This window comes from Psychroflexus curvus (assembly GCF_020164585.1).
GTDB lineage: Bacteria > Bacteroidota > Bacteroidia > Flavobacteriales > Flavobacteriaceae > Psychroflexus > Psychroflexus curvus.
Genome location: NZ_JAIQZF010000005.1, coordinates 1 through 230686, shown reverse-complemented (window position 1 = coordinate 230686; position 230686 = coordinate 1). Strand labels below are relative to the sequence as shown.

The window sequence follows — 230686 nt, the reverse complement described above, 5'->3', positions numbered from 1 at the left end:
AATATCTCCGGTTCCCGGAGGCAAGTCTACAAGAAGAAAATCTAGCTCTCCCCAGTCGGCATCAAAAATCATTTGATTGAGTGCTTTGGCAGCCATAGGACCTCTCCAAATTACAGCCTGGTCTGGCTTGGTAAAAAATCCGATAGAAAGTAACTTCACTCCATAGCTTTCTATTGGTTTCATTTTCGACTTTCCGTCTTTCGTAACAGAAAGCGGCTTTTCATTGGCCACATCAAACATGATAGGGCCAGAAGGGCCGTAAATATCGGCATCCAGTAAACCTACTTTAAACCCAAGTTTGGATAAGGTCACAGCAAGATTGGCAGTGACTGTAGATTTTCCTACCCCACCTTTACCAGAAGCCACCGCAATGATATTTTGAATACCAGGAATTGGTTTTCCTTTGATTTCATTGACATTTTTCTTCTCTGGAGCTTCTACATTTATTTTGACTTCTACTTTCGCTTTTTTATACACGTGCTCATGAATGGCTTTCATGACATCAACTTCTGCACGCTTTTTAATATGAAGAGCAGGAGTAGAAAGTTTCAAATCTACAATCACTTCATCACCAAAAGTAACTATGTTTTGTAAGGCACCGCTTTCAACTATGTTTTGTCCTTCGCCAGCTATGCTTATCGTTTCTAAAGCCTTTTTTACCTCGTCTTTATTTATTTTCATAAACTAATTAATTCTAATTAAGATTTAATCTAAATGCAAATATACAAGTTAATCCTCTATTTGCTTGTAATTCATGTGGTTTTAGGTCCACTCTTAGGGATAAATTAACGACTTGAAAACCAATCAAACCATCAAATTCTATAGCACAAGCAGATTACAGCCTCGTATATCGCTTTGATCGAATCTCCCCAGGATTTCAAATTCGTTTGAATTGATTTGCTTTCCCAGATCCTGCGTGGCTATAAACGGACAAGAATCGATATTGGCTAAGTCAATAACATTGATGCCTCCTGTTTTCCCGTTTTCTAAATACTGAAATGGATCTTCGGTATCACGGATAAGGATTTTCATGTGGGGTGGGCATTCAAATTTGCTCTGACCTTTGGAATACGCCTGCGATAAAAGCTCTGTCATGCCATATTCGCTGTGAATATCTTCAACTCCAAAGCCTTTGCTTAATATGTCGTGAAGTTCCTGGCGAATCATCTCTTTGCGACGACCCTTCATGCCTCCAGTTTCCATCACAATGGTGTTTTTTAGTTGGAAAGACGTTTTCTCGACTAAATCCAACAAGGCAAACGAGACACCAATCAGTAAAATTTTATGTCCGGACTCATCAAGCTTGATGAGGATTTCAGATAACTGGTCCAATTCATTGAGATAAAAGCCACTTTCCTTGTAGTTGCTTTTCCTGATGAAATCTTCTACCATATAAATCAGCGATGAACCTTCGCGCTCCAGGTAAGAAGGGAGTAAGCCTAGAACGACAAAGTCTTCGATGCTGCCATAAAAATGCTCGAAAGTTGCTGTAAAGCTTTTTTCGTAAAGCGAAAGGTCTTTTACCTGATGCTGACTTTGAACTTGACCCGTTGTTCCGCTACTTAAAAAGGTGACTTCGGGAGTGAAATGTCCGGTTTTAACCTGATGAGTTTTAAAAAACTGAATGGGCAAAAAAGGAATATCCTGAATTGATGTTACCTCTTTACTATTGACATTGAGATGTTCACAAAACTCTCTGTATACCAAATTGGATTGGAATTGCTTCTGAAATAAATTCAGGGCAGCTTCTTCAAATTCTTGGTCAGATTTAATAGCAAAAGGGAAGCTTGAAGTCATATACTTTAATGAAATTCAAAAGTAATAAAAAAGCACCCTTTATAAGGGGTGCCTTGAATATAAAGGAGTAAATCAGTTTAGTGTACAATCACCTTTTTAGTAAGTGAAGAAGGTCCTTGATTTATTTTCAACAGGTATATTCCTGAATTTAACCCTGAAACATCTATGTTTTTTGAAGTTTTGGAAGTCAGTACCGGTTGACCAAGCATATTAAAAAACTGAATGTCAAGAGGGTCGCTTGATGAGGTTTCGATAGTTAACAGGCCGTTAGAAACCGGGTTAGGATAGAGTTTCAGGTTGATGGTATCAAATGCCTCTGCACTTAAGTTAGATGAAAAAGTACCAAGGGGCCAGGGGTTGCTTGCTGAGTCGTGAGCGGTGTCGTCGTCATTTTCATTAATACCGCTAAAAGACCAGTTAGATAATACAAAGTTAGCACCATCGGGTCCTGTATGGCTTACTCTATAAGCCCATCCATCCAGATAATCCCAGGATTCTCCAGTTCCGTCGGTAGTGATATCGCCAAATGTGTCAATGACTTGTCCGTCCTGGAATAATTCAATGGCATCATCTCCATTGATATTTGCAGCATTTGAAACATAGTCAGAATCAAATCCGAAAAAGGCATTAAAGTTTTCGGCTTCGGAAGAAATATAGATAAAGTCTCCGGCAGTTGCCGATACAGCCGGAAATGTAAATTCTTCTCCATCCGTTCCGCCACCATTATTAGCACTTCCAAGACCATAGGTGCTTAAGTCTGCAATGTCGCTTAATACATAAACCTCTATTGCTTTTGGGGTTCCGCCAGTTAAGGGACCGTCAAATACACCGGTAATAAGCATATCACCAGAAGTGTTTCCTCCAGTTTGAGCATTTAAACTGCTCAATATAGAGACACATAAAATCAATAACAAAGTAATTTTTTTCATAAGATGTGTTTTAAAGTTTATTAAAAATAATGAAATAATTCAAAGCATAAATGGTCTTGTTAACTGTAAACCAGTAATTTAACTTTAAATTAAACTTAGCAAGATTACTTCTTATGTAAAATAAAGGCTCATCAAAAACTAAATAGTTTAAGGTTAAGCGAAGATTAATTTATTTCTAATCTATTAATCTATATGCAATCTTTTGTTAACCTCTACATAACATCAAAGCTTCATTCTGCTTGTAAGTTTGCATCAACAAAAACACTAAAATCTATCAAAATGAAAAAATTATTTTTATCTGCTGCAGTTATTCTTTCAATGTTTGCTGTGTCTTGCTCAGGAGACGATGATGCTCCAATTGTAGATCCACCAAGTGAAGAGCCTGGAGATCCAACAGAACCAGAAATTCCAGAAACTGAAACAAGAACAGGAATTTTAACTGAAAACGAAACTTGGACTAATGATAGAATCTGGATTTTAGAAAGTAAAGTAGTTATTAACGAAGGTGTAACACTTACTATTGAACCAGGTACAATCATTAAAGGTGGTGAAGGTCAAGAGGCTGCTGCTTCTGCTTTGGTAGTTGATCAAGGGGGTAAGCTTATTGCTGATGGAACTGCTGAAAATCCAATTATTTTTACATCTATTTTAGATAACATTAAGAAAGGAGAAATTGCAGGTACCAATTTAGGACTTGGTAACGTAGGTCTTTGGGGTGGTGTAATTGTTCTAGGAAATGCTCCAATTTCTGTAGATGGTGATGCTGGAGAAGCTCAAATAGAAGGTATTCCTGCAACTGAACCTTATGGTCAATATGGAGGTGATAATCCAAACGATAATTCTGGTATCATCAGATATGTGTCAATACGACATGGCGGAATTACTATTGGTCAAGATAACGAGATAAATGGTTTAACTATGGGTGGTGTTGGACTTGGTACCACAATTGATCATGTTGAGGTAGTAGCTAACCAAGATGATGCATTCGAATGGTTTGGAGGAACTACTAATTCTTCAAATTTATTAGCTTGGGCTCAACAAGATGATGGTTTGGATATCGATCAAGCTTTCAATGGTACAATCACAAATGCAGCTGTTATCCAATCTTCTAACTCTGATAGAGCATTAGAAATAGATGGTCCAGAAGGTCCTGATGCTGCTAATCCAGCTGATTTTGGTTTCACTATCGATGGCCTTACAGTTGTGGATGTTGAGAATGGTGAATTTTATGCTGATTTTAGAGATGGTGCTATTGGTACTATAAGAAATGCAGTGTTTAGTGGAACTACAACTGGTGAAGCTAAATTTAGATTCAACGGTCCCGATTCTCAAAACAATTTTGCTAACGGTCTTATTGTATTCGAAAATATTGAATTGGTTTTACCAGTAGGTGTTGCAAGCGCTGAAGAATTGCTTGTGGATGCTCCAGCAGGATCAGAAGGTAATTTTACAAACAACGTGACTGTTCTCGAAGCATCTGCTACCCCAACAGTTGGTGCAGACTTAAGTGTGTTTGCCGGTTGGACATACGCTTCTTCTCAAAATGCTTTATAAATAACCCATAATTTAATTATTATCCACTGCTTGTATCAAGCAGTGGATTTTTTCATAAAAAAAATCAATAAAGACCTTTCAAATGAGATATCTATTAAGTCTTTTAGTATTCAGTTTTATTTTTTTAACGACGAATGCACAAACAGGAAAAGTTTCAGGAACAGTGATGGATGGTGAGTTGAATGATGTTCTCCCATTTGCAAATATTTCAGTTAAAAACACTACTAAAGGAGCCACTACAGATTTCGAAGGAGACTTTGAACTTAATCTTGATCCAGGCACGTATGATTTGCTATTCTCATTTGTTGGCTATCAGACTAAGGAAATTACTGGGGTAGTTGTGAAAGAAGATGATAATACTCTTGTAAATGTTACTTTGAGTTCTGCTGCTGGAAGTTTAGAAGAGGTTATAATAACTACAACGGCAAGGCGAAACACAGAACAATCTGTCCTAAGAATGCAAAAAAACTCAAATGTTTTGATGGATGCAATTTCTATTGAAACCATGAAGCGAACGGGAGCAAGTGATATTGCATCAGCTGTAAAAACGGTTCCTGGCGTATCCATTCAAGACGGTAAATATGTTTTTGTAAGAGGCTTAGGAGATAGGTATACAAAATCTGTACTTAACGGTATGGATATTCCAGGTCTTGACCCAGACAAGAATACCATCCAAATGGATATTTTTCCAACTAGTATTCTAGAAAATGTAAATGTTTCCAAAACAGCTTCAGCAGACTTGCAAGCAGATTTCACTGGTGGTGTTATAGATATCATCACAAGGGACTTCCCTTCTAAAGAAGAGTTTACAGTTTCTTTTAGCGGAGAATTTAACCCAGATATGCATTTTCAAGATAGCTACGTTAATTATCCAGGTGGTAGTACGGATTTCTTGGGCTTTGATGATGGCACTCGCGCCCTTCCTGTTGATCCAAATGTAAGAATTCCAAACCCTGCGTCTTCAGATAATCAACTTACAGGACCGTTGACGAGCAGATTCAACCCACAGATGGCTGCAGATAGAAATACTAGCCCTATGAATATAAGTGTGGGACTTGGATATGGAAATCAATGGGATGTTAAAGAAAATAAGTTGGGCTTTATAGCTTCAATAGATTATAAAAATAAAACTCAATTCTTTGAAAACTTTGAAAACGGTATTTATCAAAAAAATCCAGATGCTTCTGTTAATGAACTTAGATTTGATAGACGACAGCAAGGAGATTTAGGTCAAAATAATGTATTGCTTACTGGGATGACAGGTCTTTCTTATAAAACGAGCTATTCCAAATATAGATTTAATGTGCTTCACATTCAAAATGGATTAAGTCAGGCTTCCCTTTTTGATCAGGATACTCAAATCTCAAATGCTATCTCTACCGTTAAAGATAACTTAGAATACAATGAAAGGTCCATAACCAATATTCTTCTTAGTGGAAAACACACTCAGGAAGATGGTAACTTTACTATTGACTGGACTTTATCTCCAAGTTTTGTAAAAGCGGATGATAAGGATGTAAGGTTAACCACTTTTATAAGAGAAGCCAACACCTTAAATATAAGTTCTGATGCTGGTTTTCCAACAAGATTATGGAGAGAGCTCGAAGAAGTTAATGCGGTTGGAAAATTGGATTTCACTAAAAAATATTCTTTGTTCGAAAAAAATTCCACATCGAAATTTGGTGGTTTCTTTTCCTATAAACAAAGAGACTACGCTATCTACAATTATAATGTAGGTTTTATAAATACCAATCCAAGAGACCTAAATGGAGATCCAAATCAAATCCTAAGGGATGACAATATTTATAATGCGGATACCAATTCAGGTTATTATATGAGAGGTGCTTTTCAACCTTCTAATGCTTTTGATGCGAGTCAGACAGTTGGTGCTGCCTATGCTTCAAATGAATTTAGAATTGGAGAGAAATTGAAAAGTGTTATCGGGTTAAGATTAGTAGATTTCAGAATGTACTACACTGGAGTAACTACCGGGGGAGCCGCTTTAGACAATGAGGAGACTTTAAGCAAATTGGATCTTTTCCCATCTGCTAATTTCGTTTATGAATATAACGACAAGACCAACTTTAGGTTGTCTTATGCCAGAACTACAGCTAGACCCTCATTTAAGGAAAAGTCAAATGTTCAAATTGTCGACCTGCTTACTGGAATTATCTACTTAGGGAATCTTGATGTTGAACCTTCGTACATAGATAATTTTGACTTGAGGTATGAGTTTTATGGTGATCAATCTCAAATGTTTGCTTTAAGTGGATTTTATAAGCGATTTAATGATCCTATTGAGCTTGTTGCTTTTAATGTTAATGCACCCAACCAATTCACACCAAGAAATTCAGATTTTGCAGAAGTTTTTGGAATTGAATTTGAAGCCAGAAAAAACTTTAATTTTATAGCAGAAAGCTTAAAAGATTTAAGCCTTAATTTCAATATTTCTCTTATTGAATCTCGTATTGAAATGAATAAAGGCGAAGGTCAGGAATTCGAATCAAGACAGCTTTTTGCGCGAGAAGGTGAAGTAATTGATGGTACCAGAGAGTTACAAGGTCAATCTCCTTATCTTATAAATGCAGGACTAAATTATAACAAAGAAGAATCAGGACTTGAGGTGGGTATTTTTTACAATGTACAAGGTGAAACTTTACAGGTTGTAGGTTTTGGTCTTAACCCAGATGTATATGTAGAGCCATTCCATAGTTTGAATTTCAATTTCTCCAAGACCATCGACAAAAATCAGAGATCTACCATAAGTTTTGGAGCAAACAATATTCTAAACGATAATAGAGAAAGTCAATATCAATCTTTTGGCGGTCAAAGAGAGCTCTTTGAAATAAGAAGACCTTTCAGAAGTTTTTCCTTAGGATACAGTTATAAATTTTAATTGTTTTTGTTATTAGCCAAAAGCTGCTCTGGAAAGAGCAGCTTTTTTTGTGTTTATTCTTAACTTTAAGCTAATATTCAAAACCTTAAATTTGTGTTTAATTAATTTAAAAATTTATGAAAAAATCTGATATCACTATACTTGTTGTAGATGACGATCCGGATATTCTGGAGATTCTAAGCTATAATTTAAATGCAGAAGGTTACAAAGTAGTCACAGCAGAAAATGGAGTGGAAGCAGTTAAAAAAGCTAAAAAGAAAAAGCCACACCTGGTGATTTTGGACGTGATGATGCCGGAAATGGATGGGATTGAAGCCTGTGAGCAAATTCGCGAAACCAAAGGTTTAGAAAACACGCTTATTACCTTTTTGACAGCAAGAGGTGAAGATTATTCTCAGGTTGCAGGATTTGATGCCGGGGCAGACGATTACATCACCAAGCCGGTAAGGCCAAAAGTTTTGATGAGTAAAGTAAAAGCCTTATTAAGGCGTTTTAAATCTGGAACTTCAGAGAAAAATATTTACGAAATTGGCGATATCATCATCAACCGGGACGAATATAAAATCACAAGTCAGGGAACGGAGATGACTTTGCCCAGAAAAGAATTTGAATTGCTATCTTTACTCACTTCAGAACCTAATAAAGTCTTTAAAAGAGATGATATTTTAAACACAGTTTGGGGAAATGAAGTGGTTGTGGGTGGAAGAACCATCGATGTCCATATTCGAAAATTAAGAGAAAAATTGGGCGACGACAAATTCAAAACCGTGAAAGGCGTCGGCTATAAGTTTGTTCATGAATGAGTAAAAAATTTAAAAGATCCTATAAGTTTGCCCTCAATACCTCCACTTATATCACTGTTTTTCTTACGGGCTTAATCACATTTTATGAGTACATACAACTAGAAGTCAATGTGGCTTCTATTTTTGTTTTTGCCATTATTTCATTTGTGTTTTCATTCCTTATTATTCAGTTGAGGATAGAATATTTTATCTACAAACGAGTGAAATCCATTTATGATAGTGTTTCTATACTCGACAAGTCCACATTAGGAAGTCAAAGAAACACGTCTGATATGAAAACCCTGACTGAGGAAGTAGAACGTTTTGCCAGAGGTAAAAAACTGGAAATAGAAACCTTAAAAGTGAGGGAAAACTACAGGAAAGAATTCATTGGTAATGTGTCTCATGAATTAAAAACCCCTTTGTTTACTGTTCAGGGCTATATTCTAACGCTTTTGGACGGAGCTATAAAAGACAAAAAAGTGAGGAAAAAATACCTTACCAGAGCAAGCAAAGGCGTTGATCGACTGATCTACATTGTGAAGGATCTGGATATGATTACTAAACTGGAGACGGGGGATCTCAACCTTTACATCGAAACCTTTGATCTTGTGGAACTGGTAGAAAGCGTCTTTGATCTATTGGAAATGAAATCTGCTAAAAAAGAAATCAGTCTTAATTTCGATAAGGAATATCCTTCTCTATATGTAGATGCCGATAAGGAACGCATACAGCAGGTGGTGACCAATCTTATCGTGAATTCTATCAAATACGGAAAAAAGGGAGGAACGTCAGAAATCAGTTTTGAAGAGGTAAAAGACTCCAAAATCATGCTTCGTGTGACCGATAATGGAGAAGGCATTGAAAAGGAGCACATTCCAAGACTTTTTGAACGGTTTTTCAGAGTAGATAAAACAGGATCCAGGCGTGAAGGTGGTTCCGGGCTTGGGCTTTCCATAGTAAAACACATCATAGAAGCCCATGATGAACAGGTTTATGTAGATAGTGTTTATGGGATTGGCAGCGAATTCTCCTTTAGCCTTCCAAAGTCTGACGAAATCCCGGAAGAGGAAACCGATGCATCTCTTTTGAATTAAATCCAGAATACAACTCGATGTTTTCGAGAGCTGTAGTTTTAAATCTTTTTTGAGCACTAAAAGGGGCAGTCCTTTGATTTTCCAATCGTTTGGCCAGATATTCCTGCTCACCCTGATGAGGTGTAGGAACAAAAAAGACGGATTTTCCCAGGCAGGCCATATCCATCACAGAAGAATACCCCGACCTGCAAATCACAAGTTTTGCTCTACAAATGAGTTGGTTGAGGTCTTCAGATTTTAAATGATTGTAAAAGTTGAGATGAGGTAAGTCTTCCAGCTCGCTTCGGTCATATACCCCACGCACGAGGATACATTTTTTAGATCTTAAAGTGGAAAAGGCTTCGATTAGTTTCTTTTCAAAGTGAGTTCGAAGGGGTTCTGGACCAGAAATGACAGCCAGATAATCGATGTCTTTCTCTAGGCTTAGGTTAGAAAATCGGCTCAATACCCCTATCTCTTTTACGGGAACATTTACCCAGTGGGACTGACTCAGAATTCCACTTAAATTTGGTAAAGTATCTGTATCTGGAACCCAGACTTCGTCATATCGGTTAAGGTATTTCGCATTGAGATACGAAGAGCCAAAAGAAAACAAACCTGCTTTAAACTGAAGCTGGTGAGAGATAATTACCGATTTTATGTTTTCTGAAAAGGCTCCAAATCTATGATCGGAAATCAGCAAATCTACCCCCTGCTTATCGATATAATCTTCAATCAGAACTTCATCTTTCTGAGCTCTTTTTTTAAGTCCATCGCCTTGCAGCATCAATTTCAAATAAAAGAAAAATCCAGAGGTGGAATAGGTCACCTGGCTGGAGTTCAATTCTAAACTATGTAGATCTGGAAACTCGTCTTTCAGCAATTGGAGTGCGTTTCCATCAGAAGCCAGGCTCACTTTGGAGCCTTGTTGTAAAAAATAACGGATGACTGGAATGCACCTAGTGGCGTGCCCCAGACCCCAGTTAAGTGGAGAAACTAAAACATGAGTGGGAAATGCCATATTTAGGATTTTGCGTATTGGTAAATTTAGTTAATTTTACACGAAAATTTCAGCAAAAGTGGGGAGTAAAAACAAGCTTAAACGGTTTAAAGAGAATGAGGTTTTTGAAAATGTAGTACAACCTACACGTTCTGAAATTGTGGATGACACATACGCCTATAAAGGCAAGTGGAAACAAGAGTTCTTCAAAAATGATAATCCGCTGGTTTTAGAACTGGGATGTGGTAAAGGAGAATATACTGTTGGTCTAGCTAAGCGGAATCCCAATTGCAATTTTTTAGGGATAGACATCAAAGGAGCCAGATTCTGGCGAGGTGCTAAAACGGCTTTGGAAGAAGGTATGGATAACGTAGGATTTCTGAGAACACAAATAGAACTGGTAGATCAGGTTTTTGCTGAGGGAGAAGTCGATGAACTATGGATTACCTTTCCGGACCCGCAAATTAAATGGAAACGCACCAAGCATAGAATGACCAATCCAGATTTTCTGGATAAGTATAAAAAGATTTTAAGCAAAGATGGTATCATTCATTTGAAAACAGATAGTGAATTCATGCACGGTTATACCTTAGGAATTTTGGAAGGATTGGGGCATGATATCATGTATGCCCATCATGATATTTATGTGAACCATGAAGCACCAGAAGAAGTGGTAGGCATTCAAACCTTCTATGAACAGCAGTATCTCGATAAAAAGAAATCAATAACGTATTTGAAGTTTAGGCTAAAGTCTTAAAAATTGGAGTATTTACAAATTTATATTTATACTTTTTTGGCTGCTTTAGTTGGCGTAATTCCTCCAGGATTAGTCAATATGAGTGTCGCTAAAACCTGCCTGGAAAAAGGACGGCGCAATGGTATATTGATGGCTTTTGGAGCTTCTTTAGTTGTTTTTCTTCAGGCGCTTATTGCTATTTTGTTATCAAAATATATCTTTTCCAATCCTTATGTTAAGAGCATATTTTTTAAGACGGGAATTGCAATTTTGATTTTGATGTTCATCTATTTCTTATTGTCGGCCAATCGAAAAAAAACACAGCGTAACATCAAAAAGAGAACAGGTACCAAAAGTTTTTTTTCAGGTATTCTGGTTTCGGCTCTTAATATTTTTCCTATTCCTTATTTTGTTCTTGTAGCGACCTTATTGAGCAATAATTTCAAAATTGCTTTTTCGCTTTATAACGATCTTTTTTTTGCTTTAAGTGCTGCTTTAGGAACATTGACCACTCTTTACCTTTACGTTATTTTTATCATGAGAATAGGAGGTAAAACAGAACTCTTTAAAAAGTATTCCAATTATTTTATGGCTGTATTGATGTTGATTCTCATCATCGTTACCTGGATCCGACTTTATCAAATGTAGTGTATGGCAAATTCAGACTTTTTTGAAAAAGTGTACTCAATTGTTGCGCTTATTCCGGAAGGAAAAGTAACAAGTTACGGAGCCATTGCAAAAGCTATCGGCGCCGCCAAAAGTTCTCGAACGGTAGGTTATGCTATGAATGCCTGTGTAAAGTTAGATCGGGATCTTCCAGCACACCGCGTTGTGAATAGAAATGGAGTATTGACTGGAAAGCACCATTTTCCTGGTCAGGATACAATGCAGAGGCTCCTGGAAGAGGAAGGCCTGGAAGTTGAAAACGATCAAATAAAAAACTTCAAACTTTATTTTTGGGAACCCTCTGATAATGAGTAGCCTAAAATTTATTTTTGCATTTTATCCAAATTAACTACTTAAATTGCTTTGTATGCTGAATAAATGCTTTATATTCGTTTTAGGATGAAGTTTTTCATAATAGATTGGTTAATTAGCAAAGCCCCAGAATCATAACTGGGGCTTTGTGTTTTTATAAATAGTCCTTTCTGTCAATTGCTTACCCAGGAGGCAACACAACTATTCCTGTAAAGTTTTAGTAAAGCTTTAGTTAAGTTTTTGGTATAAATTAGTATTTAAATTGCTTTGGAGAATCATTAATTGTTATATATTTGACCCAGGATGAAGTTTTTCATAATAGATTGGTTAATTAGCAAAGCCCCAGATTCATAACTGGGGCTTTGTGTTTTTATAAACTTTCCTGAATTCCAACTACTTTTCTCATGAGACCATAAAATATTTTAGTAAAGCTTTAGTTTTACACACATGAGGCAATTACTCCTTTATGTCTTATTGTGTAGTGGGATGACTCCACTTTTGGCTCAGTCTGGACTGGTGACTAAGGCAGTTTCAATTCAGGACACCATTCAGCTAGAAGAGGTAAGCATAAGTCCGTTTCAGTTTAAGCTCCAGACTGTAGATAGTATAGAAGTGGATTCCAACCTTTACGATATCAACTTTCCAAAAGCACAACTTGTTCCTTCTTCAGTATTGAAATTGAATCAGGATAGTTTAATAGTTAGTTACGTCAATTATCCAGAATTTCTAACCAAAACCTACAAAGGCTTAGATGAAAACCTGATTATTGACACAGGAAATCCTGTCGACAATTTGTACGAATTGCAACAGCAAAGACAGCCTGGCAATTTTGTGCCTTTTGCCGGATTGAATACCAGCGGAAGTATTTCCAGAGCCATAAGTGTGGGCAATAACCAGAATGCTGTGGTCAGGTCTGAACTGGACTTGCAGATTTCCGGGAAAATATCAGAACATGTGACGCTCCGGGCTTCCATACAGGATGATAATGCTCCAACGCAATCCGGAGGTTATACCCAGCAATTGAATGAGTTCGATCGAATTTTTATCGAGTTGGAAGCTGAAAAATGGCGGATTCGTGCCGGAGATATAGACTTGATAGAAAATGAATCATTTTTTGCTTCATACACCAAGCGTGTTCAGGGGCTTTTACTTTCTGCAGATGTGGGAAATGAAACCCGGCAAAACGAAGTTTATACAGCGGCTGCTTTGGTAAGGGGTGTTTTTACCAGGAGTGAATTGACTGCTCAAGAAGGCAATCAAGGCCCTTATAAACTTGTTGGACAAAACGGTGAACTTTTTGTTTTGATCATTTCAGGAAGTGAAGACGTTTACGTGAATGGCAGGCTATTGTCCCGAGGTGAAAATGAAGATTACCTCATCGATTATAATGCAGGTGAACTTATTTTTAATTCTACTTTTCCGATTACTTCTGAAATGCGAATCGTCGTAGAGTATCAGGTTTCAGATAGAAACTTTTCAAGAATCGTGGCGACTACAGGTTCCCGATTCAGGTCAGAATCTCTTCAGCTAAACGGGTTTCTTTATAATGAAAACGATCTTAAAAACCAGCCATTACAGCAAAGCCTTACCGAAGAACAGTTGAATGTGCTGCAGGATGCTGGTGATAATCAAAGTGAAATGCTGGCGCCGAGTGCTGTTCCTGCAGACTATTCTGAAAACAGAATTTTATATGAGAAAGAATTTAGAGATGGACAGGAAATTTTTGTGTTTTCCAATGATCCTGAAGCTGAGTTGTTCAATGTGCGTTTTACAAATCTGGGGCAAAATCAAGGAAATTATGTGCTATCCAGTCAGGAAGCGATTGCTACTATTTATGAATATGTGTCTCCAGTCAAGGGTATTCCGCAGGGTAATTTTGAACCTGTGGTTCGGCTTTTTGCACCCACCAAACTTCAAATTGCTATGCTGAACGGAGTATATTCCCCTTCAGAAAAAACCAGTCTTCAGTTTGAAGTTGCTGCGAGTAATAAAGATGAGAATTTATTTTCTGAATTAGATCAGGGAGATAATCGAGGCCTGGCGGCTCAACTCTCTGTCAGCCAGACTTTGTACAAATCAGAAACTGACACACAATTCGATGTGTTTGGCAACCTGAATTTTATCGAAGACAGCTACGCGAGTATAGAGCGACTTTACAACGTGGAATTTACGAGAGACTGGAATTTATTCAATCCAGCTGGAGACCAATTGTTTCTGGATACTGGTTTCAATTATCGTAATAATCAGCAAAGTTTTACTCAATATAGTTTTCAACGTTTAGAATATACAAGTGATTTTCTGGGTCAGAAACATTCTGTTAGTGCCAGGCAAGTGCTGGATAAATTCAGAATAGATGCCAATGCCAGTTATCTGGATAGTGAATCTTCTTTTTTGACATCAAAATTTGCAAGAGCAAGTGTGACGGGAATTTATGACTTCGGAAAGGTTTGGTCTGGCCTGCGATATAATCTTGAAGATAATCAAGAGCGACGTATGGAAACTGAGGAGTTCACGGCCAATACACAGCGGTTTTCCAGTTATGAAGTTTTTTCCGGAGTAGGGGATTCTACAAATGTTTATGTGGAAGCAGGCTATCGGTTTCGTCAAAACGATAGTTTGCGTTCCAATGTTTTGCAACGCGTCAACACTTCCAACACCTATTTTGTGCGTTCACAATTGATCAACACCAAAGCAACAAGACTTAGAGTTTTTGCCAACTTGAGAAATCTGGAATTCAACGAAGAAAACAGAGCAAATGAGCAGAGTTTAAATTCTAGAGTCACTTATTCTCAAAACTTACTGAACCGGTTAGTTAACTTAACTACCACTTATGAAACCAACAGCGGAAGCATTGCTCAGCAGGAATTTACTTATCTTGAAGTGGAACCAGGCCAGGGGCAATACACCTGGATAGATTATAATGAAAACGACATTCAGGAGTTAAACGAATTTGAAATTGCCCAGTTTCAGGATGAAGGACGCTTTGTTAGGATTTTATTGCCTAATCAGGTTTTTGTAAGAACCAACCAGACCCAATTTAGCCAACAATTGACCTTGAATTTTCAAACCTGGCAAAACAAAACAGGTTGGAAAAAATTTGCCTCTAAGTTTTACAATCAGACGTCATTGTTGCTGGATAAAAAGTTACGCAAAGATGGAAATTCGCTTAACCTGAACCCTTTTGGAGGAGGCGGCAAGGATATTTTGGGAGAAAATACGACCTTTAGGAATATCTTGTTTTTCAATCGTGGTTTACAAAAGTTCACGACTTCTTATAGCTTTACTCAGAATGCGACAAAAAACCTTACACTTTTAGGATTTCAGAAAAGTTCAAACCTTATGCATGAACTGAAATTCATTCATAAATTCCAGGAAAGTTGGTTAGTGACACTGAGTCAGGATTTGAACTCTTCAGAACGGTTTTCGGATCAATTTGAAAATAGGAATTTTGAAATCGAAGGCTTTAGTTTTAATCCTAAATTGTCCTATTTACTTGGAGATAAACGCTTTGATGTATTTTATGAACTGACTTCCAAAGAAAATCAGATAGGTGAACAAGAGGCTTTAGACCAGCAAACTTTTGGGTTGTCGTTTACGCTCAACAATGCTCAGAACTATAGCATAAACGGTGAGGTGAATTACATTCAGAATAAATTTGAAGGCAGTGCTTTTTCTCCAGTGGCTTACCAGATGCTGGAAGGTTTGCAGCCAAAAGATAACTTGACGTGGTCACTGTTTTTACAAAAAAAAATTACGGATTTCCTCGATCTCAATTTAACTTACTTTGGCAGGAAAAGCGAGAATGTGAACGCTATTCATACAGGAAGTGTCCAGCTGAGAGCTTTCTTTTAGCCTTTAGAAACCTTAAGCTTCATACCAGGATGAAGACGATTGCTTTTTAACTGGTTAAGCGTTTTAAGATCTTCCACGCTGAGGTCTGGATACTTTTTAGAAATTGTCCATAAGGAATCACCAGGTTTCACTTTATAAAATTTTGTGGTTCCTGTCGAAGAATTTTTGGTAACAGAACTATTCTCAGCAATGGTATAACTGTTTTTGGAATAAATAATAAGTTTCTGTCCTATATTCAGATTAGTTCCTCTGAGGTTATTCCAGTCCTTAATCTGACTGACACCAACGTCATATTTCTCTGCAATTCTTCCCAGGTAATCACCAGATTTCACGTAGTAATCGATTTTGGTTTCAGCTTTGTTAGTTTCGGGTTGAGATTCTTCAGTACCAGCTTTAGCGATTAGATTTTCGGTGAAACCATAGATATCATCTTCATTGGTTACAAACAATCCAGATTTTTCATAAGGTAAACGCACGTAATAAGATTTGTTCTTTTCGAAAGGAATAATGCCTAATTTGTAACTCGGATTTAGAAATTCTAACAGTTCCCTGTTGGTATGAGTCACTTTTGCAATTTGATCTAAAGTGATGAGTTGTTTTACTTGTATAGTGTCTGTCCCGTAATAAGTAGATCTTGGGCGCTGAGGCTCGAAACCGTGTTCATCTGCATATTCATAGATGTAAAGCATTGCTTGGAAAGACGGCACATAACCAGCAGTTTCTCTTGGTAAATAACGTCTTAGTTTCCAGTAGTTGGTTTCTCCTCCACTTCGTCGAATAGCTTTAGAGACATTTCCAAGTCCGGAATTATAAGCTGCTAATGCCAAATCCCAGTCATCAAACATAGTGTAGAGCCTCCTTAAGTATTTGGCTGCAGCTTCAGTAGAAGCAATGGGGTCCATTCGCTCGTCTACATAACTGCTGACCTCCAGATCGTAGGCTTTACCTGTACTGTACATAAACTGCCATAAACCTGTGGCACCAACTCTGGATTTTGCTCTAGGATTTAGAGCGGATTCCACGATGGCTAAATATTTCATTTCCAAAGGAACATCATGTCTGTCGAAAGCAGCTTCGAACATAGGAAAGTAAAATTTACTCAATCCCATCAATCGCTCTGTACCTTCTTTTTCACGTCTTAAAAAGTAGCCAATCACACTTTCTAAACTCTCATTATATTCAATATTGAAAGGAGTTTTTGCATTCAAAGCGGCTAAGCGCTCTTTTAAAACCTCTGTAGGAACATCCGTAATGATTTTTTTTCTATCCAAACTATCTTTGATGACACTTTCCAAACGCTGAGAATAATTCTGGTCGACTAACTGAGTTCTCCACACAGAGTCTAACTCCATAGCTCTTTCATAATCGTTCAAAATCAGTTCCAGAGAATCTGCTTTAACTGTATGGAATTCAACTTTATTTGCAGTCCATTTTTGTGCAGTTACCAAAGGGTTTTGGGCTGAACACAAACTGGTACAGAATAAAAAAATTGAAAAGATACGAATGGTATTAAAAATCATAGTATTACTATTTGGTAAGTCAAAAGTACTTGGAAAAACTGTATTTGTGGATTAAAACTTAAATCCGCATTAAAATATTGTCTAAGGTATAGGCTAATTCTTACAGGGTTGTATTTTTAACCCATAAATAAGATCAATGGAACATTTTCATACACTTTCTGTAAAAGAAATCAATAGACAAACCGATAAAGCGGTAAACATTATATTTAATATTCCTTCTGAATATGCTTCAGAATATACATTTCAAGCAGGACAATACCTGACTCTGGAAACCAAAATTGATGGGGAAAAGGTGAGGCGTTCCTATTCCATTTCTTCTGAAGAGGGAAAAGACTTAGGCATTGTTGTGAAAGCAATTCCAGATGGAAAGTTTTCTAATTATGCAAATTCCGTTCTTAAAGAAGGCGATACAATTGAAGTTCATCCAGCGGAAGGTAAATTTGTTTTGCCTGAGCAAATCGATGGCAAAACCTTTGCTGCTTTTGCTGCGGGAAGTGGAATCACCCCTTTGATGTCGATGATTAGAACTTTATTATCCCAGTCTGAAACGGCTAAATTTGTTTTAGTCTATGGCAATAAATCTCCTGGGCAAACTATTTTTCTCCAGGAGATTTTAAGTCTCCAAAAAGAACATCCAAAGCGATTTTTCCCTGAATTCATCTATAGCGAAGCTAAAGAAGAAACGGCTAAATTCGGAAGGATAGAACGTTCAACTGTGAACTACGTCATCAAAAATAAGTATGAAGGTTTCAAATTTTCAGAATTTTACCTTTGTGGTCCTGAACCCATGATTGAAGCAGTAACCGAAAGTTTAAAATCTGCAGGTGTAAGTGAAGAAAAGATTAAATATGAATTGTTCTTTTCTAAATCTGAAGGCAGTGTTGAGGCAAGTACAGATGGTAAAACATCACTTAAGGTAATTGTGGATGATGAAGAATTTGAACTTTCTATGGAGCAAAGCGACTTGATTTTGGATGCTGTTTTAGCTCAGGATATCGATGCGCCTTATTCTTGTCAAGGTGGAATTTGCAGTTCTTGTGTGGCCAAAATTAAGGAGGGAACTGCAGAAATGAGAAAGAATCAAATCTTAACCGATGAGGAGCTCGAAGAAGGATTGATCCTGACCTGCCAGGCCCAACCAACCTCTGCTAAAGTCGTTATAGATTACGATGATATTTAGTCGTTTTCTATATCCTTAAGTTGAATATTTAAGGCCTTAACACTGATCTGAATTTCGATGATGGATAAGATGAGAGATACCATCAGCAACACCAGTGAAATTCCAAAGATGATGCTACCAAGAGTTTGCCAGGTTTCATAAATCGCAAACATGCTCACAACACAAAGCAGCAGTGAAACAATGCCAAATAGCTGCATGTTTTTGATGAGTGTCACGCGCTTTTTCAAATTAGAAATCTGCGCCTTAACATCCGTATCAGGATGATCCTGATATTTTTGGTGCAAGCTTCTAATCAGGCCTGCAATGGTCAAAAATCTATTGGTGTAGGCGAGGAGTAATAATGAAATTGCGGGAAAAAGCAGTGCGGGTGTGGTTAATGAAACATCCATAAGACAATCCTTTAGAATAGCGAATCAAAGATAGTTAGGCTTTGTTAATTCTGCAGGATCATAAGAAATAAAAAACTGCTAAAACTTATACCTTAGGTTCAGCATAAGGTTTCTTCCGGGACTTGGAATATTGAAAGCCCTAAGAATCGATAAGTGATCCACATAAGTTTCGTTAAACAGGTTCTGCAAAGCAAATGAAGCTTCTAGAGTGTTTGTGCTTCCAAACTTAAATGTTGTGCTTAAGCCAATATCCACCAGGGTAAACCCATCGGTTTCTTCTTCGTTAAAGCCAGGTCTGTCTTGTCTTGCGACACCTCTCACTTTTGAAAAAAGGGAGGTGTTTTGAAGCTTACCAAAACTGTAATTGACTTCCAGGTTGGCATTATCTGGTGGTATAAATGTTAATGGCTCTTCAAAATCTTTGTTTTCTCCTCTCACCAAAGCTGCACCCAGATTAAACCTCAAGCTTCTATTCTCTAAAGCGACGTATTGTAAATTGAGTTCACTGCCGTATAGTCGAGCTTTCACTTGTTGGTATTCCCAAATTTGAAGTCCGGAGTCAGACCTTGTTTCTCCTGTATCAGCAAAGAAAATGTAATTATCAACCTGACTACCAAAAATTGACCAGTCCATTCTAAACCTATCCATGGTTAAACTGTAATTGAAATCCAATTGCAGACTCTGTTCACGTTCAAAACTGGCATTGCCCTTTTCAAACCTATTCGTGCCCGGATGCTGTCCAAAAGAATACAACTCAGCTAAATCTGGTGACCGAAAACCAGAGGAGAAATTAGCTTTCAATTTTTGAGTGTTGCTTAACGTTTTAGTAATTCCCAGAGAACCAGTAAACCCGCTAAAGTTGGATTCCAAAGTTCGGCTTTTGGGTTCACCAGGCAATACAAAGCCCGCTTCAATAAATTGATCATCGTTGGCATCGGCATTGACATGTCGGTAATCATATCTAAGGGCCCCCTGAATAAAGTAGGTTTTCCAGTCCCAATTTACCATATAGTAAGCGCCGTTTTCAGCATAATTGGCGTTGGGAATTAAGATGTCCTGTACGGGATTTTGATTTTCATTTTTCAAAAAATTTCCCTGCAAACCTAAATTATGGGTGAAATTCCCACTCCCAAAATTTATCCTGGCATTGTAAAAGGTGTTATTCTGATTGAGACCTAAATCAACCAGATTAAGGTTGGTTTCTATTTCTTTCCTATCGTTAAAATGATGAGAAATATGAAATACAGATTCAAATGTTCCGTGGTCCATTCGCTGGTTGTAAGACACCAAAACATCGGTAACTTCCTGGAAGGGCAATTGCATGTCTCTGTCATTCCTTGTCGTTGCATTGGAATTTTCCAGTTCATCATCTCCTATAATTCCAAGATTTTGCATCGAATAGGAGACCGATAATTTATTGTCGAAGTTTTCTTTTTCGATGCCTGCATGAACTCTGGCGCTACTCATATTATACCTGCTGTTTCCAATAATGTTACCGTCTCCAGATTTATAATCCGCATGGTTTTCGTAGGCAAGGTCAATTCCGAAGTATAGGTTGCTGTCAAATTTCTGACCTACAGATCCGTAGGTTCGCAATCCATTGGAAACCGAATTGAAGGTCGTTCCAATATTTCCGGAAAGCGTTTTGGAGTTTTTGTAAAACTCATCATCATGAAGTAAAATCACTCCGCCCAAAGCCCCTGAACCATACAATACAGAGGCAGGACCTTTGATGACATCTATACGTTCCACACCAAGATCATTGACGCCCAAACCATGATCGGCACCCCACTGCTGATTTTCTAATTTATTGCCTTGAAAAATGGTAGCTACCCGGCTGAAACCAAGCCCGCGTATAAAAGGCTTTACAATACCCTGGCCAAATTCTGCACCATAAACCCCAGGCACTTCTCTTAGAATTCCCATGACACCCGATGGACTGCTTTTGTTTTCAATCCGGCCCATACTTATAGGTGTGTAATTGTAAGGTGTTTTTGAATTTAATCCCGTTTGCCGATCAATAATAATCACCTCTTCTAAAGTAGTGTTCCTAGGTAGTAGTAGAAATGTAACATTTGTGGTTTCTTCTGATTTTACTACTACTGATTTAATTTTGTCGACATATCCCAGTGAAGTTACTCTGAGTTGATAAGTTCCTGCGGGTAACTTTTGAAATAAAAACGTCCCATTTTCATCTGTGACGGTATACTCATTTTGATCCATAACTTCAATGTTAGCCGTAAAAACAGCATCACCTTTAAAAGTAATCTGACCCTCTATATCTCCGGTTTGAGAATAGGTTGTAAAACCAAGCAGAAATAAGACAGCCCAAATATTATATTTCATTATAAATCAATTTAATTTTAGGCAAAGCTAAAAAATAAAAGTATATAAATCTAAATACATCCTAAGATTTAACGAGATAAATCATTCAAAAGCTTATCAACCAATTTGTGCTGAGGATCTAAGAGGAAATCGATTCAAGTGTCAATGCTAATTGACTTGGTTGTTTTTTTGATTTGTCAGTGGTTTTAAATGCTAAGCCAAAAACTTTGCATAGTATATTCCTATTTCTTTTTTTGAGACATTTTAAGTTTAGAGATAGTAGAATTTTTTTCTATCATGGATTTCAGGTGATGTCAAAGCTGGCTATCAAATAGATTCAGACCAAAAGTGGCCTTATTTCTCCAACATCATATTCAAATATGGGTGAAATCAATTATAAATATAACGACCTATAAACCTGGAGAGAACAATGCGATACGTTTATCAGATAGTTTTATCCTATTGAATTTAAGACCTCAAAGTTAAAGTAGTCAATATATATGTAAATTATAATTTGAAGTCAGAGCTTCTTCAAACGATTGATTCAATCTCTACTTAAATTCAAACCAAGTAATTACTTATTTTTTTTCCAAATACTCACTTCCGAACTATTTACTTCAAAAGTTCGACTTGATTTTCTTGTAAGGTATTTCAGATCCAAAGGCGCTGAAACCAAATCAAATTGGGTGGATAATAGGTCATGCATACCTTCAATTGACTTTACGGGTTCACCATTCTTTTTGAATCCACCTATCCAGTTATCTTTTTGGCTGATGCTTTCTTTCCAGTGGTAGGTTGAGCCTAAAATCAATAAGCCATCCTTGTTCAGTCGCTCATGGATTGTGCTAAGGAAAGCAGTTGGATTTTGTAATTCTTCAAGTAAATTAAATGCTAAAATCACATCATAATCGCTGAATCTCTTTTTCAATTTCATGGCATCATCCTGCATGAAAAGCACAGGATTCGCATTGTTATTCAACTTTAAATCCTTCAATAACACATCCTTAAATAATTGTAAATCGCCTTCATCTTTGATGACGTAGCGCAACAAACCTTTGTTTTGTAGCTCAATAGCAGGGCGAATAAAGCGTGCAGAAGCATCTATAGCAGTTACTTCCTTGAAAATAGAGGAAGCCTCAAAAGCTAAACGACCTGTATCGCAATTCAAATCCAATAGTTTTTTATCTGAAGTATTTTCAATCTGTTCTTTCAAAAGCTCAATCAATTGAAGTGGATATTTTTTATATCCTAAATACTCCTCTCCATAATTTTGTTCACATGAAATCGCGATTTCTTCATCGGTTTCGTAGCTGTCAATTCTGATGTTCGGTTCATATTCAGATTCGATATATCTAAAACCAGCATGCTGGTAGAAGTGCCTTCTGAAAGCATATCTGGCATGCAATGTAGCTTCATTACCTGTAGAAATCCAAGACCCTCCTTTGATGATGTTGTGTTTCCCATCAAATGTAGGTGTTGAAAAATCATCATATAAAGGGTGAACTTTAAATCCTGGATAACCCGTGATTGGGCTTTCTGTCCACTGCCAGACATTACCTATGACGTCAAAAAACTCTCCAAATGAAAATTGATTGACCGGGCAAGGCGAAGTGTAGTGTTCTAAATTGATATTTCCTGGGGCTGTTTGCCAATTGGTAGCATCTTTAACCTGACAATGATCGACTAATCTATACCATTCAGTTTCGGTGGGTAAACGAAGTTTTTTCCCTGTTTTGGCAGATTTCCAATTGCAAAATGCTTTGGCTTCCAGGTAGTTGATTTCTGCAGGGAAATTCCACTGCATAGGGATAAGCATTGTCATCAAACGGAGTTTGTAGGAGTCACCGTCTTTTCGCCAGAATAAAGGGTGCTCCGCGTTTTTGTAACTTCGCCAAGACCAACCTTCTTCGCTCCACCACTGCTGGTCATGGTAACCGCGATCTTCTACAAATTCTAAAAATTCAGCATTGGAAACCAGATATTTTGAAGCCTTAAAATCCCTGACACTTTCATTATAATTTCCATATTCCAAATCCCACCCATACAGATGGTGATCATGTGGTTTTCCTAGATGCATTTCTGCACCTTCTACAGCAATTAATTCATTCTGAACAGTTCGTTTATCTGTGTCACAAATAGCATCGAATTTTCCATTTTGAAGCACTTCCACAGGCAATTGTCTTATCAAAACAGATGAAGTTTCGATATGAATGTTTTGGTGCTCAATCCCCATGATAATTGGCCAAAACGGACTTTCCCAATTGATTGGGAGCGTTAAAGGCAATTCGTTTATGAGTTTTATGATGGTCGATTTCACTGTATTTCGATAGTCCCTGACTTCATCAACGCTAGGCCAGTTATAATTTTTATCATTTAAGTCGTCCCATGACATTTCATCAACGCCTATTGCACACGTAGATTCAATAGCAGGGTTGATGTGAGAAGGTAAAAGTCCGGCCAAAACCAATTTATTGACATAAAAACAAGAGGTATGCCCGTAATAAAAGATGAGTGGATGACGAAGCTGGTCTGCTCGCATATAAAACGCCTTATCATCGTTCAAAGTTTTATACAACTCATCGTCCAGACTAAAAGTTCGATTAAAATAGTCAAGGATTTCCTGACGTTTTTGATGTTGTTCTCCTTCAACAAGATTTGGGGTTTTAAGATTGAATTCTTTCATAATAATGGGCTAATAAGTCTTTGCCATATAATTTTTATGCATCATAAATCTTTCATTTGAATCTGGCCTAAACTTCTCCTGAACAATGCTTCCGCAGACCTTAAATCCAGCTTTTTCATATAAAGCGACAGCGGCTTTATTTTGATCCCAGACCCTTAGTAATACGTGTTTCGTGTTTTTATCTAAATGTGTCTTGTACGCCTGCATCAATTTTTTACCCAAACCCATTCCTCGGTAATCCCGATCAACCAGGACTTCTGCGATGTATTCAGAATTACTGTTACCATACATACTTTTGATATGTTCGGGACATTCGTCATCAAAGCTTAAAGGAGTTGAAATCAGTGCAGCTATAAGCTTGTCATCAGAAAACCCGAAGATTCCATAACCCTCTAAAAATAATTTTTCCAGGTAGGTTTCTGCTTCCTGTGCAGTGATGTGTTGTGCTGAGATTCCTTCTGTAAATGCAGCTAAATAGAGACGTTCAAGTTCTGGCTTGACATCTAAGTATTTTTCTTTATCTATTTTGTTTAATGAAATCATCTAAAGACAAAACTATTACTAATTGTTTTACACATGATTGCATTTTTATTAAATATTCATTAATAAAATGCAGAAGATACTATATCAGTAAAAGGAGCTTTCAGAGTAAAAAGCTTAAGATGATCCCATCATAAAGATGGATGTTCTCAACAAGAGGCGGTTTAAAATTAGATGCATCTAAATATTTTATAAGATTAAATAAAATACTTACTTTTGTTCAACTTAAAACTGATTTATGTTCTCCTTATCTGAAGAAAACTATCTAAAGGCTATTTTTCATTTGCAAAAACACGCTAAAGCCGGAGTGAGCACTAATGCATTAGCCGAAGAAATGCAAACCAAGGCCTCATCAGTGACTGACATGGTTAAAAAGTTGTCGGATAAAAATCTGGTGATTTATAAAAAATACCAAGGTGTTTATTTGTCTGAGTCTGGCCGTAAAACAGCTCTACAGATTATAAGGAAGCACAGGTTGTGGGAGGTGTTTTTGGTAGAAAAGCTTGACTTTACCTGGGATGAAGTTCATGAGGTTGCTGAAGAACTGGAACACATCAAGTCAGAAAAATTGATTTCAGAATTGGATAAATTCCTGGATTATCCCAAAAGAGATCCACATGGTGATCCTATTCCAGATGCTGAAGGGGATTTCCAGGTGGCCAATAAAACTTTGTTATCTGATTTGTCGATAGGTGAAACAGGAACTTTGGTTGGCGTTAAGGATACTTCTTCAGAATTTTTGAAGTACCTGGACAAAAACAAAATAGCCTTAGGTAAAACTATAGAAGTTTTGGACAAGGAAGAGTTTGACGGTTCTATGCTGATTCGAATTGAAGAGGACAGGTTGAGGGTATCGACAATGGTTACAAATAACATTTATATCAAAATTTAATTATGGAAACTATACTGTCTTTTTTCGAAGCTCAAGATCCAGTGATGGCTGCGCTGATTGCTACCATTTTCACGTGGCTGGTGACAGGTCTTGGCGCTTCTTTAGTCTTCTTTTTTAAGGGGATGAATCGAAAGTTTTTTGATGCGATGCTTGGATTCACTGGTGGAGTGATGGTTGCTGCCAGTTTCTGGAGTTTACTGGCTCCAGGTATTGAGATGAGTCATGGTGAGGGCTTTGTAAAAGTAATTCCAGCGGTAGTTGGTTTTGTCCTGGGCGCTTTGTTCATCTTTGCACTGGATAAAATATTACCTCATTTACACGTTAATTTTAAAGAGAACAGGACAGAAGGCGTCAAAACCAAATGGCATAAATCGGTATTGCTTACCCTGGCCATTACCTTACACAACATCCCCGAAGGTCTGGCTGTTGGCGTTTTATTTGGTGGAGCAGCTGCAGGAATGGAGGGTGCGAGTATCGGTGGAGCTGTAGCTTTGGCGATAGGAATTGGTCTGCAAAACTTTCCGGAAGGTTTTGCAGTGGCGATGCCCCTGCGCGGACTCGGGCTTTCCCGATGGAAGAGTTTTAATTATGGTCACTTGTCGGCTATTGTAGAGCCCTTTGCAGCAGTGTTAGGGGCCTGGGCTGTGTTAACCTTTGAGCCTATTTTACCTTACGCGCTTTGTTTTGCCGCCGGGGCTATGATTTTTGTCGTGATAGAAGAAGTGGTGCCAGAGTCTCAGCAAGATCGTAATATAGATTTGGCTACGCTTGGTTTTATTGGAGGTTTTGTAGTGATGATGACTTTAGATGTAGGTTTGGGTTAATTTTAATCCCCTTTAAATACGCATAGTCCCTTTTGTAAGTCTTATAAATAAATAAGCACAAAGCTCCCCTAGAAAAAACGCAAAGCCACTCAAATTAGTGATAATTGACACTATTCAAAATCGCATTCTTTGCGAAAATCTTGGCGGCCTTAACGTTAAAAACAGATGCAAAGTCCTAGTGTAAATTCGAGAAAAAACCAGGTGTTTAAACAGGTAATGATTTGGTATAATTTCTGTTACCTTTAGGTTTTGAAACGCAAACCCACACGACTTATGAAATTTTATCTATTGGTTTTAAGTGTCATGTTTATGACTTGCAGTCTATCCGCCCAAAATTCAGCCTCTGCAACCAAGTCAGGCAGTTCAGAAGAAAACAAAAACACTTCAGCAGGGCGAGTTAAGGTGCCTGAGATTTTGACCAAACTCGATGTGTTGGATGATGTAGAAATTGAAGGGTATGAACTTACTTTCAAAAGTGTGGTGAGTGACGGGCGTTGTCCAAAAGATGTGACTTGCGTCTGGCCTGGTGAAGCTGAAATTCTTATCGAAATCAACGACGGTACCGAAACTGTTTCTAGAAAAATTGCTATTCCTGCTTTGGGTTTTGAAAAGAAAGTTTTGACCACACCTGGTCATATAGTTTACCTGAAAAACTTGGCACCCTATCCCATAAAAGCCAATGAGACTATTGAAGCTTATCAGCTTTTGATCAAAATTCTACCGATTTAAGTTTTATTTCTTCGGAAATGCCTTTTTATTAAAGACCAGTAAAATTCCGAATCCAGTACTGATGGCCGTATCGGCGATGTTGAATACAGGCTCGAAAAACACAAAATGTTCGCCGCCCCAAATTGGAATCCAGCTGGGTAAAATGTCATTGTAGAGCGGGAAATACAGCATATCTACTACTTTTCCTTTGAGCAATTCGCCGTATGGCTCCTCTGCAAACATAGTGGCGACCTGACCCAGACTACTGTCGAAAATCACACCGTAAAAGACCGAATCGATGATGTTACCAATGGCTCCGGCGAGAATTAATGACACCGAAAGAATTAGGATTTTAGGCGAATTTTTTCTGATTGAGTCCCATAACCAATAACCGATTAACACGATAGCGACAAGTCTAAAGGAGGTTAATATAATTTTTCCATAAGCTCCAGGAATCTTTGCACCCCAGGCCATGCCGTCGTTTTCAACGAAAAGAATGCGAAACCAACCCAGCACATCGACTTCCTCGCCTAACATAAAATGGGTTTTGATATAAATCTTGGATACCTGGTCTATCACCAAAATAAGGAGGATAAGTAGGGAGGCTTTCTTTAACGACATAAGTTTGATTTAAAGCACAAAAATAGTTTTTTTATTGAATTGAGATTTTTTTAAAGGCTTTTACTGAGGTGATATGTTTAGTTGATTTATTTTTCTGATTTTAATACTGCTGACTTAAATGCATCCAGATATCCAGCTCCATGATTGTATTCACTTGACCTGGCGTCTTAAGCAGCCTGAAAACTAAAATATATAGTTAATACGTTGATCATTATTTGAAAACTAAAATCAGCTGCAACAATCATAAATTTTGCTTCAGTTTGTTCATTTCTGAGTGACTGAAATTTTCGTTAAGACTTGTGGGATTTCGGCAACTTCGAAATTAAAACGGTAGGTGACAGACTCATCTTTGTTTATGGTTACTTTGAGAAGCCCCTTTTCAACAGGGATATATCCAGACTGGCCTCTGCAAAAGCAAAGTCTTCCAAACAAAAGCTTGGCCTTGAAAAGCTCCTCGTCTTTTAACTCTAGATTTTCCTGATCGGATTCAATTTCAGCATAAACGACTTCAGAATATTCATCATCAGCGATTCTGGGATCCTGATTACGCTTATATTCAAATTTCAAGACCCTATGCTTTCCTTTGGAAACCTGGGGATATTTTGCGCCGGTACTATCGGTTTTGATGACCAGTGATTTGTTGTCTAAAACGTCAAACGTACAAGCTCCATCTTCAGGACAGTTAGTAATAAGGGTTTTGTTCAAACTCTTTTTTTCTGTGGATTCCTGATTGGTCTTGCAAGCTATAAAACACAAGATAAGGCTTGATAATAAGATGAGTCTTAAATTCATAATCATTTAATTGTGATATAATTGTCTAGTAAGATAGAATAAATTATTAGTTTAGTTGATATAAGTTTGGTAATTATGAGAACATCATATAATTTAAAGATTGTAATAAGTCTTGCCCTAATTTTATTAGTCTCAAGTTTTGGTTTTTCACAAGAACAGGGTTCGTTTTGGACCGTAAAGGATTCCGATAAAAATAGCCTTAAAAAAGTTCAATTTTCCAAGTCAACACCAGAAAAAAGCAGCATACTAACATTAGAGTTCAAACAATTAGAACGTTTTTTAGAAACGGTTCCAAAACGTAGTGTTAACAAAACTCCTTCAAAAATCATAGATTTCCCCAATCCAGATGGTTCATTGGAGTCTTTTAGAGTTGAGGAAGCCTCGGTCATGACTCCAGAGCTTCAGAAGAAATTTCCAAACATAAGGTCTTATATTGGGAGAGGTGTTAAAAATCCTTCTGTGATTATCCGTTTTAGTATGTCAAAAGAAAAAGGATTGAGTTCTATGGTACTATCAGAAGGGAAAACGGTTTTTATTGAGCCCTATAATTTAAAGGAGAATACCTACATCAGCTACATCAATTCTGCAAGTGATAAAGAAAAGGAGGATTTTGAATGCTTAACCGAATATGCTCCGCTTAGGAATTCGATGTCTCATGAAGAATTTAAAGCCTTAAAAAACGCTAATGACGGAAAACTGAGAACCTACAGATTGGCCTTAGCCTGTACGGTAGAATATGCTCAATTTCATGGCGGAACGCTTGATCAGGTTATGGCTGCAATGAATACAACCATGACGAGAGTCAATGGAATTTTTGAGCGTGATTTGGGTTTGACCATGGAGATGGTTCCCAATGAAGATATCATCTTTTTAGGTCCCGACGTCGATTCAGACCCGTATACCAACGATAGTGGTTCTACCATGCTGAGTGAAAATCAAACGACCTGCGATGAAATTATTGGATCTGCCAATTATGATATAGGTCACGTATTCAGTACGGGCGGAGGAGGAGTTGCCTATCTTAATTCGCCATGTACAAATTTGAAGGCTGGTGGAGTTACCGGGTCTTCCTCTCCGGTAGGAGATACATTTGATATAGATTTCGTGATCCATGAAATGGGGCACCAATATGGAGCTAACCATACCCAAAACAATGACTGCAACAGAACGGAAAAGTCCTTTGAGCCGGGAAGTGCCTCAACGATTATGGGTTACGCCGGCATTTGTGCACCAAACGTGCAAAACAACAGCGATGACTACTTTCACGGAGAAAGTATCAAGGAAATGTGGTTGAATATTTCGCAGGGAAACTCCAGCAATTGCGGGAGTATAGCTGACACAGGCAATACGGCTCCAGTAGCTAAAGCTGGCTTAGATTACTCGATTCCCAAATCGACTCCTTTTGTTTTGAGGGGTGAGGGAACAGATGTGGACGCAGATGATGTGTTAACCTATACGTGGGAACAAATCGATCCGACTCCTGCACCGATGCCACCAGAATCTACCTCTACGGCAGGACCGCTTTTCCGATCCCTGTTACCAACGACGTCTCCAGATCGATTTATGCCTTCCTTTAGTACGGTGCTCTCCGGCTCATTATCGTCAACCTGGGAGGTGGTTCCTTCGGTAGCCAGAGATATGAATTTCCTACTTACCGTAAGAGATAATTCTACCCCTGCTGGAAATACCAGTTCTGCTGAGTTAGTGGTTACTACGGTAGATGCTTTGCCTTTTGAGGTGCAAACGCCACCCACCTGGGCCTCGGGCTCTACACAAACTTTAAACTGGACCGTAGGTGAAACCAATGTAGCTCCAATAAACTGCCAAACTGTAAATATTTATTTTTCAGAAAAAGGTAAAGACTTTTCTTTCGTATTAGCTTCGGGGGTTGCAAACTCAGGCTCTGCCGAAATAACCTTGCCTTCCGTTGCTGATACCTCTGAGGCGAGAATACTTGTGGAGGCAGCAGATAATATCTTTTATGCGCTTACTGAGCCCTTTGCTATCGGGAATTCTCCGGATTTCACTATCAGTGCCCAAACGCCAGATCAGAGTCTGTGCAACGTAGATACCGCCAGCTATGAGTTTGAGTTTATAACTTCGAATGGCTTTTCGGAAACCACAGAATTTACGGTTTCCGGACCTCAGGCCGCCACCTACGCCTTTACCCCGTCCAGTCTGAATGCAGATGGCAGTTTTACCTTAACTATCAGTAATCTTTTAGATTTAAATCCAGGCGATTATACGCTGGATATTACAGGAACCTCTTCTTCTGTTACAAAAACCGAGAGCGTAGGTCTCACGATTATTGATGGAGCCTGCGCTTCTGCAGGAAATACCGATTTCCAGACCAGTACCACGGGAGTCATTATAAATGACGGAGGAACCGAGATTTTGAGTAATCTGCAGACCGGTAAACCTTCAGGTTACAGCGATTACACCGATATAATTACGGATCTGCTGGTGGATTCTCAATATGATTTTACAGTGAATGTGAATACGGATGGGGAATACGACGTGAAGACCTATATATGGATTGACTGGAATCAAAATTGCAAGCTGGATGATGCTGGCGAGGAATACGACCTTGGGACTGCTTTCAATGTAGAAAATGGCCCCACGTCTAATTCTCCGCTCTCTATTGCAGTTCCGGGGGATGCTGTTTTAGGTCAAACCCGAATGCGGGTAACTACCAAATATCTTGGAACTGCTGAGGATGTTCCTCTGGCCTGTGAAATCGGCTTTGATGGTGAGGTCGAGGACTATACGATTAATGTTATTTCGAGTTTGAGTAATGATTCATTCTCACTCCAAAACTTAACTATCTATCCCAATCCAAGTCAAGGTAAATTCAACATTCAATTTTTTACAGCATCAAGTACAGATTTCCAGCTTTCGATTTATGATTTAAGAGGACGATCTATCCTTAGACATAACTATGATGCTTATGGACAATTCAGGAAAGAACTAGATTTAAGTCATCTCGCTTCCGGAATTTATCTCTTAGAACTAAGTGACGGCTACAGGAGAATAACCAAAAAAATTATCGTAGAATAATAATTTAAGAATGTATGCTTTTATTGAAAAAAGAGGTTTCTTAAAACCTCTTTTTTCAATTTATTCAACTACATTATCAAGGCTTAAGATTCAGTTTCAGACATTGACCCAATTCTGATTTTTTCACTGCTATTTTTTAAAAATATGTAATTTTAGCTATCTTATAATAAACAATTAATGTTTTTTTATAAAAAAAGGCTTTAAATATTATTATATTGTAATTTAATCAAGTAAAATTTTTAGCAATGAAAAATAAAATACTACTCACACTATTAGCAAGTTTTTTTACAGGAATGATTTTTGCCCAAAATGTAGATTCAACCGTAAATGTTGGAGATGTTTTGACAATAGGCGAAGTTGAAAATAATGATTATCAACACATCAATTTTCCTAGAGCCAATTTCATTATCAAGAATGGAGGACTTCCTAATTACAGTTACGTGAAAGGAGAAAAAGTTGAAATTACTTCTGTTAAAGAGAAAAATGGAAGTTTAATAGCAACAATCAAATTGACTTCCAGAAAATCCTTTTTCAACAGCCATAAGTATATAACTGTAGATATTGAAAAAGCACTTGAAGGAAAAGAATTAGTAAGGATTTAAACACCCTGACAAAGTATAGCGAAAGCCCAAGATAGCCCGAACGGCATGTCTTGGGCTTTTGTTTTGAGAATTAACCATAAAAGCAAAGCTGTTTGTCTTTCCTGATTATTTCGGTGATGCTTTCAGGATAAGAAGATCTTGGAAACTCTTGAAAAAGTTCCCATTTGCAACAAGTCCGCTCCCAGTATAGACTCCTTTTTTGTTTTATAAAACTTCATTTTAGCAAATTCGTTATGCTTATTTAATTTAGACCGTCCCATACAAGTCGAATTTCACCTTACAGCCAAAAAAACCAGTAAATTATATTTATCTGGAATAAAAAAAACTAATTTTAAGACTAGTTGAATCGATTACTTTTAAAAGGTGTTTAAAAAGTACTAAGACTGAAGATTCAGAAGTACTTCAGTTTTATAGCAACACCTGGCAAAATTAGTAAATACAGCATAAAACTCATAGTTAGATGGCAGTACACACAAGGGATAGCTTTAATGAAGAGGCTTATCGTAAAGACTGGAAAGAACTAACAGACCATTTTTCTACCAATCCTGACAAGGGACTTTCTGATGATGAAGCTAAGAAAAAGCTTGAAGAAGTCGGGCGTAATAAATTGGAAGAGCATGAACAGCGCTCTGTTTGGGAAATAATTCTTTCGCAGATCAATAATCCGGTTATTTATCTGTTAACGGCGGCTTCAGTATTGGCTTTTATTTTTGGAGATACAGCAGAAGCAATTGCCATTCTTGTAGTTCTGTTACTGAATACCATAATTGGTTTTTGGATGGAATATCAAGCTCAAAAATCCATGGAAGCCATTAAGAAAATGGATAAGGTTAGAGCTACCGTACTTAGGGATGGTGAGAAAAAACGCATTGATGCGGAAGAAATGGTTCCTGGGGATATCCTTATTGTAGAATCCGGTGATCTTATTTCTGCAGAAGCACGTGTTATAGAAGCTACAGAGCTTCAGGTAGATGAATCTCCGCTTACTGGAGAATCGGTTCCCGTCAATAAGAATGCTGAAACATTGAAAGAGGAACTGCAGGTTGCAGACCGCACCAATATTCTTTATAAAGGAACAGCTGTAACAGGTGGCCAGTCCAAAGCTATAGTTTTTAAAACGGGTATGGATACAGAGGTAGGTAATATCTCTACCATGGTACAAGAACAAAAAGAGGGAGAAACGCCACTCAATCAAAAACTCAATAAATTAACCCGCAGCCTTATCTGGGTCATACTGGCTATGGCTGCTGCTTTTTTTGTGTTTGGATGGCTGGCTGGTAAAGATACATATCAGTTGGTGCAAACAGCTATTGCCTGGTCAATTGCTGCAATTCCCGAAGGTTTACCTATAGTAGCCAGCATTGCCTTAGCACGAGGAATGTACCGTTTGTCCAAAAAAAATGTACTCATCAAGCAGTTGGGTGCGGTAGAGACTTTGGGGGAAACTACAGTGATTTTCACCGATAAAACAGGAACGCTTACCAAAAATGAACTGACCGTGAATACCTTTCAGTTTCCAGGACAGGCCCTTGCCAAAGTGAAATGGGATGATAGCAGACCAAAGCTGAAAGATTCAGAACATACAAGTGGAAATAAGAACTTAAAAGATATTCTTAAAATTTCGGTGTTAGCAAATGATGCTTCTTTGGGTGATGAGAAAGAAGAAGAGGACAAAGACAATAAAAGTGAAGATAGGGCTGCAGTTTTTATTAGTGGTGACCCCCTGGAGATTGCCCTGCTTCAGTTTGTAAAAGGATTTGATTCAGATTTGTATAAAGAAATAAAAAAATGGAGTCGAGAGCTGCACGATCCTTTCGATTCTGAATCCATGGTTATGGGAACAGTTCACACAACCGATGACGGCTACTATATTTCGGGCAAAGGTTCTCTTAGCGCTATTCTGGAACGCTCTAAAAGCATCTTAATCAATGGTGAAGTAAAAACCTTTTCTGACAATGAAAAAAAGGATTGGGAAGATAAGAATAACGTACTTGCGGAAGATGGTTTGCGTGTTCTTGGGTTTGCCTGTAAGCAAACCGATTCGCTTCCTGACGATGAAGATTTTTTAAAAGACCTGGTATTTGTCGGGCTTATAGGTTTCCTGGATCCACCTCGAAAAGAAGTGGCAGATTCCATCGAAATCGCAAAAAAAGCGGGTATTAAGGTAGTTATGCTCACAGGGGATCATCCTGGTACAGCGCTTAATGTAGCTAAACAAACGCATCTTGCGACAGAAGATGCGAAGAAAGACAAAGATGTGCTTCACGGTAAAAATCTTCAGGAAGAACTGGATAAGAAAGACAATAAAAAACTTCTGGAGACACTCGTATTCTCCAGGGTAGATCCAGGGCAGAAACTTAGTTTGATCAAACACTATCAGGGAGAAGGAGAGATCGTGGGGATGACAGGGGATGGAGTCAATGATGCCCCGGCATTGAAAAGAGCAGATATAGGTATCGCTATGGGGAAACGAGGGACTCAAGTAGCTCAGGAGGTTTCGGATGTGGTACTTCAGAATGATGAATTCAGTTCTATCGTGGAAGCCATAAGGGAGGGAAGGATTATCTTCGGAAACATTCGCAAATTCGTAGTTTATCAACTATCCTATCACCTGGGCGAGATTCTCATAATTGCCCTGATGAGTTTTACCATTTTTGTACTGCCTATTCTGCCACTACAACTTTTATTTTTGAATTTACTTTCAGACGTATTTCCTGCACTTGCACTGGGCATAGGAAGGGGAACCCCCAAAGTAATGCTGCAGCCTCCAAAAGACCCCAAAGAAGCTATCATCGCTAAACAGAACTGGATGCAGATTATGGTTTATGGATTCATCATAGCAGTATCAGTAAGTGGTGCTTACCTTTATTCTCATTTTGTATGGGGAGAACCTGAAGCTATAAATAATAATATTGCTTTTTTTAGTCTTGCCTTTTGTCAGTTTATCCATGTGTTCAATATGCGTGATAGTAATGAGAATTTCTTCAACAATCAGGTAACGCGTAACAAATGGGTTTGGATGGCTATTGCCTTATGTTTTGCTGCTGTTATCCTTTCTTATTTAGTGCCAGCGCTAGCTTCAGTTTTTTCATTTCAGCAACTTGAATTTAAAATTTGGATACTCATCGCCATAGCTAGTATCGCGCCTACCTTGATTATACAAAGTATTAAGATGATTTGGAAGAAGTTTTAGAAGTTCAGTAGTTAGTAGTCAGTAGTCAGTAGCAAATAGTAAAAAAGAGTAAAGAGCATAGAGCAAACAGAGGCAAGAATCAGAAGCCATGACTTAAAGCCTACTAAAAACGAACAACAAAACACCAGCAACTAAAAAAGAACCAAGATTCAAGACCCAAGTAAATTTGATATTCAGAAGTCAGTAGTAGGTAAAGAGAACATAGCAAATAGAACAAAGAGAAAAGAATCAGAAGACATGAGCAATGACTTGAAATCTAAAACCTTTTAATAGCATTCCACGAATAACGAACAACAAAACACCAGCAACTAAAAAAGAGCCCAAAGGCAAGCAATTATAAAATCAACTCAGGTTCTTGTTTTTCGAGTTCAAGACGCTTTTTTGCTGAGGAAATGAGCGTTTTGGATAACCTTACGATATGATTTTGGAAGTAACGTTTACGCTTGTTTTGTGTATGAGTCATCACTATAACAACAAGATCCTGCTTAGGATGATATTCTATGCCATTTCTAAAACCATCCCAAAGTCCATTATGATAGATGACTGGTTCGCTTCCGTCTTTATCAATCCTAAACCCCATTCCGTAACGTTCATTTTTTCCACCCTCGTCACGTCCAAACATTAAGTCGACACTTTTTTTAGACAGTATTTTTCCATTCTTTAGATCTCGAAACCACACAAATAAATCGTGTGTAGAAGCATATACGCCTTTGTCTCCAAGGGCATTGTTATGAAAACCAGCAGGGAGATTTATCAAAGAATGCCTGTAGGGCTGGTAACCATTTAGGATGCTGGTTTTATTTAGTTCAGTTTTTTCTACAAAAGTTTCATCGAGGCAGAGTGGTTGTAAAAACTCCTCTCTCAAATAATCACCTAAAGGACGTTGACTCATTTGCTCCACAATAGCACCCAAAACGACATATCCTGTGTTGCTGTAACTGAAATATCTTCCAGAAGGAAAATTAAGCCTCGGAGCATGCGAATTAATCAAGTCAACCACTTCAAGATTATTGGGTGCGATATTTTCACCCCAGTATTGTTCTGTGAGATACATATAATTCCAAAGCCCGGATCTGTGCTTCAATAAATCTCTTACGGTTACGTCTTCAAACTTGAAATTCGGTAAATAACTAACCACAGGATGGTCAATATCTATGACTTTGTTTTCATGTAATTTTAAGATTGCAGCTGCTGTAAATTGCTTGCTGACAGAGGCTAATTGATAAGATAAGCCAGGTTGCATCGGGGCTTTTGTAATCGGGTTTTTATATCCAAAATCTTCCTTATACAGGATTTGGTCTTTGTAGGCAACCAGTACAGATCCATTTATCCTGTAGCGTTTGGCTTTCTTCTGAATTTGTTCCTGCAAAAGGTCTAACTCTTCAGAAAATAAGGAGTCATAGTCTGGAACTGAAGGTTTAGGCTGCTGCTCGATAACTGCCGGAATCTCTACGGAGCGGGTTTCAAAATTGCTAAAAGCAAAATTTTGAAACATAGTGTAGGATATGAGTACAGCCAGAGTGATAAACAAAGCCAGCCTTAAAAAAAATTTTGAGTTAAATTTCATCTCATACTTTAAAGTTCAAAGATTTGAAATTAATTTTAATTAAATAGATTGTTCATCAATTTTAACTAAATAATTAGACCAGGCTTTACAACTTAATAAGGGTTCAATATCATTAAAATCACTTAACTTAACTAAATTTAAGAAAAAAATGAAATTTCGTTTCAGTTTAAATTGGAGTGATATAAATTTAAACCTCTGTAAGGCGTTCATTCCAAACTTCAGATAGCTCTTTTAAAGATTCAAAAAGCACTTCAAAAGAGGAAATGACATAGTAATCCTCTTGCATAATATCAGTCCTAAAGACTTTTTGAACTATAGCTTCTATAGAGTAATCTAAAAAATTTGCCTTTTGTTCATGGATCTGATTGGTTTCTCCATAAGATGATAAAATCCCAGCGCCATAAGATTGAACTTTACCTTGTTCCTTAATTACACCAAACTCAATAGTAAACCAATATAAACGCTGCAATTGAAGAAGCTTTTCTGAATCATCAAGGAATTGGCAGCCCAGTTTTCCAAATTCGTGAACAAATTCAGAAAAAACAGGATTACTGAGCAAGGGGACATGGCCGTAAATATCATGAAACATATCAGGCTCTTCTAGATAGTCCAGGCTGTCCTTGGAGCGTAACCAGGTTGAGGAACTAAACTTGCGTTCAGCCAGGAGTTGAAAGAAATCCTGCACTGGTATAAGCCCGGGGACCACTTGTAATTCCCACTGGGTTTTGGTTTGAAACCATGCATTAATTTTTTTGAAATCTGGAATCTCATCAGCATTCAAAACCGGTGACATATGCTCCAGAGCCTGAATATACGCTCGAGAAGCTTTGCCAGGAATGTTACTCTGCTGTCTGGTAAACAATGTTTTCCAAACCCATAGATCTTCTTTTGTGTACTTAGACATGTCTTGCATCAGAATTGTTTTTAAAATAAAAATCCCGATTCAGTTTTGAATCGGGATGAGATAAAAGTTATAAAATAAATTATACCATTAGCCGATTCTAAAATTTAGAAGAGGATAATAGTAATAATATATGTTTGTATTAATCACAAGGCGAAATTAGATAAAATCTTAAAACAATCAAATCAACAAGTGTTAAACCTGTTTTTACTGGAATAAAGATGAAATTAACTTTTTTCAAAAGGAAGAATCCTGGTAGTCTAATTTTTGAACATTAAAAAAGGTCTTTCGAATTGAAAAGACCTTTTTTAAAATTAATACTCATTAATTTATAATTGCTTGATTTTTATATTTCTGAACCAGACATCGTCACCATGATCCTGTAAACCGATATATCCTTCTTTAGCAACATCAGCCCAGTTTTCATTTAATTCCGGAAATTTACTATTAGCCACATCTTCTTTCCATTGTGGGGTCCATAAATGGTATTCTACAACGGTTTCTCCATTTTGTTTATGAACTACTGTGCCATTATAAACTATAATCTCAACTGAATTCCATTCCCCAGCTGGTTTTGCATTTTGTGGTTCAGCCGGATAGATGTCATATAAGGATCCCGCTTTTCTATTCCCATCTGTACCTAACATGGCATCAGGGTGCTTTTCATTGTCAAGTACCTGCATCTCTGGAGCTGTTTTCCATATAAAATCATAGTCGTCTGACTCTTGACCTAAGTAAAAAATTCCTGAATTACCTCCTGTTGATATTTTCCATTCTAATTTTAAGTGGAAATTGTCGAATACTTCATCGTATAATATATCTCCGCCGTTTTCTGAACCTGCTTCACCTCTTCCAGAACCAGCCATAAAAAGAGTAGCTTCTTTTACCTTCCAATCACTAGGAAACACATCGGTGTTGTAACCTCTCCAGTTCTCACTGGTTTCACCATCGAAAAGAAGTTTCCAGCCTTCCTCTTTTTCTTCTTTAGATAAGGTATTAAGTTCACTTGCTTCGGTTACATCAGCCTCATTCGTTTTTTCAATTGACTCTTCAGCTTCTGCGTTCTTGTTTTCCTTTTTGTTAGTATCTCCACAAGAAAAAGCAATAAATGCAAAGGTTGTGAGTGCTAAAATTGTTTTTTTCATCTTCATTTGTTTTGTTTAAATTATAATTTTTTGACTTATGTTATTTGTTGAAACTAATTACCAAAAGTCCAGCATATCTCATATTAGTAAGACCAGCCTTTTCTGTAGCTTCGCTTCACATATTCTTCAGCTGCGTTTTTGGCATTGATGGTTTTATACTGCGTATCGAATTTTGGATCTCCATCTATCACTTTGAAGCTATCGGTACTTACCACTCTTATTTCTTCGTTTTCTCCAATATTAGTGATTTTCATGTTTTTGGCGTCCCATTCTAACTTTCTGCGTAAATCCTGTAACCTCACAGCAAGGTTACCTGCTACAACTACTTCGTTTAATGGTCCAGCATAAGCAAAATTAGAACTAGCTTCTACTCTTTTGTTTTTATCTTCTTTTGCTGCACGCACCCAATCCATTTCATGTCCGCCATCCATAGCATTTGGGATTCTGCGCAATTCACCAGTTGTAGGAGGCGGGTTATCTTCACGTCCTATAATAAAGGGGTTCATAGCATAAGTTCCGCAAATTAAGGTTCCTTTAGTGCCATAAAAAATAGCACCGCCCCAGCCTTGTTGATCGCCAGGATACATGCCAGGCTTCAAGCCTTCAGGCCTGTCTGGCTTTAATCCACCATCATACCAGGTAAATTCTACACCAGGCATATTTATCTTGCCTTTTTTAGGTCTTTCACCAAAATAGTAAGTGACTTTCTCTGCCACAGGTGCACTTTCCGTGTTTACTTGGGTAGAGGAAGCTTCAAATGCGTAAGGAAATCCTAGTTCTAAAGCTTTATATACAGGATCCATAATATGACAAGCCATATCTCCTAAAGCACCTGTTCCAAAATCCCACCAAGCTCTCCAATTCCAGGGTGTATATGCAGGATGGTAAGGCCTTTCTGCAGCGGGTCCTAAAAATAAATCCCAATCAAGGGTTTCTGGTACTGCATGTTTTTCAGTAGGTCTTTCTAAACCCTGAGGCCAAATCGGTCTGTCTGTCCAGGCATCCACCTTAGTTACTTCTCCTATCTCACCATTCCAAATCCATTCGCATACTTTGCGCATATCGTCAGAAGAATTTCCCTGGTTACCCATTTGAGTGGCAACTCCAGTAGATTCTGATAGTTCAGCTAGTTTTCTTGACTCATATACAGAGTGTGTAAGCGGTTTTTGTAAGTAAATATGCTTGCCTGCAGACATAGAATCTTTGGCGCTTACGTAATGCGTGTGGTCAGGTGTGCTGATCATGACCGCATCTATCTCTTTATCCATTTCCTCCAGCATTATTCTGTAATCCTTATATTTTTTGGCTTTTGGATAATCATCAAAACATCTTTTAGCATAAGACCAATCTACATCAGCCAGTGCAACAATGTTCTGAGAACTCATATTTCTTAGGTTACTACGGCCCATGCCCCCTACGCCAATACCGGCAATATTGAGCTTATCGCTAGGAGCTGTATAGCCTAAACCTGAAATGACATGACTTGGGACAATAGAGATTCCTGCAGTTGCCAAACTTATATTCCTTAAGAATTTACGTCTGGATAAATCGTTGTTTTCTTTAAAATTACTCATGTTTTAGTATTTTGGTAAGATAGATTCATAAAAACTTTTTTAAAAAATGGGAATGTGTTTTTGTAGATCAGCTTTATTTTGTTTTTATCTGAGATTACTTGTTCAAATCAGACTTAGTTTACTCATAACTAGTTTTAAATTTATACTCAAACGATATAGATAGAAGATTTACAATTAAAGTTTGATTTTCAATATTAGCAATTATATTATAAATTATTGCTTAAGACTTTAAATTTTTCTACAAAAAAATCGAAATTGATATGTGTTAAACTAAAAAAACATACATTAGAAGTTATATCATAGTGGTTAATTATAATTTTATTAAAAAAAGTATCAATGAAAAAAACTCATAATTGGGGAATTATTGGATTAGGGGGTATCGCTCACAAATTCGCCTCAGACTTACAGGATGTAAATGGTGCAAATCTTTATGGGGTAGCTTCTCGCTCTCTGCAAAAAGCTCAAAACTTTGCATCAGAGTTTAAGGTGGGCAATGCTTATGGATCTTATGAAGATTTAGTTCAAAACCCTGAGGTGGATATTATTTATATTGCCACACCACATGTCTTTCATTATGAACATACCATTATGTGTCTTGAGCATGGTAAAGCCGTTTTATGTGAAAAACCCATGGCAGTGAATGCTGTACTGCAGAAAATCATGATACAAAACTCAAAGCAAAATGCCTTGTTTTTGATGGAGGGGCTTTGGACCAATTTCATGCCTCATCTTCAAAAAGTGAATCAGCTAACCCAGGCTAAGACTTACGGGAAATGCCTTAAAGTTGAAGCTGATTTTTCTTTTAAAGCTGAATTTGATACAGAAAAACGTTTATTTAATAAAGACTTAGGTGGAGGAGCTTTGCTGGATATCGGTATTTATCCTGTGTACCTGGCCTTGAAGCTTTTGGGTACCCCTCAGGTCATCAAAGCGACTTGCGAGTTTTCGTCGACAGGAGTGGATACCTCCAATCAAATCCATTTTAAATATGCTTCAGGAGCAACTGCTCAGTTATCTTCCAGTTTTGCAAAATCGACACCTTCTAAAGCCAAAGTCTATTTTGAAAAGGCAACTGTTGAATTTGGTTCCAGATTTCATGAAACCGATAAACTTGACATTGAAACCAATTCTGGTGTAGATCATATAGATTTTAACTATCCATCTCATGGCTATCAGTTTGAAATTGAGCACGTCCAGGACTGTTTAGAAAAAGGCCTGACACAAAGCCCGGACTGGCCGCTCGATGCATCCCTAGAATTGATAGAAACCCTGGATAAAATTCGCGAAATAATAGGATTGGTTTATAAGGAAGATAAGAACTAACAAAACACAAAGTGGCAGAGCCGTTGCAGCATTTCTTTAGTTGTGATTTTAAAAGAGGTCGTATTGATTTATTTAACATTCATTACTAAAATCAATTAACACACTAGTTTTTATCTTATCAAAAAAATTGCACAAGCCTTACGATTTGCTAAATTTGCCGCAAATAAAGATTTTAGTAGAATTGACTTTTCAATTCTACTAAAATCTCCAATGACAAAGCACTATGTTGGAAGTTAAGCACATTCGCGCACATCAGGAAGACTACATTCAAGCGCTCAAAAAGAGAAATTTTGAGGCTGAAGCTGTTTTTGAATCTATTTTAAAATTAGATGAAAAACGTCGGGAGACTCAAAAACAACTGGACGAAATACTTTCAGAATCCAACAGGCTTTCCAAAGAAATCGGGATGCTTTTCAAGTCAGGTAAAAAGGAAAAAGCCAACGCCCATAAAGAAAAAACAGCCGGGCTAAAGGAAGATTCCAGTCGTCTTGGAGAAGTGATGAGTCAGGTAGGAACGGAATTACAGGCCTTGTTATACCAAGTCCCTAATATTCCTCATGCCTCTGTTCCTGCCGGGAAAAGCGAAGAGGATAATGAAGAGATTTTCAAAGAAGGAGATATACCTGTACTGGTAGAAAATGCACTTCCGCACTGGGAGCTGGCCAAAAAATATGACATCATAGATTTTGAGCTGGGTAATAAAATTACCGGTGCCGGATTTCCTGTGTATAAAGGAAAGGGTGCCAGACTGCAAAGAGCGCTTATTTCTTATTTCCTGGATAAAAATGTTGAAGCAGGTTACAGCGAAGTGCAGGTTCCGTTGTTGGTCAACGAAGCTTCCGGCTATGGTACAGGTCAGTTACCAGATAAAGAAGGACAGATGTATCATGTAGGTAACGATGATTTGTATTTAATACCAACGGCTGAAGTTCCTATTACCAACATTTACAGAGATGATTTACTGACTGAAAAGCAATTACCCATTCAGTTAACTGGGTATACGCCTTGTTTCAGGAGAGAAGCGGGGAGTTACGGTGCTCACGTTCGCGGACTCAACCGTTTGCATCAGTTTGATAAAGTAGAACTGGTCAATATTGTAAAGCCGGAAGAGTCTTATCAGGTTTTAGAGAACATGGTAGAACACGTCAAGTCGATTTTAAGAGACTTGAAACTGCCTTATCGTGTGTTGAGATTATGCGGTGGTGATCTTGGATTTACGTCTGCACTCACCTTTGACTTCGAATTATTTTCAACAGCTCAGGACCGCTGGCTTGAGATTTCTTCAGTTTCAAATTTTGAAACTTTTCAGGCTAATCGATTAAAGATTCGATACAAAGACTCTCATAATAAGAAATCTTTGGTGCATACCTTGAACGGAAGTTCGTTGGCTTTACCCAGAGTTTTGGCTGGTATTCTAGAAAACTACCAAACCGAAGAGGGGATTGTCATTCCCGAAGTCTTAAGGCCTTATACGGGGTTTGATAAAATTTCTTAAGGTTTTAGACCTCAGTATTAACTGATTGACACTTTAGAAATCTTTGTCAAAGATGTCGACGCCCTAAAATATTTGGGTAAATTTGGACATGCATTTAGAATTCCCCAGATCTTTTACACTAAAACCTTTTCTGACAATCCTGTCAATACTCGTCTTTAGCTTGAGTTTTGGTCAAAGCGAAGAGCTGGCCCAGAATTATTTTGATCAGGGGGAATATAAAAAAGCGGAAGCCATTTACGCGAAACTTCATAAATCCAGTCCGGCTCATCAAAATTGGTTGTTGGGTTATGTAGAATCTTTAGAAGCTTTGGAAAAGCTTGGACAGGCAGAATCGGTTCTGAAAAAATACCTGGCTGAGGTGGGAGAATATCCCAACATTCAGATAGAGCTTGGCTATTTGTACCAAAAGCAAAACGATACTTTAGTCGCTGATGACTATTATCAGCAAGCGATTTCTAAGGTAGAAAAGAGGCCTGCTTTTGCGTATGCGGTAGGAAATGCCTTTCAAAAATACGGCTTGTTGGATTTAGCAGCTCAAACTTATGAAACCGCTCAGCGCGTTGAGCCTAGAAGTAACTATAGAATTCAGCTGGCTAAAATTTACGGCGAGCAGAGTCGGCATAAAGAGATGTTCGAAAATTATATGGATTTGATTGTTGAGAACCCTAGTTACTTCGGAATTCTAAACAGAGATTTTTCACAATACATCACAGAAGATTCTGGGAATGAAGCCAATCTAACCTTAAGACGCGTTTTGTTGCGACGCAATCAAAAAAAACCTGATGTGATTTACAACCAGATGTTGAGCTGGTTGTTTGTTCAGCAGGAAGACTATTTCAAAGCTTTTGCTCAGGAAAGAGCAATTTTTCAACGTTTGGAGTCTAAATCTTTAAGTCGCCTGATTGATTTAGCACTGATTTCTAAAGAAAATGACGACTTATCCAGCGCCAGAGAAATGTTTGAGTTTGCTATCGCCAAGGCGGCAAGCCAACGCGATTTACGTTCAGCAGAACGACAACTTCTACTCATCAAAAGACTACAGGCTCAACCTGAAGATTACGATGAGATTGAATTAGGTTACAAGAATTTTATTGCCAAAATCGGCAGGAATAGAGATAGCTTTTTGATTCAAAAAGATCTGGCTGAATTTATGGCGTTTCAGAAAAAAGACATTGAAAAGGCACTGGAGCAAATCAAAATTATTGCAGAACAAAATCTATATCAGCAACAAGCGGCCGAATTAAAATTACTGGAAGCCGACTTGAAGGTGCAACAATCCAGATTTAACCAGGCTTTGTTGCTTTACACTCAGGTTGAAAAATTAATTCCCAACAGCGATATCGCACGAGAAGCCAAATTCAAAGTTGCGAAGACCAGTTATTTTATTGGAGATTTCGATTGGGCACTGACTCAGCTTGACGTCTTAAAATCATCAGCTTCTCAATTAACGTCCAACGATGCCCTGGAGTTATCTTTACTGATAAAAGACAACAGCCTGGAAGATTCTACACGAACAGATTTAAAGCTTGTAGCTAAAGCGGACCTGCTTCAATTTCAGAATAAACCAGAAGAGGCTTTAGCGATATTAAAAAACGTGCTTGTCGATCACAAATCACCATCCATTCTAGACGAAGTCTTGTTCAGAATTGCAAATCTGCAATTGGATAGCAACAGCCCTGATAATGCAATTCCGGTTTTGCAACGAATAGTTGATGAGTATAATGACAGGATTCTAGCTGACAATGCCAATTTCCTTCTTGGAAAATTGTACATGGATCAACTTGAAGAGCCGGAAAAGGCTAAAACTTATTTTGAAACTTTAATTTTTAATCATCCCGATAGCATTTACTTTGTAGAAGCCAGAAAACGCTTCCGAAAGCTAAGAGGAGATCAAATACAATGACATGTTTATTTATAATGTAACGACCAATATTGAAGAAAATGTCCACGATGAGTGGGTCAACTGGATGAAAAACAAGCACATTCCTTCCATGCTTAACACAGGAAAGTTTGTGAGTGCCACCATGAGTCGAGTGGATGTGGTAGAGTCTATGGGAGGAATCACCTATTCTGTGCAGTATAAAATTAAAGATAAAGCTACCCTGGAGCGCTATTTTGAAGAAGATGCCGAAGAATTACGAGCACAGACCAAGCCTTTTGAAGGTCAGTTTGTGAGTTTTAAAACCGAAATGGAAATTGTACACGAGCAGTAATGAGCAATAAGGAAAGAACATCTATAGACGACGAAGTTTTTAAAGCCAATTTTGAACAAGGCGTTCGTGAGGTAAAAGCCAAGAAACATCTGGGTCAGCATTTTCTGACCGATGAAGAAATTTCTGAGCGTATTGCCCAGACCTTGCAAAAAGACAATTATAACAATCTGCTGGAAATTGGACCAGGAACGGGTGTGCTTACCAAATATTTACTCAACACATACGACCGATTTGTGGCTATGGACCTCGATAGAGAATCTATTGCTTATCTCAATTCTACCTTCAAAGCAGAACATGACATTCAGGATAAACCAAAAGCACTAAACGTCGTTGAGGCAGATTTTCTAAAAGTAGATTTAAGCGTTTATTTTGGTGAGGAGCAGTTTGCCATCATTGGAAACTTTCCTTATAACATTTCAACTCAAATTGTCTTCAAAGCTTTAGAAAACAAACAACGCATTCCAGAATTCTCTGGTATGTTTCAGAAAGAAGTTGCCGAGCGCATTTGTGCTAAGGAGGGCAGTAAAACCTATGGTATTTTATCGGTTTTGGTACAGGCCTTTTATACGGCCGAGTACTTATTTACCGTTCCGCCAGAAGCTTTTGATCCGCCACCCAAAATCCACAGCGGGGTGCTGAGGTTGCAGCGCAAAGAAAATTACGAATTGCCTTGTGAAGAAAAGAAGCTTCGCGATGTGGTGAAAACCGCTTTTCAGCAGCGTAGAAAAACCTTGCGCAATAGCTTAAAAAAATTCAACTTATCACCAGAATTACGAGAAGATTCTATATTTGCGAAGCGTCCAGAACAATTAAGTGTGGAGCAGTTTATTGAGTTGACCCTAAAAATAAGCAAAGATGCCATTTGAACTCACCAAAGAATTAATTGAGAAGATAGAATCTCTTATTGAGGAGAAGAATGACCAGGAGTTAGAATCTCACCTGGAAGAATATCACCATGCTGATATTGCTGAAATTCTGGATGAATTAAGCCTTGATGATGCGACTTATATCATTAAACTTTTAGGAAGTGATCAGACTTCCGAGGTTTTGATGGAAATGGATGATGATGACCGGGAAAAGATTCTGAGAAACCTTAACGCGAAGGAAATTGCAGAGGAAATTGAGGAAATGGATACCGATGATGCTGCGGATATTGTTTCAGAATTATCAGAAGATATCAAGTCTCAGGTCATCTCCAATATCAAGGATAAAACACACGCCGAAAACATCGTGGAACTTCTCAAATATGATGAAGATTCTGCAGGGGGATTGATGGCGAAAGAGTTGATAAAAGTCAACGAAAACTGGAGCGTCACCGGGTGCATGACCGAAATGCGAAACCAGGCCGAAAACGTGACTCGAGTTCATTCCATCTATGTAGTGGATAACAAAGGAAAATTAAAAGGGAGACTTTCCCTCAAAGATCTCATCACCGCGCCAAGCAAAGCTGAAATCGGCGATGTGTACATCAGAAATGTAGATTATGTGGATGTGCATACACCGGGAGATGAAGTGGCCAGAGTGATGCAAAAATACGATCTGGAGGCCATTCCTGTGGTCGATGAATTTGGACGACTGGTTGGACGAATTACCGTAGATGATATTATCGATTTTATAAAAGAAGAAGCTGAAAAGGATTACCAGATGGCCGCTGGTATTTCTGAAGATGTAGAAGCCGATTCAACCATCTGGCAGCTCACCAGAGCCAGATTACCATGGCTTATTTTAGGACTTTTTGGGGGGTTGGGAGCCGTGTATGTGATGCAGGGCTTTGATTCTGCGTTGGAGAAATATCAAATCCTATTCTTTTTTACACCGCTTATCGCGGCCATGGCAGGAAATGTTGGCGTGCAGTCCTCTGCAATTATCGTGCAAGGTCTGGCCAACGATTCGGTAAGAGACAGTCTGGTAAAGCGGTTGCTCAAAGAAGTGACCCTTAGCATCATTAACGGGACGGCTCTTGGTTTGCTGGTTATTGGTTTTGGAGCTATCACCTCCATGGCATTTTTGGTGAGTATCACTATCGCCATTTCAATTTTATCGGTCATTATTATGGCAGCTTTAATAGGAACCTTTGTGCCTATTATTTTAAACAACAGAGGGATTGACCCGGCCATTGCCACAGGACCTTTTATCACGACCAGCAACGATATTCTTGGGATTCTAGCCTACTTTTACATCGCCAAGTTAATTCTGAACTTCTAAAACATGACACCTCTTCCTTTTCACCGGGACTTAAGAGTAACCAGGGAACATCTGGATGAGCAAAACCACGTGAATAACCTGGAATACATGAAGTGGGTGTTAGAGATTTCAGAAGCACACTGGGTGGCCAAAACGCCTTTAGACATCAGAGAAAACTACGTCTGGTTTGTCCTGGACCACTACATCCAATACAGGCGGCAGGCCTTTCTGGGCGAAGAATTGACAGTAACCACCTGGATAGAAAATTATTCCAAAGTCAAGTCGGAGCGCCACGTGAAAATCACTAGAAAATCCGATGCCAAAACCATAGTAGAAGCTCGGACCAACTGGTGTTTCGTAGATCAGCACACCAAAAAACCAACACGCATTACCTCTGAGGTGGTAAAACCTTATTTTGAATTTGAATCTGCTTAGCTTTATGCTTTAGCGATATTCAGCCTAAAACTTAAGCCTTATGAAGATATTACATCTGGATAGCAATCATCCTTTAATGATTGAGGAATTGACTAAACTGGGTTTCGATAACACTGAAGATTTCTCGAGTACTAAAGCTGAGGTGGAGGCTTATGTCCATGAGTATGACGGCCTCATCATTCGCAGCCGTTTTACGATTGATAAAGCATTTCTGGATAAAGCGACCCACTTAAAGTTTATAGGACGCGTAGGCGCTGGGCTGGAAAATATAGATGTGGAGTACGCTAAACAGAAAGGTATAAAATTGTACAATGCTCCGGAAGGCAACCGTAACGCGGTGTCTGAGCATGCGCTGGGTATGCTTTTGAGTTTATTCAACAAACTTCGAACTGCCCACGATGAGGTAGCAAACGGGCAGTGGAGACGCGAAGCGAATCGCGGTTACGAAGTGGAAGGCAAAAGCATAGGCCTGATTGGTTATGGCAACACCGGAAAAGCCATGGCCAGAAAGCTGAGTGGCTTTGACTGTGAAGTGCTTTGCTATGATATTTTAGAGAACGTTGGGGATAAGAATGCAAAACAAGTCAGTTTAGCAGAATTGAAGTCCAAAGCCGATGTCATCAGCCTGCACACCCCGCAAACGCCCGAAACGCTCGGCATGATCAATCATGAATTTATCGATTCTGTCGCCAAGCCCTTTTGGTTGATTAACACCGCCAGAGGGAAAAGCGTGGTCACTGCAGACCTCGTACACGGACTGCAATCTGGTAAAATCCTTGGTGCGGGTTTAGATGTGTTGGAATATGAAAAATCTTCCTTCGAAGATATGTTTAGCAGAGCGCAGCAGTTACCCGAAGCCTTTCAATACCTTATGGAAGCGACCAATGTCCTCCTCAGTCCTCATGTCGCCGGCTGGACGTTTGAAAGTCATATCAAACTTGCCCAGACCATTGTGGATAAGATTCACATTGATTTTAAGATGAGTTAATTAAATTAATTCACAAATAAGCCCTCCTGATTTTAAGTTTTTATAGCTCAAAGTCTAAGTTTGATTGAAAACATGACCTGTGAAACTCTTTATTCATAATCTTCAGCAATACTTACGTTTAGATTTACGGTTTTCCCTTAGCAAAAGTACGGTCAAACCGTAATGGTAAAAAAAATATTAAATATAAATTTAGGTGAAATTAAATCACTTGAAATGAGGCGGTTGAAGTTTGAAGAAAAGAAAGCATTATCATGGCTATTATTCCCCCTTTGGGGGTTAGGGGGATTTAAGCTTCTCCCGTAAAGGCATGAATACATACACTTCACTGTGCCCTGCAAATGTATGGGTTTTCATGAAATGAGCAACTTCTTAAGCGAGAAGTATCGAGAATCCGGTAAGATGATAAACTGCCAAAATCACCATTAAAAAATTTTAATCCTGAATTACTTTAAAATTTTCAGGAAACCATGTTTAGCAATTTTCTCAGCTTCATTAATACTTTTTGTTTCTTGTACTGATGACAGTGAAATTTTAAATGAGGAGAGTTCTATTTCAATAGAACCAAGTGTTGCTCTAAAAAAATTCGAAAATTCTCTTATTGAAATTCAGCCATTATTAAGAGAATTTGAGAATCAATCAAAATTAAATATAAAGTCAAATACTGAGTTAAATTCAGATCCTTTAGCAAATGAAATATTAAATAAATTATCCGAGCCAAGTTTAGAGTTATTATCTGATTATGGATTTAATAACGATGATTTCAAGGAAATGTTTGGAAATAATGATGCCAGTAAAATTAAAAATGAAATTGCTGGTGCTGGCCTTTTATTATTTAGACTGCAAACTCTTTCTGAACGCAATAGTTCTGTTAATTTGAGTGCGAAATATGTTGCGCCTGATGCAGTAAATTGTTTTCTTGAAGCTACTGGTATCGCTGCTGGTGTAGCCTTGATAGGAGCATTAACAGGTGAAGTAGGAGGAAAAGCATTAAAGAAAGCTTTTATAAAAGCAGTTAAAAGGAAAAGCTCTAGAACTCTAGGTGGCATAGGGCTTGTTTTGATGGCAGCGGAATTTACTTGGTGTATGACTCGTTAAATTTGAATTATGTTTTTAAAGAAATTTATCTATAATCATTTTGTTTTTGCCTGGTTTATGTTCGGCTTAGTGATATTTATTTATCATTTGACCAAGAGTGTTTTGGAAAATGAATTTATTTCCTTGAACTTCCAAGAAAAACTAAAATTCGTTTTCCCGACTATAATTTTGTTTCTATATCTTATCTCGTATTTAAGATTTAGGTTTAAAAATTGAAGTTTAATACTATAGTATTAAACTAAAGGCTACAAAAAACTATATTTTGTAGCCTTTTTAATTGGGCTTTTACCAGGAGGGATAATTTGAAAAGGCTGATGAACTTTTTTCTGTTAATATAAAGTATTGGTGGTTTATTTTGATTTTATAGCTATCGACTTGCAATTTTAAGATATCCAGCTCTAATGATTTGAGTTGATATAAGACCCGCGTCCTCAGTGCAGAGCTATAACTTCAGGCGAACGCTGTTCTCTAATATAAATCCCAATGCCTGAAGCCTCATAAGTAATAGACCTTCACTTTTAGTTTTTGCTACACCATAAAATTGATTTCGATAAGATAGAGCTACACACTTATTAGTCAGTTTATAACTTTCAGAAATATGCGGTTTTCCCGTAGCAAGACTGCGGTCAAACCGTAACAGTGAAAAAAATATCACCTCTACTTTTACCTAAAAATGAATTCATCGTTTATGAGTTATTAAGCTGATAAGGCTAAAGAAAAAGTTTCTGACAGCTCATTACACTCAACTCACTTGAAAAATTAGTTTTTTTGACACGCCAATGCTCATAAAAAAGAGAATTGTGAGTTCTTAATTTTAAGAATACTTCATAATAGTTTTCATGTTATCATTAAAATTGCTATTTTTATGATCAAATTTAAATACGAACATTAAAGTTGAAGGAGAGGAATCTCTTCATAGTTGAAAGCTTATAACATAAGGTATAAGAATTAGTTACAAAAAATAAAGTAATAAAAAAACCTTTTGATTTATTCTAATTATTGGGATAAACCAGGTTGACAAAGAGCAAAGAGCTTCTGGTTAAAATGCGAATACGAATCTTATTTTTCACTACAATAGTGTTGAAGCAGCGGCTTTAGACACCACTCGTCAAGGAAAGCAAATTCGATTTCTATCAAAAACAATTAATAAAATGAAAACAAACACTAGGCTATTTAAACAGACAAGAAATGATTTGGTTTTTGGTATAACTAGTTTTGAGCCTGACTTCAAAAATTTATCAGTAGTCTGTCTTTTTTTGCTTTTTGGTTGGTTGAATTTTGGCTTTTCTGTTCAAGCCCAGACAAATTTACTCTTACCGGCAAACGGTGGAGAATTGCTTAATTGTCCATCCCAACTAAACACGAGTGGTTTATATTCATGTGCTGCAATACATGACGGCAACCTCACTCATGACGGGTGGTCGAGTTCCAAAACCCCTAAATCAACACAAAGCTTTGATTTTCAATTTGATGCTGGTCAATCTGTTACAATAAACAATTTTACTATAGGTACAGGTAGTGCCGAAGGTCAGTATTGGAGTGAAAACATTAAGATTTATGTGTCTTCAGATGCTGGTACAAATTGGACAGAAGTCATTACCGATAATCTCCCTGCTAACAATACAACAATAAACTATCCCGTGTCCAGATCCAACGTCAATCGTGTTAGATTAAGCATTGAGAGTGGTCATAATCCACAATACTGGCAGTTAGGCGAGTTCCAGGTCTTTGGAACAATACCTTTAGACCTCAGTACTTCAGTTACTCCAATCCCCTGTGGCTCAAGCACTGGTGGTGCTATAGATTTATCTGTTTCAGGTGGTAAAACTCCCTACACCTACAGCTGGAGTAATGGCGCAACGACACAGGATATCTCCAGCCTAGCAGCTGGGAACTATACCGTAACAGTAACCGATGCTAACGGACAGGCTCAAACCTTAAGCGAGACGATTGATAATCCAGACATCGATAGTGATGGTGATGGAGTTTGTGATGAAAAAGATCTCGACGATGACAATGATGGAATTCTGGATGTAGATGAAAAATATGTTGATATTTTTGAATCCTGGGAGACAGATCCACTTCAACCCAACATTAACACTAATAATTTTGTAGGAACTACATTCGGAGACTGGTACACACAAAACGGTGCGGAGATCAATCTTATACGCGTTGACGGGACAGGTTATGCTTCTGGAGCTGACGTGGCCATAACTGGATCTCAGTATCTTGACATATCTGGAGCTGACGATTTTCCGATTTTGCCATTTACAGTAACAGGTCAATCAACTATTGACGCCTCAGCTTGGTTTTCTAACAGAGAGGAAGATAGAGCGGGGTATAAAGCCTGGGATGCAAGGCTTGAAATTTTAGACAACAACTTTAATGTGATTTCCAGCGGACCTATCATTGCTTTTGATTCCAGTATAAGTCAGGAAAACTGGTTACAGACTTCACTGAATACGACTGTTACTGTTCCTGGCACCTATTATATCAGGCTTTTTGTCGATGATTACGGACACCTGGAAGACGTTTCACTCAAAATCTCAAGTGATACTGATAAAGATGGTATAGCCGATCATCTGGACCTCGACTCAGATAATGATGGCGTTTATGATGCCATAGAAGCCGGAGCAGATCCTTCTTTATTAGATGAAAATGGTCGTATAGATATAAGTATCAATGGCGTAAATGAAGATGGTGTTCCGCTTGATGCTAATGGAGGAGCTGGTTTTACCGTCATAGATACGGATGGTGATGGTATAGCTAATTTTCATGACTTAGATTCTGATGGAGACGGCTGCTCAGATGCCAATGAATTTTATTTCAAAGCCGATGCCGATGGTCGTGATGGAGGTGAATTTGGTAAAGGTACGCCAGGAGTAATTGCGGGTATAGGATCGGTTACTGCGGCAACTTATGACGGCTCAACTTATGCAGATGCTTTAGATCATACGATAACCAGAGGTTGTCAGTTTATACAAACCACAGTAGGGAACTGGGACTCCAACAGCAACTGGGATGCTCGAACTGTGCCTATTTCAACAGATGATGCTATCATTCGTGCCCATTCCACGGTAACACAAACGCAAAATGTAAATAAGCTTACTGTGGATCCTGGGTATACCGTTTCTGTAAATGCAGATCAAACCGTCCACGTCAAAGCAGATCTTACCAATAATGGCGACTTTCAAGGTGAGGGCTATTTGGTCTTCGATGGAAGTGTCTCCCAAAAAATCATCGGCGATGGCACAGATGCTGGTAGTTTTACCCATATGCGTGTCAATAATGCTGCAGGGGTGACTCTTACCGACGATGCAGACTTGTATGATGTTATAGACATAGATGCTGGTGATTTTACTGTAGAAAACGGAAATTTCTTAACCTTTAAAAGCTCAGCTGAACGGACTGCAGTTGTAGGAGAGGTCAATGGTGGAACTCTTGCAGGCTGTGTAATTGTGGAACGCTACATCCCCCCAAAACGTGCTTTTAGATACATAGCTAGTCCGGTGACTACAACCACAAATTGTGGAAAACCTACGATAAAAGATAACCTGCAAGAAGGCCAGCAAGTGCTGGACCATACAAAGTATGAAACTACACCTGCCAATTCAGATTTTGGTACGCACGTTACAGGAACAGATTTGGGTACCAATCTAGGTTTTGATGATACACAAACAGGTAATCCCTCTATGTTTACTTACGATAATCAAGGTCAAGCCTGGTATTCCATTGCTAATACTAACAGTTTAGGATTAACTGTGGGTACCCCTTATGGTCTTATGATAAGAGGTGGACGTGATATGAACTTGAATATCAATAATCAAATGATAGGTACCGAAACCATTTTGAGATTTACCGGGGAGCTTGCTACAGGAAATCAACCTGCCAAGAGATTAACTACTCAAGGTAGTAAATATAATTTTATCGCTAACCCTTATCAGGCGCAAGTACATTTAGGTGAGTTGCTTCTAAATAATGCGATAGATATTCAGAAAGCCAAAGTTTGGGTCTACGATCCAACCAATGCAGGTGCACATGGGGCCTATACTTTTTTAGAATTCGAAAGCACAGGTCAGTTAAAAAGCAAGACGCCATCAAGTTCCGGAGCAAATGAATTCTTACAGCCAAATCAGTCTTTCTTTGTAGAGAACAAGGCTACTGCATCAAACGCAAGTGTCACTTTTACCGAACTTAGAAAGAAAAACGCAAAAGACCAATCCACAACTACTGAAGTTTACAGAGTTGAGTCTTCTTCTGCAAATAAGAAAAAGACCAGTGATTATAAGGTGTTGATTGATTTATATGAAGCGGAGACTGATGATTTACGCGATGGTGTCCAGGTGCGGTTTGGACGCAGGTATAAGGATGATTATGACGCATCAGAAGATGCTTTTAAGTTCTGGAATTCCCTTGAGTCTTTAGCAACAAGCCTAGATGACGGTAATTTCTTAACATTAGATAAAAGACACTTTGATGCTTCAGATAAAGTGGTGAACTTGTTTATATGGAACTATAGAGCAACCAACTATACTTTTAAAATGGACATCAATAATCCAGGTGTTCATGACATCTATCTGGTAGACCACTATCTAGGTACCAAAACACGTCTTGGTACTAAGCAGAATAGTTATAGCTTTAGTGTAGATAGAAGTGTTCCAGCGTCAACAGATGCTTATCGTTTTCAGCTCAATTTTGAAAAAGCAAAACAAGGTCATAATTCTAGGAAAAAAACTCTAGGCAATGATGAATTCGAAAGTGATGGCATCCACCTATATCCTAACCCAGTAAAAGATCTGCTAACTATCAATCTAACTCAGTTAACAGGAGAAGTGAGCAGCCTAAATGTATATGACATCACAGGGAAACTGATCAATCGTTTGGAAGTGTCAAATCCTAATTCAGATATAAAAATCAATATGGAAAATTATTCCAGCGGTATTTATATTCTTAAAATTGATGCAAAAGACGGTAGTCATTATCAAAAAAAGTTGATTGTGGAATAAGACTTTGATGTTAAGTCCATGAGACTAAACTTAAAAAGCCCTCCCTGTTTTCAAAACAGGGAGGGCTTTTAAATGAATTACCACAAAGACTACTCTTTTTTAGAGGTCGTTACAATCTCAGAGCAATTGATTTCTGTGATGTAGCGCTTTTCGCCGTCCTTGGTTTCGTAGGAGCGAGGAGCGAGTTTACCTCTGAGTAAAACTTCCTGTCCTTTTTTGACATACGTCTCAACAAAGCTTGCGGTTTTACCCCAGGCGATGATGTTATGCCAGTAGGTGTTGGTGACTTTCTCTCCGCTGCCATCGTAATAATAATCGTTGGTAGCGAGTGAGAATTTGACTAACTTCTTTCCAGACTCAAGATTAACAACTTCTGGATCCTGGCCTAAGTGGCCCATTAACTGCACTGAATTTTTTAAAGTACTCATAACCATAAAATTTAAATGATTTTAAAACCTGGCTTAGACTCTCTAAACCAAATCGATGGTGTTTCCTATCGACAAGGCAAAGATGCGGTAGTAGTTTTCATTTAGTCGTCTGTTAATCAGTTACTTCCTTTTACTTACGTTTACAATCGTTTGTAGTCGTTTAAAGACGGTTTCTTTTATACTTTGATTTTAAATAAGGCAGGAAAATTAACGAATGCTAAAAAAGCGAGGTGGAGGTTTGTAGTATGCTGTCTATTTCAATAGCAGTTTCAAATTCAGTATTTTTTTATTCAATATAGGTAAATCTTAAAAGTCTAAAACAGGACGTTCCTTAAGTTTCTTACCTAGATTTATGTCAAATGATTACGTGAGTTTACATACAAAACCACAGGTTTAAATAAGTTGAGGTGATAAATTCAACGAAAAAATGTACGGTTTTCCCGTAGCATAAGTACGGTCAAACCGTAGTTGAAAGGCTTTTACCTAACTTACATTTGTTCTAACAATATAACACAAATATTAATTTTAAACCTTAAAGTTATGAAATCTATTATCGGAATTTTTACAATGGTATGTTTATTTTTTTTCGCAGGATGTTCACCAGAATCGTTTAGCGATGACCAGTATGAAGGAAAAACTCCAGAAGAAGTATTTGGCACAGGTGGAGAAAACAGAGCTTACAAAGCAGAAAACACACATGAAGACGGAGATCTGTAATATTTTAATTTAGTACTTTTGGGCAGGATTTAGCGCAGACTTAATGAAGCATTGGACGTATTATCTTGTCGGACTTATTTTTTTGTTTAGTTGTCAGACTCAAGAAATCAAAAGTGTTGAGGTTGATCCGGAATTAAGAGATTCTATTCTAAGCAATCTCAAAAGTTTCGATACAAACCGAAACAAAGAAGAGAGTATAAAAAAAGCCTTTCAGTTTGTACAACAAATTGAAAATGACAGTTTACAGATTAAATATTTGAAGGCTTTAGATTATCGGGCTCTCAATGCTGACTTATTTTTTTATAAAGATATAAATGAGCTTGCCAGAAAAAAGGCCACAAAGTATAAGGACACCTTATCCTTAGCTAAACTTTATTGGAATTCAGGCGATTATCATTTAGCACAAAACAGGTCAGATCAAGCCTACTACGCTTATAACGAAGCCCAATATTTATATAATTTAAAAGCTGATTTTGAAAATTATGCTCAGATGCTCTACAATCTGGCATTGATTCAAAGCCAAGCTAAAGACTTTACCGGTGCAGAGGTTAATCTGATTAAAGTCGCTGAAATTTCTCAGGAGATACAAAACTATAAACTGCTTTATAGATCCTTTAACCTCCTCGGAATTACAAATTACAACCTTCAGAATTTTGAGGTAGCTATTAAGTATTACAATAATGCTTTACAGGCTTCAGGGAAAATTGAAGATGCGGATTTGTACCAGGCAGCAACCTTCAACAATCTTGGCAACGTTTTTGAAAAGCTGGGGAAGTACGAATTAGCTATTAAAAATTACCGCAAGGCCCTTTCTGTCGAGAACCTTTATGATAGAGACCCTTACCTCTATGCGATGGCTCTGGATAATCTTGCCTATAATCGGCTGGAAAGCGGAAAGATTGAGAATGTCTTACCAGACATGGAAAAAGCCTTAGACATCAGAAGACGTATTGAGCATTTGGCTGGTATTTCCATCAGTCAGCTGCATATTGCAGAATATTATGAATTTACTGGAGATACTACACGAGCTGTCGAATTCACCACAGCTGCCAATACTACAGCTCTCAGAAATAACAATAATCGGGATATTTTAAAATCCTGGAAGATGCTGGCAGATCTTAAGCCAGAACACAGTTATACTTATACTACGTCTTACATAAATTTAAGTGACAGTCTGCAAGTGGAAGAGCGTAAAGTCCGCAATAAGTTTGAGCGCATTCGTTTTGAAACTGAAGAAGTCATGCAGCGGGCAGAAATGCTTGAGGAAGAACGTACTATTATTTTTCTTGTATCCTCTTTGATTATTATTATTGGGAGTTCTATTTTCGTCCTATACATCCAGCGCTCCAAAAACAGATCTTTAGAATCGGAACGGGATCAAAAAATTGCTGACGAAAAGATATACGAACTTCTTCTTCTGCAGAGTGCCAGAAAAGATGAGGGGAAGCGAGAAGAACGCGATCGCATTGCAAGGGAACTTCATGACAATATCCTTACAGAACTCTATGCCAATCGTATGAATCTAATGTTTTACAAATATAAAACAGGGATTAAGGGGGATGAGAAATTCGGCCAACTTACCGATAACCTTATGGATGTTGAAAAGCAAATAAGAAGTTTATCCCATGAATTGTCTAATACTTACTTCGATGAACATAAAGAATTCGGAGATCTCATTCAGGATTTGATTCAAAAACTTCAGCTGGAAAACACCCATCAATTAACTGTAGATGATTCTGTTAACTGGTCCAAAATTCCTTCTAATATTAAGATGCACACCTATCGTATTCTTCAGGAAGCTATCATGAACATACAAAAACACGCTGAAGCTAACTTTGTTTTTATTAAATTCAGTTTAAATGAGAAGGCCAATAAAATCGAATTTGTAGTGAAAGATGACGGTAAAGGCTTCAGCAATAATAAAAAACCAGGAATTGGGCTTAAAAATATAAAATCACGAGTTGAGGATATTCAAGGCCAAATAAGTATAGATTCCAAGCCGGGTTATGGAACTAAAATCAGTATTTTTATACCTATTAATTAAATATCATGCCTAAATATAACGTATTACTCGTCGATGACCATCCTATGATAATTGCTGGCTTTGAACAAGCTTTGGATATCATAAGTGATAATGATAAAAACATAAAATTCTCCAGAGACTCTGCACAGGACTGTACCGAAGCAGCAGAGCTTATTTCCAATACAGAAAAAACCTACGACCTTATTTGTCTGGACCTTTCTCTTCCGGGCAGTGAAGATGGTAAATATAATTCTGGCGAAGATTTAGCTAAGCTGGCCAAGAAGCTCCGGCCGGAATCAAAATTATTGATTTGCACCATGCTGGAAAATAACTTTAAGGTTTTGAACGTCATGAAAAGAATCGATCCGGATGGTTTTCTGGTGAAGTCAGACACAAATCCCGATATCTTGATTTCTGCCATAGAAAACCTGCTTAAGGGCAAGACCTATCAAAGTGCTACTGTACATCAGATGTTGAAAAGAACAGTTGAATTTTCTCATAATATAGATGAAGATAATTTGCAAATCCTCTATTTGTTATCTAAGGGTATTCTGACCAAAAACCTCCCTCAGCACATGGGACTTTCCTTAAGTGCTATAGAAAAGCGGAAAAAGCAGATGAAACAGTTTTTTGATATTTCCAATACCAATGACAAGATTCTTCTGGAAAAAGCAAAAGAGAAAGGGTTTTTATAAAGCCTTTCTCTTTAGAGTAGAGAAATCTTAAGCCTTATTCACTCAATAACTTTGAAATCTCATCGAGTTTAGGCGTTAAAACCACTTCAATTCGTCTGTTCTTTGCTCGTCCTTCTTCAGTTGTATTTGGCGCAAGAGGAGCGTGCTCGCCCTTACCAGCTGCCGTTAAGTTTTGGGGATTTAGAGTTTCATTTTTCAAGAGCAGTTTTAAAACTTCAGTGGCACGTTTGGTTGATAAATCCCAGTTATCGGTTATAGCACCAGTTCCTTCATAGGGAACATCATCGGTATGCCCTTCTATAAGAACAGCTATGTCTGGATTCTGAGCCAGGACTTTAGCAAGTTCCTGCACAGCTTTTTGTCCTTCGTTTCCTACCTCCCAGCTTCCGGAGGCAAATAAAAGTTTGTTTTCCATGGATACGTAAACCTTCCCATTTCTCATTTCTACACTGAGGCCTTGTCCTTCAAAATTGGTTAGCGCTCTGGACAAATTGTCTTTGAGGTTTTGCATTTTTTGCTCTTTTTGAGCGATTAAACCCTCCAGTTCCCGAATGCGTAGGGATCTGGCCTGTAAGTCTTTTTCAAGCTGTTCCAGTCGGTTTTGCTCCTTGGCGAGTGTGATTTCCTTTTTTTCCAGTTTCTGAAGCAATTTTCGGTTTTGTTGAGAGTTTTCTGCAAGGACCTGAGAGCTGTTTTGTTCTAGAGCGTCGTAGGACTCATTCAGTTTATTCAAAGTGCTTTTTGAATTTTTGAGATCTGCAAGAAGATCATCCCGTTGTGTTTTTAAGACTTCAATTCTATCTTTAGAATAGGTTAACTCATCTTCCAGGGCTATTTTTTCTGAATTACATTTATCCAGCTTTCTGTTGAGTTCTTTATTAACTCTTTGAAGTGAATTAAAATCTTCTTCAAGCTCCAAAAATTTCTTTTGACTTACGCAGCCAACCAAATTTAGACTTAGGAATCCGATTAAAAAGTATCTCAATAGCTTCATGTGGGGTAGGGTTTAAAAAGGTTTAAAACGACAGTTCATTACTTTTATTTCAATTCTAAAAGCACAGGGCAATGGTCGCTATGTTTTGCTTCAGGTAAAATAACAGACCTTGAAATTCGGTCTTCTATTTTTTCTGATACCAATAGGTAATCCAGTCGCCAGCCTTTGTTATTTTCTCTGGCATTGGCTCTATAGCTCCACCAGGAATACTGGACCACATCTTTATTCAATTTCCTAAATGAATCTACGAACCCAGATTCGTTCAGAAAATTGGATAACCATTCTCGTTCTGCAGGCAGAAACCCTGAGACGGTTTTAAGTCTTACAGGATCGTGAATATCTATGGCTTCATGACAAATATTGTAATCTCCACAAATGACCAGGTGAGGTAGTTTTCGTTTAAGATCTTCAATATAGATTTTGAAATCGTCCATATAAGTGAATTTATAACTCAATCGCTGTTCATTTGTGCCTGAGGGGAGGTATAAACTCATCACAGATACATCGTCGAAATCCAGTCTTAAGTTTCTGCCTTCACGATCCATATAGTCTATTCCAGTCCCATATTCTATATGCTGAGGTTCAGTTTTGGAAAGGATGCCTACACTGCTATATCCCTTTTTTTCTGCTGAATACCAGTAGCAATACTTATAGCCGATAGCTTCAAAAACAGAATCGTCTATCTGTTCGGGTTGAGCTTTGGTTTCCTGGAAACAAACGACGTCTGCATCTGCTGCTTTCAACCAGTCTGTGAGTCCTTTTTTAAGTGCGGCCCGAATGCCGTTGACGTTATAAGAGATTATTTTCATATGTAATTTTGCACCAAAAATAAGGAATACTGCTCAACTTAATTTGCAGACTTGTTTTTAATTTATTTCGAAAAAAAATTAAAGATTTCAAAGTAATAAGTCCTTAAAATTGAAGTATTTAAAAAAATGAGCTGTTAATTGTTTCTAAATTGTGATTGTTTTGTTTTTCTGATCAAGACTTATCTTATATATTTGTATCAGGATGAAGTTTTTTCATAATAGATTGGTTAGTTAAGAAAAGCCTTGAGCACTCGCTCAAGGCTTTTCTGTTTTAAATCACTTTGAGAACTAAAAAAAAAGGCTTTCCATTGGAAAACCTTTTTTTAGTTAAGTAAGACTCTAATCGAATTTAATGAGGTAGGTGTTCTTTTTTCCTTTGTTGATCAAGACATACTTACCGTTTATCAAATCAGTTTCAGTAAGAACATAATCGAGTCCTACTTTAGTTTTATTGACAGAAATTGAATTTTCTTTCAATGCTCTTCTAGCTTCCCCATTAGACTTTAGGAAATCGGTTTCAGCAGAAAGTGCTGCAATCATATCAAATTCTGTTTTCAAAAGGTCTTTGCTTAGTTCTTTCAATGGAACACCTTCAAAGACATCAAGAAAAGTGGCTTCATCCAGTTTGGCCAGATCCTCCTCTGTGCTTTTTCCAAACAAAACCTGAGAAGCTTCTTTGGCTTTCTCTAAGGCTTCCTTAGAATGTACAGCTTCTGTGATTTCATCGGCAAGCTTACTTTGTAAAGCTCTTAAGTGAGGTTGTTCCTTATGCGATTTCACAAGGCTTTCCACATCGTCTTTTGAAAGGAAGGTGAATATTTTAATGAATTTTTCAGCATCTTCATCACTGGTATTGATCCAATACTGATAGAATTTATAAGGCGATGTTTTTTCAGGATCCAACCAGATGTTACCGGTTGCAGTTTTTCCAAATTTGGTGCCGTCAGCTTTAGTGATCAAAGGACAGGTTAGCGCGAAACCCTTTCCCTGGTCGATGCGTCTTATCAGTTCTGTTCCTGTAGTGATGTTGCCCCATTGATCGCTTCCGCCCATTTGCAGGCTGCAATCTTGTGTTCGATATAAATGAAGAAAATCGTAACCCTGAACCAGCTGATAGGTGAATTCAGTAAAACTCATCCCATCTTTTGATTCTGAAGACAAACGCTTCTTTACAGAGTCTTTGGACATCATATAATTGACGGTAATATGCTTACCTACATCTCTTATGAAATCCAGAAAAGAAAAATCTTTCATCCAGTCGTAATTATTAACCAGTATAGCCGAGTTTTCATCCTTAGTTTTAAAATCTAAAAATTTAGATAGCTGATTTTTCAACGCATTTTGGTTGTGTCTCAACGTGTCTTCATCCAGCAGATTTCGTTCCTGAGATTTTCCAGAAGGATCGCCTATCATCCCTGTGGCTCCACCGACCAAAGCGACTGGCTTGTGTCCCGCAAGTTGAAAATGCCTTAGCATCATAACACCTACCAAATGACCGATATGCAGTGAGTCTGCCGTGGGATCTATTCCTACATAGGCAGCTCTAGGAGCTTCATTGAGATGTTCCTGTGTTCCGGGCATCAGGTCGTGAACCATTCCTCTCCAGGTGACTTCTTCTATAAAATCTTTTTTCATGCGTTGTTTTGATTTGCCACAAAGATATTATAATGTAAAAATTATCAACTTTCGAAATTCGTATATTTACCAAATGAATTTACTCACAGGAGCAACCGGACTTGTAGGAGCACATTTACTGGCTCAACTTATTCTAAACAAAGAGCAAACGCGAGCTTTATTTAGAACTGAAGCCAAACGGCAACAGGCCTTGACTGTTATTTTTAAATATGATATTTCTGAAAAGGACCTCTCTGAGCATGTGGAATGGTTCGAATGTGATATACTTAATATTCCAAAACTTGAAATCGCTTTTGAAAACATCACTCATGTTTACCATTGCGCCGGCTTTATAAGCAACAGCCCGTCCGATTATAAAATGATGCGGAAAGTCAATATTGAGGGGACAGGGAATATGGTGAATTTGTCTATTGATTTCAAGATTGAAAAGTTTTGCCACGTAAGTTCTATTGCTGCTGTAGGAAAGCCTCTTGTAGGTGAAGAAGTAACCGAAGAGACGCCTATGGGAGAAGATCAAAAACCTTCGGCTTATGAAATCAGTAAATATGGAGCTGAAATGGAAGTTTGGAGAGCTTCTCAGGAAGGATTAGGGGTGGTCATCGTCAATCCAGGCATCATTCTAGGCGATGGATTTTACGACTCGGGAAGTGGAAATTTGCTGGCTAAGCTGAAAAAAGGATTGAAATTTTACCCGCCAAAAATCACTGGGTTTGTTGGAGTTTATGATGTAAGTAAGCTTATGCTTCAATTGATGAAAAGTTCCATTGTGAATGAAAGATTTATACTTGTTTCAGAAAACCTGTCTTTTAAACAGGTGGCAAGCTGCTTTGCTACTCTTTATGATACACCAAAACCAAAAACAAAGCTTAAATCCTGGATGCTCTATTTAGTCTGGTTTTTTGAAGTTTTAAGGTCGTTTCTAACTTCTTATAAAAGACAACTTACTCTAGAAGTTATACCGAGTTTGTTTGAAGATTCTTTATATTCTTCAGAAAAAATAAAACAACTACTTCATTTCCAATTTGAGTCTCTGGAGGAATACTCGCAAAAGATCTATAAGCGTTCTTAGTCTTTCATTTTCAATTCCTGTAAGGTCTTGTTTTTAGAAATCGTATCTATTTTCTTTATGGAGTCTAATCTTTTCTTTTCCAGTTTCCTAAGACTGTCTCTTGCATTTGAAATAGAATCGTAAGCGTTTTTAAGCTTATCGATACTGTCTTTTGCATTCTCATAAATTTCTATATTATCACTGTACTTTAAATTATAATACAGAATATTTTGTTTGAGATCTGTGCTGTCTAAATCGTATTTTTTAGATAAGAATTCAAGCATTTCAACATCCAGCTCTTTCAGCGGCTCATCGTTTACTACAGCAGCAGCATCAAGCAGTACCATATCGTATATAAGGTCTTTCATTTCAGATTTGCTCAATAAATTCTTTGGTTCCTTAACCTCTTCTATATTCTGACAACTCGTAATGAAAACCAAACCAAGCAAGCCAATACATCTGATTATGCTCATACTATCTATTAAATTCAAGGCGTTCCCCAAATAGACCTTTATTGAATTTGAAATTTTCAAAAACTAAATAACCGTTGACAAAAGTATGTGAGACTCTCGATTTAAATGTCGTTCCATTGAATGGAGACCAGCCACATTTGTAGAAAATATTTCTGGAGTTGACAGTCCATGGGGATTGGGTATCAACAAGCACTAAGTCTGCTTTATAACCCTCTTTTATATAGCCTCTCTTGTCGACATCAAATAATATAGCAGGATTATGACACATTTTTTCAACAATCTTTTCAAGCGATAGTTTTCCCTGATGATAAAATTCCAGCATTGCAGGTAAAGCATGTTGAACAAGAGGCCCGCCACTTGGAGCTTTAGTGTACACATTGTTTTTTTCTTCTTTGGTGTGCGGTGCATGGTCTGTAGCAACGACATCCAGAAGGTTTTTATCTAATGCTTTGAGCAATTCGGTTCTATCTTTTGCTGTTTTTACAGCAGGATTCCATTTGATGTAGGTTCCTTTTTTTTCATAATCGGATTCATCAAACCACAGATGATGAATACAGACTTCAGCCGTAATTTTTTTCTTTTCCAAAGGAAGTTTATTCGAGAATAACTCCAATTCTTTTGCGGTAGAAAGATGAAACACATGCAGTCTGGCTCCTGTTTTCTGGGCAAGGGCAACAGCTTTGGAGGAAGATAAATAACAGGCTTCTTCACTTCTTATTTTTGGATGAAGGTGTATTGGGATATCCTCACCGTAGTCTTTGATATGCGCTTCCAGGTTTTTCTGAACCGTGGCTTCATCTTCACAATGAGTTGCTATAATCAAGGGTGAATTCCTGAAAATTTCCTCTAAAACCTTTTCATTATCGACCAGCATATTTCCAGTAGAAGACCCCAAAAACAGCTTAAGCGCTGCTGTGGTTTTAGGATTCACCTTTTTAATTTCTTCCAGGTTGTCGTTGGTACCCCCAAACATAAACGAGTAATTGGCGTAGGAATTATCCTTGGCCATAGCAAATTTATCTTCCAGTCTTTCTATAGTGGTAGTTTGTGGGTTGGTGTTTGGCATTTCAAAGTAGGACGTAATGCCTCCGGCAACAGCAGCTCGAGATCCTGTAAGAATGGTTTCTTTGTGTGTTAAGCCAGGCTCTCTAAAGTGAACCTGATCATCTATGATGCCTGGTATCAGATGCTTTCCATCTGCATCAATAATCTTGATGTTACTCGATTTTGCACTAATTGAGGTAGAGACTTCAACTATGATATCATCTTTAATATGGACATCACCCTCGAAAATTTTATTTTCGTTGACGATTTTAGCGTTCTTAATCAGATATTCTCTCATAATTTAAATTTTTCCAAATAGACTTTTCAACTTTAAGGTGATGACTCCCAAAACAGCTTCTTTGATGATGCCACCGCTCATTTTGGATTTGCCTTTAGTTCTATCTGTAAAGATAACAGGTATTTCTTTGAGTTTAAAACCTTTTTTATAAGCTTTAAACTTCATCTCAATCTGGAAGGCATACCCCACAAATTGAATGTTATCCAAATTTATGCTTTCAAGTACTTTACGCCGATAACAAATAAACCCTGCTGTAGTGTCCTCAATCGGTATTCCTGTGATTACTTTCACGTATTTTGAAGCTAGCCAGGATAACAAGACACGTTTCATAGGCCAGTTGATGACATTTACACCTGTGATGTAACGCGAACCAATGCATAAGTCGTAATTATCCTTAAGGCAGGAGTTATAAAGCCGTATGAGGTCGTTTGGATTATGCGAAAAGTCAGCATCCATTTCAAAAATGTAATCATAAGATCTTTCCAGCGCCCATTTAAATCCGTGGAGATAAGCTTTGCCTAGGCCACTTTTTCCTGCTCTGATTTCAAGATGTAATTTGTCTTTGTACTCTTGTTGAAGTTTTTGTACAAGTGACCAGGTTCTATCGGGTGAGGAATCATCTACCACCAGAATTTCGAAATCAACAGGCTGGGAGAAAATATTTTTGATGAGTTTTTCAATATTTTCAATTTCGTTGTAAGTTGGTATGATGACTAATTTTTGAGGCATCAAGTCTGCTTAAAAGTTGGCCGACAAATATATATTTTACAAGCTAAAAGTCGTCTATAAAAGCTCATTTTAATTTACATTTGCCTTAAACTTCTCATTTGTTTTCAGCATTAAGACCAGTTCAAGATCACCATTGGGTTATAAGCATAGCACTCCTTATGCTTATTTTTCTGGTTGTTGTGAAATGGAACAAGAGCAATTATATTATTTTATTCTTCAACTCTCTGTTTTCGTTTACCTTTTATTCTGGGAAATTTTCAGAAAAAAGAAAAATTGACCTGCCCGAAGTTTTACTTTTTATATCAAGTATATCAGGGGTTTCCTTTTTTATTTTCGTTATTTTCAATCAAGAGGCTTTTTCAATTTTATTCTATTTGCAAATTTTATTTTTAGTAACGATTATCTTATTGAGCAAATATTTTATAGAAAAAATCATAGGTGAACTTTTCGAATTAAATGAACTTATAGGAAGGTATTTGTTTTATAAACAGGGCATCTTTAGTTGGTTAGGTTTATTTTTTCTGTTTCCTTTAGGCTTGCTTCTTTATTTTCAAAATATTGAAAACAGCACACTAACTCTTATAAGCATAGGCATTTCGGTTCTGGTTTACGTTTTTAAGCTGTTCTCATTTGTCGGATTGTATCAAAGAAATATTTTAGCTTATTGGTTTTATTTTATTTTGTATCTTTGCGCTTTTGAAATTGCACCCTATTTAATAATTTTTAAAGTTATTAAAATCAATTAATTAGGGGAAAGCAATAAAATACTAAACTATATGAAAGTGAAAAATATCCTGATTTCACAGCCAAAACCAAACGTAGATCATTCACCTTACTCTGAACTTGAAGACAAGCTTAAGATCAAAATCGATTTTATCCCTTTTATTCATGTGGAGCCTGTAGATTCCAAACAGGTAAGACAACAGAAAATTGATATTACTAAGTTTTCCGCTATCATACTTACAAGCAGAAACGCAGTGGATCATTTTTTCAGAATTGCGGAAGAAATGAGATACAAGATTCCAGACAGTCTTAAGTATTTTTGTTTGAGTGAAGCTGTAGCGTACTATCTTCAAAAGTATGTAGTTTATCGAAAGCGTAAGATTTATGTTGGAAAAAGAACCTTTCAAGAGTTAGAAGCAAGTATCAAAAAGCATAAGGACGAGAAGTTTTTACTTCCTTCATCGGATATGCTAAAACCGATTGTTCCTCAGCAACTGGATAAGTTAGGAGTAGATTGGACAAGAGGTGTGTTTTATAAAACAGTAGTTAGTGATTTATCACATTTAAGAGAGGTCTCTTATGATGTGGTAGTGTTTTTTAGCCCTAGTGGAATCAAATCCTTGTATGAGAACTTCCCGGATTTTGAACAAAAAAATACGAGAATAGCTGCTTTTGGAAATTCGACCATCAAAGCAGCAGAGGAAAAAGGTCTGAAAGTTCAAATACAAGCACCAACTCCCGAAAATCCATCGATGACGATGGCTTTAGAAAATTATATCAAAGAGAATTAATTCTTTTCTAATTATATAGTACTTAAGGTATTAAACAACAAAGCCGAAACAGATATGTTTCGGCTTTGTTGTTTAAAAGAAACCTAGCTATGCCTTAGGGGCTCCATTTATGATTTCTGAATCTGCATAAGCTTCAAATTTTTCGAAATTGTCTTTGAAAGAATTAGCTAGATCTTTGGCCTTTTTATCATAAGCTTCCTTGTCTGCCCAGGTGTCTTTAGGGTTTAGAACTTCAGCAGGAACATTGGGACAAGTTTTGGGAATAGCTATGTTGAAAATGTCGTGAGTTGTATAGTCTACATTATCTAAATGACCTTCCAAAGCAGCAGTGATCATTGCTCTTGTGTATTTCAACTTCATTCTGCTTCCTGTGCCATAAGGACCGCCTGTCCACCCCGTATTTATCAACCAGACATTCACTCCTGCATCTTTCATTTTTTTGCTTAACATTTCACCGTATCTTGCAGGGTGAAGCGGCATGAATGGAGCACCAAAACAAGCAGAAAAACTTGGTATTGGTTCTGTGACTCCGGCTTCTGTTCCTGCTACTTTGGCCGTGTAGCCGCTTATAAAATGGAATGCAGCCTGTCCCGGTGTTAGTTTGCTTACGGGAGGTAGCACGCCAAAAGCATCTGCAGTCAGGAAAAATATATTTTTAGGATTCTCACCCACTGAATTGGGTTGGATATTATCGATAAAATCGATCGGGTAGCTCACTCTGGTATTTTGAGTGATGCTTTTGTCTTTAAAATCCACTTCACCATCTTTAATAATGACATTTTCCAGGATAGCTCCAGGTCTTATGGCATCATAAATTTCAGGTTCATTTTCTCTGGTTAAATTTATCACTTTAGCATAACAACCTCCTTCAAAATTGAATACCGTATTTTCATTGGTCCATCCATGTTCATCATCGCCTATCAGTCTTCTGTCGGGATCTGCAGAAAGGGTTGTTTTTCCAGTTCCTGAAAGTCCGAAAAATATAGCGGTATCTCCTTTTTTACCCACATTGGCAGAACAATGCATTGGTAAAGTATTTTTCATGACCGGGAGGATAAAGTTGAGGGCCGAAAAAATACCTTTTTTAATTTCACCGGTATAGCCTGTTCCGCCTATCAAAGCGATTTTACGTGTGAAATTGAGTATGGCAAAATTATGAGCTCGTGTGCCATCAATTTCAGGGTCTGCCATAAAACCCGGAGCATTGATTACAGTCCATTCCGGCTCAAAGTTTTTTAATTCATCTTCAGTTGGCCTTAGGAACATATTATAAGCAAACATATTACTCCAGGGCAACTCATTGATATGTCTTATATTCAATCTGTAATTTTCATCAGCGCAAGCGTAAGCATCTCTTACAAAAAGTTCTTTTTCACTCAGGTAATCGACTACTTTGTCATAGAGTTTATCAAACTTAGCTGGTTCAAAAGCAAGGTTGATTTTGCTCCACCACACTTTGTCTTTGGTGATGTCATCTTTTACTATAAACCGATCTTTTGGAGACCGCCCCGTAAATTCTCCTGTATTCACTGCCAATGCCCCAGAATTCACTTCCACACCTTGACCTTTTTCAATTGTGATTTGATGTAATTCTTCAGGGGAAAGTTGATAGCGAACGTTCTTCGAGTGAATGCCATACTTTTTTAACTCAATCGATTTCGTAATGCGACTTAAATCATTCATAATGTTGTTGTGTTGTTGTTATGGCAAACAAATTTAATGAGTTTAAGTTTAATGGGAGGAACTTCTTCTTACAAATTATGAGGTTTTTTTGAAAATATTGAAAAAAACCAAAACCCAACTCAGGATCAGAAGTGTTCCGCCTATGGGTGTAATCCAGGCTATGGTTTTGAAATCAAAACTGGTAAGTTCATTAGTTGCCAGACCATAAATTGAACCGGAAAAGAATAAAACACCTATAAGTATCAACCAAAATAAGCTCTTATTCAGCTTTGAAGTTGTAAATTTTTGAGAGGATAAAAACACCAGGAATAAAGAATGATAAATTTGATATTTTACTCCAGTTTCAAATGTAGCTATGGCATCTTCAGAAATGAGACTCTCTAAACCATGCGCTGCAAAAGCGCCTAAAATAATTCCAATACACCCTAAACTACTTCCCAGTAAAATCAACTTTTTTTGCGTCTCCATTTCTATGTGCTTTATATTATGTAATTTCAAATTTCAACCAAAATTAATCATTAAAATTCATAATAGATCATGAGATCCATCTTAATCATAGGCGCAGGTAAGTCTACATCATCACTCGTAAGATTTTTACTTAGCGAATCCAAGACACAGAACTTTAAACTCATTATTGCAGACAAAGCTATAGAGCCGGCTCAGCATCTGGCAGGTGATCATCCTCAAGCCACAGCTTTAGCACTGGATATTTTTGAAGCTTCTCAAAGAGAGGAGGCTATCCAAAATGCAGACATCGTGATTTCCATGCTTCCCGCTAGATTCCATATTGAAGTCGCGAAGGATTGTGTGAAATTCAATAAAAATATGGTGACGGCTTCCTATGTCTCCAAAGAAATGGAAGCATTGGACGGTGAAGTCAAAGAAAAAGGACTTACGTTTATGAACGAAATAGGTGTAGATCCTGGAGTTGATCATATGAGTGCGATGCAGGTGATCGATAGAATTCGCTCTAAAGGTGGAAAAATGTTGCTTTTTGAATCTTTTACAGGAGGCCTGGTTGCACCCGAAAGCGACGACAATCTTTGGAATTATAAATTTACCTGGAATCCAAGAAACGTGGTTGTAGCCGGGCAGGGGGGAGCTGCGGAGTTTATACAGGAAGGCCAATATAAATACATTCCTTATCAGCGTTTATTCCGAAGAACTGAATTTTTGAGCATTCCTAAATACGGTCGTTTTGAAGGTTTGGCCAATAGAAATTCCTTAGCTTATAGAAGTATTTATGGCTTAGAAGACATTCCGACTTTGTATCGAGGAACTTTACGTCGAGTAGGGTTTAGTAAAGCGTGGAATGTGTTTGTTCAATTGGGGATGACGGATGACACTTATGCGATGCAGCATACCGAAGAGATGAGTTACAGGTCTTTTGTCAATTCATTTTTACCGTATTCACCAACAGATTCTGTGGAGCTTAAACTAAGGCTAAGCCTGAAAATTGACCAGGACGATTTGATCTGGGACAAGCTTCTGGATTTAGACCTTTTCAATTCAGATAAAAAAATAGGGATCAAAGATGCGACTCCCGCCCAGGCCTTGCAGAAAATTCTGGAAGAAAAATGGACCTTGAAGTCTGAAGATAAAGATATGATTGTGATGTATCATAAATTTGGATTTGAGCTTGAAGGAAAACAGAAGCAAATAGATTCTACTATGGTGAGCATTGGTGAAGACCAGACCTACACGGCTATGGCCAAAACTGTAGGCTTGCCTGTAGGAATTGCTGCCTTAAAAATATTAAATGGAGAAATCAAAAAATCCGGTGTGTTAAGACCAATTCACCCTGAAATTTATAATCCAATTCTAAAAGCCCTGGAGGATTACAACATCAAGTTTGAAGAAACAGAAAGAGAATATAAAGGCTATAACCCAGATCAGCTTTTATAATTAAAGCCTTTCGAAAACATTGCCCATTACCACCATATCTGCACCAGCGGAGTAGGCGGTTTCTTTTTGAAGTTCTGTCTTAATGCCGCCTCCTACGATGAGAGGAATCGAGATGTTTTTTTTGACTTCTGAAATTATTTCTGCTGAAACGGGATGGGTAGCTCCACTGCCTGCTTCGAGGTAAATGAGTTGCTTGCCAGAAAATTGTCCGGCTAATGCCGTATGAACAACGCTTGATATTTGATCCTGAGGTATGGCTTTGGTCTGGCTTACTTCCAAGACTGAAGTGGAGACACCACCGTCTACCAAAATGTAGCCGGTTGGTATGATTTCCAGAGAAGAATGTTGAAGTTTTGAAATGCTTTTGACTTGCTGATTGATGAGGTATTCTGGGTTACGACCAGAAAGCAGACTTAAAAACAAAATGGCATCCGCCTGGTCCGTAATTTGATTGACGTCACCAGGAAATAAAATAAGAGGAAGTTGAGTACATTTTTTAAGCTGGCTGATGACAACTTCAGTATGCCCGTTTTTCACTTCGCTGCCCCCTACCAGTAGGTAGTTGGTCGAGTCTGGAATTCGATTTAAAAAGGCTTCAGTTTTAGACAAGTCAAATTTATCGGGATCTATCAAAATGCTCAGGAGCCGTTCTTTACTTTTAACAGCTTGCTTTATCGATTTAAAAATAGAATTGGAACGACTTTTAATCATGAGCTAATGCATAAACACAGGTGAAATTTTCAAACTCCATAAAATTTAAAGTGTAGTAAGTTATTTTTTGGTCATGAGTTACCCTTGCCGTCGTTTTCTGGTCTGGAATGTTGAAATCTTCCACAAAAATATCGTGCAAAAATAACAGGCCTTTTTTACCGTATAATTTATAGAGCGATTCTTTAGCGCCCCAGACGATGGTTAGTTTTCGTATCAAATCTTCACCGTCGCCAAGTGCTTTGTATTCTTCGATGGGCGTAAACTTTGGAGCGATGAGCTTGATTTTTTCGCGTTGTTTTTCGATGTCAATTCCCACTTTTTTATTGGAAACGATGACGGCTGTAAATTCAAAAGAATGGGTGATGGAAATGTGTTTTCCGTCCTTTAGGTGGGGTTTGCCTTTTTCGTCATAACTCAAGTCAAAATCAGAATAACCAAAAACCTTAAGTAAATGCCGAATACTCATAAAGCCCTTTCTGTGTATTAAAGACTTCATTCCATCGTAGCGTTCCCGGCAGTAATCGGTTAACTCAATGCCGTTTTCCAAAGCTTCCAGGGATTCTTCAATTTTCCAAATAAGGGCAGTTGTAGCTTCATCTACTGTTATTCTTTTGTAAATCGACATAAAGTTAGTATGGGTTTCCTTAATTTTGTATTCAAAAATATAATAAAAATAAATTATGAGTACGGAAACATTACCTTATACTCCATACAAAGTCAAAGATATTACTTTGGCAGAGTGGGGAAGACGCGAAATAGAATTGGCAGAGTCAGAAATGCCAGGATTAATGGCTTTAAGAGAAGAGTTTGGAAAAGAAAAGCCACTTAAAGGTGCTAGAATCGCCGGATGCTTACACATGACTATTCAAACTGCTGTTCTTATCGAAACCCTTGTCGAACTCGGAGCTGAGGTTACATGGAGTTCTTGTAATATATTTTCCACTCAGGATCACGCTGCAGCTGCTATCGCAGAATCAGGAGTTGCTGTCTACGCCTGGAAAGGAATGACAGAGGAAGAATTTAACTGGTGTATTGAACAAACTTTATTTTTTGGTGAAGACAGAAAACCATTGAATATGATTTTGGATGATGGTGGAGATCTTACCAATATGGTGTTGGATGACTATCCGCAACTTGCAGATGCTATCAAAGGTCTTTCTGAAGAAACCACAACTGGGGTTCATAGGCTTTATGAGCGTATGAAAAATGGAACGCTTCCTATGCCGGCTATCAATGTAAATGATAGTGTGACTAAATCAAAATTTGACAACAAGTACGGTTGCAGAGAAAGTGCAGTAGATGCGATAAGAAGAGCTACAGATCTTATGCTTGCAGGAAAGCGAGTAATTGTTTGTGGTTATGGAGATGTTGGAAAGGGAACTGCCGCTTCTTTTAAAGGGGCTGGTTCTATCGTCACCATCACCGAAATTGACCCTATCTGTGCCTTACAGGCAGCAATGGACGGTTTTGAAGTGAAAAAACTTGAAACTGTTGCTCCAACTGCAGATATAGTCATTACGACTACAGGTAACAAAGACATCATAAGAGGTGAGCATTTTGAGTCTTTTAAAGACAAAACCTTGGTATGTAATATCGGGCATTTCGATAATGAAATCGACGTTGCCTGGTTGAAGAAAAACCACGGCGATACGCGTGTGGAGATCAAACCACAGGTCGATAAATATACCATCAATGGTAAAGATATTATTCTTCTTGCTGAAGGTAGACTGGTCAACCTGGGTTGTGCTACAGGTCACCCAAGTTTTGTAATGAGTAATTCCTTTACCAACCAGACTTTGGCTCAGCTGGAGCTATGGAGAAACACCGACAACTACAAAAATGAAGTCTATATGTTGCCTAAGCATCTCGATGAGAAAGTAGCTAAACTTCACTTAGAACGTCTCGGTGTTGAATTGACAGAACTTAAAACTGACCAGGCGGATTATATCGGCGTGGAAGTTCAAGGGCCATTCAAACCTGAGTATTACAGATATTAATGGATTTTTCAGATTCGATTTTAAAACCAAGCCTCAAAGGCTTGGTTTTTGATTTTAATTTAAAAGCTAAATTTATATTGAAGCTGAAAATGTCACGTCGAGTGATTTTAGTTTAGCTTTCTTATAAAGCTAAACTAAAATTTTATCGAGACGTGATTTAGCTTAATTTGCTGTTCTTAGTCTCAATAATTGATCTAGATCCAAACCATGAAAACATTCTTATTTATCATCGCATTTCCACTAGTGGCTTTTTCTCAAACTTCGTTTGAACTGGGGAAAAAAGCTTTTGAAGAAGGGAATTACCAAGAAGCCATTTCTAAGCTAGAAAGGGTTCTGGAAAGCCAGCCTTCTGATAAATTGACCAGAGACTACCTTGGTCAATCTTATGCCAGATTGGAGCGGTGGGAGGAAAGTGCTGATATCAACAAAACCTTGGTTGAAGATTATCCAGTGAATGCAGAGTATCATTTTAGATACGGAGGAGCGCTTGGGCTTGTGGCTAAAGAAGCCAATAGTTTTAAAGCTTTGAGTTTGCTTGGAGATGTCAAATTTCATTTAAAAAAAGCCATAGAACTAAACCCAAAACACATTGAAGCCCGATGGGCTTTGCTTCAGATATACCTGGAATTGCCGGGCATTGTTGGAGGTAGTGAAAGCACTTCTCGTAAATACGCTTCGCAATTACAATCTCTAAGTCCTGTAGATGGAGCTCTGGCTTTTGGGTATATCGAAAGAGAACTGGAAAACTACGACAAAGCTGAAACTCATTATAAAAAAGCGGTTGAGCTTGGTCAGTCTGTAACCACCTACAAAGAACTGGCGGAATTGTATAAGCGCTCGGAAGACACGGCTAAGCATTTTGAGACCTTAGAGAAAGGCATTAAAAGATTAAACTCTATTACATTGGCTTCAGTTTATGTCGATACTGCCCTTAAGCTGAACAGAAATAAACAAGAGGCTTTAGAGATTCTCAACACTTTAACTCTTTCTGAATTACAACCTCCCAGCGTGACACAGTCAGGGTGGTCAGAAGAAAAAGAAACACTCATCCGATTAAAGTCTCAATTGAATTAAAGAAATTTTATCGGTGATTGAAGGCAGGAAATTTTCATCTAGAATGGAAACCTTTATCTTTGGCTAAAATAAAACACCCATGCATTTACATTTTATAGCGATAGGAGGCAGCGCCATGCATAATCTTGCGTTGGCACTACATGAAAAAGGCGACCACATCACTGGTAGTGATGATGAAATCTTTGAGCCTTCAAAATCCAGGTTAGAAGCTAAAGGGCTGCTACCAGTGGAGTTTGGTTGGTTTCCTGAAAAAATTACTTCAGAAATTGATGCTGTTATTTTAGGAATGCATGCCAAAGCTGATAATCCAGAACTGCTTAAAGCTAAGGAATTGGGGCTTAAACTATTTTCTTATCCTGAATATTTATACGAACATTCAAAACAGAAAACACGAGTGGTTATAGGTGGTTCGCATGGGAAAACGAGCATTACGGCTATGGTTTTGCATGTGATGCATTACCACGATAAGGAAGTTGATTATATGGTAGGTGCTCAGCTGGAAGGTTTTGATACGATGGTTCACCTTACAAAAGAAAACGATTTTATTATTCTTGAAGGGGATGAATACCTGAGTTCTGCCCTGGATCGCAGACCCAAATTTCATTTGTACGAACCCAATATTGCGCTCTTAAGCGGAATTGCATGGGATCACATCAATGTTTTCCCGACGTTTGAAAATTACGTAGAGCAGTTTGAAATATTTCTGGAGACGATGACCAACGGAAGTACGCTGGTTTATAATGAGGAGGATGATATTTTAACACAGCTGGCTCAAAAGGCGACTAAACCCACCCGTAAACATGCGTATTCCACTCCAGAGCACCACATAGAAGATGGGGTAACCTATCTCGAAACACCCGAAGGCCCAATGCCTTTGGAAGTTTTTGGTAAACATAATTTAGAGAACATTGCAGGTGCCAAATGGATATGCCAGCACATGGGTGTGGATGAGGATGATTTTTACGAAGCGATTACCAGTTTTACAGGGGCGTCCAAACGTCTCGAAAAGATAGCCAAATCTGAAAAAGCTCTGGTTTTTAAAGATTACGCCCATTCACCCTCTAAAGTACTGGCGACTACCAAAGCGGTAAAAGCTCAATTTTCTTCTAAAATTGTGTTGGCTTGCCTGGAACTGCATACCTACAGCAGCCTAAATTCTGAATTTCTGAAAGAATACAAAGAAGCCCTTAACGCAGCCGATGAAGCGGTGGTATTTTATTCGCCAAAGGCACTTGAAATCAAGCAGCTGGAAGCTATTACTGAAGAGCAAATCTTCGATGCTTTTGGCAGAAAGGATTTAAAAGTATTTACAGATCCCAAAGCTTTCCAAAAGTTTTTGAAATCTAAAACCTATATGGATCATGTTTTATTACTTATGAGTTCAGGAAATTACGGAGGTTTAGACTTTAAGGACATTAAAAACTGGATTCAGTAAGGATGAATTTTATTTAATGTTTAGTATTTCAACTTAAAACCTTATAAATTATAGACCTCACAGTCCCCAAAGCCTTGGGGACTGTGAGGTCTCATCAAAATTTCATTAAAAACCTGACTGCCTGGATTTAATGAAGTAAAAACTAAACTCAATAGGAATGAATCTTCAAGCTTTATATAAAGAGATCAAAGTAGTGCCAGTTGCATCTTTAATTGTTTTACTTCTGCTGTCAAGTTGTAAAGGCACTGATGAAGTCACGATGACAGTGACGGCCACAGCTTACAACTCTGTGGAGGAACAGACCAAAAAAGGAAACCCGAATCTGACGGCCTGGGGAGATATTTTAGTGCCTGGTGAACGAGCCATTGCGGTTTCCCGAGACCTGATAGACCTTGGCCTCGGCCACAACCAGGAAGTGAAAATCAAAGGCCTCCCGGGGACGTATATCGTAAAAGATAAAATGAACAAGCGCTGGGAAAAGAAGATTGACATCTATATGGGCTTAGATGAAGAAGCGGCACTGGAGTGGGGCAAGAAAAAGGTAGAAATCAGCTTTAGTCCTAAGGAAGAGGAAAAAGACCGGGGCTCAAATTAAGTCAAGTCTTTGAGGTCTTTTTAGAGCCTTAATTTTAATCTCATTTCAAAGCTTAGCCGGCATCATACTCTAAGCTGTCCAAAAAATAGTCAAGGCGTTGTTTTTGACTATCTTTCAGCAGAGTTTTGGCTTTATCGAAGTGTGGTTTAGATTTATCCTGACTCATTTTGAATCTGCCGTGGAAACTCTCAATCGATACTTCAAAGCCCTGAATAAAGTGTTTTAATATCTCGATTTTAGGATGGGTATACTCTAGTTTAAAGTCCTCATCTAATTTATCGGTCATGTTGACCAGACTTTTGATAAGCAGGGATTCATCGGTGTAAGACGCTTTTCCTTTTACATGCACTTTGGCATAATTAAAAGTCGGAAGTTCATCAGTTGGAAAAGCTGCAGGTGAGATGTAGGCATCACCACCATGAAAAACAAGTTCGACTTTGGAGGTGTGCAGATGTTGAAACTGTGGGTTGTCCTTGTTGAGGTGTCCCGTTAATTTATCATCATCAATAGTAAAGGGAATATGAGATGTGAAAATCTCGTTTTCAAAACTGGTGATAAGTGTAGCTAGGGGAAATAATTTAATAAAAGATTTTACGTTTGCCCAGTCTTTAACTGTAAAATGATTCGGTAAATAACTCATAGGATTTGGCTTAAGTTAACTTTTCAAAAATACAGTGTTCTAATATTTTATGGAGTTATCGGTTGTTTATTTCGGATGTCATTTGTAGAGAGGCTGATTAAATTTCAGGTATTGATTATATTTATCTAAATATTGATGATCATGACAACCTCTTCCAAGTCATTTAGCATTAAAAACTGGTCAGAAGACGACAGGCCAAGAGAAAAGCTGATACATAAAGGCAAATCCAGCCTGAGCGATGCAGAACTCCTGGCGATCCTCATCGGTTCTGGAAATCGAGAAGAAAGCGCTGTGAAATTGTGTAAACGGATACTTCATACTGCCGAAAACAGTCTGCATAAGCTGGCTAAATTCAATTTAAAGGCGCTTCAGGAATTTAAAGGAATTGGTGAAGCCAAGGCGATAAGCATAATGGCAGCTCTTGAGCTTGGGAACAGGAGGAAGGCGGAGCCTCTGCAGGAATTGAATAAAATCACCTCGAGTAAAGATGTGTTCTCTGTCATGCATCCTTTCATTGGCGACCTGGATCACGAACAATTTTGGGTGTTGATGCTCAATAACTCCAACAAAGTCATTTATAAATTTCCCTTAAGCAAAGGTGGTATAACAGCGACTATGGTAGATACGCGTCTGGTGTTTAAAAGTGCTTTGGCGCAAGGGGCAACTGCCCTGATTTTGGCACATAACCATCCGTCGGGGACCTTAAGGCCCAGCAAAGCAGACGAGGATATTACACAAAAACTAAAGAAAGCGGGAGAGCTTCTCGACATTAAGGTTCTGGATCATATCATTGTGACAGAAAAAACTTACTTTAGCTTCGCCGATGAAAGCCTGCTATAATTTATGGAACTACTGGTTTATATTCCCAAACAAACGCCGAGAATCAATTACATTTTCAGACATATTTGTGGGAGAATTTTAGGGTTTAAAGTGAAGTTTTGTTCCAAAGTAGAAGATTTTATTGCTTTTGAAGGAGTTAAGTTTTCCTATGCTAAAAAGAAGCTGGGCAACGAAGTTTTTATTCAGCAATTCGGATTGCTGGGGGAACTGGGAATCAACGATCTTAATTTCAGTATGGATATCTGGGAAGATGTCCCTTGTTTTTTTAGAGTGTCTTCAGAAAGCGATATCCCTTTTGACATTTTTTCGGCTTCGTTTTATTTGGTGACTCGTTATGAAGAATACCAGCCGCATGTCAAAAACGATGTAGATTCCTATCCTATCGAAGAGAGTCTGGCCTATCAGCATGACTTTTTAAAAACACCTGTCGTGGATGTATGGGCTTACAAACTGAAAGCCATTCTGGAAGCTAAGTTCCCCGATCTTAAATTTCCCGAGAAAAGATTCAAAAGTCATTTTTTGATTTCAGTTTCCAAAGCCTTCAAGCACAGGCATAATGGCTTAGTAAGATTTGTAGGAGCTTCGCTCAGGGATTTGATACATCTTCAGTTAAAATCCATGTTCGATAGGTTTAAAACGATGCTGAGATTGCAGCAGGACCCTTACGATATCTATGATGAACTCATCGATTTTGCCAAGGAGAATAAAATGCAGCTGGATTTTTACTTTCAGCTGAGCAATTACTCTCGATACACCAAAAGCATCAGTTATAACAAACGCATTTATCATAAGTTGATCAAATCGATGGGAGATTACGGTCATTTAGGATTGCTCCCTGGATTTGAAGCTTTGTATAGCATTGATATTTTGAAGAAAGAAAAAAAACGCTGGGAGAACATAGTGAATAGAAGTTTGACCAAAACACTTATAAAAAACTACCACCTAAATTTTCCAGATGCCTTTCTCAATTTTAATAAGTTAGAAATCGAGAAAGATTTTTCTATGGGTTATCAAAAAAATATTGGTTTTAGAGCAGGAACCTGCACCTCATTTCAGTTTTATGATTTGAATATGGAACAAGTTTCAGGACTAGTGATCCAGCCTTATGTTTTAAATTCCAATACTCTAAAAGGATTAGACCTTTATGATCAGATCGATGAATTAAAAAATTTAAAACACACTGTAAAAGCTGTTAACGGACAGATGAATTTTATATTTGAAAACTCAGATTTTTCAGAGCCTAGCCTGAAAAATGCCATTTTTGTACTCATTAAAGAAATGTTATAAATGAAAGAAATTACCGATATATTTTTCGATTTAGACCACACGCTTTGGGACTTCGATAAAAATTCTGAACTCACCTTTGAAACTATCTTCAAAAAATACAAAGTCGACTTACCCTTAAAAGAGTTTCTGGACGTGTATTTACCTGTTAATAGCAAATACTGGAAGCTGTTTAGAGATGGTAAAATAGAACAGGAAAATTTAAGGTTTCAAAGATTAAATGAGGTTTTTGGAATTCTGAAGTATAAGTCTTCAGAACAACTTATCAACGATCTTTCTCAAGCCTATATCGATCATTTACCACATCATAACCACCTTTTCCCTGATACCTTTGATGTTTTGAATTATTTGCAAAACAAGTATAAACTTCATATTATTACCAATGGGTTTTATGAGGTACAGCATAAGAAACTGGGTAATTCCAAATTAACACCTTACTTCAAAACCATCACGACTTCTGAAGATGCAGGTGTTAAAAAGCCTAATAAAATTATTTTTGAATTTGCCCTCGACCTGGCTAAAACCAAAAATACAAATAGCATCATGATAGGGGATAACCTTGAGGCAGATGTTGAAGGTGCTAAGGCTTCTGGTCTGGAAGCGATCTTTTTTGGAAACGAACCCACCTACGAAGGACTTCAAATCCAAAACCTTAACGAATTAAAAAAAATATTATAGTATGAGAGTAAGTTTAATTTTAGCGGTCCTGTTATGGATGCAGATGGGGTTTAGTCAAACTGCCAGCATAAATGCCTATGAACATGTTATCGTTCCGATGCAATTTGATTTTCAGGACGAGTCCAATCAATATCAGGTCAACATCTTAGCCCGGGTACTGCTGCAGGACGAAGGTTTTAAAGTCTATATGGATAAGGAAGAACGACCGCTGAAATTTATGGGAAATACCTGTGAAGCCTTGTTTTTGGAGGTTGAGGACACCAGTGGCATCTTACGTATAAATGTGGTTTTCAGGCTGAAGGACTGTTATGATAATGTCTTGTTTGAATCTAAGGAAGGATCTACCAAAATTAAAGACTTTCAACAGGGCTATCAGGCAGCGCTAAAAGATGCTTTTAGTTCCCTACAGGATGAAGATTATCGTTACGATAGCAGCTTAGACAAAATTCCGGGCAAATCTGTTCAAAGCTCTTTAAACTCGTCATCGCCAGAGGAGATGTATCCCGAGAAGAAAATATATAAATTTGGAGGAGAGACCTATTGGCTTGTTGAAAAAGAAAACGAAGCTTACAGCCTTTTAGCCAACGAAGGCATAGAGATTTATGCTGAACTTGAAAAAGCAGACAAAGGAACATTTATCTTCAAGTCGAAGACTATTACTGGTGCTGCTTTTTTTGGTGCCGATGGGAACTTGACTGTCGAATACAGAGATGAGGATTTAGAGGGAGTTCAAAGCATTATCTTTAGGAAAATAGAGTAATTACGGACAAACAGGCAGTAGGCTAGTAGTTGTATTTGCCAGACCATTTTTGCTTTAAGAATTGCCTCAACTGCTCCTCTCTTTTGTTTTTGCCTGGTTCATAAATAAGATTGTTTTTAATATCCTCCGGCATAAATTCGGCCTGGACAAAGTTGTTTTCATAACTATGAGCATACTTGTAATTGTCTCCATAGCCCAGGTCTTTCATCAGCTTGGTAGGCGCATTCCTTATGGAAAGCGGTACCGACAAGTCTCCGGTTTCCTTCACCAAAGCCAGAGCTTTGTTGATGGCCTGGTAAGAGGCATTGCTTTTGGCCGATGTGGCCAGGTAAATCACACACTGACTCAATATTATTCTTGCTTCAGGAAATCCAATGGTGTTCACGGCCTGGAAGGTATTGTTGGCCATGATCAAAGCTGTAGGATTTGCATTTCCTATATCTTCACTGGCTAGGATGATAAGCCTTCTCGCTATAAATTTCACGTCCTCACCGCCTTCAATCATTCTGGCCAGCCAATAGACAGCCGCATTGGGATCGCTCCCGCGAATAGATTTGATAAAGGCCGAAATGATATCGTAATGCTGTTCTCCCGTTTTGTCGTAACGCGCTGTTTTCTGCTGAATTTTCTCTTCGACCAGTTGATCTGTGATGAGGATGTGTTCTTCATCTACAGAATTGACGACCAGCTCAAACATGTTCAAAAGCTTTCTGGCATCGCCACCACTCAGGCGGAGTAGGGAAGTGGTTTCTTTGAGTTCTATCTGTTTTTTAGAAAGAAAATCGTCTTCTTTTAAAGCCCTCTGCAACAGCTGAATCAAGTCTTCTTTTGAAAATTCGTTCAGGACATAGACCTGACAACGCGATAACAACGCGGGAATGACTTCAAAACTTGGATTTTCAGTGGTCGCGCCAATTAAAGTTATCCAGCCTTTTTCGACAGCACCCAAGAGTGAGTCCTGTTGAGATTTACTGAACCGATGAATTTCATCTATAAACAGGATGGGGTTTTTCTGCTCAAACAACCCCTGATCCTGCTTGGCTTTTTGAATAACCTCCCTCACATCTTTTACACCACTGCTAATGGCAGAAAGTGTGAAAAAGCTGCGTTTGGTTTCTTTGGAAATCAAATTGGCCAGCGTCGTTTTACCAATGCCGGGAGGGCCCCATAAAATGATAGAAGGCACCAGGTCCCGTTTTATCATTTGAGATATAGTGCCGGTTTCTCCTACGAGATGGGACTGACTCAGGTAATCGGATAACTGCTTTGGACGGAGACGTTCTGCTAAAGGTGCTTTCATAAGTCAAAATTAGGAATTAATTTTTGACCTGGATGAATTGATCTCTTTTTCGTGACTCACCAGTCTGTTTTAACTAGTAACCATCAGAGTCTTAATTCACACGAACCAGCCAGAGTGTAGCTTCGGCAGACAGGGTTCCCAACGAAATAAAAGGCAAAGAAGCGCTAATTATGGAGTATTAATCAGCCTTTTTTTGCGAAAAGCTTAGCGGCCTTTGCGAGATATTTTACGCAAAACCCTGATAATAAATTAATTATATGTGATAATTGGATAATCATTAGTTACTGATTAGTTGCCTTTTTTCAATACTTTTGACCTATGAATCAAAAAGACTTTATTGTTCAGCATCACCGGCAATCTATTGTAGCTGCTATTTTATGGCCGGTTTTGATCGTCTTTTCGCTTTGGCTGGTGTACTGGGTTGAAATCAAATTCAGAGTAAATTTCACCACCTTCGGCGTTTATCCCAGAGAAGTGAAAGGCCTGTTTGGGATTATAGCTTCGCCTTTTATTCACAGCGGTATCGAGCATCTTTATAAAAACTCAATTCCCATCCTCGTACTCACTGCCAGTCTGTTTTACTTCTACAAGGATATTGCCTGGAAGACCCTTGCTTATGGTTTGGTTACTTCAGGATTTCTGACCTGGTTAATAGGCAGAACTTCCTATCATATTGGTGCCAGTGGAATGGTTTACTTCCTGGCCTCCTTTTTATTCTTTAAAGGGGTAAGGTCCAGGAATTACAGATTGATAGCCTTATCTCTAATAGTCGTTTTCCTATACGGGAGTCTGGTCTGGGGAACCATGCCCGGCGAGCCCGGTATTTCGTGGGAAGGCCATCTTTCTGGTTTTATAGCCGGACTGGTCTTTAGTTTTATTTTAAAATCATCGCACTTCAGTAGCTTGCCATCCATACATAAGCCTCAACCTCAAAGTGAAAAGGAGGATGAATTTTTAAAACAATTCGATGAACAGGGTAATTTCAGACCTTTAGAACCAGAGGTTGACAATTCAGCAAGTTATAGTCAGGATTCAACTGCAGAGGATGAAGATCAGATTACTTATAATTCCAATTCCTGAATTAATTATGACTTAGGAAGGCGTTGTCTTACAGTTTCATACAATATCACTCCACAGGCTACAGACACGTTTAGAGATTCAATTTCTCCCATCAGGGGAAGTTTGCCTCTCTGGTCTGCCATTTTAAGAATACTGGCTTGTATGCCCTCGCCTTCACCACCCATAATAAGAGCCAGAGGTTTATTCAGTTTTAAATCATAAATGGAATCTTCCGTTTTTTCGGTAGCAGCCACGAGTTCGATGCCCGACGATTTCAGATAGAAGATAGCATCCTTAAGATGATCTACTTTACAAATCGATATATTAAAGGCTGCCCCAGCTGAGGTTTTAATGGTTTCGTTGTTCACCTGAGCACTTCCGCTTTTAGGTAAAATAACGGCATCGACACCTGTACACTCTGCCGTTCGTAGTATTGCTCCCAGATTTCTGACATCGGTGATGCCATCCAAAAGCAAAAACAACGGCGTTTCTTTGGTTTCCAAAACTGCCTCTACTGTCGATTCAAATTCCTGATATCGGATTTGCGACGTATAAGCGATAACCCCCTGGTGATTAAAGTTTTCAAATTTTTTAAACTTTTGAATAGGAACATAAGAAACCTTTACCGTTTGCTGCTTGGCTAAGCCTTCCACTTCCTTGAGCTTTGGATTGTCTGAGTCTTTGAGCAGATTGATTTTTTCAATGTCCTTGTTCTGCTTCAGCGCTTCGACAACGCTATGAATTCCGAAAATGATATGTGAGTCTTCCATGGTATGTAACTTATATAAATCTTAATGATTAATAGCTCAGTAATTGTCTTATTATATAATGCCGATATTTATTTTAAGGAGCCCGAAGTTACGGGAGACAATTAAAATAACCATCGGTATAAAAAAAAGGATTGACAAAATTATGTCAATCCCTTTAGTAATCCTATGAATAAGTGTTTTATTCTTTGATGATTCTTTTCTGAATGCTTTGAGCACCATCGGTAAGGTTGAGAATATATATTCCCTTAGATAGTGTACTCGTATCAATACTCAAACCGGATGTTGAATTAAAATCTTTTTTATCGATGACTTTACGTCCTAACATATCATACACAGAAACTTGAACATCCGTGCTGAAATTGATTTCAGAAGAGGAAATGTTAAGTCTGTTTTTGACCGGGTTAGGCCATAAGACAATGGATTTAGTGTTGAATGATTGATTAGATAAAGTGACTTGTTCAAAATTTGTAACCACGAGGCTGAATTCTTGTGACCTCAATCCATCTTTAAGCGCTAATGCATTTTTATAGTCTATTGTTATTTTATATATGCCAGGAGATGCATTTTCTAAATTTATAATTTCAACATTATCTCTTATATTATTTCCTCTTATCGCATTATTGAGAGCATCACTTACATCTAGTTTCCAGGGATAAAATATCTCATTATTTGGTCCAATTACTGTTAGATCTAAATCGTTAACTAATATAGGCGTGAGATCGTTGAGTTGACCATCTTTAGCTTCTCCTGCTGGATCATTCCAAACAAGACCTATATCAATGCTTGAACTTCTTGAAATAGAAAATTCCAGGTCGTAATTATCGACCGTTTCATTTAAACTTCTCTCTATAATCAAGCTAGTTGTTTGATTTCCCAAAATTACATTAGCAGCTTTTTTTGCATTAACTAGCCCCCAGCCATTACTCATATCCGGTCCAGCCCTTCCAACGTCACTTGCAGTTGTGCATAACAGCGCCTTAGCTGTTGCAGACTTCATAAAGGTATTATTCTTTTTGAAATATAGCTCTTGTAGTAGTAACAGAGTGCCAGAAACATTTGGTGCTGACATCGAAGTGCCTTGTGCATAACCGTATTGTTCTAATACAGTTGTTGAATACAGTCTCTCGCCTACACCTAATAGATCAGGTTTTATTCTAAAATCATCTGTTGGACCCTGACTACTAAAATCACTTTTAATATTTAAACTTCCTAAGGTGGGTCTTATAATTTCACCATCTTGGTTTAATTCTATATCATCAAAATTTGCACTGCCTACAGTTAGTGTATTTTTAGATACTTTTGCACTAGATAATTTATCTCCCCGCACCGTGTTTGGTTCATCCGCCTCTTCCTTTCCGCTGTTTCCAGCAGAATGTACAGATAAAAGATACGGTGAACTATTGGCTATCAAATCCCAATTTCGAGAATCTGATGTATAAGTTCCAAAAAGTGTTGAAGGATTTTGATCCCCATCTTTGTTAACTAAAGGTATACCATAAGAGTGGTTTGATACTAGAAGTAGAGAATCTATTGCTAATGTTGCTAGTTCTAGTTTATCTTCATCTGAATCATAAACATATCCCAAAGATTTAGGAGCCATTCCTTTTACGCCAGGTTCAAATCCTCTTGCTAATATCGTTCCTGTTACATGTGTGGCGTGGAAGCCAGGATCAAACTCATTATCTATATTGGTTACTCTTATTTGACTTCCAATAAATTCACGATGGTCTTCTTTTGCCATTTGGCCAACTTCCCATATTCCTATTCTCATTCCCTCTCCTTCCAAATCTAAATTTAATTCACCATTTAGCTGTATGTAATTTGTTCTTGTACCAATGGCAGCATTTATATTGAAAAAGTTAACAAGATAAATAGGTTGCCCATCAACAATTTCATATATATTTCTATTATTAACTTCAGCGTAGTTGTTTTTTTTTTGCAAAAAGGATTGTATTCTTTCGTTACGGTCTTCAATCTCCTTATAAAGTGACATATAAAGATCATCAGACTTATTCGTTTCAGGTTTTAGTTTTTTAATAGTTTCTATATTTTGAGCATTGGAGTTAATGACAGAAAACAACAAAAATATAAATAAAAGTATTCTCATTTTTTTTAACAAATTTAATAAAAAAGTATTTGTATATCAGCTCCTTTTTATATTAAATTTTCTAATTTTAAGTTATAAGTTCAACATGTAAGTTTAAAATACCGCGGGCTAGCCCGTAGTATTTTAGGTTCAACAGTTATATTGATCTTGCATGTAAAAATACAAACAACTGACCCTAGGTCAAATATATCAAATTCAAAGTCTAGTACAAGCTGGACTGAATCAATCTGACATAGCAGAGCAATTGAAAGTTCATAGAAGCCCCATTAGCAGGGAACTAAGGAGGAATACCCCTAAAAGAGGCAGGACAGCATTCCAGTATATAGGTGAGCATGCTCAAAGTAAAACAGACTTTCGCCATTTGAAGAAAACAAAGCAGGTTCGTTTGACTCAAGATCTAAAAGCTCGCATTGCCAGTTTGATGGAACACGAAAAATGGAGTCCAGAACTCATTGCTAAACGCCTAACTAAAGAAGGAGAATATTGCGTGAGCCACGAGACAATCTATAAGTGGATATGGGTAGCAAAACACAGTAACCATAGAAACCATAAGGCTTATAAACACCTTCACAAACATTTAAGTCATAATGGACGAAGGCAGAAGAGAGGCAATATAAAGGACAATCGTGGAGCAATAACCCAACGAGTGGATATAGAGCAGCACCCAGAAGTGGTAGACCAATGATCTAGAGTAGGTGATATTGAGGTAGATCTGATGATGGGTGCTCATCATAAGTCCGCCTTATTGGTAATGACAGATAGAACAACTTTAGTAACCATGATAGAGAAAAGCTAAAAAGTAAAAATGCAGAAGAAATTAACCACAAAATGATAAAAAGACTAACCAAATTTAATAGCTCATGGATTAAAACCATCACTTTTGATAACGGTAAAGAGTTTGCCAAGCACTATGAAATAGCAGAGTTACTAAAGGTCAGAACTTATTTCACAAGACCTTACACCTCTCAAGACAAGGGAACGGTAGAAAATAGAATAGGTGTCATTAGAAGGTTTATCCTAAGAAAACCGACCTAAGGAAAATATCAGAACAAAGAATAAAAGAAGTATAAAGATTGCTAAAGTCCAGACCAATTAGAAAGTTTAATTATAATAACCCTTTTTAAGAACTATAAAACAAGTGTGTTATACTTATGGGTTGAACACAGCACATCTAAATTAAAAACTCCGGCTAAATATAATTAGAATTATACTTAACCGGAGCTAACTTAAATTAGAGCTAATAATACTTAGTGAATGTATTTTCCACTAATATCACACTTATAGAAACCTTTATTTTATAGAGATATCAGAGCTTCTAAAAAAAAGCATCACATTTATTTCATTTTCCGCTAATGATTCTCATCTGTATGGCTGTATTATTAGCATCTTTACCTTAAAATCAAAATGTCTTAATATCCTAAGTTTTGTTCAATGTTTGAATTTGCATTAAGTTCATCTATATCAATAGGATAAACAAATAAGTTGTTTGGATAATTGAGTGTTTCAATTAAATTCTGATTAGAACCCAATACTTCTATATCTTGGCCAGTTCTCATAAGATCATCATATCTTAGACCCTCAAACATTAGTTCCTTTCTTCTTTCCAAAAGAATATCATCTTTTGAAACCGAAGTATAAGCTACAGCATTTCGATTAGCAGTGATTGAATTTAGTTGAGTTAATGCTTCGCTATCTCTACCTTTTTCTAAAAGGGCTTCAGCATAATTTAAAATAACTTCTTCATATCTGAAAAGAGATATGTTATCAGAACCCTGAGCTGTATCGGGATATTTCCCCATATTTCTTAACCTTGTTCCATTATCTTGATATCCTAAAATATCTCTTCTCACGTCATTTATTCCAAAAATATTTATTACATCTGACACGACTTCTACATCTCCATAACCTTCTGGAGCATCTCCAGGGAATCTATATATATAAGCTAAAGAATTTGATCCTGCATTATCAGCAGTACTAAACGCTAATTCAAATATTGAATTCTGTTGTTCCCCTGCAGCAAAGCTTGATACATAAGAATCAGCAGGTACAATACTATATAAATTTGAATTAATTACAGCCTCAGATGCGTCTATCGCTCTATCCCAATTTCCAAAATAAACTGCAACTCTACTTTCTAATGCTTTCGCGGTATATTTAGAAACCGTAGTTTTTGATGTATCGAAATCAGAATCCATCATATTAAATGCTGTTTCTAAATCTGAATAGATTGCGTTTCTAACTTCATCAACAGTATTTCTAGAAGGGGATAAGTTGTCACCTTTAAAAGTGGTAACTATTGGAACACCCAAATTCGTTGAAGGGTCACCATCGTGTTGTTGACCATAAACCCTTAGCAAATCAAAATGGCTTAAAGCTCTTAAAATCATTGCCTGACCTTGAACATGCATACCATAATCTAAATTTCCATCTAAAGATTCTACATCTGCATTGATGATTATGTTTGCATCCGCAATCGCGGCATAAGCATTATTCCATATAAAATCAGTTTGAGCATTATATGCAAACTCTGCCTGAGTTGAAAACCTTCCAGAATTACCATTAGAAAAGCAATTGTCAGACCTCACTTCATTAGTTGCTATAATATCTCTTCCGTAATACCCAGATCCTGTCATAGTATTATGAACTCCTTTCAATATGCTGTTTAAATTATCGACAGAAGTTATACTGCCTTCAACTGCTAAATTCTGAGATAGAGTTGGATTTAAATCCTCTGTAGAACAAGAAGAAAGAAATGCTATTTGAACTCCTACGAGAATTTTGAAAATATTTAAATATGTCTTTTTCATTTTTTTAAAATTTTAAAGTTAAACCAAAAGATACTGATTTAATCGGTGGAGTTTCCAATCCTGTTTCACCACCTAAATCTTGTTCAGGATCGTAAGCAAGATTATCATCTTTTACCCAAGTCGCTAAATTATTACCTCTTACAAATAATCTTAATCCATCAATACCAATATCTTTAAACTTGCTCTTAAAGTCATAACCAAAATTAACAGATCTTAATCTTAAGAAATCAGCTTCGTAAAGGTATTTAGAATGTCTTTGCCATGGTGTAAAGCTACTGGTGAATTTTCCATTTCTTGAGATATCACCTGGCTCTTGCCAACGGTCTAATAAAGAAGTTAATCCTTGGAAAGCAAATATAGGGAAACCATTTGTCGTATTGGTATATCTATGCCATCCTTCATAAATCTTGTGCCCTCCAGCATAATACCCTTGGACATCTAAGAAAAATCCCTTATAATCGATATGGAAATTTAAACCAGCTGTAATAGTTGGTACAGCATTATCACCTTGGAAAACAGCTTCAGCTTCATTGAAGTTGGTAGTCGTTTCACCGTCAACACCATTCACATAATATTCTTCTAAACCTGTTTCTGGATTAACTCCTGCCCATGTAGGCATGTACCATGCATTTACAGGATGTCCAGACTCTATTCTTGTTGTTGTAGTAGTAATAGTTCTTTCTTCTCCATTAGGTTTCAATGGTAATTTATTGATTTCATTTTCTACTGTAGAAATATTACCACTCAAGCTTATATTTAAATCTGCAGACCGAACAATAAATGCACTCAAATCTACTTCAAATCCTTTATTGTTTAATGCCCCTATGTTTCGAACTTGTGATGAGAAACCTGTTGTAAGTGAAAGAGGCACATTAAGCAATAAATCTTCTGAGCTTCTATCGAAATAGGCAAAACTACCTGAAAGTGCACCTTTAAATAAAACAAAGTCTAAACCAACATCTAATGTTTTTGAGGTTTCCCATGTTAAATCAGAATTACCGAATGTTCCAACTGATTGTGCGCCTTGTCCACCATAGTCTCCATTAAAAGAGAAGAGAGATTGATATTGATTTAATCCAATATTAGCATTACCAGTAACACCATAAGATCCTCTTAATTTTAATGCATCTACAAAACCTACTTCACTCATAAATGCCTCTTTGTTCATGTTCCATGCAGTACCAATAGACCAGAAATTACCCCATCTATTATCTTGAGAGAATCTTGAATTACCCTCTCTTCTGTAAGATAAATCCAATACATATTTACTATTAAAAGCTTTATAACTCAATAGTCCTAAATATGCTCCAACATACCAGTCATTAAAACTAGAATTAACACTTGTAGGTGTCCCAACGTTATTTAAATTTATCAACCCATCTGCTGCAAAATTCTCACCAGCACCACCAAGAAAATATCTTCTATTGGACTGATATTCCTGTAGAAGTTTTGCGTCAAAAACGTGATCTTCAGTTATTGAGAAATTATAGTCTAAATAATTCTGGAAAACATAAAATACATTATTTCTTGTATATTGTGAAGCATCTCCAGAGGTTGGAACCCCATAACCATAATTTCTGTTCGAGTAATTTTTACTGTTATAGATTTGGTAATCTACATTAAATGTACTACCAAAGTTTAAACCTTCAGCTAAATTCCATGTTATGCTATTATTTGTGACCAATCTAGTAAAGGCTTGTTCATAAACATTATCTCTCATGATAATTAACGGGTTAGGCAAAGAACCTCCAAACTCATTTAATTCTCCATCCTGGTTGTAAGGTTGTCTTAAAGGTGATAAGAAAAAAGGTGCAGTTCTAGGTCCCTCAAAATAAGCACTTCTTTCTAAGAATCCTTCCTGTAATGTATGTGCTACTGAATTACTTGAACTAAATTTAATTTTATCAGATAAGTCTTTTGTAAAATTTATAGCCCCATTGATTCTTTCAAATTCACTTCCAATCACCGTACTTTCTTGTTCCATGTATCCTAAAGAAGCATAAAAAGTGTGACCATCGCCACCTCCATTAGCTGAGAAGCTATGTTGTTGGATGACAGCATCTTTGTTTGTAACTGCCTCTTTCCAATTCCCTTCAGGTCTGCCATTAGTATCCCAAGAAGCATATGGTTCTCTAGATAACAAATAAGCTTCAGCATCTTCTTCAGAACCAAAAAATCCATCATTAAAATAAGCTTCTGAAGCTAATTCTAACCTGTTTGCTGCAGTTAATGGAGTTGGACCATCTACGGCATCATTTTGAAATCCGTAAGTGGAATTTACAGTAAATGTAGTTTTACCAGCCTTACCGCTTTTTGTGTTAATAAGAATTACACCATTAGAACCTCTAGCACCGTATTGTGCTGTTGCAGACGCATCTTTTAATACTGTAATAGATTCAATATTATTACTATCAAAAGCAGATAAAGTAGAAAAAGTTGAAGTTGCACCTGAGGCATTCACATTTCCATTGTTTACCGGCACCCCATCTATTACATATAAAGGTTCGTTACCTGCGGTAATAGAACTTATACCTCTTATTCTAATGCTTGATGTTGATCCAGGTGTACCGGATCCAGAAGAGACAGTTAAACCAGAAACATTACCCTGTAAAGCTTGATCTACAGTAGGTGTTACTATGTTTTGAAGTGTCTCAGACTCAACTTTAACAACTGAACCTGTAATGTCACTCCTTTTTTGAGAAGAATAACCTGTGATAACAACTTCATCTAATGCTTCTCCTATTTGAAGTTGAACATTAATTTCTGTTTTATCACCAACAGAAACAGTTTGAGTTTGAAAACCTACATACGAAAATGTAAGTTTGTCTGAACTGGTTGCTTGAATAGTGTAATCTCCATCAAAACCAGTTTGAGTCCCCGTGCTTTGTCCCTCTATCAAGACGTTCACCCCTGGAAGAGGTAATCCATCTGGATCTGTTACAACACCAGAAACAGTCTTTGTTTGTGCAAAACCAATTTGCAGTACGAACGCCAAGAATAGCGTCAAAATTCCATTTAACTTTGTTTTCATTGTTTATTTATTTGAATTAGCCGTTGCCAAAAATGAAAATATAAAGTTAATCTCGCAAGACTTATTGTATTTATTTTAATATAACAGCTGTTAAAACTTAACACTCAGGTAACATTTAGAATAAAAATCGTCAATTCTCGCGGGGGGTTTTAAAGGAATCCGCAATTTTGTTTTTGATTTAAAAAATATTAATTTCTTTAAAAGAATTCTTTTCTGACTCAATAGCTTCATCGTTTTATCACTGATCTCCTGTACAACTACCTATATTGGCAATACCATTTTAGGAGTAAGCCGGGTGTTTTTAAGTTGAATGAGTTCTTTTCATATAATCTTCAGTTTCAATTCCTGAATTTCTTGTTATTTTAAATTATTAGTCTCATAACTCAGGATATATCATATGCTTCCTGAAACAGAAAATAAGGGCTAATATCGATTAAGTTGCTTTTTGATATCGCTCTGTCCTTTTTTCAATTTATTACAAAAAAAAGCTGCTAGAGGTTATCTAGCAGCTAAAATTACCTTAAAATGATTTAAGTTTAATTCACATCCCAGAATACAGGGGTTTGTTGTGAATCTCCTCCAATTGCCTGTGAAGCAGCTTCATAATTTACTTCGTTCAGGTTTTGTTCATTAATCGGATACGTATACCTTAATGGTACAGGATTTCCAGTTGAACCAGGAAGGTTTAAGCTTGGTTCATCGTATTTTCTCCATACAGACCATCCTTCTAAAGGATTGTCATACATGGCTATCCAGAATTGTGTTCCTATCAACTCATCAGAATTTGCCGAATTGTAAACAACATCTGGTTTAGCCAAATACGCGTTTATAGCAGTTTGATCTTCAATACCAGCATAGTTCATAGACGCTGTAATAGCGTTGTTATAATGCGTGGTAGCATCTCCAAATACATTGTAATTTAATTCTGATGCTGTGGCTAAATGAAATGAAACCTCAGCAAAATCCATAAATATACCTGCATGTGTCGGGTCCAAAAAGCTCTCGCCCATGTGAGTAGAACCAGAGTATGGATTTTGAGCTCCATAAATACCACCAACGTAAACACCATCACCTAGATTCTGATCAAAATAATACATGCGTCTTGGGTCTTCCAAATCATTCATGATATCAACCAGTGTATTTGCTGCTACATAGTCAGAACGACCGCTTTGTACCAAGTCCTCCCATAATGGGTTAGTATTAGGGGGTGAGCTTTGGTAATGAAGAAGAGCATTATCCTCATTCCCGGTAAAAACGCCCTTGCTGGCAGCGTCTTCAGCTGCACTTTGAGATAAGCTTGGGTTGCTGTCTGAGATTCTCATAGCCAGCCTCAGTTGCAATGAATTATTGAACTTTGACCACTTGCTCATATCACCAGAAAATAGTACGTCTGGTCCGGCAAAACCCTGTCCGGAGCTTAGTAATGCACTGGCGGCCTGCAATCTTTCGATTAGATTTTGATAAATAGCAGCATCATCTTCATAAGCTGGAAGGGTAATGGTTTCAGCCTGAAGAGCTTCGTTATAAGGAATATCTCCAAAGGTATCTACCAGTACCTGCCAGGCGTAAACCTGTAGCACTTCAATTTGACCCAATCTAGCGTCTTTCTGACCTTGAGAAAGATCGTCGCTCTCATTGATGTAATCTTTTGCATCATCCAAGTCTAATAATACATCTCTGTAAATTTCAGACCATTGGGATTGCGGAATGTTACGATTTGTCAAATCATAGTTTGGCTCATCAACATAGGTTGTAGCCGTAAGGTATTGACTTATAAATCTAAATACATTAATATTTACATTTGGGCTTGCCAAAAAGTCCCCTAAGCTTACCGTCGCAGAAGTGAATAAGAAATCTTCAGAAACTTCTGTCGGATTTTTAGGGTCTTGGTTGAGTCTCTCGTAGTTTTCATCGCTTGCGCAAGAAAATAAAAGACTAACCGTTAAAAAGGTTATTATATATTTTTTCATTTCTATTTATGTTTAAAAATTAAACTTAAGGTTTACTCCATATTGCTTCATTGCTGGGTAGGCTCCAGATTGGTAACCTTGAACGTTACCAGAACTCAATCCAGCTTCAGGATCAGAATATGGCATATTCTTATCTATAATCCATAAGTTTCTACCGATAATTGAGAAAGAAGCACTTGTAAATGGTAATTTCTCTAAAGCTTTTGCGCTTAAGTCATAAGTTAAATTCAACTCTCTTAACTTGATGTAAGACGCATCATAAACGTGTCCTTTATTGGCGTCACGTGCATAACCATAAGGATTGCTGTAGCGGTCAAAAGGAACTCTTGTAGTGTTTTGAGATCCATCAGCATTCACTCCTGGAAGGATAATACCTCCACTGTCAGCTCCTCCTGTTAGAGGTGCTCTCATTTCATTACCTAGATCATTGGTACCTGCTGTTCTGTCATAGATACCAGTTGCAAAACCATACCAGGTATCAAGTGAAAATATATCTCCACCTTCCTGAATATCTATTAAAAAGCTTAATCTGAAATTTTTATAAGTAAACGTGTTGGTTATACCTGCATTCCAGTCTGGCTGAATGTTACCAATAATGTTATTATTAGACGATGTGGTTTCATAGTAACCACTGCTGTTTACAATTTTATTTCCAGCATCATCGTATTCATAATCAGACCCTCTTATAGCTCCATAAGGTTGTCCTGGCGACGCATTTATGGAAACACCCCCCTGAAGACTTGCTAACTGTAAGTTGTCAATACCATCAGTAAGGCTTATAACCTGGTTGCGGTTTCTAGACCAGTTAACGGATACATTCCATTTGAAATCTTTTAGTTTTACCGGAGCACCACTTACCAAGACTTCAAAACCTTTGTTTTCAATCTCACCTGCATTCAGTAATTTTCTTGTATATCCCGTTGCATTCGAAACTGGTACCGGAGTAATCTGGTCTTCAGTTCTGGTTCTGTAGTAAGAAAGGTCCAGATTAAGTCTATTGTCCAGCATGCTTGCTTCTAAACCAACTTCATAAGACTTTGAGGTTTCAGGTTTAAGTTCAAGATTGTTTAATGTACTGTTTAAACTTGCGACACCCTGACCATTAAATGGTGTTGAAATCACGTAGGTGTTGAAAACATCATAAGGGTCTGTACCACTACCAACCTGAGCGTAATTAGCTCTGAATTTGGCAAAGTTCAACCAATCCTGATCTAAGATGTTCGAAAGTAATACACTGGTTGAAATGGATGGGTACACATAAGTGTTTTCTTCTTTAGGTAAAGTTGATGAGCGGTCTCTACGAATAGTAGCTTCTAAATAATAAGTATTTAGGTAGCCTAAACTTGCTCGAGCAAATAATCCGTCAACCATCTGGTCTGCTTCATATTCTGCTGGCGGAACAAGTGGATCCTTACTATTGCTTAACGCATAAAATCCTGGTGCATTAAGACCTCCATTGGTGGAAGCTCTTATAAAAGTTTGCTCATTTCGTCTTAAGTTAAACCCTAAGTTACCGTCAAGGTTAAGATCATCGCTTAGGTTCTTGTTGAAGTTCAGGATCAGGTCATAGTTATATTCAGCGACTCTGTTATCAAATCTAGAGTATCTGGATACACCTACCGATCCAACGTTTTTACGTTCTTCCTGTAGTTCACTGTAAGTATCAAAGGTGAAACGTCCTAATACGCTAAACACGTCATTGATTTGGTAATTCAAATTGATATTACCAAAATAGCGATTACGCGTGTCTGTTTGAAAATTCTCATATCTTGTAAAATATGGATTGTCAAAATAAATAGGGGTTCGGTTATCAGGACCATTAGCGTTCCAGGTGATGTTTCTGCCTGTTTCAAAATAGGCATCACGTTGTTGATATAAATCAACATTCATTTGATACCACTGTCTAAAAGACTGCATAACGTTCAAGTCATCATAACCTGTTCCGTATCTACCAAGTCCATCAGTTTTAATGAAATTTACATTAGAAGCAACTTTAAAATTCTCTGTCAAGTCGTGAGAGCTAGAAAACTTTATGTTGTTTCTCTTTATTTCACTATTTGGTAAAGCTCCTTTCTGCAATAAGTTTGTGAAGGCAACTCTGTACGTACTTTTATCGGTTCCACCGTCTAAAGAGACAGAGTTAATCAAAGTATGACCAGTTTCCCAAATATCGTTTGGAGTATGCTCGCCAGCTGTCCAGGGAGAAGCTTGCTGGTAAGTATCCAATTCTGGATAGATAGAATTCCATTGGTAAATCATACGTTTTGGATCGAAGGCAGCACCAAAAGAGGCGTCTTCTGTAAATGGGGTAGTCTCATCCAATGTTCCGTCACCGTTAATGTCGCTAAGGTTGAAATAACCATCGCTAGATTGATAATACGGACCGTAACCAGCACCATATTTGCGCTGATATGTAGGTAATGTTTTTTCATCAGCGTTTGAAAACATAACTGAAGATCTAACGCTTACGCCAATACCTTTATTTTTTTCACCTCTTTTGGTTTCGATGATAATGACACCATTGGCAGCACGTTCACCGTAAAGGGCTGTTGCAGCTGCACCACGCAGAACATTGATACTCTTGATATCATCCGGATTTATATCTGCAGCGGCGTTACCATAATCATATCCACCTCTACCAGCTTTCTGTCCAGAAGTATTTGAGTTTTGGTTGATAATAGGTGTGCCATCCACCACAAATAATGCCTGGTTGCTACCTGTTAAAGAAGCATTACCTCTAATAACCACGTTGGTAGAACCACCCATAGTACCGGAAGACTTCACTTTAAGTCCCGCGACTTTACCAGATAAAGCATTGGTAAAGTTTTGAGTGGCAACATCAGAAACCTCATCTCCGCCAACTTCCTGTGTGGCATAACCTAAGGATTTCTTTTCTCTCTTAATACCTAAAGCCGTAACAACAACTTCGTCTAGTTGACCCGTTGCAGGTTCTAAAGTGATATCAATTGAGCTCTGATTGTTTACGGGAACTTTCTGTTCTTTCATTCCCAAATAAGAAAAAACTAAAACGGCATCATCACCCACTTGAAGAGAAAATTCTCCATCAAAGTTGGTTTGGGTACCATTTGCAGTTCCTTCCTCAATTACGTTTACTCCGGGTAAGGGTAAACCACTGTTGTCTACAACAGTTCCTGTCACTTCTTGATTCTGCGCTAGTCCCACGTGTGAGATTAAAGCAAACATGAATAAAAAGATCCAATTTACATTTTGTTTCATTTGTTAGTTTTTTTATTAGAATTAGCCACGTCGGAACTAATAGTAATTAAACTTGTTAACAAATGCATAACGTTAAATTTACATAATTTAGTAAATCACAGTTAGATTTTTCAATTATTGCTTTGATTTGCAGTGCAATAAAATATTCAAAAATTATCTAAAAACAGACCAATCCAGTTTTAAGGAAAAAACATTGGAGTAGAGGGCAAGGCTTTGGTCACCAATATCGGTAAGGGCATAATCAATTTGAATTCCTTATAGATATAAAAAAAAGCTACCCTATTTAGAGTAGCTTTTAAGCAAGTGACTAATTCAAATAACATTAATTCTGATCACTTGAACTTAAATTTGGATTAGCGTTGATTTCAGCTTGTGGAATTTTAAATATCCAGTCATCGTTTATAGATGGTCTGTCGATTTGATAGGCTTGCTGATAAAGAACTTGAGAAGCACCAGATCCACCATCTGCAGCATGATCGATTTCTTCATCCCAACGGATTTTGTCGGTATATCCAAAACCTTCGCCCCAAAGTTCTAATCTTCTTTGGAATTTGATTTCTTCCATTAAAGATTCTTTAGTGTTGAATACAGATACGTCAAAGGCACTATCTCTTTCGTTGACTAGTGTTTCAAGTGCGATCTGTGCGTTAGGAACATCATCCATCATCGCTAATGCTTCAGCCTCAATGAGGTACATTTCAGAAGAACGCATGTAAATCACATCATCTGGGTCTATAGTCCCAGGATTAGCATTTTTGAGTTTAAAATGCATGTATGGATGTTGGTTAAAGCTATTTGTAATGCCATATTCTTCATTGATTTCAGCTCTACGGGCATTAAAGGCTGCCTCATCAGTGTAGTTAGGATCATTTCCAAACCCACCTTCTCCATTCGCAGCAGACGTGTTGGTGTTTGGAGCATCCACTATAAAGACTTTTCCTCTGTAATCTGTCTCTGGTATAGCGTCCACCAGTCTACGGTCAGCAATCTTAGGGTTATTTCTAATCTGGCTTCCGTTGAATGTGTTACTAGCTAAATAAAAGTATGATCTAAAAAATGTTGTTTCTGCTTCGATGACATGACTTCCCCAAATTACTTCAGAGAGTTCATTACTATTAAAACCGGAAAGCCAGTCTGCTTCATTCATTATTGGATAATCTTGTCTAGCAGCAACTGCAGATGCCGCAGCAGTTTCCCAGTCACCTTTAGAAAGAGCCCATCTTGCTCTTAATCCATAAGCTACATCAATATTCAATTGAGATTTTGCAGCAGCCCCAGATCCAGATCTTCCTGAACCGTTTTCAAAAGCTGTTATAGCATCGGTTAAATCACTACCAATCTGGTCATATATATCCTGAACACTTGATCTTGGTTGACTTGTGAACGGAGATTCTGAAGAGAATAATAAGGGTACACCCGGATCTGTTTCTGGATTTCCAATTAAATATCCCTTAGCATAGTGCTGAACCAATGATAAATATGCATAAGCTCTGTATGTGTAGGCTTGTCCTAAAATTTCATTCAGTCGTGCAGTTTCAGTAAAGCCACTTTCTTCAATTCCTTTAATCAAAAGATTAGAGTGAAGTATAATGTTATACCTATGATACCATAATAATTCAGTTGTTAAAGAGGTTTGAATTGTGTGATCATTCCATTGCGCATTGGTTCGCCATCCGAGATTATTTGCATTTGCAGAATGAATAAGAGTCCCAGCCAGATTGTCGCCCATTGGAACCCAGTAGTGATTGTTCGCTCTAGCTGTGTTCCCCCCTGGAAATACAGTCTGTGATTGAGAATATAAGCCTCTATGTACACCATTAAGCACAAGTTGCATATTTTCTACACTTGCAAGGGCATCGTCAGCCGATATAGCATCAGTTGGAGTTCTTTCTAAAAACTCATCTTCGCATGATAATACTGGAAAAATTAAAGCTGCCAGTAGTATAAGTTTTATTTTATTTATCATATCTATAATTTTTATAATGAAATATTTAATCCAAGAGATATAATTCTCGGAGCAAAAAAGTTGTTAGCTGGAGAAGTTCCTGCTAAATTGAACTGAGGATCAAGACCATCTCTTTTACTCTTGAAATAAAGATTTTCTCCTGTTAAGTTTAAAGTCAAATTATCTAGGCCTAACTTTTCTGTCATGGTGCTGTTGAATCTATAGCTAAGATTAGCATTTCTCAAATTAATATAAGAACCATCTGTTATAAAACGATCAGATTGAGTTTGAACTAAGAGGACATTTCCATTTTCTAGTCGTGGAACATCTGTGATGTCTCCAGGCTGTCTCCAGGCATTCAAAATATCTGGATGAGATGAAGATCCATAAGCACCTGCGTGCATCAAGTTAGCATAGCCATTATCTAAAACACTTCCACCGATACCATAAGTGATTAATAGATCTAGCGTAAACCCTTTGTAGCTGATTGTATTTGCAACAGATCCTATAAAATCTGGAACTGAAGAATCTCCGGTATATGCTCTTTCGGTTTCCGTCCAGTCGTTGGTCGTTAGTTGATTTCCATTGGCATCTAAGACTGGAATACTCTCATTATTTGCATCAAGTTCGTATTGTAAGTATAACTGGTCTCCAGTAGCTGGATCAACTCCTGCAGTTCTAAAAAGAAAGAAATCAAACCTTGATACTCCTTCGGCCCATCGTTTACTACCGTTTATAAATGGATCTGGTAGGCTGGTAATTTCATTTTTAAGTGTTGAGCCTAATAAAGTTAAATCCCATTTAAGTTCGTCAGTGTTAATCATATGTCCAGTTAGTCCTATTTCCCATCCAGAGTTATACATATCTCCTGCATTTACAGGAACAACATTTAATCCATTACTTGGAGCAATAGGAAGGTTGTAAAGTAAGTCTGTAGAATTTCTTCTGTAGTATTCAACCGAACCATCTAAGAAGTTATTGAATAAACCAAACTCTAAAGCTACATCATAACTTTCTGTGGTTTCCCATAATAAATCTGAGTTACCAATATCTGTAAATAAAATTGCTGGATTTGCTGCATTAGAAGTAATATTAAATCTTGCTTGGGATAGGTAACTATCATTTAAATCATCATTACCAACTTCACCATAAGACCCTCTGATTTTTAATCTATCTATCCAATCTATGTTTTGAATAAATTCTTCCTGATCCATTCTCCAGGAGGCTCCAACTGAGTAAAATGTACCCCATCTGTTTTCAGATTGGAAAACCGATGAACCGTCTGTTCTTACTGAAGCGCTTAAGTAATATTTGTCGTTGAAGTTATAATTTCCTCTAAAGAAATAACTTTCTAAAGATCTGTCAAAAGTAGCACCATCTAAGTCTACAATATTTGAAAAGTTAGCAAATTCAAATATTCCACTTGCAGCCTGAATCGTTGCCAATCCATCTAAATCACTTATAGATGTTTCGTAACTTTCGTGACCGGCTGTCAAATCTAAATTATGATAACCAAAACTTTTTTGATAAGTAAGAATTTGGTTAAAAGTTTCTGTATCACGTCTTGCTCTTCTTTGTCCTAAACGTCCTACTGGCTGAGCATCTCCGATAATTGGGTTTTCATACTCACTTGAAAAGAAGTCAGTCAAATCTCTACCATAATTAAGTTTCAAACTCAATCCGTCTATGATTTCGTATTCACCAAACAATCTAAAACCATACGTATTGTTTTGCTGAAGCTCACGATTTAAAATTAATTCTTGAATAGCATGTCTTCCTTGGTTTATTGGTCGAGATCCGATACCAAAGTCTGGAAAGCCTTCTCCGCTATCCCATAAAGGTGCACCTTCTTCATCTAAAACGATGTTCCCATCTCTATCATTTACAAAAACAGGATAAATTGAACCAATGCCCTGAGCAAAACCAAATGGATTAACAATACTTCCTGTACCAGCAGAACTTGGAGCTCTAGATTCAGTTAAAGAAAGGTTGGTACTACCGCCTACTTTAATTTTATCATTAACCTGAAAATCAGCATTCAATCTTGCAGTGAATCTGTCAAAACCAGAAGTGATCACATAGCTGTCTTCATCTAAATATGAAGCTGAGAAAAATACGGAGTGATCTTCTCCACCACCAGATACATTAACATTGTAGTTTTGTCTTTGTCCAGTTCGCTCTAGTTCTTCGAACCAATCTAAGCTTTTATAAATCACCTGAGCATTAGGATTTAGCCTACCATCAGTTCCCACAATTTGGTCGTTGGCCACATTGAAGGGATTGTAACCTAATTGGTTGAAGATATTTGCACTTGCAAAAGCTGGATCCCCTCCACCTGCACTGGAGTTTCTCAAAGCTTCCCACATCGTTTCATAATATTGTCCTGGAGTCACTTGGTCGTATAATGGTCTTCCCCTGTTAATGATACTTGATTGAGCAGAAGCACTAACTTTTATAGCTCCTTTAGTACCAGATTTAGTGGTAATAATGACTACACCATTTGCAGCCCTGGATCCATAAATGGATGTGGATGCGGCATCCTTAAGAATGGTGAAAGAGGCAATATCTTCCTGGTTTAAGGTGTTTAAAGGTGCATTGTATTGTACACCATCTACAATATATAAAGGTTCTGTATCACCATTAAGTGTTCCTACACCCCTAATAACAATGCCTGGGGAATCACCTGGGCCAGTAGGTGTAGTGAATTGAACACCCGTAGCTCTACCCTCAATAGCTTCAATAGGAGATGTTACGTTCCTTGTTTCTAATTGTTTTGAAGAAATGACACTTGCAGATCCTGTAAATGATTCTTTTGATGCAGTACCATAGGCAACAACAAAAACTTCATCTAAAGATTCTCCAGTTTCAAGCTGAATGTTAATTTCTGTCCTATCACCCACACGTACAGTTTGAGTCTGAAATCCAACATAGGAAAAAACTAACTGTTGATTATTACTGGCTTCAATAGAGTAATTTCCATCAAAATCAGTTTGAGTTCCACTTGAAGAGTCTTTAATTAATACATTAACTCCTGGAAGTGGCATTCCAGAATCATCTGTAACTGTACCCGTTACAGTCTTTGTTTGCGCAAAGGCAATTTGCACTACCAACACTATAAATAGTGTTAAAAAGCCATTTAATTTTCTTTTCATTTTATATTTATTTGAATTAGCCAACGCCAAAAGTGTAAAAATAAAGTTAAACCCGCAAGAAAATATTTCTTTATTTAGAATTTAAGTTTTGATAGGATCACGATATTGCAACCATAATTATTTGAAGATAGTGCAGTAAATTTATGCTTATGGCTGCTCTTTAGAAATGGTAAACTGTATTGGTTAAAGCAGTGCTGGAGTAATTTTAACCTGAGCTTACTGTGTAGGGTGTTTTGGAGTTTGCAATTTAGAATTCCTGACTTAGCAGAGAATTGTCAGCTTAATAACGGATACAATCCTAAAACGCAATTATCTTAACTAAAAAAAAGAAGTGAAACTGATGTGAATCTTGGAGTTGGAAAATGTTGTATTTTGATTATTGGAGACTGAATTGGCCAGGATTAATCTAAAAATACCAGCATTAGACCTTAAGCCCAATCCAATGCCATAACCTAAATTATTTTCGTTGATGTCATCTAATTTATTTTTATAGTTGCCAAGATCCAGGATGGTATTGGCAAATAAATTCGCATCCAAAAGGTATCTGTATTCCGTTTGAAGAACTGTGAAGCGGTTGGCGATAAGCGAGTTTTCTGCAAAGCCACGAATGGAATTTACGCCGCCAAATCGAAATAATTTGTTACTGACGAATGAATCAGAAATTCTATTGTTTCTGTCTTAGAAAACCTCAAAAGGTGAAGCGTGCTTTCAATGACCCCACTTTTTTATTTATTAGCTGGTATATTCAAAAAAAAACCACCTCAGTATGGAGGTGGCTTTATAGTAATCAACTTAACTATTAGTTGTTATAATTTTTTTTACTGATAGTTTCTATTGCAATAGTTGATAAGTTCTATTCCTGCTGGTGGGTTAGGACCGGCATCTATAATGGTATTACCATTTGAAGCCGTGATTTGAAATGTCACTTCACTATCATAGCTTCCTGCACTGTACACAATCGAAATAGTGCCAGCAGAAGTGGGTACGTCAAACGTCTGTGTAAGTGTAGAGCCGCTTTCCATAGTGTAAGAGGTTTCATTTCCATCTATGGATACGATGAGTTCACCACCATTCCATCCATCTCCCCAGGAATCCTGCATTTCAATAGTCCAGGTTCCGGATGCCGGAGTATCCGCTGGACACACAAAATTCACATTGTACTGGAATGGTGAGCGGTAAAAAGCACCACCAGAAACAACGTTATTCACATTGTCGCTGGTAAACACTCTTCCATCGTTCATGACCAGGGCCAGCCTTACATTAATTCGGTCTCCACCAGTATAGTCAGTGCCAGTCAAGCCAAAAAAGCTATTGAATTCGTCGCCAGTGAATTGAAAATTAAATACAGGATAGTCACCACTACTATCTAATGCGCTGGCAGGAACCGTTGTAAATAACTCTTCATCTATAGAGTTATTCGCAGGATCGTCACTTTCGGTCTGATTATCCACAAAAGACATATAGACATCTATTCTGTCCACATCTTGCCCTCTTTGATCGATTACCTGCGCTGAGATGGTTACTAAACTTTCTCCACCAACGTTGAATTCTAAGCTGGTCTGTTCAGGAATTGTTTTTAAAGCAGTTCCTCTTGTTGTACCGTCAAAAACCTCATCTATGGTTTTTTCCGTATCACTACACCCTATTATTAAAACTAAGGTTGCAATAAAACTTATTTTGTTTATAAGTGTTTTCATTTTTTTATGTTTTAATTATTTACTGGAAAACCACTAATTGGATTATCATCCCAAAAAACTCTCACTGTTAAGTCGTCCTTTTGAGAAACATTTGGATTTGCCGTAACTTCACCTGCAGGATACCACATTGACCTTGGGAATGCTCCTGGATTAGGTTCAATATTAGGCTGTATATCTCTAGGAGCTCCTGTTCTTCTGTAGAAATTGTAAGCATCGGTTCCATTTCCAATTAAGGAAATAAGGAATTGCTCACCTAAAACATCCAAGCGCTCTTCTCTGTCAGCAGAACTATTAAATTCAGTTATAACAGATGACACATAATCAACATCATCAGATTCATCTGGTATGGTAGATTCATCAAAATCCTGAGCACTTCTACCAGAAAATGTTCTTACATAATCAATATGCTTGTTTATTGCACTTTCCAGAAATTGATCTGCAGATCCTGCACCACCATATAAAGCAGCCTCAGCTCTCCAAAAGTCAACAGTAGATGCCAGAATTATTGGTGTAACACCATAACCTTCTGCGCCATAGTTGTTGCCATTGATGTTTTCGAAACTACTGTCGTCAAAGCGACCTCCTGCTGGATAAATACCAAAGGCAGTTCTTAAGAATCCATCTGGTGGAATACCTTCATTACTTCCGTGATCTCTTCCCCAGTACCCTCTATCGTTATCTGGATAACAGTATAAAATATCATTATTGTCATAATGAGGAGGAATAGTTTGTATGACACATCTTTTCTCCTCTCCAGTGTCTGGGTTTACATTAGATAATACATCACCTACCTGTCTGTAAAAATAATATCTGATTCTAGGATCTTCAATGCTTTGTCCGTTTAACATTCTGTCCATTAGCCAGTTTGACATATACCAGGTGGCAGGTCCTCCAGGAGCATATTGTGCATTGTATAATGGATGTCTTGAGTTTGGATTATCCAGAGTACTTCCCCAGTTGAATACAAAATCTTCACCCTCTTGGATATAATTTCCAGTGGTGGCAATAGCGTCAAAACTATCAATGGCAGATGGATTGACCAGTCTTTGCTGGATATAGATTTTCATCTTAAGCGTGTTGGCTAGCTTTACCCATTTGCCGTAATCATTGTCGTAGTAAAAATCATTGGCTAAATCAACAGTCGTATCTTGTTGAAACTTTACAATAGCATCATCCAGTAAATCTAAGGCGGCTTGATATACAGCACTACCCTCGTCTACTTGTGGTGTTAAATTAGAGGTGTCCAAAGCTTCAGAGTAAGGGATACTTCCAAAATAATCTACAAGCGTTACAATAAGGTATGCTTCAATGACCTCACCTACAGCTCTGTGCTTTTCAAATTCACCATCAAGGCCTTCTATTTGAGCGTTCATAGCTCGGATATCGTTCATGATATCTGCATAAGCCTGATTCCAAACACCATCGAAGGTTGCTGGACTAAATACATTCTGGTAATTGACCCCAAACATATTTCGAATTCTTGTAAATCTTGAGCCATAAGATCCTATCGTATTTGTAAAGGATCCTGTCCTTACAAGGATGGCGTTCATCGTTAAGTTAATGTCAGCTTGACTCGGACTTAACGCATTTGGGTTATCTTTTTTATCTAATTCTACTGTTTCACAAGAGTGAAGCGTCAAAAGACCTACAGCTAAAATTATAAAATATTTTATGTTTTTCATTTTTATAATGTTTTAAAATGTTGCTCTTAAAGTAAATCCATAACGTTTTCCACTAGGACCGTTCAAGAAGTCAAAGCCTCTACCGTTACCAACTCCAGTTCCTATAATGTTAGGATCAAAATTGGTGCCCTTAGGAGTGTTTGGAGCGTTGAAATATAAGTTATATCCTGCTACTGACATTGATAAATTACCAAATGGAGTGGCTTCTAGCCAGTCTTTAGGAAAACTATAACTCAAAGACACTTCAGCTAAACGGATAAAAGTACCGTCATATACGCTTAGTTCATCTGGTCCAAAACCTGTATTTGTGAAATAATAAGTAGAGTTATTGATCTGTATGTCATTCGTTTCACCTGTAGCCTGACTCACACCTGGTAAAATGTAGGTGTCTAGTCTGTTGTCAGTATCAGTGGTTACACCTCTGGCAAGTAAAGCACCTATAGTTTGAGAATAGATGTCCCCACCATGTTGATAACTAACTAAAGCACTGAAAGTGAAATTTTTGAATGATAAGGTTGTAGAATAGTTCATCAAGAAATCTGGAGTTGCATCTCCTATGATGTTAGGTCCTTGATCAAATACATAATTACCCTGAGAATCTACCAAAAGGTTGCCATTTTCATCTCTTGCTACAGTAGAACCAATCATTGTGCTAAAAGGGAAACCTTCTATAGCTGCGTTACCAAGGTTAGAAAAACCAGAATAAGGAATGGCGTTATCTACAGGGTTATCAGTTGCTTCTAATCCTAAATCAACTACATCAGATCTGTACTTTGTATAATTAACGTTGACATCCCAGTTAAAACCGTTCCCCTCGTTTTGAATCACTTTTAAACCTAAATCACCTTCAAAACCGTAGCCTTCAATTCTACCAATATTAAATTGAGTTGAAGTAAAACCAGTAGAAGCAGGAAGTGGCCTGTCAATAATTAAGTCAGTTGTATTTCTTTTATAGTACGAGAAATCGAATGAAACTCTGTTATCTAAAGCTCTTGCTTCCAAACCAACTTCGATTTCTTCATAGAGTTCTGGTCTGATATCTACATTTGCCAATTGTCTTGATAAAGAGTTGTTAGCAACTGGGGAGCTGTCTCCTTGTCCCTGAAAAAATCTAGCGTTTAATGGCAGCGTATTTACCGTTGGAAAGCCTGAAGCAAAACCTGCAGAAGTTCCATAACCAGCTCTTAATTTTAGATAGTTTAAGCCATTCTTACTTCTTAGGTCTGAAAAAGCTGAAGTAGGTAAGAAAGAAACACTTGTACTAGGATAAAATTGAGAGTTATTAATTTGGTTAGAAACCCAATCGTTACGGGCAGATAGGTTTAGGTATAGGTAATCTTTATACTCTAAATCAGCAACACCATAAATTCCGACAATATTTTGAAAAGTTTGGAACTGGATTGGAGATTGTTCTCTAAAGTTAAAGTGTCTAAAGACATCAAATACGATTTGACCAGAACTATTCACACCGTCTCTGTTATACTTATTGTACCTGGAAGTTGCACCTGCAGTGAAATTCAGATTTATATCTGAATTCAAATCGTAAGTCCCGTTCAACTGGAAGTTATGGTCCCATACAATATTTGTATTTGTATAAGTAGCATAAGCTCCTAAAACTGGGCCAGCAGTTGCTCCAACATTAGTACCCGTTTCGTTTCGTTCTGAATACACATCCAATCCTAATCTGTATAAGAAATTTAAATTATCGTTGATATCATAAGTTATGGTATTGGACGAATTTATTCTAGAAGTTGTTTGTCTTACGTAACTATTGTTTGCGACCCAGTTTGGATTAGGGATGGCTTCATCGCCTCTATAATATACACTGGCTCCGGTAATGGGATTTTGGTAGGGGAGTTCCATTAATGGAATGTTTCTAGGCGTATAAAAAACATCGGCAAATACAGATAATCCAGCTCCAGAAACCCCAGAACCTGTACTACGAGCTATAGGAGGCGTTTTAAAGTCCGTTCTGGTAGCGTTTATCGTACTGTTGATTGTGAATTTGTTTGATAATAAGGCTCTACCCCCCACAGAAAAGTTAGTTCTTGTCGTGTTGTTGTTTGGTGTAAATCCATCATCATCCAAATGTCCAAAGTTGACATTATAAGAGATCTTTCCGTCGTCTGAAGAGCTTGCAATGTTTACAGATGTATTTCTCACTACTCCAGTTCTAAAGAAGTCTTTGACGTTGTCGGGTTGTGCTTCCCAAGGTAGTCTTACGCCTTGAAATTCAGGGAATACATTTGCTAGATTTGCTCTGTTGTAAGGATGGCTGTAAGTTCCATCTGCAGCTATACCGCTAGAAGGAGAGGCGTATCCTCCAAAACCTTCTTCGTAAAATCCAGGGCCCCAGTTGGAAAAGAAGTTTCCGAAGGAACCATCAAATCCGTTACCAAAACGCTCTGTATAATCCGGCAGGGATGCAATTTCATTAAAGAATAATCCCTGTGAAACAGTGATTTCATTTTTCTTTTTGACATTTCCAGCAGATCCTGCTTTTGTAGTGATAAGGATAACTCCATTTTTACCAGCAGATCCATAAACGGTGGCTGCTGCAAAACCCTTCAATACAGAAACGCTTTCAATAGAGTTAGGATCTAAGTCTAAAGACCTTGAAGATCCCGCATTACCATCCTGAAAGCTGCCAACAGCATTGGTGTCATTGGAAATAGGCACACCATCTACAATAAATAAAGGTTGATTACTACCATTTATAGAGGTGTAACCTCTAATGTTGATGTTGGTAGCAGAACCTGAAACACCACTAGAGTTGTTGATCACAACACCAGAAGCTTTACCGTTTAGCACACGGCCAAGATCACCTTCAGATTTTTGTTCCAGACCTTCAGACTGTACTTCACTTACAGAATAGCCTAAAGATTTTTTCTCTCTTGAGGTACCGAAACCAACGACAACAACTTCATCTAATGCTTCACCAGACTCCATTTCTACGTTGATGACGGATTTATCTCCTACGGATACTGTTTTGGTCGTGAAACCGATGTAAGAAAATTCCAGCTGCTGGTCTGCACCCACTTCAATAGAATAGTTTCCGTCAAAGTCGGTTTGAGTACCTTCAGTTGTCCCCTTAACCAATACGTTGGCTCCTGGAAGGGGTAACCCGGAGTCGTCAGTCACCGTTCCCGTGACTGTCTTTGTTTGTGCAAAGCTTAGTTGCACAACTAACACTAAGAGAAGTGTTAAAATTCCATTTAACTTTGTTTTCATTTGTTCTTTTATTTGAATTAGCCAACGCCAAAAGTGTAAAAATAAAGTTAAACCCGCAAGAAAATATTTCTTTATTTAGAATTTAAGTGTTAAATTTTGATAGGATCACGATATTGCAACCATAATTATTTGAAGATAGTGCAGTAAATTTATGCTTATGGCTGCTCTTTAGAAATGGTAAACTGTATTGGTTAAAGCAGTGCTGGAGTAATTTTAACCTGAGCTTACTGTGTAGGGTGTTTTGGAGTTTGCAATTTAGAATTCCTGACTTAGCAGAGAATTGTCAGCTTAATAACGGATACAATCCTAAAACGCAATTATCTTAACTAAAAAAAAGAAGTGAAACTGATGTGAATCTTGGAGTTGGAAAATGTTGTATTTTGATTATTGGAGACTGAATTGGCCAGGATTAATCTAAAAATACCAGCATTAGACCTTAAGCCCAATCCAATGCCATAACCTAAATTATTTTCGTTGATGTCATCTAATTTATTTTTATAGTTGCCAAGATCCAGGATGGTATTGGCAAATAAATTCGCATCCAAAAGGTATCTGTATTCCGTTTGAAGAACTGTGAAGCGGTTGGCGATAAGCGAGTTTTCTGCAAAGCCACGAATGGAATTTACGCCGCCAAATCGAAATAACTCATTGTTGACAAACGCATCTGAAATTAAAATCTGACTGCTGAGGCTGAGATAAATTTTATTTCTCGCATTGAGCGAAATTTGATGTTGTCCAGTTAGACTTAGTTTGTATTGGTCTGTATTTGTTTCTGCTTTTCTGTTGCCAAATGATGCTCTTACCCTCAAAAACGTATTTTCGTCGAACCCCTCCCTCGAATTCAATTTTAAAAAACTAAAGCCCAGTCCGTAAAATGTCGAATTATATCCAATGATCTCTGAAGTTGAAATGACAGCTTCGGTTTCAGTGTTTGTAGATGTAGTGAATTCTATGCCGCCTTCCAGGCTGATTTTTTCATTGAGTTGATAGTTAAGTTCCAGGAGTTGTGAACTGTTGGAAAATGAAGAATCCCTTCTGAATAATCGCAAGCCTGCCTCAAGACTCAATGGAGATTTAAGAAGGAATGGAAGCTTGATGTTACCTTCGAAGGTTTGTTGCCCGGTGCCATCGTTTTTATAAATGATGCTGAGTCGCTCGCCAAAATCGAGATTATTGAGCAAGACCATATTTAGGTAACCATTCAGTTGGAAGTTATTTTCATCTGTACTGCCAAACCCTAAAAATCCGTCAAAACTATTGGAGTTGACTTTTTCGAGATAGACAAATAACTCTGTTGAATCTTTTTTGAATAAAACCTCAGTTGGCTTTGTTACCCTTATAAAAGGAATGTTGTTCAGTTGCTCTGTCTTGTTTTGAATATCGGATTCAACAAAGGTTTTTCCTGTTTTTAAATTTGAAAAGCGAGACACATAGGTTTTGGATAAGGATGAATACCCTCTTATGTTGACTTTGTCTACAGTTCGCTTGAGTCCCGTTTCAATCTTGAGATCGGCTTCCATTACATTCTCACCTGTAACTTTAATATGAGTCAATGATGTTTTTCCAAACGAAGAGCCTTCGTTTTTCAATTTATAAACGATGCTGTTGAGAAAGTTTTCAACTTTAGAATAGGGGATGCTTATTTTGTTGTCTTTTGGAAGTATGTCTTTTGGTAAAAACGGGATGTGTCTTTCTTCAACGGTAATATGTATGGAATCTATTTTTCGATTCAATTCCAGCACTGCGTATAAGTTGTTTTTTTTAATCGTTTGTTTTTGGTTAAGAAAAGGATAGGCCGATTGCTTTAGGCTGTCTGTTTTGAATTTCAATTGTTCTTCGGCTTCATCAAAAGAGTTGAATTTGAAGGTGCTGCTTTCTGTGAGTGAATCCGTTTTGGTTTCGATATGAAGCAGGACCGTCTGTGACCACAACGTATAGGTGGTCGTTAAAATAATGACAAGTGCAAGTACGAATTTATTCATTATGTGGTCTGAGAACAGGCGAAGGTCTTACATATAGTATGACTAGGAAAACGTTTAAGACTTTTCAATAGTATGAATTATTGTAAAGCCTTTAGAAATGCACGTTAAAACTATGGGCTGTTTATTATTGTTAGTTGCTGAAAATTAATTGATTAAATTTTGTTTATTAAATTTATATATCTACATTTGCAAACCTTAAAAATAAGAGAATTTTTAAAACAATTTAAGTAAAACTATGCCAACAATTTCACAGTTAGTAAGAAAAGGAAGACGCAAGATGACTAAGAAGAGCAAATCGGCGGCTTTAGAATCTTGTCCTCAAAGACGTGGAGTTTGTACGCGAGTTTACACTACTACACCAAAAAAACCAAACTCAGCAATGCGTAAAGTTGCTCGTGTGAGGTTGACAAATGGTAAGGAGGTAAACGCATACATTCCAGGTGAAGGACATAATCTACAGGAGCACTCGATAGTATTAGTTAGAGGCGGGAGAGTAAAAGATTTACCTGGTGTAAGGTACCATATTGTTCGTGGTGCTTTAGATACGGCAGGAGTAGAGGGTCGTCTGCAGCGCAGATCCAAGTATGGTGCAAAAAGACCTAAAAAATAATCAGAGTTAAAGTTAAGACATGAGAAAAAGACAGGCCAAAAAACGTCCCATACTTCCAGATCCAAGATTCAATGATCAGTTAGTAACAAGATTCGTCAACATGATGATGTGGGACGGGAAAAAATCAATCGCTTTTAAAATATTTTATGATGCAATGGATATCATAGAAGAAAAAAAGCAAGACGACGAGAAATCCGCTCTGGAAATCTGGAAAGAGGGTTTATCTAATGTAATGCCACACGTTGAAGTAAGAAGCAGACGAGTAGGTGGTGCTACATTCCAAATCCCTTCACAAATACGTCCAGATAGAAAGATATCTACTGCTATGAAGTGGTTGATAAGCTATTCCAGAAAGCGTAATGAGAAAACCATGGCAGCAAAACTTGCTGGAGAATCCATGGCAGCTGCTAAAGAAGAAGGTGCAGCAGTTAAGAAAAGATTAGATACTCACAAAATGGCTGAAGCCAATAAAGCATTTTCACATTTTAGATTCTAAATAATGGCACAAAGAGATTTAAAATTTACTAGGAATATTGGAATTGCTGCTCATATCGATGCTGGTAAAACAACAACGACAGAGCGTATTCTTTATTATACTGGTATAAGTCACAAAATAGGAGAAGTTCATGATGGTGCTGCCACAATGGACTGGATGGAGCAAGAGCAGGAAAGAGGTATTACTATTACTTCTGCTGCAACACATTGTACATGGCCTTACAGAGACCAGGAATACATTGTAAACATAATTGATACGCCTGGACACGTTGATTTCACGGTTGAAGTCGAACGTTCTTTGCGTGTGCTTGATGGTGTTGTTGCCTTGTTTAGTGCTGTAGATGGTGTTGAGCCACAATCTGAAACGGTTTGGAGACAAGCTGATAAATATAAAGTTCCACGTCTTGGATTCGTTAACAAAATGGACAGACAGGGAGCGAATTTCTTTAATGTGTGTAAACAAGTTAAAGAAATGCTGGGTGGTAACCCGGTTCCTCTTCAGGTGCCAATCGGAGATGAAATAGACTTTAAAGGGGTTGTAGATTTAATTTCTAAGAAAGCAGTCATCTGGAATGAAGAAGATTTCGGAATGACTTACGAAGAAATTGATATTCCAGCTGAACTTGAAGCAGATGTTAAAAAATACAGAACTGAACTCGTTGAGGCGGTAGCGGAATACGATGAACAGTTGATGGAAAAATTCTTTGAAGACGAAGATTCTATTACTGAAGATGAGATTATTGCCGCTTTAAGAGCAGCGACTATCGATATGTCTATCATCCCGATGATGTGTGGTTCTGCTTTTAAAAATAAAGGTGTTCAGGCTATGCTTGACGCTGTAATGAGATACTTGCCTTCTCCGGTAGACGTAGAAGCTATTGAAGGTGAAAACCCTGATACGGGTGATGTAGAAATAAGAAAGCCACATGTGGACTCTCCTTTTTCTGCATTAGCATTTAAGATTGCTACAGATCCTTTCGTAGGGCGTTTAGCTTTCTTTAGAACGTATTCCGGTAGATTGGAAGCAGGTTCTTACGTCTTGAACAACCGTTCTGGTAAAAAAGAACGTATTTCGAGAATGTATCAAATGCACTCTAATAAGCAGGAGCCTATAGATTTTATCGAAGCTGGTGATATTGGTGCTGCAGTTGGGTTTAAAGATATTAAAACAGGGGATACGCTTACAGATTTGAAGCATCCAATTGTTTTGGAATCTATGTCTTTCCCTGAGCCTGTAATCGGTATTGCTGTGGAGCCAAAGACCAAAGCCGATGTTGAGAAACTAGGTGTTGCACTTGGAAAACTGGCTGAAGAAGATCCGACGTTCCAGGTGAAAACTGATGAAGTTTCTGGACAAACAATTATCTCTGGTATGGGAGAACTTCATATTGAAATCTTAGTCGATCGTTTAAAACGTGAGTTTAAGGTGGAAGTAAACGAAGGTGAACCACAAGTAGAGTACAAAGAAGCTGTAACGAAAACTGCAGAAATCAGAGAGGTGTATAAGAAACAATCTGGTGGTCGTGGTAAGTTTGCTGATATTGTTTTCGAAATGGGACCTGTTGATGAAGATTTTGAAGGACCAGGATTGCAATTTGTAGACCAGATCAAAGGGGGTAGAATTCCAAAAGAATTTGTTCCTTCAGTAGAGAAAGGTTTTCAGGAAGCTATGAAAAATGGACCTTTAGCTGGATTTAGAATGGATACGTTGAAAGTAACTCTTAAGGATGGATCTTTCCACCCTGTGGATTCTGACCAACTCTCTTTCGAACTCGCTGCTAAATTAGGTTTTAAATCAGCTGCTAAAAGCGCAGGTGCAATCGTACTTGAGCCAATTATGAAAGTTGAAGTGGTAACTCCAGAAGAAAACATGGGTGATATCGTTGGTGATTTGAACAGAAGAAGAGGTCAGGTGAACAACATGTCAGACAGATCTGGTGCGAAAATCATCAAAGCTGATGTGCCACTTTCAGAAATGTTTGGTTATGTAACTACGTTAAGAACATTATCTTCTGGTAGGGCGACATCAACAATGGAATTTTTAAAATTTGAAGAAACACCTGCAAGTATTTCTGAAAAAGTAATCAAGAGTGCTAAAGGTTTAAACGAATAATTAGAGCTTATTATGAGTCAAAAGATAAGAATTAAACTAAAATCATACGACTACAACTTGGTTGACAAGTCTGCTGAGAAGATTGTAAAGACGGTGAAGACTACAGGTGCTGTTGTTACTGGTCCAATACCATTACCAACAAAACGTAAAATCTTTACAGTATTAAGATCTCCTCACGTTAACAAAAAGGCTAGAGAGCAATTCCAGTTAGACTCTTTCAAGAGGTTATTGGATATCTATAGTTCTTCATCAAAAACTATTGATGCGTTGATGAAGCTTGAATTGCCAAGCGGAGTAGAAGTAGAGATTAAGGTATAAGTACATCCCTGCGAAAGCAGGGATCTCAAAAATTCTCACTAGCTGAGAATTAACATGTCCCGAGCATTTGACGAGGGAAAAACGGAAGAAAAATACATTCAGGGCAAGGTATTTTTTGTCCTGAATTTTTTTTAAATAAATAGTAATAATCAAAAATTAATTATGTCTGGGTTAATAGGAAAAAAAATCGGCATGACTAGTCTTTTTGACGAGAACGGAAAAAACATTCCGTGTACTGTGATAGAAGCTGGTCCATGTGTAGTTACCCAAGTCAGAACCAACGAGGTTGACGGGTATGAAGCGCTTCAACTTGGTTTCGATGACAAATCAGACAAAAATGCCACTAAAGCTGACTTAGGTCACTTTAAGAAAGCTGGTACTTCTGTCAAACGACGAGTCATGGAATTCCAAGGTTTTAAAGAAGAGTATAAGTTAGGTGATGAAATCACTGTAGACTTATTTAAAGAAAACGAATTTGTAGACGTAAGTGCTACATCTAAAGGAAAGGGATTCCAGGGTGTTGTAAAACGCCATGGCTTTAGTGGTTCGGAACGAACTCACGGACAGCAAAGCATGCTGAGAGCTCCTGGTTCTGTAGGTGCTGCCTCATATCCAGCTCGTATTTTCAAAGGAATGAAAATGGGTGGACAAATGGGAAGTGTAAAAGTAAAAGTTCAAAATCTAAAAGTGTTGAAAGTTGTACCGGAAAAGAACTTGATTGTTATCAAGGGCTGTGTTCCTGGACACAATAACACTTATGTAACTATTCAGAAGTAATGAAAGTATCAGTTTTAGATATAAAAGGAAAAGAAACAGGTAGAGAGGTCGAACTTTCTGAATCTGTTTTTGGATTGGAACCTAACGATCACGTAGTATATCTTGATGTGAAACAGCATTTAGCTAATAAGCGTCAAGGAACTCACAAGGCAAAAGAAAGAGCTGAGATTGTTGGTAGTACAAGAAAGATAAAGAAACAAAAAGGAACGGGTACAGCTCGTGCTGGTAGTATTAAATCTCCCATCTTCAGAGGTGGTGGTAGAGTTTTTGGTCCAAGACCAAGAGATTACCATTTTAAGCTTAACAAAAAGCTTAAGAGATTGGCTAGAAAAACCGTTTTGTCTCAAAAGTTCAAGAATAATCAATTGATGATTATTGAAGATTTTGGATTCGAAGCTCCTAAAACAAAGGAATTTCTTAATGTTCTTGATAATCTGAAGATTAGAGATAAAAAATCTTTACTTGTCTTGGATGAGTCGAATAAAAACGTATATTTGTCGTCCCGTAATTTGAAATCTGCTAAAGTTGTAAATGTCTCAGAATTAAACACTTACAATGTATTAAATAGCAATGTTTTATTAATTACTGAAAGCAGATTAGAAGAATTACAAAATAATCTCAACAAATAGTAGCTATGAGCATTTTGGTAAAACCAATTATTACAGAGAAAGCAACAAACGAAAGCGAATTAAGAAATGCTTTTTCGTTTGTCGTAGATCGTAATGCCAACAAAATCCAAATTAAGGAGGCTGTTGAGTCTGCTTATGGCGTTACGGTAGAAAAAGTACGTACATTAAATGTGATTCCTAAAATCAAATCTCGTTATACAAAGACGGGTATGGTAACTGGTCAAACATCGGCGTACAAGAAAGCTATTATAAAAGTAGCTGAAGGAGAAACAATTGATTTGTATAGTAATCTATAAGCTTAAAACATGTCGGTTAAAAAATTAAAACCAAACACACCAGGACAGCGATTTAAGGTAGCTAATGGCTTCGATGCCATTACTGCTAGCAAGCCAGAGAAATCTCTGCTTGCTCCTCGCAAACGTTCAGGTGGACGAAATAACTCAGGAAAGATGACCATGCGCTACATTGGTGGTGGTCATAAGAAGCGTTACAGAATTATTGACTTCAAAAGGGATAAGAAAGATATCCAGGCAGAAGTTATGACTGTAGAGTATGATCCTAACAGAACTGCATTTATCGCATTGTTACAATATGAAGATGGAGAGAAAAGTTACATTATCGCGCCTAGCGGAATCAAGGTAGGTCAAAAAATAGTTTCAGGAAGTTCTCAGGTTCCAACTGAAATTGGTAATGCAATGCCTTTGTCACAAATTCCATTTGGAACAATTATTTCATGTGTTGAGTTAAGACCAGAACAAGGAGCTGTAATGGCTAGAAGTGCTGGAACTTTCGCTCAGCTGATGGCAAAAGATGGTAAGTACGTTACTATTAAACTTCCTTCAGGGGAAACCAGAATGGTATTGTCTTCCTGTATTGCTACAGTAGGTGCGGTATCCAATAGTGATCATCAATTAACGATATCAGGTAAAGCTGGTAGAAGTAGATGGTTAGGAAGAAGACCTAGAACAAGACCAGTAGTGATGAACCCTGTAGATCACCCAATGGGTGGTGGTGAAGGTAAATCTTCTGGAGGTCACCCAAGATCAAGAAACGGTATACCTGCTAAAGGTTATAAAACACGTTCTAAGACGAAGCCTAGTAATAAGCACATCATAGAACGTAAAAAGAAATAAGATATGGCACGTTCATTAAAGAAAGGACCTTTTGTCCATTATAAATTAGATAAAAAAGTTGCTCAAAACCTTGATTCAGGTAAGAAATCTGTGATCAAAACTTGGTCTAGAGCATCCACCATTACTCCTGATTTCGTTGGTCAGACTTTTGGTGTCCATAACGGAAGACAATTCGTACCTGTTTTTGTAACAGAGAACATGGTAGGACATAAACTGGGAGAGTTTTCTCTTACCCGTACTTTCAGAGGTCACCAGGGTTCCAAGAATAAAGGAAAAAAATAATTGAACAATGGGAGTAAGAAAAAGAAATAGAGCAGAAATGCTCAAGGAACAGAAAAGTCAACTTGCTATTGCAAAATTGAACAACTGTCCAACATCTCCACGTAAAATGCGACTTGTTGCTGATTTGGTGAGAGGTAAGGATGTTGCTCACGCTTTGCAGATATTAAAGTTTAGCACTAAAGTAGCTTCTGGTAGATTAGAGAAATTAGTTCTATCTGCTATAGCGAACTGGCAAGCTAAAAATGAAGATGCAGATCTTGAGCAAGCTGGAGTTTTTATAAAAGAGATTAAAGTTGATAGTGGCAGTATGTTAAAACGTTTGCGCCCGGCACCACAAGGTCGTGCTCACAGAATTCGTAAGCGTTCTAACCATGTCACTCTTATACTAGGAGAAAAAAATAACACTGAAAGCTAGATAGACTATGGGACAAAAAACAAATCCAATCGGCAATAGACTTGGTATCATTAAGGGATGGGAGTCCAACTGGTACGGAGGCGAGGATTACAGTGAAAATCTTGTAGAAGATCACAAGATTAGGAAGTATATCCATGCTCGTTTATCGAAAGCTAGTGTTTCGCGCGTAATTATTGAGCGTACGCTTAAACTTGTAACCGTTACTATCACTACTGCCAGACCAGGTATTATTATCGGGAAAGGTGGTCAAGAGGTAGACAAGTTAAAAGAAGAGCTCAAAAAAATTACGGATAAGGAAGTTCAGGTCAATATTTTTGAAATCAAGAGACCCGAATTAGATGCCCATCTTGTAGCTACCAGTGTGGCAAGGCAAGTTGAGAACAGGATTTCTTATAGAAGAGCTACAAAAATGGCAATTGCAGCAGCTATGAGAATGAATGCTGAGGGAATCAAGATTCAAGTATCTGGACGTTTAAACGGAGCAGAAATGGCTCGTGTTGAAACTTATAAAGAAGGACGAATTCCTTTGTCTACCTTTAGAGCTGATATTGATTATGCTTTAGTTGAATCTCATACTACTTACGGTAGATTGGGTATTAAAGTATGGATCATGAAAGGTGAAGTCTATGGAAAACGAGAGTTATCTCCATTGGTTGGCCTGGCAAAAAATGAGACCAAAGGAAAAGCGAGACGACCTAAAGCACGTCGTAGAAAATAATCATTAAAGATTAAGATAAGAAATGTTACAGCCTAAAAGAACAAAATTTCGTAAACAACAAAAGGGTCGTATGAAGGGTGTGTCACAAAGAGGTCACAGACTTTCTAACGGAACTTTTGGAATCAAATCTTTAGATTCTTCTTTTGTTACAGCAAGACAAATTGAGGCCGCTCGTATCGCAGCAACGCGTTACATGAAAAGGGAAGGTTCTATTTGGATCAAAATATTTCCAGACAAGCCGATCACCAAAAAGCCTCTTGAAGTCCGTATGGGTAAAGGTAAAGGTTCAGTAGAATATTGGGCAGCTGTTGTTCAGCCAGGCCGTATTTTATTTGAATTGGGAGGTGTGCCTCAAAGTGTAGCTAAAGAAGCACTGAGACTGGCAGCCCAGAAATTACCTGTTAAAACAAAATTTATAGTCGCTAGAGATTATCAAGAATAAATAAAGATGAGACAATCTGAAGTAAAAGAATTTTCGGTAGAAGAATTGCATGAAGAATTAGCAAATCACCAGACAAAATTGTCTGATTTGAGAATGTCACATGTCCTTTCTCCTTTAGAAAATCCTTCTGAGATTAAAAAAATCAGAAGATCAATTGCGAGAATCGCTACCGAAATTACAAAAAGAGAATTAGATTAATTCTACTTACAATGGAAAAAAGAAATTTAAGAAAAGAACGTATCGGTGTTGTGACGAGCAACAAAATGGATAAATCCATTGTCGTTTCTGAAGTCAAAAAAATAAAGCATCCAATGTATGGTAAGTTCGTTTTGAAAACGAAAAAATACGTTGCACATGATGAAAAAAATGACTGCAATGACGGTGATACAGTAAGAATTATGGAGACAAGACCTCTTAGCAAGACAAAACGCTGGAGATTGGTTGATATAATTGAAAGAGCTAAATAACTATGGTACAACAAGAATCAAGATTAAGAGTAGCAGACAACACTGGTGCTAAATCAGTTTTAGTTATTCGTGTCCTAGGGGGTACGAATAGAAGATATGCTTCCGTTGGCGATAAAGTTGTAGTCAGCGTTAAAGAAGCTACTCCAAATGGTAACATAAAAAAAGGTGCTGTTTCTACAGCTGTAGTTGTAAGAACAAGTAAGGAGGTAAGACGTCCAGACGGATCTTACATCCGCTTCGACGACAACGCCTGCGTTTTATTAAATCCAACAGGAGAAATGAGAGGTACACGTGTATTTGGACCAGTTGCCAAAGAACTTCGTGAAAATCAGTTTATGAAAATTGTTTCACTTGCACCAGAGGTGCTTTAAATCTATCATCATGAAAAGAAGTAGAATTAAAAAAGGTGATCAAGTAAGAGTAATTGCTGGTGATCATAAAGGAAAAGAAGGCAAAGTATTAGATATACTTGTAAAAAAAGATAAGGCCATTGTTGAAGAAGTCAATATGATTTCAAAACATCAAAAGCCCTCTGCAACGAATCCACAAGGTGGAATTACTAAAAAAGAAGCTCCTATTCATGTTTCAAATTTGTCCCTAATTACCAAAGACGGTAATACGACAAGACTTGGAACCAAAATAGAGGATGGCAAGAAAGTAAGAGTTGCTAAGAAAACAAATGAAGTGATTTAATTATGAGTTACGTACCAAGATTAAAAGAAGAATACAACAGCAAGATACTTCCAGCTCTTAGAGAAGAGTATAGTTATTCGAATACTATGGAAGTTCCAAGACTCAAAAAAATTGTTTTGAGTAGAGGTGTTGGCGCAGCTATCGCAGATAAAAAACTGATAGATCACTCTATCGAAGAATTTACTATGATCACTGGCCAAAAGGCTGTACAGACTATGTCAAAAAAGGATGTTGCTTCTTTCAAATTAAGAAAGGGAATGCCAATCGGTGTTAAAGTAACTCTTCGTGGCTATAGAATGTTTGAATTTTTGGATAGATTAATAACTTCGGCATTACCACGAGTAAGAGATTTCAACGGTATCAATCCAGATGGATTTGATGGTAGAGGAAATTACAACTTGGGTATTACTGAACAAATTATTTTTCCTGAAATAAACATTGACAGAGTAAATAGAATTTCAGGGATGGACATAAGTTTTGTGACCACAGCAGAAACTGATCAAGAAGCAAAATCTTTATTAACTGAACTGGGATTACCATTTAAAAAGAAATAATTATGGCAAAGGAATCAATGAAAGCCCGTGAGGTGAAACGCCAGAAAATGGTTGAGAAATATGCTGAAAAAAGAAAGGCTTTGAAAGAAGCTGGAGATTTTGAGGCTTTACAAAAACTACCTAAGAATGCTTCTCCAGTGAGAATGCATAACCGATGTAAGCTTACAGGTAGACCAAAAGGATACATGAGACAATTTGGACTTTCTAGAGTAATGTTTAGAGAGATGGCAAATCAAGGTCTTATCCCAGGGGTTAAAAAAGCAAGTTGGTAATTAATTTAAAAATGCAATAAAATGAATATTGATCCAGTTGCAGATTATTTAACTAGAGTTAGAAACGCAGTTTTAGCAACTCACAGAGTTGTGGAAATACCGGCTTCTAACCTAAAGAAGGAAATCACAAAAATATTGTTCGACCAAGGATATATTTTAAGTTACAAGTTTATCGATGATGAGACCCAGGGTGTTATCAAGATTGCCTTAAAATATGACAAGTTTACAAACGATCCCGTAATTAAAAAATTACAGAGAGTCAGTAAGCCTGGTTTGAGAAAATATTCCGGCTCAGAAGAGATTCCAAGAGTACTTAATGGCTTAGGGATTTCCATAGTTTCTACTTCAAAAGGAGTAATGACAGGGAAGCAAGCTCAGAGAGAACATGTTGGAGGTGAAATCCTTTGTTACGTATACTAATATAAAAAGACAAAAATTATGTCAAGAATAGGTTACAGTCCAGTTAGTATTCCAGAAGGCGTTACAGTCGATTTAACAGATGATACTATCACAGTAAAGGGTAAGCTCGGTGAGTTGAAACAAACTTTCAGTGAAATTACTGTCAAAATTGAGGACAATGAAATCAATTTTGAAAGACCTTCAGATAAAAAAACACACAAAGCTAAGCATGGTTTATACAGATCACTTGTATTCAACATGATTCAAGGTGTTACTGAAGGCTTTACGAAAGAACTTGAGCTTGTAGGAGTAGGTTACAGAGCTTCCAATCAAGGTCAAAAATTAGATATCGCCGTTGGCTTTTCTCATAACATTGTTATAGATTTGGCGCCTGAAGTAAAGTTGGAAACTATTTCAGAAAAAGGTAAGAATCCGATTATAAAATTATCGTCATTTGACAAACAACTTGTTTCACAAGTAGCTGCTAAAATTCGTTCATTTAGACGACCTGAGCCTTACAAAGGAAAAGGTATCAGATACGTAGGTGAATATATAAGAAGAAAAGCAGGTAAATCAGCTTAATTATGGGATTTTCTAAAGAAAAAAGAAGACTTAAGATACGCAAGCGTGTTAGAAAAACAATTACTGGAACACCAGTTAAGCCAAGGCTTTCCGTGTTCAGAAGTAACAATGATATCTATGCGCAATTGATTGATGATGTTAATGGAGTTACATTAGCTTCAGCATCTTCAAGAGATAAAGAAATTGATGTCACCGAGAAAACGAAGTCTGAGGCTTCTATTATTGTTGGTGAAGCCATTGCTAAAAAAGCTTTGGATAAAAAAATAGATTCAATTTCTTTTGATAGAGGTGGTTATTTATACCACGGAAGAGTAAAATCATTAGCCGAAGGTGCTCGTAAAGGAGGCTTAAAATTTTAAAATATGTATCAAGATTATAAAAATGTTGAAACAGTAAAGCCAGGTGGACTAGATCTTAAAGATCGTCTAGTTGGAGTTCAACGTGTTACTAAAGTTACAAAAGGTGGTAGAGCATTTGGATTTTCTGCTATTGTTGTTGTAGGTGATGAAAACGGTGTAGTAGGACATGGTTTAGGTAAATCTAAAGAGGTTGCCGATGCTATTTCGAAAGCTGTTGAAGATGCTAAGAAAAACTTAGTTAGAATTCCATTACATAAATCTACATTGCCACATGAGCAATTAGGTAAGTATGGTGGAGCCAGAGTTTTCTTATTGCCTGCCTCTCAAGGTACTGGTGTTATTGCTGGTGGACCAACCCGTATGGTTTTAGAATCTGTTGGTGTCCATGACGTCCTTTCTAAAAACCAAGGTTCATCCAACCCGCATAACATGGTAAAAGCTACTTTTGATGCTCTTTTGAAATTAAGAGGAGCTGAGCAAATAGCTAGACAAAGAGGAATTACCCTCGAGAAATTATTTAATGGTTAAGACCCTTATTATGGCTAAAATTAAAGTTACAAAGACCAAGAGCGCTATCAAGCGTCCAAAAAACCAGAAGCTTACTTTGGAAGCGATGGGTTTAAGAAAAATCGGCCAGTCTAATGAATTTGAAGTTTCAGATTCTTTGTTGGGCATGATTAATAAAGTTAAACATTTAGTTTCTGTACAAGAAATAAACTAATACTATGGAATTACACAATTTAAGACCTGCCAAAGGTTCTGTCAAAACCACTAGCAAGAGACTCGGTAGAGGTGAAGCTACTGGAAATGGTGGAACAGCTGGTAGAGGACATAAAGGTGCTAAATCTCGTTCTGGTTATTCTAGAAAGATTGGCTTCGAAGGTGGACAAATGCCTTTGCAAAGACGTGTTCCTAAATTTGGATTTACAAATCCAAATAGAGTTGAATACCAAACCATTAATTTGGACCGTCTGCAAGAATTAGTAGATAATAAATCTATTTCTGATGCTGTAGATTTCGGCACCTTGCATGCAATGGATCAAGTCAATAAAAATTTACCCCTTAAAGTTTTAGGTAGAGGTGAATTGAAAGCAAAATTGAAAGTTTCTGCTCACAAATTTTCTGCTTCTGCAAAATCTGCAATTGAAGCAGCAGGTGGAGAAGCGATCACTATTTAACCAGTCACCTTATGAAGTTTTTTGAAACATTAAAGAATATTTGGAAAATAGAAGAATTGAAAAATCGAATTCTTCTCACCTTAGGTTTACTATTGGTTTATAGATTTGGTGCTCAAATCGTATTACCAGGGATTGATGCAGCTCAATTAGCTAGTTTATCCTCTCAAACCGACGGTGGAATTCTTGGTTTACTGAACGCTTTTACAGGTGGTGCATTTTCTAATGCTTCCGTTTTTGCGTTGGGTATAATGCCTTACATTTCAGCTTCTATTGTTGTTCAATTAATGACGATTGCTATTCCATATCTTCAGAAACTTCAGAAAGAAGGCGATAGCGGAAGGAAAAAGATTACTCAGATTACAAGATGGTTAACCATTGCTATTACCTTAGTACAAGGGCCTGGTTACATTATGAATCTTTATAACATTTTACCAAGCTCCGCATTTTTGATGGATAGTACCTTTACGTTCGTAGCCTCATCTGTAGTCATACTGACTACTGGTTGTATTTTTGCCATGTGGTTAGGTGAGAAAATTACAGATAAAGGCATCGGAAATGGAATATCATTATTGATAATGGTTGGAATTATCGCCACACTTCCTCAGGCATTTATTCAGGAATTCGTTTCCAGAGTATTTGAATCCAACGGAGGTCTGATTTTAATTCTGGTTGAATTGGTAATCTGGTTTGTCATTATCCTTGCTTCTGTTATGCTGGTAAGAGCTGTTAGACAAATTCCGGTACAATATGCAAGAAAAAACGCATCAGGTAAATTTGAAAAAGCTTCAGTTGGAGGCGCAAGACAATTCATTCCGCTAAGGTTGAACGCTTCTGGTGTAATGCCTATCATTTTTGCACAGGCAATCATGTTTATTCCTGCTGCTGTGGCTGGCTTGTCAGACACAGAAATGGCTCAGGGAATTACTGCTGCATTTCAGGATATGTTTGGATTTTGGTATAACCTCACCTTTGGAATTCTAATTATTGTATTTACCTATTTCTATACGGCGATTACAGTTCCTACAAACAAAATGGCAGATGATCTGAAGCGAAGTGGCGGATTTATTCCAGGCATTAGGCCGGGATCCGAAACCTCTGAATATTTAGATAGAATTATGTCTCAAATTACATTACCAGGTTCTGTGTTTTTGGCATTGATTGCCATATTTCCTGCTATTGTGGTATCACTTTTGAACGTACAACAAGGTTGGGCACTATTCTTCGGAGGTACTTCTTTACTTATTATGGTAGGTGTTGCAATAGATACTATTCAACAGGTGAACTCATTTCTTTTGAATAGACATTACGATGGATTAATGAAATCTGGTAAAAATAGAAAAGCAGTCGCATAATTATGGCAAAACAACCCTCGATAGAACAAGACGGAACTATAATAGAAGCATTGTCTAATGCAATGTTTCGTGTAGAACTCGAAAATGAGCATATAGTTACCGCTCATATATCTGGTAAAATGAGAATGCATTATATCAAACTTTTACCAGGTGATAAAGTGAAATTAGAAATGAGTCCTTACGATTTATCTAAGGCTCGTATAACCTATAGATATTAAATACTATGAAAGTAAGAGCATCAATAAAAAAGAGAAGTGCTGATTGTAAGATCGTTCGTAGAAAAGGACGTCTTTATGTCATCAACAAAAAGAATCCTAAATTTAAACAAAGACAAGGATAATTATGGCTAGAATTGCAGGTGTAGATATACCAAAACAAAAACGCGGAGTTATAGCTTTAACTTATATCTTCGGAATCGGTAAGAGCAGAGCTCAAAGAATTCTTAACAGTGCCGGTGTAGACGAAAGCATCAAAGTTTCAGATTGGGATGATGATCAAATCGGTAAAATTAGAGAGCAGGTAGGTAACTTTACCATTGAAGGGGAGTTAAGATCTGAAGTACAAATCAACATCAAGCGATTGATGGATATTGGTTGTTACCGAGGAATTAGACATAGATCCGGACTTCCATTGAGAGGTCAGAGAACCAAAAATAACTCTCGTACAAGAAAAGGAAGAAGAAAAACAGTTGCTAACAAGAAAAAAGTAACTAAATAATAAGTAAAATGGCAAAGTCAACAACAAAAAAGCGTAAAGTAGTTGTAGATGCATATGGCGAAGCTCATATTTCTGCCTCTTTCAATAATATCATCGTTTCGTTAACCAACAAAAACGGCGATATTATTTCCTGGTCATCTTCTGGTAAGATGGGCTTTAGAGGTAGTAAAAAGAACACTCCTTATGCTGCACAATTATCTGCTGAAGATGCAAGTAAAGTGGCACACGAAGCAGGTTTGCGTAAAGTAAAAGTTTATGTAAAAGGTCCTGGAAACGGAAGAGAATCCGCCATCAGATCTTTACATAATTCAGGTATAGAAGTTACTGAGATTATCGATGTAACTCCAATACCACATAATGGGTGTAGACCTCCAAAACGAAGAAGAGTCTAATTACTACTAATCCTATTACTATTATCGAAGGATAAGACCTTAATTCATAATAGATTAATACTAAATTCATAACTATGGCAAGATATACCGGTCCTAAAACCAAAATAGCAAGAAAATTTGGCGAGTCCATTTTTGGCGACGACAAATCTTTCGAAAAAAGAAATTACCCTCCTGGACAGCACGGGAATAACAGAAGAAGAGGCAAGAAGTCTGAATACGCTGTTCAGTTGATGGAAAAGCAAAAAGCTAAATATACTTACGGTATTTTAGAAAAGCAATTTCGTAATATGTTTAATAAAGCCAATAAATCTTCAGGAATTACTGGTGAGATATTGCTTCAATTATGTGAGTCCAGATTAGACAACGTAGCCTTTAGATTAGGTATTGCACCTTCCAGAAGTGCTGCTAGACAATTGGTTTCTCATAAACACGTCACTGTTAATGGTGAAATCTTAAACATACCATCCTACCAAGTGAGACCAAACGATGTTGTTGGAATAAGAGAGAAATCAAAATCTCTAAACGTAATCCAAGAATCTCTTTCAAATAGTAAATCTGTTCATGAATGGATGACATGGAATAGCGAAAAGATGGAAGGTACATTTGTTGCTATACCAGAAAGATCTCAGATTCCTGAAAAAATTAATGAGCAATTCATCGTTGAATTGTACTCTAAATAATAACTGACAACACTCAAATTTATGGCATTATTTAATTTTCAAAAGCCCGATAAAGTTATCATGATCGATTCTACCGATTTTGAGGGCACTTTCGAATTTAGACCATTAGAACCAGGATACGGTCTAACAGTAGGTAACGCTTTGCGTAGGGTGCTGTTATCATCATTGGAAGGTTTTGCAACCACTTCAGTAAGAATAGAAGGTGTTGATCACGAATTCTCTACGATCGAAGGAGTTGTTGAAGATGTTACTGAAATCATATTAAATCTTAAGCAAATTAGATTCAAGAAAAAAGCAGAAGATGTGGATAACGAAACCGTTTCCATTTCTTTCTCTGGTAATGAGAAAATGACAGCAGGTGATTTTCAAAAATACCTGACAGGATTTGATATCTTAAATCCAGATCTTGAAATCTGTACAATGGATAAGAAAGTATCCCTTAATCTTGAACTTACAGTTCAAAAAGGAAGAGGTTACGTTCCAGCTGAAGAAAATAAAACGTCTAAAGCACCTATTGGTACAATTTTTACTGATTCTGTCTTTACACCTATTAAAAATGTAAAGTATAGCATTGAGAACTTTAGAGTTGAACAAAAAACTGACTACGAAAAGCTGATTTTCGAGATAAGCAGTGATGGTTCAATTCATCCTAAAGATGCACTTACTGAAGCTGCTAAGACTTTGATTCATCACTTTATGTTGTTCTCTGATGAGCGAATAACACTTGAAACCGAAGAGATGTCTCAGGCAGAAACTTATGACGAGGAATCACTTCACATGAGACAGTTGCTTAAGACCAAACTTGTAGATTTAGATCTATCTGTCAGAGCATTGAATTGTCTTAAAGCTGCAGAAGTCGAAACTTTAGGTGATTTGGTATCTCATAACAAAAGCGATTTGATGAAGTTTAGAAACTTCGGTAAAAAATCACTTACTGAATTAGAAGAACTTGTTGAAAACAAAGGTCTTGACTTTGGAATGGATCTTTCAAAATATAAACTTGACAAAGACTAGCTTTGTTAAGCCCAAAATACATTAATCATGAGACATAGAAAGAAATTTAATCACTTAGGAAGAACTACCTCACATAGAAAAGCAATGCTTTCTAATATGGCGTGTTCCCTAATTGAGCATAAAAGAATAAATACTACTGTTGCTAAGGCTAAAGCCTTGAGACAGTATGTTGAGCCGTTAATTACTAAATCTAAATCGGATACCACCCATAATCGTCGTTTGGTTTTTTCAAAATTGAAAGACAAATATATGGTTGCAGAACTTTTTAGAGAAGTTGCACCTAAAGTAGGTGAGCGTCCAGGTGGTTACACTCGTATCATTAAACTTGGTAACAGGCTTGGTGATGCCGCTGAAATGGCAATGATCGAACTTGTTGATTTCAATGAAGTTTACACACCAGGTAAGAAACAGGCTAAGAAGAAATCTACCAGACGTGCTGGTAAAAAAGTAAAAGTTGAAGACCAGGTTGAAGAGACTTCAAACGATACTGAAACAAAAACTGATGAGGCTTAATAACCCAAACTTATTATTATCAACCAAAGGGATAAACTTTTTATAGTTTATCCCTTTTTTTATATTTACTTATGAAATACAATTTAAAAACACCTGCTGTACTCCTTCTTGCCGACGGAACTGTTTTTCATGGAAAAACAACTGAAAAATTTTCCTCTAACAGGTTGGGAGAAATTTGTTTTAATACCGGAATGACTGGATATCAGGAAATCTTTACCGATCCCTCTTATTTTGGTCAGATTATGGTGACTACCAATGCTCATATTGGTAATTATGGAGTCAATTCGGATGAAAGTGAATCCGATTCTGTAAAAATATCTGGCTTGATTTGTAAAAATTTCTCATTCACTCCTTCGCGAGTTAATTCTGATGAATCTCTGGAAAACTTCCTTGAGGATGCTCATTTACCGGTGATTTTTGATGTAGATACGAGAGCTCTTGTTTCTCATATCAGGAAAAATGGCGCTATGAATGCTATCATGTCTACTGATACGGGAGATCTTGATGCTTTGATGAAAGAATTAGACCAGCATCCGTCAATGAAAGGTCTGGAACTGGCTTCGAAAGTGTCTACCAAGAAAGCATATACATTAGGCGATAAACTGTCAGACCATAGAATTGCAGTTTTGGATTTAGGTACCAAACAAAACATCCTAAGACGACTTGTGGATAGGGGAGGATTCATAAAGGTATTCCCTTACGATTCTTCTTTTGAAGATTTGATGGAATGGAATCCTACCGGAATTGTTATTTCTAATGGTCCCGGTGATCCAGAGCCACTAACTTCCGCCATTGAGCTTGCTAAGAAGTGCATTTCAAATGAAGTCCCAACGTTTGGAATTTGTCTGGGTCATCAAATCATTGCATTGTCCGAGGGGATACCTACCTTAAAAATGCATACAGGGCATCGAGGTATCAATCATCCTATTCAGAATTTGAAAACCGGTAAAAGTGAAATCACTTCTCAAAATCATGGATTTACCATAGATAAAGAGTCAACGGTTAACAATTCTCAAGTAGAGATTTCTCACATCCATCTTAATGACCAATCTGTAGCAGGCGTTCACATAAAAGGTAAGCCTTGTTTTTCTGTTCAGTACCATCCTGAAGCAGGGCCGGGTCCAAATGATGCCACTTATCTGTTCGACGATTTTTTCGATATGATGTCTAAACAAAAAGTAAAAGCATAAAAAAAGTGGGCAACTGCCCACTTTTTTATTTTATTTGAAACCAGCTTAAGGTAATAAAACAGTATCAACAACGTGTATAACCCCGTTAGACTGATTGACATCTGCAACAGTTACAGTAGCTATATTGCCTTTGGAATCCATGATTTTTACACTTCCATTATCCAGCATAGCTGTCAGCGTTCCTCCACTTACTGTTTTAAGCTCTACTTTTCCTCCGCCTTTCTTGATAGCGGCAATCACATCTTTAGCATTAAATTTTCCAGCTATGACGTGGTAAGTCAGTACAGTTTGTAATTGTTTTTTGTTTTCTGGCTTTAGCAAAGTTGCGACAGTCCCTTCCGGTAAATTTCCAAAAGCCGCATTGGTGGGAGCAAAAACCGTAAACGGACCATCACTGGACAAGGTTTCTACCAGTTCGGCTGCTTTTACTGCAGCGACTAAAGTGGTGTGATCCTTTGAATTTACTGCATTTTCAATGATGTTTTTACTTGGATACATTTCTGCGCCGCCTACCATTTTAGTCTGAGCATAAGAAAGCGTGGTTACAAGAACACTCATTACTAATACGAGTTGCATTTTTAAATTTTTCATAGCATTTATTTTTATATTTTTATTAAATGTACGTAAGTGAGACAGCTACGGTTTTTAAATTCTCATTATTTAACTAGACATTGTAAGTGTTTTACTGATTATTATCTTAATATTATTAATCAACTATAACGTTCCAGCGCCTTATCTAGTCTTTTGAAAATGATTTAAGTAAGCTTTAATTTTGTAAATTGCAACAAACCAAAAAAACACATAAAAATGAGCGCAATTTTAGACATACACGCCAGACAAATATTTGACTCCAGAGGAAATCCAGCTCTTGAAGTTGATGTAGTTACAGAAATGGGTACTTTAGGGAGGTTTGCAGTTCCGTCCGGAGCTTCTACCGGAGTTCATGAAGCCGTAGAATTGAGAGATGGTGGAAAAGATTATATGGGCAAAGGAGTTTCTAAAGCTGTTGAAAATGTAAATACTACTATAGCAGATAATTTACTTGGAATTTCAGTTTTTGAACAATCTGAAATCGATCAGATTATGATTGACCTGGATGGAACTGAAAATAAATCTAAGCTTGGTGCTAATGCCATTTTAGGCGTTTCTTTGGCAGCAGCAAAAGCAGCTGCAAATGAATTAAATCTGCCTTTATATAGATATATAGGCGGGGTTTCTACAAACACACTACCTGTTCCAATGATGAACATCATCAATGGAGGTTCTCATAGCGATGCTCCAATTGCTTTTCAGGAATTTATGGTAATGCCTGTAAAAGCTGAAAACTTCACTCATGCCTTAAAAATGGGTACGGAGATCTTTCACCACCTGAAAAAAGTTTTAAAGGATAGAAACTTGAGTACTGCTGTTGGAGATGAAGGTGGATTTGCTCCAAAACTCGATGGCACTGAAGATGCACTGGACTCTATAAAATTGGCAGTAGAAAATGCTGGTTACAAATTTGGAGACGAAGTGATGATTGCTTTAGACTGTGCTGCAGCGGAATTTTATGAAGACGGAAAATACAATTACAAGAAATTTGAAGGTGATGCTGCAAAGACAATGTCATCTGAAGAACAGGCAAGTTATCTGGCAGAGCTTTCAGAAAAGTACCCTATCATTTCAATAGAAGATGGAATGGATGAAGATGACTGGGATGGATGGAAGATACTTACTGAAAAAATAGGTGATAAAGTTCAGCTTGTCGGTGATGATCTTTTTGTGACTAATGTGAAACGACTTCAGAAGGGAATCACTAATAAAATAGCTAATTCAATTTTGATTAAAGTGAACCAAATTGGAACACTAACAGAAACAATTGCAGCTGTAAATTTAGCACATAACGCGGGATATACCTCTGTGATGTCTCATAGATCCGGTGAAACTGAGGACAATACAATTGCAGATTTAGCTGTGGCTTTATCTACAGGTCAGATTAAAACAGGATCTGCCTCTAGAAGCGATCGTATGGCAAAATATAATCAGTTACTAAGAATTGAAGAGGAGCTAGGAGATAATGCCTATTTTCCTAAATTAAATGCTTTTAAAATTAAAAAATAATACAGGAGACGAAGCTATTATTTCTTATTAAATTAAGTTAAGATTAAGCGTTAACAGACACTTATAATGGTTTGTTAACGCTTTTTTAAGACCCTTTTTTGTAAATTTGTTCTTTAATTTCAAACAAGTAAAAATTACAATATATGGACGCTAAAATAAGTTTTGATGGTAAGGATTATTCCTTCCCAGTAGTTAAAGGAAGTGAAGATGAATATGCAATAGATATTTCAAAATTAAGAGGTTCTACCCAAGGTCTCATCACTTTAGACAGAGGTTTCAAAAACACGGGTTCCTGTGAGAGTGCCATCACCTTTCTGGATGGTGAAAAAGGTATTTTAAGATACAGAGGTTATGCTATTGAAGATTTAGCAGAAAATGCAACTTTTCTTGAAGTCGCTTATTTATTGATTTTCGGTGAATTACCAACTACAACTGAATTAGATAGTTTTCATACAGATATAAAAAAAGAATCTCATGTAGATGAAGAGATGAAGAAAATCCTTGATGGTTTTCCAAAGTCAGCTCATCCTATGGGAGTAGTTTCTTCATTGACAAGTGCTTTGATCGCTTTTAATCCTTCTTCTGTAAATGTAGAATCCAAAGGAGAAATGTATCAGGCTATTGTAAAATTGCTTGCTAAATTCCCAGTGATTTGTTCATGGGCTTTGAGGAAATCTAAAGGTCAGCCTTTTGATTATGGAGATAACAAATTGAGTTATGTCGATAATATTTTAAAAATGATGTTCAAGAAACCTAACGAAGATTATGAAGTTGATCCTGTTGTTTCTTCTGCACTCAATAAACTATTAATTTTACATGCTGATCATGAGCAAAACTGCTCTACATCTACTGTAAGAATAGTAGGTTCTTCTCATGCAGGTTTATTTGCATCAATCTCAGCAGGGGTTTCAGCTTTATGGGGGCCACTTCACGGTGGAGCCAACCAGGCTGTAATTGATATGCTGGAAGGAATTAAAGAAGATGGAGGTGATACTAAAAAGTACATGGCCAAAGCTAAGGATAAAGATGATCCATTTAGATTGATGGGATTTGGTCATAGAGTTTATAAAAACTTTGACCCTAGAGCAAAAATCATCAAAAAATCTGCTGATGAAGTTTTAAGTAACCTTGGTGTTCAGGACCCTGTGTTGGATATTGCTAAAGGTCTTGAAAAAGAAGCACTGGAAGATGACTATTTCGTAGACAGAAAATTATATCCAAATGTTGACTTTTATTCTGGTATCATTTACAGAGCATTAGATATACCAACGAATATGTTTACCGTTATGTTTGCTCTTGGAAGACTTCCAGGCTGGATTTCTCAATGGAGAGAAATGCGTTTACAAAAAGAGCCTATCGGAAGACCAAGACAAGTGTATACTGGAGAGACACACAGAACACTTAAACCTATTGAAAAAAGATAAATTCAAAAATAAAATTAAAACTATGAAAAAGATATTTATGTTATTATTTTCTGCAACACTTCTGATGAGTTGTGGTGGAGATGGTAAAAAAGAAGAGAAAAAAGAGAACTCTATAAAGCTTAACTCAACAACAGCTGAGCCTAAAAATGAGAAAGAAGATGGTATCACCAGAGTTTATTTAACTGGTAATGACCAAATGAGGTATAACAAATCTGAGATAAAGGTGAAAGCTGGTGATAAAGTGGTTTTAACTTTTGAACATGTTGGTAAAATGTCCAAAGAAACAATGGGACATAATTTTGTTTTACTCGAAGAAGGAACGAATGTCCAGGAATTTAGTCAGGAAGCTTTAGAATTTAAAGACAACGACTACATTCCAGAGAGTTCTGATGTTATAATCGTTCATACCGAGATGCTTGGTGGAGGCGAGAAAACTGAAATCACGTTTCAGGCACCGGAAAAAGGCAAGTATGATTATGTCTGCAGTTTTCCAGGGCATGTTGCCTTGATGAACGGAACATTTATAGTAGAGTAATTTTATAAGTTTTTTTAAATTAAAAAATGCCTTTCAGGACTCCTGAAAGGCATTTTTAGTTGAGATAATAAAATCTTAGTATTTTATTGGAGCGTTGTCTTTTGGCAAGCTCTTTTTGATAAATTCTCTGATGTCATCATTTGCCGTCTTTAAGTCTTCTCTGCGCAGGTACATCATGTGTCCGCTTTCGTAGGTTTTAAAATGAAATCTGTCTTTCATCTTCCCGCTTTCGTCGATATGCCACATGGTATATTTAGCATTGAAATAGGTGGTAGCTCCATCAAACAATCCAGATTGAATCATCACCTGCATGCTAGGGTTTTGAGCCATAGCCTGTCTTAATTCTTTACCAGTATTGTTTTGAGTTCTATCCCATGGGTAAACATTGCCAAACATATTGTACTGTAAATCTGTTTTGTAATTCAGTTCATGTTTTAAGTAATGATTAATAGCCGGGGTGAAGGATTGCAGCCAGGACGTTAATTCTGAATTGTAATCTGGTCGGGTTCCTGCTTCTTTTTCATCCAAGCCCAAGTACCTGGAATCCAATCTTCCTACTGTATAGCCATCTTCTATCTTTAGGGTTTTCCAAAATGTATTGAACGGAACTTCCAGATTATTTTGAAGAAAGACCTCTTCATCTATGCTGGAATAATAAGACATTTTTTTGACGATTTCCATCTTCGTTTCAACGTCTAAAAATCCGCCTTTTGTAAGTGCTGGAATAAGGTCTTGAATTGTAAAGGTTTCCACTTCGTCCAGCAGTTCCAAAACTGGCTTATTCTGTAATTCTGGTGCTAAGGTTTTATGGTACCAGGCTGCCGCAGCAAAATAAGGCAATCTATTGGCAACTTCAACAGGACCATCTCTTTCAATTCCCAATTCGGTTGGAGAGACGAGAATCACCCCATTGATGTACATCCAATGTGAATTTTGAAGTTCATTAGCCAAACCAGATACACGAGTGGTTCCATAACTTTCTCCTATGAGGTATTTTGGAGCTAACCATTTATCTTTTCTGGTTACAAAGGTGTTTATCCATTTGGCCAGATAATCGACATCTGCATTAACTCCAAAAAAAGTTTTTTTGTTAAAATTGCCCTCTTCATCTAGTATTGGTCTGGAATGACCTGTGTTCACTGGATTGACATAAACGATGTCGGCAACATCCAAAATGCTATACGGGTTCTCTTTAAAGCCATAGGGTTGAGTGGGAAACCCTTCATTGCTTATTTTTAATGTTCTTGGACCTGTATAGGCCAGGTGCATCCAAACCGAAGCTGAGCCAGGGCCACCATTAAAGGAAATGACTAAAGGTCTTTCTGCATTGTCTCCTACTTTATAATAGGTGAATTGTAAACCTGCTATGGGTTCTCCCTGCTCATTCCAGACAGGCTGCATCCCGGTTTCTGCTGTGTAATTTAATTTTTTACCGTTGATGGTGACTTCATGATTTGAAGTTACCGTTTTATCCACCTCGAATTCGATCGACTGTGAGAATGCAAGTGATGAACTAAAAATCGTAAGTAATGCTATTATTTTTTTCATTTATCTGAATTTTTGCCCTAATATAATTAAGCCATTCAGAATAATCTAAAATATGCATGTAGTTTTTTTGACCAAACTGATATTCGAACTAAAACCAGTTGATTAAAATGGGGTTGATTTGACCTGTCAGTCTTCTTCTTTTGAAGACCTAAAAGCAACCTTAAAATGATTATGGCTTAAATTTCAACGGGGTTGATCAGTTCTTGAGTTTTTTCAAAATGAGAAATATCATTTAAAACAGATTTTGATATTTCATTAAGGGCTTCCTGAGTTAGGAAAGCCTGATGTGAAGTGATTAAAACATTTGGAAAACTAATTAGCCTTAAAATCAAATCGTCATCAATAATATGTTCGGATAAATCTTCAAAAAACAACTTATCTTCCTGCTCATACACGTCTATACCCAAATAACCAACTTGTTTGTCTTTTAAGGCTTGGATGACTGCTTCAGTATCAATAAGCGCACCACGGCTGGTGTTGATAAGCATGCTATTTGGCTTTAATTGTTTTAAGCTGTTTTCGTTGATTATATGTTTGGTTTGTTCTGTCAATGGGCAATGAAGCGAGATGATGTCACTTCTTTTAAATAAGTCATCTAACTCTACATAGGTTACTCCTGAATCTTTGAGCGTCTGGTTTGGATAGGGATCAAAGGCTATAACTTCACAACCCAAGGCTTTCATGATTTTGCAAAAGGCTTGTCCAATTCTGCCTGTACCAATGACACCAACTGTTTTTTTATAAACAGTAAAACCAACTAAATTGTTTAGTGAAAAATTACATTCTTTAACCCGGTTATAAGCTTTATGTGTTTTTCGGTTCAGTGTTAGAATTAGAGCCAAGGCGTGTTCAGCAACTGCTTCTGGAGAATAAGCTGGAACACGAGAAACTTTTATCCCGTATTCATTTGCAGCTTCCAGGTTCACGTTGTTAAACCCTGCACATCTCAAAGCGATTAGCTTTACGCCGTGTTCGTGAAGCAATTCGATAACTTGCCTGCTTAGAATATCATTCACAAAGACACAAACTGCATCAAAACCACTAGCCAGATTACAAGTGTTTTTGTTTAGACGAGTTTCGAAATAAACAATATTTTGGTTTTCGTTGTGAGAATTGAAGTAAGTTTTGTCGTAGTTTTTTGTACTAAAAAAGGCAATTTTCATAGCGTTTGGTTTTGAAGAGGTATCTCATTACAAATTTAAACTACAAAGTTGTCAATCATGTAAATTTAGTATAAAATATTTGCGATTAAGCGGCTTGAGGCTTGCAGATTAAGTCATTTTATATTCTCGTGTTTTGAACTAAAAATCAGGATAAGCTTCAACTAAAAAAGCCGCTTCTAGAGAAAGAAACGGCTTTAATTTTATTCTGTATGGGTGATGATTACATCATTCCTGGCATACCGCCGCCCATTGGTGGCATTCCGCCGCCACCATTATCGTCTTCCTTTATGTCCACAAGAGCGCATTCTGTAGTTAGAATCATTCCTGAAACGGAAGCTGCATTTTCTAAAGCGATTCGCGTGACTTTCTTAGGGTCTATGATACCAGCTTTAAGCATATCTACAAATGTGTTGGTTTTGGCATCGTAACCCAGCTTACCTTCCAAAACTTTATTGATAACGACAGATGCTTCACCGCCTGCATTTTCTACAATGGTCCTCATTGGAGATTCAATGGCTTTAGCGATGATATTGATTCCTGTTTGTTCGTCCGCATTTTCAACTTTAAGACCTTCTAGAGCTTTCAAAGTTCTGATCAATGCAACACCACCTCCAGCTACAATACCTTCTTCTACGGCAGCACGCGTAGCATGTAATGCGTCATCTACTCTGTCTTTCTTCTCTTTCATTTCTACTTCTGAAGCTGCACCTACATAAAGCACACCTACACCGCCAGAAAGTTTAGCAAGACGTTCCTGTAATTTTTCTTTGTCGTAGTCACTTGTAGTAGATTCTACCTGAGCTTTGATTTGATTCACACGGTTTACGATGTTATCTTTTTCTCCGGCTCCGTTCACTATAGTTGTATTGTCCTTGTCTATAGTTACATTTTCTGCAGTACCTAACATGTCTAAAGTAGCGTTTTCTAAAGTGAATCCGCGTTCTTCAGAAATAACGGTTCCGCCAGTAAGAATAGCGATATCTTCCAGCATTGCTTTTCTGCGATCACCAAATCCTGGAGCTTTTACAGCAGCAATTTTTAATGAGCCTCTTAGTTTATTGACCACAAGTGTAGCTAAAGCTTCACCTTCGATATCTTCTGCGATAATCAACAAAGGTTTTCCGCTTTGAGCAGCTGGTTCTAATACAGGAAGTAAATCCTTCATAGAATTGATCTTTTTGTCCACGATTAAGATGTATGGATTCTCAAGATCAGTTGTCATTTTTTCACTATCCGTAACGAAGTAAGGTGATAAATAACCTCTGTCAAACTGCATACCTTCTACAACGTCCACATAAGTTTCAGTTCCTTTAGCTTCTTCAACAGTAATTACACCTTCTTTACCTACTTTTCCAAAAGCTTCAGCTATCAATTCACCAATCTGGTCATCATTGTTCGCTGAAATAGATGCTACTTGTTTAATTTCTTCAGAAGTATCTCCAACTGTTTTTGCTTGCTTTGTCAACTCTGCAACAACAGCCTCTACAGCCTTGTCTATACCTCTTTTAAGGTCTAATGGGTTTGCGCCGGAAGCGACGTTCTTTAAGCCTTCTTTCACGATAGCCTGAGCCAGCACGGTAGCGGTAGTGGTACCGTCACCTGCAAGGTCATTGGTTTTGGAAGCTACTTCCTTCACCATTTGAGCTCCCATGTTTTCCAAAGCATCTTCCAATTCGATTTCTTTAGCAACGCTTACACCATCTTTAGTGACCATAGGAGCACCAAATGATTTTCCTATGATGACGTTACGACCCTTAGGTCCTAAAGTTACTTTTACAGCGTTAGCCAGTGCGTCAACACCTCTTTTTACGCCATTTCTTGCTTCAATATCAAAAATTATATTTTTTGCCATTTTATTTAGTTTTTTGTTGAATGTTTGGGTTATACGATTGCAAGGATGTCATCCTCTCTCATGATGAGGTAATCGTTATTTTCATGCTTTAGCTCTGTTCCTGAAAACTTTCCGTAGAGCACCATATCTCCAACTTTAACTGTCATTGTATGGTCTTTCTTTCCACTACCTACAGCTACTACTTTACCACGTTGTGGCTTTTCTTTTGCGGTTTCCGGGATGATGATTCCAGAAGCTGTTTTAGTTTCTGCGGCTTGAGGCTCTACAAGCACTCTATCTGCCAATGGTTTAATGTTTACTGCCATTATAAATAAGTTTTTAGGTTTTTAATTTCTAAAACATAGGCTAAAAGTGTGCCAATAGAAAATAGCTGTCAATTAGTAAAAAAAAAATGCCAGCTTGTCATAAGCTGGCATTTTAAAATCTTAGGATAAATTTCTATTCCTGATCTACAGGAGGTAAATTGTTGGTTTGCGTATTTTCAACTGGAGCCTGATTTTCATCGAGTAACTTTGAGTCCTGCATCGTTCGGTTGTTGATGATAGTCACGTTGGATAATAAAATCAAAATCAGAAGCAATGTGGCAAGTGCCCATGTACTTTTATCTAGAAAATCTGAGGTTTGTTTTACGCCTCCTACTTGCTGTGAGCCCCCGCCTCCAAATGATGAAGACAAGCCTCCACCCTTAGGGTTTTGGACCATGATAACAACGATTAGCAAAAAGGCTACGATTACAATTAGGATTAAAAATATGGAAAATGTACTCATTATAATTTATTTTCTTTAAGTCTTTCTATTTCTTGAATTTGGTCTGCAAAGAAAGTACTTTTTTCGGGATTATTCAAAATTAATATCTTAAATGCTTGTATAGCTTTATCATAACGTTTTTGTTCGGTGTACACCCTGGCCAAAGTCTCAGTCATAAGGCTGGATGAGGGTTCATGTTTCGCTTTTATTTTGTCTGAAGTTTCATAGGATTTCGTAGGAACAATCTTAGGGTTGTTCTTTATAAACTCATCTATGACTTGAAATTGAGGGTTGGCTACGAACTGTTCCCGGGTGTCTTTTTTTTCTTCTAAAGGCTGAATCTGAGTGAGTTTCAGCCATTCTTTAAACGAATGTGTCTCAGAAGGATTGAAATCCAGGGGTTTTCCCGCTTCTTCTTTAGGAGCTGGTTCTTTTTCAATAAACAGGTCTGGATCGTTTATCTGATCAGCAATTTCTTCATTGATTTCAAATTCAGCATTTTCTCTTTCATGCTCAATCATTAAATCTATCTTATGTGCAATTTCTAATTGAGAAAATTTTTCAGAAGTAATAAAATCAAAAAGTACAGCTCTGTCCTGAGTTCTAGCTGCAGTTTCTTTTAAAAACCTATTGTAATGAAAACTTCCGTAGTGTTTTAATAACTTGAGTTTTATCGCATAAAGCGGTTGGAAATAGGGGTACTGCTCTATAGTCTCATCGATGGAACTCAAGGTTTTTGTCTCGAATTGCATAGGTGATTTAATGAGCTCAAGTAGAGATTCCTTATCCATTACCAATTGGTTAGTGAAGCGTTAAACACGTCCTGAGTGATTCTTAAAAAAATTTCTTCTATGGCTTCCTCCCTTAAAGCTCCTGTTAAGAGCGAATTAGCCGGGTAGTCGTAATAAAAAGAAAAGGTTTGCTCAAAATCTTTTTCGGGATCCAAAGTATTATAATACCTAACATTTACTGCTATCGTAAGCCTGTTTTGTGCAGCTCTGCTGTCTGCTGTAGAAGTCATAGGAGCAATATAATACCTGGTGATTTCTCCTTCATAAATCAAATCTGCGTTGTTGTTGGCCAGGCCTAATTTGGTTTGATTTTGAATTAAATCCTGAAGTCGTAGTGTGAAATCTCTGTCTATTCCTGGCTCCACTAACTGAGCATTATTTTGAAAGTAATTGACCTGAAAAGTTTCTGCATTTCCAGTGTCAGCTCCTGTGAAAGAATAGTATCCACAGGATTGCAGGCTTAGCATACATAAGAAAGCTATTAGAAGTTTAATCTTCATTATAAATCGTATTGCTTAATTTTTCTATAAAGTGTTCTTTCGCTTATTCCCAACTCGTCTGCTGCAGGTTTGCGTTTACCGTGATGACGATCCAGAGACTTTTTGATGAGTTCCACTTCTTTGTGCTGTAAGGATAAGGTTTCTTCTTCTTCAATATCTTCAGCATAATCGTAGGGGTCTTCAATTCTTGGCTCTGTCTCTCTGGATTTCTTCTGATTGGGAAGCTGCAAAATTTCTAACTGTTCTTCATGAGATTCATCAGTAAATTCTTTTTCTGCAGCAGATTCGCCATACACCTTTTTGATAAGATTGATGTTTTCCTCTTTAAAACTTTCATCATTTCCATTTTCCATGAGTTCCATGGTCAGTTTCTTGAGATCATTGAGGTCATTTTTCATGTCAAAAAGGACCTTATAAAGAATTTCTCTTTCGTTACTGAAATCACTCTTACTCCTTTTTTCTTCTGAAATGACCGAAGGTAAGTTTGAGCTTTTAGGTAAATAATGAATTAAAGTAGTTTCATCGATTTCTCTTTCAGTTTCTAAAACTGAAATTTGTTCAGTGACATTTTTCAGTTGCCTGATGTTGCCTGGCCAGCTGCAATTTTCCAAAGCTTTTACGGCTTTGTCGGTAAGCCGCATCGTCGGCATTTTATACTTTAAAGCAAAATCTGATGCAAATTTTCTAAATAATAAATGAATATCGGCACGCCTTTCTCTGAGTGGGGACAGGTGGATTTCTACCGTGTTCAATCTGTAGTATAAATCTTCTCTGAATTTATTTTTCTTGATAGCCTCAATCATATTCACATTGGTAGCAGCTACAATCCTTACGTTGGATTTTTGAACTTTGGAAGAGCCTACTTTTATAAACTCTCCGGTTTCCAAGACTCTAAGCAGCCTTACTTGAGTAGTCAGCGGTAACTCTCCAACTTCGTCGAGGAAAATCGTACCGCCATCGGCTTCTTTGAAGTAGCCGTCACGAGCCTGATTAGCCCCGGTAAAGGCGCCTTTCTCATGTCCAAATAATTCGCTATCTATAGTGCCTTCCGGTATCGCGCCACAGTTGACGGCGATATACTTAGCATGCTTCCTGTGAGATAAGGCATGTATGATTTTTGGTAAGCTTTCTTTACCAACTCCACTTTCGCCGGTAACTAAAACCGAAATGTCTGTTGGAGCAACACGAATGGATTTCTCAATCGCTCTGTTAAGGCTGGGATCATTCCCTATAATTTCAAATCGCTGCTTTACAGCTTGTGGTGATTCCATAGTCTGATTTAATTTAGGATAAAGTGGGTTGCATAGGACCATAACCTACTGCTTCACCAATTAAAGTGGCACTCGTGCAATCTTTCATTTTCACCAATACATAATCGCCAACTTTATAGTTTTCTTTAGGAAATACGACGGTAGTGTTTTGAGTATTTCTACCGCTCCATTGTAGATTTGACTTTTTGGATTCTTTTTCAATCAATACTTCTTCTACTTGTCCTAAGTGCTGTTCTGTGGTGAATCGTGAATGCTCTTGCTGCAGATCAATAATCTCCTGAAGTCTCCTCTTTTTGGTAGATTCTGGAATATCATCTTCAAATTTCTTGGCGCCTAAAGTTCCCGGGCGCTCAGAATAGGCGAACATGTAGCCAAAATCATACTTCACGTACTTCATCAGCGATAAGGTGTCCTGATGATCCTCTTCAGTTTCTGAAGGAAATCCAGCAATCATGTCCTGCGAAATCCCACAGTCCGGTATGATAGATCTGATGTTATCGATGAGCTTGAAGTATTCTTCTCGAGTGTGTAAGCGATTCATTTTTTTCAAAATCCTATCGCTTCCGCTTTGTACTGGTAAATGAATGTAGTTGCAAATGTTATGGTGTTTGGCCATAACTTCAATCACGTCCAGGGTCATGTCCTGTGGATTGGAAGTCGAAAAACGAATGCGCATTCCCGGTTGTGCTTTAGCGACCACATCAAGTAAATCAGCAAAATTAACAGCGGTTGCTTTTTGCATTTCAGTAGCATTTTTGAAATCTTTTTTCAGGCCACCACCATACCATAAATAGCTATCAACATTTTGCCCTAACAAGGTGATTTCTTTAAAGCCTTTGGCCCACAAATCCTTGACTTCGTCCAAAATACTCTTCGGGTCACGACTTCTTTCTCTACCACGTGTAAACGGAACCACACAAAAGGTACACATATTGTCGCATCCCCTGGTGATGGAAACAAAAGCAGAAACGCCGTTGCTTTGCAATCTTACAGGAGAAATATCACCATAAGTTTCTTCTTTGGAAAGAATAACATTGATGGCATCTCTGCCGTTTTCAACTTCATGCAAGAGATTGGGTAAATCTTTATACGCATCTGGACCTACGACTAAGTCAACAATCTTTTCTTCTTCTAGAAATTTATGTTTTAAGCGTTCTGCCATACAGCCCAAAACACCCACTTTCATAGAGGGATTGTCTTTTTTGATAGCGTTAAATTTCTCCAGACGCTTTCTTACGGTTTGCTCTGCCTTATCTCTTATGGAACAGGTGTTCACAAGAACGAGATCGGCTTCAGCTAATTCTCTTGTAGTATTGTAACCTTGCTGGTCTAATATGGAGGCTACAATTTCGCTATCGCTAAAGTTCATAGCGCAACCATAACTTTCAATATAAAGTTTTTTGGAATTGCTTTTTTTCTCTTCTTTCACCAGAGTCTGGCCTTGCAGAGTTTCGTCAATAATCTTCTCCATGTAAAGCTTTAAAGTTTTCGCAAAGATAGGGGATATAGATTTACTGACAAACTGTCATTTTGTTGTTTTTTAAAAATTCATTTTTAAATAAAAAAAGATTAAGTTTGAACATAGGAGGATGCTACTTTAGAGTCGTTATTAAATTCAAATCCAAAAAATCGTATACTTTTGCAGTATAAATATTATTCAATGGCAAAAAATCTAGTAATTGTTGAGTCTCCTGCCAAAGCTAAGACTATAGAAAAATTTTTAGGTAAAGACTATAAGGTAGCCTCCAGTTTTGGTCACATTGCCGACTTGCCTTCAAAAGAGTTGGGAGTTGACGTTGATAATGACTTCAAGCCCAAATATGTGGTCAATAGCGATAAAAAAGACGTGGTAAGAAAGCTTACTAAAATGTCTAAAGAGTCTGAAACAGTCTGGCTAGCAAGTGATGAAGATAGAGAAGGAGAGGCAATCGCCTGGCATTTATCGGATGAATTAAAACTTGATGCTGCGAAAACCAGACGTATCGTTTTTTCTGAGATTACGGAGTCTGCGATTAAAAATGCAATAAAAAACCCTAGAGAAATCAACTATAACCTTGTTAATGCTCAAAAGGCAAGACGGGTTTTGGACCGTCTGGTAGGCTATGAGCTTTCCCCTATTTTGTGGAGGAAGGTTAAAGGCGGGCTTTCAGCAGGAAGAGTTCAGTCAGTTTCTGTGCGATTAATAGTTGAGCGTGAACGTGAGATTATAGACTTCAGCCCTGAAGTGTTTTATAGAGTAGATGCTGAATTTGAAACGGAAAAGGGATATAGCTTTAAAGCTAAGCTTCCTAAAAATTTAGGTTCTAAAGAAGAAGTTGAAGCCTTTCTTGAAGCTCAAAAGCAAGCCAAGTTTGAAGTAAGCGATCTCACAAAAAAACCAGCTAAAAAATCTCCAGCTCCACCATTTACAACCTCTACGCTGCAACAGGAAGCAGCCAGGAAACTCTATTTTTCTGTAAGTAAGACTATGAATATGGCTCAGCGTCTTTACGAAGCTGGTCATATTACTTATATGAGAACAGACAGTGTGAATCTGTCTAATCAGGCAAAACAAAGCGCTGAAGATGAAATAAAAAGTGCTTATGGTGATAAATATCACAAAGCACGTAACTATAAAGGTAAGTCCAAGGGAGCTCAGGAAGCCCACGAAGCTATAAGACCAACCAATTTTGCTTCACATCAAATCGATGCTGAACGCGATCAGCAGAGGCTTTATGAATTGATCTGGAAACGAGGCATTGCTTCTCAGATGAGCGATGCAGCGTTGGAGAGAACAAACGTCAGAATTTCATCTGATAAAGATGAGCGTGAGTTTTCAGCCAACGGAGAGGTTGTCAAGTTTGATGGATTCCTGAAAGTCTATTTGGAAGGCAAAGACGAGGAAGATGAGGAGCAAAGCGGACTTCTGCCTGCGATGAACGTTGGAGAATCACTTCTGAATGAGTATATCCAGGCTACCGAACGCTATACGAGGCCGCCTTCTCGTTACACTGAAGCTGCGCTTGTAAAAAAACTGGAAGAATTAGGAATAGGCAGACCTTCTACTTACGCTCCAACCATTTCTACGATTCAAAATAGAAAGTATATTGAAAAAGGGAACGTGGATGGAACTGAACGAAAATACATTCAGTATACCTTCAAAAACGACGAAATCCAAACGGCAACGCTTTCAGAAAAAGTAGGAAGCGATAAGGGTAAATTAGTCCCAACCGATGTGGGAATGGTGGTGAATGATTTTTTAGTCAAGCACTTCAAAAGTATTCTCGATTATAATTTCACGGCCAAACTCGAACAGGATTTCGATGAGGTGGCAGAAGGAAATGCAAAGTGGACCAAGGTGATGAAAGATTTTTACGTTCATTTTCATCCCAATGTTTTAGATGTTGCCGCCAATGCAGACAGAGAAGTTGGTGAACGAATTTTGGGGGAAGACCCGGAAAGCGGTAAGCCTGTGAGTGCGAGGTTAGGTAGATTTGGTCCTATGGTTCAGATTGGCTCTGTAGAAGATGATGAAAAGCCACGATTTGCGAGTTTAAAACCCAGTCAGACCTTGTCTTCTGTCACTTACGAAGAAGCTATGGAGCTGTTTAAGCTTCCAAAGCAGCTGGGAGAATATGAAGGCGAAGATGTGGAGGCTAATATTGGTCGGTATGGTCCTTATGTGCGTTTTGGAAAGAAATTCGTCTCCCTGGAAAAAGGAGAAGATCCTCTGGATGTGACTTACGATCGAGCTATTGAATTGATTAAAGCCAAAGAAAAGGCAGAAGAACCCATTTATTATTATGATGACAAGGGTGTGCAGAAAGGGGTAGGTCGATTTGGTCCTTATTTAAAATGGGACGGCATGTTCATTAATGTAAACAAGAAATATGACTTCGATAACTTAAGTGAAGATGATATTGTTGAATTGATCGAGGATAAAATTCAGAAGGAGAAAGATAAATTGATTCATCACTGGGAGGAAGAAGGTATTAAGTTGGAAAAAGCAAGGTGGGGTCGTTACAAATTATCTAAAGGCAAGTCAAAAGTGGAGCTGCCTAAGACAACAGATGCTGAAGGTATGGCGCTGGATGAAGCTCAGGCCATTTTAGAAAAGAATACCAAGAAAAAGAAAAAACCTGCCAAAAAGAAAGCGGCTACTAAGTCTAAGAAGGCAACTTCTAAAACCAAAAAAACGACAACCAAAAAATCAACAAATACAAAGTCCAAATCAAAATCAAAATAATCCGAATTAAAATCAATGGAATTTGAATTTCTAGAGCCCGTTCAAGAACAATTACAGGAAGCGATTGAATCTTTTTCAAACCAAACCTTATCCCAATATATAAGTTTTTATAACGGTGAGGACGGAATTGACTTTGGGGATGTGCAGATGGCGATTCTTTGCATTAAAGAATCCCGTCATAGCGTTTACGAGAAAAAATCAGACTTTTATTTTGATGAGATCAGAACTCAGTTGTACGGGATGTATGTGGGTAACTGGGACCTGAAAATTTTAGACTTAGGCGATATATCTATGGGTGATGAGGTGTCGGACACCGCTTACGTTTTTAAATCCATTTTGTCTGAACTTTATAAGAAATCGATAGTTCCTGTTATTTTAGGAGGTAGCCAGGATTTGACCTTTTATCAATACAGGGCATACGATGGTATAAAATATATGGTCAACCTTACTTCTGCAGATCACAAATTTGATTTAGGAAATTCAGATTTACCGATGAACGGACAGTCTTATGTGGGAAAGATGATTATTGAAGAACCTTATAACCTGTTCAATTACAGCAATCTGGGTTATCAAACCTATCAGTCTCCTCTCGAAGAAATTGATTTGATGGACAGACTGTTTTTCGAAACCTTAAGGCTGGGAGAGCTTAAACAGGACTTTACAAAGGTTGAGCCTGTTTTGAGAGATACGGACTTGTTAAGTGTTGATATTTATTGTGTTAAATCTTCAGAAATTGCTGATTCTAGTCACAGAAATATTAATGGATTCAGTACATTTGACCTGTGTAAATTATCAAGATATGCAGGGATGAGTGATAAGTTGAGTTCTTATGGCATCTATGAGTTACAGGCTTTATCGCAATCTGAGGGGCTTACGCAATTAATCTCACAAATGGTATGGTACTTCATGGAGGGTTATAGTTTAAGATTAAACGAGAATGTAACCGAAAAAAGCTCAAACTTTACGAAATACAATGTTCCGATAGAGGAAGAGGTGTTGGTTTTTCTCAAAAGTGAAATATCTAATCGATGGTGGATCAAAATTCCTAATGAAAATAATAATGCCCAAAAGCCGTCGTTATTAGCATGTGATAAACAAGATTATCTAGATGCATCTGCCTCTTTGTTACCTGAGAGATGGTTGAAGGCTAAATATAAAAACAACATTTAGGTTAAATCTTTTGAGTATTAAGAAAAAATTGTTTCTTTGGGAACAGGATTTGAATATAATTTAATTAGCTATGAAAGTTTATTTTTTATCCCCTATAAGTTTCTCACTAGTATTACTGGCCTTTTTGGTAATGAGTTGTGGAAAAAATGATAAGGGTCAACTTGTTGGGGTGGAAGGGAAAAAATGGTTCCCTGAAAAACCGTATGGCATGGTTCTAGTAGAAGGCGGGTCTTTTATCATGGGGAAATCTGATGGTGATTTGGCTGCAGTTAAAAACGCACCCCCAAAAACGGTTACCGTTCCCTCATTCTATATGGATGAAACTGAAATTACTAACTCAGAATACAGGCAATTTGTAGAAAGAGTAAGAGATTCTGTTATAAGGCAAAAATTGGCTGAAGCTGCAGATTTGGCTGGAGACGGTGGTGATAATGAGGACGGTATACAGCGATTTGCTTTTAAAAACTCAAGCGATGGAGATGACGAAGAGTTAAGTGCTTTTCAAGAATTCTCAAAACACTACGATCCCCTGGATCAGGCTTTGAACTGGGATCCGGAAATTATTTGGGATCCTGCTGAATATCCAGATGAAGACTATGTTTATGTGATAGATGAGTTTTACTTGTCTGATGATCAATCCTATACAGGTCGAAGAATGCTTGATGTAACCAAGTTTAAGTATGCTTATAAAACAATAGATATTGAAGCCGCAGCAAGAACTAAGGGGAGTCGTGCCGATTTCATAACGGAAAAAGAAATAATGGTTTATCCCGATACTACAGTTTGGATAAAGGATTTTTACTATTCTTATAATGAGCCGCTTCACAATGATTATTTTTCACACACCGCTTACGATGAATATCCGGTTGTTGGAGTGACATGGAGCCAGGCTAAAGCTTTTGCCAATTGGAGAACCAAGTACCTTAACGACTATCGAAAAAAGAAAAACGAAGCAAACGTCAATTTTTTCAGACTTCCATCTGAGGCAGAATGGGAGTATGCCGCGAGAGGAGGTTTAGAAGGAGCAACTTTTCCCTGGGGAGGCCCTTATGCTAAAGATGACAGAGCATGTTTTAAGGCAAATTTTAAGCCTCTTAGAGGTGATTATGCTGCCGACAGGGCTTTGTATACTGTAGAGGCTGAGTCTTACCAGCCAAATGATTATGGCTTGTACAATATGTCTGGAAATGTTTCGGAGTGGGTGAACACGTCTTACGACCCCTCTTCTTACGAATATATGTCTTCTATGAGTCCTAATGTAAATAGCAGTAAAAATCAGAGAAAGGTGATAAGAGGTGGGTCATGGAAAGATGTAAGCTATTACCTTCAGGTAAGTACCAGAGATTACGAATATTCTGATTCAGCGAGAAGTTTTATAGGTTTTAGAACTGTTCAGGACTTTCTGGGGAATTCACTTAATTTAGATTAATACTAATCATCAATTACTATATCATGGCAAAATCAAAATCGAGAAAGAAAATAATGAGTATGGTTTATGGCCTAGGAGCGGCCATCGTTATTATAGGAGCACTATTTAAAATCCAGCACATCAGTATCGGCCCTATTACTGGTGGTTTAATGCTGACTATTGGCCTTATTACTGAAGCTGTAATTTTTACTATATCTGCCTTTGAGCCTGTAGATAAAGACCTAGACTGGTCTAAAGTATATCCGGAACTGGACAGTGCAGGTAGCTCTTCAAAAAACGAAAAGTCTCCAAATAATACAGAAGATGAACAAGGTCTTCTTTCTCAAAAGCTGGATGATATGCTTAGAGAAGCTAAAATAGATTCTCAATTGATGGAAAGTTTAGGCGATAGTATTAAGAACTTTGAAGATGCTGCCAGAAGTATCAAGCCAACGACTGACTCCATGGAATCTCAGAAAAAATATAGCGAAGAGATTACCCTAGCAGCAACACATATGGAATCTTTGAATAACTTATATAAAGTGCAGGTAGAATCTGCTTCTAAACAAGTTGAAGCTAACCAGGCTGTAACTGATAATGCAGATAGATTGAAAGAACAAATGGAATCTCTTACGGCAAACTTAAACTCTCTTAATGGGGTTTATGGAGGAATGTTGAGTGCTATGAGGCCAAAGGCTTAATTATAATCCTATAAATTTACCACTATGGCTGGAGGAAAGGAAACCCCAAGGCAGAAGATGATTAACATGATGTATTTGGTGTTTATTGCAATGTTAGCATTGAATATGTCGAAAGAAGTTTTGTCTGCATTTGGAACAATTAATGAGTCTTTAGAAGATACCAACACCAATTTTGAACAGAAAAATAATGATGCACTTGAGTATCTCGAAGTGAAGGCATCTGAGTCTCCTGAACAATTTGCTGAGGTAAAACAAAAAGCTGATGAAGTTTCTTCAGCAACTTCAGAATTATTTACCTATTTCGCAGATATAAAAGAAGGTATGTATAATTCTGTTGAAGATCCAAAAGATTATGAATCGATGGATAAATCTGCTTATGTAGATGAATTATTCGTAAAGGGAGAAAAACTTACACCAGCAGGTGAAGAGTTTTTAGCTAAAATGAGAGCCTATAAAGATAAAATGAACCAGGTTTTAGGCGGTAATGCTAAATATGAAGGGTACTTGTCCACTATCAATGATAAATTCAGTGGTGACCCAGTAACTCCAGAGGCTGGTGTTAAAGGGGCAAAAGTAAATTACGTAAGACATCATTTTGCTGGATATCCACTCATATCATCAATTACTAAAATAACTAATTTACAAAACAATTTAAAAATCCTTGAAAATGAAATTTTATCCTCTATGCTGTCTGGGCAATTAACTCAAATCGCATCTATGGATAATTATTCAACCCTTCTACAAACCGAAAGAGGGGCTTACTATCAGGGCGATAAATTCAATGGCTCTATTGTATTAGGAAGGACCGATGAGTCAACTAAACCTAACGAAGTTAATTTGACTTTGGATGGAAGAAAGTTATCAGACTCCGACTATACAATTAAAGATGGAAGAGTTGTTTTAAATATAAATGCAGGTCAGGCTGGTGAACATATAATTGCCGGTAATCTTATTTTCGATCAGGATGGAAAACCGATTAAAGTTCCTGTGAAACAATCTTTTTCTGTCATTCCGAAACCGAATCAGGCTATTGTTTCTGCTGATAAAATGAACGTTGTTTATAGGGGAATCGAAAATCCAATAACAGTCTCTATGCCTGGTGTTCCCGGGAATAAAGTTGACGCAAGTGCACCTGGTCTGAGACAAGTACAGGGTTCTCAATATGTGATGGTTCCAAAAACAGGGACTGAAGTTAAAATAAATGTTATTGGGGAAATTGACGGGAAAAAATTTCCATCCTCAGCTACTTTTAGAATTAAAAGCTTACCAAGACCAACTCCAACCGTAAGAGGGCAAATACAGGAAGGTGCAGCTATACAAATGCCTAAAAACGCTTTGAAAGTTTCACCTGTCGGTGCGACTTTTGAAAACTTTGATTTTGATATAAATCCCGTAGTCAAACAATTTACGCTGAGTATTCCTGGTCAACCTTCTGTGGTTGTAAATGGCAATAGGCTCAACCAAAGAGCACAAGGCTTATTAGATTTAGCTAAGGCTGGAGATATCATACAAATTTTTGATATCAAAGCAGATGTTCCTGGGGTTAACGTTAAAAACATGCCAGCCATATTGGTACAATTAACTAATTAAATTAAGATGATGAGGTATTCCAGTTTTAAATTTTTAATAGGTACACTACTTGCTTTAAGCGGGAGTTCCGCTTTAGCGCAATCGAATATTTTAAATGCAACCAAGCCATCTCAGGTAGGGGTTCTTACAGAAAATCAAAAAATAGCAAATGACGACAAGCCTCTCGAATACGGTTATGTTGGCGATAATGACATTTTATGGTCTAAAGTAGTATGGGAAAAAATAGATTTAAGACAAAAAGTCAACTTCCCTCTTTTATATCCTACTCAGGACAACTCATTTTCTTCAGACAGACGGTCGTTATATAAGGTTCTATTGGATGCTATAGAGCTGGGCTCGAAAGACTCAACTGCTGCAAAAGCTATAACTGAAGTCTATGCGACAAGTTATTTTAATAAGAGAAAAACATACAATGAGATTTTAGCATCTACCAAATCTGTCTTCTTGCCAGATGTTGCTTTAGATATTCTAGGCCAATATGGAGTTACAGGAACCGAAAATGTTCAGCAATTTATCAACAGGTCTTTAGCAGGGACGCTTTCAGATTATCCACAGCTGTATTCTGAAGAACTCATCGCACAGATGGAGCCTTATTTGATTCCTACCGAAATCACCAGTGGAAAAATTTTGGAATATCACATTAAAGGAATCTGGTATTTTGATAATATGCGCAGTGAATTAAGATACAGGTTACTCGGTATTGCGCCTGCCGGCTACGACATACAAAGTCAAAACCCAAGTTTTACCGGGGATGCCCAAATCGTCCCTTATTTTTGGGTTTGGTTTCCGTCTTCCAGATATCCATTGCACCAGGCCAAAGTTTTGAATGATGAAAATAGTTCCGTGCCTTTTAGCTTCGATCATCTTTTGAATTCCAGACGATTCGACTCCTTTATTTATAAAACTCAAAACGTTTATGAAGACAGAGAGGTTGACGAATACATACAGGACAATGCATTGCTTCAGTTATTAGAGTCACAAAGAATAGAAGAAGAGATTAGAAACTTTGAATTGGATATGTGGAGTTATTAATTCCATCTTAATTTAAAACTATAAATTAGCCCTTGCTTTATGCAGGGGTTTTTTTATGAAATAAGCCATATCAATTAATTGATATGGCTCAGGGTCAATAAGACCTAACCTTTGAAAAACAATAAATTTGAACAGATGAAAGATGTTTTGGTAGTTGGATTTGGGATTGCGGGTTTAACGGTTGCTAAGCAGCTTGAGAGCCGGTCAAAGTCCTTTGATATTTTAGCTGATGAAAGTCAGCATTCTTCTAAGGTAGCCGGTGGAGTTCTGAACCCTGTAGCTCTTAAGCGGTATAATTTAGCATGGAATGCAGAGCGGTTTATGCCAGAGGCTATTGAATTTTATAATCAGTTCAATTCTGCTTCTGGAGAAACCTACTTTAATTCACTACCTGTTTATAAACTATTTTCTTCTGTTGAAGATCAGAACAATTGGATTGTCGCTTCAGATCAGCTTCAGCTTGAACCTTTTCTGAATCCGAGAATTCAGAAATTAGATAGTGCAGTTCAGGCTAATTTTAAAGCTGGAGAAGTGCTTCAGTCCCATTTGCTTCATCTTAAGTCATTAATCGAAACTGAAAAAGCCCGATACGTAGATTCTTTGCAATTTATTTCTCAAACACTGAATTATGAAGCTCTAAAAATCAGTAATAAAAAAATTTCGTACAAGTCTAAAGAATACAAGTCTGTTATTTTTTGTGAAGGCTATGGAGTTGTAAATAATCCATTTTTCAACTGGCTCCCGATTTATGGTAACAAAGGAGAATATTTAATTTTTAAAGCTCAGGATCTGAAGTCGAATGATTCCATTCTTAAATCCAAAAATTTCATCATTCCTCTGGGCAATGACCTTTATAAGTACGGAGCAACCTATTCCAGAGCACACTTAAACGATAGTCCTACTCAAGATGCTCGCCTTGAACTTGAAGCTAAACTTTCTGAAATGCTAGAATGTGACTTTGAGGTTGTTGATCAGGTTGCAGGAGTCAGACCTACGGTGAGGGACAGAAAGCCTGTTGTAGGTTCGCATCCAGACTATGAAAATTTATTTATCCTTAATGGTTTTGGCAGCAGAGGTGTTATGGCTGCGCCTGGTTTATCGAAAAAACTGGTTGATTATATTTTTGAAGGTAAAGACATCGACAAAGAAATTAACCTTAATCGGTTTCTGAAGTTTTATGTTTAGCGTCCTCATCGTAAGACAGAAATAAATTGATCCATATATTTCTGGATAACCTCATAATGATAGGGCCTAGAAGTACCAAGACCACAATTATGGATATAAACGATGGTACAACCTGCAGTCCGATGAGAAAATAAGAGGTAAGAAATGCGGCTACAGCAAAGGCAACGCCTAGGCCATAACTTATATACATAGCTCCATAAAAAAAGGAAGGTTCGATCTTAAACTTAGTGTTGCAGACCGAACACCTCTCGTGCATCTCGTAAATTTTACTCAACTTATAAGGGTTTGGTTCTTTGTACATTTTTCCTTCGTGACATACGGGACATTTTCCTGTAAACACGCTATATAATTTTGATCCTTTAAGCATTTTGAATAAAATTTAGCTTTACAGTGCAAAAATACCAATATTTGCAAAAATTTCAGGTAACATATGCTACACATTCATAACCTTTCTATTTCATTTGGAGGAGAGTATCTTTTTAAGGAGATCAGCTTTAAGCTGAGCGCGGGAAATAGGGTAGGTCTTATCGGTAAAAACGGAGCTGGAAAATCGACTATGCTCAAGATTATCTCTGGCGAAATGCCGTTAGATACAGGTCAGATTGCTAAGGATAAAGAGATCGATATCGGTTTTCTGAAACAAGATATCGATTTTGAAGAAGGAAGAACTGTTTTGGAGGAAGCCTATGAAGCTTTTGAAGCTATCAAAAGCCTGGAGTCAAAACTGGAGTATATCAACGAGCAGTTGGTAGAGCGAACCGATTATGAAAGCGAAGGCTATAATCAATTGATGATTGACCTGAACGATTACCAACATCAGTATGAAATACTGGGAGGGTACAATTATCAGGGTGAAACCGAAAGGGTTTTAAAAGGACTCGGGTTCACAACCTCAGATTTTGATAAGCTTACCGACACTTTTTCCGGAGGCTGGAGAATGCGTATCGAGCTGGCTAAGTTACTGCTGCAAAGCAATGATATTCTTCTTTTGGATGAGCCTACCAACCATCTGGATATAGAAAGTATTCTATGGTTAGAAAGCTTCCTGCAGAACTTTCCGGGCTGCGTGGTGATTGTTTCTCACGATAAGATGTTTCTGGATAACGTAACCAACAGAACCATTGAGTTGTCTCTGGGTCAGATATACGATTACAATAAACCTTATTCTAAATTCAAAGTTTTAAGGGAAGAATTACGCGAGCAACAGCTTGCCGCTCAAAAAAATCAGCAGAAAGAAATCGAACAAACCGAAAAGCTGATCAGCAAATTTAGAGCTAAAGCCAACAAAGCGTCTATGGCGCAATCCCTCATTAAAAAGCTGGAAAAGACCGAGGTCATCGAAGTTGATGAGGAAGACAATCAGGTGATGAACGTGAAATTTACCAGTTCCAAAAGCCCTGGTAAAGTGGTGATTGAAGCCGAAGATTTATCAAAGTCATTTGGAGAAGACACTGTCTTTAAGGATGTGGATTTCTTAATCGAACGAAATTCTAAAATTGCGTTTGTTGGGCAGAACGGACAGGGAAAGTCTACTTTGGCTAAAATTATAGTTGGTGAACTCGAGCACGGTGGAAGCCTCAAACTCGGGCACAATGTGGAAATCGGCTATTTTGCTCAAAACCAGGCAGAATATCTGGATGGAAACAAGACTGTTCTGGATACTATGATAGATGCAGCCAACGAGAGCAACAGAAGCCGGGTGCGTGATATACTGGGCTCCTTTTTATTCAGAGGGGATGATGTGACGAAATTTGTCAAGGTGCTTTCTGGTGGGGAAAGAAACCGTTTAGCGCTTGCTAAAATGTCTTTATCTCCCTTTAATGTGCTGATTATGGATGAGCCTACCAACCACCTGGACATTCAATCTAAAAACGTCTTAAAATCGGCACTCAACAATTTTGAAGGTACGTTAATTCTGGTGTCTCACGATAGAGATTTTCTACAGGGTTTAGCTGATTCTATATATGAATTCAGAAACAACACAGTGAAAGAATTCCTTGGCGATATCAACGATTATTTGAAATACAGAGCCCTGGAATCGATGAGAGAAGTCGAGAAAAAGGATAAGAAGGCGAAGGAAGCAAAAGCGGAGTCCTCCAGCAAAAACGACTATGAATATCAGAAAAAACAAAAGTCTCTTCAGAATAAGCTAAGCGGAGTAGAGTCTAAGATTTCAAAACTTGAAAAAGAGGTGAAAGAACTGGATAAGCAGTTAGAGCTCAATTACGAAGAAACCATCCAAAAAGAAAAATTCTTTGAAAACTACAATGCCAAAAAAAGCAAGCTGGAAACGCTGATGAAGTCCTGGGAAGAGCTTCAGATTAAAATCGAAGAATTATAAAAACAGTCTTTAACTTTTCACCTTTATCAGGGTCTTAATTTTATCATGAGAAAAGTAATTTTATCAGCCTTAGGGTTTATAGTCATCGTTTTAGCAGTGTTTGTTGCCAAATACATCATAGACAGTAACGTAAAAGAGAAACCTGAAAATATTCAGATGGAGAAGCCTGTCATGGTCTATACTGTAGACAATAAGACAAATTCTGTTCAGCTCTCCACTAATGGAACTGTCATGGCTCTCAACAAATTTGAAATCTTTGCTGAGGTAGAAGGCGTGTTTTTAAAGAGTTCCAAAAACTTTAGGCCCGGTCAGTACTATAAAAAAGGGGAGCTTCTTATTCAAATCAACGACAGGGAATTTGTAGCCAACGTACAAGCCGTCAAGAGCGCTTTTTACAGTTCATTATCCTCTATTATGCCAGATTTAAGACTCGATTATACAGCTATTTACCCCAAGTGGAAAGCCTATTTAGATGAGTTTTCGATGAATTCGGCAACCCCAAAACTACCTGAGTTCGAAACTGATAAAGAGCGGTATTTTATAACAGGCAGGAATATCCTGTCAGATTATTATAGCCTTAAAAATCTGGAAGAGCGTTTGTCAAAATTCAGTCTTAGAGCTCCTTTTGATGGCGTTCTGACTGAAGCTTTAGTCAACGAGGGAACGCTGGTGAGGCCAGGTCAAAAACTTGGAGAATTTGTAGATCCTTCGGTTTACGAATTGATGATAGCCTTAAAACAAGACTATATCAAGTACATAGATATTGGCAATAAAGTTGAAATGCGTCCTTTAGGAGAACAAGAAACTTTTGAAGGTGAAATCACAAGGATCAATGCTCAGATCGATCAAAGCTCACAAAGCGTTCAGGTTTTTATTCGATTTCAAAACGAAGACGCTAAAGAAGGCATGTATCTGGAGGCTATTATAGAAGCAAATACTATAGAGAATTCTGTTCAAATTCCACGGGAGCTTATCGTGAATAAATCAAAAGTTTACGCAGTAGAGGATGGGTTATTGAAATTGATAGAGGTCACACCAGTTCATTATAACAAAGAACAGGTGATTGTTCAGGGTATCCCAGACGGTGCCAAAATATTATCTGGAGTTGTTCCGGGAGCCTATTCAGGAATGAAAGTTTCAGTAGAAAAAGAAGAATCTTTGTAAGACCAGTATTGTGAGAAAACTCATTTCCTATTTTATAAAATATGACGTCGCCGTCAACGTCATCATTCTTGCGTTTGTCATTTTTGGTATCGCAGGTGCATTAAGTCTAAAGTCTTCATTTTTTCCTCTGGTAGACTCCAAAATCATTCAGATCTCTGTGACCTATCCGGGCTCCGCACCCGAAGAAATAGAAGAAGGCATCATTCTGAAAATAGAGGATAACCTCAAAGGTCTTGAGGGGATAGACCGAGTGACTTCTGTTGCCAGAGAAAGCGGAGGTTCTATTACTGTAGAAATTGAGCAGGACGAGGACATTGATGTGATGCTTACCGAAGTTAAAAATGCAGTAGATCGTGTGCCTACCTTTCCTGCGGGTATGGAGCCGCTGGTTGTCGCTAAACAAGAAAATATAAGGCAGACCATTGATTTTGCTATTTCCGGTGACAATGTTCCTCTGAAAACACTTAAAGAAATCAGTTATCAAATCGAGTCTGATCTTAGGCAATTTGATGGGATTTCTCAAATAAACATCACAGGTTTTCCAAATGAAGAAATTGAGATTTCTCTATCTCAGGATAAGCTTTTGGCCTATAATCTCACTTTTGAAGAAGTTGCCCGTAAGGTGGCTCAGAATAATATTCTAACCACGGGTGGTACGATTAAAACTTCTGCAGAGGACTATCTGATAAGAGCAAATCAAAGAGAATATTACGCAGACGCCCTCAATGATATAGTCATAAGATCTGATGCCGATGGCAATACGGTAAGGTTATCTGATATTGCTGAAGTCAAAGACCAGTTTGAGGACACAGCCAACGTTTCTTTTTTCAATGGAAATGTATCTGTGAATATATCCATCAGTAATACCAATTCTGAAGATCTTATTTCTACAGCAGATAAAGTTAATGTGTATGTAGAAGAGTTTAACAAGAAAAACAACAACGTCCAGCTTGATGTGATAAGCGATAGTTCTATAAGGCTTAATCAAAGAACACAGCTTCTTTTGGAGAATGGAGCAGTTGGAATAGTCCTGGTTTTATTTTTTCTTTCCTTATTCTTAAATACCCGCCTGGCATTTTGGGTGTCTTTTGGACTTCCTGTTGCCTTTCTGGGGATGTTTGTTTTTGCCGGGCTATTCAGCGTGACGATCAATGTGCTTTCTTTGTTTGGGATGATTATCGTTATCGGTATTCTGGTGGATGACGGGATTGTGATTTCAGAAAATATTTACCAGCATTACGAGCGAGGTAAAAAACCTATTCAGGCGGCTATAGACGGCACGATGGAAGTTTTGCCTCCAGTTATTTCTGCCATTATCACAACGGTTTTAGCCTTTACCACGTTTTTATTTCTGGACAGCAGAATTGGCGAATTTTTTAGTGAAGTCTCTACGGTGGTTATTTTAACCCTGGTTGTTTCACTGATTGAGGCTTTTATCATTTTACCAGCTCACATTGCGCATTCCAAAGCTTTAGTCAGGGACGCAGACTTGAAAAATGAAAACGATGGTTTTTTCAAAAGGGCGTTTAGGAAATTGAGATCTATCAACAAAATCGGGGATAAAATCATGAGATTTCTAAGGGACAGACTGTATGCACCAGTCTTATTGTTTTCTTTAAAAAATCAGATTTTTTCGCTATCCATCATTCTTGCTTTATTTATCATAACCATTGGTTCAATAGGTGGAAATATAATCAGGATTACCTTATTCCCGAGTATTGCCAGTGATCAGGTTTCTATAGATTTATTGATGGCTGAGGGCGTTAATCCAGCTAAAACAGATTCTATCATTTCCTATATTGAAGCAGCGGCCTGGAGGGTAAATGAAGATTTTTCCGAACGTCAATCTGGAAATAAGCAGGTCGTGGAGAATATCATCAAAAGAGTAGGGCCAGGGAATAATAAAGCCTCTCTTCAGGTAAATCTTTTGCCAGGTGAAGAACGCGATTTCCCTTCTTCTGAAATTACCAATGCTATTAGAGATGAAGCAGGCACTGTTTTGGGCGTAGAAAATTTAACCTTTGGCTCTGGAGGAAATTTCGGAGGCTCACCTGTGTCGGTGTCTTTGCTGGGCAATAACATACAAGAGCTACAGGCGGCTAAAGAAGCCCTCAAAAAGGAGATGGAAGACAATCCGCTGCTGAAGGATGTTTCCGATTCAGATCCTGAAGGGATTAAGGAAATCGATATTACCTTAAAAGACAATGCCTATGCCTTAGGCTTAGATTTATCTGAGGTCATGCGTCAGGTAAGAAATGGATTTTTTGGCGCTTCGGCTCAGCGTTTTCAGAGAGGACAGGATGAAATTCGAGTTTGGGTAAGGTATAATTTAGAAAACAGATCCTCCATTTCCAACCTTGAGGATATGCGTATAACGACGCCTTCCGGCAGCAGAGTGGCTTTTTCTGAAATCGCTACTTACGAAATTTCAAGGGGAACAGAATCTATAAGTCATTTGGATGGGCAACGGGAAATACAAGTAAACGCAGATATGGAAGATCCCAACGGGAGTTCTACTGAAATTCTTGCCAATATCCAAAATAACATCATGCCCACTCTTTTGAATAAATACCAATCCCTTTCGGTCTCTTATGGAGGGCAGAATCGGGAAGCTGGTAAATTATCAAATTCAGCTAAAGGCGTTTTGCCTATTATTTTGTTTTTGATCTATGCGACAATCGCCTTTACATTTAGAAGCTACAGTCAGCCATTCATACTTATACTACTGGTGCCGTTCAGTATTATAGGTGTAGCCTGGGGACATTACATTCACGGGTTTCCTATCAATGTGTTATCGGCTTTAGGAATTATTGCGCTTATAGGAATTATGGTAAATGATGGCCTGGTGCTGATAGGCAGATTCAACAATAATATACGAGATGGTCTCTCATTTGATGAGGCTATCTTTAATGCGGGAAAGTCAAGGTTCAGAGCTATTTTCTTGACCTCATTAACCACTATTGCTGGTCTGGCACCACTCATATTTGAAAAAAGCAGACAGGCCCAATTTTTAAAACCTATGGCCATTTCGATTGCTTACGGTATTGGGATTGCAACGGTGCTAACACTTATTTTGTTGCCTATTTTCTTGTCCATAAGCAATTACATCAAGCTTGGGGCAAAATGGATTCCGAAGGGAGAACTAGCAGATAGAGTGACCTTAGAAAGAGCTTATAAAGAACAACAAGACGAAAAAGCACATGAGGATGAAAAGTAAATTAGTCATTTTTTTTGTTTTTGTAGCGACGTGTCTTTCAGCACAGGAGATGAGAAAGGATACCCTGTTAGATAAGAATCAAGCTATTGATTTGGTCCTCAGAAACAACTTTGATATTGAAGTTTCTGAAAATAATCTTGAAATCGCCGATAACAACCAGGGGATTTTGAACTCGGGGTATTTACCAACGCTTTCTTCCAGGTTTGGCTATGATTTCAGCCTTCAGGATCGACTCGCTGAGGTGGAAGGCCGTGAGCCTATAGACCAAAACGACTTGGAAACCCGGAGCTATAGAGCTAGTCTGGATTTAAACTATACCATTTTTGACGGGCTAGGTCGCTTATATAACTTCAAAAGTCTAAAAGAACAGTACAATCTATCAGAATTGGAAGTGAGGGAAACCATAGAAAATACCTTAATCCAAATGTTTACGGTATACTACGAAGTGGCCAGGCTCTATGAGAACCTTCAGATTTTGGAACAGACCATGGAAATCTCAAATGACAGAGTTAAACGTTCCAATTATCAGTTTGAATTTGGACAAAGTTCTAAACTCATTGTTCTAAATGCTGAAGTGGATGCTGCCAACGATAGCATCAATCTTATAGATGCAAGACAAAACCTTGAAAACACGCGACGTGATTTGATGCTGATTTTAAATACTGAATTCGAAAACGATTTTAAAGTCGATACTCTGGTCAATTTTATTCCAGAATTACTGATTTCTAAATACATTGAAAAAGCTGAAGAAAACAACGTTTCTTTACTCAAAGTGGAAAGAAATCTCACTATAAGTGATTACGACATCAAAATCAGCAGAGCGGGATACTTTCCACAGGTCGATTTGTTTGGTTCTTATGGTTGGAACAGAAACATAAGTCCGGAATCTCCGTTTTTTCCGGGTTCTACTCAAACTCTGGAAGGCGTATCTGCAGGAGTGAGCCTGTCCTGGGATTTATTTGATGGCGGACAAACAGCAGTTAGAGTACAAAATGCAAAAGTGGACTACAAGACTCAGGAAGTATTGAAGGATCAGATCAAGTTTCAGGTCAAACGTGATATTTCCAATGCTTTCAATAACTACAAAAACCGATTGTATATTTATGAGTTACAGGAGCAAAACGTGATTACCAACACAAATAATTTCGAGCGTTCCAAAGAGCAGTTTAGCATAGGTCAGATTACTTCTATCGAATTTAGACAAGCACAAATCAATTTGATAAATGCCCAGACAAGTCGTAATTTAGCCAAATACGATGCAAAAATCGCAGAATTGCAATTGTTGCAACTTACAGGACAACTTCTTAATATCGACTTTTAATGTTTGAACATCACTTTCAGTGCCCGTATTGCTGGGAAGATATCAGCATGCTGCTAGACCCTTCGGTGAGGCAACAAACCTATGTGGAAGACTGCGAGGTCTGCTGCAATCCTATTGAAGTCAGTGTGCGTTTTGAGGACGAAGAACTTCAGGAATTCAGGGCTGAAGATATTGAGCAATAAAAGTTCATGTTTTATTTTGTAGAATTGATAATTCGACTTATATTTGCAGTCCGATATTGATAAAACATGTACAAACATATATCACGGGGTAGAGTCCCGATAGATATCGGGAGTAGCTCGTTGGGCTCATATCCGCCTGAGGCGGATACAGGTTCGAGAGTTAAGATTAAAGGAAGTTCTAAAAAATATTGTAAACATATATCGCGGGGTAGAGCAGCAGGTAGCTCGTCGGGCTCATATCCGCCTGAGGCGGACACAGGTTTGAGAGTTAAGATTAAAGGAAGTTCTAAAAAATATTGTAAACATATATCGCGGGGTAGAGTCCCGATAGATATCGGGAGTAGCTCGTCGGGCTCATATCCGCCTGAGGCGGATACAGGTTTGAGAGTTAAGATTAAAGGAAGTTCTAAAAAATATTGTAAACATATATCGCGGGGTAGAGCAGCAGGTAGCTCGTCGGGCTCATATCCGCCCAAGGCGGACACAAGTTCGAGAGTTAATATTAAAGAAAGTTCTAAAACACATTATAAACATATATCGCGGGGTAGAGCAGCAGGTAGCTCGTCGGGCTCATAACCCGAAGGTCACTGGTTCGAGTCCAGTCCCCGCTACTACATTAATACCAAGTAAATCAACGGATTGTCTACCACAATCCGTTTTTTTATGTCCATAAGTTTCTTACTTTTCCGAACCGTAAACGCTAGCGTAAACGATTTATCTATGAAATTAGACTATTCGGAACCCAAAATCTTCACTGGTGGTGTTGATATTTCCAACTGGTCCAAACTCACAGCCGCTCAGAAAAAAGAAGCCTTAAGCAAAAGCTGGTTCGTCTACTATTCCTTTCGACATCCTGAAACCGGCAAGCTTAAAAAACAGCCTTTTATTAAGGCTGGTGCCAACAACTTTAAAACTAAGCGTGAGCGTTATGCTTTTCTTAGAACGATGAGAGAAGCCCTCTCAAAACTGTTAGAGCTTGGCTTTAACCCCTATAAAGATAACAGTGACCTGGAAGCCAAGCTGTTTTCAGATCAAGAACATACAACAGAAACGCCACCCAAACCAGAACCAAAATTACAACCTGCACCTCAGCCTGAGCCAAGTCCTGTGCCTGTGGAACCTGAGGAAGATATCATGAGCATTGACGAAGCTTTTAAGTTTGGACTGTCCATGAAAGAGCACATGATGAATAAAAACTCATATGTTCAATATAAGAGTAGGATTGGTCTATTCGAAAAATGGCTTAGAGAGGAAAAGATATTTGATAATCCGATTACCAGCATTACCAAAAAAACTGTCAATCAGTATTTGAATACTATTGTAAAAAAAACCAGTGCCAGAAACCGCAATAATTCCCGAACCGATATCGCTTCCTTATTTCAACTTCTGGAAGAAAACGAAATCGTCAAATCCAATTTCGTACAATCCATTCCAAAATTAAAGACCGTTCCTAAGCGAAATAAAACCTATACGCCAGATCAGGAAAAGAAAATCAACACTCATCTGGAGAAACATGATCCGACTTTACATCTCTTTATCAAATTTATCAGTTTTAATTTTCTTAGACCAATTGAAGTCTGCAGGCTAAAAATAAGAGATGTCGACTTGAAAGATAAAAAGCTTTACGTCAAGGCTAAAAACCAGCCGGTAAAAATCAAAATTATCCCTGATATTCTTATCAAGGATATACCAGATCTGTCCAAACTCCCTGGCAATACTTTACTGTTTGGTCGCTTTGGTATTGGAGAAGCATGGAATGCTACGGAAACCAACAGGAGAACCGAATTTTCTAAACGTTTTAAAGACGTAAAGGATCATTTTGGGCTGGGAGAGGAGTTTGGTTTGTATAGCTTTAGACACACATTCATTACCAAATTATACAGAAAGCTTAGAGAGCAAAACTCACCAAATGAAACCAAAAGTAAACTCATGCTGATCACGGGTCATTCCACCATGGCCGCCCTTGAAAAGTATTTAAGGGATATCGATGCTGAATTACCAGAAGATTATTCGCATTTATTTAAGTAGAAATATAGCTTACTTCATTAATTACCCTAATGTATAATAGGTAGTAAAGTCAAATAAACTGGAGAAAACTACTTTAATCCATAGTAAACTACAGTAAACTATAGCAAACAGCACTAAACTGTTTTGAGTTTTTGTGCCTATCTAATTTCGCGATTAGATATGGATGCAAACACAGCTTATCAGGTCGCAAAAGCACTTCCAAGGGAAGGGCAGGAGCGATTATTTGAAATGCTTAAAAAAGATTTGTACTCCATCAACCCCAAAAAGAAAAAAAGCAGAACCGTTCTTACCGAAGAAGATGCTATGGAGTATTTACTTAATAAGGTTTTCAACACGAAAACCAACTAATCTGCTGATTAAACGTAAAACTAACGTAAAATTTACGCACAATGGAGAATTATCATTACACTTGTCACTACTGTAAAAAGGAGTTTATTCCCAAAAGGCGACAAGTTCAAAAGTTTTGTTCTACATCCTGCAGAGTAAGAAACCATCAACTCAGTCAGAAATTCAAAAAGCCCGCAAAGTTTAATACTGAAAAAACAAAAATTGACAAGGTCAGTGTGGCGGGAGTGGCTAATGCCGCCATCGGCACCACTGCCGCAGACTTAGTTAAAAACCTGCTTACGCCTGAACAAAACAAGTCAGCTACGAAAGCAGACCTAAGACGTTTGGAAGAAATGCTCCAGCGTTATCATAAAGTTGGCAACATAAAAAACCTTAGCGATGGCAGAGCGCCTTATTTTGATATGCAATTGAAGATGGTCGTTTATCGATGATGAGGTTAACTATAAATCTGTTATCATGACTTTACATTCTAAAACTAAAAGCTCATAATTTTTAATCGTTCAAACTCAAAATATACACCATTATGGTCGGACATAAATTTACCGTCTGTAGTAAAATGATTCCAAGCGCCTGCTTTTTTATTTTTCATTTTTGCCAAAAGCTCGTTTGAAATACAGATATGGTCAATATTCTTTCTAATTTTTTGCTTTTTTGGATCAGCTGTCAAATGTTCTTTTGCGAAGTCTATTTCTGTAACACAAGTCATATTTAGCTTTTTCAGGATGTCTGTTAGTAAAGCTCTTACTTTTTTGGTTCCGTAACCTTTATTTCCAAATCTAGTTTGATTAAAATCACCAGCTATGATTATTGGAAGACTATAATTCTGCATTATTTTACTCCAATCCTGACTTTGAGCGACTAAATCTTTTTCATGGTATTCCCAAGCTTTATAGTTTAAACTACCATATCGAATGCCAGATACTCCAGCCATGTGATAAGGAATAATTGTTCCATACATTATAAAATCTCCAAATGGAGCTTTTATAACTCCACTGACAGTTCGATTATTGTCAAATGTGCTGATTTGTTCAAGGATTTCCCATTTGGACCAGATTGTAACCCAATGCTCGTTTGGTGTTCGCTCGAAAGCTAATGTACTAATCGAGTAGGGATAAACATTAGACAAATCAATGGCCTTAGAAGTTTCAGTTAATGCGATTATATCTGATTTCTCTTCTGCGATTTTGTCTAAAACAAGTTTTGTCTTTTTTGTATTTGACTTGGGTCGTTCTATATTCCAGGTTGAAATCTTAAACATTTTTTTCACTTCAATTTTTGGTCGATTAATTCTACATCAATATGATGTTAACGAAGTTTTTTTTACATATCAGTAGTACTGATGCATGTATCAATATTCACTTTTTAGTTTTACTTTCTAATATCATTTTAGTTTGCCATTTTAGTCTTTCAAATGAACCAATATCAAGAGCTCTTTGTCCAGATAGCATTCCGCTAAAAATTATTGGAGTCATTTTGTTATTTAGTTTGATTTCATAAGTGCCAATTTTAGAATTGAATGTTGAATCTTTACCTTCAAAAATTAAATTAAATCCTTTCCAAATTTTCTTAAACCCATTATGTTTTGATTTCTTTTTTCCAAAAAATTCTGAAGCCAATGCATTAGAAACAATAATTAGTTTAGGATTAGCTCGTTCTATTATTTCAAACGATATGTCTAATTGAAGATTTAAAAATTCTATATCTGAAGAACTTAGATTTTCAATCAACTCTTGTTTAGTCTCTCGAATAAAGAATAAATCGAGATGTGTCCATTCGGTATTGCAATATTCCGCAATCTCTTTCATTTTTTCGAAGTAAGAAATATCTTTAAATTTTTCATCTTTTGATGTTTGATAAAACCCGATATTTTTTTCTTTTTCTGGGATAGTTGAACCTTTTCTATACGATGGATTGATTCCAATAAACATTAAACTGTCTTTATTAACAATTTTCGGTAGAAGAGGATGCTTTCTGTATTCAAAATCAGGATTACAAAATATATCGTGTTTCTCGAATTTTTTCCAAATCGCAAGAACATCTTTTTCGTAATCATTCTTGATATTTATTTCATTAGGATTATTAGTCATGTTAATGGGCTCGTGTATATATTTATGTCTGGAAAACAGAAGCAAGGTCTTCGGTTAACTTTTTCTTTACGAACATACCAGATTTATAGATCTAGCAGTAAGATTAGCTTAAATTACAAAAGCCAACTAAAATAATATTCTTTTTAAGCATATTCATGATTACATGTATTTAAAGTCTGAGTTAATAAACTTGTTATCATTAGTAAATTCAAATTCCCAGTTTATTATAAATTTCTCTGTATTGATATAAAAGTCTATTTTTTTGTCTTCAGGGATGTTTTTCAGAAAAGTTAATTCAACATAACTACCGTTTAACTTCACTCTATCAGGTTTTAAACCCTCAACAGTATTTAATTCGTTAATTGAAAAAATTGGATTGAAATTTATTATTTTTCTTGGTATAAATAACTTTATTTCATCTGTACCAATGTATTTTTCATTGATTTCAATTATGGAATTATTAACTATTTCATATTTCAATTGACTATCATTTAGATTTTGCTTTGATAAATATCGATTTACAGTTTCTAAATCTGTATTATTTTTATAAGCTTCTTTTGCTTTTATAATTTTAAAATCTTTCTCGTCGACCCAAGCTATCAAGTCATCAGTCAAAATAATAGCTCTAGCCGTTACTATATCTTCATCTAAACTTTTTTGTTTTCCATAAAGATTAAAATCAATTTCTAAATCTCCAAAGTCAGCTGTCGAATAGGCAGGTATAGTATTTATTGTATTCTCTACTTTAAAAACTTCATAGTCACTTTTATACATGTCAGTAAAATGAACACATAAAAATACTCTCACATTATTAATATTAATATCTGAATTATTCTCAATTTTAATATTGAGTTTATCAGAACTGAACATTGTTGTTTCGGCAATCAGATTAAAAAAAGATTTTTCTTCGAAAATCATATTAAAACTTTCAGGTAAGTATGCTTCAAAATGGTTCATATCAGAAATTAAAAAATCATAAATACCTTGATTACCTCTTCTAAAAAAATGTCTAATTATTTCTTCTTTAGATTCTTCATAATCTCCCTCGTTGTAAGCTATTAATGATTTTTGAAAATTTGGACTAAAAAAACCAAAACCTTGCATCATAGATTTATAAAGTTCAACTATATACATTCCTTCAGCTGTTTTACGCAAATAAGATCTTTGCTTGTAAGAGTTTAACATGTCAAGCAATAAATTGGCTTGTTTAGGGTATTCTACAGATGACTGGTTATAAAAATTTATTGCTTTAGACTCATTACCCTTTAAAAAGTGATAGGACCCTAAAAGTAATAAGGCAGGAGCAGATCTATCTGGATATAAATTTAAGTATCGATCAATTAAGCTTTTGGCTGTTTCAAGATTGGAATGTCTTAAATTTTCAGGATTTTTATCATAAGAATTTTGATATTTATAAAGATGGCAGAAGGCTTTCATTATTAATGATTCACTGTCTGTTTCGTTTATTTCAAGTGACCTGTCAAGGCTTATTAAAGCTGAATTGATATTGCCCTGGTGTATAGATAAATACGCGTTATCTCTTATTAAGCAAACTTTATCCCATTCTTTCATATATTTTAAATATATGGGATAGAATTCAATTGAATATTTGAGATAATCTTCTTCTACATCAGAGATAATATTTTTTAAATCATCATTAATTTTATTGTTTTCAGCGACCATATTGAATAACTTTTTAGATCCACTAATCAATTCAGTCGCCATAGAAGGGTCAAGTCCACCACTTAAAGATGCTTTCAAAGCAATAGTTGAGCCTTCATCTGCCATAATATTTGAAACAACACTAAAGGTTTCCCAAAGATTACTTGAATCTTCTAATCTTTTTTCAGCTTTTTGAAGCTTGTTTAGTAAGGGTATGAGTTTCTTCTTAGCTTCTATTACATCAGGTGCTACTTTACTGTAATCTTGTTTAGACAAATATTGTAAGTATTCTGAGCTACTATTTACATATTCTTTTGCATTCTCAAGACCATGTACTATTCTTATGGTTTCTTCAAGGTTATAATCGTTTGCATTTTTTTTCTCCCTTAAAGATTTTTCGAAGGTTTCTTTAGTTGCTTTTGCTTCTTCTGAAACTACAGGTGTAGAGCTCGTTTTGAAATAATCATAAGCATAATAAACCACGATTAGTCCAACAATTATTAGGATAATGTTTTTTAATTTTTTCATAATGAAAGGTTTAGATTTAATACAATTATAACATTTAAAAATTAATTTTAAGAAAACTGTGATTATCAAATTGGAATTTAGATTAGTACTATCCAAATTTAAAATCTGTTAACAACTGCGACACCTTTTGGCACACCTCCTTCTTTTCTTTGTCGTATAATCAAGAAGATATGGAAACTACTGAAAAATTTAAGCTACTCGACTGCATCGGTAAGCTGTACGAGAACTCTGAAAAGTGCAAACTTGAAGAGTGCTTTTTTATAGAAAATGATACTGAATTAAGAATGCTTTCCGATTACTTTGGAACATCTAAAAGTCAGTCTTTTTTAATCGCCATAGTGTTTACCTTAAACTACAAGGGGGATACAGTCGATTTAAATGATATGATTGAATACTTTGATTGTAATCCAATGAAATTACTGGAATATAATAAAGATTTCACCTATCTACATTCCAAAGCTTATTTTAAAAAGAAGCTATCTAAACATCGCGTGGAAGTGGCAGGAGCTAATAATCAATTTACAGTAAATGAAAAACTCTGTGAAGCCATTTTAAATAATGAAACTGTTCCTGAGCTTAAAAGAGATATCTCCGATATTTTTGAGTTATTGGAAGAAATTTATGAGTTAGGAAAACAGAGGAATAATAGAGAAATTAACACCTCTTTACTCTATAATTTGACATTAAACCTGTTAGAAGAATACAAAGAATTTGCGCTGATTCAAAAGATACAGCACTTTGAACTTTCTTTGGATGATAAGTTGATGTATTTATATTTGATATGGAAAACGATCACAGGCCGAGAATCCTGTGATATAGAACGAGCTCTCGAGGCTTTTTTTGACAGAGCAACCAAGCGAGTACATTATATGCAGGACTTGGTTGACGGGAATAATCAGCTTTTAGAATATAAATTGATAGAAATCATCCCTTCTAATTTTCTAAATGATACGGAGATGAAATTGACCAATATTTCCAATAATTTACTTAAGGATTGTGGAATTACAGTGTTTAAGAAAAAGAAAAATAAAGACAACATTCTGTCACCAGCAGATATACTAAAACGCAAATTAATCTTCAGTCCTTCGGAGATGAAGCAGCTCTATGTATTAAAGGATGTGCTGCAGCCTCTTGAGTTTCAGCAAATACAAAAGCGGCTGGAAGAAAAAAACCTGCCCAAAGGTATTGCCGCTTTGCTTCACGGCGTACCAGGTACTGGTAAGACAGAAGTCGTCAAGCAGATTGCTAAAGACACCAATCGGGACATCATGAAGGTAGATATCAGCCAGTCCAAATCCATGTGGTTTGGGGAGAGCGAAAAGGTGGTGAAAAAGATATTCACCAATTACAAAAGCTTTAGGCAAGACTGTGACATCACTCCTATTTTATTTCTGAATGAAGCTGATGCACTCATTTCCAAACGTGGAGATATCGGCAGTTCTAATACGCGACAAACTGAAAATGCCATCCAAAATATTCTTTTGGAGGAATTAGAAAACTTTGAAGGTATTTTGATTGCTACCACCAACCTGGCTCACAATTTAGATTCTGCTTTTGAAAGGCGATTTCTGTTTAAAATTCTGTTCAATCAACCCTCCAGTTCTATTCGAGCTGAGATTTGGAAGATCAAACTGCCATCACTTTCTGTGGAAGATTGTAACTTCCTGGCCGAAAATTTTAACTTTTCAGGGGGACAAATCGATAACATCATCCGCAAAAGTGAAATCAACGAAATCATTCACGGTGAGGAAGTTTCACTTGAAAATCTATTGGTGTTTTGTTCCGAAGAAACACTTACTAATAAACGCATTGAAATTGGTTTCAGTAAACTATAACTAGCATGTCAAAGAAAGAATCCATCAGCAGATATAATATCATCATCAACACCCTGAGAAAGCGAGCTTCAACCTTTAAGGAAATTCAGGAGAAACTAGCCTTCGAATCGGAGTTGCAGGACTACGACTTCAATATTTCCAAACGTACCTTCCAGCGGGACGTTAAGGATATCAGTTCCATCTATAACATCGAGATTGAATATGATTTTTCACTCAAAAGGTACTATATCGATTTTGAAGACCAGCCTGATGTCAAGGGCAGGGTGCTGGAAGCCTTTGATATCTTCAATGCCCTTAACATTACCGACCGGCTATCGGAACACATTCACTTTGAAAACCGAAAGCCACAAGGCACAGAACACCTGTATGGGCTGTTGCATGCGATAAAGAATAAGTTCTTGATAAAATTCAACCATAAAAAATTTTGGGACGAGCACACAAGTGAACGCATCGTAGAGCCTTATGCGCTAAAGGAATTTAAAAATCGCTGGTACATTATTGCCAGGGATCAAAAAGATGAGGTCATTAAAAGCTTTGGACTTGACCGGTTAACAGATTTAGAAATCACTAAAGCTAAATTTCAAAAGCCAGCTGATTTTAGTGTAACAGAACATTTCAGGTATTGTTTTGGCGTTGTAGGACCTAACGCCAAATCTCCTGAACATATCATTTTATCCTTTACTCCATTTCAAGGGAAATACATCAAGACTTTGCCCTTGCATCACACGCAAGAAATCATCATTGATAATGATGAGGAATTTAGAATATCTCTTCAGTTGTACATCACTCATGATTTTTATATGGAACTGCGTTCGTTTGGTTATGATCTCAAAGTTATGCAGCCAGAACAGTTACGCAAGCAAATGGCTTGGAATGCTGATAAAGTTTTGAATATGTATGAGTGAGTTCTAAGTCATAATCTAAATACATCTAATTCATTATAAGCCTCAAATCATCAGTAAAATTTAAAATGAAAACCTTTGAAGACGACATAAAAGCAATAGCTAAACAACTACGGGGAGAACCCATATACGATGGGGTGGTACATCTGACGTCCTATGTACAGGCTCCTGTAAAAATTTTATGGATATTGAAAGATGTCTCCCATTTAGAGAAATGGGAGGCTTTTGATCTCCGTGAACACCTAAGGAAAATTCATACGTCCTTCTTGATTAGACAAGGCTTTAAGGATTTTTTTTCTGACATCAACAGAGTGTCCTACCCAGTTTTAAATGACTTATACACCCTGGATAAGCACATCCCAAACCCGGCGAGCGACTATGCCAATGCATTAAGACACATGGCCTGTATCTGCATCAAAAAAGTCTCCGATGGTCACAGGACCGAAGATCCTGACTATTATAAATACTATAAAGAATACAAGGGACTTATTCAAAAACAGATACATGAATTAAATCCGGACGTGATTATTTTCAACGATACGTTTAAGTACTTTGAAGATGATTTACACTTAAATCAGCTTAATGCTTTTGGGCCGTTCGCCGCCACAGCCAGAGCCCGAAAAATCTATATCAAGATCCCTAAATACCGGCTAAAACGCATTGAGCCAGCAGGCATCAACCAGATCCTTAAGGCCTACCATGCCTTTAAGCGACAGGTGTTGGTACAATCCTCGGTCCGGTATTCTAATTCCTTTTTTCTGGAAGATATTCATCTGCTGAGGTCCAGGTTTGAAGCTGTACAGTCTGATATCGATTCTATCAAAACTCGTCTTATGACCGATAAGCAGTACGAAAAATTGGGGGAGGTGATTGAGCTGGAAAAAGGACTGATGCCCCTGCTATCTAAATCTGAACGTATAATGGAGAGGTATACTGAGGTTGAAAATGAAATGGAGTGAATGAGGATAAAGTTTTTCGACTAACTTGATAGGATAACAATTCAAAATTGCTAGTTTTAAGCCTTGTTCAGCATTAACCAAAACTGAATCATCTATGAAAATCTATCCTACTCCTCATCTCTTTATTACCAAACTCATTTATGTGATTTGTGAAAACGTCTTTTTAAAATTTAAATTTTCAAAAAGCTGACTTAAAAGCGTTAAGATTATTGATAGACTAAAAAATTCATAATAAAATATAGATTAAAAGATGACAAACGACCAATTAAAAGAACTGGAAAGCAAGCTCTGGGATTCTGCTAATGCTTTAAGGGCTCATGGCGGTCTAAAAGCATCAGATTATGCAGTTCCAGTATTAGGTTTGATTTTTTTGAAATTTGCTGAAAATAAATATAGCCAGCATGAACCTGAGATTCTAGAAACATACAAGAAAGAAAAAGGGACTAGGATGGAACGGACCATACAACAGATCGCCTTGGCGAAATGTGGTTTTTATTTGCCAGACAATGCACGATATGATTACTTATTAAAGCTATCTGGTAATAAAAGAGCAGAAGCATTACGTGACGCAATGAAAGGCATTGAGAAGTTTCAGGATGCCAAATTTCAAGATGTATTACCAACTGATTCTTATTTTGATATTGAGAAAAAGAAAGATGATATTTTACCAGAATTATTAAAAACCTTTTCAGATATACCTAAGGATGCATCTGGAGATATTTTTGGTAAAATCTATGAGTACTTCTTGGGCAAATTTGCTATGAGTGAAGGCCAAAAAGGAGGAGAGTTCTTTACACCGACTTCCGTTGTACGTTTTATAGTTGAAGTTATAGAGCCTTACAAAGGCAAAATCTATGATCCTGCCTGTGGTTCTGGTGGGATGTTCGTACAATCGGCCGATTTTATAGCTCATGAAGGCCATGACCTGAATGATATTTATGTTTACGGTCAAGAATATATGGGCGAAACCGTTCGTTTAGCAAAAATGAACTTACTCGTTCATAATTTACGTGGTGAAATTACTGAAACCAACTCTTACGATAATGATCCTTACGATGGTTTTGGAAAGTTTGATTTCGTTATGGCTAATCCACCGTTTAACGTGAAATCTGTAAAAGAAGCTACAGTTAAAAATGACAAGCGTTTTTATAATTTTGGACTACCAAAAAGTAAAGGCAAAAGCGATAACATCTCAGATGCTAATTATTTGTGGATTTCATTGTTTGCAACCTCATTAAATGAAAAAGGTCGCGCAGGTTTCTTGATGCCAAATTCTGCTAGTGATGCAAGCCACTCTGAATACGACATCCGAAAAAAGATTGTAGATTCTGGCATTGTAGATTGTATGGTAAGTATGCCAACCAATATGTTTCTAACCGTAACCTTACCGGCTACTTTATGGTTTTTTGATAAGCAAAAAGTACATACAGACCGCAAAGACAAAATCTTGTTTTTAGATGCGCGTAATGTCTATAATCAAATAGACCGTGCACATAGAGAGTGGACTACAGAGCATCAACAAAATTTAGCTGCTATTGTACGCTTATATCGCGGTGAAACTGAACGTTATTTAGAATTAATAGGATCTTATATAAAAGAAGCGCTAAGTGCTTTTGCAAAAATTACACCTTACCAAGAAGCGCTTGTACAGCAGTTAGATGGTTTAGTAAAAAACTTAAAAGCCTACTTTAAGGAAACCAAAGGCGAAAAGCGTACACCTGCCAAAAAGAAAGCTTTAGCTGAAGCCGATTTCTTTAATGTTTTAGAAGATTTTAATCACACCCAAATTGAAAGAGTAGTTTCAGGAGCGATAATTGTTGAAGATGTGTCTTTAGATAACGACAGCCAATTAGAAACAGCTAAACGTATAGAGCAGCAAGTAAACCAAACCAAAAATATCGCTGAGTCTTTCAAAAAAGACATTAATAAAGTTTTAGAACTCTATAAACTCGCAGACAAAAACTTAAAACTTAAAAGCGATAAGATTTGGGTAACTAATAACTTATCTAAAGCAGATAAACATCTAGAAGACTCCTTTAGGTTATATCTGGAAGCTACTGATCAAGCTACGTATTGGCTTACTAACATTAAGTGGCTTCAAAGCCGTTTTCCAGAAGCAAAATATGAAGATGTGACTGGCTTGTGTAAAATGGCTGATGAAACGGAATACGCAGAAGAACAAGATTATTCGTTAAATGCGGGACGATATGTTGGTATTGAGGTTGAAGAAGATAATTTATCGGAATCAGAATTTAAAAAAATAATAAATGAAAGAAGAGTATTACTTGAAGAATTGAATTTGATTTCAATTGATAAAGAAAATCTTATTTCTAGTAATCTCAAAGATTTAGTTTAATGAGTTTTAGAGAAATGAAATTTCGGGATTTTATAGCAATTCAAAGAGGTCATGACCTACCTGAGTCAGAAAGGACTTTTGGGATTTATCCAGTTGTTGGTTCAGCAGGTATAAATGGTTATCATCATATTTATAAGGCCAATTCACCAGGTGTAACAATTGGTAGAAGTGGTGCTTCAATAGCTAAAGCTTTTTTTATAGATAAGCCCTTTTGGCCGCACAATGCCTGTTTATATGTAAAAGACTTTAAAGGGAATAATGAAAAATTTGTTTACTATTTTTTAAAAGCAAATGATTTTTCAAATCTAAATTCGGGTAGCGCACAACCATCTTTGAATAGGAATATTTTATATGGAGTTAAGGTTAAAATTCCTATCAGATATATTCAAGATAAAATAGCCTCAATCCTTTCAGCTTATGATGATTTAATAGAAAACAACAACCAACGCATTAAGCTATTAGAAGACATGGCAGAGGAAATCTACAAAGAGTGGTTTGTACGCTTTCGTTTTCCTGGTTATGAAGACACCAAATTCTTTGATAAAGATGGTAAGGAAGTGCCTCATGGAACAAAAGGTGCTATTCCTGAGGGGTGGGAGAAAGTTAGATTAGATAAGTTTATTGATTTTGAAAAAGGAGTAGAACCTGGTAGTAAAAATTATGAATCTGAACCTTTGGATGACAATTATGTGCCGTTTTTACGAGTTGGAGATTTAGGAAGTAGAGATAGTAATATTTTCATAAAAAAAGGACTTTCTAAAGATAAGTATGTAAGGAAAGATGACATTTTAATAACTCTTGATGGTACTGTTGGAAAAGTTGCTATGGGTTTAGAAGGTTGTTATTCCTCAGGATTACGTAAAATAGTTTATAAAACAGATTTAATAAAAAGAAGCTTTGCATATTTCACGTTGCTGTCTGCTAATATTCAAGGAACAATTCAAGCACATGCTGCTGGAACAACCATACTTCACGCAAGTGGTTCTACTAAGTTTATGAAGATTGCTCTTCCAATAGAGAGCTTACTTAAAAAATTTGAAAGTATTACAGATTCAATGTTAGATGAGACATTAATCTTAAAAGATAAAAACCAAATCCTTCAAGATACCAGAGATTTATTATTACCACGTTTAATAAGCGGTAAGTTATCTGTGGAAGATTTACAGTTAGAAGAAAACCAATTAAATATGGCTGCAGAGCCAAGAGAAAATTATAATAATTAATATGGATTATAGATCTACCATTAGCGACATATTTAGTCCTAGAAAAAATTTATTTGCGGTTCCCAATTACCAAAGAGCTTATTCTTGGGAAAGAGATAAACAAATCAAGCAGTTTTTTAAAGATATAAAAGAGCATCCTAAATCGGTAGATCAATACCATTTTGGCCATTTTTTATTTGAAGAAGATGAGTATATTAAAAACAAGTTTTGGATCATAGATGGTCAACAAAGACTTACAACTATAGTTATATTTTTAAGTTGTGTTTATAATAAAATTAAAGACCTTAAAGATTATGAAACTGTAGCTACTAACATTTACAATGAGTATTTAATAAATACAGATGGCGACCAAAAATATGCAACGGTTACTTATGATAATAATTTTTTTGAAAACATAATTATTAGACAAATTGAAGATAAAGCAGATACAAGATCTAGAAAAAGAATATTAGAAGCTTTTGACTATTTTACTACTGAGTTTGATAAAAATGATGTTTCAATTCTCGATATCATAGGATGGAAAGATTTAATTGAAAATGCTAAAATAACTACAGATTCTGTATCAGATAAAGCAGAAGCAACGCAACTATTTACTTTTCAAAATGACAGAGGGAAAGACCTTACTGAGTTAGAGAAGCTAAAGTCGTTTTTGATGTTCAATATTTATTTAGATTGTGCCATCTCTGGTAAGAATCCTAATGGTGATATCTCTTATATAGAAAAAGAGTTTGAATCTATTTATCAATCTTTAGAATTAATAAAAATAGCTGATGAAGATCAAGTTTTAAATTATCACACAATTGCATTCATTTCAAATAACGATACATCCCTAGAACGGGTCAAAAAAGCATTAAAAAAACAAGATGATAAAAGCAATTGGATAAAAGATTTTACGGTAGGTTTAAAAAAGAGCTTTTCAAATGTTATAACAATTCAAAGATTTAAAAATAAGGAAGGCCTTTTAGGAGATATATTATATTTAGATCAATACAATGCTTTTCCACTAGTTTTAAAACTGTTTCATTATCATGACCTAATACAGATTAAGAGAGTATTACGTTTAACAGAAATTATTCTGTTTAAAATGGAATATACAGTAGGTAATTATAGAACTAATTTGTTGCATAAAATCGCTCTAGTTTATAATAATGACATACTAAAATTAGAAGGTAAATTATTATATCATGCTAATCATGGGTTCAAGGATTATTGGAATTTCACAGGAGATTTTGAAAGTCGTCTAAAAGGGAATTATCATTATTTTAAGTCGACACGTTATTTATTGTGGAAATATGAAAACGACCTAAGAAGTAGGATACCTGAACCAGGGATGAGTTATAATGATTTTGTGAATGCTTATGGGAAATTCAATTTACAGAACACCTTAGATCATTGGACTCCTCAAAATCCTGAAGGTATTGATTACTCAGAAGAATTTAAAGAAAAGTTTCTAAATAATGTCGGCAATCTAGTTTTGGCTACTAGAGGAAGAAACTCTAGTGATAGTAATAATTTACCTAGCAATAGACCGACAAATTCTGTTTTAATTCAAAGACAGGAATTAGAACCTTATAAAAATAATTGGTCAGATACAGAAATAAAAAATCGCCAAAATAATATTGTTGCTTTTGCAAAGAGATACTGGAACCCAAACCTAATAAGTTAAAGTATGGCTAATTACGATATAAACGATCCTTATGACCTGGACATTATGCGTGCAGATTTTGATGCATATTCTGTCGAAGAGTGGGATGAATACATAGAACTTGCAAAAGAAAAAAAGTTAGGATTTAAGAATATAGGGGCTTTAATGGATGCCAAAAAAAAAGCAGGCATTTCTAAGTACTTTGGTGACCGCATGATAAGGTGGGTGTTAAATTTGGTTGAACAATTAGATCAATCTGCAGAAGATGATGAAAAAGATGAAAAGACATCAGAACTATTACAAGATAATAGCTATAAAATACCTTTAAAACATCTAACTCTTCGTGTAGCTTGGCATGATAACAAATGGAATGGTACCATTTGTAAAGATCCGGAGAATAACACCTACTGCAACGGATTTCATTCCTTACTATCAGAACGTATTAGAAAACGCAAGGATGAAAATATAGATGATGAAATAGTCAATAGGGGAAAATTATTAAAGAATATTGATTATTTACCACCTTGTTTTTGGTCTGCAAACCTTTTTGGTAAAGACCCTATTAAAGCAAAACACGACAATCCAGCAGCACCAGGATTAAAAAATATTGAAGAAGAACTTCCAGCTAGGTCAATGTATAGCTGGCCTTTCTCGGTATCATTTACACGATCAAAAAAAGAACAAAAAGAAAGCGGTGCCTACCCTAAAAACCTAGAAGAGACACGTATACCCAGGTTCAATGCTAAAATAGATGAAGGCAAAAGTATTGCCTTTATGTATGCTAAATTTTCAAATCCTATTACAGAAGAGGAACAACAATATCTAGTGGTAGGTGCCGGGCTAGTAAATAGAAAACAAAAATCATCTGAAATACCTCATTTTGGACCAGAGAAGGAAATTGAAAAAATAAAATCAAGACCACAGAAAAATTTTAAATACAGAAACTTTCCAAGCATTAATTGGGCGATGCAATTTAGTTTTGAGGAATATTCTACTATACGAATGCCATATCATGAGTATCTGGAAGAGGCAGATAAGTTAAACACTGAAGATAGAGATGGTTTTATGGATAAAATCAAAGTTGCTATATCTGAGCCAGAGCTTGAGTGGTGCTTTAAGTATGTAGCAATGGATATTGGAGATGATGAAACAATTTACGTGCTAACCAAAATGCGTAAGGCTTTAATAAGCTGCAAAGATGATGGTGTGTTACCTAGAAAGGATATGCAGGAACGCGTAGATAAAGTTGAACAATTATTGCATCATGCATGGGAAACTAGATCTTATTTTCCAGGATTTACATCTATATCACGTGTTTTATTGAATAAAACTAACGAACCTAAATTCCCACTTGAACAATTCTATGAAGACTTTAAATTAGAAGAGAATAAGGATGAAGAAGCATTAATAGCAATACTTAAAAAACCAAGCTCTAAATCCTGGGCCATTAAATATAAAAATGGCATTAATGAACTTAAAGATAGATTAGAACAACGTGATTATTCTTTTGAACAATTTTTAAGCCTATGTATGCTAAATTTAAAACCGTTTCAATTTGAACGTGTTTTGCAAGGGAAATTAAAATTAACTAAGGATTGGTATAGAGATTTTGATGAAGTTAAACGCTCGCACAGTGTCTTGGATATTATTGAAAACCCATATGAACTCTATGAAGATTATGATTATTATCCTGACTCACATGATGATGTTTATGGTGAAGAGTTAGATGCACCAATTGATTTATTCAAAATCGATATCGCTTATTTCCCTGATACTCGTTTTGTGCCAAGAACTGACTTGCAGAGAAGTATAAATTTTGTAGATAAGAGAAGAATTCGAGCACTTATACTAAGGCATCTTAAAACATTAGAAAACACAGGTGATTGTTTTACCACGGCAGAACTGTTACAAAAAGCTATTACTAATTACCCCTTATATTATGAAATTGGTGAAGACTACATGCTGCCAGAAAATTTCTTTTACCCGTTAGAAGCAGACTATGCTAATCATTTCCAAGAAGAGCCAAAAAAGATAGTACTATTAGAAGAAAATGATACCATGTACTATTATTTATCTGAAGTTTACGACGCAGAAAAGTATGTAGAAAAAAGTGTGTCTGAATTACTTCGTGGATCTAAGAATAATGAAAAGTATTTAAATCTATCTAATTATATCCATAAATCATTTATAACACTTAAAAATGTAATTGGTGAAAAATTTGACGAAGATCTATTTAAAAAAGAGCGCCAGCAGCTATATACCAATATTTTCAAAGAACGACTCTTTATTGTAGCTGGAAGTGCTGGAAGCGGTAAATCATTCGAAGTATTAAAAATTATTCAGCACCTCAATGAGCAAGAAAATCAAAAATATTTGCTATTAGCTCCTACTGGAAAAGCAGCATTGAGACTTAGCTCAGATAAAGATTTTGAAAATATACAAGCATTTACAATTGATAAGTTTATCAATGATGTAAAGAATCGCAAAATAAAGCAACAAGATATCAAAGCATTTAAAAATGTAATTGTTGACGAAACCTCAATGGTAGATTTATTAAAATTTAAACGACTTTTAGAGATTTTTAATTTTGATGATCCATCATTTAAACGTTTGATCCTAGTTGGCGATCCAAATCAACTGCCAGCTATAGGTTACGGGCGTGTTTTAGCTGACTTATTAAATTATCTAAGTACTAATAAAGACTACCAAAATAACTTTATTCAATTAGAAAGTAATTGCAGATCTGAACTTAAAAAGAATGAAGTTTTAAGGTTAGCTGAAGCTTTTAAAGTTAATGTTAAAGACGATATACACTTTGATTTAAAGACTAAGTTCGATAATAAGAATACTGAAATATCGGAAGGTTTTAGAGCACGTTATTGGTCTAATAAAGACGAATTATTTAAATCTTTAACGGAAGAGTTTGATAGGTTAACTCAAGACTATGAAGGAGATTTAAATGAGAGACTAAACCAGATATTAGGATTAAATAAGAATGGAAGTATAAAGAATAATGATATTGATATTGAAAATTTTCAGATTTTATCGCCTTATCATTCAGAATATTCTGGAGCTAGTAAGATTAATGACTTTATTCAATCCAGGTTTAAAAACGATTTAAAATATGATTTGAGAAAGAATCTTTTTAAAGAATCAGATAAACTATTACGAACAAAAAATTATTATAATAAAAAGAAGCTAGAATTGTCTAATGGGACACTTGGTTTAATTAAAGCTGATAAAGGTGAAAAATTTTATTATAAAACAGGACAAAGTTTAGATAGCATGTCTTTTAATGATATTAGATCATCAGAAATTGAATTTTTTGAATTAGCCTATGCCATAACTATACACAAATCTCAGGGTAGTGGTTTTAATCATTTGTTTTTAGTTATTCCTTCACGTTTTGGTCTTCTTTCAAAAGAATTAATTTATACGGCTTTGACAAGAACTAAAAAATCTATTACGCTTTTTATTCAATCAAGTTCGGATGAAAAGAAAAGTGTTTTAGAGAGAGCATCGGAAAGATCTTTTTCAGCCTCTCGTAAAACCAGTTTGTTATTAGATAAACCGTATAGATTTTATGATTTGGAACCAGAGTCAGGAATATATGTAGAATCTCGAGTCGAACTATTGATTTATCATATCTTAATGAACAAGAGAGATGAACTAGGAGAAGAAAAATTTAATTTTGATTATGAAGTAAAACCCATTGTAGAGGGAAAAGAGGTTAACATTAAAGTTGATTTTACAATCTATACTAAAAATGAAACTTGGTACTGGGAGCATCTTGGTTTATTAAGTCAAAGAAAATATGTTTGGACATGGAAAGAATTAAAAACAAAAAGATACCAAGAAGCAGGTATTTGGGACCAAGTAATTACAACTGATGAAAGAAATGGGATCAGTCCTTCCAAGATTGAAACAATTGTTGAATTAATTATCAAAAATAGGGTTGATACGGAAGATAAGTATGACCAATATTCTAAACATCATTTTTACTTAAGATAATATGGCATTTTTGAACGAATCTCACATAGAGGAAGCAGACATTCAGTTTTTTGAAACGATTTTAGGTTACAAGCACGTTAATGCCTGGGAAAAAAAACTGATTGGTAGAGAAACCTTAAAAGATGTCGTCCTTAAAGAGAATTTAAGAGCAGCTCTTATTAGATTAAACACAAATTTACCTCAAGAATGTATTGAATATGCCATAGATGAATTGTGTAAAAGCAGAGCTAGCCTAACTCCAATAATGGCAAATAAGGAGGTATATCATTTAATTAAAAATGGGATCCCTGTAACTTATGAAAATCATGAAAGAAGAGAAGAAGATAGTTACGTAAGAGTTTTGGATTTCAATACAGCAGAAAATAATGATTTTTTAGTTGTTTCTCAATTAAGCATTGAGTATTTACAAACAGAAAACATAACAAGGAGACCTGACCTTCTATTATATGTTAATGGATTACCATTAGTAATGATAGAATTAAAGAATGCTACAGAGAAAGTCAAGATAGGTTATGACAAGAATCTAAAAGATTACAAACGTGATATTCCCCAGCTGTTTTGGTATAATATGTTTGTTTCAATTTCTAATGGAATACAGACAAGAGTTGGTTCATTTAATGCACCATGGGGACATTATTTTTCTTGGGTTAAGTTAAAAGACTCAGCCATCTCAAATGATCAGAAAACGAAACTTGAAGTAGAAGAAGAGAGTCGGTCAAAAAATAAGAGATTAAGCCTTAAATTATTTGGAGAGGGGCTATGTCAAAAGAAAAATCTTCTAGATTACTTCGAAAATTTTATACTATACCATAAAAGCAAAGTAAAGATTATTGCTAAAAACCATCAGTATTTAGGTGTTAATAATGCCATCAAATCACTTAAAAACAAAGATGGTAAAAAAGGTAAGTTGGGTGTTTTTTGGCATACTCAGGGTTCAGGAAAATCTTATTCGATGATTTTCTTCACCCAAAAAATAGAGCGAAAATTAGAAGGGAACTGGTCTTTTTTGATCATAACAGACAGGACAGATTTAGACGACCAGATCTATCGAAATTTTCAAGAAACTGAAGTCATTTTGGAAACTAAAGATCAAAGCGAAAATTACTATCGGCCAAGTAGTAGGAATAAATTAAGGGAGTCTTTGAAATCCAATCGCTCGTATGTGTTTAGTCTTATTCACAAATTTGGGATAAAAAAAGGTAAAACGTATCCTCAATTGACAGATCGAGACAATTGGATAGTGATAGTTGATGAAGCTCATAGAACACAATATAAAGGTTACGGTGAAAACATGCGAATAGCTTTACCAAACGCACAGTATATTGCTTTTACTGGCACACCATTATTAAGAAGTGAGCTTACAAAAGATTGGTTCGGCTCTTATGTGTCCGAATACAATTTTGCTCAAAGTATAGAGGATGGTGCGACTGTTCCACTTTATTATAAGAAAAGTGTTCCGAGAGTAGAGCAAATCAATGAAGAATTGGTAGGTGATGCAGCCGAAATTTTGGAGAATGAGAATCTTACTGAAGATCAAAAGAAAAAACTTGATAAAGAGTATTCGACTCTTTTACAAGTTGTAAGGCGAGAAGATAGGCTTCAAGAGATTGCTAAACATATTGTGAAACATTATCCTTATCGCTTAAATGTAAAAAATGATGATGGTGAGCGAAAGCCCATGAAGGCAATGGTTGTTTGTATAGATAAATTTACTACCGTTAAAATGTATGAATTGGTGCAGCAAGCCCAAAAAGAAGAAATAAAAAATTTAAGAAAGAAAATCGCTAAAGAAGAAGATTTAGAAATAAAGGAGCGCTATAAGAATGCTATAGCATTTATGAAGGAAACTAGGATGTCTGCAGTTATAAGTCAGGAGGGTTCAGATAAGGAGGAAAAGGAAGCCTTTGAAAAGGAAGGACTAAACGTTACTCCGCACAGAAAGTTGATGGACTATCCAGATGAAGATGGTCGCAACATTGAAGACTATTTCAAAGATCCAAATAGCACTTATAGAATTGTTTTTGTCACTGCTATGTGGCTTACTGGTTTTGATGCACCTGCTGTTTCTACTCTGTATTTGGATAAACCTTTACAAAACCACACGCTCATGCAAACTATTGCAAGAGCTAACCGTGTAATAGATGGTAAAAAAAATGGTTTAATAGTAGATTATTTTGGGGTTTTTAGAAATCTTAAAAAAGCATTAGCAAGTTATGCTGAAGGGTCTACAGGAAAAAATATTAATGGTGATGGAGAAGAATTTCCTGTTAAAGAATTCGAAGAACTTTTGGAGCTTCTAGAGCAATCTATTTCAGAAGCAAAAAAATATAGTAAAGACCTTGGGGCTGATATAGATGCTATACTTAATCTAGGTGAAAAAGGATTTAAAGAAGTCGAGTTGTTTCAAGAATACGCTAATTTAATTTTGGAAAAAGATGAATATAAAAAGCAACTTGGTTTATTCGTAAACACAATTGTAAGTCTTTACGATTCTGCGAAACCTGAAATTTATAATTATCCTACAATTAAAAAAGCACGTGATGTTTTTGAGTATTTACGAAAAGTAGTTGAAAGACATTTGGACCGAGATGAAGCTGTTGAACGAGCGAAAAGACAATTAAATATTTTATTAGATTCCAGTGTTGTTGGTAAAGGTGATTTAAAGGGGCAAAGTCATAAATACATCATAGATACTTCAAAGCAGATAGATCTAAGCAAGTTAGATTTTAATAGACTAAGAGAGGAATTTGCAGAAAAAAAGCATAAAAATATTGAATTTGCTGATCTGAGAGAATTGATGGAAATTAAATTAAAACAGATGCTGGCTCAAAATAAGACTAGAGGTTCATTTTTAGAACGCTTTGGAAAAATAATCGATGATTATAACTCAGGAAGCCTTTCAATTGAAGAAGCTTATACAGAATTAGTAAAGCAAGCTGAAGAATTATCTAAAGAACAAGAAAGGTCTGCTAAAAATGGGATGACAGAAAACCAACAAGAACTATTTGATTTATTGAAGAAGGAGAAGCTAACTAAAGAAGACGAAAAAAAAGTGAAGCTTGCAGCTGTTGAACTTTTGGAAATTTTATTCAATGCTGATAATAGAATATTAATTCAAGAATGGCATAAAGAAAAAGCTACCCAGGAAATGGTTAGACAAGAAATTAAAAAGATTCTTGATCAAGATTTACCTAAATCTTATGATAGAAATATTTTTGCTGAGAAAACAGAAATTATATTTCAACATTTCTATAACCTAGCTGAACAGGGCAGGGGGTTTGCGGCATAATTAAAACTAATTGTAGGCTTCCCTTAATTAGAACTGTTTATTTTTACAATCTATTCACAAATTTATTGTTTTAATTCACTTGGGGCTAGCCCAAGTGAATTAAGTTTTGTCTATACTACTGAGGCAAATTTTGTCATTAAGATTTTACTATATTAGCTCGATTATCTTACCCTTTAATAATTTTAATTTGATTATTCAATAAAGATGGCTACTACAAAAAATGCAACAATAAGATATCAGACATTAGATCGTTGTTTCAGGAATCCGGGGAGACGTTATGATATTGAGGATCTTCTTGAAGAATGTAATAAGCAGCTTATTGATTTTGAACCAATGTCAGATGGTATTAAAAAGAGGCAGTTATATCAGGACATTAAGTTCATGGAATCTTCGCAAGGCTGGAGTATTCTATTAGACCGCAAAAAGGAGGGCAGGATAACCTATTATAAATATGAAGACGTTAACTTTTCCATTAACAACCAGCCAATAAATCAATTAGAAGCTGAACAGCTGAAATCTGCTATGATAATCTTACAAAGATTTAAAGGTTTGCCTCAGTTTAAATGGATAAATGAGATCCTTCCAAAAATAGACCAAGCTTTTAGTTTAACTGAAGATACCGGAGACATTATTAGTTTTGATAATAATGAATTTTTAAAAGGTCTTGAATTTATAGATCCTTTGTTTAAAGCTATTCTTTATAAAAAGGTAATCAAAATTGTATATCAGTCTTTTAAAAATCCGAAGCAAGTTGAAATAGTATTTTCACCCTATCATTTAAAAGAATACAATAATCGCTGGTTCTTATTTGGAAAAGATTCCTCATATGATAATATAATAAACATAGCTCTGGATCGTATTGTGGCAATCGAGGAATCAAGTTTCCAGTTCGAAAAATGTGAAATAAATTTTGAAGATTACTTTTTTGATGTACTTGGTGTTTCCTACAATCCAAATCAACCTGTGGAAAAAATTATAATAAGGGTTTCTAAAGCTCTTTGGCCTTATATCGAAACTAAGCCTCTACATGGATCTCAAAAAGTAAAAGATCGACAGGAGGATTATGTTGATATTTCCCTGGACCTAATTCTAAACTACGAATTAGAAACCTTGCTATTGTCTTTTGGAGAAAAAATAAAAGTTTTAGAGCCTCAATCTCTGGTTGAAAAATTAAAGGAAAGGATATATAAGTTAAAGGATAATTACCAGTGCACGTAGAATGCACAAATGCATTTTAGATTTGTATTGTAATTTTTTAAATTTCAGTTTATGTCAATAAGATTATCCGAAAATGAAATTAAAGTAATTAATGATGTATCACAATCTTTGTACAGAAGTTTTCGTGATGTCGGAGGTTTAGATGTAAACGAAAACAATATTGTTTTATATTTCTTGACTCTTAAAAAAGAAGGGTTCAGCTCCGATTTTCTGAGTGATTCCAGTAGTACAGAATATCAAATCCAAAATTTCCTTTATACTGTACATCCCCGTTACAGAAAATCTTATTCAGAAATATTAAAGTTTTATGCTCCAATCATCAAAAAGATTCCTAAACGTGATCTGTTATATCTATTTAAAAGATGGGACTCTCTGATCAATTCAATTGGGCCAGATTTTATTGAAAAATATTTTTTAGAAATCTTTGACACATTATCTTCATACTATTCTGTTTTCGATGAAGGATCATTAATTCCTGTCGAATTGAGCCGATTGATGATTAACATCGTTCCTCTAAAACATGGCGTTAAGATATTCAATCCTCATGCCGGCGAAGCCAATATTGGGCGTTTTACGGACAATGACAAAATTTACCATGGGCAGGAATCTGACCCATTCAGATATATTATTGGTAAGTTACGGTTATTGGCCAGTGGTTATTCTAAAAACAAAAAGTTGGAGTATGGGGTTAAGGAGAAAGAATGGACGCCTTATGATGTAATTATCACAGACCCATTTTCTGTACCTACCAAAGCCACGCAGGAGCAAAGAAAAAAAACTCTACTTAAATATGCAGGTGCAGGAGTGGCTTTGCAGTTTATTCCAGGCCTAGGTGCTTTAAGTGCTTTAGCTGCAGGTATCGCAGGCTCTAAAATAAATGCAGCTAGTGCATCATCCAATGAAATTAATTATAATTTAGACAAACTCCTAAAAAAAGGTTTAAATGAATTGAAAAGTTCTGGTAAAATGATCTTAAATGTACCAGATACCTTTTTCTACGATAGCAGCAATTTTGATAATCGAAAATTGCTGGTTGATAAAGATTTAGTAGAATCTATAATTTCATTGCCACCTGGGATCTTAAAGCATACAGGGATTAAGACGTCTCTCCTGGTTATTAATAAGAATAAAGATAACCCAGGAATTGTAAATTTTATTGATGGATCTAATTTTGCATCAGGTGGCGGGAGTCTGGACAAGCGGTTAAATGATCATGATCTGCTAAACATTATAAAGCTAAATCAGGAAAGTTCTTTTTTAAGAAAAGTTACTAACGATGTGATTAAAGAGTTTACTTATATATTAGATTATAAGAGATACTTTTCAAAGTCATATTATGGTACTTCCGTAAATAGGTTTCTATCTCTAATTACTTCAAAAAATCGTCCAGAAGATCAAAGTGAGACTTTTGGAAAACTGGTAAAAAGAAAAGATCTGAAGGAGGACAATTTAAACTTTTATATAGATTATAATTCTTTGGAAACTGATTCTGTAGATACATCTGTACAACGATTAGAAGAGTCTGCATTATTAGTTTCTTTGGAAAACAAGAATTTAAAACCCACCTATTTTGAATATGAAGGTTCACCTGTCTTTTTGGGTGCCGGTATAACTCCATTTAAAGTTGACAAGAAGACGATTAATATTGATTATTTAATTAATGAATTATTAACTAATTATGTAAAATCTCAAGTAGAAGTCTTTAGTGTAGGTATGACCATGCCCATTTTGAGGAAGGAGGATTTTTTGAAAATTGAAATAAAAATCGCTGCTCTAGAGCAACAGGAACTAGTTGTTGATAAACTTGGCCATTATATATTGCAGCAAAAAGAAAAAGAATCAAACCTTGAAAAGCAGTTGGCAGACATTAAGAAGTTATTTAAGTCTGAATTAGGAGTTAAGCAGCACTCAATGAGGCAATATTTAGCAAATGTCACTAATGCTATGTATATATTAACAAAGATCATGGACAGAAATGGTGGCCTTTTAAGGGCTGATGATGTTACATCAGAAAACACTTTAGTATCTCATACTTTTTCAAGTCTAAATTCAAGTTTAGAGTCATTAAAAGTAGAAGTAAAATACCTCAAAACATTTGATTTTGGAGCTTCGACTTCTGTAGATTTGAAAAAATTGGTGGAAGAAGGAGTGCATAATTTCGATATTAAATCTTCTAATTACCGCATTGATTTTAAGTCTGATTCTCTTCAATTTCAATCTGAGAATATTAATGATGTTTTTGTGATGGGCTCAGAAAAGTCTATTAGTGAACTACTGAATAATATATTTGAAAATGCAGAACTTCATGGCTTCAGGGATCCAGATAGAGATCCAGATTTTAAGTATACTCTTTCGATAAGATTATTTCCGGAAAATGGTAAAATAGTTTTACGAATTCTAAACAATGGTCTACCTTTCGCCAAAGGATTACGAAAAGATTTGGGAGTAAAAGGAACCAAGGCAGGTGAAACAGGTAAGACAGGAATCGGGGTCTGGAAAATAATAGAAATAGCTAAACATTATAAATACGATTATATAATTATTGATGAACCAAGTAGTGAATTTCCGGTGGGCTGGGAATTTAAGTTCAGTTTGATTTAAACATATGAATAGATATACAGTTTTGTGGTTAGAAGACGAACCAAAAAAGAACCATCTCTTCTTTGATAGAGCTGAATTTGATGGAATTGATTTAATTCAAGTCGGTACAGTCAAAGATTTCAAAGAGGAGTTCGACGATAAAGTGAAGATGCTGGATGCTATTATTTTGGATGCAAAAGGCGTGGTAGATAGCTTAGAGGAAAATCCTTCATTATTGGCATTAAAAAAAGCATTAACTATCATCCATGAGAATAATTATAATAAAAAGTTGCCCTATTTTATTATGTCGGGATATCTGGGTGAAGACGAGAATCGTAGTGCAAGGGAATTTCTTGATGATGAAGACATATATACTAAATCAGAAGATGAGGAGGAATTAATTTTAGATTTAAAAAGGAAGGCTGATCTACAAGATCACACTCAGATAAAACACAATAATTCAACATTTTTTAATGCTATAAAAGGATATGATATAGAAGTGCATAATTTGTTCATTGATATTCTCACTAGTATGAAGGGTGCAACAAATGGAATAAATGACAAATTATATTTTACTCAGATAAGAATTGTGCTAGAGGAGATGTTTAGGAAAGCCAATAAAGCTGGTTTGCTACATGATAATTGTATTCAAAAAGGTATAGTAAATCTAACTGACGCGAGCCGGTTTTTGAGTGGTATACCTACCAAACATTCTGGTTCTGTTAAAGCTTCAGAAAGTTATTTTTCCAAACTTATTTCCGATGCTGTACAAAATATCCTTTATATTACAGGAGCAGCCTCTCACACTACAGATCCGGAATATGAAAGAAATATAAATATACATGAATATCGGAAAGCTATAAATACTCCATATTTGTTATATAGCCTCACATTACAACTAATGGATATCCTTATTTGGTTTGAGGAGTACCTCAAACTTCATCCAGATCCGAAAGAAAATAAAAAATTTTGGGAGCAGTTAAATTCGATAGAGGGTAAACTTATCAGTACAAAAGAAAACGGTTGGGGAATATTTCAACCCGTTGACGGTTCTGACAATATAGATATTCCGAAGTATTTAATGAAGACGCATGGTATCACTGACAATGATTTGTTGGTAATTGAGACGAAATTAGAGGGAGAAAAAACTCTTGTTTTTAATCCTGTAAAAATAGTGGCAGAAAATGAATAAGAATATTAGACCGGCTCAACCTCGAATTTACCCGACCCGTAACTTGCAGAGATATTAAAAGTTATTCCAAGGGAATAAAGCATTCCTAAAGAACCTGTTAGGACTAAAACTAGTCCGCCTCCAATTAAAAGTCCCAATTTTGTTGTTGGTTCGGGATCTAAGATGGCTAACCTGATAATGTAGAGTCCTGTAAGATTAATTCCGATGCCGGATAATACCCCAACTATACTTTTCCAGGAATTACTATTTTTTGTCATTGCACCTCGCAGCAAGTTGACTGCAGATTTCAAATCCTTTTCAGTTATACCCAATTTCACATCATCTATAAAAGTAAAGCTAAGTTTTTCTTTGTAACATTTAATGGCTTCTTCTAACCAATCAACATCTCCAGTTCTTACAATTCTACCCATATCTCTCATTTATTTTATTATACCTATTATAACCTCCCTATTTTAAACCTTCAATAATTTGACCTCTTCCCATTATTTGCAACTCTTGGCCGTCACACTTCAATGACCTTTATGAAAAGAATTGCTCCAGCTGAGAACTTTTCACTTTCTTTTATTCTTCTCTTCAATTAGCTTTCTCAATCTTATATTCTCTTTATTTTGAAACTTTTCATCTTTGGTAAGTTTTCTATGTGCTGGTTTTGGTATTTCCTTTAATACCCAATCTATAAAGTTGAAGTTATTGTATTTCATTTCTCTTTTAATTTAAAAGTTATACTATTTAAAAGTTACTGTTTTTCAATTATGCCATTCATTTATTATAAATACAAAGGTATTTCCTATCTGTGCGGTCTATATGCACTTCTGAATAAGTTATAATTTCACACTGAAATCCATTTTTGAGAAATAATGCGCTTAAATAATTAGCGCATTATCAATAACCAATCACTTCCGCCTTAATTACTACTTATTAAAAATAGTAACTATTGCTTTTATTGCCTCAGCAACAACATCAACTAACTCATCAAAATCGGAATTTCTCATAGAAAAAATATTAGGTTAAAAATTTGTCTTTTTTATTTTTACAGTTACAAAGATGATTTGGATGTATGCAATCTATATGCACAGTTGAAATCGTTATATGGATAAATTAAGATTATTTTTTAGGGATAATGCGTTTAAAAAAACATTATCCATTACTATTCATCTCTACAGTAAATTACTATTTATTTAAAATAGCAACTATTACCTTTATTGCCTCGGCAACTGTATCAACCAGCTCATTGAAATCAGAATTTTGCATAGAAAAATTAGGTTAAAAATTTGTCTTTTTTTATTTTACAGTTACAAAGATGATTTGGATGTATGCAATCTATATGCACTGTAAAAGTTTATAGTTATATCTTGTTGTTATTATTAACAGTCAAGTTGCATTAATGATTTAGGACTAGCAAATAAGATTTATTGATAATTTTCAAAGCCGTTGAAATTTTATAATTTGTAAGAAACCTCAAACCAATTACCATGGTTTTGGTGAAAGTGTTTATGGAAATATAGGGTAGAAGATAGTTATATAGTTTTATAGACAGTTTAAATAGTTCTAATTAAGGGAAGCCTAAAGGAGGAGCAAACTCAAGATTTCAGTTAATATCGATGCTTTTTTCTAGGTTTGAAATAATTAAAGGCTTGCTTCTTCTAGTATATTTTCAAAATGTTCCTGATATTCTAAAAGCATCGTATCAAGAGAATATTTTGCCTCGATTGTTTTTTTTGCGTTCTGTCTAACATTGTTAAGATCCGACTTTTCCGTTAGTCTTATTTCATTAATTATACTTGCAATTTCAAATTCATTTTCTGATTCAAATAAATAACCATTTTTTAAATGATTAATGACCTGGGAATTGCCTCCTACATTACTGGCAGCCACCAGGCAGCCAATTGATAGCGCTTCTAATAAGGCAATTGAAACACCTTCAATTAAGGATGGCAATAGTACTAAATCAGATTTTTTGAAAAGTGTATAAACTTCTGAGTTATCAAATTCTAAAAAGGAAATAATATTTTGTTTTCCTAATCTTTCTAAAGTATTCAGCAATTCCTTTTTATAATTTTTTTCTTTTTCATTTTTTCTCCCTTTGGGAGAAGCTATGATTATCTTTATAACATCATCTAGATATTTGGTGCTCGCAATTAAGTAATCAAGTCCCTTAATTGGATTTAGTCTAGCGGGAACTATAATCAAATACTTATTACTTGAATTAAAAGCTTCTCTAATCGCGTTGTTAGTCAGTAAATTAATAGAAACATTTAAGTCAATACCATTAGTTATGTATTTCAATTTTGACGCATCACCGAAGAGATTAGAAAGTGTGCCAAAGTAGTTATTTGAAACAGTTACGGTTGAATGACTTTTCTTATAGATGGTTTTCAATAGTTTAGAATAATCTAAGTCATAAAATTTAGTAAATACTCCATGCAATGTAAACACTAATGGAATGTTCAGCTCTTTGGCAACTTTAAAAGCGAATTCTGATAGATAAAAAGTATGACAGTTTACAATATTAAATGTGTTATTTTTTAAAGTTGATATAATCTCATCTTCTACATTCTCATTATATTTTAAAAAACTGGAACCTTCAATTTCTACAAAATTATCAGGTGAAATAACAATCACACCATTCTTATTTGTATAATATTCAATAATTTTTTGAACCATAATTTCCCTTCCTCCCAGGTAGGGAAGTGTTCTAGAGATTATTATTGGTTTTATATAATTCATAGTCAGCTAATAAATTGTTGGTTGTTTGTTGCATTCCATCTACCGCTATCAAGATAAAATTGTCAAGATAATTTTTATCCTTTTTGTATTGGTTCCAGTTTTTTCTTACATCGTAACATAAAGAGAGAACGCTACAATTTTTAATGAAATGTAAATTTTCAAATTCTAATACAATTTCCTTTTTTGATTTTGCATAATGACCATTATATATTAAACATAAGTCAGCTATTTCAATTAAGTTATCAATAAAAAGTTTTGAGATAAATTGGATATAGTTTGGGTTTAAATATTCATTGACTGAAACATATTTTCTTATGCAATTAAATCGTCTATGTATTACGGCATTACAAATATTTAATTTTCTTTGGCCTTCATTTTCAGCTTTGTATTGTAAAATTTTAGAAAATAATATTTCAAAATCTTCCTGTTCTCCATAGAAGACTTCACCCCAAGAATAATGTGTGAGATAATCTATTTCAACATAACTATTAAAATCAAATATTGTATGGGTTAAAAAGGAAACATCTAATGAAAACTGAGAACACAATTTCTTATTTATTTTTCTTAGTTCACTTAAAACTTGTAATTCTATAGTTCCTTTTCTGTCTGTGTCTTTTAAAATAAATAAAATATCAATATCGCTGTAATTTTCAATGGCCTCGTGCTCTCTATAGCTTCCTATGAGCGCTATGAAATCTATTGATTTGGAAACGATTTTAGAAGACGTCACTAAGTTTGAAAGCTGAGAAATAATATCATTTTTCATATATTACTTTCTTTATAATTTTATTGATGTCAATTTCATGTATAACGCATAAAGCAAATAAATCTTCGAATATATCAGCAATTGCATTTTCTATGTCAACTTTGGTTTTAAATGGTTTCTTTCTCTTAGTATATTGTAGAATAATTTCAGAAAATTCACCAACTTCTTCGAATAAGTGAAGAAGCCTGTCCTGTTCATTCCATACTAATTCGTGATTTTTTATTTTTTTAATAAAGGATTCAATGCTTTGAGGTTCTAAGAATATCTTCTGTTGCATAATTTAGTTAGTAGTTTGTATATAATAATCTGATTTCAATCCTGCTTTTATTAATTCTTCTTGAGAAAAAAAATGTCCGCTCTCCTTTAAGAAATTTATTGAATTATCAGAGGAATGCGCAATGTTGTGGGTAAGGTTTTTGCCTAACTCTCTTAAAGTTCCCGGTTTTGCTTTTACAGGTTCAGTAAATCCAACGACACTATTCAATTTTCTAATAGCATCATTATTATTACTTTTTACGATGAAAACAATACATTCTGAACTAATCAAAAATTGTTGCATGCTATAAAAAAAAGATTTTTCGACACAACGCGAATAAACAAGTAGAACGTCATTTTCAGTTAACGTAATGGTTTTTGAAATCACAATTTCAACACCTGTATTTGATATTCGTCTAAAAGCCTCATGGACTAATTCTCTTTGAATGCAGTCAGGTTTTAATATGCCAAGAGAGAAAAACTCAATTTCGTGAGATGTAACGCTTTCCTCTAAAATATCTTCTGTAGGCTGATGTTGGCTAATTAAAGGGTGATTTTTCACAGGTGTATTTTTATGAGAGCGAAATTAAATTTTAATTATGAAAATCCTAAATTTATAATGTATTAATTTTTGTAAAACAATCAACTTGCATTAATGTTTTAGGATCAGCAAATAAGATTTATATAATTCTCAAAGCCGTTGAAATTCTAAAGCCTAAAGTCAAATTTCAAAACCAAGGACCAAAAACTTATATTACTTACAGGAATATACACTCGCATTGAAAAAAGTCACCATTGCTATTCTTACTTAACCCTATTTGAGAAAATAAACATTAAATAAACCGCCAGCCTATGATGTTATCTTCAGATCAAGAAAACGATTGGCTGAAGGATGACTTTGATCAGGATGAAATTGAAGCGTTTATAGAAACAGACTGCGATGAAGATCAGCTTGATTATTACCTTGTAAGTCATGATCTGCTTCATTCCAAAACGAACAGTAATGTCAAAGGTATTTTGATAAAGTGGAGTATGAGGAGCTGGAGGTTGGCTACTAATTTAAAAAGCAACGGCTTTTCAACGGCAACGCAAAAAGCTGTTGCTAGAACCGTTGCACTTTGTCTCAATGCTGTTGCTTAAATTATTAAAAGCCTGTTTTACAGGTTTTAAAATATATAACCATAATAAGCGAACCGTTGAAGTGTTATCCGACGGTTTAATTCATTTTACTTTAGTCTGTTTAAAGACGTATTGATATCATATATAAATTTGATTATTTATTATTTCAAATATTTGCCACTAATATTAAATAGTGGTAATAATTTGATTTCAGATTATCTTATAAAAAGAAATGATTTATCTGATTTTATATTGCTTATAATTTTCTGGTTTTAGAATTTATTCAGAAGAAATAAATGCCTTATATTCGTCTAAAATTAATAATAATAAGGTAAACGATCGCGTAAACGATTTTACTTTTATTGCTGTAATATAGGGTAATTTCATTAAATAACAGCAATTTTGATGAAACTCATAACCCGAAGGTCACTGGTTCGAGTCCAGTCCCCGCTACTGAGTGAGACTCATTAACTAAATTAGTTGATGAGTCTTTTTTTTTGTCCTCGCTTTCCCTTGATATACTTGATATTAAAGAAAATACCGAATTGATTTCTGTGGTTCGATATTGTCGTTTTATCGGGTCAATGACTATTCCATGAGGAAAAATCAATTTTTGCATTCTTATCTTGTCATCTGTTTTGCTTGACCTCCAGTATTTACTGATGTTTTGAGTGACGTTTACACATTTTTCAATTTTTTTATCAAGGTTCGATATCTTTAAACTCAGATTTGACTTTTCACGATTTTTTTCTCCTATTTTATATTCAATCTCATCTCTGAACTTTTTATATAAGTTTACATCCAATTCCTCAAATGCATATTTTCTTTCAAGGCTATCAAGCTGTATGTTTAGATTCTCTAACTGACTATTTAAAGAAGTTTCAAGCTGAATAGATTCATTATTCCTATCGTTAATAGTAAGCTTCATTTGTGCTTTAAATGCTTCAGTATACTTAGTATCTAATACAAATTGGTTGAGGTAGTCTTCAAATAAGTTATTAATACCTTTTTTGATTGATTTCGTAGAGCTATTAGCATTTAAGTCTTTGCAATTACAGGATTTGTTTTGGCATTTGTAGTAATCATATTTCTTTTTGGCTTTATATCCTGTCATTTTAGTACCACAGATACCACAAAACAAGTGAGATTGAAGAGGCCTACCATCATTCGTTTTTGACTGAGTGTATCCAGTGCTGGTTTTGCTGTCTAGTATCTCATTTATTTTTTGAAATTGTTCCTTTGACACCAAAGGTTTCCAGCTACCTTCAACCACTTCGCCTTTAAGCAGTTTATTGGCTTGTATGCCGCAGTAAAATGGATTTCGCCACATTGCACTTAAAGATTGTTTAGATATCGCTAATCCATAAGTACTGAGTTTTTCTCTAATTTTATAATCAGCTACACCTTGGGCTTTCCATTTCCAAGCTTTTTTAATTAACTTACCTTCTTCATTTATTTCAAGTCGCTGTTTGCCACTTATAAATTCAGCATTTTTAACTCTAGGACCATAATGGTCATACCCTCTAGGAGCTGTTCCTAACCAGTTCCCATTTCTTACGTAAGATGTTAGACCTGGTATTGTGATTTCTAATCGTTCAATATTTTCTTTTCTTGCATATTGTAACGATTCTATAATTTCATGTTCACCTCGTGGTGTCGTGGTGTCTTTACCACTGCAAACCTCAATTAAATGCACTTTATGTGTATTAATTAGTTCACTTACTAATCCTATGGCATTAGCCCCAGTTCTGGAGAAACGACTCATTTTATATATCAAGATTGCATAAGGTTTGTTTTTAGCTTTTTTTACCTCAGATATAAGCCGTTTAAATTCTTTACGAGTAAAATCACCTTTTGCTGATTCGTATGTACCACCAAAATTATCAGTTATTGATAGCTGATTTTTATAGGCGTAACGGGAAGCAGCTGTTCTTTGGTTATCTATACTACTATTTGTATCAAATTGTGATTTGCTACTTACCCGTGAATAGAACCAAACATTTTTATTCGTGTTTACTTCTTCCGTATAGGAGCTGTATTTTTTAAAGTAGTTTAGGTTATTCTTCATTTTTGTTTGTATTTATTATATCATAAACCAGATTGCTCAGTTTATGTAGGTTATTAATTATTTCTTTGACTTCTTCATCGGTACTTACCTCATCTTTTGATATTTTCTTGTAGGTTTCAACCGTAAGTCTTGTTCTTCCATCATCATTCACTTTTATTTAAAGGGTTTATATGCGGTTCAGCATTAACTATATTAAATGCTGAGGTTATTTCCTTCTGAGGCACTACCAAAGGCTTTTAGCGATAGTATACCTTCCATTTTTAGCGCACAGGATGGAATAACCTTAAAGTTAAGCTTAAAAGTGGTTCAATGAGCCCTAGAAACTGGTTCCCAGGTCAATAAATTTAAACAATATTTGATTGAATGTTGACTTTAAGCTATTGCGCTTATTCGTCATAAAAAATGCCCCTGGTCTTCATTTTATTTACGGGGAGAAGTATGTTATCTCATGTGGTACTAATTAGTACCTTTACTGACAAATAAACTATAGGAATAAAAAAAATACAAGTGATTTACCAATTTTTTTTTTTCTTTTTTTGAAGCATAATAACTTGAATCTAGATATTGTTAAGTAACTTTAAAACTATGTTTCATAATTTGATTAATAATAAAGTGATTAACCACTCTGAATATCTAAAGGAAAAATTTAATGATTTACTGGAATCACCTAAATATGATTGTTTGCTCACATTAAGTTGGAAAAAGGGTTTTCATGATGCTCCTGGAGTTTATTTAATAAGACAATTTGATGAGGTAGTTTATGTTGGTGAGACCAGTAACATCCAAAAGCGTATGAATGATATGCGTAATACTAAAAATCATACGGTTAGAAGAAATATTGGAAATGAAGCGTTTATGGAAGAACCAAGATTTCAAAGAGCTACAGCCAATAAATCTTTTGTTCCAGAAATTGAACTAAAACTTGAAGGTTTAATGAAGAAAAGTCTTACCATTCAAACTTTGCCTCTTGAGTTAGGGAGAAAAGAGTTGGAAGAATTTATTATGAAAGAATTGAGTCAACCGAAATTTAATATTAGAGCTACTAAAAGACTAGATAGCCGAATTAAATAAAATATATGTTTGAAAACACTTTTAAAAACATTGACGACCTATTATATAAAGACGCTGGAGCTGATAGCGAACTGGACTACATTGGTCAAACTTCGTGGGTGATGTTTCTCAAGTACCTTGATGACTTAGAACAAGATAAAGCCGATGAGGCTGAGCTGAAAGGATTAGAATATAAATATATCTTACTACCTGAATATCGCTGGCCACAATGGGCCATGCCCAAAGGACCAGACGGCAAGCTGGACCATCATAAAGCGATGACGGGACCAGACCTCATCCAATTCGTTGACCAGAAACTCTTTCCGTATCTGGCAAGCTTCAAACAAACCGCGGCAGATAACCCGCAGAGCATCGAATATAAGATAGGTGAAATCTTTTCGGAGATAAACAACAAAATACAAAGCGGTTATATCTTACGTGATATTTTAGAGTATGCTGATGAATTACCATTTCGCTCATCTAAGGATAAGCATGAACTTTCCGACCTGTATGAATCCAAAATTAAAAATATGGGTAATGCGGGTCGTAATGGTGGCCAATATTATACACCAAGACCTCTTATTAGGGCCATGATTAATGTTTTGGACCCACAAATAGGTGAGAAGGTCTATGATGTGCTGCGGGTTCCTGTGGCTTCCTCTGTGAGGCGTATGAGTACATGTATGAGCGCATGGATAAGACCACTGATAACCTCATCACATTACAAGAGAAGACCTTTTATGGTAAGGAGAAAAAGAACTTAGCCTATGTCATTGGAATCATGAATATGATATTGCATGGCATCGAAGCACCTAATATCATACACACCAATACGCTGGCAGAAAGTATCCGAGATATCCAAGAGAAGAACCGTTACCATGTTATACTGGCCAATCCACCCTTTGGTGGAAAGGAGCGTAAAGAGGTCCAGCAGAATTTTGACATCAAAACGGGTGAGACCGCCTTCCTGTTTCTTCAGCACTTTATAAAAAACCTCAAAGCTGGTGGCCGTGCAGCCATTGTTATAAAAAATACGTTTTTGAGTAATACCGACAATGCCTCAGTGGCCTTACGTCAATATTTATTGGAGAGTTGTAATCTGCATACCGTACTCGATATGCCTGGAGGTACCTTTTTGGGTGCTGGTGTAAAAACGGTGACCTTGTTCTTCCAAAAAGGAGAACCGACAAGGTCCATCTGGTTTTACCAGATGGATCCTGGGCGAAATATGGGTAAGACCAATCCCCTTAATGATAAAGATTTAGAAGAATTTGTAAAGCTACAGGCTACTAAAGCTGAAAGTGAAAAGTCTTGGAATCTAAAAGTGGCTGAGGTTGATGAAACCACTTATGATTTAAGCGTTAAAAACCCGAACACACCAGAGGAAGCACCATTACGAAGCCCAGAAGCCATATTAACTGAAATGGAAGCTTTGGACCATGAAACCAATTCTATTTTTCAATCGATTAAAGATTTGATATGAGTGAAAGTTGGAAATATAAAGCGTTAGGTAAATTAGGTACGCTGACTTCGAGTAAGAGAATTTATAAAAAAGAATACATTGCAGAAGGAGTACCATTTTATCGCTCAAAAGAGATAAAAGAGCTTGCACATGCAAGAGAAATATCGCTAGAATTATTTATATCTCACGAAAGATACAATGAAATTAAATCTCAATTTGGTATACCACAAGAAGGAGATTTGCTTTTAACAGCCGTTGGGACAATTGGAGAAATATACATTGTAAAGAAGAATGAACCTGATTTCTATTTTAAAGATGGTAATATCATGTGGCTTAAGGATTTCGAAACATTGGACCCTTATTTCTTAAAATATACATTGACTCTTTTTGTTGAACAATTAAAAGCAATATCTCAAGGGTCGGCATATAATGCATTAACAATTGAAAAGTTAAAAAAGTATGCAGTTCCTGAACCTTCTATTTCAGAACAACAACAAATCGTAGCGATTTTAGATAAAGCCTTTGAAGCCATCGACCAAGCCAAAGCCAATATTGAGAAAAATATTGAAAATGCAAAAGAGTTATTTCAGTCCAAACTCAACGACATCTTTAGCCAAAAAGGTAAGGGTTGGGAAGAGAAAAAGTTAAAAGAAGTATGCGATATTAAACCAAACAAAAAAGAATCTAAGGAAATTTTACAACCCAGCGATGAAGTGTCATTTGTACCTATGAAATATCTTGGTGAAAATATAATGTATTTCAATAGCTCAGAAATAAGGCAATTAAAAGATGCATATTCTGGATATGTCTATTTCAGAGAAGGAGATGTCGTATTAGCTAAAATCACACCTTGTTTTGAAAATGGAAAATTAGGTATTGCCAGAGATTTGAAAAATGGTGTCGGTTTTGGTTCGAGTGAATACATTCCGTATAGAGTTGATGAAAGTAAGTTATTCAATGAATATTTATATTTCTTTTTGAATAGAGAGGTCTTTAGGAATAAAGGAGAGAGGCTTATGAGTGGAGCTGTTGGCCATAAAAGAATACAGCCTAGCTTTTATGAAGAAGAATTGATTCCAATTCCAAGCATTGAAGAGCAAAAGAGTATTTCGTCAAGTATTAAACGACTTCAAAATACACTTGATGATTTAGAAAGTAAATATGAGAAAAAGCTAGAAGATTTAGAAGAACTCAAAAAATCCATTCTTCAAAAAGCGTTTGCTGGAGAGTTAACTAATAAAGCGGTGGAGGTATAAGACATGAACGAGTCACAAACACAATACGAATTAATTGAACCAGCACTGCGTAAAGCAGGGTGGGGTGTTGTGGAAGGTTCTCGAGTATTTAAGGAATTTCCAATCACCAACAAAGAAAAACCAGGGGTTCGTAATTACTCCCAGTTACGAGCAGATTATGTGCTTATCTATAAAAACAGAAATATAGCCGTAATTGAGGCAAAGAAGCGTGACCTATATTACACCGATGGTCTGGGTCAAGCCAAAGACTATGCAAACCGTTTAAACATTCGTTATACCTATGCGACTAATGGTCAGCAAATCTATGGAGTAGATATGGATGAAGGTACGGAAGGTGATGTGAGCAAGTATCCGTCACCAGAAGAGCTCTGGGAGATGACTTTCCCAACACCAAAAGAAGATTATAAAGTTGAGATAGCCAATTGGAAGGAACGTTTATTTTCAGTGCCGTTTGAAGACCGTGGAGGTGCATGGCAGCCACGGTACTACCAGAATAACGCCATAACGAAGGTTTTAGATGCTGTAGCAGAAAAAAAGGATAGAATCCTATTGACGTTGGCTACAGGGACGGGAAAAACAGCAATAGCCTTCCAAATTGCTTGGAAATTGTTTCATGCCAAATGGAACTTAAGAAGAGATGGCCAACGCAGTCCAAGAATCCTATTTTTAGCCGATAGAAATATACTGGCCGACCAAGCCTTTAATGCATTCAGTGCATTTGAAGAAGATGCTCTGGTCCGTATTGCGCCAGATGAAATACGAAAGAAAGGAAAGGTGCCAAAAAATGGTAATATCTTTTTTACCATATTCCAGACCTTTATGTCAGGTCCTGGTGATTCACCTTATTTTGGAGAATATCCTGAAGACTATTTTGATTTTATCATAATAGACGAGTGTCACCGCGGTGGGGCCAATGATGAAAGTTCTTGGAGAGAAATAATGGACTATTTCAGTCCAGCAGTTCAATTAGGTCTTACTGCCACACCAAGGAGAGATGTTAATGGTGATACTTACAAATACTTTGGTGACCCAGTCTATATCTATGCACTTAAAGAAGGGATTAATGATGGTTTCTTAACCCCCTTTAAAGTAAAAGAAATATCAACAACCATTGATGAGTACGAGTATACAGGAGATGATGAGGTTGAAGGAGAAATTGATGAGGAGCGCAAGTATACCGAAGCGGATTTCAATCGAATCATTGAGATAAAAGCTCGTGAAGAATATAGGGTCAAGACCTTTATGAGTATCATCAATCAGAGTCAGAAGACCTTAGTGTTTTGTGCTACTCAAGTCCACGCAGCGGCCATTAGAGACCTCATCAATCAATATGCCGAGAGTACCAGCGTCAACTATTGCCACAGAGTAACAGCAGATGATGGAAAGATTGGCGAAAAGCACTTACGGGACTTTCAGGATAACGAAAAAAGCATACCGACCATACTAACCACGTCCAGAAAGCTTAGTACAGGTGTGGATGCGCCAGAGATACGAAATATTGTGTTACTTAGACCAGTGAAGTCTATGGTAGAATTCAAGCAGATTGTAGGTCGCGGCACCCGACTGTTTGACGGTAAAGAATATTTCACCGTATTCGACTTTGTAAAAGCACATGAGCATTTCAAAGACCCTGAATGGGATGGAGAGCCATTGGAACCTGTACCTTATAAGGAACGTGAAGAAAGGAAAGGGAAGTGCAAGAAATGTGGCCAGCCGAAACCATGTATGTGCTCCGAAGAACCACCTCCAACTTGCGAAGTTTGTAATAATGACCCATGTATATGTGACGAACCACCAAAACAGATGATTAAGGTGAAACTTGCAGATGATAAAGAAAGGGAAATTGATAGTATGATTAAAACATCTTTCTGGAGCCCGTCAGGCACACCGATTTCAGCTCGAGAATTTATAAAGCAATTGTTTGGGGATTTACCATCTTTATTCAAAAGTGAGGACGAACTTAGAAAACTCTGGAGCTTACCTTCAACACGAAAGAAGCTACTCGAAGAGCTAAATGAGAAAGGCTATACGCACTCACAATTAGAGGATTTACGTAAGTTAGTTCATGGAGAAGATAGCGACCTCTACGATGTCTTAAATTACGTAGCCTATCACACGGATATGGTACCTAGATTAAACAGAGCTGGTAAAGCAAAAATTCAACTTGGCGAATACAATCCAAAGCAACAGGATTTTTTAAACTTTGTACTGGAACAATACGTCAAGGAAGGTGTGAATGAATTGGATGAAGCAAAGCTGCCAGACTTATTGGAATTGAAATATGAGGCTATCACTGATGCAAAAAGAGAGCTTGGCGATATCAAGTCCATTAGAGAAACCTTTATTGATTTTCAAGAACACTTGTATGTTGGATAAGCAGTATAAATAATAAATTAAAAGTTATATGAAAACCCAAGAAATCAAAACATTAATTGAAGAATTGAGAAGTAAGACAGAAGTTGACGAAGCTTGTTGGACTACAGGAGGAGGCGCTACAAAATACGAAACTGAATTAGATGGGAAAACACTAATTTTTGACCGACGAAATAACACTGACAAAGACCAAGTAGAATGTTATATCAAAATTGGTAATTATGAGAATGTATATGCACCAGATTCAGAAGAGTTTGCCTTAATTTCTGACTTTGTAACTTGGTTGTAGAGTAATAAATCTAAACTCTTGAATAGTTAGTAATGATTATAAGGTTTGATACCTTTAAGGGGGAATAGAATCATACAACGACACGTATTCGCTAAGCAGTTTTAAAACTCTTAAAAAGCGCCAGGATCCTGGCGCTTTTTTATTTAATACGTGTATTTAATATCAAAAAGATGGATTCAGGTATACCCTCTTACCTTATAATGTGCCTCTAAGAAATAGCTTATAGCTCCGACCTACGCATAAATTTTTCTTCCAGATTTATTCAATTTTTCAAATAAGTGTCCCATTCTGAAACACCTATAATTATTTGCAATAAAAAATATTTCAACAAATTATCCCGTTTTGACGCACTTTGAGAAACTTCTACATATTTAATTATACAAGCACTTCTTTAAAGCTCCCTATATGGGGAAATAGTGTTTAATAATAACTAAATAGAAAAATTATAAAAATGGAGAATTATGTCAAGAATCAAGAGTTTGTTAAGAAAGCTGGTATTAGCAGAAGTACGCTCTATAGAACATACAAAGAAAGTCCTGAATTATGGGGCGAGACAATTATTAAAAAAGGAAAAAGAGTAATCCCTGAAAAACATTATAAATACTTTGATAGAGATTTGTTATTTAGAGATAACAAATCATTGAGGAATCTATTAGACTGCTTACAAGAAAGAGATTCATTACCACATAGACTTTGGTATTCAGACTGGAGTTTCTTCGTTACAATAAGTTATAAACTCAACAGAAATAAAGAAGCATGTGCTAATAGGATGCGCCAGCTTTACGATGCTATAATAGAAGAATATGGAAGTGAGACAAACTTTAAAATGTTTTTCGCATCTGAGCCCTTTGTAAATCGTAAGGGATTTCATAATCACCTAGTAATCCATATCGATAATATTAAATTCAAGGAGTCCATTAGAAATATGATTAAAAATGAGTTCAAAAATGACAAGCTTGAATTTTCGAACTACGACCATAGGTTAGGAGCAATATTTTATACCGCCAAAGCAGGTTTAGAAGATACTGAGTGGGACCTGTTAGGAAATAATCTGATTCAAGAAGGTATTAAATATGAAAATAAAAATAAACACTAGACAATTTGATTTTTTGATTGATAATTTTCCTTTAATAGGCCATAAAGGTCCCAACCTTAAGATGAGTGGGAAAGTTTTCAAAAAGATTATGCCTGTAATCTATCCTTTGAATGAAGGACAAAAGGCTTATAAAGTAGATATGTGGTTTGGAACGTTTAAAACCAAGATGATTATTTTTTCTGATAGTAGTGCTACTGCGATAGTTCTTGCGAGAAAAATGTTTCCTAAAGCTAGAGTGTACGGTGCAACTGAAGTGAAAGGAAGACTTTGATAACTGTATTTGCAACTTTCATATTTGTAAGGCTAATATAAAGCTTAGTCTCATTGTAAAACTTTTTCATCTTATCCATAAGCTTTACACACTGTTTTTAAAAAAAATGTGACTACAAATCCTGTTAAATAATTTTAATCCCCTAGATTAGTATTCTAAAAATGAATAATACAGAACTTTTTGTCTTATTCATTAGTCATGGGTAATACTGAAAAAATATGTCAATAAAATTTGGTTTTAGTGATGAATGTGGAAGTTACTCACCGATTAGGTCAGAGAGACAGAATCAAATACATCCATTTTATCTCCGTTCGTTATTTTTGATGAATGGAGATGATTATAAAGAGTTAACGAGTAAATTCATGAACCTAAAAAATGAATTCGGACTTCCTCAAAAAGAAATTAAATGGTCACATATTTGGTCTTTAAGGAGTTGTCAGAATAATAATAAAGTTCCAAATGAAAAAAAAGATTTTTACTTTTTAAAAGACATTGATTATCATATTATAATTGATTTTGTTGAAAAGTCATTGTTGTTATTAAAAGAACTAGAAAGTTGTAAAACGGTTTTCACCATTACTGATAATAAGTCTGACTCTAAATTCTCTGAAAAAGATTTATTTAAAATGCACATTACATCTTTATTGCAAAGAGTTCAATACGAAACTCAAGTTATACCCAATGATTTAACAGTTTTGTTTTTTGACCCAATTGGAGATAAAAAAAGCAAGTTATTACGTGATACTTACTTTGATATTCAAACAAATGGACATTTCGTAAAAAATTACACGCACATAAAAGATAGCTTAAATCTAGAATACTCACATCATAGTACAGGGATTCAAATTGCAGACTACTTAGCTGGAGTTATCACGGGTGTTTTGAAAAGCTATGACAGAAGTATTGAAATTTTTAATAAAGCTGTTTATCCTACTCTAAGAAATTATAATCAAAAAATTTTAGGCGCAGGTATTTGTGAAATTCCATCAAATAAGAACGGAAGAGATAAATTAAGGCAAACTTTTAGAAAGCACAGTTCTTAGTAAAAATGTTCACTTTTATGATAAGTGAACATTTATCAATTTGTAAAACAAGTAGATATATTATTTACAAAATATAAATTTTCATTACAAGCCCAATACTCATGGTTGAATATTATCTCGGTTTTATTGGTAAGAGGAATTTTCTAAAATTCACTATCAACTTCAATATCTCGAACTAATCCGTTTAAAATATTTTCAAATATTTCATTGGGTGTTTGTCCACCTGTCAAATTAGAAATTAAGCTCTTTACATTAAACTTGGCATATGTTCCTTTTCTTGGATTGTAAAGCCCTGCATATTTCCAATTGGTATTTGTGCTTACTTGTCTTAGTGCTAAATAAATAAAGAGTTGTTTCAAGTCACTAGACTTGAAATTCCGACTTACAGTCTTGATTTCATATAAACTGTCATCCACTGATAAATCTGCTGTCAAGTCAGGAATAAAACTGTAGCCTTTTAACCTTGGTTTAAACTCGATTTTCTCTTTTTTTGTTTTATTAATAAACTCAATGGTATTATCACAGATTTTCTGAATTTCTTCTATTTCCGATTTCCCTAGTTTTAAATCTTCTTTCTTATAATTGCCAGAAGTCCAAATTGACTTTGCAGTTTCGTAAACTATTTTTTCAAATACTTCAGAATCTGTTATTATTTCATTCACTTTTTTATCTTCAACTATTGCCATTTCAGACACATTGAATGCAGTTTCAGAAACAATATCGTACCTAACATTCTCAATATTTGGAATAGGGTTTTTATTTATTTTCTTTATTTGAGTTTCATTAAAAACTCTCATGAAACTTGGTGTCATAAGAGGTAAATTTTGTTTCCAAATAACACTAAACTTTTCTGATATATCTCTTTCACTAATCATACGAGAATCGGTTTATTAGATGTTTTTCTAGCCGAGCACCAATCCCTAACTAGTAACTCTTCCTTACTAAATAAGGATTTATTGCTGGCTCTCCAGTGTTTACCTTCATCTCCTAAATAAAATGAGGCGTAGATGAAAGCTCTTCTTTCCCATGTGGTTAACGTGGTAAATTGATGTTTTATATCAACTAACCAATAATGACTTCCCCAGTTTGTCATTGCAACTATTATTTGTCTTTTTAGAAAGTGGTTTGTCTCGGTATCGAATAGTTTAACAAAAAGTTCTTCCTTCGCATGAGAATGTCGAATGGAAAGGATTTGTACTATATAGTTTAAGTTTAATTCAATTTTCGTTAGATAGTTTTCTGTTTTAAATAATTCTAAAAGTGAACTATCGATAATATCTTTACCTTCATCAGATAGGTCATCATAAACACTCCTCACAGAGCGCATAATAGTCGTGAATACGGGTGATAAAGTGGTTAAATTATCTTGGTCTAAAAGTATTTTAACCGCCTGTACTTGGTTTTCTTCCGTTAATGCCTTTACAGAATTAATAGCTTGTTTGGTTACAGTTTGGTCAATTTTAGTTTTATTAACCTCTTTTGATAAGATTCCAATTATATCAATTTCGCGAACAGCGTCTTTTAAAGCTTCATAATCATCAACTGCAGTTGCCGAGTATGGGTCAAAACGAATGGAAATATTAAGTAATTTTTGCTCTTCTTCTGAGACCTCATCCTCAACTGGTTTCGGGTCAAGGAATTGATGTATATCCTGATATTCTGTTGATGACATTATTTTTGTCTTACCCTTCTGTAAACTTAGTTGGTCATTGGCTAATTTTTCAGACAATAAAATAAGAATTTTATAAGCTTCTGATTCAGTATCACAAAATATTGTATAATCATCTGCATACCTACAAAACTTAATAGCTCTAGATTTTAAGTGATAATCTGTATGATTAAGTGCAAGCTCGGCAAGAATTCTTGATGCAGGTCCGCCAACAGGAAGTCCGTAAGAAATAGTGCCAGAAAATACGCTCAGTAATTTGATAATCCTTTTAGGAGTATCAGTAATGCCGTCTACACGTTTAAGTTCATTTTCTAATTTATGATGATTTACTCTCGGATAAAAGTTTGAAACATCTGTTTGTAAAACGAAGCCAGAAGATTTCGAATATTCAATACATTGTTTTTTATAACTTATCCAAGTAGTATCCTTAAACAATGAGCCTTTCTCATCATTCCATTCATAGCGATATGAAAAAACTTTCTTTTCAATTTCCTTGATTCTAGTATTTTCAATTTTTTCAGCTAAAGAAATTACTAACCCTAAAAAGTAAGCATTCCAAAAAGGTTCAATCATTGTACCTTGCCTAAACCCAAAATAGCCGACTGGACTTAATTTCACTAAAGTTAATGGCGGTGACTCGCTGAGAGCAGTATCTAAATTTGCGTGAATTTTCTCAAGAATATCTAATGTTTCTTTGTTTTTTTCCTCAAATAAATACCTTTCAAACGGAAATGGAAAGATGTCAGTATCACCATGCTTAATTATATTTAATAATGCTTTATTGAAATATTGCCTCATAATTTTGGTATATAAACAAATGTAGAGATAATTTTTGTTTTTAGTCTTTAGGGTATTAACGACGTATTAATTTTAGACTATACTTTATTAATGACACACTTTAAAAGTAGATAAGTCAGTAAAAACCTGGTTTTTGTGTTATTTTAATTGATAGTCTAAAAATAACACGTATCTTTGATTTATCAAAACGAATAAAGATGTATTATTACTATTCCAGAATCTCAACTCTCACTCAGAACTCAAGTCGCCAAATTGCAAATTTCAAAATGCATGGTGAATTTATAGCTGAAAATCTATTTGTAGACAAAGTCCAAGGCAATGTTCCATTTCTAGAACGTCCAGAAGCTTCAAAATTATTTGATATTGTAACAAGTCTAGAAAAAAGTGACGTAACAATTGTGGTAGACAGTATTGACAGGCTAGGGAGAAACCTCATCGATGTGCTAAATACGATTGAGCGATTTACGGACAATGGTATTAATCTTAAATCAATCAAAGAAGGTTTTGAGACACTGGTTAACGGTGAAAAAAACCCGATTGCGATGGTAGTAGTATCTGTCATGGGGTCGATTGCCGAAATGGAGCGTAACCGTATTAAAGAACGCACTAGCGAAGGGATTAAAATTGCTCAGGCTAAAGGCAAATTTAAAGGCCGTAAGGTTGGTTCTGTTCAGTCTAGCACAAGATTGTTAGAACGTCACCCTAACATCGTTAAGAAACTAAATAAAGGTCTTACGGTTCGTGAAGTAGCAGAAATCGTAGGAAAGTCAACTACAACTGTAATGAAGGTGAGGAAGACTATGAAATTAAGCAAATAAAATTATACTTTTATTAAAGGATATAATTACATGACTTAAAATGTAATTATTTAAATATAAATGTTTCATGGGCCTTACTTCTAAATTAACAATTCCTTTTAACGCTATTTTTCCAGATGAGGAGCCTCTTGAAATTGAAGATTACTTTGAGGGTATCAATCGTGATACTCTTTTGAAGATGGGGTCTTTTTTTCTTGGATTTAAAGATGATGGTTCAGATTACTCTCACCCATTTGATTTTATTCGGAAATTTTTTTCCCATGAAAACTCGGAGCTTGCACAACTAGTAAGAGAAAATTTAATTGAACATGTATCTGAAGAAAGATATAATGTAGAGGACTATTCATTTTCTTATGTGGTTAGTAGTTTGGCGTTTTTCGAAAAAGCCTTTGACTTGGCTGAAGAAGGTAAAACTACTTTAACTAATGCTGAAGTTGAGATTAACGTGTTTAAAGCCTTCTTGTTGTTAAATCAAATAAAAAATACCGATAGCGGTATATTGGTTTCAGAATCCACAAAAGATTGCACGCTAGAAAGAAAACCAGCAGCAATCTTGTTGTCCCTTCAACTTAATAATTTCGACTTTACTAACTATCGCACTGATAAGCTTATTGTTACACAACTAATTAGGGCTATTTCTTTATTTAAATTTTTAGAGTCAAAGGATTCGTGTGCTTTACTATTAAACTCATTTTATGCATTTTACGGTGTTGATGATTATAAAGAATATTTAAGGAGATTATTACCATTATCTATTTCGATAGTCAAACGTTATAAAGAGGGGCATACAGATATTGAACTAAATGACGACGAACATTTAGAATCTAATGTTGCTTTTTTAGATAAAATTTCTGCTGATGAAACTGTTATTTTGGAAGATGTCGACTTCAGAAAATTAAGAGCCAGCCCAATTTATAAACTTTCAGATTTCAAATACAGAATTATCAGTCCTCAATTTGTACTAGAGACTATTTTTAATGGGCTATATTGGAAGCTCAAGCATATTAATGATGGTCTTTCAGCTGGTGATAGAATAAGCAACTTCTTAGATTTTAAGACTTACGAATTTTCTGAAAAATATGTCCTTCACACATTATTACAAGAAATATTTGGGAGACGATTTTTTCAAAGAAACGGTACTGAATTAGATGAGATTTGTGACGGTGCTCCAGATTATTATGTTAGAAATGGTAAAAGGATTTTCCTATTTGAGTCAAAAGATATTATGTTGAATGCGAATGTAAAGCAATCTTCGGATTATAATGAGATACAACATGAATTAAAGAAAAAGCTTTACAAAAAAGGTGATGGTACTCCCAAAGCAATTGTTCAATTAATAAATACTATCCGAAAGGCTCTTGCTAAAACTTTAGAATATGACAGTGGTTATAGCCCTCGAAGCGTTATCATTTTTCCTGTTTTGGTGTTGCATAACAGAATGTTCAATGTAGGCGGATTCAACAAAATTTTGAATTTTTGGTTTCAGGATGAGCTTCAGTGTTTAAGAGAGGAGGGTTTCGATACAAAAAATGTTATGCCACTCATAGTAGTTGATATTGATACTTTGATTTTTAATAAAAACGTATTTATTGACCGCAAATTAAAATTTAAAGATGTTCTTACTGAGTATGCGGATGATTACATCAATTTTACTGTTCAGGGTAGAAGGTATATAAATGAGGATGCTGCTATTCAGGCTAATAAAGATTCTTATGTACCATTTTCTTATTTACTTGACTCAAAGGTGGATAAAATGAATGTCAGAACCATAAAAGATGAACTGATGGAGAAAGGATATAGTCTTTTTGCATAACATGTCTTATTTAGATTATAAAATTTGCTACTTCTAAGAAATCATTTACTAGATTATTGTGGTTCGATATTTCTATATTTCCCGCTACTACATTAATACCAAGTAAATCAACGGATTGTTTACCACAATCCGTTTTTTTATGTCCATAAGTTTCTTACTTTTCCGAACCGTAAACGCTAGCGTAAACGATTTATCTATGAAATTAGACTATTCGGAACCCAAAATCTTCACTGGTGGTATTGATATTTCCAACTGGTCCAAACTCACAGCTGCTCAGAAAAAAGAAGCCTTAAGCAAAAGCTGGTTCGTCTACTATTCCTTTCGACATCCTGAAACCGGAAAGCTTAAAAAACAGCCTTTTATTAAAGCTGGTGCCAATAACTTTAAAACTAAGCGTGAGCGTTATGCTTTCCTTAGAACGATGAGAGAAGCCCTCTCAAAACTGTTAGAGTTTGGATTTAACCCCTATAAAGATAACAGTGACCTGGAAGCCAAGCTGTTTTCAGATAAAGAAGAGCCAACCGAAACGCCACCCAAACCAGAACCAAAATTACGACCTGCATCTCAGCCTGAGCCAAGTCCTGTTCCTGCTGAACCTGAGGAAGACGTCATGAGCATTGACGAAGCTTTTAAGTTTGGTCTGTCTATGAAAGAACATATGATGAATAAAAACTCATACGTTCAATACAAAAGTAGAATTGGTCTTTTTGAAAAGTGGCTTCGAAACGAAAAGCTATTCGATAAGCCGATTACCAGCATTACCAAAAAGACCGTTAATGAATATCTAAACAGTATAGTGCAAAAAACCAGTGCCAGAAACCGAAATAATTCAAGGACAGATATCGCTTCCTTATTTCAATTGCTGGAAGAAAATGAAATCGTTAACTCTAATTTCGTACAATCCATTCCGAAATTAAAGACGGTTCCCAAGCGAAATAAGACCTACACACCAGATCAGGAAAAGAAAATCAACACTCATCTGGAGAAACATGATCCAACTTTACATCTGTTTATCAAGTTTATCAGTCTTAATTTTCTTAGACCTATTGAAGTTTGCAGACTAAGAATTAAAGACGTCGATTTAAAAGATAAAAAGCTTTACGTCAAGGCTAAAAACCAGCCGGTAAAAATCAAAATTATTCCTGATATTCTTATCCAGGATATACCAGATCTATCCAAATTCCCTGGCGATGCTTTACTGTTTGGTCGCTTTGGTATTGGAGAAGCATGGAATGCTACGGAAACCAACAGGAGAACCGAATTTTCTAAACGTTTTAAAGAGGTGAAAGATCATTTTGGGCTGGGCGAGGAGTTTGGATTATATAGTTTTAGACACACATTCATTACCAAATTATACAGAAAGCTTAGAGAGCAAAACTCACCGAATGAAACCAAAAGTAAACTCATGCTCATTACAGGTCATTCTACCATGGCCGCCCTCGAAAAGTATTTAAGGGATATCGATGCTGAACTGCCTGAGGATTATTCAAATCTGCTTAAGTAATTTTTAATTCCAGTATTTGAAGATTCCCGACTAATAAAAATCACTCAAGCTGAGTGGTTTTTTATTATTTGTAATTTACATTTTTATTTTTGAGGTGTGGAACTACTGACTATATCTCTATACAGTTTCCAATCCCCGTCAACTTTTTTCCAAATTGTAGAATAAGTCCCAGCATCTACCTCCATTCCTTCTTTATTGAACATCTGATAAGTACCTATTTCATATCCAGTGTCCCCAAAGCTTTCCACTTCTTTTGTCATGGGTCTAATTGAAATTCCTTGTTCTATCATCATTGCATGAGCGTTTGCGATAGCCTTTCGTCCCTCCAGGGCTTTTAATCCAGGAAGCTTAAGCATGGCGTCTTCGCTAAAATGAGTAGCTAATAATTCTGGATTAGAATTGGCCATGGCCTCACCCATTTTTTGAAAATTCATCTGAATAGCCTGTTTGAAATCTTCAGAGGATTGAGCAAAGGTTGACATTGATGAAAACATAATAAATAGCATTAAAAGTGTCTCTTTTTTCATGGTATTGTAATTTAAGTCATTATAAATTGATTAAAACTTAAATAAATATATAAAAAAAAGAAGAAAATTCAAAATTTCTATAGATCAACTTAAAATATAGAGTTAAGCCATCCACAACATGCATTGCAGAATTATTCTGATACAAATATTCTCATTAAATCTCCAATGATAAGTTAAGTAAACAGCATTAAACAATATAATCCTGCACTAAAGTGCAGTAAACCTCTGTAAGTCTCTGCATCCTAAAGCCTACGTATTTATTCTCTCTAATTTCGCGATTAGGTATGGATGCAAATACAGCTTATCAGGTCGCGAAAGCACTCCCAAGGGAAGGGCAGGAGCAGTTATTTGAGATGCTTAAAAAAGATTTGTATTCCATCAACCCCAAAAAGAAAAAAAGCAGAACCGTTCTTACCGAAGAAGATGCTATGGAGTATTTACTGAATAAGGTTTTCAACAAGAAAGCTCATTAATCTGCTGATTAAACGTAAAACTAACGTAAAATTTACGCACAATGGAGAATTATCATTACACCTGTCACTACTGTAAAAAGGAGTTTATTCCCAAAAGAAGGAAAGCACAAAAGTTTTGTTCTACATCCTGCAGAGTGAGAAGTCATCAACTCAGTCAGAAATTCAAAAAGCCTGCAAAGTTTAATACTGAAAAAACAAAAATAGACCAGGTCAGTGTAGCGGGAGTGGCTAATGCCGCCATCGGAACCACTGCCGCAGATTTAGTCAAAAACCTGCTTACGCCAGAACAAAACAAGTCAGCCACCAAAGCAGATTTAAAACGGCTGGAAGAAATGCTCCAGCGCTACCATAAAGTTGGCAATATAAAAAACCTTGGCGATGGCAGAGCGCCTTATTATGATATGCAATTGAAGATGGTAGTTTATCGGTGAGGTGGTGTTTATGAAAAAGATAATAGTCCCCTTTTACCCTCATTCTGAATTAAATGGATGATTTTCTCAACAACCGATTTCAGAAGTAGAGGTAATTAAGTATGGTTAATTCTGGTTGAAGCTATTCTTTATCAAGGATGGAGTTCATGTCCTTTTCATATTGGGCATATTCCTCCCATTCAAGTAGGTCTATTATTTTTTTTGCTTTGTTTGAAGTTGGGTGCAATGTTAAATCGAAATCTTTACCATACTTGTCTTTTAATTTATCAAAGCAATCCTTAACTTTCTTAGGAGGCTTTCCTTCTTCACAATGAATAGCCTGATTTCTTCCCTGCCAAATAATATTTTTTAATGATTCAGTTCCAATTTCCCTTCCATTTGGGCAATTTTCTAGATTTCCATGAATTGTAGAAATACCTTGTTTAGCTATCTGTAAAAGGCCCATACTTAGAGAATTAACTGAATCTTTTTTAGCAGTAAAAGATTCTCTTATTCTCTGAAGCTCTAATTTTTTATCTTTTAACTTGACCTCTTTTGCATACTTCACCATCTTTATAAATTTATCCTGCACTTGTATATCGTCAAAACCCTCATTCATATCAGAGTTAGCAAAATCTTTGGATAGATAGTTGAATCTTCGTTCTAATTTAGTATAAGTTAGAAGCATTTCTATAATTAATTTTTCTTCCTTATGTATTACCTCTATTAGGGTTTCAGAAGCAAATTTTGTATCTATTAAGTACTGGTTCATTTTTCAAATAATATAGATGACGGTTAAGAAATTAGGTGTTTCTGTAGTTAAGTAATAAACCTACTCCAAAATCCACCAGGCTTTTTAAAAGCAGGCGAGATCAAGCAATTATTTACAGCTATACTGTGTGCAGTTATTTTTAGTTTTTTAATAATAACTCGTTACTAAAGCTTTTGTGTATTTCAGTTACTAAATTTATCAAATTATCTAGTTCAGATTGTTTTTGGTCTAATTCTTTTAATTTTTCAAATGGAATCTCAATGTGTACGTTATATCCAAAGGAAATATCAAATTGATTTTTTCCTGAATTTATTACTGATCTTTCCCAATCACATTGCTTTTTCCATTCGTAATCGAGACTTTCATCAAATAATGAGCATAGTTGTTCCCATTGATACCCCCTTTTCTTTCTGCCTGTATATTTATGGAAATTTTCTTTTGTGTAAAGTGGCTTTTTTAAATTATTTTCTGAAAACCAAAGCCCTTGAAAATATTTCTGAAAACTCGTCAATTTAACGTGATAACTATATTTAGTAGAGTATTCATTGCCTAATATATTTAGCTTTTCACTAAATCCTGGAGTGCTTTCAAAAAGTGAATAACCTTGACCTTTCGTGTTTCCTGGATATATACTTACAATTAAATCTCCTTTATCATTAACGCTGAATATAATTTCTTTCGCCCAATTTCTATAAAATTCAAGTCCTATTCTATCATTATAATTCAATTTGCTGATTTCGGTTGTTTTCGCAACTTCTTCAATTGCTGATTCAAGTCTTCTTAAAATTGCACGTTTGTTTGTTGGTTGTAATGAGGAAATTGCGGGTTCTGGTAACCATCTAAAATTATGTTGTTTTACTAAAGAGATAAAGTCTGATAGAAATCTATTTTGGCCATTCATAGTTTTCTCAAAACTTGAAACTTTTACTGCAATGGCCATTAATTTTGGCCAGTTGAAGTCAAAAGCTGTTATAATCTCGCCATAGTTTATTTCATTAAACTCTTTCGCTTCATTATCTACTTTTGCTATGTTTAAAATCTGGTTATAAAGTTGAGCAGTACAATTAACATTATCTCTTTTTGCTTCAAAAACAAGGACTATATTATTAATCTGAATTACTAAATCGCATATTGGATCATAATTTCTATCATAATCTTGAGTCCAAAAATCAGCCATTTCAGATTCACTCAATGATATAGCAAAAATATGGTCGAAGTTAGTTATTTGACTTGCTCTCTGCTGAATATTTATATTTACCCTAGTTTCATTTTCTAAAGACTCAAAAAGTTGATTATAAAAATTGGTTCCTTTCAGAATTTCTTTAAAAATTTCATGAAAAAAAAGCGAGTCTTCTTGTAATGATATTGCTAAAGCTCTGGTCAAATCATTTTCTAATTGGTATGACCGATTTTTGTTTGTATACGATTTGAAAATATTTAGATGACTGTTCATTGTTTTTATTAATTTAATTATGGTTTAATTACACACAACTCGTTATGTGATGATGTGAATATGGGTTTAGTTGAGTTATTTTCTGTTGAAACTGAATTTATAATATTAACCTTCCTGTCTTAACAGGATTTCTCATAAAAAATTGGATTTCTAAACTAATGCCACTCTGTTATTAAATCTGATTCAAATTTACTTACCTTGTCTATCATTTTAAGATAGACCTATAAATTTCTTTGACTATGGCCGCAAACCTGAATAACAAACTCAAGCGATTATATATCTTGGTTAATAGATTAAATCAACGTGCATCCACACGAAATGAACTTTTGAACTTACTCGATGAACACGAGTTGTCCATAGGAGAAGCTACATTTGAGCGCGACAAAAAAACCTTGAAGGAGGATTTTGGAATTGAATTAATTTATGACGCCTCAGACAAAACTTACTCAATTGACACCATAGATCAGGATGAGGTTGCTCAGCTCATTCAGTTCTTACAATTTCATCAACTTTCAGATTCGCTGGGTGGAAATGTTTTACAAGGAAAATCTTCACTGGATTTTATTGACTTCGACAGTGAGTACCAGCTTAATGGAATCGAGTATTTAGATCGCTTGTTCCTGGCAACTAAAAATCACCAGATTATTGAAATAGAACACCGAAAGTTTGATACCTCCAAAGCTATCACCTATACCATGAAACCTTATTTGCTGAAGCAGTACCAGGGTCGTTGGTATATAGTAGGAGAGGTTGGGAAAAATAAAGTACGAACCTTGGGAATAGATCGTATAGAAGCTTTGTCACTCAAGCAAGATAAATTTGTGCCTAAGGACTATAATCTCAAAGAGAAGTTCATGGGATGCGTGGGTGTTTCACATATCGATAATAAAAAAGAACTTATTTTGATTGCATTTGATAATTCCCAAGGAGAATTTTTAGAAAACCTGCCTCTTCATCAAAGTCAGAAACTAATTAAGTCTACAAGTACTCATGTGGTTTATGGATATTCAGTTGTCATCAATTTTGAGCTACGACAACAAATATTAAAATACGGTGCAATGGCTAAAGTTTTAGAGCCACTAAGCCTCGCTGAGGACATTAAAACCAACCTTAAAAAAGCATACGAAGCATATTAGTGCCGAAGTCTATCATTAATTGATAGACCTGGTAGTGTTCTTTGTTTAAAATTTAAAAACAATGAATATTAATTCCTTTTTTGAACTGAATAAGTTAACCAAACAATTATCCTATTGTTTTGAGGACATAGATCCAGGCTTAGTGGACCATGAATTTTTTACAAAGGAAGTTAATCTGGCCTTACAAAAATCAACTACTGCTGAGGATTTCTTTAGAAAAATAGTCAAACTACTTAAACAGCAACAAGACCAAAATTTAGTCGACTCGCGGTCTGCAATCAACAGGGCTATTAAAGACATAACCACTGGCATTACTAATACTCGTGTTAGACGAAGTGATACTGAACTAGAAGCTAAGCTAAGCATAAGTGATAAGTCCTGGGTTTTTGATGAGGGTCAGCTTTTTCTTTTGTGTACTAATGGACAGTATAGTTCTGAAATCTATCAGCATCTTTTAATGGATCTGGCGGTTGATCAAAAAATCAACCTGCTCAGTTTTATTGAACAGGCTAAGCATGACCTTATTTTAGAAAACTTAATCTCAAGTATTAAGGAGTCCGATCGTGAACAGGCCTTACAATTCAACACAAGGCTGGTCCAACTAAAAAATTGCCGTTCTTATGTTGAAGAGCGAATCCATTATAACGCTTCACAGTTTGAAGAACATTTATCCTATTTATGTAAAAAGTACAAACTGCATGTGGTTTATCTGGATGACATTTCAATTTTACAAACAATTGCAAGCCGCGAAATTTCTAAAAAAGACCAACTGCTACAGATTGGAGAATTTTTACTTCGCCTGGCCAATAAACTCCACATCGGTATCATTATTAAATATCAGCATGAGTTTTCAGATGTCAGGTTACTCAAGGAAGAGATTGGAGGTCTTATAAATTATACTTCACATGCTTTACAATTCATTAAAACACTAAGCCAGGAAGCATTTAAAATGGCTTTTTTTGATCTCATTGACCTGAAAGCATATCCGCAGAAAGTATTAGACGCTTACTTCAATACAAATAAAGGTTTAATCCTAAAATCATCTAACGAGCAATGAATTACAAAGAGATAGAACATAAACAGCAGATACTAAATCAAATAAAAGAGCAGCTTAAGCAAGAGTTTTACGGTATTGACCAGGTCATTGATCAGGTTGTTGATACAATACAACCTTGGTTTTTATTTAACGGTGCTCAAACGCATCCGTTAATCATAAATTTATGGGGATTAACAGGAACAGGAAAAAAAACTTTGGTGAAACGTTTGGTCGAATTGCTTGAAAAAAAGCAAGCTTTTTTTCGGTTTGAAATGAATAACCAAAAGGATAAGGACATCGACAGACAACTTACCAATGCTTTGGAAATGTACGAAGCTGAAGATTATATCATTTGTTTAGATGAGTTTCAATACATAAGAACACTAGACGATAATGGCAATGAAAAAGATGCTGAAATGAGCTTTAATCTCTGGGACTTTTTAGATACTGGTGAGTTTGATGCGAGTGTTACCTATAGAGATTTTAATAACTATTTGAAATGGTATAATGCATTAAAGGTGTGGATAGATCATGGGTTCAAACTCAGTGATGGTTATATCTACTATGATGAACAACCTAAACAGTTAATGCAATATTTACGTAAGTTTTATAAAGATTTCGACAGCAAATCCTATGAATATGTAGATCGTGTAGAACGCCATCACCTTTTTAGGTTATTTCCAGACTGTTTTGAAAATATATTAGATTTTGAAACTTTTTATTTTGATGCGAATGAACATGAGTTATTGCAACTGATTTACGAAGCCTCCAGACGCAAGCGTAAAACTGAAAAAGGGGACATGAGCAAGTCCCTCATTTTTGTCCTGGGTAATCTCGATGAGGCTTATCATATGAGCAGTGATTTTAATCCTGATCTTAGCGCAGATGCATTTTATAAACGCTCTTTGAAAATTAAAGTTCCACAAATAAAAGAAGCCTTAAAAAAACGATTTAGGAATGAGCAAATTGCTCGTTTAGGCAACAACCATATCATTTATCCTGCTTTAAATAAATCAGCTTATGAAGGTATTATAGGAAGCCATCTGAAGCTGTTGTCAGAACAGTTTAAATCAAATTACGAGATTGACCTTGAATTTGAATCTCAAGTCAATGACATGCTTTATAACAACGGTGTATTTCCAACCCAGGGCGTGAGACCGCTTAAAAGCAGTTTAAAGACGGCCATAGATGCCAGCTTAGGACAGATCTTAAGTCACTTAGCCTTAGCTGAAATAAAAGCAGATAGAATCAAAGTGAACTACAGCGCAGGCTTTTTAAACATCATTTATTTTCACAAGAACAGTAGAGTAGGGCACCTTGATATAGCCGTTGAAACAAGCCTGGACACAATCAGGCAATCGGTTAACGAAAACTCGAAAGCTTGCACAGCAGTGCACGAAGCTGGACATGCTATCATCAGTATAGCACTGCTCAATGAAATACCAACCCAACTAACTGCTACTACCGCCAATAGTGAAAGTGAGGGTTTTGCCTCCTTTGACGATCTTAGCGAAGTCTTGACTAAAAAAGATTTACTAAACTATACAGCGCGATTTTTGGCTGGGATAGAAGCAGAGCGTCTGGTTTTTGGTGAAGATTTAATTTCTATGGGCTCCAGATCGGATTTAAAAAATGCCACAAAATTGCTCTTAACTGCTATTTCTGAAAATGGTTTTGGATCCAAATTAGGTTTCTATGCTATGAAAACAGTACAGAATAAGAACTGCCTATCTGAGGCTCTTCCCGATATAGAACAGGAAGTTGAAACTTTATTGGTGGAGGCTCAAAAACTAACAAAGAAAGTCTTAAGAGATGAAAAAACTTTGCTTTTAAAAATAGCTCATCAGCTTACAAAACAGAATAATTTGGATGCCTCAGCTATTAAACTTTTAGTAACTACTTATGCTCAAACTAGAAGTCTAACGACTATTGAAGAAACATCGATACAGCATCCACATCTTGATAGTCTGAATCATCAGCTTGCTCAAATTCCATCTCCAGATTTGCCAGTTGATGAACGTTTAATTAAAAACTTAGATAGATTTTTAGAAGCTAATTGATGAAAAATTTTATGAATTATATTTAATTTAGAAATATCTAGTTGATAAAGATTTAATTTACAGCTTATATTTTTTTCAATTATTATGAATCTTTAATTCCTTTTATTTTTCCCTCAACTTCCTCAGCTATAGTAATCATTTCATCAATCTTATTCAAAAAATAATTATTGACTTGATTTTTGTAATCTTTATCAAATTGATATTTTTTTAAATGATTTAAGTCCTCCCAATTGCTGTACTCGAGCCCTTTTTTAAAAACCCACCTACTATTAGATCCACCATTGAATTGTTTACAAGCATTAATTAGACTAATATAAGGTTCTTTAGATTTTGAAAAATCTTTACAGCTAAATCCATACCCGAATTTTATTTTTTGACTAGAGTGAAAAAAGCTGAATGATATTTTAATATTATGGTTTTTTAAAAATTGATTTTGTAACTCAAAACTATCATGATGAGTTTTAAGTTTAAAATTATTCACAAAATCAAAACCTTCATATTTTAAATTAATTTCCTCATTTAAGTTTTTGACAAAAGTCTTCATTATTTCAAACTTAACTTCTTTGTTTACTTTTTGTAGGTTTTCAAAAGCATCCAAATTTTGTTCATTATTTAATAGTAATCCTACAATTTCTTTTTCCATATTTTTAGATCTACTTTGTTGAGTTAATTTTTTTATTAAAAATAAATATTGTCTTAAACTTTCTCTTATTATTGGCTTAGTTGCAGAGGCTTTAATGCATTTCTCTATCCATTCAGAAATTTCGTTTTCATAAGAAATTATAAAGTAATCTTCGTCTTTTTTTAAATTTCCAACTGAGTTTTTAGCTGGTTGATTGTCTTGAAATAGACTCAAATAAAAAATAGGGACATCTGGATAAGCCTGGCTATATCTTAACAACTGCTTGTATTGATCTTGTGCCCAAATTTTATTTTCAATTATAAAACCGCATCTATTATCGGTTACTATTAAATCAATACTTCCACCAACTTCATCCTTAAAATCTACTTTACCTATATAAGCTTCGGTTTTACATTTAGCATTATTTAAATCAATAGATATTATTGACTCGAATTTATTGCGATGCTTAAGTTCATCTTCTTCAAATTTTTCAACTAATGTTTCAATAAAAAGATTTAAATATATTGAGTCTTGGTCATGGCTACCCTTTGGGTTTAAAAGATTACCTATGAATCTGGAATGTGATAATTCGTCTTCTGACTTTCTCAAAATCGAAAATAAATTAAATTTCTCCCCTGTTATTTTTTCAATTTCGTGATACTTTTGGAGAATAGAATTTGTTTTTTCAATTAAATTCTTACAATATGTTGATACCATTATTTTTAATTTAGCTAATTGAGTATTTAATTATTATTCACTTATTAAAACATCCTAATTTCCTTTTTATCACTTCCCAATCTTCTTTTCTATTTTTAATTAATCTTTTGTTAGACGTGTGTAGAAATTCAGAATAATCAAAAATGATGAGGTTAATTCTATTTTTAGGTAATTCGGTTTGTCTCAATTGGTCATACTTTTTGCGTTGCTCTCCTCTAGATATTCCCGAGGATGTAATGCGTTTGTCAAAAAAATTGACTCTCTCTGTATGTTGTCGTTCATAATATTCTACGACTAAATTTAAACTCGAATAATATGCATCCACAGGGAGTTTGACGCCTGTATCACCTCTTAAAAAATCAAAACGATGTTGTCTTGAACTTTGTAATCCTAAAACTTCATCACAAAGATCTATTATGTAATCTTCATCGCTTTGCTTGTTGCTTTTTGGTTTTAGTTTTGAGACTTTAGTATTAGTTGGTTTTGATGTGAACAGGCTTTCTCCAATTATAACAACAACAGATCTAAAATCATTAACTGTATAGCCTCCACCTAAACCAAAATCTGAAGCATAAAACCCCAGCTTTCTTATGTGGCGACGTACACTTTTTTGTTCAGAACTGCTGGCCATTACTTTCTTAGAAATTAATCGCTCTATTTCCTCAACTTCTGCTTTCGAAAACTGACGTTTACCTTTCATAAATTCACTAAAAAAATTAAATCTACATAAACATTCTTTAGCCTTCAACGAAAATAATTACTAATGACATGATACGTCTTAAATGATTTTTCTCTATTTATATATCATCTCCTGGCATAGCCAAGCGATCTCAATGATTTAAAAACTCATGTAAAATTTTAATTCAACTCCTCCGGCAAGCCAATCAGTACATTCTGCAGTTTTTTATACCTGTGGGCGTTAGGCTTGGTTTGGATTTCCTCCAGGAGCAAAGGCTTTAAGTCGATGAGCAGTTGTGCTGACTGTGGTTTCAGGTAGAGGCTTTCAAGTTTGTAAGCGTTAGATAGGTTGATTAGCAGCCTGACACGTAGCTCTTCAGAGAGGTGTTTCAGGATGTCGAAGCCAACTTTAGTTAACAGGCTGTAATTATTTTTTAAGGCGAGGTTGTTGTGATCTCCAAACAAAAAAGACAGAATCATTTTTTGCTTCAGTTCATATTGATATTTCAGAGGTTGGATAAATTCTTCCAGTGCTTCTTATTTAAATTTCCATTTGTATCCATAGGCCGTTTTCTTTCTTCCATTGATGCATGCAGAAATGTTAGAACGTGAACCATTTACTGCTTCTGCAGCTTCTGCTATACTTTCATATGTTTTGAGTACTTCATTTTTTTCTTTATCCAACATAATTATAGCTTTTGGCATATTGTTAGCTTTTGGAATAGATTCGATTCTGGGTATTTTTCCATTTTTTATGTATGCCCAAATGTAGCCACCAGAAGATTTTCTTTTTCCATTAATAACTGATATTATATTACCTGTCGAACAATTTGTCTCTTTAGAAGCCTCAGTAGGGTTTTTGTGTGTTTTAATGTATTCACCGTCTAAAGAATATTGGGCTACATTCTTTGAGTATACTTTACGACTTGCAAGTTCCATAGGGATTTTAGGTAAATCCTTTTTATAGTCATTTTTATACAACCATTTAAATCCAAAAGCAGTATTTCTTTTTCCATTACAAACATCCGAAATGTGACTTTTTTTACGATTGAAAAAATTTTGGGCATGAGTGATGCTAGGAAATTCATTTACGAAATTTTTTCCATCTGAACTTATTTGAACAACAGGGATTGAGAATTTTTGGATTGGTATTTCAAATGATTCAACTGTCTTGGGAATTTCTTGATGTTTGTTGAATTGTATGAAGAAATAAGAGGTGTCTTTTATTTTTGCACCCCTATTCATTGAAGCGCGAATACTTCCTTCAGAATGCCCTGTTTTTCTTTCTGCATCTAACATGCTTTTGTAAGAATTAATTAAATTACCCTGTAGATCATATTGGCCTATGGGTAAGCCATTATTTTCGATAATATAGGACTCTATTTTATTTTGATAGTTCTTGGTTCTGAAGCGCCATTGGAAACTGCCAGCAGATTTCGTAAAACTATTTAAATTTTGACCGATTGCATTTGGGACTATGCCCACAGCTTTACTTGCCGCATTCAGACTCTTAAATTCCCTGATAAAATCGCCCTTAAGGTTATATTGTAAAATGGGTATTTTTCTAGCGTTGGTTGCTGCAGTTCTTGCTTCCGATATTGCCCTAGAAGATGGAGTGTAATCTCTTTTGTGATCAGGGCTAATCATTCCCACCATTGCCCAAAAAGCTAATCCAAGCTTCTTGTTTTTTGGAAAGGCTCTATTTAATAGCCAATGGCAGACAAAATGCTCTCGTGCTGTTAGATAAACTAGATTTGACTCTTGATTTACATTATCTATTCCATTTTCATTTAATAGATTTTCTCCAAAAATGCACTTTGGGATAATGTGATGAAGCTCCAAATAACCACTCCGCTCTTCTCTTTTTGCACTGCTGACTATCCTTTTATATGCTTTTAAATAATCCAAGATATCTGGTTATGTTTATATTTAAAGGGCTTGCATATGTTTTGTTGTTGGCAAACAAGCGTAATTAATTTAGCTTATTTTCTTTACTAATTAATATTCTCTTCTTTTTTTGTTTTCCACCATTTTCTCAATTCTATAAGTTTTGGTTCTCTGATATAACCTTCTTTACTTTACCAATGTCATCTTGTGATATGTTCCAATCAATGTTCAATATTTTCTTTTTTTAGCTGCCGCACAAATCATTATATCTTGATAAAAATACATGTTTATCTGAAACAGTTACGTTATAAATATATTTTTTTACCCCGTTGGCCTGTTTAGCAACCGTTAATTGAAAAACCTCTATTTGATACGTCGCTAATTTTACAACGCTAAATGAGAAAGCCGTTGATTTATCTTTTTTTATGTTGCAATTGTTTTTTAAAAGGTAAGCGTCCGCATTGCAAAAAAAATGTTTAGTATTTGTCGCAAATTTGTTGGTTATTATTTACAGCGGTGAGTAAAAAAGCCGTTGGTTTAACGTTGCTAGTCTTGCAACAGTTAATCTATATTTTTTGTGGAGGCGTTGCAATACAGTAGAGGAACCGTTGCAATCTTGTTGTGAACCGTTGGTTGCTGTTGCAACACCGTTGCAGATTTCGCAACAGAGAAATGAAAAGCCGTTGCAGAACTGTTGCAATGCCGTTGCATATTTTGCAACAGAGAATTGAAAAGCCGTTGATGTAAATTTCTACGCTTTATTTATCATAGAAAAATTCATGTATATCTATTAAATTGCCTCTAGCTATTTGTATAAGATTCATTGTTTCTTTTAAGTATATGCCAAACGAACGCTCATTATAGATGAACTTCATATCAGGAGAATAATTAGCAACCAAGTACATATCTCCCTCCAGTTTTAAAAAATCTATATTATCACCATTATTTACTTTTATTCTTTTGTTTACGACTTTCCCGTTTTTTAATGCTTCTCGGATAATATTATCATCATTTACATTAGATGCAAGTTTTGTGTAAGTAGCCATCATATTCAACCATTCTTCCTTATCAACCAAAAGCCATTTTATCTTATCGAAGTTGATCCCGTATTCACTAACCCATCCATAACTTGTAAAACCGAACAATACATGCTTTGCTCCAAATTTTGGCTCGTCTCCTTCTATTTCAAATTTTCGAATTTTATAACTGATAACCGAAGTTGAAGATAAGTCCTTCAGCTTTTTACCGTCAAAATCAAGTGTTTTCAAGGAGAATTTGTCAAATTCTGAATGATTTTTAAGCAGCCATTCAGTTGCAGTTAATTCGGCATGCTCTTTCATTTGTTCAACTGCAGCAATGCCTACTCCAATTGCCAAAAGACCTCCTGCAACGGCAGCTATTGCGCCTTCATCTTGTGCTTTACTGTTAAACGGAATGATGAATAGTGCTGAGATAATTAAAAGGATTGATTTTTTCATAATAGAGTTTTAGGATGAATTTTAAACTTACAACATTCTTGGATAAGAACTTTCAATATGCTGATGTTTAAGTTTACTAAAAAATCTGAGGCTCTCCAGGACGGATAAAATGATGGCCGTTGCAGATTTTGCAACGGTATAATGAAAAGCCGTTGATATAGGCTTTATTTGTCAATGGCATTTTTTAATTCCGAGTAGTTACATTCTATTGGGTTTAATTTTAAAAGTGAGTTGAGTCTTATTGTTTTTTGTTGAGGTAACTGATTTTCTAAAGTTTTAGTTTCCAACACGTAAAACGTCCATTGGTTTAAATCCATAGGATTTATAGTATTCTGTTCTCTGTGTTTTAAAAGACAGAACACATAAAAGTCAGTCCATCTTCTTTTTAAACCATCAAAACTAGGACTGTCTTTAGCTCCGATGGTTTCTGCAATTCCAAATGTTATATTGGAAAATTTTTTCTGTTCCCAGGTTTGAATATAAGCTGCGGATTTAATTTCTATTTTTTTCCCGGTATTGGTTATCAAGTCAAAATTGTCCCATTCTACTCTACCTTCAGATTCAATTTGAAGTGCTTTTTTAACAATAAACTCAGCTAAAATTCCACGGGTTCTGTTTTCAACCAAGTCGGATTGATTCCAGCTCCAAAAGTCAGACAAATTAAAATCTAGCTGTTGGTTATTGTGTTTAAAGGCTTCGTTCCCCGTTTTCTTTTCAACTATAATTTCGGATAAATTCATTGTTGGTTAGTTTGGTGTTTCATAATTTAAACGGTCAAGCAATTGCTGCTAGATGCTCAAATTTTTTTAGTGAGAATGACTTCTTTTTTAAGCATTCATATCAAAATCAGCTAATGTTAGCGCTATGTCATTAAATATTAAAAGACCAAAAAAACCTATTTTATATATCAAAACATATCATCAAGAAGTATATTAATTTTATTTCTTTATTGATCTTGCTTTTTCAGCCAGTTGGCAGTTTTTTCCATGCCTTCATCTAGATTCACTAAAGGTTTCCAGCCTAATAAATTTTCGGCCTTGGCTATTGGAAAGAATTTATTGCCTGTAGCCATTTCAATAAAGCCCTTGTCTATAGGGGTTTGAATTCCCGGAATTTTATTTGCAATAGCCATTATTTTAGCTATAAAAATTGGTATTCCTTTGGGTTCTTTTCCACATAATTTACCGTAGTAATTCATAAATGTTTTCCAGGTAGTGGTTTCAGAAGAAATATTAAAAGCTTCCCCGGCAGCCTTTGTGTTGGTTCCGGCCCGCACCAGAGCATCAATTACATCATCTAGGTAAACCGGGTTGAAATTTGACTCTCCATCCCCCAGATAAACAGGTTTGCCTGAACAAACATTATTGAACATAGTGGTAGTCCATATGCCATTGCCCGGGCCGTATACCATGGACGGACGAATGACAGTTAATTCAATTCCATATTTCTCCGCCTGCTCAAATGCAATCTTTTCACCTCGCGCTTTGGTTCGTGGATAAGAGGAAGTATGATCAAGAGCCAGAGGAGTAGCTTCGTCTACCACAGAAATATCCTCCATATCATAGACGCCGACCGTGCTGATATGAACCAAACGTTTAACCCCTGTTTCTGCCGCTGCTTTTACGAGCATCTTTACAGCCTTTATATTTACGAGTTCAGCCGTTTTAGCATCTGCTGAGAATGCAGCTGCGCAATTGAACACAATCTCTGTACCCTGCAAGATTTCTTTAAAATTAACCGGATTTGTAAGGTCTAATCTTTTAAGCTCGACATGGTGTTTTTTGAGAGCCTTGGCACGTTCAAGATGTCTGCCCACCCCAATGACCTGTGCATTTTCTTTAGTAGCCAAATGTTCTGATAGACGGGATCCAATAAAGCCTGTAGCTCCTGTAACCAAGACTCGTGTGTTAGATAAATTTAATGATTTCATGTTTGATTAATTTTAAAATATGAGTAGACGAACGTAATTGCTTAAGGCTTCAAAGCCTCAAGATGATCTTGTGCATGCTCATTTTGCGGATTCAGTACAAGTGAACGTTCATAATGTTTTCTGGCCATTTCTTTATTGCCTATTTTTAAATGAGTATCAGCCAACGCCTGGTGGGCATGATAGGAATCGGGATATAATTCAGCATTAATTTTAAGGACTTCTAAACCTTTTTGCAATTTATTATGATCCGTTTCGTCTGTAGCATTAGCATCATAAACCTGCCAACTTCCAATCCTGTCTAATAGCTTTTCCGGGGGTAAGAGAGTTATTGCAAGACGCTCTGAAACTTTTTGAAAATGAGGCAAAATGGATTCCGGACGTTCAGCAAACTGCCCGGGTACAGGTTCATAACCTTGAAAAATATGCTTCAAACCATCATAAATGGAAAAAGGTATTACGGAACCATGATTCTTATCCGGATACATTTGAAAGCGGAAATGAAGATTTTCTGCCTCTTTTGAACCTAAAAGATCTGCGAAATTGTTTATCGGTATGTCCATCTCTTTCCTGTCAGAATCTTCACGAGGTTGCTTTGCCAAAGCCAAAAAAACATTACCCTCTAAATTTTCTCCTTCTGACATTCGTTGTTCAAGCATTTTCAGAACTACCTGGTCATCCCACCAAAGACTAGGTTCACTAACAATAAATCCCTGAAAATTGTGTGTTTGTGACAGAAAAGCATGGGCAGTAAAAAGTCCGGCAATAGAGTTTCCAAAGAGAACGCGGTAAGGCTTGGTCCTGTAGGTGGAATCAATGTGAGGTAGCAGCTCATCACTAAGAAATGCCAGAAATTTATCTGCTCTTCCTGATTTGCTTAGCAGTTCGATTTCTCTCCCATCCCAAAGCGTGTTGTTTTGGGTGGGGGTTAGATAATCGTGATATTCGTCCCAGCTTAGAGGAATATCAATGACGATCATCTCAGGAATTATAGTTTCCGAACTCATTAGCTCCATAAACGTTTTACCAACGACTCCGCCATCTGGAATCATAAAAAACACAGGATAAGAACCAGGCGTGTAGGTTTCATTATTATAAGATTGAGGTAGGAATACGGAATATGGACGGTCTTCTCCCAGAATAGAAGAAGTTATTTTATGCTTTTCGCCCAAAACAATTGCCGGTTCAGCTTTTGCGGAATCCTGCTCGACCGATTGTGCCTTCATAGCAGAAGTCAGGAACAGAATTGTAAAGAAGAAAAAAGTTCTGAATAAAAATTTATCAGACCGGACAGGAAATATGGATAGGTTTCTCATAATAGATGTTTTGTTTATTTCAGGTTTTAATCATTTTTAAGGCTCTCCAGCAGCCGTTAATACCGTAAAGGGAAATGGTCTAAAGTCGCCAGATCAATCCTCATCATTATATTTCATCTCATCATGCGTCCACACCTTTCCTCCACGCACCACCAGTTCAATACTGCGAATGTTGGAGATATCCTCCAGCGGGTTCTTTTCAAGTACAACCATATCAGCGACCTTGCCTGCTTCCAGAGTGCCGAATTCATCGAGTCTTCCCATTGCCTTTGCACCGTTACGGGTGGAGGCGACAAGGACTTCCATAGGAGTTAAACCTGCACTAGCCATAGTTTCCATCTCCGTATGAAGTGAAGGGCCATGTGGGAGGAGTAGATTTCCTGCATCAGTACCAGCGGCAACAGTTATTCCCGCGTCATGAATACGCTTGAGATTACTTGAATGCGTTTTATAACTTGTTTCAAAAGTTTCACGAAACTTCTCAAACTCCCATTTTTTGGGTGGCAAAGAATCAATAAGGCTTAGCCTACTTCTCGTTTTTGGATCAACACAATCGAGCGGAATCTTCTGCTCAGGAAAACTTATCTTAGAATATCCCGAACCCGCAGAAGAGCCTGCAGCCAAAAGAACTTGTGTATACCCCATTGCTGTAATATAAACAGCGTCATTTTTAAGTGCCAGCTCGAGAAACTCCTCGTCGACCAACGTATCGCTGACGGGGTGAAGAAGCACAGATGCGTTGCCTTCCCGTAGCGCATCCTTAGCGGACTCCAGAGTGTGTCCATGTGCAATGACAGGTAAGTCTGCTTTTTTAGCTTCTTCAGCCACGACCTGTAATAATTTGCGGGTTTTTTCCCGATCTTCAGGAATTTCAAGACCCCAAACCTTTACTGCATCACTATCCAGCCAAGAAAGCATCCTTACTCCAAATCGTGCCGCCTCCTCACTATCCATGTGTACGTTCAGGCGACGTACATCAGGTTCTTCAGATAAATTCGGAGTTGTAGTCAAAAGTGGACCTGCAGCGACAATATGTGGTGCCGCAGTAGAGCCTTCAGCATCATCACGTAGGTCAAGTGTCCAGATTGGACCACCGGTATCGAACACCGCCGTTATTCCCGAACACAGATAGCTACGATGGAAACGCTCCGGATCATTTCGATTCGGACGTGGATCTGCAGATCCATCGCCATCGTAATGCACGTGAGCATCTACCAGTCCGGGAATAATGTACTTCCCTTTGACATCGATTATTTTGGCGCCTTTGGGTGTCTCACATTTGCCTACACAGGTAATTTTTTTATCTACGATCACCACTGTGGCATTTTCAAGCGGATCTATGCCTGTGCCGTCAATTACTGTTGCATTTATAAATGCTGTTACAGTTTCGGGATCATTTGAGTTTTGGGCTATACTGTTTCCGATGGAAATCAGAAAAATTAAAAGGGAAACTAATACTGATTTCATACTATTTTGGTTTAAGTAATTAAGTGGTTTCATTAATAAAATGTTGATTCTACAGTCCCTGAATACCGGCGGCGTATGCTTTGCACAAATTTTCTTTTACGATAGCTGTTACCTATTCCTGTTTCTCAAACAGAATATCCTGAACCCGGCCCGCCGAAACAAGAAAACCTGTTATCTTCCCGTTTCTGTCTCGCTGAAACTGTACTTTCATCAAAGGATAAGCGCTTCCAAAGCCATCTTTTTCCGCAGGAGTCAAGGGCAAATCTTCCCGCCGGTGATGTCTGGTAATCAACTGGTTTTCCTCTAATACGATCTCATAGAAGGTTTCCACCTCCGGACTGAAATAGAGGCCCTCGAACTTTCTGATCGTTTGCTTATCGGGATTCCATTTGTTAATAAGTCGCAAAGACGTTTTCCAACCGCCATCTCCCTCCCATACAGCTTTTTTCGCTACTTCATCTACACCGGATTTAAAAATTATTTTGGCTCTCCCATCCTCTAGCCGGAATATGCTGTCCGAGATCGGAATCAGTGGGGTGGTTCTGGATGAGGAAACATCATTAAGAACCAGTCTGTCGTTGTTTAGTGATAGATGCAGTAACGCACCTACATCTTCAACCCGCCAGTAAGTATCTGAATACTGTTCCAATAGCGTCCGCTCCAACTTAATCCCTTCCTTCTCGTTATTTTGTATGCCGGCATTAGATGGCATCTCAATTTGCTCCATATACTCGCCTAGTAAAATTTCTGCGATTTCCATAGTGCGGCGAGTCAACTCGGCATTACTTCGATTGGAAAGAATAAAGATAGAAAACCCATGATTCGGAAAGCGTACAAAATTGGCACGGTAACCGGCATATGAGCCTCCATGGCCAACCATAGGCAACCCTCGATGGCTAAAGTGGGATAGACCCATGGCATAGCTTGTTGTATCACCACTTGTAAGAATGCCGCGTTTTAGCATCATATCGGCAACCCTGGCTCCCCCTACTTTTTGGCTATCGAAATTCTTTGCCCAGCGGGCCAAATCATTTACTGTAGTATATAGTCCTCCATCACCAATAACATCAAAACCAGGCATGCTAAGGCTGTACCCAGTTTCAGATTCGGAGTCAGGAGTATAGGCCAACGATCTGTTTTTGATGAGCATGGTGTGATCGTCACGGAATTTTGTTTGGCTCATCCCCAGAGGCTCAAAAATTTCTGATTGCGCAAAGTCTCGCAGAGATTGGCCGCTCACTCTTTTCACGAGGATCGAAAGCAGCACATATCCCGTGTTACTGTAAAGATATTGTGACCCGGGAGAAAAATTTAAATTCCTTTGATTCCTTACCAAATTTAGGAATTCCGATTCGGTGACGGGTCCATCCATTGGCCACCCTCTCAAATTTAAAAGACCGAAATAATCTCTAAGGCCGCTGGTGTGGTGAAGCAGGTGACGAATCTTGATGCTGGATCCGAAATCTGGTACCTCGGGAATCCAGGTCCGAATATCATCCTCCAGGGTTAGTTTACCCTTGTTAGCCAGCAGTGCGACTGCGAATGCTGTAAACTGTTTGGAAACCGACGCGGCGTAGAAGGCACTATGAGGGGTTATTATTAGGTCATGTTCCAAACTTGCCATTCCATAACCACGGGCAAAAACGAAATTTCCATCTTTAACTATGCCCACTGCAGAGCCCGGGGAGCGTATATTGTTGAATTCTGCAAAAACGCTGTCTATAGCTTTGACTATAGAGTCAGGAAGTTCTATCTGATCTAACCCTTGAGATACTGTGTAAAAACACAAGCAATCTTAAGTTTTTTTCATATTTTTATTCTTTAGGAAGTTATCTGACTATCCTGCGACGGGGCTACGGTCTCGTCTTTTTTTTGTCCAATCATAAGTTGGATCA

The 230686-nt window shown here is 36.4% G+C and carries 199 protein-coding genes, 1 tRNA gene and 1 pseudogene (1 of these 201 cut by a window edge); 123 read left to right on the top strand and 78 right to left on the bottom strand.

The genetic code is table 11. The features are described from left to right. The 3 genes from LB450_RS09405 to LB450_RS09395 all read right to left on the bottom strand — a co-directional run. Positions 1–681 carry the 5' portion of an Mrp/NBP35 family ATP-binding protein gene (locus LB450_RS09405; protein WP_224487670.1) on the bottom strand. 459 nt of this gene lie to the left of the window's left edge, so only the first 681 of its 1140 coding nucleotides appear in the window; it begins with the start codon at positions 679–681; the stop codon falls past the left edge of the window. 138 nt (positions 682–819) lie between these two features. Further along, positions 820–1797 (bottom strand): LuxE/PaaK family acyltransferase, encoded by a 978-nt coding sequence (locus LB450_RS09400; protein WP_224487668.1) that lies wholly within the window; start codon positions 1795–1797, stop codon positions 820–822. A gap of 77 nt (positions 1798–1874) precedes the next feature. Further along, a complete protein-coding gene (locus LB450_RS09395; RefSeq protein WP_224487666.1) occupies positions 1875–2726 on the bottom strand; it encodes a T9SS type A sorting domain-containing protein in 852 nt (283 codons plus the stop codon). Positions 2727–3044: 318 nt separating this feature from the next. Between LB450_RS09395 and LB450_RS09390 the strand changes: the two genes are divergently transcribed. The 4 genes from LB450_RS09390 (at position 3045) to LB450_RS09375 (ending at position 9055) form a co-directional block, all read left to right on the top strand. Next, positions 3045–4280, top strand: a complete 1236-nt coding sequence (locus tag LB450_RS09390; RefSeq protein WP_224487658.1) for a hypothetical protein — start codon at positions 3045–3047, stop codon at positions 4278–4280. Between the two features lie 82 nt (positions 4281–4362). Next, positions 4363–7176: a TonB-dependent receptor gene (locus LB450_RS09385; RefSeq protein ID WP_224487657.1), complete on the top strand. Its 2814-nt coding sequence runs from the start codon at positions 4363–4365 to the stop codon at positions 7174–7176. 116 nt (positions 7177–7292) lie between these two features. Further along, positions 7293–7979 carry a response regulator transcription factor gene (locus tag LB450_RS09380; protein ID WP_224487656.1) on the top strand — a complete coding sequence of 229 codons (687 nt, stop codon included), beginning with the start codon at positions 7293–7295 and terminating at the stop codon, positions 7977–7979. Continuing rightward, entirely contained in the window at positions 7976–9055 is a 1080-nt protein-coding gene (locus tag LB450_RS09375; protein ID WP_224487655.1) for a sensor histidine kinase, read from the top strand. The genes LB450_RS09380 and LB450_RS09375 overlap by 4 nt, the downstream gene beginning before the upstream one ends. Here LB450_RS09375 and LB450_RS09370 read toward each other — a convergent pair. Continuing rightward, a complete protein-coding gene (locus LB450_RS09370) occupies positions 8994–10055 on the bottom strand; it encodes a glycosyltransferase (RefSeq protein WP_224487654.1) in 1062 nt (353 codons plus the stop codon). The genes LB450_RS09375 and LB450_RS09370 overlap by 62 nt on opposite strands. A gap of 58 nt (positions 10056–10113) precedes the next feature. Here LB450_RS09370 and trmB point away from each other — a divergent pair, with 58 nt between their 5' ends. The 4 genes from trmB (at position 10114) to LB450_RS09350 (ending at position 15600) form a co-directional block, all read left to right on the top strand. Then, positions 10114–10791 (top strand): tRNA (guanosine(46)-N7)-methyltransferase TrmB, encoded by a 678-nt coding sequence (trmB, locus tag LB450_RS09365; protein WP_224487653.1) that lies wholly within the window; start codon positions 10114–10116, stop codon positions 10789–10791. Positions 10792–10794: 3 nt separating this feature from the next. Next, complete coding sequence (locus LB450_RS09360) at positions 10795–11418, top strand: LysE family translocator (RefSeq protein WP_224487652.1); 624 nt, start codon at positions 10795–10797, stop codon at positions 11416–11418. A gap of 3 nt (positions 11419–11421) precedes the next feature. Next, positions 11422–11751, top strand: a complete 330-nt coding sequence (locus LB450_RS09355) for an MGMT family protein (protein ID WP_224487651.1) — start codon at positions 11422–11424, stop codon at positions 11749–11751. Positions 11752–12195: 444 nt separating this feature from the next. Continuing rightward, the gene (locus LB450_RS09350) at positions 12196–15600 is read left to right on the top strand and encodes a hypothetical protein (RefSeq protein WP_224487650.1); all 3405 of its coding nucleotides are present in this window, start codon (positions 12196–12198) and stop codon (positions 15598–15600) included. Here the strand turns inward: LB450_RS09350 and LB450_RS09345 are convergent. After that, the gene (locus LB450_RS09345; RefSeq protein ID WP_224487649.1) at positions 15597–17120 is read right to left on the bottom strand and encodes a lytic transglycosylase domain-containing protein; all 1524 of its coding nucleotides are present in this window, start codon (positions 17118–17120) and stop codon (positions 15597–15599) included. The genes LB450_RS09350 and LB450_RS09345 overlap by 4 nt on opposite strands. A 136-nt stretch (positions 17121–17256) precedes the next feature. Between LB450_RS09345 and LB450_RS09340 the strand changes: the two genes are divergently transcribed. Continuing rightward, a complete protein-coding gene (locus tag LB450_RS09340; protein ID WP_224487648.1) occupies positions 17257–18300 on the top strand; it encodes a ferredoxin--NADP reductase in 1044 nt (347 codons plus the stop codon). Here the strand turns inward: LB450_RS09340 and LB450_RS09335 are convergent. The 4 genes from LB450_RS09335 to LB450_RS09320 all read right to left on the bottom strand — a co-directional run bounded on the left by LB450_RS09335 (position 18297) and on the right by LB450_RS09320 (position 24240). Further along, positions 18297–18689 carry a DUF2721 domain-containing protein gene (locus LB450_RS09335; protein WP_224487647.1) on the bottom strand — a complete coding sequence of 131 codons (393 nt, stop codon included), beginning with the start codon at positions 18687–18689 and terminating at the stop codon, positions 18297–18299. The genes LB450_RS09340 and LB450_RS09335 overlap by 4 nt on opposite strands. A 78-nt stretch (positions 18690–18767) precedes the next feature. Further along, a complete protein-coding gene (locus LB450_RS09330) occupies positions 18768–21035 on the bottom strand; it encodes a TonB-dependent receptor (RefSeq protein WP_224487646.1) in 2268 nt (755 codons plus the stop codon). A 553-nt stretch (positions 21036–21588) separates the two neighbouring features. Continuing rightward, the gene (gene ovoA, locus LB450_RS09325; RefSeq protein WP_224487645.1) at positions 21589–23697 is read right to left on the bottom strand and encodes a 5-histidylcysteine sulfoxide synthase; all 2109 of its coding nucleotides are present in this window, start codon (positions 23695–23697) and stop codon (positions 21589–21591) included. Between the two features lie 9 nt (positions 23698–23706). Beyond that, positions 23707–24240: a GNAT family N-acetyltransferase gene (locus LB450_RS09320; RefSeq protein ID WP_224487644.1), complete on the bottom strand. Its 534-nt coding sequence runs from the start codon at positions 24238–24240 to the stop codon at positions 23707–23709. A 235-nt stretch (positions 24241–24475) separates the two neighbouring features. Here LB450_RS09320 and LB450_RS09315 point away from each other — a divergent pair, with 235 nt between their 5' ends. From LB450_RS09315 to LB450_RS09305, 3 genes are all read left to right on the top strand, one after another. Then, the gene (locus LB450_RS09315; RefSeq protein WP_224487643.1) at positions 24476–25129 is read left to right on the top strand and encodes a metal-dependent transcriptional regulator; all 654 of its coding nucleotides are present in this window, start codon (positions 24476–24478) and stop codon (positions 25127–25129) included. Positions 25130–25131: 2 nt separating this feature from the next. Beyond that, positions 25132–25953 carry a ZIP family metal transporter gene (locus LB450_RS09310; RefSeq protein WP_224487642.1) on the top strand — a complete coding sequence of 274 codons (822 nt, stop codon included), beginning with the start codon at positions 25132–25134 and terminating at the stop codon, positions 25951–25953. A 273-nt stretch (positions 25954–26226) separates the two neighbouring features. Further along, positions 26227–26682, top strand: coding sequence for a hypothetical protein (locus LB450_RS09305; protein WP_224487641.1), 456 nt, complete (start codon positions 26227–26229; stop codon positions 26680–26682). Positions 26683–26685: 3 nt separating this feature from the next. Here LB450_RS09305 and LB450_RS09300 read toward each other — a convergent pair whose 3' ends face one another. Next, entirely contained in the window at positions 26686–27282 is a 597-nt protein-coding gene (locus tag LB450_RS09300) for a lipoprotein signal peptidase (RefSeq protein WP_224487640.1), read from the bottom strand. Positions 27283–27546: 264 nt separating this feature from the next. Beyond that, a complete protein-coding gene (locus LB450_RS09295; protein ID WP_224487639.1) occupies positions 27547–28074 on the bottom strand; it encodes a hypothetical protein in 528 nt (175 codons plus the stop codon). 75 nt (positions 28075–28149) lie between these two features. On the opposite strand from LB450_RS09295, the gene LB450_RS09290 reads away from it, so the two are divergent. The 3 genes from LB450_RS09290 (at position 28150) to LB450_RS09280 (ending at position 34926) form a co-directional block, all read left to right on the top strand. Next, positions 28150–31131: a zinc-dependent metalloprotease gene (locus LB450_RS09290; protein WP_224487638.1), complete on the top strand. Its 2982-nt coding sequence runs from the start codon at positions 28150–28152 to the stop codon at positions 31129–31131. Between the two features lie 245 nt (positions 31132–31376). After that, positions 31377–31733 carry a dihydroorotase gene (locus tag LB450_RS09285; RefSeq protein WP_224487637.1) on the top strand — a complete coding sequence of 119 codons (357 nt, stop codon included), beginning with the start codon at positions 31377–31379 and terminating at the stop codon, positions 31731–31733. A 460-nt stretch (positions 31734–32193) separates the two neighbouring features. Continuing rightward, positions 32194–34926, top strand: a complete 2733-nt coding sequence (locus LB450_RS09280; protein ID WP_224487636.1) for a cation-translocating P-type ATPase — start codon at positions 32194–32196, stop codon at positions 34924–34926. 334 nt (positions 34927–35260) lie between these two features. Here LB450_RS09280 and LB450_RS09275 read toward each other — a convergent pair whose 3' ends face one another. From LB450_RS09275 to LB450_RS09260, 4 genes are all read right to left on the bottom strand, one after another. Beyond that, on the bottom strand, positions 35261–36493 hold the full coding sequence (locus LB450_RS09275) for a serine hydrolase domain-containing protein (RefSeq protein WP_224487635.1): 1233 nt from the start codon (positions 36491–36493) through the stop codon (positions 35261–35263). Positions 36494–36680: 187 nt separating this feature from the next. Then, entirely contained in the window at positions 36681–37406 is a 726-nt protein-coding gene (locus LB450_RS09270) for a phenylalanine-4-hydroxylase (protein ID WP_262902916.1), read from the bottom strand. 317 nt (positions 37407–37723) lie between these two features. Further along, positions 37724–38539 (bottom strand): 3-keto-disaccharide hydrolase, encoded by an 816-nt coding sequence (locus LB450_RS09265; RefSeq protein WP_224487634.1) that lies wholly within the window; start codon positions 38537–38539, stop codon positions 37724–37726. Positions 38540–38622: 83 nt separating this feature from the next. Continuing rightward, entirely contained in the window at positions 38623–40113 is a 1491-nt protein-coding gene (locus LB450_RS09260; protein WP_224487633.1) for a Gfo/Idh/MocA family protein, read from the bottom strand. Between the two features lie 336 nt (positions 40114–40449). On the opposite strand from LB450_RS09260, the gene LB450_RS09255 reads away from it, so the two are divergent. From LB450_RS09255 to LB450_RS09210, 10 genes are all read left to right on the top strand, one after another. Beyond that, positions 40450–41436 carry a Gfo/Idh/MocA family protein gene (locus LB450_RS09255; RefSeq protein ID WP_224487632.1) on the top strand — a complete coding sequence of 329 codons (987 nt, stop codon included), beginning with the start codon at positions 40450–40452 and terminating at the stop codon, positions 41434–41436. Positions 41437–41659: 223 nt separating this feature from the next. Continuing rightward, a complete protein-coding gene (gene serS / locus LB450_RS09250; RefSeq protein ID WP_224487631.1) occupies positions 41660–42931 on the top strand; it encodes a serine--tRNA ligase in 1272 nt (423 codons plus the stop codon). 88 nt (positions 42932–43019) lie between these two features. After that, entirely contained in the window at positions 43020–44834 is a 1815-nt protein-coding gene (locus LB450_RS09245; RefSeq protein ID WP_224487630.1) for a tetratricopeptide repeat protein, read from the top strand. A gap of 1 nt (position 44835) precedes the next feature. Next, on the top strand, positions 44836–45144 hold the full coding sequence (locus LB450_RS09240) for a DUF4286 family protein (protein ID WP_224487629.1): 309 nt from the start codon (positions 44836–44838) through the stop codon (positions 45142–45144). Next, positions 45144–46010, top strand: a complete 867-nt coding sequence (gene rsmA / locus LB450_RS09235; protein ID WP_224487628.1) for a 16S rRNA (adenine(1518)-N(6)/adenine(1519)-N(6))-dimethyltransferase RsmA — start codon at positions 45144–45146, stop codon at positions 46008–46010. Before LB450_RS09240 ends, rsmA begins: the two co-directional genes overlap by 1 nt. Beyond that, entirely contained in the window at positions 46000–47349 is a 1350-nt protein-coding gene (gene mgtE, locus LB450_RS09230) for a magnesium transporter (protein WP_224487627.1), read from the top strand. The genes rsmA and mgtE overlap by 11 nt, the downstream gene beginning before the upstream one ends. A 3-nt stretch (positions 47350–47352) precedes the next feature. Continuing rightward, complete coding sequence (locus LB450_RS09225) at positions 47353–47763, top strand: acyl-CoA thioesterase (protein ID WP_224487626.1); 411 nt, start codon at positions 47353–47355, stop codon at positions 47761–47763. Positions 47764–47803: 40 nt separating this feature from the next. Beyond that, positions 47804–48751, top strand: a complete 948-nt coding sequence (locus LB450_RS09220) for a 2-hydroxyacid dehydrogenase (protein WP_224487625.1) — start codon at positions 47804–47806, stop codon at positions 48749–48751. A 768-nt stretch (positions 48752–49519) separates the two neighbouring features. Continuing rightward, positions 49520–49846: a hypothetical protein gene (locus tag LB450_RS09215; protein ID WP_224487624.1), complete on the top strand. Its 327-nt coding sequence runs from the start codon at positions 49520–49522 to the stop codon at positions 49844–49846. 1151 nt (positions 49847–50997) lie between these two features. Continuing rightward, positions 50998–54852 (top strand): T9SS type A sorting domain-containing protein, encoded by a 3855-nt coding sequence (locus LB450_RS09210; RefSeq protein ID WP_224487623.1) that lies wholly within the window; start codon positions 50998–51000, stop codon positions 54850–54852. Between the two features lie 89 nt (positions 54853–54941). Here the strand turns inward: LB450_RS09210 and LB450_RS09205 are convergent, their stop codons facing one another. Next, positions 54942–55280, bottom strand: coding sequence for a single-stranded DNA-binding protein (locus tag LB450_RS09205; protein WP_224487622.1), 339 nt, complete (start codon positions 55278–55280; stop codon positions 54942–54944). Positions 55281–55820: 540 nt separating this feature from the next. On the opposite strand from LB450_RS09205, the gene LB450_RS09200 reads away from it, so the two are divergent. Genes LB450_RS09200 through LB450_RS09190 form a run of 3 tightly spaced genes read left to right on the top strand, consistent with a single transcriptional unit; the run spans position 55821 to position 58715 of the window. Further along, positions 55821–55997, top strand: coding sequence for a hypothetical protein (locus LB450_RS09200; RefSeq protein WP_224487621.1), 177 nt, complete (start codon positions 55821–55823; stop codon positions 55995–55997). Positions 55998–56040: 43 nt separating this feature from the next. Then, positions 56041–58041, top strand: a complete 2001-nt coding sequence (locus tag LB450_RS09195) for an ATP-binding protein (RefSeq protein WP_224487620.1) — start codon at positions 56041–56043, stop codon at positions 58039–58041. A gap of 5 nt (positions 58042–58046) precedes the next feature. Continuing rightward, positions 58047–58715, top strand: coding sequence for a response regulator (locus LB450_RS09190; RefSeq protein ID WP_224487619.1), 669 nt, complete (start codon positions 58047–58049; stop codon positions 58713–58715). 34 nt (positions 58716–58749) lie between these two features. Here LB450_RS09190 and LB450_RS09185 read toward each other — a convergent pair whose 3' ends face one another. The 3 genes from LB450_RS09185 to tyrS all read right to left on the bottom strand — a co-directional run bounded on the left by LB450_RS09185 (position 58750) and on the right by tyrS (position 62153). Further along, the gene (locus LB450_RS09185; protein WP_224487618.1) at positions 58750–59709 is read right to left on the bottom strand and encodes an OmpA family protein; all 960 of its coding nucleotides are present in this window, start codon (positions 59707–59709) and stop codon (positions 58750–58752) included. A gap of 44 nt (positions 59710–59753) precedes the next feature. Further along, on the bottom strand, positions 59754–60518 hold the full coding sequence (locus LB450_RS09180; protein WP_224487617.1) for an exodeoxyribonuclease III: 765 nt from the start codon (positions 60516–60518) through the stop codon (positions 59754–59756). 339 nt (positions 60519–60857) lie between these two features. After that, complete coding sequence (tyrS, locus tag LB450_RS09175) at positions 60858–62153, bottom strand: tyrosine--tRNA ligase (protein ID WP_224487616.1); 1296 nt, start codon at positions 62151–62153, stop codon at positions 60858–60860. 73 nt (positions 62154–62226) lie between these two features. Between tyrS and LB450_RS09170 the strand changes: the two genes are divergently transcribed. After that, positions 62227–63222, top strand: a complete 996-nt coding sequence (locus tag LB450_RS09170; protein WP_224487615.1) for an SDR family oxidoreductase — start codon at positions 62227–62229, stop codon at positions 63220–63222. On the opposite strand, the gene LB450_RS09165 is transcribed toward LB450_RS09170, so the two are convergent. From LB450_RS09165 to LB450_RS09155, 3 genes are read right to left on the bottom strand one after another with little or no spacing between them, the layout of a single operon-like run. Further along, positions 63219–63674, bottom strand: coding sequence for a DUF4296 domain-containing protein (locus tag LB450_RS09165; protein ID WP_224487614.1), 456 nt, complete (start codon positions 63672–63674; stop codon positions 63219–63221). The genes LB450_RS09170 and LB450_RS09165 overlap by 4 nt on opposite strands. A 1-nt stretch (position 63675) precedes the next feature. Next, positions 63676–65016 carry a dihydroorotase gene (locus LB450_RS09160; protein WP_224487613.1) on the bottom strand — a complete coding sequence of 447 codons (1341 nt, stop codon included), beginning with the start codon at positions 65014–65016 and terminating at the stop codon, positions 63676–63678. Between the two features lie 3 nt (positions 65017–65019). After that, positions 65020–65745 (bottom strand): polyprenol monophosphomannose synthase, encoded by a 726-nt coding sequence (locus LB450_RS09155; RefSeq protein WP_224487612.1) that lies wholly within the window; start codon positions 65743–65745, stop codon positions 65020–65022. Between the two features lie 98 nt (positions 65746–65843). Here LB450_RS09155 and LB450_RS13840 point away from each other — a divergent pair, with 98 nt between their 5' ends. Together LB450_RS13840 and LB450_RS09145 are read left to right on the top strand one after the other, a co-directional pair. Then, a complete protein-coding gene (locus tag LB450_RS13840) occupies positions 65844–66491 on the top strand; it encodes a DUF4271 domain-containing protein (protein WP_224487611.1) in 648 nt (215 codons plus the stop codon). 30 nt (positions 66492–66521) lie between these two features. After that, on the top strand, positions 66522–67259 hold the full coding sequence (locus tag LB450_RS09145; protein WP_224487610.1) for a uroporphyrinogen-III synthase: 738 nt from the start codon (positions 66522–66524) through the stop codon (positions 67257–67259). A gap of 87 nt (positions 67260–67346) precedes the next feature. Here LB450_RS09145 and pckA read toward each other — a convergent pair whose 3' ends face one another. Further along, entirely contained in the window at positions 67347–68942 is a 1596-nt protein-coding gene (gene pckA, locus LB450_RS09140; protein ID WP_224487609.1) for a phosphoenolpyruvate carboxykinase (ATP), read from the bottom strand. A gap of 75 nt (positions 68943–69017) precedes the next feature. Beyond that, positions 69018–69410: a DUF423 domain-containing protein gene (locus LB450_RS09135; RefSeq protein ID WP_224487608.1), complete on the bottom strand. Its 393-nt coding sequence runs from the start codon at positions 69408–69410 to the stop codon at positions 69018–69020. A gap of 69 nt (positions 69411–69479) precedes the next feature. Here LB450_RS09135 and LB450_RS09130 point away from each other — a divergent pair, with 69 nt between their 5' ends. Beyond that, a complete protein-coding gene (locus LB450_RS09130) occupies positions 69480–70847 on the top strand; it encodes a saccharopine dehydrogenase family protein (protein WP_224487607.1) in 1368 nt (455 codons plus the stop codon). Here the strand turns inward: LB450_RS09130 and LB450_RS09125 are convergent, their stop codons facing one another. Both LB450_RS09125 and LB450_RS09120 read right to left on the bottom strand, forming a co-directional pair. Continuing rightward, the gene (locus LB450_RS09125) at positions 70848–71558 is read right to left on the bottom strand and encodes a phosphoglycerol geranylgeranyltransferase (protein WP_224487606.1); all 711 of its coding nucleotides are present in this window, start codon (positions 71556–71558) and stop codon (positions 70848–70850) included. Beyond that, a complete protein-coding gene (locus LB450_RS09120) occupies positions 71551–72183 on the bottom strand; it encodes a 4'-phosphopantetheinyl transferase family protein (RefSeq protein WP_224487605.1) in 633 nt (210 codons plus the stop codon). The genes LB450_RS09125 and LB450_RS09120 overlap by 8 nt, the downstream gene beginning before the upstream one ends. A 55-nt stretch (positions 72184–72238) precedes the next feature. Here LB450_RS09120 and ahcY point away from each other — a divergent pair, with 55 nt between their 5' ends. From ahcY to LB450_RS09100, 4 genes are all read left to right on the top strand, one after another. After that, entirely contained in the window at positions 72239–73555 is a 1317-nt protein-coding gene (gene ahcY / locus LB450_RS09115) for an adenosylhomocysteinase (protein WP_224487604.1), read from the top strand. A gap of 207 nt (positions 73556–73762) precedes the next feature. Further along, positions 73763–74629, top strand: a complete 867-nt coding sequence (locus LB450_RS09110) for a tetratricopeptide repeat protein (protein WP_224487603.1) — start codon at positions 73763–73765, stop codon at positions 74627–74629. 79 nt (positions 74630–74708) lie between these two features. Continuing rightward, complete coding sequence (locus tag LB450_RS09105; protein WP_224487602.1) at positions 74709–76064, top strand: UDP-N-acetylmuramate--L-alanine ligase; 1356 nt, start codon at positions 74709–74711, stop codon at positions 76062–76064. Positions 76065–76221: 157 nt separating this feature from the next. Continuing rightward, positions 76222–76659 (top strand): 3D domain-containing protein, encoded by a 438-nt coding sequence (locus LB450_RS09100; protein ID WP_224487601.1) that lies wholly within the window; start codon positions 76222–76224, stop codon positions 76657–76659. Positions 76660–76711: 52 nt separating this feature from the next. Here the strand turns inward: LB450_RS09100 and LB450_RS09095 are convergent, their stop codons facing one another. Beyond that, on the bottom strand, positions 76712–77299 hold the full coding sequence (locus tag LB450_RS09095; RefSeq protein WP_224487600.1) for an FMN-binding negative transcriptional regulator: 588 nt from the start codon (positions 77297–77299) through the stop codon (positions 76712–76714). A gap of 141 nt (positions 77300–77440) precedes the next feature. Between LB450_RS09095 and radC the strand changes: the two genes are divergently transcribed. The 4 genes from radC to LB450_RS09075 are packed head-to-tail and all read left to right on the top strand — an operon-like array spanning position 77441 to position 80861. Beyond that, positions 77441–78139 (top strand): RadC family protein, encoded by a 699-nt coding sequence (gene radC, locus LB450_RS09090; RefSeq protein WP_224487599.1) that lies wholly within the window; start codon positions 77441–77443, stop codon positions 78137–78139. A 3-nt stretch (positions 78140–78142) separates the two neighbouring features. Next, positions 78143–79426 (top strand): polysaccharide deacetylase family protein, encoded by a 1284-nt coding sequence (locus tag LB450_RS09085; RefSeq protein WP_224487598.1) that lies wholly within the window; start codon positions 78143–78145, stop codon positions 79424–79426. Beyond that, the gene (locus tag LB450_RS09080; RefSeq protein ID WP_224487597.1) at positions 79427–80101 is read left to right on the top strand and encodes a YjjG family noncanonical pyrimidine nucleotidase; all 675 of its coding nucleotides are present in this window, start codon (positions 79427–79429) and stop codon (positions 80099–80101) included. A gap of 1 nt (position 80102) precedes the next feature. Further along, positions 80103–80861: a hypothetical protein gene (locus LB450_RS09075; protein WP_224487596.1), complete on the top strand. Its 759-nt coding sequence runs from the start codon at positions 80103–80105 to the stop codon at positions 80859–80861. Between the two features lie 22 nt (positions 80862–80883). On the opposite strand, the gene LB450_RS09070 is transcribed toward LB450_RS09075, so the two are convergent. Then, positions 80884–82161, bottom strand: coding sequence for a replication-associated recombination protein A (locus LB450_RS09070; RefSeq protein ID WP_224487595.1), 1278 nt, complete (start codon positions 82159–82161; stop codon positions 80884–80886). A 318-nt stretch (positions 82162–82479) separates the two neighbouring features. Between LB450_RS09070 and LB450_RS09065 the strand changes: the two genes are divergently transcribed. Next, the gene (locus LB450_RS09065; protein ID WP_224487594.1) at positions 82480–83241 is read left to right on the top strand and encodes a rhomboid family intramembrane serine protease; all 762 of its coding nucleotides are present in this window, start codon (positions 82480–82482) and stop codon (positions 83239–83241) included. A gap of 5 nt (positions 83242–83246) precedes the next feature. On the opposite strand, the gene rlmB is transcribed toward LB450_RS09065, so the two are convergent. Together rlmB and LB450_RS09055 are read right to left on the bottom strand one after the other, a co-directional pair. Then, positions 83247–83990 (bottom strand): 23S rRNA (guanosine(2251)-2'-O)-methyltransferase RlmB, encoded by a 744-nt coding sequence (gene rlmB, locus LB450_RS09060; RefSeq protein ID WP_224487593.1) that lies wholly within the window; start codon positions 83988–83990, stop codon positions 83247–83249. Positions 83991–84168: 178 nt separating this feature from the next. Then, positions 84169–86097, bottom strand: coding sequence for a S8 family serine peptidase (locus LB450_RS09055; protein WP_224487592.1), 1929 nt, complete (start codon positions 86095–86097; stop codon positions 84169–84171). 169 nt (positions 86098–86266) lie between these two features. Between LB450_RS09055 and LB450_RS13970 the strand changes: the two are divergent. Further along, positions 86267–87164 (top strand): annotated as a pseudogene (locus LB450_RS13970) (IS30 family transposase); the annotation flags it as partial. Between the two features lie 342 nt (positions 87165–87506). Here LB450_RS13970 and LB450_RS09040 read toward each other — a convergent pair. The 11 genes from LB450_RS09040 to LB450_RS08990 form a co-directional block, all read right to left on the bottom strand. Further along, entirely contained in the window at positions 87507–88904 is a 1398-nt protein-coding gene (locus LB450_RS09040; protein WP_224487591.1) for a RagB/SusD family nutrient uptake outer membrane protein, read from the bottom strand. A gap of 4 nt (positions 88905–88908) precedes the next feature. Next, complete coding sequence (locus tag LB450_RS09035; RefSeq protein ID WP_224487590.1) at positions 88909–91935, bottom strand: SusC/RagA family TonB-linked outer membrane protein; 3027 nt, start codon at positions 91933–91935, stop codon at positions 88909–88911. A 536-nt stretch (positions 91936–92471) separates the two neighbouring features. Beyond that, positions 92472–93905: a SusD/RagB family nutrient-binding outer membrane lipoprotein gene (locus LB450_RS09030; RefSeq protein ID WP_224487589.1), complete on the bottom strand. Its 1434-nt coding sequence runs from the start codon at positions 93903–93905 to the stop codon at positions 92472–92474. A gap of 12 nt (positions 93906–93917) precedes the next feature. Further along, positions 93918–97142: a SusC/RagA family TonB-linked outer membrane protein gene (locus tag LB450_RS09025; protein WP_224487588.1), complete on the bottom strand. Its 3225-nt coding sequence runs from the start codon at positions 97140–97142 to the stop codon at positions 93918–93920. A gap of 322 nt (positions 97143–97464) precedes the next feature. Continuing rightward, the gene (locus LB450_RS09020) at positions 97465–99108 is read right to left on the bottom strand and encodes a RagB/SusD family nutrient uptake outer membrane protein (protein ID WP_224487587.1); all 1644 of its coding nucleotides are present in this window, start codon (positions 99106–99108) and stop codon (positions 97465–97467) included. Between the two features lie 11 nt (positions 99109–99119). Continuing rightward, complete coding sequence (locus LB450_RS09015; protein WP_224487586.1) at positions 99120–102239, bottom strand: SusC/RagA family TonB-linked outer membrane protein; 3120 nt, start codon at positions 102237–102239, stop codon at positions 99120–99122. A 318-nt stretch (positions 102240–102557) separates the two neighbouring features. Further along, positions 102558–102902, bottom strand: a complete 345-nt coding sequence (locus tag LB450_RS09010) for a BamA/TamA family outer membrane protein (protein WP_224487895.1) — start codon at positions 102900–102902, stop codon at positions 102558–102560. A 155-nt stretch (positions 102903–103057) separates the two neighbouring features. Next, entirely contained in the window at positions 103058–103936 is an 879-nt protein-coding gene (locus LB450_RS09005) for a hypothetical protein (protein WP_224487585.1), read from the bottom strand. 11 nt (positions 103937–103947) lie between these two features. Continuing rightward, positions 103948–105618, bottom strand: coding sequence for a SusD/RagB family nutrient-binding outer membrane lipoprotein (locus LB450_RS09000; protein WP_224487584.1), 1671 nt, complete (start codon positions 105616–105618; stop codon positions 103948–103950). Between the two features lie 12 nt (positions 105619–105630). Beyond that, positions 105631–108849, bottom strand: a complete 3219-nt coding sequence (locus LB450_RS08995; RefSeq protein WP_224487583.1) for a SusC/RagA family TonB-linked outer membrane protein — start codon at positions 108847–108849, stop codon at positions 105631–105633. A 326-nt stretch (positions 108850–109175) separates the two neighbouring features. Continuing rightward, positions 109176–110831 carry a ShlB/FhaC/HecB family hemolysin secretion/activation protein gene (locus tag LB450_RS08990; RefSeq protein ID WP_224487582.1) on the bottom strand — a complete coding sequence of 552 codons (1656 nt, stop codon included), beginning with the start codon at positions 110829–110831 and terminating at the stop codon, positions 109176–109178. A gap of 235 nt (positions 110832–111066) precedes the next feature. On the opposite strand from LB450_RS08990, the gene rpsL reads away from it, so the two are divergent. The 33 genes from rpsL (at position 111067) to carA (ending at position 129125) form a co-directional block, all read left to right on the top strand. Beyond that, positions 111067–111441 carry a 30S ribosomal protein S12 gene (gene rpsL, locus LB450_RS08985; RefSeq protein WP_224487581.1) on the top strand — a complete coding sequence of 125 codons (375 nt, stop codon included), beginning with the start codon at positions 111067–111069 and terminating at the stop codon, positions 111439–111441. 19 nt (positions 111442–111460) lie between these two features. Next, positions 111461–111937, top strand: a complete 477-nt coding sequence (gene rpsG, locus LB450_RS08980; protein WP_224487580.1) for a 30S ribosomal protein S7 — start codon at positions 111461–111463, stop codon at positions 111935–111937. Between the two features lie 3 nt (positions 111938–111940). Continuing rightward, the gene (gene fusA / locus LB450_RS08975; protein ID WP_224487579.1) at positions 111941–114049 is read left to right on the top strand and encodes an elongation factor G; all 2109 of its coding nucleotides are present in this window, start codon (positions 111941–111943) and stop codon (positions 114047–114049) included. 12 nt (positions 114050–114061) lie between these two features. Then, complete coding sequence (gene rpsJ / locus LB450_RS08970; RefSeq protein WP_019039487.1) at positions 114062–114367, top strand: 30S ribosomal protein S10; 306 nt, start codon at positions 114062–114064, stop codon at positions 114365–114367. A 162-nt stretch (positions 114368–114529) separates the two neighbouring features. Then, entirely contained in the window at positions 114530–115144 is a 615-nt protein-coding gene (gene rplC / locus LB450_RS08965) for a 50S ribosomal protein L3 (protein ID WP_224487578.1), read from the top strand. Continuing rightward, on the top strand, positions 115144–115773 hold the full coding sequence (gene rplD / locus LB450_RS08960) for a 50S ribosomal protein L4 (protein ID WP_224487577.1): 630 nt from the start codon (positions 115144–115146) through the stop codon (positions 115771–115773). The genes rplC and rplD overlap by 1 nt, the downstream gene beginning before the upstream one ends. Before the next feature lie 5 nt (positions 115774–115778). Further along, positions 115779–116069: a 50S ribosomal protein L23 gene (gene rplW, locus LB450_RS08955; protein WP_093364523.1), complete on the top strand. Its 291-nt coding sequence runs from the start codon at positions 115779–115781 to the stop codon at positions 116067–116069. A gap of 9 nt (positions 116070–116078) precedes the next feature. Continuing rightward, positions 116079–116906, top strand: a complete 828-nt coding sequence (gene rplB, locus LB450_RS08950) for a 50S ribosomal protein L2 (protein ID WP_224487576.1) — start codon at positions 116079–116081, stop codon at positions 116904–116906. Positions 116907–116909: 3 nt separating this feature from the next. Beyond that, positions 116910–117188, top strand: a complete 279-nt coding sequence (gene rpsS / locus LB450_RS08945; RefSeq protein WP_224487575.1) for a 30S ribosomal protein S19 — start codon at positions 116910–116912, stop codon at positions 117186–117188. A 7-nt stretch (positions 117189–117195) separates the two neighbouring features. Further along, positions 117196–117603: a 50S ribosomal protein L22 gene (rplV, locus tag LB450_RS08940; RefSeq protein WP_224487574.1), complete on the top strand. Its 408-nt coding sequence runs from the start codon at positions 117196–117198 to the stop codon at positions 117601–117603. A gap of 7 nt (positions 117604–117610) precedes the next feature. Continuing rightward, positions 117611–118321, top strand: a complete 711-nt coding sequence (rpsC, locus tag LB450_RS08935; RefSeq protein ID WP_224487573.1) for a 30S ribosomal protein S3 — start codon at positions 117611–117613, stop codon at positions 118319–118321. 22 nt (positions 118322–118343) lie between these two features. Next, positions 118344–118763 carry a 50S ribosomal protein L16 gene (gene rplP / locus LB450_RS08930; protein ID WP_224487572.1) on the top strand — a complete coding sequence of 140 codons (420 nt, stop codon included), beginning with the start codon at positions 118344–118346 and terminating at the stop codon, positions 118761–118763. 6 nt (positions 118764–118769) lie between these two features. Continuing rightward, complete coding sequence (gene rpmC, locus LB450_RS08925) at positions 118770–118961, top strand: 50S ribosomal protein L29 (RefSeq protein ID WP_224487571.1); 192 nt, start codon at positions 118770–118772, stop codon at positions 118959–118961. Between the two features lie 11 nt (positions 118962–118972). Then, a complete protein-coding gene (gene rpsQ, locus LB450_RS08920; RefSeq protein WP_019039497.1) occupies positions 118973–119230 on the top strand; it encodes a 30S ribosomal protein S17 in 258 nt (85 codons plus the stop codon). A 2-nt stretch (positions 119231–119232) separates the two neighbouring features. Then, on the top strand, positions 119233–119601 hold the full coding sequence (rplN, locus tag LB450_RS08915) for a 50S ribosomal protein L14 (RefSeq protein ID WP_019039498.1): 369 nt from the start codon (positions 119233–119235) through the stop codon (positions 119599–119601). Positions 119602–119611: 10 nt separating this feature from the next. Continuing rightward, complete coding sequence (rplX, locus tag LB450_RS08910; RefSeq protein ID WP_224463632.1) at positions 119612–119923, top strand: 50S ribosomal protein L24; 312 nt, start codon at positions 119612–119614, stop codon at positions 119921–119923. A gap of 2 nt (positions 119924–119925) precedes the next feature. Next, positions 119926–120477 carry a 50S ribosomal protein L5 gene (gene rplE, locus LB450_RS08905; RefSeq protein ID WP_224487570.1) on the top strand — a complete coding sequence of 184 codons (552 nt, stop codon included), beginning with the start codon at positions 119926–119928 and terminating at the stop codon, positions 120475–120477. Between the two features lie 2 nt (positions 120478–120479). Next, positions 120480–120749, top strand: a complete 270-nt coding sequence (gene rpsN, locus LB450_RS08900; RefSeq protein WP_224487569.1) for a 30S ribosomal protein S14 — start codon at positions 120480–120482, stop codon at positions 120747–120749. Positions 120750–120770: 21 nt separating this feature from the next. Further along, positions 120771–121169, top strand: coding sequence for a 30S ribosomal protein S8 (gene rpsH / locus LB450_RS08895; protein WP_224487568.1), 399 nt, complete (start codon positions 120771–120773; stop codon positions 121167–121169). 18 nt (positions 121170–121187) lie between these two features. Then, positions 121188–121730, top strand: coding sequence for a 50S ribosomal protein L6 (gene rplF, locus LB450_RS08890; RefSeq protein ID WP_224487567.1), 543 nt, complete (start codon positions 121188–121190; stop codon positions 121728–121730). Positions 121731–121732: 2 nt separating this feature from the next. Further along, positions 121733–122089 carry a 50S ribosomal protein L18 gene (rplR, locus tag LB450_RS08885; RefSeq protein ID WP_224487566.1) on the top strand — a complete coding sequence of 119 codons (357 nt, stop codon included), beginning with the start codon at positions 121733–121735 and terminating at the stop codon, positions 122087–122089. Positions 122090–122092: 3 nt separating this feature from the next. Continuing rightward, positions 122093–122617 (top strand): 30S ribosomal protein S5, encoded by a 525-nt coding sequence (gene rpsE, locus LB450_RS08880; RefSeq protein ID WP_224487565.1) that lies wholly within the window; start codon positions 122093–122095, stop codon positions 122615–122617. Positions 122618–122627: 10 nt separating this feature from the next. Next, positions 122628–122810, top strand: coding sequence for a 50S ribosomal protein L30 (rpmD, locus tag LB450_RS08875; protein WP_224487564.1), 183 nt, complete (start codon positions 122628–122630; stop codon positions 122808–122810). A gap of 4 nt (positions 122811–122814) precedes the next feature. After that, complete coding sequence (gene rplO / locus LB450_RS08870; protein WP_224487563.1) at positions 122815–123267, top strand: 50S ribosomal protein L15; 453 nt, start codon at positions 122815–122817, stop codon at positions 123265–123267. An 11-nt stretch (positions 123268–123278) separates the two neighbouring features. After that, the gene (gene secY / locus LB450_RS08865) at positions 123279–124619 is read left to right on the top strand and encodes a preprotein translocase subunit SecY (protein ID WP_224487562.1); all 1341 of its coding nucleotides are present in this window, start codon (positions 123279–123281) and stop codon (positions 124617–124619) included. Between the two features lie 2 nt (positions 124620–124621). Beyond that, positions 124622–124837 carry a translation initiation factor IF-1 gene (gene infA / locus LB450_RS08860; RefSeq protein ID WP_093364570.1) on the top strand — a complete coding sequence of 72 codons (216 nt, stop codon included), beginning with the start codon at positions 124622–124624 and terminating at the stop codon, positions 124835–124837. A 5-nt stretch (positions 124838–124842) separates the two neighbouring features. Next, positions 124843–124959 carry a type B 50S ribosomal protein L36 gene (gene ykgO, locus LB450_RS13835; protein ID WP_015361145.1) on the top strand — a complete coding sequence of 39 codons (117 nt, stop codon included), beginning with the start codon at positions 124843–124845 and terminating at the stop codon, positions 124957–124959. 2 nt (positions 124960–124961) lie between these two features. Next, positions 124962–125336 carry a 30S ribosomal protein S13 gene (gene rpsM, locus LB450_RS08850; protein WP_224487561.1) on the top strand — a complete coding sequence of 125 codons (375 nt, stop codon included), beginning with the start codon at positions 124962–124964 and terminating at the stop codon, positions 125334–125336. Between the two features lie 8 nt (positions 125337–125344). Next, positions 125345–125728 carry a 30S ribosomal protein S11 gene (gene rpsK / locus LB450_RS08845; RefSeq protein WP_093364575.1) on the top strand — a complete coding sequence of 128 codons (384 nt, stop codon included), beginning with the start codon at positions 125345–125347 and terminating at the stop codon, positions 125726–125728. 74 nt (positions 125729–125802) lie between these two features. After that, positions 125803–126408: a 30S ribosomal protein S4 gene (gene rpsD / locus LB450_RS08840; RefSeq protein ID WP_224487560.1), complete on the top strand. Its 606-nt coding sequence runs from the start codon at positions 125803–125805 to the stop codon at positions 126406–126408. A 21-nt stretch (positions 126409–126429) separates the two neighbouring features. After that, the gene (locus LB450_RS08835) at positions 126430–127422 is read left to right on the top strand and encodes a DNA-directed RNA polymerase subunit alpha (protein ID WP_224487559.1); all 993 of its coding nucleotides are present in this window, start codon (positions 126430–126432) and stop codon (positions 127420–127422) included. Positions 127423–127449: 27 nt separating this feature from the next. Beyond that, on the top strand, positions 127450–127935 hold the full coding sequence (rplQ, locus tag LB450_RS08830) for a 50S ribosomal protein L17 (protein ID WP_224487558.1): 486 nt from the start codon (positions 127450–127452) through the stop codon (positions 127933–127935). Positions 127936–128006: 71 nt separating this feature from the next. Further along, positions 128007–129125, top strand: coding sequence for a glutamine-hydrolyzing carbamoyl-phosphate synthase small subunit (gene carA, locus LB450_RS08825; protein ID WP_224487557.1), 1119 nt, complete (start codon positions 128007–128009; stop codon positions 129123–129125). A 45-nt stretch (positions 129126–129170) separates the two neighbouring features. Here the strand turns inward: carA and LB450_RS08820 are convergent, their stop codons facing one another. Next, a complete protein-coding gene (locus tag LB450_RS08820; protein ID WP_224487556.1) occupies positions 129171–129716 on the bottom strand; it encodes a fasciclin domain-containing protein in 546 nt (181 codons plus the stop codon). A 216-nt stretch (positions 129717–129932) separates the two neighbouring features. On the opposite strand from LB450_RS08820, the gene eno reads away from it, so the two are divergent. The 3 genes from eno to azu all read left to right on the top strand — a co-directional run bounded on the left by eno (position 129933) and on the right by azu (position 133184). Then, entirely contained in the window at positions 129933–131225 is a 1293-nt protein-coding gene (eno, locus tag LB450_RS08815; RefSeq protein ID WP_224487555.1) for a phosphopyruvate hydratase, read from the top strand. Between the two features lie 143 nt (positions 131226–131368). After that, positions 131369–132649, top strand: coding sequence for a citrate synthase (locus tag LB450_RS08810; RefSeq protein ID WP_224487554.1), 1281 nt, complete (start codon positions 131369–131371; stop codon positions 132647–132649). 22 nt (positions 132650–132671) lie between these two features. Beyond that, on the top strand, positions 132672–133184 hold the full coding sequence (gene azu, locus LB450_RS08805) for an azurin (RefSeq protein ID WP_224487553.1): 513 nt from the start codon (positions 132672–132674) through the stop codon (positions 133182–133184). A gap of 75 nt (positions 133185–133259) precedes the next feature. Here azu and LB450_RS08800 read toward each other — a convergent pair whose 3' ends face one another. The 9 genes from LB450_RS08800 to miaB all read right to left on the bottom strand — a co-directional run bounded on the left by LB450_RS08800 (position 133260) and on the right by miaB (position 142527). Beyond that, complete coding sequence (locus tag LB450_RS08800) at positions 133260–134732, bottom strand: S10 family peptidase (protein WP_224487552.1); 1473 nt, start codon at positions 134730–134732, stop codon at positions 133260–133262. Between the two features lie 176 nt (positions 134733–134908). After that, positions 134909–135895, bottom strand: coding sequence for a 2-hydroxyacid dehydrogenase (locus LB450_RS08795; protein WP_224487551.1), 987 nt, complete (start codon positions 135893–135895; stop codon positions 134909–134911). A gap of 220 nt (positions 135896–136115) precedes the next feature. Next, the gene (gene groL / locus LB450_RS08790) at positions 136116–137747 is read right to left on the bottom strand and encodes a chaperonin GroEL (RefSeq protein ID WP_224487550.1); all 1632 of its coding nucleotides are present in this window, start codon (positions 137745–137747) and stop codon (positions 136116–136118) included. 29 nt (positions 137748–137776) lie between these two features. Next, a complete protein-coding gene (locus LB450_RS08785) occupies positions 137777–138052 on the bottom strand; it encodes a co-chaperone GroES (protein ID WP_224487549.1) in 276 nt (91 codons plus the stop codon). A gap of 133 nt (positions 138053–138185) precedes the next feature. After that, a complete protein-coding gene (gene secG, locus LB450_RS08780; RefSeq protein WP_224487548.1) occupies positions 138186–138515 on the bottom strand; it encodes a preprotein translocase subunit SecG in 330 nt (109 codons plus the stop codon). Next, entirely contained in the window at positions 138515–139285 is a 771-nt protein-coding gene (locus LB450_RS08775) for a hypothetical protein (protein WP_224487547.1), read from the bottom strand. The genes secG and LB450_RS08775 overlap by 1 nt, the downstream gene beginning before the upstream one ends. Continuing rightward, complete coding sequence (locus LB450_RS08770; RefSeq protein ID WP_224487546.1) at positions 139285–139785, bottom strand: LptE family protein; 501 nt, start codon at positions 139783–139785, stop codon at positions 139285–139287. The genes LB450_RS08775 and LB450_RS08770 overlap by 1 nt, the downstream gene beginning before the upstream one ends. Then, entirely contained in the window at positions 139785–141056 is a 1272-nt protein-coding gene (locus tag LB450_RS08765; protein ID WP_224487545.1) for a sigma 54-interacting transcriptional regulator, read from the bottom strand. Before LB450_RS08765 ends, LB450_RS08770 begins: the two co-directional genes overlap by 1 nt. A gap of 13 nt (positions 141057–141069) precedes the next feature. Next, complete coding sequence (gene miaB / locus LB450_RS08760) at positions 141070–142527, bottom strand: tRNA (N6-isopentenyl adenosine(37)-C2)-methylthiotransferase MiaB (RefSeq protein WP_224487544.1); 1458 nt, start codon at positions 142525–142527, stop codon at positions 141070–141072. A 189-nt stretch (positions 142528–142716) separates the two neighbouring features. On the opposite strand from miaB, the gene topA reads away from it, so the two are divergent. The 7 genes from topA to LB450_RS08725 all read left to right on the top strand — a co-directional run bounded on the left by topA (position 142717) and on the right by LB450_RS08725 (position 152367). Further along, positions 142717–145281, top strand: a complete 2565-nt coding sequence (gene topA / locus LB450_RS08755) for a type I DNA topoisomerase (RefSeq protein WP_224487543.1) — start codon at positions 142717–142719, stop codon at positions 145279–145281. A 15-nt stretch (positions 145282–145296) separates the two neighbouring features. Beyond that, on the top strand, positions 145297–146451 hold the full coding sequence (locus tag LB450_RS08750) for a formimidoylglutamase (RefSeq protein WP_224487542.1): 1155 nt from the start codon (positions 145297–145299) through the stop codon (positions 146449–146451). Between the two features lie 70 nt (positions 146452–146521). Further along, positions 146522–147880: a T9SS ring complex lipoprotein PorK/GldK gene (gene porK, locus LB450_RS08745; RefSeq protein WP_224487541.1), complete on the top strand. Its 1359-nt coding sequence runs from the start codon at positions 146522–146524 to the stop codon at positions 147878–147880. A gap of 23 nt (positions 147881–147903) precedes the next feature. Continuing rightward, the gene (gene porL / locus LB450_RS08740) at positions 147904–148560 is read left to right on the top strand and encodes a type IX secretion system motor protein PorL/GldL (protein WP_224487540.1); all 657 of its coding nucleotides are present in this window, start codon (positions 147904–147906) and stop codon (positions 148558–148560) included. A gap of 24 nt (positions 148561–148584) precedes the next feature. Beyond that, positions 148585–150150 (top strand): type IX secretion system motor protein PorM/GldM, encoded by a 1566-nt coding sequence (porM, locus tag LB450_RS08735; RefSeq protein ID WP_224487539.1) that lies wholly within the window; start codon positions 148585–148587, stop codon positions 150148–150150. A 9-nt stretch (positions 150151–150159) separates the two neighbouring features. Further along, positions 150160–151182, top strand: coding sequence for a type IX secretion system ring subunit PorN/GldN (gene porN, locus LB450_RS08730; protein ID WP_224487538.1), 1023 nt, complete (start codon positions 150160–150162; stop codon positions 151180–151182). Between the two features lie 111 nt (positions 151183–151293). Beyond that, entirely contained in the window at positions 151294–152367 is a 1074-nt protein-coding gene (locus LB450_RS08725; RefSeq protein WP_224487537.1) for an NAD(P)/FAD-dependent oxidoreductase, read from the top strand. Here the strand turns inward: LB450_RS08725 and LB450_RS08720 are convergent. Then, the gene (locus LB450_RS08720; protein ID WP_224487536.1) at positions 152339–152734 is read right to left on the bottom strand and encodes a DUF983 domain-containing protein; all 396 of its coding nucleotides are present in this window, start codon (positions 152732–152734) and stop codon (positions 152339–152341) included. The genes LB450_RS08725 and LB450_RS08720 overlap by 29 nt on opposite strands. Before the next feature lie 63 nt (positions 152735–152797). Between LB450_RS08720 and LB450_RS08715 the strand changes: the two genes are divergently transcribed. The 9 genes from LB450_RS08715 (at position 152798) to LB450_RS08675 (ending at position 163399) form a co-directional block, all read left to right on the top strand. Next, positions 152798–154708, top strand: coding sequence for an ABC-F family ATP-binding cassette domain-containing protein (locus LB450_RS08715; RefSeq protein WP_224487535.1), 1911 nt, complete (start codon positions 152798–152800; stop codon positions 154706–154708). A gap of 45 nt (positions 154709–154753) precedes the next feature. Beyond that, the gene (locus LB450_RS08710) at positions 154754–155872 is read left to right on the top strand and encodes an efflux RND transporter periplasmic adaptor subunit (protein WP_224487534.1); all 1119 of its coding nucleotides are present in this window, start codon (positions 154754–154756) and stop codon (positions 155870–155872) included. Positions 155873–155882: 10 nt separating this feature from the next. After that, positions 155883–159089: an efflux RND transporter permease subunit gene (locus tag LB450_RS08705; RefSeq protein ID WP_224487533.1), complete on the top strand. Its 3207-nt coding sequence runs from the start codon at positions 155883–155885 to the stop codon at positions 159087–159089. Next, the gene (locus LB450_RS08700; protein ID WP_224487532.1) at positions 159079–160410 is read left to right on the top strand and encodes a TolC family protein; all 1332 of its coding nucleotides are present in this window, start codon (positions 159079–159081) and stop codon (positions 160408–160410) included. Before LB450_RS08705 ends, LB450_RS08700 begins: the two co-directional genes overlap by 11 nt. Continuing rightward, positions 160410–160592: a CPXCG motif-containing cysteine-rich protein gene (locus LB450_RS08695; RefSeq protein ID WP_224487531.1), complete on the top strand. Its 183-nt coding sequence runs from the start codon at positions 160410–160412 to the stop codon at positions 160590–160592. The genes LB450_RS08700 and LB450_RS08695 overlap by 1 nt, the downstream gene beginning before the upstream one ends. A gap of 538 nt (positions 160593–161130) precedes the next feature. Beyond that, positions 161131–161203 (top strand) — tRNA-Met (locus LB450_RS08690). 109 nt (positions 161204–161312) lie between these two features. Beyond that, positions 161313–162620 carry a tyrosine-type recombinase/integrase gene (locus tag LB450_RS08685; protein WP_224487530.1) on the top strand — a complete coding sequence of 436 codons (1308 nt, stop codon included), beginning with the start codon at positions 161313–161315 and terminating at the stop codon, positions 162618–162620. A 159-nt stretch (positions 162621–162779) separates the two neighbouring features. Continuing rightward, positions 162780–162968 carry a hypothetical protein gene (locus tag LB450_RS08680; protein WP_224487529.1) on the top strand — a complete coding sequence of 63 codons (189 nt, stop codon included), beginning with the start codon at positions 162780–162782 and terminating at the stop codon, positions 162966–162968. A gap of 41 nt (positions 162969–163009) precedes the next feature. Further along, on the top strand, positions 163010–163399 hold the full coding sequence (locus LB450_RS08675) for an eL24 family ribosomal protein (protein WP_224487528.1): 390 nt from the start codon (positions 163010–163012) through the stop codon (positions 163397–163399). Between the two features lie 44 nt (positions 163400–163443). On the opposite strand, the gene LB450_RS08670 is transcribed toward LB450_RS08675, so the two are convergent. The 3 genes from LB450_RS08670 to LB450_RS08660 all read right to left on the bottom strand — a co-directional run bounded on the left by LB450_RS08670 (position 163444) and on the right by LB450_RS08660 (position 167245). Continuing rightward, on the bottom strand, positions 163444–164226 hold the full coding sequence (locus LB450_RS08670) for an endonuclease/exonuclease/phosphatase family protein (RefSeq protein WP_224487527.1): 783 nt from the start codon (positions 164224–164226) through the stop codon (positions 163444–163446). A 97-nt stretch (positions 164227–164323) separates the two neighbouring features. Then, complete coding sequence (locus tag LB450_RS08665) at positions 164324–165055, bottom strand: hypothetical protein (RefSeq protein ID WP_224487526.1); 732 nt, start codon at positions 165053–165055, stop codon at positions 164324–164326. Positions 165056–165214: 159 nt separating this feature from the next. Further along, entirely contained in the window at positions 165215–167245 is a 2031-nt protein-coding gene (locus LB450_RS08660; protein WP_224487525.1) for a tetratricopeptide repeat protein, read from the bottom strand. 170 nt (positions 167246–167415) lie between these two features. On the opposite strand from LB450_RS08660, the gene LB450_RS08655 reads away from it, so the two are divergent. The 11 genes from LB450_RS08655 (at position 167416) to LB450_RS08605 (ending at position 188455) form a co-directional block, all read left to right on the top strand. Next, positions 167416–169080 (top strand): ATP-binding protein, encoded by a 1665-nt coding sequence (locus LB450_RS08655; RefSeq protein WP_224487524.1) that lies wholly within the window; start codon positions 167416–167418, stop codon positions 169078–169080. 5 nt (positions 169081–169085) lie between these two features. After that, positions 169086–169985, top strand: a complete 900-nt coding sequence (locus LB450_RS08650; RefSeq protein ID WP_224487523.1) for a helix-turn-helix transcriptional regulator — start codon at positions 169086–169088, stop codon at positions 169983–169985. Between the two features lie 65 nt (positions 169986–170050). After that, entirely contained in the window at positions 170051–170941 is an 891-nt protein-coding gene (locus tag LB450_RS08645) for a hypothetical protein (protein ID WP_224487522.1), read from the top strand. A 250-nt stretch (positions 170942–171191) separates the two neighbouring features. Next, entirely contained in the window at positions 171192–173297 is a 2106-nt protein-coding gene (locus tag LB450_RS08640; protein WP_224487521.1) for a type I restriction-modification system subunit M, read from the top strand. Continuing rightward, positions 173297–174520, top strand: coding sequence for a restriction endonuclease subunit S (locus tag LB450_RS08635; RefSeq protein WP_224487520.1), 1224 nt, complete (start codon positions 173297–173299; stop codon positions 174518–174520). The genes LB450_RS08640 and LB450_RS08635 overlap by 1 nt, the downstream gene beginning before the upstream one ends. A 1-nt stretch (position 174521) precedes the next feature. Next, positions 174522–176186, top strand: a complete 1665-nt coding sequence (locus LB450_RS08630) for a DUF262 domain-containing protein (RefSeq protein ID WP_224487519.1) — start codon at positions 174522–174524, stop codon at positions 176184–176186. A 3-nt stretch (positions 176187–176189) separates the two neighbouring features. Further along, entirely contained in the window at positions 176190–180176 is a 3987-nt protein-coding gene (locus tag LB450_RS08625) for an ATP-dependent DNA helicase (protein WP_224487518.1), read from the top strand. A gap of 1 nt (position 180177) precedes the next feature. Beyond that, on the top strand, positions 180178–183465 hold the full coding sequence (locus LB450_RS08620) for a type I restriction endonuclease subunit R (protein ID WP_224487517.1): 3288 nt from the start codon (positions 180178–180180) through the stop codon (positions 183463–183465). Positions 183466–183669: 204 nt separating this feature from the next. Next, positions 183670–184683, top strand: coding sequence for a helix-turn-helix transcriptional regulator (locus LB450_RS08615; protein WP_224487516.1), 1014 nt, complete (start codon positions 183670–183672; stop codon positions 184681–184683). Between the two features lie 51 nt (positions 184684–184734). Beyond that, complete coding sequence (locus LB450_RS08610) at positions 184735–187284, top strand: N-6 DNA methylase (RefSeq protein WP_224487515.1); 2550 nt, start codon at positions 184735–184737, stop codon at positions 187282–187284. A 4-nt stretch (positions 187285–187288) separates the two neighbouring features. Continuing rightward, a complete protein-coding gene (locus tag LB450_RS08605) occupies positions 187289–188455 on the top strand; it encodes a hypothetical protein (protein WP_224487514.1) in 1167 nt (388 codons plus the stop codon). Positions 188456–188460: 5 nt separating this feature from the next. Here the strand turns inward: LB450_RS08605 and LB450_RS08600 are convergent, their stop codons facing one another. From LB450_RS08600 to LB450_RS08575, 6 genes are all read right to left on the bottom strand, one after another. Further along, positions 188461–188865: a hypothetical protein gene (locus LB450_RS08600; RefSeq protein ID WP_224487513.1), complete on the bottom strand. Its 405-nt coding sequence runs from the start codon at positions 188863–188865 to the stop codon at positions 188461–188463. Between the two features lie 141 nt (positions 188866–189006). Next, positions 189007–189156, bottom strand: a complete 150-nt coding sequence (locus LB450_RS08595; RefSeq protein ID WP_224487512.1) for a hypothetical protein — start codon at positions 189154–189156, stop codon at positions 189007–189009. 925 nt (positions 189157–190081) lie between these two features. Continuing rightward, positions 190082–191182 (bottom strand): glycosyltransferase family 4 protein, encoded by a 1101-nt coding sequence (locus LB450_RS08590; RefSeq protein WP_224487511.1) that lies wholly within the window; start codon positions 191180–191182, stop codon positions 190082–190084. After that, on the bottom strand, positions 191151–191948 hold the full coding sequence (locus LB450_RS08585; protein WP_224487510.1) for a nucleotidyltransferase domain-containing protein: 798 nt from the start codon (positions 191946–191948) through the stop codon (positions 191151–191153). The genes LB450_RS08590 and LB450_RS08585 overlap by 32 nt, the downstream gene beginning before the upstream one ends. Continuing rightward, positions 191938–192225: a hypothetical protein gene (locus tag LB450_RS08580; RefSeq protein WP_224487509.1), complete on the bottom strand. Its 288-nt coding sequence runs from the start codon at positions 192223–192225 to the stop codon at positions 191938–191940. Before LB450_RS08580 ends, LB450_RS08585 begins: the two co-directional genes overlap by 11 nt. A gap of 3 nt (positions 192226–192228) precedes the next feature. Further along, positions 192229–192765, bottom strand: coding sequence for a nucleoside-diphosphate kinase (locus LB450_RS08575; RefSeq protein WP_224487508.1), 537 nt, complete (start codon positions 192763–192765; stop codon positions 192229–192231). 290 nt (positions 192766–193055) lie between these two features. Here LB450_RS08575 and LB450_RS08570 point away from each other — a divergent pair, with 290 nt between their 5' ends. Next, the gene (locus LB450_RS08570) at positions 193056–193343 is read left to right on the top strand and encodes a hypothetical protein (RefSeq protein WP_224487507.1); all 288 of its coding nucleotides are present in this window, start codon (positions 193056–193058) and stop codon (positions 193341–193343) included. A 391-nt stretch (positions 193344–193734) separates the two neighbouring features. On the opposite strand, the gene LB450_RS08565 is transcribed toward LB450_RS08570, so the two are convergent. Then, entirely contained in the window at positions 193735–195390 is a 1656-nt protein-coding gene (locus tag LB450_RS08565) for a recombinase family protein (protein ID WP_224487506.1), read from the bottom strand. A gap of 585 nt (positions 195391–195975) precedes the next feature. On the opposite strand from LB450_RS08565, the gene LB450_RS08560 reads away from it, so the two are divergent. From LB450_RS08560 to LB450_RS08525, 9 genes are all read left to right on the top strand, one after another. Beyond that, positions 195976–196461 carry a GIY-YIG nuclease family protein gene (locus tag LB450_RS08560; protein ID WP_224487505.1) on the top strand — a complete coding sequence of 162 codons (486 nt, stop codon included), beginning with the start codon at positions 195976–195978 and terminating at the stop codon, positions 196459–196461. Positions 196462–196466: 5 nt separating this feature from the next. Then, entirely contained in the window at positions 196467–197204 is a 738-nt protein-coding gene (locus LB450_RS13715) for an N-6 DNA methylase (protein WP_262902913.1), read from the top strand. Further along, positions 197132–197923, top strand: coding sequence for an HsdM family class I SAM-dependent methyltransferase (locus LB450_RS13710; protein ID WP_262902912.1), 792 nt, complete (start codon positions 197132–197134; stop codon positions 197921–197923). The genes LB450_RS13715 and LB450_RS13710 overlap by 73 nt, the downstream gene beginning before the upstream one ends. Further along, positions 197920–199158, top strand: a complete 1239-nt coding sequence (locus LB450_RS08550; RefSeq protein ID WP_224487504.1) for a restriction endonuclease subunit S — start codon at positions 197920–197922, stop codon at positions 199156–199158. The genes LB450_RS13710 and LB450_RS08550 overlap by 4 nt, the downstream gene beginning before the upstream one ends. Before the next feature lie 3 nt (positions 199159–199161). Next, positions 199162–201534 carry an EcoAI/FtnUII family type I restriction enzme subunit R gene (gene hsdR / locus LB450_RS08545; RefSeq protein ID WP_224487503.1) on the top strand — a complete coding sequence of 791 codons (2373 nt, stop codon included), beginning with the start codon at positions 199162–199164 and terminating at the stop codon, positions 201532–201534. Positions 201535–201562: 28 nt separating this feature from the next. Continuing rightward, positions 201563–201820 (top strand): hypothetical protein, encoded by a 258-nt coding sequence (locus LB450_RS08540; RefSeq protein ID WP_224487502.1) that lies wholly within the window; start codon positions 201563–201565, stop codon positions 201818–201820. Between the two features lie 451 nt (positions 201821–202271). Then, entirely contained in the window at positions 202272–202916 is a 645-nt protein-coding gene (locus LB450_RS08535) for a hypothetical protein (protein ID WP_224487501.1), read from the top strand. Next, positions 202894–203187, top strand: a complete 294-nt coding sequence (locus LB450_RS08530; RefSeq protein ID WP_224487500.1) for a hypothetical protein — start codon at positions 202894–202896, stop codon at positions 203185–203187. Before LB450_RS08535 ends, LB450_RS08530 begins: the two co-directional genes overlap by 23 nt. A 218-nt stretch (positions 203188–203405) precedes the next feature. Beyond that, entirely contained in the window at positions 203406–204230 is an 825-nt protein-coding gene (locus tag LB450_RS08525; RefSeq protein WP_224487499.1) for a DUF3800 domain-containing protein, read from the top strand. Between the two features lie 143 nt (positions 204231–204373). On the opposite strand, the gene LB450_RS08520 is transcribed toward LB450_RS08525, so the two are convergent. Next, positions 204374–205105: a hypothetical protein gene (locus LB450_RS08520; RefSeq protein WP_224487498.1), complete on the bottom strand. Its 732-nt coding sequence runs from the start codon at positions 205103–205105 to the stop codon at positions 204374–204376. Next, entirely contained in the window at positions 205102–206697 is a 1596-nt protein-coding gene (locus LB450_RS08515; protein WP_224487497.1) for an RNA-directed DNA polymerase, read from the bottom strand. Before LB450_RS08515 ends, LB450_RS08520 begins: the two co-directional genes overlap by 4 nt. Positions 206698–206894: 197 nt before the next feature. Between LB450_RS08515 and LB450_RS08510 the strand changes: the two genes are divergently transcribed. From LB450_RS08510 to LB450_RS08500, 3 genes are all read left to right on the top strand, one after another. Continuing rightward, positions 206895–207515, top strand: coding sequence for a recombinase family protein (locus LB450_RS08510; RefSeq protein ID WP_224487496.1), 621 nt, complete (start codon positions 206895–206897; stop codon positions 207513–207515). A gap of 67 nt (positions 207516–207582) precedes the next feature. Then, positions 207583–209328 carry a hypothetical protein gene (locus tag LB450_RS08505; RefSeq protein ID WP_224487495.1) on the top strand — a complete coding sequence of 582 codons (1746 nt, stop codon included), beginning with the start codon at positions 207583–207585 and terminating at the stop codon, positions 209326–209328. Positions 209329–209524: 196 nt separating this feature from the next. Next, positions 209525–210832, top strand: a complete 1308-nt coding sequence (locus LB450_RS08500; RefSeq protein ID WP_224487494.1) for a tyrosine-type recombinase/integrase — start codon at positions 209525–209527, stop codon at positions 210830–210832. A gap of 83 nt (positions 210833–210915) precedes the next feature. On the opposite strand, the gene LB450_RS08495 is transcribed toward LB450_RS08500, so the two are convergent. Further along, positions 210916–211359, bottom strand: coding sequence for a YybH family protein (locus tag LB450_RS08495; RefSeq protein WP_224487493.1), 444 nt, complete (start codon positions 211357–211359; stop codon positions 210916–210918). A gap of 284 nt (positions 211360–211643) precedes the next feature. On the opposite strand from LB450_RS08495, the gene LB450_RS08490 reads away from it, so the two are divergent. Both LB450_RS08490 and LB450_RS08485 read left to right on the top strand, forming a co-directional pair. Next, positions 211644–211832, top strand: coding sequence for a hypothetical protein (locus LB450_RS08490; RefSeq protein WP_224487492.1), 189 nt, complete (start codon positions 211644–211646; stop codon positions 211830–211832). Between the two features lie 41 nt (positions 211833–211873). Continuing rightward, the gene (locus LB450_RS08485) at positions 211874–212263 is read left to right on the top strand and encodes a hypothetical protein (RefSeq protein WP_224487491.1); all 390 of its coding nucleotides are present in this window, start codon (positions 211874–211876) and stop codon (positions 212261–212263) included. A gap of 121 nt (positions 212264–212384) precedes the next feature. Here the strand turns inward: LB450_RS08485 and LB450_RS08480 are convergent, their stop codons facing one another. Together LB450_RS08480 and LB450_RS08475 are read right to left on the bottom strand one after the other, a co-directional pair. Further along, positions 212385–213014 carry a hypothetical protein gene (locus LB450_RS08480; RefSeq protein WP_224487490.1) on the bottom strand — a complete coding sequence of 210 codons (630 nt, stop codon included), beginning with the start codon at positions 213012–213014 and terminating at the stop codon, positions 212385–212387. A gap of 139 nt (positions 213015–213153) precedes the next feature. Next, positions 213154–214467, bottom strand: a complete 1314-nt coding sequence (locus LB450_RS08475; RefSeq protein WP_224487489.1) for a hypothetical protein — start codon at positions 214465–214467, stop codon at positions 213154–213156. A gap of 239 nt (positions 214468–214706) precedes the next feature. On the opposite strand from LB450_RS08475, the gene LB450_RS08470 reads away from it, so the two are divergent. The 3 genes from LB450_RS08470 (at position 214707) to LB450_RS08460 (ending at position 218699) form a co-directional block, all read left to right on the top strand. Beyond that, on the top strand, positions 214707–215603 hold the full coding sequence (locus tag LB450_RS08470) for a helix-turn-helix transcriptional regulator (protein ID WP_224487488.1): 897 nt from the start codon (positions 214707–214709) through the stop codon (positions 215601–215603). A gap of 61 nt (positions 215604–215664) precedes the next feature. Then, a complete protein-coding gene (locus LB450_RS08465; protein WP_224487487.1) occupies positions 215665–216660 on the top strand; it encodes a hypothetical protein in 996 nt (331 codons plus the stop codon). Further along, a complete protein-coding gene (locus LB450_RS08460) occupies positions 216657–218699 on the top strand; it encodes a hypothetical protein (protein WP_224487486.1) in 2043 nt (680 codons plus the stop codon). The genes LB450_RS08465 and LB450_RS08460 overlap by 4 nt, the downstream gene beginning before the upstream one ends. A gap of 82 nt (positions 218700–218781) precedes the next feature. Here LB450_RS08460 and LB450_RS08455 read toward each other — a convergent pair whose 3' ends face one another. From LB450_RS08455 to LB450_RS08405, 11 genes are all read right to left on the bottom strand, one after another. After that, positions 218782–220038, bottom strand: a complete 1257-nt coding sequence (locus LB450_RS08455; RefSeq protein WP_224487485.1) for a PDDEXK-like family protein — start codon at positions 220036–220038, stop codon at positions 218782–218784. Between the two features lie 37 nt (positions 220039–220075). Then, positions 220076–220786: a hypothetical protein gene (locus LB450_RS08450; protein ID WP_224487484.1), complete on the bottom strand. Its 711-nt coding sequence runs from the start codon at positions 220784–220786 to the stop codon at positions 220076–220078. Between the two features lie 110 nt (positions 220787–220896). Beyond that, on the bottom strand, positions 220897–221196 hold the full coding sequence (locus LB450_RS08445; protein ID WP_224487483.1) for a hypothetical protein: 300 nt from the start codon (positions 221194–221196) through the stop codon (positions 220897–220899). Between the two features lie 57 nt (positions 221197–221253). Then, positions 221254–222624, bottom strand: coding sequence for an NUMOD1 domain-containing DNA-binding protein (locus LB450_RS08440; protein WP_224487482.1), 1371 nt, complete (start codon positions 222622–222624; stop codon positions 221254–221256). Between the two features lie 540 nt (positions 222625–223164). Then, positions 223165–223314, bottom strand: a complete 150-nt coding sequence (locus tag LB450_RS08435) for a hypothetical protein (RefSeq protein WP_224487481.1) — start codon at positions 223312–223314, stop codon at positions 223165–223167. Positions 223315–223361: 47 nt separating this feature from the next. Next, positions 223362–224081: a hypothetical protein gene (locus LB450_RS08430; RefSeq protein ID WP_224487480.1), complete on the bottom strand. Its 720-nt coding sequence runs from the start codon at positions 224079–224081 to the stop codon at positions 223362–223364. A gap of 164 nt (positions 224082–224245) precedes the next feature. Further along, on the bottom strand, positions 224246–224821 hold the full coding sequence (locus LB450_RS08425) for a hypothetical protein (protein WP_224487479.1): 576 nt from the start codon (positions 224819–224821) through the stop codon (positions 224246–224248). A 206-nt stretch (positions 224822–225027) separates the two neighbouring features. Then, positions 225028–226011 carry an NAD-dependent epimerase/dehydratase family protein gene (locus LB450_RS08420; protein ID WP_224487478.1) on the bottom strand — a complete coding sequence of 328 codons (984 nt, stop codon included), beginning with the start codon at positions 226009–226011 and terminating at the stop codon, positions 225028–225030. Positions 226012–226052: 41 nt separating this feature from the next. Then, on the bottom strand, positions 226053–227324 hold the full coding sequence (locus LB450_RS08415) for an alpha/beta hydrolase-fold protein (RefSeq protein WP_224487477.1): 1272 nt from the start codon (positions 227322–227324) through the stop codon (positions 226053–226055). A 93-nt stretch (positions 227325–227417) separates the two neighbouring features. Beyond that, the gene (locus LB450_RS08410) at positions 227418–228791 is read right to left on the bottom strand and encodes an amidohydrolase family protein (protein ID WP_224487476.1); all 1374 of its coding nucleotides are present in this window, start codon (positions 228789–228791) and stop codon (positions 227418–227420) included. Between the two features lie 112 nt (positions 228792–228903). Then, on the bottom strand, positions 228904–230580 hold the full coding sequence (locus LB450_RS08405; protein ID WP_224487475.1) for a serine hydrolase domain-containing protein: 1677 nt from the start codon (positions 230578–230580) through the stop codon (positions 228904–228906). Positions 230581–230686: the final 106 nt, after the last annotated feature.

Excerpts from the sequence above, each read along its gene's own strand:
- LB450_RS09400 (WP_224487668.1), bottom strand. The coding sequence starts at position 1,797 with ATGACTTCAAGCTTCCCTTTTGCTATTAAATCTGACCAAGAATTTGAA.
- LB450_RS09395 (WP_224487666.1), bottom strand. The coding sequence starts at position 2,726 with ATGAAAAAAATTACTTTGTTATTGATTTTATGTGTCTCTATATTGAGC.
- LB450_RS09390 (WP_224487658.1), top strand. The coding sequence starts at position 3,045 with ATGTTTGCTGTGTCTTGCTCAGGAGACGATGATGCTCCAATTGTAGAT.
- LB450_RS09385 (WP_224487657.1), top strand. The coding sequence starts at position 4,363 with ATGAGATATCTATTAAGTCTTTTAGTATTCAGTTTTATTTTTTTAACG.
- LB450_RS09380 (WP_224487656.1), top strand. The coding sequence starts at position 7,293 with ATGAAAAAATCTGATATCACTATACTTGTTGTAGATGACGATCCGGAT.
- LB450_RS09375 (WP_224487655.1), top strand. The coding sequence starts at position 7,976 with ATGAGTAAAAAATTTAAAAGATCCTATAAGTTTGCCCTCAATACCTCC.
- LB450_RS09370 (WP_224487654.1), bottom strand. The coding sequence starts at position 10,055 with ATGGCATTTCCCACTCATGTTTTAGTTTCTCCACTTAACTGGGGTCTG.
- LB450_RS09355 (WP_224487651.1), top strand. The coding sequence starts at position 11,422 with ATGGCAAATTCAGACTTTTTTGAAAAAGTGTACTCAATTGTTGCGCTT.
- LB450_RS09350 (WP_224487650.1), top strand. The coding sequence starts at position 12,196 with ATGAGGCAATTACTCCTTTATGTCTTATTGTGTAGTGGGATGACTCCA.
- LB450_RS09345 (WP_224487649.1), bottom strand. The coding sequence starts at position 17,120 with ATGATTTTTAATACCATTCGTATCTTTTCAATTTTTTTATTCTGTACC.
- LB450_RS09340 (WP_224487648.1), top strand. The coding sequence starts at position 17,257 with ATGGAACATTTTCATACACTTTCTGTAAAAGAAATCAATAGACAAACC.
- LB450_RS09335 (WP_224487647.1), bottom strand. The coding sequence starts at position 18,689 with ATGGATGTTTCATTAACCACACCCGCACTGCTTTTTCCCGCAATTTCA.
- LB450_RS09330 (WP_224487646.1), bottom strand. The coding sequence starts at position 21,035 with ATGAAATATAATATTTGGGCTGTCTTATTTCTGCTTGGTTTTACAACC.
- ovoA (WP_224487645.1), bottom strand. The coding sequence starts at position 23,697 with ATGAAAGAATTCAATCTTAAAACCCCAAATCTTGTTGAAGGAGAACAA.
- LB450_RS09320 (WP_224487644.1), bottom strand. The coding sequence starts at position 24,240 with ATGATTTCATTAAACAAAATAGATAAAGAAAAATACTTAGATGTCAAG.
- LB450_RS09315 (WP_224487643.1), top strand. The coding sequence starts at position 24,476 with ATGTTCTCCTTATCTGAAGAAAACTATCTAAAGGCTATTTTTCATTTG.
- LB450_RS09310 (WP_224487642.1), top strand. The coding sequence starts at position 25,132 with ATGGAAACTATACTGTCTTTTTTCGAAGCTCAAGATCCAGTGATGGCT.
- LB450_RS09305 (WP_224487641.1), top strand. The coding sequence starts at position 26,227 with ATGAAATTTTATCTATTGGTTTTAAGTGTCATGTTTATGACTTGCAGT.
- LB450_RS09300 (WP_224487640.1), bottom strand. The coding sequence starts at position 27,282 with ATGTCGTTAAAGAAAGCCTCCCTACTTATCCTCCTTATTTTGGTGATA.
- LB450_RS09295 (WP_224487639.1), bottom strand. The coding sequence starts at position 28,074 with ATGAATTTAAGACTCATCTTATTATCAAGCCTTATCTTGTGTTTTATA.
- LB450_RS09290 (WP_224487638.1), top strand. The coding sequence starts at position 28,150 with ATGAGAACATCATATAATTTAAAGATTGTAATAAGTCTTGCCCTAATT.
- LB450_RS09285 (WP_224487637.1), top strand. The coding sequence starts at position 31,377 with ATGAAAAATAAAATACTACTCACACTATTAGCAAGTTTTTTTACAGGA.
- LB450_RS09280 (WP_224487636.1), top strand. The coding sequence starts at position 32,194 with ATGGCAGTACACACAAGGGATAGCTTTAATGAAGAGGCTTATCGTAAA.
- LB450_RS09275 (WP_224487635.1), bottom strand. The coding sequence starts at position 36,493 with ATGAAATTTAACTCAAAATTTTTTTTAAGGCTGGCTTTGTTTATCACT.
- LB450_RS09270 (WP_262902916.1), bottom strand. The coding sequence starts at position 37,406 with ATGCAAGACATGTCTAAGTACACAAAAGAAGATCTATGGGTTTGGAAA.
- LB450_RS09265 (WP_224487634.1), bottom strand. The coding sequence starts at position 38,539 with ATGAAAAAAACAATTTTAGCACTCACAACCTTTGCATTTATTGCTTTT.
- LB450_RS09260 (WP_224487633.1), bottom strand. The coding sequence starts at position 40,113 with ATGAGTAATTTTAAAGAAAACAACGATTTATCCAGACGTAAATTCTTA.
- LB450_RS09255 (WP_224487632.1), top strand. The coding sequence starts at position 40,450 with ATGAAAAAAACTCATAATTGGGGAATTATTGGATTAGGGGGTATCGCT.
- serS (WP_224487631.1), top strand. The coding sequence starts at position 41,660 with ATGTTGGAAGTTAAGCACATTCGCGCACATCAGGAAGACTACATTCAA.
- LB450_RS09245 (WP_224487630.1), top strand. The coding sequence starts at position 43,020 with ATGCATTTAGAATTCCCCAGATCTTTTACACTAAAACCTTTTCTGACA.
- LB450_RS09240 (WP_224487629.1), top strand. The coding sequence starts at position 44,836 with ATGTTTATTTATAATGTAACGACCAATATTGAAGAAAATGTCCACGAT.
- rsmA (WP_224487628.1), top strand. The coding sequence starts at position 45,144 with ATGAGCAATAAGGAAAGAACATCTATAGACGACGAAGTTTTTAAAGCC.
- mgtE (WP_224487627.1), top strand. The coding sequence starts at position 46,000 with ATGCCATTTGAACTCACCAAAGAATTAATTGAGAAGATAGAATCTCTT.
- LB450_RS09225 (WP_224487626.1), top strand. The coding sequence starts at position 47,353 with ATGACACCTCTTCCTTTTCACCGGGACTTAAGAGTAACCAGGGAACAT.
- LB450_RS09220 (WP_224487625.1), top strand. The coding sequence starts at position 47,804 with ATGAAGATATTACATCTGGATAGCAATCATCCTTTAATGATTGAGGAA.
- LB450_RS09215 (WP_224487624.1), top strand. The coding sequence starts at position 49,520 with ATGTTTGGAAATAATGATGCCAGTAAAATTAAAAATGAAATTGCTGGT.
- LB450_RS09210 (WP_224487623.1), top strand. The coding sequence starts at position 50,998 with ATGAAAACAAACACTAGGCTATTTAAACAGACAAGAAATGATTTGGTT.
- LB450_RS09205 (WP_224487622.1), bottom strand. The coding sequence starts at position 55,280 with ATGAGTACTTTAAAAAATTCAGTGCAGTTAATGGGCCACTTAGGCCAG.
- LB450_RS09200 (WP_224487621.1), top strand. The coding sequence starts at position 55,821 with ATGAAATCTATTATCGGAATTTTTACAATGGTATGTTTATTTTTTTTC.
- LB450_RS09195 (WP_224487620.1), top strand. The coding sequence starts at position 56,041 with ATGAAGCATTGGACGTATTATCTTGTCGGACTTATTTTTTTGTTTAGT.
- LB450_RS09190 (WP_224487619.1), top strand. The coding sequence starts at position 58,047 with ATGCCTAAATATAACGTATTACTCGTCGATGACCATCCTATGATAATT.
- LB450_RS09185 (WP_224487618.1), bottom strand. The coding sequence starts at position 59,709 with ATGAAGCTATTGAGATACTTTTTAATCGGATTCCTAAGTCTAAATTTG.
- LB450_RS09180 (WP_224487617.1), bottom strand. The coding sequence starts at position 60,518 with ATGAAAATAATCTCTTATAACGTCAACGGCATTCGGGCCGCACTTAAA.
- tyrS (WP_224487616.1), bottom strand. The coding sequence starts at position 62,153 with ATGAAAAAAGATTTTATAGAAGAAGTCACCTGGAGAGGAATGGTTCAC.
- LB450_RS09170 (WP_224487615.1), top strand. The coding sequence starts at position 62,227 with ATGAATTTACTCACAGGAGCAACCGGACTTGTAGGAGCACATTTACTG.
- LB450_RS09165 (WP_224487614.1), bottom strand. The coding sequence starts at position 63,674 with ATGAGCATAATCAGATGTATTGGCTTGCTTGGTTTGGTTTTCATTACG.
- LB450_RS09160 (WP_224487613.1), bottom strand. The coding sequence starts at position 65,016 with ATGAGAGAATATCTGATTAAGAACGCTAAAATCGTCAACGAAAATAAA.
- LB450_RS09155 (WP_224487612.1), bottom strand. The coding sequence starts at position 65,745 with ATGCCTCAAAAATTAGTCATCATACCAACTTACAACGAAATTGAAAAT.
- LB450_RS09145 (WP_224487610.1), top strand. The coding sequence starts at position 66,522 with ATGAAAGTGAAAAATATCCTGATTTCACAGCCAAAACCAAACGTAGAT.
- pckA (WP_224487609.1), bottom strand. The coding sequence starts at position 68,942 with ATGAATGATTTAAGTCGCATTACGAAATCGATTGAGTTAAAAAAGTAT.
- LB450_RS09135 (WP_224487608.1), bottom strand. The coding sequence starts at position 69,410 with ATGGAGACGCAAAAAAAGTTGATTTTACTGGGAAGTAGTTTAGGGTGT.
- LB450_RS09130 (WP_224487607.1), top strand. The coding sequence starts at position 69,480 with ATGAGATCCATCTTAATCATAGGCGCAGGTAAGTCTACATCATCACTC.
- LB450_RS09125 (WP_224487606.1), bottom strand. The coding sequence starts at position 71,558 with ATGATTAAAAGTCGTTCCAATTCTATTTTTAAATCGATAAAGCAAGCT.
- LB450_RS09120 (WP_224487605.1), bottom strand. The coding sequence starts at position 72,183 with ATGTCGATTTACAAAAGAATAACAGTAGATGAAGCTACAACTGCCCTT.
- ahcY (WP_224487604.1), top strand. The coding sequence starts at position 72,239 with ATGAGTACGGAAACATTACCTTATACTCCATACAAAGTCAAAGATATT.
- LB450_RS09110 (WP_224487603.1), top strand. The coding sequence starts at position 73,763 with ATGAAAACATTCTTATTTATCATCGCATTTCCACTAGTGGCTTTTTCT.
- LB450_RS09105 (WP_224487602.1), top strand. The coding sequence starts at position 74,709 with ATGCATTTACATTTTATAGCGATAGGAGGCAGCGCCATGCATAATCTT.
- LB450_RS09100 (WP_224487601.1), top strand. The coding sequence starts at position 76,222 with ATGAATCTTCAAGCTTTATATAAAGAGATCAAAGTAGTGCCAGTTGCA.
- LB450_RS09095 (WP_224487600.1), bottom strand. The coding sequence starts at position 77,299 with ATGAGTTATTTACCGAATCATTTTACAGTTAAAGACTGGGCAAACGTA.
- radC (WP_224487599.1), top strand. The coding sequence starts at position 77,441 with ATGACAACCTCTTCCAAGTCATTTAGCATTAAAAACTGGTCAGAAGAC.
- LB450_RS09085 (WP_224487598.1), top strand. The coding sequence starts at position 78,143 with ATGGAACTACTGGTTTATATTCCCAAACAAACGCCGAGAATCAATTAC.
- LB450_RS09080 (WP_224487597.1), top strand. The coding sequence starts at position 79,427 with ATGAAAGAAATTACCGATATATTTTTCGATTTAGACCACACGCTTTGG.
- LB450_RS09075 (WP_224487596.1), top strand. The coding sequence starts at position 80,103 with ATGAGAGTAAGTTTAATTTTAGCGGTCCTGTTATGGATGCAGATGGGG.
- LB450_RS09070 (WP_224487595.1), bottom strand. The coding sequence starts at position 82,161 with ATGAAAGCACCTTTAGCAGAACGTCTCCGTCCAAAGCAGTTATCCGAT.
- LB450_RS09065 (WP_224487594.1), top strand. The coding sequence starts at position 82,480 with ATGAATCAAAAAGACTTTATTGTTCAGCATCACCGGCAATCTATTGTA.
- rlmB (WP_224487593.1), bottom strand. The coding sequence starts at position 83,990 with ATGGAAGACTCACATATCATTTTCGGAATTCATAGCGTTGTCGAAGCG.
- LB450_RS09055 (WP_224487592.1), bottom strand. The coding sequence starts at position 86,097 with ATGAGAATACTTTTATTTATATTTTTGTTGTTTTCTGTCATTAACTCC.
- LB450_RS09040 (WP_224487591.1), bottom strand. The coding sequence starts at position 88,904 with ATGAAAAAGACATATTTAAATATTTTCAAAATTCTCGTAGGAGTTCAA.
- LB450_RS09035 (WP_224487590.1), bottom strand. The coding sequence starts at position 91,935 with ATGAAAACAAAGTTAAATGGAATTTTGACGCTATTCTTGGCGTTCGTA.
- LB450_RS09030 (WP_224487589.1), bottom strand. The coding sequence starts at position 93,905 with ATGAAAAAATATATAATAACCTTTTTAACGGTTAGTCTTTTATTTTCT.
- LB450_RS09025 (WP_224487588.1), bottom strand. The coding sequence starts at position 97,142 with ATGAAACAAAATGTAAATTGGATCTTTTTATTCATGTTTGCTTTAATC.
- LB450_RS09020 (WP_224487587.1), bottom strand. The coding sequence starts at position 99,108 with ATGATAAATAAAATAAAACTTATACTACTGGCAGCTTTAATTTTTCCA.
- LB450_RS09015 (WP_224487586.1), bottom strand. The coding sequence starts at position 102,239 with ATGAAAAGAAAATTAAATGGCTTTTTAACACTATTTATAGTGTTGGTA.
- LB450_RS09005 (WP_224487585.1), bottom strand. The coding sequence starts at position 103,936 with ATGAAAACACTTATAAACAAAATAAGTTTTATTGCAACCTTAGTTTTA.
- LB450_RS09000 (WP_224487584.1), bottom strand. The coding sequence starts at position 105,618 with ATGAAAAACATAAAATATTTTATAATTTTAGCTGTAGGTCTTTTGACG.
- LB450_RS08995 (WP_224487583.1), bottom strand. The coding sequence starts at position 108,849 with ATGAAAACAAAGTTAAATGGAATTTTAACACTTCTCTTAGTGTTAGTT.
- LB450_RS08990 (WP_224487582.1), bottom strand. The coding sequence starts at position 110,831 with ATGAATAAATTCGTACTTGCACTTGTCATTATTTTAACGACCACCTAT.
- rpsL (WP_224487581.1), top strand. The coding sequence starts at position 111,067 with ATGCCAACAATTTCACAGTTAGTAAGAAAAGGAAGACGCAAGATGACT.
- rpsG (WP_224487580.1), top strand. The coding sequence starts at position 111,461 with ATGAGAAAAAGACAGGCCAAAAAACGTCCCATACTTCCAGATCCAAGA.
- fusA (WP_224487579.1), top strand. The coding sequence starts at position 111,941 with ATGGCACAAAGAGATTTAAAATTTACTAGGAATATTGGAATTGCTGCT.
- rpsJ (WP_019039487.1), top strand. The coding sequence starts at position 114,062 with ATGAGTCAAAAGATAAGAATTAAACTAAAATCATACGACTACAACTTG.
- rplC (WP_224487578.1), top strand. The coding sequence starts at position 114,530 with ATGTCTGGGTTAATAGGAAAAAAAATCGGCATGACTAGTCTTTTTGAC.
- rplD (WP_224487577.1), top strand. The coding sequence starts at position 115,144 with ATGAAAGTATCAGTTTTAGATATAAAAGGAAAAGAAACAGGTAGAGAG.
- rplW (WP_093364523.1), top strand. The coding sequence starts at position 115,779 with ATGAGCATTTTGGTAAAACCAATTATTACAGAGAAAGCAACAAACGAA.
- rplB (WP_224487576.1), top strand. The coding sequence starts at position 116,079 with ATGTCGGTTAAAAAATTAAAACCAAACACACCAGGACAGCGATTTAAG.
- rpsS (WP_224487575.1), top strand. The coding sequence starts at position 116,910 with ATGGCACGTTCATTAAAGAAAGGACCTTTTGTCCATTATAAATTAGAT.
- rplV (WP_224487574.1), top strand. The coding sequence starts at position 117,196 with ATGGGAGTAAGAAAAAGAAATAGAGCAGAAATGCTCAAGGAACAGAAA.
- rpsC (WP_224487573.1), top strand. The coding sequence starts at position 117,611 with ATGGGACAAAAAACAAATCCAATCGGCAATAGACTTGGTATCATTAAG.
- rplP (WP_224487572.1), top strand. The coding sequence starts at position 118,344 with ATGTTACAGCCTAAAAGAACAAAATTTCGTAAACAACAAAAGGGTCGT.
- rpmC (WP_224487571.1), top strand. The coding sequence starts at position 118,770 with ATGAGACAATCTGAAGTAAAAGAATTTTCGGTAGAAGAATTGCATGAA.
- rpsQ (WP_019039497.1), top strand. The coding sequence starts at position 118,973 with ATGGAAAAAAGAAATTTAAGAAAAGAACGTATCGGTGTTGTGACGAGC.
- rplN (WP_019039498.1), top strand. The coding sequence starts at position 119,233 with ATGGTACAACAAGAATCAAGATTAAGAGTAGCAGACAACACTGGTGCT.
- rplX (WP_224463632.1), top strand. The coding sequence starts at position 119,612 with ATGAAAAGAAGTAGAATTAAAAAAGGTGATCAAGTAAGAGTAATTGCT.
- rplE (WP_224487570.1), top strand. The coding sequence starts at position 119,926 with ATGAGTTACGTACCAAGATTAAAAGAAGAATACAACAGCAAGATACTT.
- rpsN (WP_224487569.1), top strand. The coding sequence starts at position 120,480 with ATGGCAAAGGAATCAATGAAAGCCCGTGAGGTGAAACGCCAGAAAATG.
- rpsH (WP_224487568.1), top strand. The coding sequence starts at position 120,771 with ATGAATATTGATCCAGTTGCAGATTATTTAACTAGAGTTAGAAACGCA.
- rplF (WP_224487567.1), top strand. The coding sequence starts at position 121,188 with ATGTCAAGAATAGGTTACAGTCCAGTTAGTATTCCAGAAGGCGTTACA.
- rplR (WP_224487566.1), top strand. The coding sequence starts at position 121,733 with ATGGGATTTTCTAAAGAAAAAAGAAGACTTAAGATACGCAAGCGTGTT.
- rpsE (WP_224487565.1), top strand. The coding sequence starts at position 122,093 with ATGTATCAAGATTATAAAAATGTTGAAACAGTAAAGCCAGGTGGACTA.
- rpmD (WP_224487564.1), top strand. The coding sequence starts at position 122,628 with ATGGCTAAAATTAAAGTTACAAAGACCAAGAGCGCTATCAAGCGTCCA.
- rplO (WP_224487563.1), top strand. The coding sequence starts at position 122,815 with ATGGAATTACACAATTTAAGACCTGCCAAAGGTTCTGTCAAAACCACT.
- secY (WP_224487562.1), top strand. The coding sequence starts at position 123,279 with ATGAAGTTTTTTGAAACATTAAAGAATATTTGGAAAATAGAAGAATTG.
- infA (WP_093364570.1), top strand. The coding sequence starts at position 124,622 with ATGGCAAAACAACCCTCGATAGAACAAGACGGAACTATAATAGAAGCA.
- ykgO (WP_015361145.1), top strand. The coding sequence starts at position 124,843 with ATGAAAGTAAGAGCATCAATAAAAAAGAGAAGTGCTGATTGTAAGATC.
- rpsM (WP_224487561.1), top strand. The coding sequence starts at position 124,962 with ATGGCTAGAATTGCAGGTGTAGATATACCAAAACAAAAACGCGGAGTT.
- rpsK (WP_093364575.1), top strand. The coding sequence starts at position 125,345 with ATGGCAAAGTCAACAACAAAAAAGCGTAAAGTAGTTGTAGATGCATAT.
- rpsD (WP_224487560.1), top strand. The coding sequence starts at position 125,803 with ATGGCAAGATATACCGGTCCTAAAACCAAAATAGCAAGAAAATTTGGC.
- LB450_RS08835 (WP_224487559.1), top strand. The coding sequence starts at position 126,430 with ATGGCATTATTTAATTTTCAAAAGCCCGATAAAGTTATCATGATCGAT.
- rplQ (WP_224487558.1), top strand. The coding sequence starts at position 127,450 with ATGAGACATAGAAAGAAATTTAATCACTTAGGAAGAACTACCTCACAT.
- carA (WP_224487557.1), top strand. The coding sequence starts at position 128,007 with ATGAAATACAATTTAAAAACACCTGCTGTACTCCTTCTTGCCGACGGA.
- LB450_RS08820 (WP_224487556.1), bottom strand. The coding sequence starts at position 129,716 with ATGAAAAATTTAAAAATGCAACTCGTATTAGTAATGAGTGTTCTTGTA.
- eno (WP_224487555.1), top strand. The coding sequence starts at position 129,933 with ATGAGCGCAATTTTAGACATACACGCCAGACAAATATTTGACTCCAGA.
- LB450_RS08810 (WP_224487554.1), top strand. The coding sequence starts at position 131,369 with ATGGACGCTAAAATAAGTTTTGATGGTAAGGATTATTCCTTCCCAGTA.
- azu (WP_224487553.1), top strand. The coding sequence starts at position 132,672 with ATGAAAAAGATATTTATGTTATTATTTTCTGCAACACTTCTGATGAGT.
- LB450_RS08800 (WP_224487552.1), bottom strand. The coding sequence starts at position 134,732 with ATGAAAAAAATAATAGCATTACTTACGATTTTTAGTTCATCACTTGCA.
- LB450_RS08795 (WP_224487551.1), bottom strand. The coding sequence starts at position 135,895 with ATGAAAATTGCCTTTTTTAGTACAAAAAACTACGACAAAACTTACTTC.
- groL (WP_224487550.1), bottom strand. The coding sequence starts at position 137,747 with ATGGCAAAAAATATAATTTTTGATATTGAAGCAAGAAATGGCGTAAAA.
- LB450_RS08785 (WP_224487549.1), bottom strand. The coding sequence starts at position 138,052 with ATGGCAGTAAACATTAAACCATTGGCAGATAGAGTGCTTGTAGAGCCT.
- secG (WP_224487548.1), bottom strand. The coding sequence starts at position 138,515 with ATGAGTACATTTTCCATATTTTTAATCCTAATTGTAATCGTAGCCTTT.
- LB450_RS08775 (WP_224487547.1), bottom strand. The coding sequence starts at position 139,285 with ATGGATAAGGAATCTCTACTTGAGCTCATTAAATCACCTATGCAATTC.
- LB450_RS08770 (WP_224487546.1), bottom strand. The coding sequence starts at position 139,785 with ATGAAGATTAAACTTCTAATAGCTTTCTTATGTATGCTAAGCCTGCAA.
- LB450_RS08765 (WP_224487545.1), bottom strand. The coding sequence starts at position 141,056 with ATGGAATCACCACAAGCTGTAAAGCAGCGATTTGAAATTATAGGGAAT.
- miaB (WP_224487544.1), bottom strand. The coding sequence starts at position 142,527 with ATGGAGAAGATTATTGACGAAACTCTGCAAGGCCAGACTCTGGTGAAA.
- topA (WP_224487543.1), top strand. The coding sequence starts at position 142,717 with ATGGCAAAAAATCTAGTAATTGTTGAGTCTCCTGCCAAAGCTAAGACT.
- LB450_RS08750 (WP_224487542.1), top strand. The coding sequence starts at position 145,297 with ATGGAATTTGAATTTCTAGAGCCCGTTCAAGAACAATTACAGGAAGCG.
- porK (WP_224487541.1), top strand. The coding sequence starts at position 146,522 with ATGAAAGTTTATTTTTTATCCCCTATAAGTTTCTCACTAGTATTACTG.
- porL (WP_224487540.1), top strand. The coding sequence starts at position 147,904 with ATGGCAAAATCAAAATCGAGAAAGAAAATAATGAGTATGGTTTATGGC.
- porM (WP_224487539.1), top strand. The coding sequence starts at position 148,585 with ATGGCTGGAGGAAAGGAAACCCCAAGGCAGAAGATGATTAACATGATG.
- porN (WP_224487538.1), top strand. The coding sequence starts at position 150,160 with ATGAGGTATTCCAGTTTTAAATTTTTAATAGGTACACTACTTGCTTTA.
- LB450_RS08720 (WP_224487536.1), bottom strand. The coding sequence starts at position 152,734 with ATGCTTAAAGGATCAAAATTATATAGCGTGTTTACAGGAAAATGTCCC.
- LB450_RS08715 (WP_224487535.1), top strand. The coding sequence starts at position 152,798 with ATGCTACACATTCATAACCTTTCTATTTCATTTGGAGGAGAGTATCTT.
- LB450_RS08710 (WP_224487534.1), top strand. The coding sequence starts at position 154,754 with ATGAGAAAAGTAATTTTATCAGCCTTAGGGTTTATAGTCATCGTTTTA.
- LB450_RS08700 (WP_224487532.1), top strand. The coding sequence starts at position 159,079 with ATGAAAAGTAAATTAGTCATTTTTTTTGTTTTTGTAGCGACGTGTCTT.
- LB450_RS08695 (WP_224487531.1), top strand. The coding sequence starts at position 160,410 with ATGTTTGAACATCACTTTCAGTGCCCGTATTGCTGGGAAGATATCAGC.
- LB450_RS08685 (WP_224487530.1), top strand. The coding sequence starts at position 161,313 with ATGAAATTAGACTATTCGGAACCCAAAATCTTCACTGGTGGTGTTGAT.
- LB450_RS08680 (WP_224487529.1), top strand. The coding sequence starts at position 162,780 with ATGGATGCAAACACAGCTTATCAGGTCGCAAAAGCACTTCCAAGGGAA.
- LB450_RS08675 (WP_224487528.1), top strand. The coding sequence starts at position 163,010 with ATGGAGAATTATCATTACACTTGTCACTACTGTAAAAAGGAGTTTATT.
- LB450_RS08670 (WP_224487527.1), bottom strand. The coding sequence starts at position 164,226 with ATGTTTAAGATTTCAACCTGGAATATAGAACGACCCAAGTCAAATACA.
- LB450_RS08665 (WP_224487526.1), bottom strand. The coding sequence starts at position 165,055 with ATGACTAATAATCCTAATGAAATAAATATCAAGAATGATTACGAAAAA.
- LB450_RS08660 (WP_224487525.1), bottom strand. The coding sequence starts at position 167,245 with ATGAAAAAATTAAAAAACATTATCCTAATAATTGTTGGACTAATCGTG.
- LB450_RS08655 (WP_224487524.1), top strand. The coding sequence starts at position 167,416 with ATGGAAACTACTGAAAAATTTAAGCTACTCGACTGCATCGGTAAGCTG.
- LB450_RS08650 (WP_224487523.1), top strand. The coding sequence starts at position 169,086 with ATGTCAAAGAAAGAATCCATCAGCAGATATAATATCATCATCAACACC.
- LB450_RS08645 (WP_224487522.1), top strand. The coding sequence starts at position 170,051 with ATGAAAACCTTTGAAGACGACATAAAAGCAATAGCTAAACAACTACGG.
- LB450_RS08640 (WP_224487521.1), top strand. The coding sequence starts at position 171,192 with ATGACAAACGACCAATTAAAAGAACTGGAAAGCAAGCTCTGGGATTCT.
- LB450_RS08635 (WP_224487520.1), top strand. The coding sequence starts at position 173,297 with ATGAGTTTTAGAGAAATGAAATTTCGGGATTTTATAGCAATTCAAAGA.
- LB450_RS08630 (WP_224487519.1), top strand. The coding sequence starts at position 174,522 with ATGGATTATAGATCTACCATTAGCGACATATTTAGTCCTAGAAAAAAT.
- LB450_RS08625 (WP_224487518.1), top strand. The coding sequence starts at position 176,190 with ATGGCTAATTACGATATAAACGATCCTTATGACCTGGACATTATGCGT.
- LB450_RS08620 (WP_224487517.1), top strand. The coding sequence starts at position 180,178 with ATGGCATTTTTGAACGAATCTCACATAGAGGAAGCAGACATTCAGTTT.
- LB450_RS08615 (WP_224487516.1), top strand. The coding sequence starts at position 183,670 with ATGGCTACTACAAAAAATGCAACAATAAGATATCAGACATTAGATCGT.
- LB450_RS08610 (WP_224487515.1), top strand. The coding sequence starts at position 184,735 with ATGTCAATAAGATTATCCGAAAATGAAATTAAAGTAATTAATGATGTA.
- LB450_RS08605 (WP_224487514.1), top strand. The coding sequence starts at position 187,289 with ATGAATAGATATACAGTTTTGTGGTTAGAAGACGAACCAAAAAAGAAC.
- LB450_RS08600 (WP_224487513.1), bottom strand. The coding sequence starts at position 188,865 with ATGGGTAGAATTGTAAGAACTGGAGATGTTGATTGGTTAGAAGAAGCC.
- LB450_RS08595 (WP_224487512.1), bottom strand. The coding sequence starts at position 189,156 with ATGAAATACAATAACTTCAACTTTATAGATTGGGTATTAAAGGAAATA.
- LB450_RS08590 (WP_224487511.1), bottom strand. The coding sequence starts at position 191,182 with ATGAATTATATAAAACCAATAATAATCTCTAGAACACTTCCCTACCTG.
- LB450_RS08585 (WP_224487510.1), bottom strand. The coding sequence starts at position 191,948 with ATGAAAAATGATATTATTTCTCAGCTTTCAAACTTAGTGACGTCTTCT.
- LB450_RS08580 (WP_224487509.1), bottom strand. The coding sequence starts at position 192,225 with ATGCAACAGAAGATATTCTTAGAACCTCAAAGCATTGAATCCTTTATT.
- LB450_RS08570 (WP_224487507.1), top strand. The coding sequence starts at position 193,056 with ATGATGTTATCTTCAGATCAAGAAAACGATTGGCTGAAGGATGACTTT.
- LB450_RS08565 (WP_224487506.1), bottom strand. The coding sequence starts at position 195,390 with ATGAAGAATAACCTAAACTACTTTAAAAAATACAGCTCCTATACGGAA.
- LB450_RS08560 (WP_224487505.1), top strand. The coding sequence starts at position 195,976 with ATGTTTCATAATTTGATTAATAATAAAGTGATTAACCACTCTGAATAT.
- LB450_RS13715 (WP_262902913.1), top strand. The coding sequence starts at position 196,467 with ATGTTTGAAAACACTTTTAAAAACATTGACGACCTATTATATAAAGAC.
- LB450_RS13710 (WP_262902912.1), top strand. The coding sequence starts at position 197,132 with ATGGATAAGACCACTGATAACCTCATCACATTACAAGAGAAGACCTTT.
- LB450_RS08550 (WP_224487504.1), top strand. The coding sequence starts at position 197,920 with ATGAGTGAAAGTTGGAAATATAAAGCGTTAGGTAAATTAGGTACGCTG.
- hsdR (WP_224487503.1), top strand. The coding sequence starts at position 199,162 with ATGAACGAGTCACAAACACAATACGAATTAATTGAACCAGCACTGCGT.
- LB450_RS08540 (WP_224487502.1), top strand. The coding sequence starts at position 201,563 with ATGAAAACCCAAGAAATCAAAACATTAATTGAAGAATTGAGAAGTAAG.
- LB450_RS08535 (WP_224487501.1), top strand. The coding sequence starts at position 202,272 with ATGGAGAATTATGTCAAGAATCAAGAGTTTGTTAAGAAAGCTGGTATT.
- LB450_RS08530 (WP_224487500.1), top strand. The coding sequence starts at position 202,894 with ATGAAAATAAAAATAAACACTAGACAATTTGATTTTTTGATTGATAAT.
- LB450_RS08525 (WP_224487499.1), top strand. The coding sequence starts at position 203,406 with ATGTCAATAAAATTTGGTTTTAGTGATGAATGTGGAAGTTACTCACCG.
- LB450_RS08520 (WP_224487498.1), bottom strand. The coding sequence starts at position 205,105 with ATGATTAGTGAAAGAGATATATCAGAAAAGTTTAGTGTTATTTGGAAA.
- LB450_RS08515 (WP_224487497.1), bottom strand. The coding sequence starts at position 206,697 with ATGAGGCAATATTTCAATAAAGCATTATTAAATATAATTAAGCATGGT.
- LB450_RS08510 (WP_224487496.1), top strand. The coding sequence starts at position 206,895 with ATGTATTATTACTATTCCAGAATCTCAACTCTCACTCAGAACTCAAGT.
- LB450_RS08505 (WP_224487495.1), top strand. The coding sequence starts at position 207,583 with ATGGGCCTTACTTCTAAATTAACAATTCCTTTTAACGCTATTTTTCCA.
- LB450_RS08500 (WP_224487494.1), top strand. The coding sequence starts at position 209,525 with ATGAAATTAGACTATTCGGAACCCAAAATCTTCACTGGTGGTATTGAT.
- LB450_RS08495 (WP_224487493.1), bottom strand. The coding sequence starts at position 211,359 with ATGAAAAAAGAGACACTTTTAATGCTATTTATTATGTTTTCATCAATG.
- LB450_RS08490 (WP_224487492.1), top strand. The coding sequence starts at position 211,644 with ATGGATGCAAATACAGCTTATCAGGTCGCGAAAGCACTCCCAAGGGAA.
- LB450_RS08485 (WP_224487491.1), top strand. The coding sequence starts at position 211,874 with ATGGAGAATTATCATTACACCTGTCACTACTGTAAAAAGGAGTTTATT.
- LB450_RS08480 (WP_224487490.1), bottom strand. The coding sequence starts at position 213,014 with ATGAACCAGTACTTAATAGATACAAAATTTGCTTCTGAAACCCTAATA.
- LB450_RS08475 (WP_224487489.1), bottom strand. The coding sequence starts at position 214,467 with ATGAACAGTCATCTAAATATTTTCAAATCGTATACAAACAAAAATCGG.
- LB450_RS08470 (WP_224487488.1), top strand. The coding sequence starts at position 214,707 with ATGGCCGCAAACCTGAATAACAAACTCAAGCGATTATATATCTTGGTT.
- LB450_RS08465 (WP_224487487.1), top strand. The coding sequence starts at position 215,665 with ATGAATATTAATTCCTTTTTTGAACTGAATAAGTTAACCAAACAATTA.
- LB450_RS08460 (WP_224487486.1), top strand. The coding sequence starts at position 216,657 with ATGAATTACAAAGAGATAGAACATAAACAGCAGATACTAAATCAAATA.
- LB450_RS08455 (WP_224487485.1), bottom strand. The coding sequence starts at position 220,038 with ATGGTATCAACATATTGTAAGAATTTAATTGAAAAAACAAATTCTATT.
- LB450_RS08445 (WP_224487483.1), bottom strand. The coding sequence starts at position 221,196 with ATGATTCTGTCTTTTTTGTTTGGAGATCACAACAACCTCGCCTTAAAA.
- LB450_RS08435 (WP_224487481.1), bottom strand. The coding sequence starts at position 223,314 with ATGCAACGGCATTGCAACAGTTCTGCAACGGCTTTTCATTTCTCTGTT.
- LB450_RS08430 (WP_224487480.1), bottom strand. The coding sequence starts at position 224,081 with ATGAAAAAATCAATCCTTTTAATTATCTCAGCACTATTCATCATTCCG.
- LB450_RS08425 (WP_224487479.1), bottom strand. The coding sequence starts at position 224,821 with ATGAATTTATCCGAAATTATAGTTGAAAAGAAAACGGGGAACGAAGCC.
- LB450_RS08420 (WP_224487478.1), bottom strand. The coding sequence starts at position 226,011 with ATGAAATCATTAAATTTATCTAACACACGAGTCTTGGTTACAGGAGCT.
- LB450_RS08415 (WP_224487477.1), bottom strand. The coding sequence starts at position 227,324 with ATGAGAAACCTATCCATATTTCCTGTCCGGTCTGATAAATTTTTATTC.
- LB450_RS08410 (WP_224487476.1), bottom strand. The coding sequence starts at position 228,791 with ATGAAATCAGTATTAGTTTCCCTTTTAATTTTTCTGATTTCCATCGGA.